The organism is Thioalkalivibrio sp. AKL19 (assembly GCF_000420165.1).
Taxonomy (GTDB): Bacteria; Pseudomonadota; Gammaproteobacteria; order Ectothiorhodospirales; family Ectothiorhodospiraceae; genus Thioalkalivibrio.
The window spans coordinates 226,552-454,834 of the sequence record NZ_ATUK01000010.1 but is presented as its reverse complement, the minus strand read 5'-3'; the positions used below and the strand labels follow the sequence as shown (position 1 = coordinate 454,834).

The 228,283-nt window shown below is 66.8% G+C and carries 207 protein-coding genes, 2 other RNA genes and 2 pseudogenes (2 of these 211 running past the window's edge); 111 read left to right on the top strand and 100 right to left on the bottom strand.

Annotated elements, in window-relative coordinates; translation table 11 throughout:
* From F817_RS0104020 to F817_RS0104005, 4 genes are all read left to right on the top strand, one after another.
* Positions 1–1,162: the 3' end of a DNA translocase FtsK gene (locus F817_RS0104020; protein ID WP_024326449.1), read on the top strand. It extends 1,181 nt beyond the left edge of the window; 1,162 of the gene's 2,343 nt are visible here — the last part of the coding sequence; the start codon falls outside the window, past its left edge; the stop codon is at positions 1,160–1,162.
* 136 nt (positions 1,163–1,298) lie between these two features.
* Positions 1,299–1,952, top strand: a complete 654-nt coding sequence (gene lolA / locus F817_RS0104015) for an outer membrane lipoprotein chaperone LolA (protein ID WP_024326448.1) — start codon at positions 1,299–1,301, stop codon at positions 1,950–1,952.
* A 232-nt stretch (positions 1,953–2,184) separates the two neighbouring features.
* On the top strand, positions 2,185–3,582 hold the full coding sequence (locus F817_RS0104010) for a replication-associated recombination protein A (RefSeq protein WP_024326447.1): 1,398 nt from the start codon (positions 2,185–2,187) through the stop codon (positions 3,580–3,582).
* On the top strand, positions 3,579–4,331 hold the full coding sequence (locus F817_RS0104005; RefSeq protein WP_024326446.1) for a TVP38/TMEM64 family protein: 753 nt from the start codon (positions 3,579–3,581) through the stop codon (positions 4,329–4,331). Before F817_RS0104010 ends, F817_RS0104005 begins: the two co-directional genes overlap by 4 nt.
* Here the strand turns inward: F817_RS0104005 and F817_RS0104000 are convergent.
* Complete coding sequence (locus F817_RS0104000) at positions 4,266–4,823, bottom strand: TMEM165/GDT1 family protein (RefSeq protein WP_024326445.1); 558 nt, start codon at positions 4,821–4,823, stop codon at positions 4,266–4,268. The genes F817_RS0104005 and F817_RS0104000 overlap by 66 nt on opposite strands.
* Before the next feature lie 166 nt (positions 4,824–4,989).
* On the opposite strand from F817_RS0104000, the gene F817_RS0103995 reads away from it, so the two are divergent.
* From F817_RS0103995 to F817_RS0103975, 5 genes are all read left to right on the top strand, one after another.
* Complete coding sequence (locus F817_RS0103995) at positions 4,990–5,232, top strand: hypothetical protein (RefSeq protein WP_024326444.1); 243 nt, start codon at positions 4,990–4,992, stop codon at positions 5,230–5,232.
* Positions 5,233–5,323: 91 nt separating this feature from the next.
* Positions 5,324–5,680, top strand: coding sequence for a DsrE family protein (locus F817_RS0103990; protein ID WP_018167932.1), 357 nt, complete (start codon positions 5,324–5,326; stop codon positions 5,678–5,680).
* Between the two features lie 234 nt (positions 5,681–5,914).
* On the top strand, positions 5,915–6,856 hold the full coding sequence (locus F817_RS0103985; protein ID WP_196801206.1) for an aldo/keto reductase: 942 nt from the start codon (positions 5,915–5,917) through the stop codon (positions 6,854–6,856).
* Between the two features lie 36 nt (positions 6,857–6,892).
* The gene (locus F817_RS0103980) at positions 6,893–7,561 is read left to right on the top strand and encodes a DUF6064 family protein (protein ID WP_024326442.1); all 669 of its coding nucleotides are present in this window, start codon (positions 6,893–6,895) and stop codon (positions 7,559–7,561) included.
* A 74-nt stretch (positions 7,562–7,635) separates the two neighbouring features.
* Positions 7,636–7,908: a cupin domain-containing protein gene (locus F817_RS0103975; RefSeq protein WP_024326441.1), complete on the top strand. Its 273-nt coding sequence runs from the start codon at positions 7,636–7,638 to the stop codon at positions 7,906–7,908.
* Positions 7,909–8,044: 136 nt separating this feature from the next.
* Here F817_RS0103975 and F817_RS0103970 read toward each other — a convergent pair whose 3' ends face one another.
* From F817_RS0103970 to F817_RS0103950, 6 genes are all read right to left on the bottom strand, one after another.
* The gene (locus F817_RS0103970; RefSeq protein WP_024326440.1) at positions 8,045–8,722 is read right to left on the bottom strand and encodes a glutathione S-transferase family protein; all 678 of its coding nucleotides are present in this window, start codon (positions 8,720–8,722) and stop codon (positions 8,045–8,047) included.
* Between the two features lie 4 nt (positions 8,723–8,726).
* Positions 8,727–9,206, bottom strand: coding sequence for an EVE domain-containing protein (locus tag F817_RS0103965; RefSeq protein WP_024326439.1), 480 nt, complete (start codon positions 9,204–9,206; stop codon positions 8,727–8,729).
* 31 nt (positions 9,207–9,237) lie between these two features.
* Positions 9,238–9,885: a 5-formyltetrahydrofolate cyclo-ligase gene (locus tag F817_RS0103960; RefSeq protein WP_024326438.1), complete on the bottom strand. Its 648-nt coding sequence runs from the start codon at positions 9,883–9,885 to the stop codon at positions 9,238–9,240.
* Positions 9,886–9,927: 42 nt separating this feature from the next.
* Positions 9,928–10,113: non-coding RNA, 6S RNA (gene ssrS / locus F817_RS14060), on the bottom strand.
* An 81-nt stretch (positions 10,114–10,194) separates the two neighbouring features.
* A complete protein-coding gene (locus F817_RS0103955; protein ID WP_024326437.1) occupies positions 10,195–10,632 on the bottom strand; it encodes a rhodanese-like domain-containing protein in 438 nt (145 codons plus the stop codon).
* A 45-nt stretch (positions 10,633–10,677) separates the two neighbouring features.
* Positions 10,678–11,187, bottom strand: coding sequence for a heme-binding protein (locus F817_RS0103950; protein ID WP_024326436.1), 510 nt, complete (start codon positions 11,185–11,187; stop codon positions 10,678–10,680).
* A gap of 148 nt (positions 11,188–11,335) precedes the next feature.
* Between F817_RS0103950 and aroC the strand changes: the two genes are divergently transcribed.
* The 4 genes from aroC (at position 11,336) to dapB (ending at position 16,553) form a co-directional block, all read left to right on the top strand.
* A complete protein-coding gene (gene aroC / locus F817_RS0103945; protein WP_024326435.1) occupies positions 11,336–12,439 on the top strand; it encodes a chorismate synthase in 1,104 nt (367 codons plus the stop codon).
* A gap of 45 nt (positions 12,440–12,484) precedes the next feature.
* Positions 12,485–13,648: an MFS transporter gene (locus tag F817_RS0103940; protein WP_024326434.1), complete on the top strand. Its 1,164-nt coding sequence runs from the start codon at positions 12,485–12,487 to the stop codon at positions 13,646–13,648.
* A gap of 16 nt (positions 13,649–13,664) precedes the next feature.
* A complete protein-coding gene (locus tag F817_RS0103935) occupies positions 13,665–15,479 on the top strand; it encodes a diguanylate cyclase domain-containing protein (RefSeq protein WP_196801205.1) in 1,815 nt (604 codons plus the stop codon).
* Positions 15,480–15,758: 279 nt separating this feature from the next.
* The gene (dapB, locus tag F817_RS0103930) at positions 15,759–16,553 is read left to right on the top strand and encodes a 4-hydroxy-tetrahydrodipicolinate reductase (RefSeq protein WP_024326432.1); all 795 of its coding nucleotides are present in this window, start codon (positions 15,759–15,761) and stop codon (positions 16,551–16,553) included.
* Between the two features lie 288 nt (positions 16,554–16,841).
* Here the strand turns inward: dapB and F817_RS14815 are convergent.
* From F817_RS14815 to F817_RS0103920, 3 genes and pseudogenes are all read right to left on the bottom strand, one after another.
* Positions 16,842–17,100, bottom strand: a pseudogene (locus tag F817_RS14815) (hypothetical protein).
* Positions 17,101–17,575: 475 nt separating this feature from the next.
* Complete coding sequence (locus F817_RS0103925; RefSeq protein WP_024326431.1) at positions 17,576–17,878, bottom strand: cell division protein ZapA; 303 nt, start codon at positions 17,876–17,878, stop codon at positions 17,576–17,578.
* The gene (locus F817_RS0103920; RefSeq protein WP_024326430.1) at positions 17,875–18,102 is read right to left on the bottom strand and encodes a cell division protein ZapB; all 228 of its coding nucleotides are present in this window, start codon (positions 18,100–18,102) and stop codon (positions 17,875–17,877) included. The genes F817_RS0103925 and F817_RS0103920 overlap by 4 nt, the downstream gene beginning before the upstream one ends.
* Positions 18,103–18,318: 216 nt before the next feature.
* On the opposite strand from F817_RS0103920, the gene F817_RS0103915 reads away from it, so the two are divergent.
* From F817_RS0103915 to F817_RS0103885, 7 genes are all read left to right on the top strand, one after another.
* Positions 18,319–18,606, top strand: coding sequence for a hypothetical protein (locus F817_RS0103915; protein WP_024326429.1), 288 nt, complete (start codon positions 18,319–18,321; stop codon positions 18,604–18,606).
* A complete protein-coding gene (locus F817_RS0103910) occupies positions 18,606–19,211 on the top strand; it encodes a UPF0149 family protein (protein WP_024326428.1) in 606 nt (201 codons plus the stop codon). Before F817_RS0103915 ends, F817_RS0103910 begins: the two co-directional genes overlap by 1 nt.
* Positions 19,212–19,243: 32 nt before the next feature.
* Positions 19,244–20,572, top strand: coding sequence for a Xaa-Pro aminopeptidase (gene pepP / locus F817_RS0103905; RefSeq protein WP_024326427.1), 1,329 nt, complete (start codon positions 19,244–19,246; stop codon positions 20,570–20,572).
* Between the two features lie 289 nt (positions 20,573–20,861).
* The gene (locus F817_RS0103900) at positions 20,862–22,124 is read left to right on the top strand and encodes an FAD-dependent monooxygenase (RefSeq protein ID WP_024326426.1); all 1,263 of its coding nucleotides are present in this window, start codon (positions 20,862–20,864) and stop codon (positions 22,122–22,124) included.
* Complete coding sequence (locus F817_RS0103895; protein ID WP_024326425.1) at positions 22,121–23,308, top strand: FAD-dependent monooxygenase; 1,188 nt, start codon at positions 22,121–22,123, stop codon at positions 23,306–23,308. Before F817_RS0103900 ends, F817_RS0103895 begins: the two co-directional genes overlap by 4 nt.
* 882 nt (positions 23,309–24,190) lie before the next feature.
* Positions 24,191–25,303, top strand: coding sequence for a porin (locus F817_RS0103890; RefSeq protein WP_024326424.1), 1,113 nt, complete (start codon positions 24,191–24,193; stop codon positions 25,301–25,303).
* A 717-nt stretch (positions 25,304–26,020) separates the two neighbouring features.
* On the top strand, positions 26,021–26,866 hold the full coding sequence (locus F817_RS0103885; RefSeq protein ID WP_024326423.1) for a transposase: 846 nt from the start codon (positions 26,021–26,023) through the stop codon (positions 26,864–26,866).
* Between the two features lie 298 nt (positions 26,867–27,164).
* Here the strand turns inward: F817_RS0103885 and F817_RS0103880 are convergent, their stop codons facing one another.
* The 8 genes from F817_RS0103880 to F817_RS0103845 form a co-directional block, all read right to left on the bottom strand.
* The gene (locus F817_RS0103880) at positions 27,165–28,016 is read right to left on the bottom strand and encodes a hypothetical protein (RefSeq protein ID WP_024326422.1); all 852 of its coding nucleotides are present in this window, start codon (positions 28,014–28,016) and stop codon (positions 27,165–27,167) included.
* On the bottom strand, positions 27,982–28,464 hold the full coding sequence (locus F817_RS0103875) for a hypothetical protein (RefSeq protein WP_024326421.1): 483 nt from the start codon (positions 28,462–28,464) through the stop codon (positions 27,982–27,984). The genes F817_RS0103880 and F817_RS0103875 overlap by 35 nt, the downstream gene beginning before the upstream one ends.
* A 260-nt stretch (positions 28,465–28,724) precedes the next feature.
* Positions 28,725–29,228: a GNAT family N-acetyltransferase gene (locus tag F817_RS0103870; protein ID WP_024326420.1), complete on the bottom strand. Its 504-nt coding sequence runs from the start codon at positions 29,226–29,228 to the stop codon at positions 28,725–28,727.
* A 375-nt stretch (positions 29,229–29,603) separates the two neighbouring features.
* On the bottom strand, positions 29,604–30,197 hold the full coding sequence (locus F817_RS0103865) for a chalcone isomerase family protein (RefSeq protein WP_024326419.1): 594 nt from the start codon (positions 30,195–30,197) through the stop codon (positions 29,604–29,606).
* Complete coding sequence (locus F817_RS0103860) at positions 30,194–31,558, bottom strand: MFS transporter (RefSeq protein WP_024326418.1); 1,365 nt, start codon at positions 31,556–31,558, stop codon at positions 30,194–30,196. The genes F817_RS0103865 and F817_RS0103860 overlap by 4 nt, the downstream gene beginning before the upstream one ends.
* A complete protein-coding gene (locus F817_RS0103855) occupies positions 31,539–32,795 on the bottom strand; it encodes a cyclopropane-fatty-acyl-phospholipid synthase family protein (protein ID WP_024326417.1) in 1,257 nt (418 codons plus the stop codon). Before F817_RS0103855 ends, F817_RS0103860 begins: the two co-directional genes overlap by 20 nt.
* Positions 32,795–33,565 carry a DUF1365 domain-containing protein gene (locus F817_RS0103850; RefSeq protein WP_024326416.1) on the bottom strand — a complete coding sequence of 257 codons (771 nt, stop codon included), beginning with the start codon at positions 33,563–33,565 and terminating at the stop codon, positions 32,795–32,797. The genes F817_RS0103855 and F817_RS0103850 overlap by 1 nt, the downstream gene beginning before the upstream one ends.
* On the bottom strand, positions 33,565–34,947 hold the full coding sequence (locus F817_RS0103845) for an NAD(P)/FAD-dependent oxidoreductase (protein WP_024326415.1): 1,383 nt from the start codon (positions 34,945–34,947) through the stop codon (positions 33,565–33,567). The genes F817_RS0103850 and F817_RS0103845 overlap by 1 nt, the downstream gene beginning before the upstream one ends.
* A gap of 143 nt (positions 34,948–35,090) precedes the next feature.
* Here F817_RS0103845 and F817_RS0103840 point away from each other — a divergent pair, with 143 nt between their 5' ends.
* The 4 genes from F817_RS0103840 (at position 35,091) to F817_RS0103825 (ending at position 37,910) form a co-directional block, all read left to right on the top strand.
* On the top strand, positions 35,091–35,876 hold the full coding sequence (locus F817_RS0103840) for a DUF3429 domain-containing protein (RefSeq protein WP_024326414.1): 786 nt from the start codon (positions 35,091–35,093) through the stop codon (positions 35,874–35,876).
* A 48-nt stretch (positions 35,877–35,924) separates the two neighbouring features.
* On the top strand, positions 35,925–36,578 hold the full coding sequence (gene folE, locus F817_RS0103835; RefSeq protein ID WP_024326413.1) for a GTP cyclohydrolase I FolE: 654 nt from the start codon (positions 35,925–35,927) through the stop codon (positions 36,576–36,578).
* A 235-nt stretch (positions 36,579–36,813) separates the two neighbouring features.
* Positions 36,814–37,443 (top strand): class I SAM-dependent methyltransferase, encoded by a 630-nt coding sequence (locus F817_RS0103830; protein ID WP_024326412.1) that lies wholly within the window; start codon positions 36,814–36,816, stop codon positions 37,441–37,443.
* A gap of 254 nt (positions 37,444–37,697) precedes the next feature.
* Complete coding sequence (locus tag F817_RS0103825; protein WP_024326411.1) at positions 37,698–37,910, top strand: YjfB family protein; 213 nt, start codon at positions 37,698–37,700, stop codon at positions 37,908–37,910.
* Positions 37,911–38,082: 172 nt separating this feature from the next.
* Here the strand turns inward: F817_RS0103825 and F817_RS0103820 are convergent, their stop codons facing one another.
* Both F817_RS0103820 and F817_RS0103815 read right to left on the bottom strand, forming a co-directional pair.
* Positions 38,083–38,721 (bottom strand): YceI family protein, encoded by a 639-nt coding sequence (locus F817_RS0103820; protein ID WP_024326410.1) that lies wholly within the window; start codon positions 38,719–38,721, stop codon positions 38,083–38,085.
* Entirely contained in the window at positions 38,714–39,490 is a 777-nt protein-coding gene (locus F817_RS0103815; protein ID WP_024326409.1) for a CDP-alcohol phosphatidyltransferase family protein, read from the bottom strand. The genes F817_RS0103820 and F817_RS0103815 overlap by 8 nt, the downstream gene beginning before the upstream one ends.
* Before the next feature lie 168 nt (positions 39,491–39,658).
* Here F817_RS0103815 and F817_RS0103810 point away from each other — a divergent pair, with 168 nt between their 5' ends.
* The 5 genes from F817_RS0103810 to F817_RS0103790 all read left to right on the top strand — a co-directional run bounded on the left by F817_RS0103810 (position 39,659) and on the right by F817_RS0103790 (position 43,705).
* Positions 39,659–40,660 carry a zinc-binding alcohol dehydrogenase gene (locus F817_RS0103810; protein WP_024326408.1) on the top strand — a complete coding sequence of 334 codons (1,002 nt, stop codon included), beginning with the start codon at positions 39,659–39,661 and terminating at the stop codon, positions 40,658–40,660.
* A 24-nt stretch (positions 40,661–40,684) separates the two neighbouring features.
* Complete coding sequence (locus tag F817_RS0103805) at positions 40,685–41,083, top strand: 6-carboxytetrahydropterin synthase (RefSeq protein WP_024326407.1); 399 nt, start codon at positions 40,685–40,687, stop codon at positions 41,081–41,083.
* 5 nt (positions 41,084–41,088) lie between these two features.
* Positions 41,089–42,141, top strand: a complete 1,053-nt coding sequence (locus F817_RS0103800) for a glycosyltransferase family 4 protein (RefSeq protein ID WP_024326406.1) — start codon at positions 41,089–41,091, stop codon at positions 42,139–42,141.
* The gene (locus F817_RS0103795) at positions 42,138–42,941 is read left to right on the top strand and encodes a class I SAM-dependent methyltransferase (protein ID WP_024326405.1); all 804 of its coding nucleotides are present in this window, start codon (positions 42,138–42,140) and stop codon (positions 42,939–42,941) included. Before F817_RS0103800 ends, F817_RS0103795 begins: the two co-directional genes overlap by 4 nt.
* A 92-nt stretch (positions 42,942–43,033) precedes the next feature.
* Entirely contained in the window at positions 43,034–43,705 is a 672-nt protein-coding gene (locus F817_RS0103790; protein WP_024326404.1) for a hypothetical protein, read from the top strand.
* Positions 43,706–43,794: 89 nt separating this feature from the next.
* On the opposite strand, the gene F817_RS0103785 is transcribed toward F817_RS0103790, so the two are convergent.
* Positions 43,795–45,195 (bottom strand): sigma-54-dependent Fis family transcriptional regulator, encoded by a 1,401-nt coding sequence (locus F817_RS0103785; RefSeq protein ID WP_024326403.1) that lies wholly within the window; start codon positions 45,193–45,195, stop codon positions 43,795–43,797.
* Positions 45,196–45,624: 429 nt separating this feature from the next.
* On the opposite strand from F817_RS0103785, the gene F817_RS0103780 reads away from it, so the two are divergent.
* The 10 genes from F817_RS0103780 (at position 45,625) to F817_RS0103735 (ending at position 57,497) form a co-directional block, all read left to right on the top strand.
* Positions 45,625–46,833 carry an efflux RND transporter periplasmic adaptor subunit gene (locus tag F817_RS0103780; protein ID WP_024326402.1) on the top strand — a complete coding sequence of 403 codons (1,209 nt, stop codon included), beginning with the start codon at positions 45,625–45,627 and terminating at the stop codon, positions 46,831–46,833.
* Between the two features lie 129 nt (positions 46,834–46,962).
* Positions 46,963–51,252, top strand: coding sequence for an efflux RND transporter permease subunit (locus F817_RS0103775; protein ID WP_024326401.1), 4,290 nt, complete (start codon positions 46,963–46,965; stop codon positions 51,250–51,252).
* 31 nt (positions 51,253–51,283) lie between these two features.
* Entirely contained in the window at positions 51,284–52,024 is a 741-nt protein-coding gene (locus F817_RS0103770) for a sulfur globule family protein (RefSeq protein ID WP_024326400.1), read from the top strand.
* 116 nt (positions 52,025–52,140) lie between these two features.
* The gene (locus F817_RS14050; protein WP_231369385.1) at positions 52,141–52,539 is read left to right on the top strand and encodes a hypothetical protein; all 399 of its coding nucleotides are present in this window, start codon (positions 52,141–52,143) and stop codon (positions 52,537–52,539) included.
* Between the two features lie 81 nt (positions 52,540–52,620).
* Positions 52,621–53,088: a sulfur globule family protein gene (locus tag F817_RS0103765; protein WP_024326399.1), complete on the top strand. Its 468-nt coding sequence runs from the start codon at positions 52,621–52,623 to the stop codon at positions 53,086–53,088.
* A 137-nt stretch (positions 53,089–53,225) separates the two neighbouring features.
* Positions 53,226–53,870: a ParA family protein gene (locus F817_RS0103760; RefSeq protein ID WP_024326398.1), complete on the top strand. Its 645-nt coding sequence runs from the start codon at positions 53,226–53,228 to the stop codon at positions 53,868–53,870.
* A 59-nt stretch (positions 53,871–53,929) separates the two neighbouring features.
* Positions 53,930–54,517 carry a DUF302 domain-containing protein gene (locus F817_RS0103755; RefSeq protein ID WP_024326397.1) on the top strand — a complete coding sequence of 196 codons (588 nt, stop codon included), beginning with the start codon at positions 53,930–53,932 and terminating at the stop codon, positions 54,515–54,517.
* A gap of 47 nt (positions 54,518–54,564) precedes the next feature.
* Complete coding sequence (locus F817_RS0103750; protein ID WP_024326396.1) at positions 54,565–55,086, top strand: hypothetical protein; 522 nt, start codon at positions 54,565–54,567, stop codon at positions 55,084–55,086.
* A 27-nt stretch (positions 55,087–55,113) separates the two neighbouring features.
* Positions 55,114–56,679: a dynamin family protein gene (locus F817_RS0103745; protein ID WP_024326395.1), complete on the top strand. Its 1,566-nt coding sequence runs from the start codon at positions 55,114–55,116 to the stop codon at positions 56,677–56,679.
* Between the two features lie 347 nt (positions 56,680–57,026).
* On the top strand, positions 57,027–57,497 hold the full coding sequence (locus F817_RS0103735; RefSeq protein WP_017941517.1) for a DsrE/DsrF/DrsH-like family protein: 471 nt from the start codon (positions 57,027–57,029) through the stop codon (positions 57,495–57,497).
* Positions 57,498–57,758: 261 nt separating this feature from the next.
* Here F817_RS0103735 and F817_RS0103730 read toward each other — a convergent pair whose 3' ends face one another.
* The 5 genes from F817_RS0103730 to hisI all read right to left on the bottom strand — a co-directional run bounded on the left by F817_RS0103730 (position 57,759) and on the right by hisI (position 63,297).
* On the bottom strand, positions 57,759–59,561 hold the full coding sequence (locus F817_RS0103730) for a long-chain fatty acid--CoA ligase (RefSeq protein WP_024326394.1): 1,803 nt from the start codon (positions 59,559–59,561) through the stop codon (positions 57,759–57,761).
* Between the two features lie 91 nt (positions 59,562–59,652).
* Positions 59,653–60,735, bottom strand: a complete 1,083-nt coding sequence (locus F817_RS0103725) for a nickel/cobalt transporter (protein ID WP_051132319.1) — start codon at positions 60,733–60,735, stop codon at positions 59,653–59,655.
* Positions 60,736–60,785: 50 nt separating this feature from the next.
* Complete coding sequence (locus tag F817_RS0103720) at positions 60,786–61,439, bottom strand: DUF1007 family protein (protein WP_029681025.1); 654 nt, start codon at positions 61,437–61,439, stop codon at positions 60,786–60,788.
* An 11-nt stretch (positions 61,440–61,450) separates the two neighbouring features.
* A complete protein-coding gene (cysS, locus tag F817_RS0103715; protein WP_024326391.1) occupies positions 61,451–62,860 on the bottom strand; it encodes a cysteine--tRNA ligase in 1,410 nt (469 codons plus the stop codon).
* Complete coding sequence (gene hisI / locus F817_RS0103710; protein WP_024326390.1) at positions 62,857–63,297, bottom strand: phosphoribosyl-AMP cyclohydrolase; 441 nt, start codon at positions 63,295–63,297, stop codon at positions 62,857–62,859. The genes cysS and hisI overlap by 4 nt, the downstream gene beginning before the upstream one ends.
* A gap of 263 nt (positions 63,298–63,560) precedes the next feature.
* Between hisI and F817_RS0103705 the strand changes: the two genes are divergently transcribed.
* The 5 genes from F817_RS0103705 to F817_RS0103685 all read left to right on the top strand — a co-directional run bounded on the left by F817_RS0103705 (position 63,561) and on the right by F817_RS0103685 (position 71,875).
* Positions 63,561–65,648, top strand: coding sequence for a PAS domain S-box protein (locus tag F817_RS0103705; RefSeq protein WP_024326389.1), 2,088 nt, complete (start codon positions 63,561–63,563; stop codon positions 65,646–65,648).
* A complete protein-coding gene (locus F817_RS0103700; protein WP_024326388.1) occupies positions 65,645–66,079 on the top strand; it encodes a response regulator in 435 nt (144 codons plus the stop codon). Before F817_RS0103705 ends, F817_RS0103700 begins: the two co-directional genes overlap by 4 nt.
* 14 nt (positions 66,080–66,093) lie before the next feature.
* Positions 66,094–69,999 (top strand): EAL domain-containing protein, encoded by a 3,906-nt coding sequence (locus tag F817_RS0103695; RefSeq protein WP_024326387.1) that lies wholly within the window; start codon positions 66,094–66,096, stop codon positions 69,997–69,999.
* Between the two features lie 84 nt (positions 70,000–70,083).
* Entirely contained in the window at positions 70,084–71,064 is a 981-nt protein-coding gene (locus tag F817_RS0103690) for a M14 family metallopeptidase (RefSeq protein ID WP_024326386.1), read from the top strand.
* A 22-nt stretch (positions 71,065–71,086) separates the two neighbouring features.
* Entirely contained in the window at positions 71,087–71,875 is a 789-nt protein-coding gene (locus F817_RS0103685; RefSeq protein ID WP_024326385.1) for a sulfite exporter TauE/SafE family protein, read from the top strand.
* Between the two features lie 91 nt (positions 71,876–71,966).
* Here F817_RS0103685 and F817_RS0103680 read toward each other — a convergent pair whose 3' ends face one another.
* From F817_RS0103680 to motA, 3 genes are read right to left on the bottom strand one after another with little or no spacing between them, the layout of a single operon-like run.
* On the bottom strand, positions 71,967–73,037 hold the full coding sequence (locus F817_RS0103680) for a GTP-binding protein (RefSeq protein WP_024326384.1): 1,071 nt from the start codon (positions 73,035–73,037) through the stop codon (positions 71,967–71,969).
* A gap of 1 nt (position 73,038) precedes the next feature.
* Positions 73,039–73,989: a flagellar motor protein MotB gene (motB, locus tag F817_RS0103675; RefSeq protein ID WP_024326383.1), complete on the bottom strand. Its 951-nt coding sequence runs from the start codon at positions 73,987–73,989 to the stop codon at positions 73,039–73,041.
* Between the two features lie 19 nt (positions 73,990–74,008).
* The gene (motA, locus tag F817_RS0103670) at positions 74,009–74,863 is read right to left on the bottom strand and encodes a flagellar motor stator protein MotA (RefSeq protein WP_024326382.1); all 855 of its coding nucleotides are present in this window, start codon (positions 74,861–74,863) and stop codon (positions 74,009–74,011) included.
* Positions 74,864–74,976: 113 nt separating this feature from the next.
* Here motA and F817_RS0103665 point away from each other — a divergent pair, with 113 nt between their 5' ends.
* Positions 74,977–76,356 carry an HDOD domain-containing protein gene (locus F817_RS0103665; protein ID WP_024326381.1) on the top strand — a complete coding sequence of 460 codons (1,380 nt, stop codon included), beginning with the start codon at positions 74,977–74,979 and terminating at the stop codon, positions 76,354–76,356.
* A gap of 223 nt (positions 76,357–76,579) precedes the next feature.
* Entirely contained in the window at positions 76,580–78,145 is a 1,566-nt protein-coding gene (locus F817_RS0103660) for a PAS domain-containing methyl-accepting chemotaxis protein (RefSeq protein ID WP_024326380.1), read from the top strand.
* Positions 78,146–78,460: 315 nt separating this feature from the next.
* Here F817_RS0103660 and ispG read toward each other — a convergent pair whose 3' ends face one another.
* From ispG to F817_RS0103645, 3 genes are all read right to left on the bottom strand, one after another.
* A complete protein-coding gene (ispG, locus tag F817_RS0103655; protein ID WP_024326379.1) occupies positions 78,461–79,687 on the bottom strand; it encodes a flavodoxin-dependent (E)-4-hydroxy-3-methylbut-2-enyl-diphosphate synthase in 1,227 nt (408 codons plus the stop codon).
* A gap of 295 nt (positions 79,688–79,982) precedes the next feature.
* Positions 79,983–81,074 carry a hypothetical protein gene (locus tag F817_RS0103650; protein ID WP_024326378.1) on the bottom strand — a complete coding sequence of 364 codons (1,092 nt, stop codon included), beginning with the start codon at positions 81,072–81,074 and terminating at the stop codon, positions 79,983–79,985.
* Between the two features lie 93 nt (positions 81,075–81,167).
* Positions 81,168–82,022 carry a hypothetical protein gene (locus F817_RS0103645; RefSeq protein ID WP_024326377.1) on the bottom strand — a complete coding sequence of 285 codons (855 nt, stop codon included), beginning with the start codon at positions 82,020–82,022 and terminating at the stop codon, positions 81,168–81,170.
* Between the two features lie 170 nt (positions 82,023–82,192).
* Here F817_RS0103645 and F817_RS0103640 point away from each other — a divergent pair, with 170 nt between their 5' ends.
* Positions 82,193–82,819: a TIGR02281 family clan AA aspartic protease gene (locus tag F817_RS0103640; RefSeq protein ID WP_081644446.1), complete on the top strand. Its 627-nt coding sequence runs from the start codon at positions 82,193–82,195 to the stop codon at positions 82,817–82,819.
* Positions 82,820–82,862: 43 nt separating this feature from the next.
* Positions 82,863–84,194, top strand: coding sequence for an MFS transporter (locus F817_RS0103635; RefSeq protein ID WP_024326375.1), 1,332 nt, complete (start codon positions 82,863–82,865; stop codon positions 84,192–84,194).
* A gap of 223 nt (positions 84,195–84,417) precedes the next feature.
* On the opposite strand, the gene F817_RS0103630 is transcribed toward F817_RS0103635, so the two are convergent.
* The 4 genes from F817_RS0103630 to F817_RS0103615 form a co-directional block, all read right to left on the bottom strand.
* Positions 84,418–84,723: a type II toxin-antitoxin system RelE/ParE family toxin gene (locus F817_RS0103630; RefSeq protein WP_024326374.1), complete on the bottom strand. Its 306-nt coding sequence runs from the start codon at positions 84,721–84,723 to the stop codon at positions 84,418–84,420.
* A 9-nt stretch (positions 84,724–84,732) separates the two neighbouring features.
* Positions 84,733–84,918, bottom strand: a complete 186-nt coding sequence (locus F817_RS0103625; RefSeq protein WP_024326373.1) for an addiction module protein — start codon at positions 84,916–84,918, stop codon at positions 84,733–84,735.
* A gap of 409 nt (positions 84,919–85,327) precedes the next feature.
* Positions 85,328–88,516, bottom strand: coding sequence for an efflux RND transporter permease subunit (locus F817_RS0103620; RefSeq protein ID WP_024326372.1), 3,189 nt, complete (start codon positions 88,514–88,516; stop codon positions 85,328–85,330).
* Positions 88,513–89,769, bottom strand: a complete 1,257-nt coding sequence (locus F817_RS0103615; protein WP_024326371.1) for an efflux RND transporter periplasmic adaptor subunit — start codon at positions 89,767–89,769, stop codon at positions 88,513–88,515. The genes F817_RS0103620 and F817_RS0103615 overlap by 4 nt, the downstream gene beginning before the upstream one ends.
* 186 nt (positions 89,770–89,955) lie before the next feature.
* On the opposite strand from F817_RS0103615, the gene F817_RS0103610 reads away from it, so the two are divergent.
* Complete coding sequence (locus tag F817_RS0103610) at positions 89,956–90,510, top strand: copper chaperone PCu(A)C (RefSeq protein WP_024326370.1); 555 nt, start codon at positions 89,956–89,958, stop codon at positions 90,508–90,510.
* Positions 90,511–90,537: 27 nt separating this feature from the next.
* Here the strand turns inward: F817_RS0103610 and F817_RS0103605 are convergent, their stop codons facing one another.
* A complete protein-coding gene (locus F817_RS0103605; RefSeq protein WP_024326369.1) occupies positions 90,538–91,395 on the bottom strand; it encodes a peptidylprolyl isomerase in 858 nt (285 codons plus the stop codon).
* Entirely contained in the window at positions 91,395–91,691 is a 297-nt protein-coding gene (locus F817_RS0103600; protein ID WP_024326368.1) for a YciI family protein, read from the bottom strand. Before F817_RS0103600 ends, F817_RS0103605 begins: the two co-directional genes overlap by 1 nt.
* Before the next feature lie 412 nt (positions 91,692–92,103).
* Here F817_RS0103600 and F817_RS0103595 point away from each other — a divergent pair, with 412 nt between their 5' ends.
* From F817_RS0103595 to scpB, 5 genes are read left to right on the top strand one after another with little or no spacing between them, the layout of a single operon-like run.
* Positions 92,104–92,718, top strand: a complete 615-nt coding sequence (locus F817_RS0103595; protein ID WP_024326367.1) for an L-threonylcarbamoyladenylate synthase — start codon at positions 92,104–92,106, stop codon at positions 92,716–92,718.
* A gap of 50 nt (positions 92,719–92,768) precedes the next feature.
* Positions 92,769–94,136 carry a DUF945 family protein gene (locus F817_RS0103590; protein WP_024326366.1) on the top strand — a complete coding sequence of 456 codons (1,368 nt, stop codon included), beginning with the start codon at positions 92,769–92,771 and terminating at the stop codon, positions 94,134–94,136.
* 56 nt (positions 94,137–94,192) lie between these two features.
* The gene (locus F817_RS0103585; protein ID WP_024326365.1) at positions 94,193–95,413 is read left to right on the top strand and encodes a tryptophan--tRNA ligase; all 1,221 of its coding nucleotides are present in this window, start codon (positions 94,193–94,195) and stop codon (positions 95,411–95,413) included.
* A 3-nt stretch (positions 95,414–95,416) separates the two neighbouring features.
* The gene (locus F817_RS0103580; RefSeq protein ID WP_024326364.1) at positions 95,417–96,286 is read left to right on the top strand and encodes a ScpA family protein; all 870 of its coding nucleotides are present in this window, start codon (positions 95,417–95,419) and stop codon (positions 96,284–96,286) included.
* Between the two features lie 11 nt (positions 96,287–96,297).
* Positions 96,298–97,002, top strand: a complete 705-nt coding sequence (gene scpB / locus F817_RS0103575; protein ID WP_029681023.1) for an SMC-Scp complex subunit ScpB — start codon at positions 96,298–96,300, stop codon at positions 97,000–97,002.
* 2 nt (positions 97,003–97,004) lie between these two features.
* On the opposite strand, the gene F817_RS0103570 is transcribed toward scpB, so the two are convergent.
* Positions 97,005–97,742, bottom strand: coding sequence for an FKBP-type peptidyl-prolyl cis-trans isomerase (locus F817_RS0103570; RefSeq protein WP_029681022.1), 738 nt, complete (start codon positions 97,740–97,742; stop codon positions 97,005–97,007).
* A 330-nt stretch (positions 97,743–98,072) separates the two neighbouring features.
* Between F817_RS0103570 and F817_RS0103565 the strand changes: the two genes are divergently transcribed.
* Together F817_RS0103565 and F817_RS0103560 are read left to right on the top strand one after the other, a co-directional pair.
* Positions 98,073–99,404 (top strand): sulfite oxidase, encoded by a 1,332-nt coding sequence (locus F817_RS0103565; RefSeq protein ID WP_024326361.1) that lies wholly within the window; start codon positions 98,073–98,075, stop codon positions 99,402–99,404.
* Between the two features lie 9 nt (positions 99,405–99,413).
* Positions 99,414–99,740 (top strand): hypothetical protein, encoded by a 327-nt coding sequence (locus tag F817_RS0103560; protein WP_024326360.1) that lies wholly within the window; start codon positions 99,414–99,416, stop codon positions 99,738–99,740.
* Between the two features lie 127 nt (positions 99,741–99,867).
* Here F817_RS0103560 and rlmKL read toward each other — a convergent pair whose 3' ends face one another.
* The 6 genes from rlmKL to F817_RS0103530 all read right to left on the bottom strand — a co-directional run bounded on the left by rlmKL (position 99,868) and on the right by F817_RS0103530 (position 106,261).
* On the bottom strand, positions 99,868–102,090 hold the full coding sequence (gene rlmKL / locus F817_RS0103555) for a bifunctional 23S rRNA (guanine(2069)-N(7))-methyltransferase RlmK/23S rRNA (guanine(2445)-N(2))-methyltransferase RlmL (protein WP_024326359.1): 2,223 nt from the start codon (positions 102,088–102,090) through the stop codon (positions 99,868–99,870).
* An 82-nt stretch (positions 102,091–102,172) separates the two neighbouring features.
* The gene (locus tag F817_RS0103550; protein ID WP_024326358.1) at positions 102,173–102,958 is read right to left on the bottom strand and encodes an ABC transporter permease; all 786 of its coding nucleotides are present in this window, start codon (positions 102,956–102,958) and stop codon (positions 102,173–102,175) included.
* Between the two features lie 4 nt (positions 102,959–102,962).
* Positions 102,963–103,868, bottom strand: a complete 906-nt coding sequence (locus tag F817_RS0103545; RefSeq protein WP_024326357.1) for an ABC transporter ATP-binding protein — start codon at positions 103,866–103,868, stop codon at positions 102,963–102,965.
* Positions 103,869–104,003: 135 nt separating this feature from the next.
* Complete coding sequence (locus F817_RS0103540; RefSeq protein WP_024326356.1) at positions 104,004–104,450, bottom strand: DsrE family protein; 447 nt, start codon at positions 104,448–104,450, stop codon at positions 104,004–104,006.
* Between the two features lie 304 nt (positions 104,451–104,754).
* Positions 104,755–105,201 carry a DsrE family protein gene (locus F817_RS0103535; protein ID WP_024326355.1) on the bottom strand — a complete coding sequence of 149 codons (447 nt, stop codon included), beginning with the start codon at positions 105,199–105,201 and terminating at the stop codon, positions 104,755–104,757.
* Positions 105,202–105,397: 196 nt separating this feature from the next.
* On the bottom strand, positions 105,398–106,261 hold the full coding sequence (locus tag F817_RS0103530; protein WP_024326354.1) for a DMT family transporter: 864 nt from the start codon (positions 106,259–106,261) through the stop codon (positions 105,398–105,400).
* Between the two features lie 76 nt (positions 106,262–106,337).
* Between F817_RS0103530 and F817_RS0103525 the strand changes: the two genes are divergently transcribed.
* Positions 106,338–107,249, top strand: coding sequence for an NAD(P)-dependent oxidoreductase (locus F817_RS0103525; RefSeq protein WP_024326353.1), 912 nt, complete (start codon positions 106,338–106,340; stop codon positions 107,247–107,249).
* A 22-nt stretch (positions 107,250–107,271) separates the two neighbouring features.
* On the opposite strand, the gene F817_RS0103520 is transcribed toward F817_RS0103525, so the two are convergent.
* The 3 genes from F817_RS0103520 to F817_RS0103510 all read right to left on the bottom strand — a co-directional run bounded on the left by F817_RS0103520 (position 107,272) and on the right by F817_RS0103510 (position 110,437).
* Positions 107,272–108,573, bottom strand: coding sequence for an NRAMP family divalent metal transporter (locus F817_RS0103520; protein WP_024326352.1), 1,302 nt, complete (start codon positions 108,571–108,573; stop codon positions 107,272–107,274).
* A gap of 3 nt (positions 108,574–108,576) precedes the next feature.
* Positions 108,577–110,103 carry a GGDEF domain-containing protein gene (locus F817_RS0103515; protein WP_024326351.1) on the bottom strand — a complete coding sequence of 509 codons (1,527 nt, stop codon included), beginning with the start codon at positions 110,101–110,103 and terminating at the stop codon, positions 108,577–108,579.
* A 100-nt stretch (positions 110,104–110,203) separates the two neighbouring features.
* Positions 110,204–110,437 carry a heavy-metal-associated domain-containing protein gene (locus tag F817_RS0103510; RefSeq protein ID WP_024326350.1) on the bottom strand — a complete coding sequence of 78 codons (234 nt, stop codon included), beginning with the start codon at positions 110,435–110,437 and terminating at the stop codon, positions 110,204–110,206.
* A 138-nt stretch (positions 110,438–110,575) separates the two neighbouring features.
* On the opposite strand from F817_RS0103510, the gene F817_RS0103505 reads away from it, so the two are divergent.
* The 5 genes from F817_RS0103505 (at position 110,576) to F817_RS0103485 (ending at position 115,147) form a co-directional block, all read left to right on the top strand.
* The gene (locus tag F817_RS0103505) at positions 110,576–111,892 is read left to right on the top strand and encodes a rhodanese-like domain-containing protein (protein ID WP_024326349.1); all 1,317 of its coding nucleotides are present in this window, start codon (positions 110,576–110,578) and stop codon (positions 111,890–111,892) included.
* Between the two features lie 220 nt (positions 111,893–112,112).
* Entirely contained in the window at positions 112,113–112,724 is a 612-nt protein-coding gene (locus F817_RS0103500; RefSeq protein WP_024326348.1) for a TetR/AcrR family transcriptional regulator, read from the top strand.
* Positions 112,725–112,753: 29 nt separating this feature from the next.
* Positions 112,754–113,245: a DsrE family protein gene (locus F817_RS0103495; protein WP_024326347.1), complete on the top strand. Its 492-nt coding sequence runs from the start codon at positions 112,754–112,756 to the stop codon at positions 113,243–113,245.
* Between the two features lie 70 nt (positions 113,246–113,315).
* Positions 113,316–113,816, top strand: a complete 501-nt coding sequence (locus F817_RS0103490) for a DsrE family protein (RefSeq protein ID WP_024326346.1) — start codon at positions 113,316–113,318, stop codon at positions 113,814–113,816.
* A gap of 290 nt (positions 113,817–114,106) precedes the next feature.
* Complete coding sequence (locus tag F817_RS0103485; protein WP_024326345.1) at positions 114,107–115,147, top strand: GGDEF domain-containing protein; 1,041 nt, start codon at positions 114,107–114,109, stop codon at positions 115,145–115,147.
* 21 nt (positions 115,148–115,168) lie between these two features.
* Here F817_RS0103485 and F817_RS0103480 read toward each other — a convergent pair whose 3' ends face one another.
* The 3 genes from F817_RS0103480 to mscL all read right to left on the bottom strand — a co-directional run bounded on the left by F817_RS0103480 (position 115,169) and on the right by mscL (position 117,378).
* On the bottom strand, positions 115,169–115,936 hold the full coding sequence (locus tag F817_RS0103480; protein ID WP_024326344.1) for an ABC transporter permease: 768 nt from the start codon (positions 115,934–115,936) through the stop codon (positions 115,169–115,171).
* Entirely contained in the window at positions 115,933–116,901 is a 969-nt protein-coding gene (locus F817_RS0103475) for a daunorubicin resistance protein DrrA family ABC transporter ATP-binding protein (protein ID WP_024326343.1), read from the bottom strand. Before F817_RS0103475 ends, F817_RS0103480 begins: the two co-directional genes overlap by 4 nt.
* Positions 116,902–116,967: 66 nt before the next feature.
* Positions 116,968–117,378 (bottom strand): large-conductance mechanosensitive channel protein MscL, encoded by a 411-nt coding sequence (gene mscL / locus F817_RS0103470; RefSeq protein WP_024326342.1) that lies wholly within the window; start codon positions 117,376–117,378, stop codon positions 116,968–116,970.
* 294 nt (positions 117,379–117,672) lie between these two features.
* Between mscL and F817_RS0103465 the strand changes: the two genes are divergently transcribed.
* The gene (locus tag F817_RS0103465; RefSeq protein WP_029681021.1) at positions 117,673–119,103 is read left to right on the top strand and encodes a plastocyanin/azurin family copper-binding protein; all 1,431 of its coding nucleotides are present in this window, start codon (positions 117,673–117,675) and stop codon (positions 119,101–119,103) included.
* Between the two features lie 64 nt (positions 119,104–119,167).
* Here the strand turns inward: F817_RS0103465 and F817_RS0103460 are convergent, their stop codons facing one another.
* Both F817_RS0103460 and F817_RS0103455 read right to left on the bottom strand, forming a co-directional pair.
* The gene (locus F817_RS0103460; protein ID WP_024326340.1) at positions 119,168–119,515 is read right to left on the bottom strand and encodes an antibiotic biosynthesis monooxygenase; all 348 of its coding nucleotides are present in this window, start codon (positions 119,513–119,515) and stop codon (positions 119,168–119,170) included.
* A gap of 262 nt (positions 119,516–119,777) precedes the next feature.
* The gene (locus F817_RS0103455; RefSeq protein ID WP_024326339.1) at positions 119,778–120,080 is read right to left on the bottom strand and encodes a DUF3817 domain-containing protein; all 303 of its coding nucleotides are present in this window, start codon (positions 120,078–120,080) and stop codon (positions 119,778–119,780) included.
* Positions 120,081–120,189: 109 nt separating this feature from the next.
* On the opposite strand from F817_RS0103455, the gene F817_RS0103450 reads away from it, so the two are divergent.
* Entirely contained in the window at positions 120,190–120,807 is a 618-nt protein-coding gene (locus F817_RS0103450; RefSeq protein WP_024326338.1) for a class I SAM-dependent methyltransferase, read from the top strand.
* 30 nt (positions 120,808–120,837) lie between these two features.
* Here the strand turns inward: F817_RS0103450 and F817_RS0103445 are convergent, their stop codons facing one another.
* The 4 genes from F817_RS0103445 to F817_RS0103430 all read right to left on the bottom strand — a co-directional run bounded on the left by F817_RS0103445 (position 120,838) and on the right by F817_RS0103430 (position 124,395).
* Positions 120,838–121,110 carry a hypothetical protein gene (locus tag F817_RS0103445; RefSeq protein ID WP_024326337.1) on the bottom strand — a complete coding sequence of 91 codons (273 nt, stop codon included), beginning with the start codon at positions 121,108–121,110 and terminating at the stop codon, positions 120,838–120,840.
* 160 nt (positions 121,111–121,270) lie between these two features.
* Positions 121,271–122,905 (bottom strand): methyl-accepting chemotaxis protein, encoded by a 1,635-nt coding sequence (locus F817_RS0103440; protein WP_024326336.1) that lies wholly within the window; start codon positions 122,903–122,905, stop codon positions 121,271–121,273.
* A gap of 163 nt (positions 122,906–123,068) precedes the next feature.
* Positions 123,069–123,686 (bottom strand): hypothetical protein, encoded by a 618-nt coding sequence (locus F817_RS0103435; RefSeq protein WP_024326335.1) that lies wholly within the window; start codon positions 123,684–123,686, stop codon positions 123,069–123,071.
* Between the two features lie 79 nt (positions 123,687–123,765).
* Positions 123,766–124,395 carry an alternative oxidase gene (locus tag F817_RS0103430; protein WP_024326334.1) on the bottom strand — a complete coding sequence of 210 codons (630 nt, stop codon included), beginning with the start codon at positions 124,393–124,395 and terminating at the stop codon, positions 123,766–123,768.
* Positions 124,396–124,622: 227 nt separating this feature from the next.
* On the opposite strand from F817_RS0103430, the gene F817_RS0103425 reads away from it, so the two are divergent.
* On the top strand, positions 124,623–125,033 hold the full coding sequence (locus F817_RS0103425) for a rhodanese-like domain-containing protein (protein WP_024326333.1): 411 nt from the start codon (positions 124,623–124,625) through the stop codon (positions 125,031–125,033).
* A gap of 306 nt (positions 125,034–125,339) precedes the next feature.
* A complete protein-coding gene (locus tag F817_RS0103420) occupies positions 125,340–126,269 on the top strand; it encodes a hypothetical protein (protein ID WP_024326332.1) in 930 nt (309 codons plus the stop codon).
* Between the two features lie 79 nt (positions 126,270–126,348).
* On the opposite strand, the gene pyk is transcribed toward F817_RS0103420, so the two are convergent.
* From pyk to F817_RS14030, 28 genes and pseudogenes are all read right to left on the bottom strand, one after another.
* Entirely contained in the window at positions 126,349–127,800 is a 1,452-nt protein-coding gene (gene pyk / locus F817_RS0103415) for a pyruvate kinase (RefSeq protein ID WP_024326331.1), read from the bottom strand.
* Positions 127,801–128,016: 216 nt separating this feature from the next.
* Positions 128,017–128,487, bottom strand: a complete 471-nt coding sequence (locus tag F817_RS0103410; RefSeq protein WP_024326330.1) for a hypothetical protein — start codon at positions 128,485–128,487, stop codon at positions 128,017–128,019.
* A 202-nt stretch (positions 128,488–128,689) separates the two neighbouring features.
* Positions 128,690–129,274, bottom strand: coding sequence for a hypothetical protein (locus tag F817_RS0103405; RefSeq protein WP_024326329.1), 585 nt, complete (start codon positions 129,272–129,274; stop codon positions 128,690–128,692).
* Positions 129,275–129,528: 254 nt separating this feature from the next.
* Entirely contained in the window at positions 129,529–130,635 is a 1,107-nt protein-coding gene (locus tag F817_RS0103400; RefSeq protein WP_024326328.1) for an SEL1-like repeat protein, read from the bottom strand.
* Between the two features lie 267 nt (positions 130,636–130,902).
* Positions 130,903–132,699 carry an SLC13 family permease gene (locus tag F817_RS0103395; protein ID WP_042799084.1) on the bottom strand — a complete coding sequence of 599 codons (1,797 nt, stop codon included), beginning with the start codon at positions 132,697–132,699 and terminating at the stop codon, positions 130,903–130,905.
* A gap of 366 nt (positions 132,700–133,065) precedes the next feature.
* Positions 133,066–136,002 carry a DEAD/DEAH box helicase family protein gene (locus F817_RS14690; protein ID WP_024326326.1) on the bottom strand — a complete coding sequence of 979 codons (2,937 nt, stop codon included), beginning with the start codon at positions 136,000–136,002 and terminating at the stop codon, positions 133,066–133,068.
* Positions 135,999–137,003, bottom strand: coding sequence for a virulence protein RhuM/Fic/DOC family protein (gene rhuM, locus F817_RS0103385; RefSeq protein WP_024326325.1), 1,005 nt, complete (start codon positions 137,001–137,003; stop codon positions 135,999–136,001). The genes F817_RS14690 and rhuM overlap by 4 nt, the downstream gene beginning before the upstream one ends.
* Positions 137,000–138,250, bottom strand: a complete 1,251-nt coding sequence (locus tag F817_RS0103380; RefSeq protein WP_024326324.1) for a restriction endonuclease subunit S — start codon at positions 138,248–138,250, stop codon at positions 137,000–137,002. The genes rhuM and F817_RS0103380 overlap by 4 nt, the downstream gene beginning before the upstream one ends.
* Positions 138,247–139,746: an N-6 DNA methylase gene (locus F817_RS0103375; protein ID WP_024326323.1), complete on the bottom strand. Its 1,500-nt coding sequence runs from the start codon at positions 139,744–139,746 to the stop codon at positions 138,247–138,249. The genes F817_RS0103380 and F817_RS0103375 overlap by 4 nt, the downstream gene beginning before the upstream one ends.
* 94 nt (positions 139,747–139,840) lie before the next feature.
* Complete coding sequence (locus F817_RS0103370; protein ID WP_024326322.1) at positions 139,841–140,158, bottom strand: HigA family addiction module antitoxin; 318 nt, start codon at positions 140,156–140,158, stop codon at positions 139,841–139,843.
* Positions 140,158–140,436 (bottom strand): type II toxin-antitoxin system RelE/ParE family toxin, encoded by a 279-nt coding sequence (locus F817_RS0103365; RefSeq protein ID WP_024326321.1) that lies wholly within the window; start codon positions 140,434–140,436, stop codon positions 140,158–140,160. Before F817_RS0103365 ends, F817_RS0103370 begins: the two co-directional genes overlap by 1 nt.
* A gap of 490 nt (positions 140,437–140,926) precedes the next feature.
* Complete coding sequence (locus F817_RS0103360) at positions 140,927–141,676, bottom strand: transposase (RefSeq protein WP_024326320.1); 750 nt, start codon at positions 141,674–141,676, stop codon at positions 140,927–140,929.
* A 1,131-nt stretch (positions 141,677–142,807) separates the two neighbouring features.
* A pseudogene (locus F817_RS0103355) lies at positions 142,808–143,113 on the bottom strand (molybdenum ABC transporter ATP-binding protein); the annotation flags it as partial.
* Between the two features lie 58 nt (positions 143,114–143,171).
* Positions 143,172–143,639 (bottom strand): hypothetical protein, encoded by a 468-nt coding sequence (locus tag F817_RS14520; protein ID WP_155988436.1) that lies wholly within the window; start codon positions 143,637–143,639, stop codon positions 143,172–143,174.
* Positions 143,640–143,764: 125 nt separating this feature from the next.
* A complete protein-coding gene (locus F817_RS14515; protein ID WP_155988435.1) occupies positions 143,765–144,178 on the bottom strand; it encodes a hypothetical protein in 414 nt (137 codons plus the stop codon).
* A gap of 127 nt (positions 144,179–144,305) precedes the next feature.
* Entirely contained in the window at positions 144,306–145,226 is a 921-nt protein-coding gene (locus F817_RS14510; protein WP_155988434.1) for a hypothetical protein, read from the bottom strand.
* 310 nt (positions 145,227–145,536) lie between these two features.
* The gene (modC, locus tag F817_RS0103350; protein WP_024326318.1) at positions 145,537–146,643 is read right to left on the bottom strand and encodes a molybdenum ABC transporter ATP-binding protein; all 1,107 of its coding nucleotides are present in this window, start codon (positions 146,641–146,643) and stop codon (positions 145,537–145,539) included.
* Between the two features lie 8 nt (positions 146,644–146,651).
* On the bottom strand, positions 146,652–147,344 hold the full coding sequence (gene modB, locus F817_RS0103345) for a molybdate ABC transporter permease subunit (RefSeq protein ID WP_024326317.1): 693 nt from the start codon (positions 147,342–147,344) through the stop codon (positions 146,652–146,654).
* A 6-nt stretch (positions 147,345–147,350) separates the two neighbouring features.
* On the bottom strand, positions 147,351–148,151 hold the full coding sequence (gene modA, locus F817_RS0103340; RefSeq protein WP_024326316.1) for a molybdate ABC transporter substrate-binding protein: 801 nt from the start codon (positions 148,149–148,151) through the stop codon (positions 147,351–147,353).
* Positions 148,152–148,411: 260 nt separating this feature from the next.
* The gene (locus F817_RS0103335) at positions 148,412–149,665 is read right to left on the bottom strand and encodes a NupC/NupG family nucleoside CNT transporter (protein WP_024326315.1); all 1,254 of its coding nucleotides are present in this window, start codon (positions 149,663–149,665) and stop codon (positions 148,412–148,414) included.
* Between the two features lie 105 nt (positions 149,666–149,770).
* A complete protein-coding gene (locus F817_RS0103330; RefSeq protein ID WP_024326314.1) occupies positions 149,771–150,157 on the bottom strand; it encodes a winged helix-turn-helix domain-containing protein in 387 nt (128 codons plus the stop codon).
* A 308-nt stretch (positions 150,158–150,465) separates the two neighbouring features.
* Positions 150,466–152,424 carry an acetate--CoA ligase gene (gene acs / locus F817_RS0103325; RefSeq protein WP_024326313.1) on the bottom strand — a complete coding sequence of 653 codons (1,959 nt, stop codon included), beginning with the start codon at positions 152,422–152,424 and terminating at the stop codon, positions 150,466–150,468.
* A 102-nt stretch (positions 152,425–152,526) separates the two neighbouring features.
* Complete coding sequence (locus tag F817_RS0103320) at positions 152,527–153,138, bottom strand: 3'-5' exonuclease (RefSeq protein ID WP_024326312.1); 612 nt, start codon at positions 153,136–153,138, stop codon at positions 152,527–152,529.
* A 163-nt stretch (positions 153,139–153,301) separates the two neighbouring features.
* On the bottom strand, positions 153,302–155,152 hold the full coding sequence (locus F817_RS0103315) for a putative nucleotidyltransferase substrate binding domain-containing protein (protein WP_024326311.1): 1,851 nt from the start codon (positions 155,150–155,152) through the stop codon (positions 153,302–153,304).
* Positions 155,153–155,368: 216 nt separating this feature from the next.
* Positions 155,369–157,138, bottom strand: a complete 1,770-nt coding sequence (locus tag F817_RS0103310) for a sodium:solute symporter family protein (RefSeq protein ID WP_024326310.1) — start codon at positions 157,136–157,138, stop codon at positions 155,369–155,371.
* Between the two features lie 7 nt (positions 157,139–157,145).
* The gene (locus F817_RS0103305; protein WP_018866543.1) at positions 157,146–157,409 is read right to left on the bottom strand and encodes a DUF4212 domain-containing protein; all 264 of its coding nucleotides are present in this window, start codon (positions 157,407–157,409) and stop codon (positions 157,146–157,148) included.
* A 43-nt stretch (positions 157,410–157,452) separates the two neighbouring features.
* Positions 157,453–159,330, bottom strand: a complete 1,878-nt coding sequence (locus F817_RS0103300; RefSeq protein WP_024326309.1) for a DUF294 nucleotidyltransferase-like domain-containing protein — start codon at positions 159,328–159,330, stop codon at positions 157,453–157,455.
* 225 nt (positions 159,331–159,555) lie between these two features.
* Positions 159,556–159,720 (bottom strand): DUF1328 domain-containing protein, encoded by a 165-nt coding sequence (locus F817_RS14030; protein ID WP_018146152.1) that lies wholly within the window; start codon positions 159,718–159,720, stop codon positions 159,556–159,558.
* Positions 159,721–160,026: 306 nt separating this feature from the next.
* On the opposite strand from F817_RS14030, the gene F817_RS13700 reads away from it, so the two are divergent.
* Entirely contained in the window at positions 160,027–160,314 is a 288-nt protein-coding gene (locus F817_RS13700; protein ID WP_081644444.1) for a hypothetical protein, read from the top strand.
* Positions 160,315–160,760: 446 nt separating this feature from the next.
* Here the strand turns inward: F817_RS13700 and gorA are convergent, their stop codons facing one another.
* Positions 160,761–162,155 (bottom strand): glutathione-disulfide reductase, encoded by a 1,395-nt coding sequence (gene gorA, locus F817_RS0103285; protein ID WP_024326307.1) that lies wholly within the window; start codon positions 162,153–162,155, stop codon positions 160,761–160,763.
* Positions 162,156–162,333: 178 nt separating this feature from the next.
* Positions 162,334–163,083, bottom strand: coding sequence for a glutathione peroxidase (locus F817_RS0103280; RefSeq protein ID WP_024326306.1), 750 nt, complete (start codon positions 163,081–163,083; stop codon positions 162,334–162,336).
* Between the two features lie 283 nt (positions 163,084–163,366).
* On the opposite strand from F817_RS0103280, the gene ffs reads away from it, so the two are divergent.
* From ffs to F817_RS0103255, 6 genes are all read left to right on the top strand, one after another.
* Positions 163,367–163,463, top strand: an RNA gene (gene ffs, locus F817_RS14025) — signal recognition particle sRNA small type.
* An 86-nt stretch (positions 163,464–163,549) separates the two neighbouring features.
* Positions 163,550–165,358, top strand: a complete 1,809-nt coding sequence (gene dnaX / locus F817_RS0103275) for a DNA polymerase III subunit gamma/tau (RefSeq protein WP_024326305.1) — start codon at positions 163,550–163,552, stop codon at positions 165,356–165,358.
* Between the two features lie 237 nt (positions 165,359–165,595).
* A complete protein-coding gene (locus F817_RS0103270) occupies positions 165,596–165,922 on the top strand; it encodes a YbaB/EbfC family nucleoid-associated protein (RefSeq protein WP_018866552.1) in 327 nt (108 codons plus the stop codon).
* 22 nt (positions 165,923–165,944) lie between these two features.
* Positions 165,945–166,535: a recombination mediator RecR gene (gene recR, locus F817_RS0103265; RefSeq protein WP_024326304.1), complete on the top strand. Its 591-nt coding sequence runs from the start codon at positions 165,945–165,947 to the stop codon at positions 166,533–166,535.
* Positions 166,536–166,572: 37 nt separating this feature from the next.
* Positions 166,573–166,917, top strand: coding sequence for a histidine triad nucleotide-binding protein (locus tag F817_RS0103260; RefSeq protein ID WP_024326303.1), 345 nt, complete (start codon positions 166,573–166,575; stop codon positions 166,915–166,917).
* Positions 166,918–166,950: 33 nt separating this feature from the next.
* A complete protein-coding gene (locus tag F817_RS0103255) occupies positions 166,951–167,754 on the top strand; it encodes a hypothetical protein (RefSeq protein WP_024326302.1) in 804 nt (267 codons plus the stop codon).
* A gap of 232 nt (positions 167,755–167,986) precedes the next feature.
* On the opposite strand, the gene rsgA is transcribed toward F817_RS0103255, so the two are convergent.
* From rsgA to F817_RS0103240, 3 genes are read right to left on the bottom strand one after another with little or no spacing between them, the layout of a single operon-like run.
* Entirely contained in the window at positions 167,987–168,883 is an 897-nt protein-coding gene (rsgA, locus tag F817_RS0103250; protein WP_024326301.1) for a ribosome small subunit-dependent GTPase A, read from the bottom strand.
* A gap of 21 nt (positions 168,884–168,904) precedes the next feature.
* Positions 168,905–169,240 carry a 4a-hydroxytetrahydrobiopterin dehydratase gene (locus F817_RS0103245; RefSeq protein WP_024326300.1) on the bottom strand — a complete coding sequence of 112 codons (336 nt, stop codon included), beginning with the start codon at positions 169,238–169,240 and terminating at the stop codon, positions 168,905–168,907.
* On the bottom strand, positions 169,233–169,553 hold the full coding sequence (locus F817_RS0103240; protein ID WP_024326299.1) for a cytochrome c: 321 nt from the start codon (positions 169,551–169,553) through the stop codon (positions 169,233–169,235). Before F817_RS0103240 ends, F817_RS0103245 begins: the two co-directional genes overlap by 8 nt.
* A 127-nt stretch (positions 169,554–169,680) precedes the next feature.
* On the opposite strand from F817_RS0103240, the gene orn reads away from it, so the two are divergent.
* The gene (orn, locus tag F817_RS0103235) at positions 169,681–170,244 is read left to right on the top strand and encodes an oligoribonuclease (protein ID WP_024326298.1); all 564 of its coding nucleotides are present in this window, start codon (positions 169,681–169,683) and stop codon (positions 170,242–170,244) included.
* 418 nt (positions 170,245–170,662) lie between these two features.
* Positions 170,663–170,869, top strand: coding sequence for a hypothetical protein (locus F817_RS14685; protein WP_155988433.1), 207 nt, complete (start codon positions 170,663–170,665; stop codon positions 170,867–170,869).
* 282 nt (positions 170,870–171,151) lie between these two features.
* Here the strand turns inward: F817_RS14685 and F817_RS0103230 are convergent, their stop codons facing one another.
* Positions 171,152–171,463, bottom strand: a complete 312-nt coding sequence (locus F817_RS0103230; RefSeq protein ID WP_042799066.1) for a hypothetical protein — start codon at positions 171,461–171,463, stop codon at positions 171,152–171,154.
* 11 nt (positions 171,464–171,474) lie between these two features.
* A complete protein-coding gene (locus F817_RS0103225; protein WP_024326296.1) occupies positions 171,475–172,554 on the bottom strand; it encodes a metal-dependent hydrolase in 1,080 nt (359 codons plus the stop codon).
* Positions 172,555–172,637: 83 nt separating this feature from the next.
* Here F817_RS0103225 and F817_RS0103220 point away from each other — a divergent pair, with 83 nt between their 5' ends.
* Positions 172,638–176,309 (top strand): hydantoinase B/oxoprolinase family protein, encoded by a 3,672-nt coding sequence (locus F817_RS0103220; protein WP_029681019.1) that lies wholly within the window; start codon positions 172,638–172,640, stop codon positions 176,307–176,309.
* Positions 176,310–176,616: 307 nt separating this feature from the next.
* Here F817_RS0103220 and F817_RS0103215 read toward each other — a convergent pair whose 3' ends face one another.
* Both F817_RS0103215 and F817_RS0103210 read right to left on the bottom strand, forming a co-directional pair.
* On the bottom strand, positions 176,617–177,150 hold the full coding sequence (locus F817_RS0103215; RefSeq protein WP_024326294.1) for a lipocalin family protein: 534 nt from the start codon (positions 177,148–177,150) through the stop codon (positions 176,617–176,619).
* A gap of 98 nt (positions 177,151–177,248) precedes the next feature.
* Positions 177,249–179,360, bottom strand: a complete 2,112-nt coding sequence (locus F817_RS0103210; protein ID WP_024326293.1) for a DUF1631 family protein — start codon at positions 179,358–179,360, stop codon at positions 177,249–177,251.
* A 334-nt stretch (positions 179,361–179,694) separates the two neighbouring features.
* On the opposite strand from F817_RS0103210, the gene F817_RS0103205 reads away from it, so the two are divergent.
* The 27 genes from F817_RS0103205 (at position 179,695) to F817_RS0103075 (ending at position 206,037) form a co-directional block, all read left to right on the top strand.
* A complete protein-coding gene (locus F817_RS0103205; protein WP_024326292.1) occupies positions 179,695–180,732 on the top strand; it encodes a cyclopropane-fatty-acyl-phospholipid synthase family protein in 1,038 nt (345 codons plus the stop codon).
* Between the two features lie 3 nt (positions 180,733–180,735).
* Positions 180,736–181,509 (top strand): DUF1295 domain-containing protein, encoded by a 774-nt coding sequence (locus F817_RS0103200; protein ID WP_024326291.1) that lies wholly within the window; start codon positions 180,736–180,738, stop codon positions 181,507–181,509.
* 186 nt (positions 181,510–181,695) lie between these two features.
* Entirely contained in the window at positions 181,696–182,418 is a 723-nt protein-coding gene (gene minC, locus F817_RS0103195; protein ID WP_024326290.1) for a septum site-determining protein MinC, read from the top strand.
* 103 nt (positions 182,419–182,521) lie between these two features.
* Complete coding sequence (gene minD / locus F817_RS0103190) at positions 182,522–183,331, top strand: septum site-determining protein MinD (RefSeq protein WP_024326289.1); 810 nt, start codon at positions 182,522–182,524, stop codon at positions 183,329–183,331.
* 2 nt (positions 183,332–183,333) lie between these two features.
* On the top strand, positions 183,334–183,591 hold the full coding sequence (minE, locus tag F817_RS0103185) for a cell division topological specificity factor MinE (RefSeq protein ID WP_024326288.1): 258 nt from the start codon (positions 183,334–183,336) through the stop codon (positions 183,589–183,591).
* Between the two features lie 4 nt (positions 183,592–183,595).
* Positions 183,596–184,603 (top strand): NAD-dependent epimerase, encoded by a 1,008-nt coding sequence (locus tag F817_RS0103180; RefSeq protein ID WP_024326287.1) that lies wholly within the window; start codon positions 183,596–183,598, stop codon positions 184,601–184,603.
* Positions 184,604–184,776: 173 nt separating this feature from the next.
* Positions 184,777–185,451: a type 1 glutamine amidotransferase domain-containing protein gene (locus F817_RS0103175; RefSeq protein WP_024326286.1), complete on the top strand. Its 675-nt coding sequence runs from the start codon at positions 184,777–184,779 to the stop codon at positions 185,449–185,451.
* Positions 185,452–185,551: 100 nt separating this feature from the next.
* Positions 185,552–186,313: a TetR/AcrR family transcriptional regulator gene (locus F817_RS0103170; RefSeq protein ID WP_369774197.1), complete on the top strand. Its 762-nt coding sequence runs from the start codon at positions 185,552–185,554 to the stop codon at positions 186,311–186,313.
* 61 nt (positions 186,314–186,374) lie between these two features.
* Positions 186,375–187,484: an efflux RND transporter periplasmic adaptor subunit gene (locus F817_RS0103165; protein WP_024326284.1), complete on the top strand. Its 1,110-nt coding sequence runs from the start codon at positions 186,375–186,377 to the stop codon at positions 187,482–187,484.
* 12 nt (positions 187,485–187,496) lie between these two features.
* Positions 187,497–190,595: an efflux RND transporter permease subunit gene (locus tag F817_RS0103160; RefSeq protein ID WP_024326283.1), complete on the top strand. Its 3,099-nt coding sequence runs from the start codon at positions 187,497–187,499 to the stop codon at positions 190,593–190,595.
* A 327-nt stretch (positions 190,596–190,922) separates the two neighbouring features.
* Positions 190,923–192,344 (top strand): form I ribulose bisphosphate carboxylase large subunit, encoded by a 1,422-nt coding sequence (locus F817_RS0103155; protein ID WP_024326282.1) that lies wholly within the window; start codon positions 190,923–190,925, stop codon positions 192,342–192,344.
* Between the two features lie 68 nt (positions 192,345–192,412).
* On the top strand, positions 192,413–192,745 hold the full coding sequence (locus F817_RS0103150) for a ribulose bisphosphate carboxylase small subunit (RefSeq protein WP_012982270.1): 333 nt from the start codon (positions 192,413–192,415) through the stop codon (positions 192,743–192,745).
* Positions 192,746–192,905: 160 nt separating this feature from the next.
* Positions 192,906–195,848 (top strand): CsoS2 family carboxysome shell protein, encoded by a 2,943-nt coding sequence (locus tag F817_RS0103145; RefSeq protein ID WP_024326281.1) that lies wholly within the window; start codon positions 192,906–192,908, stop codon positions 195,846–195,848.
* A 24-nt stretch (positions 195,849–195,872) separates the two neighbouring features.
* A complete protein-coding gene (locus F817_RS0103140; protein ID WP_042799064.1) occupies positions 195,873–197,426 on the top strand; it encodes a carboxysome shell carbonic anhydrase in 1,554 nt (517 codons plus the stop codon).
* 17 nt (positions 197,427–197,443) lie between these two features.
* Positions 197,444–197,695: a carboxysome peptide A gene (locus tag F817_RS0103135; RefSeq protein ID WP_017940626.1), complete on the top strand. Its 252-nt coding sequence runs from the start codon at positions 197,444–197,446 to the stop codon at positions 197,693–197,695.
* Positions 197,696–197,699: 4 nt separating this feature from the next.
* The gene (locus tag F817_RS0103130) at positions 197,700–198,032 is read left to right on the top strand and encodes a carboxysome peptide B (RefSeq protein WP_017940627.1); all 333 of its coding nucleotides are present in this window, start codon (positions 197,700–197,702) and stop codon (positions 198,030–198,032) included.
* Positions 198,033–198,073: 41 nt separating this feature from the next.
* Entirely contained in the window at positions 198,074–198,373 is a 300-nt protein-coding gene (locus tag F817_RS0103125) for a BMC domain-containing protein (RefSeq protein ID WP_012982275.1), read from the top strand.
* Positions 198,374–198,404: 31 nt separating this feature from the next.
* Positions 198,405–198,698, top strand: coding sequence for a BMC domain-containing protein (locus F817_RS0103120; RefSeq protein ID WP_012982276.1), 294 nt, complete (start codon positions 198,405–198,407; stop codon positions 198,696–198,698).
* A gap of 67 nt (positions 198,699–198,765) precedes the next feature.
* Complete coding sequence (locus F817_RS0103115; protein ID WP_024326279.1) at positions 198,766–199,080, top strand: BMC domain-containing protein; 315 nt, start codon at positions 198,766–198,768, stop codon at positions 199,078–199,080.
* Between the two features lie 10 nt (positions 199,081–199,090).
* Positions 199,091–199,513, top strand: coding sequence for a bacterioferritin (locus tag F817_RS0103110; protein ID WP_024326278.1), 423 nt, complete (start codon positions 199,091–199,093; stop codon positions 199,511–199,513).
* Positions 199,514–199,548: 35 nt separating this feature from the next.
* Positions 199,549–199,830 carry a 4a-hydroxytetrahydrobiopterin dehydratase gene (locus F817_RS0103105; protein WP_017940799.1) on the top strand — a complete coding sequence of 94 codons (282 nt, stop codon included), beginning with the start codon at positions 199,549–199,551 and terminating at the stop codon, positions 199,828–199,830.
* A 60-nt stretch (positions 199,831–199,890) separates the two neighbouring features.
* Entirely contained in the window at positions 199,891–200,526 is a 636-nt protein-coding gene (gene parA, locus F817_RS0103100; protein WP_024326277.1) for a ParA family partition ATPase, read from the top strand.
* A complete protein-coding gene (locus F817_RS0103095) occupies positions 200,523–200,915 on the top strand; it encodes a hypothetical protein (RefSeq protein ID WP_024326276.1) in 393 nt (130 codons plus the stop codon). Before parA ends, F817_RS0103095 begins: the two co-directional genes overlap by 4 nt.
* Before the next feature lie 59 nt (positions 200,916–200,974).
* Positions 200,975–201,778: a CbbQ/NirQ/NorQ/GpvN family protein gene (locus F817_RS0103090; RefSeq protein WP_024326275.1), complete on the top strand. Its 804-nt coding sequence runs from the start codon at positions 200,975–200,977 to the stop codon at positions 201,776–201,778.
* A 19-nt stretch (positions 201,779–201,797) separates the two neighbouring features.
* Positions 201,798–204,119 (top strand): nitric oxide reductase activation protein NorD, encoded by a 2,322-nt coding sequence (locus F817_RS0103085; protein WP_024326274.1) that lies wholly within the window; start codon positions 201,798–201,800, stop codon positions 204,117–204,119.
* A 282-nt stretch (positions 204,120–204,401) separates the two neighbouring features.
* Positions 204,402–205,379: a LysR family transcriptional regulator gene (locus F817_RS0103080; RefSeq protein WP_024326273.1), complete on the top strand. Its 978-nt coding sequence runs from the start codon at positions 204,402–204,404 to the stop codon at positions 205,377–205,379.
* 91 nt (positions 205,380–205,470) lie between these two features.
* Entirely contained in the window at positions 205,471–206,037 is a 567-nt protein-coding gene (locus F817_RS0103075; RefSeq protein ID WP_024326272.1) for an SgcJ/EcaC family oxidoreductase, read from the top strand.
* Positions 206,038–206,104: 67 nt separating this feature from the next.
* Here F817_RS0103075 and F817_RS0103070 read toward each other — a convergent pair whose 3' ends face one another.
* From F817_RS0103070 to treY, 3 genes are read right to left on the bottom strand one after another with little or no spacing between them, the layout of a single operon-like run.
* Complete coding sequence (locus F817_RS0103070) at positions 206,105–207,928, bottom strand: glycoside hydrolase family 15 protein (RefSeq protein ID WP_024326271.1); 1,824 nt, start codon at positions 207,926–207,928, stop codon at positions 206,105–206,107.
* A 4-nt stretch (positions 207,929–207,932) separates the two neighbouring features.
* Positions 207,933–209,717: a malto-oligosyltrehalose trehalohydrolase gene (gene treZ / locus F817_RS0103065; protein WP_024326270.1), complete on the bottom strand. Its 1,785-nt coding sequence runs from the start codon at positions 209,715–209,717 to the stop codon at positions 207,933–207,935.
* Positions 209,714–212,437 carry a malto-oligosyltrehalose synthase gene (gene treY / locus F817_RS0103060; protein ID WP_024326269.1) on the bottom strand — a complete coding sequence of 908 codons (2,724 nt, stop codon included), beginning with the start codon at positions 212,435–212,437 and terminating at the stop codon, positions 209,714–209,716. The genes treZ and treY overlap by 4 nt, the downstream gene beginning before the upstream one ends.
* 439 nt (positions 212,438–212,876) lie before the next feature.
* Between treY and F817_RS0103055 the strand changes: the two genes are divergently transcribed.
* Positions 212,877–213,191, top strand: coding sequence for a hypothetical protein (locus F817_RS0103055; protein WP_024326268.1), 315 nt, complete (start codon positions 212,877–212,879; stop codon positions 213,189–213,191).
* A 111-nt stretch (positions 213,192–213,302) separates the two neighbouring features.
* Here the strand turns inward: F817_RS0103055 and ettA are convergent, their stop codons facing one another.
* Positions 213,303–214,970, bottom strand: coding sequence for an energy-dependent translational throttle protein EttA (gene ettA, locus F817_RS0103050; protein ID WP_024326267.1), 1,668 nt, complete (start codon positions 214,968–214,970; stop codon positions 213,303–213,305).
* A 291-nt stretch (positions 214,971–215,261) separates the two neighbouring features.
* Between ettA and F817_RS13690 the strand changes: the two genes are divergently transcribed.
* From F817_RS13690 to F817_RS0103020, 6 genes are all read left to right on the top strand, one after another.
* The gene (locus F817_RS13690; RefSeq protein WP_042799063.1) at positions 215,262–216,683 is read left to right on the top strand and encodes a diguanylate cyclase domain-containing protein; all 1,422 of its coding nucleotides are present in this window, start codon (positions 215,262–215,264) and stop codon (positions 216,681–216,683) included.
* The gene (locus tag F817_RS0103040; RefSeq protein ID WP_024326265.1) at positions 216,680–218,017 is read left to right on the top strand and encodes a glycosyltransferase; all 1,338 of its coding nucleotides are present in this window, start codon (positions 216,680–216,682) and stop codon (positions 218,015–218,017) included. Before F817_RS13690 ends, F817_RS0103040 begins: the two co-directional genes overlap by 4 nt.
* 1 nt (position 218,018) lies before the next feature.
* Positions 218,019–220,100, top strand: a complete 2,082-nt coding sequence (locus F817_RS0103035) for a TolC family protein (RefSeq protein ID WP_081644442.1) — start codon at positions 218,019–218,021, stop codon at positions 220,098–220,100.
* The gene (locus F817_RS0103030) at positions 220,084–221,130 is read left to right on the top strand and encodes an HlyD family secretion protein (RefSeq protein ID WP_024326263.1); all 1,047 of its coding nucleotides are present in this window, start codon (positions 220,084–220,086) and stop codon (positions 221,128–221,130) included. The genes F817_RS0103035 and F817_RS0103030 overlap by 17 nt, the downstream gene beginning before the upstream one ends.
* Before the next feature lie 230 nt (positions 221,131–221,360).
* Positions 221,361–221,939, top strand: coding sequence for a biliverdin-producing heme oxygenase (locus F817_RS0103025; RefSeq protein ID WP_024326262.1), 579 nt, complete (start codon positions 221,361–221,363; stop codon positions 221,937–221,939).
* A gap of 41 nt (positions 221,940–221,980) precedes the next feature.
* Positions 221,981–224,008 carry a sensor domain-containing diguanylate cyclase gene (locus tag F817_RS0103020; protein WP_024326261.1) on the top strand — a complete coding sequence of 676 codons (2,028 nt, stop codon included), beginning with the start codon at positions 221,981–221,983 and terminating at the stop codon, positions 224,006–224,008.
* A gap of 61 nt (positions 224,009–224,069) precedes the next feature.
* On the opposite strand, the gene F817_RS0103015 is transcribed toward F817_RS0103020, so the two are convergent.
* Positions 224,070–226,778, bottom strand: a complete 2,709-nt coding sequence (locus F817_RS0103015) for a cation-transporting P-type ATPase (protein ID WP_024326260.1) — start codon at positions 226,776–226,778, stop codon at positions 224,070–224,072.
* 154 nt (positions 226,779–226,932) lie between these two features.
* Here F817_RS0103015 and F817_RS0103010 point away from each other — a divergent pair, with 154 nt between their 5' ends.
* Positions 226,933–227,835, top strand: a complete 903-nt coding sequence (locus tag F817_RS0103010; RefSeq protein ID WP_024326259.1) for an alpha/beta hydrolase — start codon at positions 226,933–226,935, stop codon at positions 227,833–227,835.
* Between the two features lie 74 nt (positions 227,836–227,909).
* Here F817_RS0103010 and F817_RS0103005 read toward each other — a convergent pair whose 3' ends face one another.
* Positions 227,910–228,283: the final stretch of a complex I subunit 5 family protein gene (locus F817_RS0103005; RefSeq protein ID WP_024326258.1), read on the bottom strand. 1,345 nt of this gene lie beyond the right edge of the window; only the last 374 of its 1,719 coding nucleotides appear in the window; its start codon lies off the right edge, out of view; it ends in the stop codon at positions 227,910–227,912.

Sequence of the window (228,283 nt, the reverse complement as noted above, 5' to 3'; positions counted from 1 at the left end):
CGAGATCCTGCGTTCGGATCTGTTCGACTCGAACAAGTCGCCGCTGACCATGGCGCTGGGCAAGGACATCGGCGGCGGGCCGGTGATGGCGGATCTGGCGAAGATGCCGCACCTGCTGGTGGCCGGTACGACGGGTTCCGGGAAATCCGTGGGCGTCAACGCGATGCTGTTGTCGCTCTTGTACAAGTCCACGCCGGACGATGTGCGCCTGATCCTGATCGACCCGAAGATGCTGGAGCTTTCGGTCTACGAAGGCATCCCGCATCTGCTGTGCCCGGTGGTCACCGACATGAAGGACGCCTCCAACGCTCTGCGCTGGGCGGTGGCCGAGATGGAACGGCGCTACAAGCTGATGTCGGCGATGGGCGTTCGCAACATCGGTGGCTTCAACAAGAAGGTGCGTGATGCCCAGGCCGCTGGCGAGCCGCTGAAGGACCCGTTGTTCAAGCCGGAGGAGGCGATCACCGAGACCGAGGCGCCGGAGCTGGAGCCACTGCCGTTCATCGTGATCGTGGTCGACGAATTCGCCGACATGATGATGGTGGTCGGCAAGAAGGTGGAGGAGCTGATCGCGCGCCTGGCGCAGAAGGCCCGCGCCGCCGGCATCCACCTGATCCTGGCGACACAGCGCCCGTCGGTGGACGTGATCACCGGCCTGATCAAGGCCAACATCCCCAGCCGCATCGCCTTCCAGGTCTCCTCGCGCGTGGACTCGCGCACCATCCTTGACCAGATGGGCGCGGAACACCTGCTGGGGCATGGCGACATGCTCTACCTGCCGCCCGGCAAGGCGATGCCCGAGCGCGTGCACGGGGCCTTCGTCGGCGACAACGAGGTGCATCAGGTGGTCGAGTACCTGAAGTCCACCGGCGAGCCGGACTACAACGAGGCCATCCTCGACGAGCCCGAGGCGGGCGCGGCCAGCATCCCCGGGCTGGAGTCGCCGGACGGGGGCGAGAGCGAATCGGACCCGCTGTACGACCAGGCCGTGCAGGTGGTAATCGAGTCGCGCAAGGCCTCGATCTCGTTTGTCCAGCGCCGGCTCAAGATCGGCTACAACCGGGCCGCGCGCATGGTCGAGGACATGGAGGCCGCCGGCCTGGTCAGCCCGGTGCAGTCGAACGGCAACCGCGAGGTCCTGGTACCCGGCCCGAACGACTGAGCGCCCCGAACTAGAGGGCATGGATGGTGTCCATGTCCCTGACCGCGTGACGCGGTTCGCCATCCCTGAACAACACATTCACGCCCGGTTAAGCGACCGGGCGCAGGATGCTTGCAACGATCCAAACGGAGTTCGCATGAAGCCTCGCTCTCCTTCGCGCCTGCTGCTGGCCCTCGTGGCCGCGGTTTTCCTGTTTGCCGGGCCGGGGTCGGCCGCCGAACCCGCCGCGGATGCCCGCGGCGCGCTGGATCGCTTTGTCTCCGGTCTGGAGACCTTCTCCGCCGTCTTCACCCAGACCGTTCGCGATGAAACCGGCTACGTGCTGCAGGAGTCCGATGGCCGCATGCAGCTGGGTATGCCCAACCGGCTTCACTGGGAGGTCACCGAGCCGTTCCCGCAGACCATCGTCTCCGATGGGCAGGACCTGTGGATGTACGACCCCGACCTGTCGCAGGCCACGGTGCGCCCGCTGGGGGATGCCTTCGACGCCACGCCGATCGCCGCGATCACACAGCCGGAGCGCCTGGACGAGCACTTCCGCATGTCGCTTCGCCCGGTGCCGGACGGCGACGCCCTGCGCCTGGTGCTGGTGCCGCGCAACGAACAGGCCGACTTCACCAGTCTGGATCTGGATCTGACCGCGGATGGCGACCTGACCCGCATGGCCTTCCGCGACATCTTCGGCCAGGAGACCGTGATCCTCTTCCACGAGACCGAACGCAACGCCGAGCTCGACCCGGGCGTGTTCACCTTCGACCCGCCGGCCGGGACCGACATCTATCGGCCTTGAGCGAGGTCCGCTCGCGGGTTATTTGCCACAAAGCGCACAGAGGCCACGGAGAAAATCACCAAGCTTTCAGGTGCGTAGGATGCGTTTCGCTTTGCTCAACGCATCCTGCACATGGGCTGTGATACCCCCTTGGGTTGTCTCCGTGCCCTCCGTGGTTCAATAGTCCTTCTTCGTACCTTCGCGCACTTCGTGGTGAACAGGGCCTTTTCGCCCGAGGGGTTACAATCGGCGTATGAGTGATTCCCCCGAAGGCGACCTGTTCGGCCCGGATGCGGGCATGGCAACGCCCGAGCCCGAGCCCGCGCCGGCCGTGGTAACGCCGGATCCGACCGCGCCGCTGGCCGAGCGCATGCGTCCGGCGCGGCTCGACGAGATGGTCGGCCAGGACCACCTGGTCGGCGCGGATGCCGCCCTGCGCCAGGCGATTGAGCAGGGTCAGACCCCGTCGATGATCCTCTGGGGCCCGCCCGGCTGCGGCAAGACGACGCTGGCGCGGCTGGTGGCGGCGGCTGGAGCCCAGCGCCTGGTCACGCTGTCCGCCGTGCTGGCCGGGGTCAAGGACGTCCGTGCGGTCGTCGAAGCCGCGAAGACCCGCCGCCGCAACGGTGTCGGGACGCTGCTGTTCATTGACGAGATCCACCGCTTCAACAAGGGCCAGCAGGACGCCCTGCTGCCGCACATTGAGGACGGTACGCTGACCTTCGTCGGCGCGACCACCGAGAACCCGTCGTTCGCACTCAACAGTGCGCTGCTGTCGCGTGCGCGGGTCTACCGCATGGAGGCGGTCGGCGCGGAGGCCATCGAGGCCCTCATCGACCGCGCCCTCGACGACCCCGAGCGCGGTCTGGGCGGGCGCGGCCTGACGCTGGATCCGGAGGAGCGCCAGCGCCTCGCGCGCGCCGCCGATGGCGATGCCCGGCGTGCCCTGAACTGGCTGGAGACCGCTTCGGACCTGGCCCGCGATGGCGCCATCACCGGCGATGCCCTGCGCGCGGTGATGGGGGCGCAGTCGCTGGCCTTCGATCGCCAGGGTGATGCCTTCTACGACCAGATCTCCGCCCTGCACAAATCCGTGCGCGGGTCCGATCCGAACGCGGCGGTGTACTGGCTTACCCGGATGCTGGATGCCGGCTGCGACCCGGACTACCTCGGTCGCCGCCTGCTGCGCATGGCCTACGAGGACATTGGCCTGGCCGCAGTCGGGCTGGGTGCGCGGGTGCTGGCCGCCTGGCAGACCATGGAGCGCCTGGGCCGGCCGGAGGGCGATCTGGCGCTGGTGCAGGCAGTGATCGAACTGGCGGCCGCGCCCAAGAGCAACAGCGCCTACGCCGCCCTGAACGAGGCGCGTTCGGCGATCCGCGACACCGGCAGCGCGGGCGTGCCGCTGCATCTGCGCAACGCGCCGACCGAGTTGATGCGCGAGGAGGGCTTCGGCGCGGGCTACCGCTACGATCACGATGAACCGGATGGGTTCGCGCGCGGTCAGGTGTACCTGCCGGAAGGCCTCGAGGACGCGCGCTTCTACAGCCCGCGTCGGGATGGTACCGAGCGCGCGCTGGCCGAGCGCCTGGACCGGCTGCGCGGCAACGCCAGTGAAGGCCCCGGCGACGGGGCTAACGGGGCGCCATGAGGATTCGACATCACAAGAGCTGGCTGACGGTTGCGGCGATCCTGTTCGGGGTCTCGCTGGCGTGGATTCTGTTGACCACCGAGTGGCCCAGTCTTGGCTTCCCGCTGGGCGAACTGGAGGCCTGGCTGCTTGGCTGGGGCCCTGGGGCCTACCTGGTATTCGTGCTGGCGTTTGTCGTGCTGGCCCTGTTCCCGCTGCCCAGCACCTTCTGGATCCTGCTGGGCGGGGCCTTGTTTGGACCATTCACCGGTGGCGCCCTGAGTCTGCTGGCCGCGACCCTGGCGGCGATCATCGCCTTCATGCTGGCGCGCACCTGGTTGGAGCCCTGGCTGGCCCCGCGTATGGGGCCGCGCAGCCATCGGCTGCGCAAGGACGTGGAGGCCGAGGGCTGGCGGGTGGTCGCCCTGACCCGACTGGTGCCGGTGTTTCCGTTCGCGCCGACCAACTATGCCCTGGGACTGGTGCGCCTGCCGCTGCCCGTGTTTGCACTGACGACGGTGGTGGCGCTGATCCCGGGCCTGTTTGCCTATGCCTGGCTGGGGCATGCCACCCGCGAGGTGGCCAGTGGTGCCGACAGCGGGGTGCAACTGGGTCTGGCGCTGCTCGCGGTGCTCGCATTGCTGCTGTTGCTGCCGCGCCTGGTGCGGCGCATCTGGCTGGGACAGAAGATGCTGCGCTCGGACTCAGACCCAGGCGAGCAACACCCCGAGGCCCAGGGCGAAGAACAGCAGGGCCGCGAGCGCACGTAGCAGCCGCAGCGGCAGGTGGCAGGCGAAGCGCTGTCCCAGCCATACGACCGGTGCATTGGCCAGGACCATGCCGATGGTCGAGCCGATCACGACCAGGATCAGACTGTCGAAGGTCGCGGCCAGCGCTGCGGTGGCCACCTGCGTCTTGTCGCCCATCTCGACCAGGAAGAACAGCACCGTGGTGGTCCAGAACACGCCGTGTTTCGAGGGGGCTGGCAGTTCGTCCTCGCTATCCGGCACCAGCACCCAGGCGGCCATGACGATGAACCCGAGCCCCAGCCCCCAGCGCAGCCACTCGTCCGGCACGCTTGCGCCGATCCAGACCCCGGCCAGCGCGGCGAGGAAGTGATTGGCCAGGGTCGCCACCACGATGCCCCAGATGATGGGCCAGACCTGCTGGTAGCGGCAGATCAGGAGTAGCGCGAGGAGCTGGGTCTTGTCGCCCATCTCGGCGATGGCGACGATGACGGTGGAGACGAGCAGGGCTTCCATGATGGTCTTCCGGACCGGGCGGCTACTGCGGACCGCGGTGGTGAGGCCAGGGGGTTCCCGGGCCTGCCGCGTCGCGCCCCCTGAAGCAGGCGAAAGTGTAGAAGGCGGTCCCGTTGCCGGCAAGAACGGGCTGCGCCCTGGCCGGGCCTTGGGTAGGATGCGCGCGATGAAAGCATTCGTACGCTGGGTCGATCGCACACCGCTGTGGCTGTTTGCGCTGCTGGTGGCCACGCTGGGTCTGGCCCCCTGGATCCCCGAGCCGCATGTCGCGGAGAAGCTGCGCTGGCTGCTCGCCGGCGAGCTGACCCGGGTGCTAGACATCCTCGACCTGGTCATGCATGCCATCCCCTGGCTGCTGATGGCCTTCAAGCTCTACCGGACCAGTGTGACGGCGAGGGGCATGCCCTGATCCGAGTGTTTCCCCGCGGCTTGTGGGAAATCGACGCCGGCGGTGCCTGCCGCTACGGTTGCAGCACGTTTCAAGCACTCAGGAGAACACCATGCGCTTTATTGTTGCTGTCACCGCCGGTACCGACGACCCCACCCGTGCGACGCTCGGCATGATCGCCGCCAACGTGGCCAAGCAGCAGGGCCATGACGTGACCGTCTGGCTGCAGGGCGAGGCCGTGAACATCGCCAACCGCAATGTCTACGACAAGATCGTCGGCCATAACATGCCGGCGATGAAGGACATCGTCGATTCACTGGTCAGCGAAGGCGTCCCGTTCTGGGCCTGCGAGGCCTGCGCCAAGGGCCGCGACGTCGGCGAACACAACTTCCTGCCGAACGCCGAGATGGCCGGCATGGGCCAGTACGTCCAGGCCGTCGCCGACTTCGACCGCTCCATGAGCTTCTGATCGTTCATCGTTGCTCGCGGGCGGGGGTGTGATCCCCGCCCGTTTGTTTTAGGGGATCCTTGTGTCCATGCCGCCGCCTCGCGGCAAACGGCTGCACTCCGATTTCCAACCCTCCTGTCCCATGGTTGTGCGGGTAGACTCCCCTTCTTGGCGCCCCCTGTGGAAGGTCGTACAGGGAACTTGTGGCGTGTCTGGATGGCCCACGGTTGGAGTTTCCTTCGGTGATCACGTGCCATGAAACATCCATCCCCGCGGCGTTCACGCCGATCCTTCCTGCGTTGGATGGCCGGGTCCGCGGTAGCGGCCGGGGCCGGGTGGCCCCTTGTCGGTGGGACCGCCGAGGGGCGTGAGCCGCAGCGCAAGCCGATCCCGTCTTCCGGGGAGGAGATCCCGGTGATCGGGATGGGGACGTGGATTACCTTCAACGTGCCGGAGGATCCGGAAGCGCTGGCGGTGCGTACCCGGATCCTGGATACCTTTGTCCGCCGTGGCGGCGGGATGATCGACTCCTCGCCGATGTATGGGCGCGCGGAGGCGGTGGTCGGTCACGGCCTGCGCGAGCTGGCCCATCCCGAGGGTGTGTTCTCGGCGACCAAGATCTGGACGCGCAGCACCTCGACCGGCCGCGACCAGCATGCGGAGTCGCGGGATCTGTGGGGTGTCGACACCCTGGACCTGCAGCAGGTGCACAACCTGCAGAACTGGGAGGCACACCTGGAAACCCTGCGCGCGCGCCATGAGGCGGGGGAGGTTCGCTATATCGGTGTGACCACCTCGCACGGGCGCCGCCACGACGATCTGGAGCGCATCCTGCGGCGCGAGGACCTGGACTTCGTGCAGCTGACCTACAACATCCTGGATCGCGAAGCGGAACAGCGCCTGTTGCCGCTGGCGCGGGAACGCGGGGTGGCGGTGATCGCGAACCGCCCGTTTCGGCGCAAGGCGCTGATCAACCAGTTCGAGGGGCATCCGCTGCCGCAATGGGCGGTGGAGATCGAATGCGAGAACTGGCCGCAGTTCCTGCTCAAGTTCATCGTCTCGCACCCGGACGTGACCTGCGCGATCCCCGCGACCTCGGTGGTGGCGCACATGGAGGAGAACATGGGCGCGCTGTACGGCCCCATGCCGGACGCGGGGATGCGCAGCCGCATGGTCGCGTACGTGCAGGACCTGTAGGGTTGGCCTCCAAATCCTTGCGCCCGGGGAGCCGACATGCTGCCGTTTGAGGCCTCGACCTGGCTGGCGATCCTGGGCCAGTACAACACCGCGATCTGGCCCCTGCACGGGATCGGAGCACTGCTCGCGCTGGCGGCCCTGGGGCTGGTGGTTCCGGGCTCGCGTGCGGCCGGCCGTGTCATTGGCCTGTTGTTGGGCGTGCTGTGGATCTGGACCGGGGTGGCCTTCTTCGGCGGTTCGCTGGCGCCGTTCCACTTCGCCTCCGAGTGGCTGGCCGGGGTCTTCGTGGCCCAGGGTCTGATGCTGGTGTTCGCGCTGACCCTGATGGGCCAGGCCCGCTTCGGCTGGTCCGGCGGGCTCGCGGGTAGCGCCGCGGTCTTGATGATCGTCTACGCGCTGGTGGGCTATCCCTCGCTGGATCTCGCGCTGACCGGCACGTCCTGGACGCAGTTGCAATATGTCGGCGTGGCCCCGGGACCGGTGATGCTGCTGACCCTGGGGATGCTTTTGCTGGTGCCGTCGCGTCCGCCCCTGGTGCTGGCGATCATCCCGCTGCTGTGGGCGCTGGTCACCGGCTACATGGCCTGGGGCCTTGGCCAGTGGCTGGAATTCCTGCCGGCCGCCCTCGGCGTGGGGGCGTTCGTGCTCCTGCTGCTACGGCGCTTTGGCCGCACGGAGCGGGCAGGCTTGCGCCCGGGGGGCTGACCGGGGTCATCACCGGTTGGCCCTCGGGCGGGTTCGGTTTAGGCTCGCGTCTTCTCGATAGTGAGGAGGCTGTCATGTCCATCGAAGTGATTCATCGCCCGGACCACGACCATCTGGAACGCCTGGGGGTGTTCGACTGGCCGGTCTGGGAGAAGGAGGTCTCGACCTTCCCCTGGCACTACGACGAGCGCGAGATCTGCTACATCCTGGAAGGCCAGGTCACGGTGACCCCGGACGGCGGCGAGCCGGTCACGGTCGGCGAGGGCGACCTCGTCACCTTCCCCGAGGGCATGGACTGCACCTGGGAGATCCACCGCGACATCCGCAAGCACTACCGCTTTGGGTGAAATGACTCTGGCCTGCGCTTGGGCCGGGGTCCCTGCGAGATCGCCACGTCGCTGCGCTCCTCGCGATGACGACGAGTCTGAGTGCTGTGGATGAGGGACGCGGCGCATGGCCCGTTGAAGGGTTGTCGCCAACAGGTCAGCGGGCGAGCCAGTGGGTGTTGAGGGGGGTGTGGAAGGTCTCCTCGACGCGGCGGAGGTAGTAGAGCATGTCGACGGGCAGGTTGATGCCGTCGTGCATCTGTAGCGGGTAGAGGTCGGCGGCGATCACGCAATCGGCGATCGACGGCTGCCCGAGGTAGAAGCGGTTGGCGGCCAGGTGCTTGGCGAGTTCCGGCAGGTGACTCAGCTTGGCGAGCTGGTTGTAGCCGTCGTAGCGGTCGTTGGCGAGTTCCTCCAGCGACAGGCCGAAGCGGTGCTGCACATGCGCCTTGAAGTCGGCCAGGGCCTCGGCACTCTCGCCGATGCCGTGAAAGCCCGGTGCCAGCGGGGCGTAGAGCCGGTCCAGCACGATCTCCACCTTGGCGCGCCAGTCCACCAGGGCTTGCCAGGCGTCCTCGGCGATGACGCCGTCAGAGAGTGGCTCGCCGGTCGGGAACAGGTGGTCGATATCGCGCAATGCGGTGACCGTGTCGGTGTGCAGCGTAGCGTCGTCGGTTTGCAGGATCGGGGACTGGCGGGCTACGCCCAGTTCGAAGAAGGTCTCGTCGTCGAACCAGTCGAGTGCGACGGTTTCCAGCTCCGCACCCTTGTAGCCGCAGGCCAGGCGCAGGCGGTCGGCCTTCGCGTCGTGCGGGAAGTGGTAGAGCGTGGCCACGCGGTTATTGTCCTCGAGGGCTATGCCCGCGCTGGGCGTGGCTCAGAATGAAGTCCCACTGGTCCTGGGTGATGGGCATCACCGACAACCGGTTGCCGCGGCGTACCAGCGGGCAGTCTTCGAGCTGTGGCTGCTGTTTCAGCCAGTCGAGCGTGATGATGTCGCCGAATTTTTCTTCGAAGGCGACGTCCACGCGCAGCCAGCGCGGGTTGTCCGGGTCGCTCTTTGGGTCGTAGTGCGGGTCTTCGGGGTCGAAGGCGCAGGCGTCCGGGTAGGCCTCTTTCTCGATGCGCAGGATGCCGACGATGCCCGGGGGCTTGGCGTTGGAGTGGTAGAAGAAGGCGAGATCGCCCTTCTTCATCTCGTCGCGCATCATGTTGCGCACCTGGTAGTTGCGGATGCCGTCCCACGGCTCCACGCCGACACGCTCCAGGTCGTCGATGCTGAACTCGTCGGGCTCGGACTTCATCAGCCAGTAGGCCATGCGGGCTCCTCGTGCCAAGTGAGGGGTGGGGTCAGGTGTGCGTATTGTGCCGCGCGCGGTCCGGGAGCGCATGCCAGCCATCTTCCGTGACGACGCCATCCAGCGGGACGTCCCAGGGCTGTGTGGGCAGTGCCGGGACGCCCTGCAGCGAGTGGGCCACGCCGATCAGTTTCGGCCGGCGGATGCCGAAGCGGCGCCGGGCGAAGTAGCGATCGTAGTAACCCGCACCCATGCCCATGCGGTTGCCGGCGGTGTCAAAGGCGACCAGCGGCATCAGCACCACCTGCATCTCGCGGCGCCAGATGCGCGGGGCGTCCGGGCAGGGTTCGGCGATGCCGAAGCCGTTGTGGCACAGCGCATCGCCCGGGACCCAGGTGTGGAAGTGCATGCGCCCGGGGCGCTTGTCATCCATCACCGGCAGGGCAATGCGGGTGCCGCGTCCGGCCAGGGCGACCGTGAGGGGTGTCAGGTCGACCTCGCCGCGCAGGCCGCGATAGGCGCCCACGCAGCGCGGCTGCCAGCGCTCGAACCAGCGCAGCAGGTGCTCGCAGATGGCGGCGGAATGCTGGTCAAGCTGGGCGTCCGACAGCGCGGCGCGCGCGCGGCGCAGGCGCAGGCGCAAGGCGCGCAGATCGTCGGGCGATAGCGAATCGTGAACGGAGTTGGTTTCCGCTGGCATAAGGGGATCGGTATGGAAAGACGGGGATCAAAAAGAAGTGGACGCGCCCCGCGGGCGCCGGCGTGACCTTTGACCTTGAACCTGAGGTTCAGGTGGGAGAAGTCTCCGAATCTTTAGGCTTTCCGCTCGAAGACGGACCTGCACAGCGAAACGGAAGTACTCGGTCCCGTGGTGAAGAATTAAGGCTCAAGGGTACCACCGGGCCACAATCGAACGCCGCAGTAACGCGTCCGGTTTCATTATGGACCAATCCCCCGGGGGTGCGCGCAACCCCCGTCACAGTAGGGGATCCACGCGGACATGAATGCTTCAGCACTGCTCCCAGGGCAGGCCGTGGTAGCGCCAGCCGCCGCGGGTGGAACGCCGGTGGTGCTCGTCCAGCGGCCCCTCGAAGCCTTCCTCCACCGAGAAGACGTTCTCGATCCCGGCATCTACCAGGGCCTGGCCGGCATCCAGCGTGCGCTTGCCGCTGCGGCAGATCAGGTACAGGGCGGGGGCCTCTGCGCTGTGATCGCTGACGCCGCCTAGCAGCAGCTTGCGGACCTGGGGCACGAACTGCGGGTTCACGGTCCAGTCGGGTTCGTCGATCCACGGGATATGGACCGAGCCGGTCGGGTGGCCGACGAACAGGTATTCCATGGTCGAGCGGACGTCGATCAGCAGGTCGCGCGGGCGCGCCTGTAACCGCTCGTAGGTCTCCACCGGCGAGATGCGTTTCGGGGTCGGGCGGGGGGTGTCGGTGGTCATCGTGTTTTCCTGGGGGCGGGCGCCGGTCCTTGGCACCCGGTGTGGTTACATTACGAAGTCGAGGCGTTCCTGGACCCGGTCGATCCCGGCCTGGGCGCATTCCTCGTCGAGGTCGCCGCCCGGGGCGCCGGATACGCCGACCGCACCGAGCATGCTGCCGGCCGCTTCGATTGGCAGGCCACCCGCCAGCATGATGATGCCATCCACGTGGTTCATCTCCATGCGGATGTCTTCGCGGTTGTCGCGGAAGTTGGCGGAGGTGGTGCCGGACATGGTCACGGCCCGGGCCTTGTCGCCGGCAATCTGGATGGTCTGCACGCCGGCCATGCGATCGCGCAGGACCACCTGGTCGTTGCCGGCCCGGTCGACCACGACGACTGAGGTCTGGTAGCCCATCTCGCGGCAGGCCTCGACGGCGCCCATGGCGATATCGTTGGCCAGTTCGAGCGTCATGAACCGCTGCGTGTAAACGTCATCGGCTTGCGCGCTGCTGGCCAGGCCCAGGCACAGGGCCGCGACCGTGCCGGTGGCGAGGCGGGTCAGGGAGTTCGTCATGGGTTCCTCCTTTCTGGTTATGGGTGCTGCACGCCGATCATGGCAGATAGGGGACGTGCTTGCCGAGCGCGCCATTCCGCTCGCCGCCGACCGGCCGCCGGGTGGGGGAACAGGCGACAGCCGTCGCGGCCGCGGCTACACTACGCGCATGTCGGGAAACAGCTTTGGGCGACTGTTCGTCGTCAGTACCTTTGGTGAGAGTCACGGGCCGGCCCTGGGCGCGGTGGTGGACGGCTGTCCGCCCGGTCTGGAGCTTTGCGAGGCGGATCTGCAGTTCGACCTCGATCGCCGCCGGCCGGGGCAGTCGCGCCACACCACCCAGCGCCGCGAGCCGGACCAGGTGCGCATCCTCTCAGGGGTATTCGAGGGGCGCACGACCGGCACGCCGATCGGGCTGCTGATCGAGAACGTGGATCAGCGCTCCAAGGACTACAGCGAGATCAAGGATCGCTTCCGTCCGGGGCACGCGGACTACACCTATCATCAGAAATACGGCGTGCGCGACTATCGCGGCGGCGGTCGCAGCTCCGCGCGCGAGACCGCGCTGCGCGTGGCGGCCGGCGGCATCGCCCGGCGGTATCTCGAGCAGCGCTACGGCATCACCATCCGTGGCTGGCTGTCGCAGCTGGGCCCGATCGAGCTGGAAGCGAAGCAGCCGGAGATCGCGAACGACAACCCGTTCTTCTCCCCGGATCCGGACAAGGTGCCGGAGCTGGAGGAGTACATGGACGCCCTGCGCAAGTCGGGCGATTCCATCGGCGCGCGGGTCACCGTCGAGGCCACCGGCGTGCCCGCCGGCTGGGGCGAGCCGGTATTCGATCGCCTGGATGCCGAGCTGGCGCATGCGCTGATGAGCATCAACGCGGTGAAGGGCGTGGAGATCGGCGCGGGCTTCGAGTCCGTGACCCAGCGCGGCACCGAGCACCGCGACGAGATCACCCCCGAGGGCTTCCTCTCCAACCATGCCGGCGGCGTGCTGGGCGGCATCAGTACCGGCCAGGCGGTGCGCGCCAGCATCGCCATGAAGCCGACCTCCAGCATCCGCCTGCCCGGGCGCAGCATCAACACCGCGGGCGAGCCGGTGGAGGTGGTCACCAAGGGGCGGCACGACCCCTGCGTAGGGATCCGCGCGACCCCGATCGCCGAGGCGATGATGGCGCTGGTGCTGATGGACCACGCCCTGCGCCACCGGGCGCAGAACGCCGACGTGACGGACACCGGCCTGGCGCTGCGCGACTATCCCGACGAATGACGCGGCCATGCGGCCGTGTGCTCGCGAACCGGTAGCGGACCCGTCATGGCCGTGACCCAGAACGCGCGCCTGTCCGCGGTCTACTTCTTCTATTTCGCCAGCCTCGGCGCCTTCATGCCGTTTTGGGGGCCGTACCTCTCCGAGGAGGGGTTCAGCGGCGCCCAGATCGGCGAGCTGATGGCGATCGTGCTGGCGACCAAGATCATTGCGCCCAACGTCTGGGGCTGGCTCGCGGATCGTGCCGGCGCACACATGCCGATCGCCCGCTGGGGCGCGCTGGGCGGGGCGGTCGCCTTTGCCGGTGTGCTGCTGTACACGGGTTACTGGTGGCTCGCGGTGGTGATGGCCGCCTACAGCTTCTTCTGGAACGCGATCCTGCCACAGTTCGAGGCCACCACCATGCGCTCGCTGGGGCGGGATGCGCATCGCTACGCGCTGGTGCGACTGTGGGGCTCGGTCGGCTTTATCGTCGCGGTGGCGGTGCTGGGCTGGGCCTTCGACCGGATCGCCGTGGCCTGGCTGCCGTGGATCGTGCTCGCGGTGCTGATCGCGGTGGTGGCGGCGGCGCAGTTCGTGCGCGAGCCGACGCGCAACATGGACGAGGACAATAACGCCCCGCCGCTGTTGAGCGTACTGCGCCGGCCCGAGGTGATCGCGCTGTTCGTGGCCTGCTTCTTCATGCAGGCCAGCCACGGGCCGTACTACGCCTTCTTTACCCTGTACCTGGAAGAGGCCGGCTTCTCGCGCTCGGTGGCCGGGCAGCTGTGGGCGCTGGGGGTCGCAGCCGAGGTGGTGCTGTTCCTGCTGATGCCGCGCCTGATCCTGCGCTTCGGCGCCTGGATGCTGGTCTCCGCGGCACTGGTGCTGACCACGCTGCGCTGGGGGCTGCTGGCGGCGGTCCCGGATTCCCTGCCGATGCTGCTGTTCATTCAGGTGCTGCATGCGGCCAGCTACGGGGTGTACCACGCGGCGGCCATCTCGCTGATTCACTACTTCTTCCCGGGGCGGCTGCAGGGGCGCGGACAGGCGCTGTACTCGTCGCTGGCCTTCGGGCTGGGCGGGGCGATGGGCTCGCTGGTGGCCGGCTACCTGTGGGACGGCATCAGCCCGGCCTCGGTGTACGTGTTCGCGGCGTTCCTGGCTGCGGCCGGGGTGATCGCCTCGGTGTATGGCGGATGGCGCCATCACACGCCGGTGCGTACCTTGTGATTCCAGGCGTTGGGACGTGGCCCGCGGGCCTGCCGGGAAACGGCGAAAAACCGGTGTTTCCAGTGCGGTACAATTGCCTCACGTTACTTGTCACTCCTGCAGAGGGAACATGACGGAAGGGGGTCGCAGCGGGAGAAGGAGAGACTTCTTCCGCCACCGTCACTACTGGCTGATCCCGCTGGCGATCTGGACCCTGGTCGTGGCCGCGTCGCTGCTGTGGAACGTTCAGACCGTCCAGCGCCACAGCGAGGACACGGCCTTGCAGCAGGCGCGGTTCATTTCCCAGATGATCGAGACGTTTCGACTCTGGAATGCCCGGCATGGCGGCGTTTACGTCTTCGCCGACGAGGACACGCCTCCCAATCCGTATCTGGACGTACCGTTACGGGACCTCCACGGACCCGATGGCCGCCTGTTGACCATGGTCAACCCGGCCTACATGACACGTCAGGTGACGGAGCTGATCGACGACGAGGCCGGGTTCTCCGTGCGGCTGACGAGCCGGCAGCCCCTCAACCCCGTCAACGAACCCCTGCCATGGGAGCAGCGCGCCCTGGAATGGGCCCATGGCGGCGCCCCGGAATATCACGCGATCGAGTCGGTCGATGGCCGGGAAGAAATACGCTACATGCGTCCGTTGCGGGTCAAGCAAGCCTGCATGCAGTGCCATGCCCATCAGGGATATGACGTCGGCGATATCCGCGGGGCGCTGACCGTGGCCTTCGACTACGAGCCCTTCAGGGCCGCGCAGGCGAACCCCATGGGGCATGTGGTGGCCGTGCATCTGGTGGTCTGGCTGTTGCTGGCGCTGCTTACGGTATTCGGTCTGCATCGGTATCGCGGGCAACTCCTGCTGGTCGAGCAGATCCGGGATCGGCAGGAGGCGACGATCGAGGAACGCACCGCCGCGTTGCGCGAGGAGATCCGGGAGCGTCAACAGCGCGAAACGGAACTGCGAACCCTGCGTCGGGCGCTCCAGCACAGCCCGGCTTCGGTTGTGGTGACGGATACCGACAGCCGCATCGTCTTCGTCAACCGTAAGTTCACCGAGGTGACGGGCTACCGGGAGGACGAGGTGGTGGGCCAAAATCCGCGCATCATGCAATCGGGACGTACGCCTCCCGAGACCTATGAGCGGATGTACGCGGCGCTGTCTGCGGGACACGAGTGGCGCGGCGAGTTTCTCAACCGCAAGAAGAGCGGGGAGCTGTTCTGGGAAGAGGCCTCTGTCAGCCCCGTGTCCGATGCCTCGGGCGGGATCAGCCACTATGTGGCGGTCAAGGAGGACATTACCGACCGCAAGCACCGTGACGGCGAAATCTGGCGGATGGCTCACTATGATTCCCTGACCGGGTTGGCGAACCGCACTCTGTTCCACGAGCGCCTGGACAAAGGAATCGACCGAGCGCGGCAGTCGGGGGAATCCCTGGCGGTGTTTTATATCGATCTCGATGGTTTCAAGCCGATCAACGATACCTTTGGGCACGATACCGGCGATGTCGTGCTTCGCGAGGTCGCGCGCCGTCTGCAGGAGGCGATCCGCGACAGCGATATGGCGGCCCGGCTGGGGGGGGATGAGTTCGCGCTGATTGTTGCCGGACTGACCCGGTCGGAGAATGCGGATCGGGTTGCGCAAAAGATCCTTGAATGCCTGCGCCAGCCGTATTCGCTGGATGGCCACGAGGTTCACATTTCCGCATCCATCGGCATTGCGCTCTATCCTCGTGACGGCGAGTACGGTAGCGATCTGCTGCAAAAGGCCGATGAGGCGATGTACCGTTCAAAGTATTCTGGAAAGGACTGCTATCGGCACGCCGGCGAGGACGGTTAGCGACGGCCGGACCGCAGTGCTCGATCTGTTCTGGTGTCGCCGGTGGCCTCTACGGAAATACCGATCAGCATCGCCCGAACATGGAGCGGCAAGGCTGGCGCAATGCGGTGCGGATTCATAGGGTGGCGCCTCGCTTAACCAAACACTGCTCGATGTACACGCTCGCGTTGTTGCCCCGGATTTCCCGATCCACCGGCGCGCCTTCTGGGGGATAAAAGGGGCCACGGCGCGCGTGCCTATCGATTGGCGTTTCTTGATTTTGGCTGGAAGGGAGAAGGGATGATTCGAATTGCGATTGCGGGCGCCGGCGGGCGCATGGGCCAGAACCTGGTGCAGGCGGTGGACGACCACCCCGATGCCCGGCTGGGGGCGGCCAGTGAACGCCCCGGCAGCGAGGCGCTCGGCGAGACCGTCGGTCAGGAGGGGCAGGTGCGCCTGGTCGAGGACCTGGCGACGGTTACCGACGATTTCGATGTGCTGATCGATTTCACCTCGCCGCAGGCGACCATGCAGCACCTGGATCTGTGTGCGCGCGCCGGCAAGGCGCTGGTGATCGGAACCACCGGTCTCGACGCCGAGCAGGAACAGCGCCTGCGTCGCGCCGCGGAATCCCTGCCGATTGTCTATGCCCCGAACATGAGCGTCGGGGTCAACCTGACCTTCAAGCTGGTGGAGCTGGCCGCGCGGGCGCTGGGCGACAGTGTGGACGTGGAGATCCTGGAGGCGCATCACCGGCACAAGGTGGACGCGCCCTCCGGTACCGCGCTGAAGCTCGGGCGTGTGGTCGCGGAGACCCTGGGCCGCGACCTGGAACAGGATGCCGTCTACGGGCGCGAGGGCCAGACCGGAGCCCGCGATCGGCGCACCATCGGGTTCGCGACCGTGCGCGGTGGTGACATCGTTGGCGAGCACACCACGCTGTTCGCCGGGGACGGCGAGCGCGTGGAGATCACCCACAAGGCCTCCAGTCGCACGGTGTTCGCCTCCGGTGCGGTGCGTGCGGCGGTCTGGCTGGCCGGCGCCGGAAACGGGGTGTTCGATATGCAGGATGTACTGGGGCTGCGCGACCTCTAGCGAGTGCTGCGCCGCCTGGCGCTTCATTGGCCGCAGTATCCTTTGCCGTTCGTGTCTTTGTACCTTCGTCTAGCCGCCTGCCTTGTTGAGGCTGGTCCTGGTTCGGCACCCGGTGTTTACGTGCCTTCGTCCGGCCACCTGCCAGGCGCTGACTCGCCAGCGCGCCCCGAGGTCCTTTCTTGCTTGCCCAAGAAAGTACCCAAAGAAGGGCACCCGGATTTCGCCCGGGAACCTTGCTCCAGGGCCCTCGGGCCGGCGGCGCTGAACTCGCTGCGCCTTCGGCTCCGCTCAGACATCCAGCGCCTTCTCCCGGCCCGAGAACCCTTCCGCAAGGGGCTCCATACGGGAGGGGAAGGTCAAAACCAACGGTACCCCGTAGGGTGCGGTTGAGCGCAGCGAAACGCACCGTTCCCCACGCCGTGCGAAACCCTGATGCGATTCGCTGCGCTCATCACATCCTACGCCCCCCCGGCGCCCGCTCCGCGGGCGCGGCACGCAACGGCCGAAGGCCGAGCGTGCCCGAGATGATCGAAGACCTAGCCATCATCCATTAGCAATATCGTCGGAACGGCCGTTGTTTGGACCTTCCTCCCCGTTGTCGTCGCGCCGAGTGGAGAGGCTTTTCGCGGGGTGGTTTTTCGCGGGATTCGAGGCGCTGGATGTCTGAGCGGAGCCGCAGGCGCAGCGAGTTCAGCGCCGCCCGCGAAAAGCCTCGGAGCGAGGGAAACCCCGGCCCGCGCAGCGGGCCGGGGTCGCGGCAGTCGGGCGTGTTTCTTGGGTACTTCTTTGCACGAGCAAAGAAGTACCTCGGGGCGCGCTGGCGAGTCAGCGCCTGGCAGGTGGCCGGACGAAGGCACGTAAACACCAGAAGACGAACCCGGGCCAGCCTCAACAAGGCAGGTAGCGAACCGAGGCTACCGGAAACACCGGATGATGAATATGGAGTAGCGGGTGGCGGGCCGTACCCGGCCCGGGAATGCCCGGGAGAAAGGGAGGGCGGCAGGGCGCCGCCGGCAGGCGCGCTAGCGCGAGGAGCCGAGGCTTTGTTCGATGCGGTCGGCGAGGGCGACCAGCCGCGCCGAACTGCCGGCGGAGTCGCCACCGGCCTTCTGCTGCTGGCATTCCAGCAGCTCGTGCGCCAGGTTCAGCGCCACCATCACCGCGATGCGCTCGGCGCCGACCACGCGGCCGCCGTCCCGCAACTCCCGCATGCGTCCGTCAATCAGCGAAGCGGAGGCGAACAGATCGGCGCGTTCCTCCGGTGGGCAGGCGATCTGGTACTCCTTGCCCATGATGGAGACGCGGACGGGTTCGGACTGGCTCATTCGCTGTGCTCCATCGAGCGCAGGCGCGCGATCATGTTCTCGACCCGGTGGCGGGCCTGCTCGTTGCGTTCCTTGAAGGCCGCGCGCTCGCCCTTGAGCTGGCGCACCTGCTCCTGCAACAGGTGGTTCTCCTCGCGCAGGGCGGCGTGCTCCTCCAGCAGGCGCGTGATCGCGGCCTCAAGGCGCTCGGTCGGGTCGATCGCGGAATCGTCGTTCGGCTGCATGGCCTCGGTCCCGGTTGGCAGGCGGCCTTCGCCGCGGGGCGTTTGATCCATGGAGTCTAGGAGGGCTTCGCGCGAAGCGTCAACTTGGCTCATCTTCTTGCTGGAACACATTCACTTTTCGGGGGTCGCGCACCTGTGGTTCCGGGGTTTGTTGCGGCCCGGTGCCCGCGCTGGCCACAATACGGCGAATCCCTTTCCCTTCAAGTGTTGCTGCCCATGACCCAGCCCCCAGAACCCGGCCCCGAGGCTACCGTGATCGAGGGTACGGCCCACAACGGAAAGCCGTGCCGCATCGTTGACAGCACGGGCCGCGTGCCGCCCGCCGAGCTGGAGCAGCTGCTGAACGACCTGATCGCGGAGAAGCGCTTTGGTCTGAATGCGCTGTCCTCCACCGGGTCCAACGCGATCAAGCTGGGGGAGCCGCAATTCACGCATCTGCAGGTGGGGGACGATCTCTACCGCTTCCTGCTGTTCCCCTACGAAGCGCGCCTGGAGAGCTTCTGATGGCGAGCGACGCACACACCGGCAACGCCAAGTCGCAGGACGGCCTGGAGCGTGATCCCGCGGCCCTGCGCGAACAGCTGGAGCATGGCCTGCGCAGCATGGGCTTTGCCCAGACGCCGGCTTCGGCTCACGGGCTGTTTACCGGTTGCCTGGTGGCGGACCCGGGTGCCGACGTCGATGCGCTGGAGCAGAGCCTGGGCGAGGCCCTGCCGCTGACCGAGGGTGCCGGGGAGAACTTTGGCAGGACCGTGGAGGCGATCCGGCGCGCGCTGCTGGCGCAGCTCTACGACGTGGAGCTGGGTTTCGGTCCGCTGTTGCCGGAGGACGACGCCATCGAGGCGCAGGCCCAGGCCCTGTCGGAGTGGGTGGACGGCTTCATCGCCGGGCTCGGGCAGACACCCCGTCTGGCCAAGCTCAAGCCCTCGGCCGAGGCCAGCGAGATCCTCCGCGACTTCGCCGAGATTGCTCGCATCGAGCTGGAGCCGGACGATGACGAGGACAACGCGGCGGCCTTCGAGGAACTCAACGAATACGTGCGCGTGGGCGTGTTGCTGATCGCCGACGAGCTGGCTCCGGACGACCCGAAACGGATCCCGATGCAATGACGCGAACGCGACAAGCCCCCCGGCCGGGCCGGATGCCGGAGATCCCGCAGGGCGAGTTTGCCCGGCGTCGCCAGCGGTTGATGCGGGCGATCGGGCCGGACTCGATCATCGTCGTCCCGGCCGCCCACGAGCGTACGCGCAACCGGGACGTCGAATATCCCTTCCGTCAGGACAGCGATTTCCTCTACCTGACCGGCTTCCCCGAGGCGGATGCGGTGGCGGTGCTGGTGCCGGGGCGTCTGGCGGGCGAGTACATCCTGTTCTGCCGCGACCGCGACCCCACCCAGGAGACCTGGCAAGGGCGGCGCGCGGGGCCGGACGGCGCGATGGAGACGTACGGGGCCGAGTGCGCCTTCCCGATCGAGGATATCGACGAGATCCTGCCGGGGCTGATGGAGAACCGCGCGGTGCTGGCCGCGCCGTTCGGACGCGACGAGCCCCTGGACCAGCGCCTGTTCGGCTGGGTCAACCAGGTCCGGGCCAAGGCCCGCAACGGCGTGCGCGCGCCGCACGAGTTCGTTGCGGTGGAGCACCACCTGCACGAGCAGCGGCTGTTCAAGAAGGCACCGGAGCTGAAGCTGATGCGCCACGCCGCGGCCATCTCCACCCAGGCGCATGTGCGCGCGATGCAGGCCTGCCGGCCGGGCCTGACCGAGTTCGCGGTGGAGGCGGAACTGCTGCACGAGTTCCACCGCTACGGCACCGAGACCGCGTACCCCTCCATCGTCGGCGGTGGCGAGAACGGCTGCATCCTGCATTACATCGAGAACCGCGCCGCGCTGAACGATGGCGACCTGCTCCTGATCGACGCCGGCTGCGAGGTGCAGGGCTACGCCTCGGATATCACCCGTACCTTCCCGGTCTCCGGGCGCTTCGGCGAGCGCCAGCGCGAGGTCTACGAGTGCGTGCTGGCCGCGCAGCTCGCCGCGATCGAGCAGGTGCGCCCCGGCAACGACTGGGACACCCCGCACGCCACCGCCGTGCGCGAACTGACCCGCGGCCTCAAGGATCTGGGGGTGCTAAAGGGCCGCCTGGACAAGCTGATCCGCGACCAGGCCTACCGCCCGTTCTACATGCACCGCACCGGCCACTGGCTGGGGCTGGACGTGCACGACGTCGGCGACTATCGCGTCGGTGACGCCTGGCGCCAGCTGGAGCCGGGCATGGTGATGACCGTGGAGCCCGGGCTCTACTTCGGGCCCTACAGCGACGCGCCGAAGGAGCTGCGCGGCATCGGCGTACGCATCGAGGACGACGTGGCCGTCACCCGCGACGGCCACGAGGTCCTGACCGCGGACTGTCCCAAGACCGTCGCCGACATCGAGGCCTGCATGGTCGGCGACCTCCCGGGCTGGAACTGACCATGCCCGCCCGCCATAACCCAGCCCCGGCCCAGCCCCAGCCCCCTGTGGGAGCGGGCCTGCCAGCGAAAGGGGCGTGGATCGTGCCCCACGATACGTCCATAACCGTAGGGTGCGTTGAGCCCCGCGAAACGCACCGCTCACTCTGGGGCCACACACCCCGTGATGCGATTCGCTCCGCTCATCGGCATCCTACGCATCGACATCCTCCGATGGGCGATCCAGGTTTTGTGGGAGCGGGCCTGCCCGCGAATGAAGCGGTGGGTCTGCCCACTCGGGGGATGACGGCATGACCACGAACATCTGCGATATCGCCATCGTCGGTGGCGGGCCGGTAGGTGGCCTCGCGGCCTGTACCCTGGCGCGGGCGGGCTACGCGGTCACCTTGTTCGAACGCGGTGCGCCGCCCGCACCGGATGCGCACGCCAAGGATACCCGCGGCTACGCCCTGGCGGCCGGCTCCGTGCAGTTGCTCGACGATCTGGGCTACTGGGCGCCGCTGGCCGAACGGGCGACTGCGATCCGTTCCATCGTCGTCAGTCGCCGCGGTGGCCTGGGGCGCGTCCACCTGAACGCGGCCGATCACGGCCGCCACGCCCTCGGGCAGGTGGTGCCGGCCGTCGCGCTGGAGCCGATGCTGGACGCGGCCTGCCGTGACGCCGGCGTGGACGTGCGCCACCACTCGACGCTGGCCGGCGTGGGCGAGGTGACGGACGACCAGCGCGCACTGCGCATCCGCGGCGCCGACGGCGAGAGCACCTGGGCCGCGCGCCTGATCCTGGCCGCCGACGGCATCCAGTCGCCCACCCGCAAGGCCCTGGGCCTGCCGGTGAACCGCCTGCGTTACGCGGCGGATGCCCTGGTCTTCGATGTCCTCCCCGCTCGGCCGCACAACGGCCAGGCCTTCGAGCGCTTCACCGACGAAGGCCCGCTGGCGCTGCTGCCGCAGGCGGATGGCCGGATGAACGTGGTCTGGGTGGCCCCGCCGCAGACCTGCGAACGCCGCCTGGAACTGGACGAGGCCGAACGCCTGCGTGAGCTGCAGGCGCGCTTCGGCTGGACCCTGGGTCGGCTGCGTCCGGCGGGCCGCGTGGTGCGTTTCCCGCTGGAGCGGGTGCACGCCCCGGAGCCGGTCGCGGATCGCGCGCTGCTGCTGGGCAATGCCGCGCATGCGGTGCACCCGGTGGCCGGGCAGGGGCTGAACCTCGCCCTGCGCGATGTGGCGACCCTGCTGGGGGCGCTGCGCGAGGCGTGCGGGCAGGGCGGGGCGCCCGGCTTTGTGGCCGACCCCGGCGCACCCGCAACCCTTGCGGCGTATGCCCGGGCGCGGCGCGCCGACGTGAACGGCGTGGTGGCGGCGACTGACTTTCTCGCGCGCGGCATGCTGCACGCGGCCGGTCTGCGTGGGCATGCCCTGGGCGGCGGGATGATGGCCATTGATCGTCTGCGCCCCGCGCGCGACCGCCTGGCACAGGCGGCCATGGGCCTCGGCCCGCTACCGCGCCATACCGCGCGCCATCTCGCGCGGCCGGCCGCAGGGGGTGGGGCATGAGCGCGGTGGGTTCCCGCGACCTGCTGGACCTGCTGGTGGTGGGCGCCGGCGCGGTCGGTGGCGCCATCGCGCTGGGCGCGGCCCGCCAGGGCCTGCGTGTCGGGCTGCTGGAGCGCAATGCCGCGCCCACCTTCAGCGACGCGACCCCGGTGACGCGCGTCGCCACGCTCAACATCGCCTCCATGGACTTCCTGGCCCGCCTGGGGGTGCAGGACGCCCTCGAGGCGCGCCGCGCGCATGCCTTCTCCGGCATGGCCGTGTGGGACGCCCACGGCCCCGGGCATATCCGCTTTGATGCCGACGAGCTGGGCGTGCCGGCGCTGGGCTGGACCGTGGAGCACGCCGCCCTGGAGGCCGTGCTGTGGACCGAGCTGGAGGCCGCCGGCGTGGCCCTGTGGCCGGAAACGGAATGGAAGAGCCTCGACACCCGCCCGGATCGGGTGGATCTCTACGGCCCGCAACATGCGCCGCTGGCCTCCGCCCGTCTGGTGGTCGCGGCCGATGGCGCGCAATCCCCGCTGCGCACCCGTATGGGCATCCCGGTGCGCGAGCAGGACTATCACGCCCGCGGCGTGGTCGCGACCGTGACCACCGAGCGCCCGCACGAGGACACCGCCTGGCAGCGCTTCGTCGATGACCAGATCATCGCCTTCCTGCCGCTGGCGGACGGGCGTAGCTCCATCGTCTGGTCCCAGCCCGAACACCAGGCCGACGACACGCTGGCGCTGGACGACGCCGGCTTCTGCCGGGCCCTGGAGGCCGTGATCGACCGCCGCCTGGGAGCGGTCACCGCCACATCGAAGCGCGCCAGCTTCCCGCTGGTGGCCCGCCATGCCCGGGACTACCACGCCGGCCGCGTCGCCCTGGCCGGGGATGCCGCCCACACCATCCACCCGCTGGCGGGGCAGGGCCTGAACCTCGGCCTGGCCGACGCCCGCGCCCTGGTCGAGCGCCTGCACGGCCCCGCCCGCCGCGACCCGGGGGCGGAGACCGTCCTGCGGGCCTACACCCGCGACCGCCGCGCCGAGAACGCCTTCATGCAGCGCGCCATGGACGGCTTCCGCCTGATCTTCGGCACCCACGCCGCGGGCCTCCCGGAACTGCGCGGCCTCGGCATCCGCCTGGTCGACCAGGCCACCCCCCTCAAGCGCCGCCTTGCCCTGCGCGCCTTCGGCCTCGACTAGCCCCAGCCGCGCGGCTATCCAACCGCCGTATAACCTCCGTCCGGCGCTGCCCCGCAGGAGCCGCCTCGGTGGCGGAGCCCACCTCAGGTCTTGTGCCCGGCGCGGGCAGGAGCTTCGCCTGCAAGCAGGCTCCCACTGGTGCCGCCGGCCGTGGGCCCGCAGGAGCCGCGTCGGCGGCGAAGCCCTCACCAAAGCCCGGAAGTAGCGGTGGCCCGTAGGATGCGCTGAGTGCAGCGAACCGCATCATGGCGTCGGGGGCACGTCCTCATCGAGCCCGGGCACACCGCCATTTCCCCACCCACGGCCATCCCGGCCGCTCATATAACCCCCCGCGCGCCAACCGGCCACCAGCCCCCCCTGTAGGAGCGGCCCTGGCCGCGAAGCCCCCGCCAAAGCGGGAAAGCCACCAAACCGATCGAACGGGCCGCTACCTCCGCTTCGCCACCTGTCGGCTTTTTGCAACATTCTTCGCCGAAGGCAGCCCGAATCCCCGGTCGTTGCAAAAACGCAACGCGCTCCGACCCCTCGGCGGACCTACCCTCGACCCGAAAAATCGTCCAATCGGGGCAACGCGCAGAAAAATAAGAAAAACCTGATCGAGGTCTCGTATTCAGCGGGATTCCGAGCATTAGCTGAACATGATGAGCCCGTCATTTCAGCACGTTGCGATCCATTTCCGAGATTCCTGCAGACTGTGCGCGCAAGTGTTTGATCTGCCAAAAGGCGCCGTGCGCCACAGATCCCGCCCCACTGTGGCAATTTTTTCCCGCCCAGGGGTTGAAAAGAGACACCGTGGTGTATATAAAACACCTGTCATTCGCGGCATCGACCGTGGATGCAGGCGTAGAAACGAACACATACCTCTCCTGGGAGATACGCAACATGAAAAAACAGATTCTCGCAGTCGCCGTTGCCGGCGCCTTCGCAGTCCCGGCCTTCGCCGCCGCCGACACCAACGTCACCCTGTTCGGCCAGCTGCAGACGCAGATCGTCCACCAGAGCGCCTCGGGTGACGCCAGGTTCAACGATGGCTTCCGTGTCATGGACGGCGGTGGCACCTCCACCGGCTCTGGTAGCACGGCCCATCTGTTCAGTAACAACGTGGACGGTGCCAACCCGAACCGTATCGGCGTCATGGTCAACCACGACCTGGGCAATGGCCTGACCGCGCTCGCCAAGATTGAGCAGAACGTCACCACGACGGACGGCTTCAACTCCGGTGCGCGTGACGCCTACGTTGGTCTGGATGGCGACTTCGGTCGCGTTACCGCTGGCCGCATGTCCAGCCCCTACAGCACTGCCGGCAAGGATCCGCTCAACGGCACCTTCATGCAGCAGCGCGTGAACGGTGGTCGCCTGGCCCCGGGTGGCTTCGGCTGGGGTGGCTTTGCGAATGGGTCGTACCTTGATCGTGGCCTTCGTTATTCGAATGACTTCGGCATGGTGAACCTGGACGTTGCCGCGTTTATCGACAACAGCAACGACAGCGACACGGCCTACGCCGCGAAGCTCGGCTTCGATGTGGGCCCGGTCGAGATCTACGGTGCCTACCAGCGTGCCGATGACAACAACCAGACCTCCGGGATCCTGGGATTTGTTGACGGCACCACAAACGACGACGACGACGCAACCGCGACCAAGCTGCGCACCGCCAAGATCGGTGTTGACTTCCGCCAGGGCCCGTGGCGTGTGAACTTCGAGGCGGAAGATTTCACCGCCGAGAACGAAAACAACATCACCGGCATGCAGGAGCGTAGCGGTAACACCTACTTCGCCGCGGGTACCTACTCCATGGGCAGCACCGACTTCTCGCTGACCCTGGGTCATACCTCTAACGATCCGGCTGGCCAGGCGAATGTCGATAGCGTCGCCTTTGGTGTTACCCATCACATGAGCAACCGCGTGCGGGTGTTCGGTGGTGTGGCCCACACCGACGTGAAGTCCGGTGGTCCGGACTACACCGCGGTCGGTGGCGGTATGCGGGTGTCCTTCTAAGGGCAGCCACTGCTACCAAGCGGTATAACAACAAGTTTGTAGCTTGTTTTGCGGGGCCCCCAGGGGCCCCGTTTTTTATGCGTACCTTACGGCCCCGTTCGGGGCTTTTTTTGTGCTTGAGCCTGGTGGTTTCGCCATCCGGGCACTATCAGGCGTCATCCGAAAACCCGCAAACCCGGGGTCAAACCTTGCGTTTTGCCCTTCGGGGATCTCGCGCGCCCGATTTGAATTTCGGGCAGGGGGTGGGCTGGTAGGAATTAGTTTGGCGGCACGGTCTGATTTAGGGTGTACTGGCGATTGTCAGGGACAAGACGGGGAGAGCAGGGATGGCTCGATCGTTGCGGTTGGAGTATCCGCGCGCAAACCCGGGGTCAAACCTTGCGTTTTGCCCTTCGGGGATCTCGCGCGCCCGATTTGAATTTCGGGCAGGGGGTGGGCTGGTAGGAATTAGTTTGGCGGCACGGTCTGATTTAGGGTGTACTGGCGATTGTCAGGGACAAGACGGGGAGCGAAAACCCGGGGTCAGACCTTGCGTTTTGCCCTTCGGGGATCTCGCGCACGCAAACCCGGGGTCAAACCTTGCGTTTTGCCCTTCGGGGATCTCGCGCGCCCGATTTGAATTTCGGGCAGGGGGTGGGCCGGTAGGAATTAGTTTGGCGGCACGGTCTGATTTAGGGTGTACTGGCGATTGTCAGGGACAAGACGGGGAGAGCAGGGATGGCTCGATCGTTGCGGTTGGAGTATCCGTGGGCGCTGTATCACGTAACGGCGCGTGGCAATCGGCGGGACTGGATCTACCTGGATGACGTTGATCATCGGCGGTTCGAAGAAACGCTGGCGCAGGCGGTCGAGCGATTCAACTGGGTGGTCTTTGCGTACTGCCTGATGGGCAACCACTATCACCTTCTGGTAGAGACGCCGGATGCGAATCTGGGCCGGGGGATGCAGTGGCTGAACGGCGTTTACACGCAGCGGTTCAACCGCCGTCATCGGCGTGTGGGTCATGTGCTGCAAGGCCGGTACAAGGCGATCCTGGTCGAGCGCGAGTCGTATCTTCTGGAATTGGCGCGCTACATCGTCCTCAACCCGGTGCGTGCGCATCTGATCGATGATCCTGCGGACTGGGAGTGGAGCAGCTACCGGGCCACCGCAGGTTTTTCGGACGCCGCCTCGTGGTTATCGACGGACCGCGTGCTGGACGAATTCGGCCCTGCCGCCTCCCGACGCCAGGCCTATCGGCGCTTTGTGCATGAGGGGATCGGATGCGCTTCCCCCTGGAATGATCTGCATGCCCAGCTATTCCTTGGATCCGAGGCCTTTGTAGAGGCGCAGCTGGCAGGTCAGTCCGGGAGGTTGGACTCGGATCCGGAATACCCCAGGGCCCAGCAGCGGCCTGTGCCGCCGACGCTCGAATCCCTGAAGGCAAGCCTCCCGAGGAATGAAGCCATTCGGCGCGCGTATGCGTCCGGTGGCTACACGCTGAAAGCCATCGGTGACCATTTCGGCCTGCATTTTTCGCGAGTGAGTCGAATCGTGTCCGCAGGGGCAAAAGGCAAGGTTTGACCCCGTCGGCGCAAGATGGCGATATCCGCATGGTGTATAGACATTGTTTAAACGACTGTATCACCCCGGTGTGGGGGTGTGGCAGAGGGGTATGTTCGGGCGGGCGGGCGAGATCCCGGACAACCGCGTTGCGGTTTCCGGGATGACGATCGGGTGTGTTGGCGTGCCATTTGGCGGGTTTGGTCGAAGGGGTGACTCCCGCCGTTGTTGGTGCGTTTCGCGGGGCTCAACGCACCCTACGGGCAGTGCGATTCCGTAGGATGCCGATGAGCGAAGCGAATCGCATCATGGGAGCTGGCTAGCGAACGGGGTCGACGCGGATTTCGAGGGTGAGGGTGTCGCGGTCGCGGGTGGTGCGGCGGGAGGCGAGGCCGCGTTGCTCGGTGGCGCTCTCGCTGTGGACGCCGCCGAGGGTGTGCCAGGCGCCCGGCTCCAGGGTGAGCTGGGTGTCGACGGCGTCGCGGTCCACGGCGCCGCGCGCCAGCGGGCGTTCGTGGAGTTGGGAGATGGCCACGCGCACCCGGCCGTCGGGCTGGACCTGGGGGCGCACGCGGAAGCCGCGAGCGGTGTCCTGCAGGAGGGGTTCGATGCCGACGCCGGCGCGGCCGTGGATGATGCGGAAGCCGGCGGTGCGGGTCTCGCCGACCAGGATGATGGCGTCGGTGCCTTCGCGCAGCCGCAGGTGCTGGGTCTGGTCGTCGCGGCGCGTGGTGCGCAGGCGCTGGGTGGTGATGCGCCCTTCGGTGCCGTCCGGGCCGCTCTCGAAGTCGATACCGCCGCCGCGTTCGGTTCGCGGGGCGTCGCTGTGGCGGCGCACGGAGAGGATGAGGTCCTGGGTCGGGGCGTCAAGTTCGGCGACGACCTCGCGGATCTGCTGGAGGGTGCGGGCGTCGGCGCGCACCAGCAGGCGGAAGCCGTCGCCGCGCAGGGTGGCGGTGTCGCCGAACAGGGCCTGGAGTTCGGGCAGCAGACTGTGGGCCGGGCGGTGCTGCAGCGGCAGGACGGCGACTTCGGCGTGGGGTTCACGCGCGCCGGCGAGGCCAGGGAGCAGGGTGCCGGCGGCCAGCGCGAGGGCGGCCCGGAGCATATGGCGGCGGTCTTTCATGAGACGCGGGTCAGACGAGGAGGCGGCGGAGTTCGACGGCTTCATCGCTGAGACTCCAGTTGGCCTCGAAGTCCTGGACGGCGCGCTGGGTGCCGGGACGATCGTCGACATCCCCGCGCAGGATGCGCCGCCCGCCGGCCTGGGTGAGCTGCATCCAGCCGCTGTGGTCGGCGATGGCGGTTACGGTCAGCGGGCTTTCCTCGGTGGCCTCCAGGCGGCGTACCGAGACGGCGCTGGGCAGGCGCTTGATGCTCTCCACCAGGCTGGGGAGCTGTTCCTTGAGCGCCAGGTCGTCGTCGACCAGCAGGCGGATGTCGGTATGCCGGTGGCGCCGCGCGATGCCGGCGAGCTCGGCGCCGAGGTCGGGGCCGGCGATCTCCGCCAGCAGGGCGACGCGGCCGTGCAGCCAGAGGCGCCGCCGGGTGGCGGCCAGGAGTTCGGCCAGCAGGGCCTCGGCGTCGATCAGGGTCGGGTCGCGTTCGGGGGCAGGCATCGGTGTCTCGCTCGGGGCCACGGTCCTTCTCTCAGGATAGGGGAGTGGCGGTGGGTTCGCATCTTTGGGTTCGGTGGTGGTTTCGCCTGGCTCAGGGGGCCGGCTGAATTCGTTGGTATCTGGACGGGGCGATTCGCGTGCAGGCACGCTCCCACAGAATTGCTCGCAGGATGCGGATGAGCGTAGCGAATCGCATCGTGGGCGTGGTGCAAGCGGCCGCGGAGAGCGGTGCGTTTCGCAGAGCTCAACGCACCCTGCGGTTAGGGATATAACGGATGCGTGGCCAGGCCCTCGCTCGGACGACTCCAGGGTTGGTGGGGTCGTGGGGTCGGGTTGTGGATGCGGTGGAGCATGCGGCGGTGAGGGATGCCGGCGTCCTCGAAGGTGTCACTGATGATGAAGAAGTCGTGGCGCGCATAGAACCCGATGCGACTGTCCTGAGCGTTCAGCCAGACCTCGCGCCAGCCGTGGCGGGCAGCGGCCAGGAGGGCGCAGTCCAGCAGGCGCGAGCCGATGCCGTGCCCGCGCCAGGGTTCGCGCACGGCCATGCGGCCGATCTGGCCGGAGGGCAGCATGCGCAGGGTGCCGACCGGTTCCTCCCCCGGCCCGGTGGCCAGCCAGTGCAGGGCGGCGGCGTCCAGGCCGTCGAATTCGAGTGCCTCGGGTACGCCCTGTTCCTCGACGAAGACCTCGCAGCGGATGCGGGCCAGTGCGTCGGCATCGGCAGGCCAGGTGGCCTCCCGGAAGGTGATGGGATGCTGCATGGGTATCCTCCTCCGGCGTGCCGTTGGAAGGAGCCACGCCCGCGCGGGCGAACCGGGTGGTGCTGGCTCCTGGCCGTCCTGGCCCTGGCCCCGGACGAAAGAGTCTAGTCCAGGTTCGGGGAATCTTCCTGTGAAGGGTTTCGCGAAACGCGGGCTGTACGAGGTCGGGTGTGCCCGGCAGGAAGGCGCATGATTGCGCGCGCCGCGTGGCGACTCAGGATGCGGCCACGTGACAGGGCGAGGCGATCGCCCCGCCGCTTCGCGTCTCGCCATGGCGGGCACGGCATGGGTGCGGTGCCAGAGACCGGGCGATTGCCTCGCTTTGCGCCTCGCAATGACAGGTTGGCGAAATCACGCGCGCGCGAGGCGGAGACTCTAGCGCTGGCCGATGAGGGTGTCGCGGAAGCGGCGGGACAGGGGTTGTTCCGGGTGGAGCCAGATACCGAAGTAGGCCTCGGCGAAGTCGCGGCCGGGGACCTCGACCAGGGGCGTGCCGTTCTGCAGCAACCGCGTGCCGCGGCCCGGGCGGTATTCGAGCGCGTAGCGGTCGCCGGCCTCCATGTCGCGGTAGGCGGCGTTAAAGGTGTCGAGCCGATCGGCCAGCGCCGCCAGGGTCTCCGCCTCCTGCTGGTCCTCGAGCAGGCGGTTACCGCTCTTGCGGAAGTCGTCGGCGCTGATGGCGCGCAGGTATTCCAGTTCCAGCCGTTTGGGCACGTCGGCTGTCAGCACAGCCTCCGGTGCAACGTTCTGGGGCACGTAGAGTGCGCCGATGTAGACGCGGAAGATGGTGTAGCGGTAGAGCCGGCCCGCGCGCAGCGGAACGGTCGTATCGTCGATGGTGACCGAGTCGGCGAAGCGCACACCGTCGATCTCGGTGGCGGCCGTGGCCGGGGCGGCGATGAACAGGGCCAGCATCAGCGTGGCCGCGAGCGAGGTCGCGAAACGGACCGGTTGGGTGCGGGGTTTCATGGGGCAGTGCCTCCGGGCTGGACGAGGGTGGTCGCGCGTTCGCGCGCGTGGATGCGTTCGCGCAGGGCGTGCTGGGCGTCGGCGTCGATCGGGAAGCGCCAGATCAGGGCCATCGCCGCGAGCTTGAACAACACCGGCAGGCCGGCGTAGGCCAGCGCCAGCACGAGCAGGGCGGTGGGGCCGTTGTCGCCGTCGGCCGAGAAGCCGGCCAGACCCAGCAGCGGGAAGCTGAGCCCGACGGCGGGCGCCAGCGCCAGCTTGGTGGCCATGCCCCACAGCCCGAAGAACAGCCCGGCGCGTTCGCCGCCGCCGTCGGCGGTGTCCTGGTCGATCACGTCGGCCTGCATCGCGGCCGGCAGCGCCAGGTCCACACCGAGGCTGAGCCCGGTCAATACGGTGATGGCGTAGAACGCGAGCACGTCGCCGGAACCGAGGAACGGGACCCAGATAAAGAAGGCCGAGGCGAGCAGCATCGAGAGCGTCCACACCCGGTGCTTGGGCAGCCGGCGGGCGAGGCGCAGCCACAGGGGCAGCGCGAGGATGCCGGTGGCAAAGTAGACCAGCAGCAGTGGCCCGGCGTGTCCGGGGGCCTCCAGCACGTGGGTGATGAACAACAGGAACAGGGTGGCCGGGATGGCGTTGGCAGTGCCGTTCAAGACCCAGGCGAGGACCAGGCGGCGGAACGGTTGGTTGGACCGCAGCAGGGTCCAGCCGGCGCGCCAGGGCACCGGTGCCAGACGCCCCGGGCGCTCCGGCACCCGCCAGAGCAGGACGACGAAGGCGATCGGCAGCAGCACCCACAGCAGGACTGCAAGGGTGGCCAGGGCCGCGCCGGCATCGTCCTGCAGGCCCAGGACCGCGGGGAGCGCGGCGGCCGTTACCGTGCCCAGTACGACGAAGCCCTCGCGCGCGGCGGTGATGCGCGAGCGCTCGTGGTAGTCGCCGGAGAGCTCGGCGCCCCAGGCGGCATAGGGCAGGGCGACCAGTGTCCAGCCGAGATAAACCAGGGTGCTGAAGAGCAGCAGATACCAGGCGCCGGCATCGGCCGGCGGGCGGAACAGGAAGGGCGCGGCAATCAGCAGCAGCGGGACGCCCGCCAGCATGACCGCGCGCCGCCGCCAGGCGCCGGGGATGCGGTCGGACAGATGTCCGATCAGCGGGTCGGTGACGACATCGAGCAGCCGTGCCAGCAGCAGAAAGACGCCCACCAGGGTGACGCCCAGGCCGGTGTGCTCGGCATAGTGGGTGGGCAGGAAGACATACAGCGGCAGGCCGAGGACGGCCAGGGGCATGCCCAGGCCGCCGTAGGCGAACAGTCGCGGCCAGCGAAGGGTGCTCACCTCATCGGTTCGCGGGGTCATGGCCCGGCGCGGCGGGCTGGACGGGGCTTTGCAGAACCGCCTGCATCAGGTTCACGCGGGCGGTGTCGAAGCCGACCTCGCAATAGGCGAGGTAGTAGCGCCACATGCGCAGGAACGACTGCGAGTAGCCCAGCGCCTCGATGACCGGCTCCGCCTGGCGGACCTCCCGGTGCCAGTGGCGCAGGGTGCGCGCGTAGTCCTCGCCGAACAGGGCCTGGTCCTCGACCGTGAGCCCGGCGCGCTCGGCTTCCGCGTTGAAGCGCGGGACCGAGGGCAGCATGCCACCGGGGAAGATGTAGAGCTGGATGAAGTCCGCGTTGCGGCGGTAGTACTCGAAGGCCTCTTCCGCGATGGTGATGACCTGCAGCGCCGCGCGGCCGCCCGGGCGCAGGCAGCTGCGGACCTTGGCGAAGAAGGTCGGCCACCAGTGTTCGCCCACGGCCTCGAACATCTCGATCGAGACCACGTGATCAAAGGTGCCCTGCAGGTCGCGATAGTCCTGCAGACGCAGCTCCACGCGGTCGCTCAGGCCGGCGCGTTCGATGCGGGCGCGGGCATAGTCGAGTTGCTCCTGCGAGAGTGTCACGCCGGTGACGCGGTAGCCACGCTGCGCGGCCATCTCGGCAAAGCCGCCCCAGCCGCAGCCGATCTCGAGGATGTGTGCGCCGGGCTCGGCGTTCAGCTGATCCAGCAGGCGCGTGTACTTCTGCGCCTGGGCCAGTTCCAGGGCCTCGTCGCCGCGGGTGAACAGTGCCGATGAATAGCTCATCGTGCGGTCCAGCCACAGGTTGTAGAAGTCGTTGCCGAGATCGTAGTGGAAGCGAATATTGGCGCGGCTTCCGCGGCGACTGTTGCGGTGCATCCAGTGGCGCATGCGGTCGATGGCGCGCTGCCATGTCGGGCGCTCGGCCATCGGCGCAAGGGCCTGTTCGTTGTCGGTGGCGAAGCGCAGCAGCGTCTGCAGGTCGGGGGTGATCCAGTCGCCACTGATGAAGCCTTCGGCGAAGCCGATATCGCCGTGGCGCAGCAGGCGCAGGATGGCCCGCCACGGGCGGCGGAAGTGCCATACCGCCTCGACGCCGGCCTTGCGCCCGCGCAAGGTGATGCGGTCGCCGGACGGACCGATCAGGGTGATCTGCCCGGTGTCGATGTCTTTCAGGGCGCGGGCGACCAGGCGCAGGGCCCAGTCGCGCCGGGCCGTGCCTTCCTGCGGGGTGTCGATGTGGTCGAGGGCCATTAGTCGATCTCCTGTGCGGGGGGTGCGGGCCGTGGGTGATAGCGCCCGCCGCGCCACCAGATTCTGAGAGCCTGCCAGTGGATCAGCGGCAGGATCTTGAGGGTCATCCAGGGTTTCTTCAGGAAGGCGGCCAGCAGCGCGCTGTCGCTGAACGGGCGCAGGCGCCCGTGTTGCGAGGCCACCAGCATCAGGTCCTGGTCCTGGTATTCGTTGATCGCGATGCGCAGCGATGCGCCGGACTGCAGGCGCGGCGGCGTCAGGGTGAAGGCGTAGCGCGCGTGCATGTCGATGAACGGTGAGACGTGGAAGGCCTTGTTCTTTTCCTGGCGCACGGGGAGGGCCATGGGGGCGCCGTTCTCGTGCAGCAGGTAGTGGTGATGCTCGCCGAAGGTATTGCGCACCTCCAGCAGGATGGCGCGCAGGTCGCCGTCGGCATGCCGGGCGTACCAGACACTGAGCGGGTTGAAGGCGTGCCCGAGGACGCGCGGCATGGTCAGCAGGTGAATCGGGCCGCCGGCCAGGTCGATGGCGTGTTCGGCCAGGTGGGCCTCGATCCACGGGCGCCAGGGGCGTCCGTCGCGTGGGCCGTGGTCGCGGGTGCGCAGGCTGAACAGGTTGAAGCGATTCAGCGAGAACAGACGGCAGCGGCGGGTGGTGTCCGGAAGGCGGTCGATGTCGAACAGCGCGCCGATGACCGGGTAGCGAAAGCGATACTGCTGCGGGAAAAACCGCTGGTGCATCACCGTGCCGTGGACGAGGGCGGCGTCCATCAGGTGTTCCGCGATTGCGCGGCCGGAGCGCCGACCGGGGTCGTGCCGCCGCCGTGGACGGTGGATTCCGGTACGTGGCCGGGTCGCGCCGGGGCATTGGGTGCTTGCGCCGGGTGCGACCAGGGCGCTTCGATACCCAGCGCCTGCCCGACATGGACGGCCGAGCGCAGGCCGTCCTCGTGAAAACCGTAGCCCATCCACGCGCCGGCGAAATACAGGCCGTCCTCGCCCTGGGTCGCCGCGAGCCGCTGGCGTGCCTTCTCCGCCGCGCTGTCCATGACGGGGTGCTCCCAGTGCTGTTCGCCAAGTACGTGGTTCGGATGCGGGTCGCGCCAGGGGTTCAGGCTGATGATGTAGTCCTCCCTGCGGTCCAGGCGATGCAGGCGGTTCATCCAGTAGGACACGGAGACGCGGTCGCGCGCCTGGGTGGTGCGCCCGGAGAGGTAGTTCCAGGAGGACCACACGCGACGCGAGCGCGGCATCAGGGCGGGGTCGGTGTGCAGCACCGCATGGTTGGCCTGGAAGCGACAGGCCGACAGCAGGCGATCGCGGGCGGGGTCGGCCCCGTTCAGCAACCAGCGCGCGGTATTGGCGTGACAGGCGAACACCACGGCATCGAAGCCGATTGCCTGGGCATCGGTCAGTACCCGCCACTGGCCGGCCTCGGGCATGACCGCGCGCACCGGCTCGTGGACCACGCAACCGGGCTCCAGACGCCGCGCCAGGCGGTGGACGTATTCACGGCTGCCCCCCGTGACCGTGCGCCACTGGGGCCGGTCACGCAGATCCAGCAGGCCGTGGTTGTGGAAGAACTGCAGGAAGCTGGTGGCCGGGAATTCGCGGATTTCATCCGGCGGGCAGGACCAGATCGCCGCGGCCATCGGCAGCAGGTAGTCCTCGGTGAAGCCGCGACCCAGGCGGTGTCGGTCGAGGAAACCACCAAGCGTGCCCTCCGGGCTCTCGCGGCGCTCGAACAGCCCCTTGCCCAGGCGGTTGAAGCGCAGGATGTCGGTGGCCATGCGCAGGAAGCGCGGGCGCACCAGGTTGCGCCGCTGGGCGAACAGGGTGTTGAGGTCCGAGCCCGCGTACTCCACCCCGTCGGGCTGGCGCGAGTACCCGAACGACATGTCCGTATCCTGCGTGGCGACGCCCAGCTCCGCGAACAGGCGGGTCAGCAGGGGGTAGTTGCGCTCGTTGTAGACCACGAAGCCGGTATCGATGGCGGTGCGGCCCTGTGGGTCGGGCACCTCCACCGTGCGGGCGTGGCCCCCGAGTTCGGCTTCCGATTCGAACAGCTGCACCTGGTGGCGGGTCTGCAGGATCCAGGCGGCGGACAGGCCTGCGATGCCTCCACCGATGACGGCGATACGCGAGCGTTGCATGGTGGTGACTCCCGGGGCCCCAAGGGCGATGTACATCTTATACAATATCTGTACAATCTTTGTAAATGGTGGCAAACGAAAGTTCCCGGGTTTCCAATACGGGTGCGGGCCGACGCGAAACAGGCGCAAGGGAGAAGCGGATCGTGAGCACGAATGAAAAACCAGCAGCCGGGGTCCCCGAGTGGCCGGCGGAGGTCCGCGAGGCTTTGGTCACCCACGAGATCGTGGGGATCACCTCCGGGCTTTCCGACTTCCGTGATGCCGAGGCGCTGTTGCAAGCAACGGCCCCCGGACGCTGGCAGCGGCTCGAGTGGGGCATGGGATCAGCGCACAACCGCGAGCAGTTCCACGCGCTGCAACAGGCCACCGGTGCCTCGGTGCTGCCCCTGTTCATCTCGCGCGAGGGCGTGATCGGCGGGCTTCCGGAACTGCGCGAGTACCTGGGTCACCGGGCCTTGCAGGCGCGCGGCGACGGGCCGCGACCGGACGCGCCGTCGCCCGCGCTGCAGGTCCTCGGATTCGGCGGCCTGCTACCCTTTGCGTTCCTCGGGATGGGCGCCTGGATGGCCCAGCCCGAATGGCAGGCTTTCGCGCTGGAGGCCCTGGCGCTCTATGGTGCGGTGATCCTGTCGTTCCTGGGGGCGATCCACTGGGGGATCTACCTGGCGGATCGGCAGCATCGGGTGGGGCCGCTCTCGGCCCCGGTCTGGGCGGTGGTGCCGTCCATCCTGGCCTGGCTGGCTGTGCTGCAGCCGCTGCCGGAGGCCCTGATGACCCTGACGGTGCTGTTCCTCGGGGTGCTGTGGGTGGACCGGCTGAGCCTGCAGCGCAGGGCGCTGCCGCGCGGGTATCTGGGCCTGCGCCTGATACTGACGGCCGGGGCAATGCTGGCGCTGGCCTCCGGTTTCGCGGTCACGCTGGCGGCCTGACCGGGCTGGCTGTCGAACCCGGGTGCCCGGACAGAGGAAAACGCAAGAATGAGTGAACACAAGGACTCGACCATGGACGCAGACGCCCGTACGGCCGACGAGCCGACGGCCACCGAACCCGCGGGTCAGCCTCTGGCGGCCCCGGAGCAGCTCGCCGAACGTTACCGCGACATCCTCGCCGGGCTGGGCGAGAATCCGCAGCGCGAGGGTCTTCTGGATACGCCGATGCGCGCCGCCAAGGCGATGCAGTACCTGACCCGCGGCTATCACCAGGACCTGGATAACATCGTGAACGGGGCGCTGTTCTCGTCGGACAACGACGAGATGGTGCTGCTGCGCGACATCGAGCTGTATTCCCTGTGCGAGCACCACCTGCTGCCGATTATCGGCAAGGTGCATGTCGCCTATCTGCCCAACGGGAAGGTGATCGGGCTGTCGAAGATCGCACGCATCGTGGACATGTTCGCCGCGCGGCTGCAGATCCAGGAGAGCCTGACACGCCAGATCGCCGAGGCCCTGATGGAGGTGACGAACGCCAAGGGCGTGGGCGTGGTAGTGGATGCCAAGCACATGTGCATGACCATGCGCGGGGTGGAGAAGCAGCACTCGTCGATGGCGACGTCCGTGATGCTGGGCGCCTTCCGCGAGGATGGCCGCACCCGGCGCGAGTTCCTCAACCTGATCGGTGGTACCGGCAGCTGAACCGCAGGCGCCGCACAAAAAAATGGCCCGGCGCGAACGCCGGGCCAAAGATCGTCCGGACACCCGTGTGATGGAGGGTTTGCGTCCGAACGGCGGATCATCGGCTGCCGTTGCCACGAGCCAATGATTTCCGCTACTTGTACAAGTGGACAGGGACGATGGAAACAGGTTCCTGCCACCCGCCAAAAGAATGCGGTTTCCGTCACATTTCTTCGCCCCGTCCCCCGGAGTCGCGATGCGCGGTCTTGAACAGATCCCCTGGCTGTACGACGGACTGATGGCCGGCGCCGAGTTGCTGGGCCTGCGCCGCTGGCGACGGCGCCTGGTCGAGGGTGTGCAGGGCCGCGTGCTGGAGGTCGGCTGCGGTACGGGGCGTGACCTGCCGCTGTACGTGGAACCGGCGCGGGTCATCGGCATGGATCCGGACCTGGCGGCCCTGCGCCGGGCGCGCCGCAAGTGCCCGTCCGTCCCATTGGTGGTGGCGCGTGCCGAGGCCCTGCCGTTTGCGGACGGCGCATTCGACACCGTGATCTCCGGTCTGGTGTTTTGCAGCGTGCAGGACCCGCCGCGGGCCCTGGACGAGGTGCGTCGGGTGCTGGACGAGGCGGGCGAGCTGCGCATGCTGGAGCACGTGCGCCACACCCGGCCGCTGCTGGCGTGCGCCCAGGACCGCGTGCAGCCGGCCTGGACCTGCATCACCGGCGGCTGCCACCCGAACCGCGATACCGAGGCCGCGGTCGAGCAGGCCGGGTTCTGCATCGAGCCGGAGGGCCGCGTCGCGCGGGGCGTGATGCGGCGCTTCGCCGCGCGGGTCTGCCGTGCGCCCGCGGATGCGTCCGGGCGTAACGCCGGGGACGGGGGCTGAAGGACAAGGGCCTCTTTGCACCACGAAGGGCACGAAGAGACGAAGAAGGGCAAGGGCGGGTTGCACCGCAGAGGGCACGCAGAAAAGCGGGGACCGGGGACGCGCTGCGCGCTGGATTCCTCCGGGGAGAAGCCGTTCCGAAAAAAATTCGCTTCAAGGGCTCAAGTCTGAAGGGATGCAGCCGTCACCGGAGGCAGGCCCGGTCCTGTCGGGAACGCGACGGGCCTGCAAACTCAGAACTGTGGAGTACCACGATGGACGCAAGCGCGATTGCCGCGATGGCCACGCAGGGAAGCCAGCAGCAGCTGGCGATGCAGAAGGATGTGGCCGTGCAGAAGAAGGCGATGGAGTCGCAGGAGATGGCCGCTCAGTCGATGCTGCAGGCAATGCCCGACATCGGCGAGATGCAGGCCGCCACGCAGGGTCTGCCGGAAAACGTCGGTACCAACATCAATACCAAGGCCTGACACTCCGCAGACCTACCGTTCAGGAAAGGCCCGGTGCGTTCGCACCCGGGCCTTTCTCGTGTCTGGATCGGCCCCTTTCTGGACTTTCTCTGTGTCCTCCGTGCCCTCTGTGGTTACACGCCCTTGCCCTTCTTCGTGTGCTTCGTGGTGAACCGATTCAGGCGCCCGGCCGTTACTGGCGCTGGGCCTCGAACTCGATGATCAGTTCGACCTCGTCACCGACGATATCGCGGGTCAGACCGTAGGTCATGCCGAAGTCCGAACGATTGAAGCTGCCGCGCATCGACGCGCCCAGGACATAGGGCCGGCCGAACAGGCCGCCGAGCGGGAACGGGTAGCGCCCGACCTTGTTGATGGTCACGTCGAGGTGGATGGTGCGGGTCTCGCCCAGCAGTTCCAGCCCGCCGCTCAGGCGCCCGGTGTTTTCGCCGGTGGGCTGGTAGCGCGTGGCGGTGAAGCGCATCTCCGGGTACGCCTCGACGTGCAGGAAATCCTCGTTGCGCAGGTGGTCGTCGCGCTCGGCGTGATTGGTGAACACGCTGTCCGTTTGCACAACGAAGAAGCCGCCCTCCAGCTCGCCTGAGTCCGGGTCGAAGGTGAACTCGCCCTCGGCCTCCAGGAACATGCCCATGACCTTGGCGTAGCCGGCATGATCGACCAGGAAGCCGACTGCGAAGTGGTCGGGGTCGATGACCCAGCGGTCGGCATCGGCCAGGGCGGCAGCGGGCAGGGCGAAGGCCACGGTCATCAGACCGGCCAGGAGCGCGGAGCGCAGACGGGTGGCGAAGCGGTTGTTGCGGGCGTCAGTCATGACACACCTCCGGTCGGTGGCGGTACAGCCAGTGGATATCCACGGCAAAGGACAGGCCGAGGGCCAGCAGCCCGGCCAGGGCGATGGTGATGGCGGCAACGGCGGGCAGTCCGGGGATCAGCACCAGCAACAGCACCACGGTTTGCAGCACGCAGACGGCCTGACGGCGCCGGCTGGGCGGCAACGCCGCGGCCAGCCAGGGCAGGGGCCATGCGGCCAGGACGAAGGCGTAGCGCATCAGCCCGATCAGGATCACCCAGGGGCCAACCGCGGTGATCTGCCAGACGAGGATCGAAAGCGCCAGGATCATGGCCGCGTCGACTTCCATGTCGAAGCGGGCACCGAAGGCCGAGGCGCTTTGGGTTCGGCGCGCGACGGCCCCATCCAGGCCGTCGAGCACGAGCGCCAGGCCCGCCAGGCTCATCACCCAGAGTGCGAGCACGGGGTCGCCGGGCACCGGGGCCGCGACAATCAGGCCACCCAGCGGGGCCGTCAGGGCAGCGCGCAGGAGCGTGACCCGGTTGGCCGGCCCGGGTCCGCGCCTGGTAGGCGCTGGACGGTCCGGCGGCGTGCGCAGGACGAGGATGGCGCCGAGCAGCAGCCACAGTGCGACGAAGCCCGCTGCGGCCGGGAGAGCGGGCTCCGTGTGCCACAGCAGTGCAGCGGTCACCGCCAGCCCCAGCAGGCCGGCGATCAGCCAGTCGGCCGCCCAGACGCGAAGGCCGGTCTGGATGCACGACGGGGCGAGCTTGGCGGAGGAAGAATCCATGCAGGGATTGTAGCGCTCCGGTGGCGATGATCGGGCGGGACCGTCAGGGAACGACGGCCCTGGCCAATGCGACCATGCGGCGCGCCCGGAGTTGCCGCTTGTTGCGCGCTTCGCCCACACTGCGTGGATGATGACCTGTCTCCGCACCCCGTGCCCGGGGCGTTCCCGGTGAACGCCCCCGCCTCCGAGCAGGCGTTCTGGGTAACCGGCCCGGGCGCGGGCGAGCTGCGCCCGGAGGTGTTGGCGGAGCCGGGTCCGGGCGAGGTGCGGGTGCGCACGCAGTTCTCGGCGATCAGCCGCGGGACGGAGTCGCTGGTGTTCCATGGCCGGGTGCCGGAGAGCCAGTATCAGGCGATGCGTGCGCCGTTCCAGGCGGGCGACTTTCCCTGGCCGGTGAAGTACGGCTACATCAGCGTCGGAATGGTCGAGGCGGGCGGCGCGGCGGAAGGTCTGGTGGGACGGCGGATTTTCTGTCTGCATCCGCATCAGAGCGCGTTTGTCGTGCCTGCGGCCGCGGTCGTGCCGATCCCGGATGCCGTGCCCTCGGAACGCGCGGTGCTGGCGGCCAACATGGAGACGGCGATCAACGCGGTCTGGGACCTGCAGCCCGGCCCCGGGGATCGCCTCGCGGTGATCGGGGCCGGGGTGGTTGGCCTGCTGACGGCCTGGCTGCTCAGGTCCATCCCCGGAACCGAGGTTGTCCTGATCGATCCCAACCCCCAACGCGAGCCGGTCGCGACAGCGCTGGGGCTGGCGATCCGCACGCCGGAGGCGGCGCGGGAGAATCCGGGGCTGCAGGGGCTTGACGCAGTGGTGCACGCGAGCGGCAACCCGGCCGGGCTGGAACAGGCCCTGGCGCTGGCCGGGGTCGAGGCGCGGGTGGTGGAGATGAGCTGGTACGGCGACCAGCCGGTGCCGGCGCCGCTGGGCGAGGCCTTTCACTCGCGACGGCTGACGCTGCGCAGTTCCCAGGTCGGGCGCATCCCGCCGGAGCGCGCGGCGCGCTGGGACTATCACCGCCGCCTGGTACTGGCGCTTTCGCTGCTGGACGATCCGGCGCTGGATGCCCTGATCACCGGTGAGGACGCCTTTGCCGATCTGCCGGCGGTGATGGCGCGTGTCGCCGGCCCGGAGGCCGCGCGGACCCTTTGCCACCGCATTCACTATTGATCATTCCTAACGGGGAAGCACCCGATGTACAGCCTGAACGTCCGTGACCATTTCATGATCGCCCACAGCTTTGCCGGCGAGACCTTCGGCCCGGCCCAGAAGCTCCACGGCGCGACGTACGTGGTCGACGTCACCTTCCGCCGCCGGGCGCTGGATGCCGACGGGCTGGTGGTGGATATCGGCCGCGCCAGCGAGGTGGTGAAGGCGGTCCTGGCGGATTTGAACTACCAGAACCTGGACGTGCGCGAGGAGTTTCGCGGCCAGAATACGACCACCGAGTTCCTGGCGCACGAGCTGCACCAGCGCGTGGCGCGCGCCATCCATGCGGGCGAGCTGGGCGAGTCGGCGCGCGAGCTGGATGCGGTGTGCGTGACCCTGAACGAGTCGCACGTGGCCTGGGCCAGCTACGAGGCAGCGCCCTGAGCGGAATGCGCGAGCTGGTGCTGGTGGTGCCGGGTTCGCTGGAGCAGCGAACCGGAGGCTACCGCTACGACGCACGCATGGTCGCGGGCCTGCGGGCACGCGGCTGGTCGGTATCGGTGGGCGAGCTGGACGGGGCTTTTCCCGGCCCCGACCCGGCGGCCGAGTCGGCGCTGAACACGGCACTGGTGGGGTGTCCCGACCGCGGTGCCGTGCTGCTGGATGGGCTGGCGGCCGGCGCCTTTCCAGAAGTGCTGGCCCACCATGCAGCCCGGCTGCGGCTGATCTATCTCCTGCACCACCCGCTGGGGCTGGAGACCGGTCTGGAGCCGGCGCGCGCCGAGGACCTGCTGGCGCGGGAACGCGCGGCACTGGGCCAGGTACATGGGGTGGTGGCCACCAGTGCCTACACGGCCGACCAGGCCGCCGCGTGGGGCGTGCCCCCCGGGCGGTTGAAGGCCGTGCCTCCGGGGATCGAACGCTGGCCGCAAGCCACCGGGCCTGCGCCCGGCGAACCACCGCTGCTGCTTTGTGTCGGTTCGGTCGTGCCGCGCAAGGGCCAGCTCGAACTGGTGCAGGCCCTGGCGCGGCTCGGGTCGAGGGACTGGCGGGCGGTGCTGGTCGGGTCGTCCGTGCGGGACCCGGCGTATGCGCGTCGGGTCGAGGCGGCGATTGTCACGGCCGGGCTGGCCGACCGGATCGAATGGGCCGGCGAGTGCGACGACGCGGCGCTGGAAGCGTGGTTCGAGGGGGCCTCGGTATTCGTGCTGCCGAGCACCTACGAAGGCTACGGGATGGCCTATACCGAGGCCATGGCCCGGGGCGTTCCGGTGATCGGGACCACCGGCGGCGCGATCCCCGGTACGGTTCCGGAAGCGGCCGGCCGGTTGGTACCGCCGGGCGATATCGAGGCGCTTGCGGATGCCGTCGCGGGCCTGCTGGACGATCCGACGGTTCGCGAGCGGATGGGGTGGGCCGCCCGGGAGGCCATGACCCGGCGCCCGGACTGGTCCACAGCAGTGGACGCCCTGGAGCAGACCCTGGAGGCCTGGCTGCCGTGACGGAAAGCTTCGACGCCGACTGGCTGGCGCTGCGCGAGCCGGCCGACCACGCCGCGCGGCGGGATGCCCTGGTCACAACCTTGCGTGCGGGGCTGGCCGGGCGCGCCGGGGCGGAACCGCTGGAGGTGACCGACCTGGGCAGCGGGACCGGCTCCAACCTGCGCTATCTCGCCCCGCGCCTGCCGGTCCCGCAACACTGGCGGCTGGTGGACCACGATGCCGCGTTGCTCCGGCGCGCGGTCGCGCCGGTTGGCGGGGTCGAGGTTGAACGTTGGGTCGGCGACCTGGCCGCGGACCCGGGAGCGGCGCTTCCGCCGAAGGCGTCGCTGGTCACCGGCGCCGCCTTGCTGGATCTGGTGTCGGAGCAGTGGCTGGCGCGTTTGCTGGCGGCCTGTGCCGATCAGGCCGCCATGGTCCTGTTCGCGCTGAGCTTCGACGGCCGGATTCGCTGGTCGGACTCGCACCCGCTGGATGCCGAACTGGAGGACGCGGTCAATCGGCATCAGCGCTCGGACAAGGGCTTTGGCCCGGCCCTGGGGCCGACGGCCGCGGCGGCTTGCGCGGCACGGCTCGAGGCGCTCGGGTACCAGGTCGAGAGTTGCACCAGCGACTGGCGAATCGACGTGGATCAGACGGCGCTGGGCGCGGCACTGATCCACGGGTGGGTGGGCGCGGCCAGCGAGATGGTCCCGGAACGGGCGGCGGAGCTTCGCGCCTGGGGCGTGGCGCGTGCCGAAGCGCTTGCTCGGGGCGAGGTGGAGCTGACGGTGGGGCATCGGGACGTGCTGGGATGGCCGTGAACGTGGTTTTGTTGTCCGCGGCGTACCCGTTTCCCTGGACGTCGAACCTGTGCAGGATAGAATCGGACAGGGACAACCGGAAAAGGTGAGGCATGGAACAGGCAGACAAGAAGCAGAGAAGTTTCCTTAATCGCTGGTGGATCCTGATCGTGATCGTGCTGTGGCTGATCGCCTGGTCGGCCCGCGACGTGCTGGCCCCCAGCGTGGAAGCAGTGCCGGAGGATGAAGACGTCGAGGCGGTGGCCGTGGCGGAGGATGATCCGGCGGAAGCCGAGGCGCGCACTGGCGTGAGCCCGCCGCGCGAGGGCCGCCTGTCGGAGGGCGACATGGATCCCATGACCGGTGAGGCCTACGAACGCGACGAAGGCGACGACATGCATCGGCCGATCCCGGATCCGCGGGAACAGCCGCGTACGACGGCCTCCGGCGAGCCGGTGAGCGAGGAACAGGTCGCCCGCCAAGTGCAGGAGGCGCTGGAGGCTGGACGCGCCGCCTACTGGAACGAAGGGCCCGAAGCCGCGGCCGTGATCCTGCGTACCGCGCTGGAGAGCATCCCGGCGAACTCGTCGCAGCGCGCCGATCTCTACGGCGAACTGGGCAATGCCCTGCATGCCGCGGGCGATGTCCGGGGCGCGATGCGGGCCTGGGACAGCGCGCTGGACTTGCTGCCGGCGGGCGAGCGCCGCGTGATGGTGGAGCGCCTGGCGCCCGTGTATGACCGCAACCATCGGGACGGGGCACGTCACCTGCGGCAGTACCGCTAAGACGGATCACAGGCCGGAGTGAACGTAAAAGGCCCCGGAGGCGATGCCTCCGGGGCCTTTTTTGTGTGGAGCCTGGTTTCTTCCGGGATTCAGACGAGCTGGTAGCGATGCAGCTTGCGCCACAGGGTGCTGCGATCCATGCCGAGGGAGCGGGCGGTCTGCGAGCGGTTGCCGGCATGGGCGACGAGGGCTTCGCGCAGGCGCCGCGCCTCGGGATGCTCGCTGGCCTGGGTGTCGGGGGCCCCGTGGCTGCGGGAACCATTCGGTCCGGCACCGCCGGCGCTGTCCCGGTGATGGTCATGGGTATGCGGCGCTTGGATCGTGTCGGCCGTGTGGGCGTCCACCCGCATCGGTTCGGGCAGCGGGAAGTCATCCACCTGCCCATCGCGGGCGTGCAGGGTCAGGCATTCGAAGACGTTTTCCAGTTCGCGGAAGTTGCCCGGCCAGGGGTATTCCCGCAGCTTCTCCTTCAGGTGCGCGGCGATGCGGATGCCGTGATGCACCTCGTAGTCCTGCAGGTTGGCCGCCAGATCATGGGGGCGCTCGCGCAATGGCGGGATCTCCACGGTCGCGACCGCGAGCCGGTAGAACAGGTCGGTACGGAACTCGCCGGCCTCGACGCGGCTGCGCAGGTCCTGGTTGGAGGCGGCCAGGATGCGGACATCCACCTGCCGGGTGGTGTTCTCCCCGACTCGTTCGAAGGCCCCGTCCTGGACCGCACGCAGCAGCTTGGCCTGCAGGCGCTGGCTCATCTCGCCGATCTCGTCGAGGAACAAGGTCCCGCCGTCGGCGGCCTCGAAGCGGCCGATCCGGTCGCTGACCGCGCCGGAAAAGGCCCCGCGGGCGTGGCCGAAGAGTTCCGATTCCAGCAGTTCCTCGGGGATGGCCGCGCAGTTGATCTCCACGAACGGGGCATGGGCGCGGCGGCTGGTCTGGTGAATGGCCCGGGCCAGGCGCGTCTTGCCGGTGCCGGATTCGCCCAGCAGCATCACGCGCACGTCGCTGCCGGCCACGCGCCGTGCGAATTGCAGCGTGGGTCGGCAGTGGGCGTCGTGGGAGTGGAAGTGGCTGTCGTCGAGCCCGTCCCGGCCATCCTCGTGCACGGTCTCTACTGCGGTGGTGCGCCGGCGCTGGGGCTGCAGGGTGATCAGTCGCAGCGCGCGCGAGTCGTCGTTCAGGCGCAGGGGCTGGCTGATGACCTCCAGCGGGAGGGTCTCGCCCTCGAGTTCGGCCATCAGGGAGAAGTGCAGGGCGTGCAAGGTATTGCGGGCGTCGGCTTCGTCGTCGCCGGCCGCGATGGCGGCCTCCCTGAGATACGCGTCGAGATTCAGCGGGCCCAGCTGGTCCAGGGTGAGACGGGTGTCCGGTGGAATTTGCAGGGTCTGGTGAAAGGCCGGGTTGGCGAACAGCACGCGGCCCCGGGTATCGCTGATGAGGTGTGGATCCCGACTGTGTCGGATGCAGATCTCGGCCAGCTCGGTTGTGGTCATCCCGCCTCCTTGTCCTTGTTTTGGGGCTGGCGGAAACGCCCGGACGTTGCAACACCCAAAACGGTCTGCAACACCCGGACATGCCCCGCTTCGCCTTTCCCTGCCTCGGTTATAGCGCGAAATGGGGGTGTTGCAACAGGCATGAAGGGTATATCGGTAAATAAGTATTAAGTGATTGTTTTATAAGAATGTCACAATACTGGCATATACGTTGCTTGTAGTCGGGCATGAGTTCATCTACATATTGGGTAATGGATACCCACCGCGGTTTTCAGCCGGCTGACCCTGGTCGCCGGATCGGCCTCGTCGCCAATTTCCCCGGCGTCCGGGCGACTGCGGTCCATTCCCTGCCCTCGGTCCCGTGTGCGCAGGTGCGCCGGGTGCGAGCGCCTTCTCTCATCGCGACATTCGGCGCGAGGTAGGACGATCATGCTTGCTCGAGTTTCCCGAAGCCTCATGGCTGGAACCCTTCTCGGCGCCGCGCTGGCCCTGCCGCTGCTCGCCGCGCCGGTGGCTCATGCCGCCGGCCCCGTTATCACGGTGGAGCCGGACCGCGCGGCCACGCAGACCGTCAGCGGCACCGTGGTTCCTTATCGCGAGGTCACTCTGACCGCGCAGTCGTCCGGGCGCGTGGTGGACGTGGCCGGTGCCGAGGGCGACCGCTTCGAGCAGGGCGCGGTGCTGGTGGCCATCAGTGACGACCGGCTGCGTGCCCAGCGCCAGGCGGCCGAGGCCGAGATGCGCACCGCCGAGGCGGCGATCCGCGAGGCGCAGATGCAGTACGGCCGCGAGATGATCTCGCCGCAGTCGCGCAACATCGGCCAGATGCCCGGCATGGGTGTGCCGTCGATGTTCGACCAGATGTTTACCCAGCCAATGGGCCAGTTCATGGGCATGGGCGATCCCGCGCTGGACCGCCGGACCGATCTCTATTCCCGTTACATCGGCGTGGACCAGGCGCAGGCGCGCTGGGAACAGGCCCGGGCCCGGGTGGCGGAGCTGGATGCGGCGATTCGCGACACCCGCTCCGAGGCGCCCTTCGATGGCCTGGTGATGCACAAGCACGTGGAACAGGGTGACACCGTCCAGCCAGGGCAGCCGCTGGTGAGCTTCGGGCATGTCGAATTCCTGCGTGTCGAGGCCCAGGTGCCGGTGCGGCTGGTGAGTGGGATGCAGGAAGACGACTACGTGCAGGTGCGCCTGGATACCGGTGACGAGGTGGAGGCACGGGTCGCCCGGATCTTCCCCCTGGCCGATCCGCAGCGCCATACCGTGACCGTCAAGTTCGACCTGCCCCAGGGCGTGCGCGGTGGACCGGGCATGCATGCCGCGGTGTATCTGCCGCAGGCCGAGTCCTCCAGTAACCGGGTTGTGGTACCGCGTTCGGCCCTGATCCCGGGGGGCGCCCTGCCACGGGTCGCCGTGCTGGACGGGGAGGGGCACGTGCGGGTGCGCATGGTGCGCCTGGGCGGTTCGCGCGGCGACCAGGTGGTGGTGACCTCCGGCCTGGAGCCGGGCATGCAGATCCTGGCCCGGCCGGGGGCGGGGGTACGCTCCGGTCAGCCGATCGGGGGCCGCTCGCCGGATGCAGGGACGGGTCGCCGGGACGGTGACGCCGATCCGTGGAGCCGAATGTAGGGATTCATGCCCGGCCGAACGCCGGGCTTCACCGCACCGGTTGCCGCCCCTGGCAGGCGCACCGGTCGCAGGGCGCCGACCAACCCGGTGCCCGGGACGCCAGACTGACAACAGGACCGTTCAAGCTCGATGGCCGAAGACGACAAACAATCCGGTAGCGGTTTCCGGGAGAAGCACGGCGACCCCGGCATTGCCGGGCGCATGGCGGCGGCCTTTATCCATTCGCCGCTGTCGTCGCTGCTGCTGATTGCCAGTATCGCGATCGGCATCCTCGGCCTGATGGTGACGCCGCGCCAGGAGGACCCGCAGATCTCCGTGCCGATGGTGGACATCATGGTGTCCTACCCCGGCGTGCCCTCCGAGCAGGTGGCAAGCCTGGCGGCGCGGCCGCTGGAGCGGCTGATGAGCGAGTTGTCCGGGGTCGACAATGTCTACTCCGTATCGCATCGCGGCGAGGCGATGGTGACCGTGCAGTTCGACGTTGGCGAGGAGATGGAATCCTCGATCGTCAAGGTGCATGACAAGCTGTTCGCCAACCGTGACCTGATGCCGCCCGGTGTCAGCGAGCCCATGGTCAAGGCCAAGGGCGCGGATGATGTGCCGGTGGTCAACCTGACCTTCTGGTCGCACGAGGTGGATGATGCCCTGCTGCGCCAGATCGCGCTGGATGCGCAGCAGCAGCTGAACGAGGTGCCCGACACCAGCCAGAGCTTCGTGGTCAGTGGGCGCGAGGAGCGCCTGCGCATTGATGTACTGCCGGAGCGCCTTGCGGGGTACGACGTCAGCCTGGACCAGATCGCCCGGGCCGTGCAGTCGGCGAATGTCGAGGGCTCCGCCGGGCGCATCGAGAGCGATGGCCTGAGTACCGCGGTGTATACCGGCCGTTTCTTTACCGGGGCGGCGGATCTGGAGCAGTTGCTGGTCGCGGTCAGCGACGGCCAGCCGGTCTACCTGCGCGACGTGGCCGAGGTGACCTATGGCCCGGGCGAGGTCGAGCAGTTCGTCCGCCACTATTCCGGCCCGGCGGCCGTCGAGCCGGATGCGGCGCCGGAGGGCGCGGCGGCGGTGACCCTGGCGATCGCCAAGAAGCCCGGCAGCAACGGGGTGACGGTGGCCAACAATGTCCTCGAGCGCCTGGAGCACCTGAAGGGCAGCGTGATCCCGGACAACGTCGAGGTGGCGGTCTCGCGCGACTATGGCAAGACCGCCAACGAGAAGGTCAACGAGCTGCTCTTCAAGCTGTTCATCGCCACCTTTGCGGTGACCATCCTGGTGGGCCTGTTCCTGGGTATTCGCGCCGCGGTCGTGGTGCTGATCGTGATCCCGGTGGTGATCCTGTTCACCGTGTTCAGCGCGTGGCTGCTGGGGTACACCATCGATCGCGTCAGCCTGTTCGCGCTGATCTTCTCCATCGGCATCCTGGTGGATGACGCCATCGTGGTGGTGGAGAACATCTACCGACGCTGGCTCATGAAGCGCGGCATCGATACCGAGACCACGGTGGATGCCGTCCGCGAGGTCGGCAACCCGACCATCCTGGCGACCTTCACGGTCATCGCCGCGCTGCTGCCCATGGGCTTCGTCTCCGGGATGATGGGGCCGTACATGCAGCCGATCCCGGTGCTGGGCTCGGTCGCCATGCTGTTCTCGCTGGTGGCGGCCTTCGTGTTTACCCCGTGGCTGACCCAGCGTCTGCGCCCGAGCATGGCGTATCTGGAAAAGGCCACCGACAAGGAACATCGCCAGGCGGAAAAGCTGGGGCGGTTCTACCGCACGGTAATCCCGGGGCTGGCCGACAACCGGGTGCGCGGCTACGCCTTTTTGATCGCCGTCATCGTGATCTTCTTCCTGATGGTCAGCCTGTTCATGACCACGGACGTCCGCGTGAAGATGCTGCCCCTGGATAACAAGCCCGAGTTCCAGGTGATGGTGAACTTCCCCGAGGGCACGGCCCTGACCGAGACCGCGACGCTGAGCCACGACATGGCCAGCGCGCTGCGCGAGATGGACGAGGTGGTGGCTCTGCAGTCCTACGTCGGGACCGCGTCGCCGTTCAACTTCAACGGCCTGGTGCGCCACTACTACCTGCGCGACGAACCCTGGCAGGGGGATATCCAGGTGCAGCTGGTGGACAAGGGCGACCGCAGCCGCACCTCGCACGAGATCGCGACCGAGGCGCGCGAACGCCTGACCCCGCTGGCCGAGGCCGCCGGCGCGCGCATCCAGGTGGTCGAGATGCCGCCGGGCCCGCCGGTGTTGCAGTCGATCGTGGCCGAGGTGTACGGCCCCGATGCCGCCTCCCGCCGCGCGGTGGCCCGGGATCTCGAGGGTATGTTCGCCAATGCCGAGCACGTCGCGGACGTGGACAGCTTCCTGCAGGCGCCGCACGAGGTCTGGCACTTTGATGTCGACCGCGACAAGGCGCTGCGCCGTGGCGTGACTGTGGAGACCATCAACCGCACCCTGGAGACCGCGATTCGCGGGCAGATCCTGGGCGACGTGAAGGCGCAGTCGCTGGTGGAGCCGCACCTGATCGAGATGCGCCTGCCGATGGCCACGCGCAACGACATCCGGCAACTGGAGATGCTGCCGGTGTTCACCCGCCAGGGCGGATCGATCCCGCTGGCCGAACTGGGCGAGTTCGTCCAGCGTCCGCAGGACGAGCCGATCTACCACAAGAACCTGCGTCCGGTGGAGTACGTGACCGGTGAGGTGGTCGGCCGTCTGGCCGCGCCGGTCTACGGGATGCTGGAGGTCCAGGAACAGCTGGAGGACTACCGCCTGCCGGACGGCAGCCAGGTGCAGCCGCACTGGCTCGGGCCGCCGCCCAACGACGGTTCTACCGCGTTCGAGTGGGCCGGCGAGTGGACGGTGACCTACGAAACCTTCCGCGACATGGGGATCGCCTTCGCCATCGCGCTGATCCTGATCTACATGCTGGTGGTCTGGGAGTTCGGCAACTTCGTGCTGCCGGGCATCATCATGGCCCCGATCCCGCTGACCCTGATTGGGATCATCCCCGGCCACTGGCTGATGAACGCCGAGTTCACCGCGACCTCGATGATCGGTTTCATAGCACTCGCGGGGATCATTGTCCGAAATTCGATCCTGCTGGTGGACTTCGGTCGCCAGGCCGTGGACGAGGGCCACGACGTGCGCGACGCGATGATCCTGGCCTGCCAGGCGCGCACCCGTCCGATCATCATCACGGCGCTGGCCCTGCTGGCCGGCTCCAGCGTGATCCTCTTCGACCCGATCTTCCAGGGCATGGCGATCTCGCTGATGTTCGGCACGGTGGTGGCCACGTTGCTGACCCTGCTGGTGATCCCGCTGGGCTGCATCTCCGGACGCCGCGCCTTCTGCCCGACCAGCCTGAACGAGAACGGCGAGGTCAGCGCGGCCTGCGCGACCGGCAATGGCAACGGCCATGGCGGGACCGCCAGCATGGCCTCTTCCGCAGCGCAAGGCGGAGCCGGCGCGGACAATGACCTGTTCGGCCCGCGCGAAGGCGGGCCCGTGACCCAGGCCGTGCAGTACGCTGGGCTCTATCTCAAGTGCCTGGGCCTGGCCTTTCTCGAAGGCCTGCGCGATCTCGGCCTGGCCCTGTGGCGCCTGATCCGTTCCTTCCTTGAGCGCCGTGGCAACGGCGGTGGCGGTGCGCCGCCACCCAGTGGCGGCCCGAGTGGCCCCACCGGCGGATCGGCCGGGCCAGCGGGCGGTGGGCCGGCAGGCGGTGGCCCTTCGAGTTCCGACTCCGGGGCCTCCGCGAGCACGTCGCAGGCGCGGTCGTCGGCCGACGCCACGGGCCCGCATCCAGTAGCGCGGGGCCCCGAGCCGGAGGATCGCTCCCGGGAGGCGAGCGCAGCCTCGGATGCAGAAAGCGCCGGGGCCCCGGATGGCGAGCGCGCGAATTCCACCGCCGACTCGGATGCGAAGGTCACCTCCGCCGCGCCGAAAAAGGCCCGCTCCACCGCCAGGGGTTCGTCCCGGGCCGGTGCCGGCAAGTCCGCGTTGACCAGGACTGCCACCGGTTCGGGGACCGCAAAGGGCGGCGCATCCCGACGCTCCGCGGGTGGGGCCACGGATACGGCCGCCGGCGCGAAGGTCGCGAAGAAGGCGTCCACCGGCGCCGCCAGCGGCTCGAAGAACAAGACGGCCAGTGGCACCTCCGGCCCCGGAGCCGCCACGAAAGGTCGTGCGAGCACGACCGGCAAGGGTAACGACGCCGGCAAGTCCGGCGGGACCGCCGCGAACAAGCGCGCGGCGACGACGTCCAAAGGAAAGACCGGCGGCGGCACCAAGTCCGCCGCCACGAGCAGCAAGACCAGCCGCAAGGAAAGCGGCGGTGCCCCCAAGCGGGGTGGCAAGTCGGGTACACCCGGCAAGGGCCGCGCCCGGCGCGGGATTCGTCTCAAGTGAACATGCAAGCAAGACCTCGAGGAGGTTCGTAATGAAAAAGCGTTTCAATACCCGAATGATCGGTACCACGCTGGCCAGTGCCGCCGTGGCATCCGTGCTGGCCCTGGGCGTGGCCCAGGCCGATGAACAGCAGGGCTACGGCCAGGGTCCGGCGATGGGCCAGCAGGGTCCTGTGCCCGGCCCCTATGGTCATGCCCCGTACGGCTCCGGCATGGGTGCCCATCCCGGTGGCGGGATGATGCAGCAGCGTGAAGGCTCCGGTGACTTCAGCTTCGGCATGTCCGGGCGTGGCCATGGCCAGGGTTATGGCCGTGGTCATGGTGACGGCTACGGCCAGGGGTACGGTCGTGGTTATCAGGGCTACGGGCCCGGATACGGCGGTCCGGGTTACGGCCCGGGCTACGGTCCCGGCCCGCAGCGGGGCGGTTTTGGCCATCCGGGGATGATGCAGCCGGGCTACGGCATGCAGCAGCCGGGGATGATGCAGCAGGGCCAGGGCATGCAACAGCGCCCGGGCTACGGCCAGATGCCGGAGTTCGATCCGGACAGCCTGCCGGAGGACATGCCGGAAGAGATGCGCGAGCGTATCAAGGCCCAGCACGCCGAGCGGCAGGAACGCATGGAAGAGATGCAGGCCATGCGCGAGGCGCGCGAGAAGGCGATGGAAGCCGGGCGTGCGGCGTACGAGGAAGAGATGGAACGCCAGCGCGAGCGTCGCATGGAGATGATGCAGGAGCGTCGTGAATCCATGGGAGAAGGTGGCGATAACTGATCCGAGGATCCGTTATCGCAGGCCGACGGGCACGGGTGCCCGTCGTAGTGGAAGCCAGACGGAGGCAGTTCGCCATGCAGGGCAGGCAGTCCGGTCAATCGAAGCGCACGCGGGTCATGAGTGCCCCGATTCTCGGGGTCGTGCTGGCCGCGGGGTTTCTGTTGCCGGTCGCCGACCTGAAAGCGACGGATCGCCCCAACCCCTGGGCCTCCGGCTCGCCGGAGGTGCAGCGTTCGGCCCCGGAACGCCCCCGCGGGCGTTTTCCGGACCGCGATTACGACCCGTCACGACGGGGCGAATCGCGGGACGCACCAGGTCCGCCGCAGCACGCTCCGGCGTACCGCGGCTACGGGCCGCAGGGCCCGTACGGCACACCGGCTGCTCCGTCGTTCCACACCCCCGGCGGGATGCCGGGGGGCTATCCATACGGGTATCCGGGGCAGTCCGGGTACCCGGGCATGGGCGGGCCGGGTTCGGTCTTCCCCTGGGGGATGGGCGGTTTTCCGTTCCCCTGACCAGTAAGGCGTGCATTCGGGAAGCCCTCCCCGCGTGGACGCATCCAAATTGAGGGCATGACTCCTTCAGGAGGTAGCACCATGAACAAGTTCGTCAAAGCAGCAGTTCTCGCCGTTTCCCTGGGTGGCCTGGCCGCCCCAATGATGGCCTCCGCCCAGTGGGGCGGCCCCGGCTACGGGTATGGCCCCGGCGCCTATGGCCCGGGCTACGGCTATGGCCCGAGCATGCCGTTCTTCGGTGGTCCCGGGTACGGCTCCGGCCGTAACTACGGCATGGGCGACATGATGAGCGACATGATGGGCGACGGTGCCTTTGACTTCTCCGCCAGCGGTCGTGGCCGCGGCCACGGCTATGGCCATGGTTACGGCGATGGTCGCGGCTATGGTCAGGGGTACGGCCATCCGGGTTACGGCTATGGTCCGGGTTATGGCTATGGCCCCGGTTACGGCTACGGCCCGGGTTACGGTCCGCAGGGCTATGGCCCGCAGGGTCAGATGCCGCAGCAGCGGCAGCAGCCGCAGCAACAGCAGCCGGGCCAGGGCAACTAAGTCCAGCCCCCTGTTCGGGCCTGTCCGCTTTCGGGCAGGCCCTTTTTTCCGAGTATTGCGGATTGGCGGTCCGTGCACGGTCGCCAATCCGCAATACTCAAGGGAGCATCCAGCCGTGTTCCCTCAAAGGAGACGCCATGCAGACCGTCGTCGCCAACCTCAAGGGCGGTACCGGCAAGAGTACCGTGGTCTTCAACCTGGCCTTGTGGTTGCTGGAGGGGCGCCGTAGCGCCCTGACCGTGGATCTCGATCCCCAGCGGACCCTCAGCGACGTGCTGGAGGTGCGCCAGGAGGAGGGCTACCAACCCGCCCTGGATTCGGCAGAGGACCTCGATGCCGCGCGTTCCCGGGCCGGCGAATACGACGAGGTGCTGATCGATGTCGGGGCATCGGACATGGCGTCGCTGATGGCGGCGGTGGAGGGCTCCGACCGCGTGCTGATTCCGGTGCCGCCCAGTCAGGCGGACGTGTGGTCGACCCATCGCTTCGTGCAGCGGATTCAGGACCAGCGTGGCGAACGCGACCACCCGGAGATCCTGGCGTTCATCAACCGAGCCGATACCCATCAGGCGGTGCGCGAGACCGACGAGACCTTCGAGGCGTTGCAACAGATCGAGGGCGTGCGCCTGCTCAAGCCGCGACTGAAGCAGCGCATGGCCTTCCGGCGTTCGTTCAGCGAGGGGCTCTCGGTGCGCGAACTGGAGCCTCGTGGCAAGGCGGCCGCCGAGCTGGATGCCCTGGCGGTCGCCATGTTCGGGCGCAGCCGCCGCAAAAAACGATAAAACGATAAGGTGTTGCACCCGGTCACTGCCGGGACACAGGCACCTAGGAGGAGAGGTTCATGCGCTTCATACGCAATGCACTGGTCGTGATCGGGCTTCTGGCACTGGTGGGCGTGGGGTACGCCATCTTTGCCTTCGAACCCTATCTGGGCCAGGTCCGTTCACTGGATTCCCAGGCGCCCAAGGTCTATTCACAGATGGCGCGTACGGTGCTGGAGACCGGCGATGCCGCGGAGGCGATGGTCTACAAACGCAAGGTGGACGAGGGCCTGGCCGTCGAGGATGTGGAGGATGTCCTGCGGCTGGTCGCCAACGAGCTGAATATTCGTAACGTGGGCGAGCTGCCGATGGGCGAGGAGGTTCGCAGCGTGACCGGCGAGGACTTCCCGTTCCTCAAGATCTACATGTTCTGCGATGTCGCCATCGCCGCACAGATGGTACGTCACAGCCCGGCCATGGCCGCGTATCTGCCGTGCCGGATCGTGCTGCAGGAGGATGCCGACGGTAATCTGTGGCTGATGACGCTGGATCTGGACCCGATGATCCACGGGGGGCGGCCGTTGCCCGAGGATCTGCACGAGCAGGCGGTGTTCGTGAAGGAATCCCTGGAGGAAATCATTGATCGCGCCGCCGTTGGCGCCTTCTGACGGGGGAGGCCGAACCCCGTTTCCCACAATCGACAGAGGGCGTTCAATTGAGTGACGAGAGTAGCAGCGAGTTCAACGAGGTCCGTGAAGAGGCGGACAAGGCGGATGCCCGGTCCAAGCGTCTGGAATTGATCGTATACACCGCCCTGGTGGCCTTCATCGTGCTGGCGATTTACGGCTTCTGGCTCATCACCAGCCTGACCCGGGACGTAGGGCAGCTTACCCAGGAGATCACGCAGATGACCCAGGTAATGGATCGCGACATGTCCACCATTGCCGGGCACATGGCATCGATGGATCACCAGATGACCGATATCAACAACACCATGCGCGTGATGAACGAGGAAGTCGCCGTTATCGCGGGCAATACCCAGTCGATGGACGCCAATATCGGTTCGATGACGCGCGATACCAGCGTGATGGCGGGTTCTGTTGTCGGCATGCAGCAGGACATGTGGAGCCTGAATCGCAATGTGGGGGCGCCCATGGGTATGATGAACATGTTCAACCCATTCACTGATCAGAGCGGTCCGGTCCGGGGTTCGCCGGGGCCATATTACCCGCGCTGATCACGCCTTTTGACTGACGGAGTCCGCATGTTCAATCGTCCTGGCCCTCGGGTACGCAAGCAGCTCAAGTTGCTCAGCGACCGCCTTGCCGAAGAGAATCCGGTCCTGAAAGGGGTGGTCGATCCCTTCCGGGATCTGGACCGGGTCGGCTACGCGGCCGGTCTGCTGGATCCCACCGAAGACTCCTACGCCTTCGGCATCTCCTGGTGGCCGATGATCGCCATGCTGGGGACTTTCTCCGCCGGCAAGTCCACCTTCATCAACGAATACGTGGGCACGACCGTGCAGCGCAGCGGCTCCCAGGCGGTGGACGACAAGTTCACGGTGATCAGCTACGGCGGTAGTGAACACGTCCAGGAACTGCCGGGGCTGGCACTGGATGGTGATCCGCGCTTCCCGTTCTATCGCGTGTCCGACGAGATCGAGCGCATCACCGATGGCGGCGGCCGCACGGTGGATCACTTCCTGGCGATGAAGACCGCACGTTCGGAGCACCTGCGCGGGCGCATCATTATCGACTCACCCGGATTCGATGCCGACGAACAGCGCGCGACCATCCTGCAGCTGACCGATCACATCATCGATCTCTCCGATCTGGTCCTGGTGTTTTTCGATGCCCGCCATCCGGAGCCGGGCGCGATGCGTGACACCCTGGAACACCTGGTCAATCGCGTCGCGGAACGCAACGACTTCACCAAGCTGGTGTTCATCCTCAACCAGATCGACACCACCTGGCGCGAAGACAACCTGGAAGAGGTCGTCTCCGCCTGGCAACGCGCCGTGGTGCGCCAGGGCAACGCCACCGGGCGTTTCTACTGCCTGTACAACGAGAGCGCGGCGGTGGAGATCGGCGATCCGCAGGTGCGCGAGCGCTACGAGGAGAAATCCCGGCGCGACCGCCAGGAGATCCACGCCAAGATCCAGGAGATCAGTTCCTCGCGTTCCTACCGCATCCTGGGATCCCTGCAGGCGATCGCGGAATCCATCGAGATGGACGCCCTGCCGGCCCTGAAGAAGGCACTGGAGCAGTGGCGCCGCCGCGTGCTGCAGTTCGATGCCGGGATGTTCGCGGTGGTCGCGGTGATCCTGGGTCTGGTCGGCTACCAGTCGGCGGGCGGCCTTGCCCCGTGGACCGATGGCAGCGTGTGGCAATCCATGGGCGAGCGCCCGCTGATGACGGCCTTTGGCCTGGTGGTGCTGGTGATCGTCCTGGGCGGGATCCATTTCTTCAACCGCCGCTGGCTGGCACGTCGCATCGCGCGGACCCTGCCCACCGAGACCGCCGCCGGCAACTGGCGGGCGGCGTTCGAGAAAAACACGCGGCCCTGGCGCCCGATGATGGGGCGCGCGCCCCTGGGTCTGGGTCGGCGCATGATCAGCCGCCTGCATCAATTGCGCGACCGCGCCGAGGCCTATATCCAGCGCCTGAACAATCAGTTCGTCGATGCCAGCCCGGTCTCGCGCCAGGGCGGGCGGGCCTCGGCCACCGACGTCCACCACCCGCCGGAGCCGGAAAGCAAGGCCCCGGATCCCGCGCCGGGCACGGATGCGCCCCGCGACTATGCCGAGCCGGAAGCGCCGGAAAAGCGCTAGAAACACTGCTCAGAGTTTTCCTGGCCGGCTCGCGCCACAACCCCGAAGTCGCACAGCTAGGGGGCGGCTATATTAGCCGTAGATGTTGTGCAGGAGGAGCACGATGACCATACTGGCATGGCTCATGTTTGCGTTGGCGATGATCCTGGTCCCAATCTCTGTATGGGCCAGCATGGCGGCGCTGGGGGTATGTGCGGGCTGTGCACTGATCCGCGACTGGCGCAGGGGGCGCCAGACAACGGGGCAGTAGGCCGACGACCAACCCAAGGGCTTTAATCAACCAGGGACGGACCGCGCAGGGGGCTGTGGCGGGTCCGGCTCCCTTACCACTGGAGGAGAGAGTAGAAATGAGTGATCAAAAGAAAATGGCCATCATTGCCACCAAGGGCAGCCTGGACTGGGGCTATCCCCCGTTCATCCTGGCTTCCACGGCGGCGGCCCTGGGCTACGACTGCGAGGTGTTCTTTACCTTTTACGGCCTGCAGCTGCTGCGCAAGAAGCTGGACCTGCAGGTGACCTCGCTGGGCAACCCGGGCATGCCGATGCCGATGCCCATGCCGGTGATGCTGCAGGCCCTGCCGGGCATGCAGAAGATGATGACCGTGATGATGAAGAAGAAGATGGCGGCGAAGGGCGTCTCCGATCTGGGTGACCTGCGCGAGCTGTGCCTGGAGGCCGAGGTCCGCATGATCGCCTGCCAGATGACGGTGGACCTGTTCGACATGGACACCAGCGAATTCATCGACGGCGTGGAATACGCCGGGGCGGCCGCGTTCTTCGAGTTCGCCGGCGAGTCCGACATCTGCCTGTTCATCTGAACCGGCGGCGCGCCAGGCGCGCCCTCAAGGCCCCGCAGCGTCGCGCTGCGGGGCTTTTTTGTTTTCGGGGTGTGTCGGTAAGTCAAGAGCGATTAACAGGAAGATGGGAAGGTTGGAAGATTTATTGGGATTGAGGATGCGCCGTGCCGTGGTGTGGCGATGGGGCAACGCGTGAGCATTCGCTATCGCCCTTTATCCTTGAACCCTTCCAACCTTCCTGGGAATCGCTTTTGACCTGCTTTGTGTAAAGCGGGCGAGGGATTAGTCGTGGCCGGCGTACATGGCCTCGATGGCGTTGGCGTAGTGTTTGGCGATGACCGGGCGCTTGAGCTTCATGGTCGGGGTCAGCATGCCATTGTCCACCGACCACGGCTCGTGCACCACGTGCACGTGGCGGATCTTGGCGTAGCCGGGAAAGTCGCGCAGTTGGTACTGCATCCGTTGCAACAGGGCTCGCTCGGCCGCCCGCGGCAGGCGTCCGGCGGCGCTGGGGTCCAGATCGTGGTCCTCGGCGAAGGTGGTCCAGGCCTCGGGCTCGGGGACCACAAGGGCGCTCAGGAAGGCATGGCCGTCGCCCACCACCATTACCTGGTCGAACAGGGCATCCAGGGCGATGGCCATCTCCATGTCCGCCGGCGGGACCTTCTCGCCGTTGGTCAGCACGAGGATGTCCTTCAGCCGGCCAGTGATAAAGATGTGGCCATCTTCGTCGACCCGGGCCTGATCCCCGCTGTGCAGCCAGTGATCCTCGTCGATCGTGCTGGCGGTCGCCTCCTCGTTCTTCCAGTAGCCGAGCATTACGCTGCTGGAACGGGTCAGCAGTTCGTCCATCTCGCCGATTTTGACCTCGATCCCCGGCAGCGGCTTGCCGATGGATGCGGGCAGGTTGTCGTCCGGCGTGTTCACGCTGACGACCGGGCTGGATTCGGTCATGCCGTAGCCGTGCAGCACCGGCAGGCCCAGGCCGATGAAGAAGCGCGCGATGGGCGGTGGCAACGGGGCGCCGCCGCAGACGGCGAAGCGCAGCTTGCCGCCCAGGCGGTCCAGCACCTTGTGCGCGACGATGCGCTCCAGCAGTGGCCACAGCAGGAAGCCGGGGGACCAGGAGGCACGGCCCTGCTGGTATTCGAAGCGGCGCCAGCCAATGGCGACGGTCGCCCGGAACAGGCCGCGGCCGATCGCGGATTTCTGTTTCAGCCCGGCCTGGATGCGGCCGTGCACGCGTTCGTAGATGCGCGGGACCGAGATCAGCACCGTCGGCTGGACCGACATCAGGTCCTCGCCCAGTCCCTGAATGGAGCGCGCGAAGGCGACCTCGGCCCCGATCAGCATGGGCATGTAATAGCCGCCGGTCCGTTCCAGCATGTGTGACAGGGGCAGGAAGGACAGGAAGCGGTCGGCTTCCGACAGCGGCCCGGCGGTGGAGGACGCGCTGGCGTTGTCGAGGATGTTGCGGTGCGACAGCATCACGCCCTTGGGCCGGCCGGTGGTGCCGGAGGTGAACACGATGGTCGCCAGGGCCAGCGGGTCGAGGTCGGGGCGATGCACGCGGTCGGGGTCGCCACGTTCTAGCCAGCTGTCGAGGTCCATGACCCGCTGGTCGTCCGGTTCGCCGTCGGTGTGGCCCAGGCAGACGATGCGCTTGAGCGAGGGCATGTTCGTGAAGTGTTCGGACAGGCGGCGACTGTGCGCGCTCTCACCCAGCAGGAGCAGACGTGCCTGGGTCTGGCCGATGATGTAGGCCACGTTGTCGGGCCGGTCGTCGGTGTACAGCGGGACGGTGACCAGCCCCAGCTCGGTCGCGGCCTGGTCGAAGGCCACCCACTCGCGAGAGTTGCCAAGCATCAGCGCGACGCGTTCGCCGGGCTTGAAGCCCTCGCGCGCCAGTGCCGCCTGCCAGCGGTCGACCATCGTGGCCATCTCGCTCCAGGTGGTCTGCTTCCAGGTCTCGTCGGAGGCACTGAAGTGGCGATAGGCGGGGGCATCCGGGCTCATGGATACGCGGGTACGAAACAGCGCCGGCAGAGTGGGGGCCTGCTCCGGGGTGATGGTGGTCGACGACATGGGAGCCTCGCGCGCTGGGTTCGGTTGTCCCGGACGTTAGAGTACGCGCGCGACCGGGGCAAGTCCGCGATGCGGCGCGGACCCGCGTGCGTCAGCGGACGCCCAGCGGATGCGCCACGGGCTGGTAGGCGATCGCGCCAAGTACCAGGCTGAGGCCGATCAGGGCGATCACGCCACCACCGGCCAGGCCCAGGGCCGGCCCGATGTAGGTGAACCGGCCCATGCGCGTCGGCCCCAGCCAGCGCCGTGTCCAGTCGCGCGCCGAGACGGCCAGCGTGGCCAGGACGGAAACGGTCGCGGCGGTGCCCAGGGACATGGCCAGCACCGCTGCGACGCCGGCCCAGGCGAGACCCAGGGCGGCGGACACGGCCATGATCAGGACGGCCCCGGAACAGGGACGGATGCCGACGGCCAGTACGGTGCCCCACCAGGTCCCGCGGTGGTCGGGATCCACGTGGTGTGGGGTGCCGCAGCCGCAGTGGGCGTCATGTTCATGGCCGTGGTCGTGAGTGTGCGAGTGGGCACCGCGGTGGGCGCGATGCAGCCGCCAGGCGTGGCGCAGGGCGCGGGCCATCAGCCATAACCCGAGCAGCGCGACCAGGGCGAAGCTGGCGATCTCCAGGGTGCGCACCTGTCCCAGGGTGTCCCGGGCCAGCCAGCCGAACAACCCGATCAGCACCCCGACCAGCACGATCGCGGTGAGCCCCTGCGCCAGTGCGGAAACGGTGGACAGCAGGATGCCGCGGCGCAGGTTCTGTGGCTGGGTCAGGAGGTAGGCGCTGATCACCGCCTTGCCGTGGCCGGGGCCGGCTGCGTGAAAAATCCCGTAGAACAGGCTGACCAGGATCAGGGCGCCGGCGGTTTGGGCGGTGGGGCCGTCGCGCAGGGCGTGCAGGCCCTCGGTAAGGCTGCGGTGGAGCTGGCGCTGGGTCTGGAGCATCCAGCCGGTCAGGCGTTCCAGCGGACCCGGCGGCTCGGCCCGTGGCGCGGGTGCGTCGAGGCTGGCCGAAGGGGCGGGTGCTGCGCGTTCGTCCGGCGTCTCGGTGGGGGCACCGAGCGGATGCCCGGTCTCGGCCTGCGCGAGCCCGAAACCACCGAACAACAGGAGCAGTACCAGCAGGCCCCGAAGGCACGGGCGAGGGAGGCTCGGGAATCGGCGAATCGTGTGGCCCATGACGTTACCGTATAACACGCGCGGTGCAGTGTGGTGTGCGTGATGTCCAGTCATCGCGGTGTGTCTTCCCCCGGGTCACATTCCAGCGTGGCCGTCTCGGCGAAGTGGCGTCCGAGGTGGTCGACCGGGCTGCGGTCCTGGCGTTCCAGGGTGGCGGCATAGCGGATCAACTGCGGGTCCGGGCGGGGTTCGGTGATCGCCACCTCGCAGCCGGGGCGGTTCTCGACGAAGACGATGTCATCCGGGTCGTGCAGGATCTCGATCCAGTACTCGGGGTCGTACACCCGGTAGGTGAAGGCATCGCCGGCCGTAATGTCGTGGTCGGCCAGCGGGATCTCGAAGCGCAGGTGCAGGCGGCGCTCTTCCAGGGTCAGGCGGGCGTTTTCCGCCGGCGGGACGTCCAGGTCCCGGTCGTCCAGACTCAGTTCGGTAAAGTAGTCGTGCCCGGCCAGATTTTCCCGCATGCGTTCCGCGGCGTGTTCCAGGGCCCTGTCGATGTCGATGTCCCCGTCGAGCTGCCCGGTCAGGTCCTCCAGCAGCATGTGGCTGTAGGTCGGGTCGATCCGCCAGGACTGGTCCATACGGACCAATTCGCCGGCGTCGTTGAAGACCAGGCCCACGCGCAGGTCGATCCAGGCATGCGGATGGGCGAGTGCAGCGGCCGGCAGGGACAGGCCAAGCACGAGCAGGAGCCAGGAGCGCATGCGCACGGGGTTCAGTTCGCGCGCTGCCAGCGCGTGCCGTCGGGGGTGTCCTCGAGCTCGATGCCGTTGGCTGTCAGTTCGTCGCGGATGGCATCGGCGGTGGCGAAGTCGCGGGCCTTGCGCGCGGCCTGGCGCGCCGTGATGCGTTCCTCCACCCAGGCCGCCAGCTCGTCGTCTCCGGCATCGCCCTGGAACCACGCAGCCGGGTCCTGCTGCAGCAGGCCCAACAGGCCGGCCCCGGCCAGGAGCTCGCCCTTGCGCCGCGCGCGCTGGGCATCGTCCGTGGCGGTCGCCAGGGCATCGCTCATGCGGTGCAGCGCGGTGATCGCGGCAGGGGTGTTCAGGTCCTCCAGCAGCGCCGCGAACACCGGGGTCTCGGCGGCGGCGACCGGGTCCGGTTCGATCTCGGCGGCGTCGCGCAGCACGCGGTACAGGCCGTTCAGGCTGTTGCGCGATTGGGTCAGGGTCTCTTCCGAGAAGTTCAGCGGGGCGCGATAGTGGCGCGACAGCAGTGCCAGGCGCAGGACCTCGCCGGGGTAGTGCCGCAGCAGGTCGTGCAGCAGCTGAAAATTGCCCAGCGACTTGGACATCTTCTCGCCGTCGATGGTCAGGTGCCCGTTGTGCACCCAGTAGCGGGCGTAGTGGGTGCCGTGCTCGTGGCAGCCTTCGGCCGCGCAGCCCTGGGCGATCTCGTTCTCGTGGTGCGGGAAGACCAGGTCGTGGCCGCCGCCATGGATGTCGATCATCGGGCCCAGGTGGCTGCGGATCATCGCCGTGCACTCGAGGTGCCAGCCGGGGCGGCCCGTGCCCCAGGGGCTTTCCCAGCCGGGCTCGCCCGCCGCGGCCGGCTTCCACAGCACGAAGTCGCCGGGGTGGCGCTTGTAGTCGGCGACCTCGACCCGGGCGCCGGCCTGCATGTCCGCCAGCGAGCGTCCGGACAGGGCGCCGTAGTCCGGGTAGGAGGTCACGTCGAACAGCACGTGGTTGTCGGCCACGTAGGCATGGCCGCGTTCGATCAGGCGCTCGATCAGTTCGATCATCGGCTGGATGTGTTCGGTCGCGCGCGGCTCCAGGGTGGGTTCCAGCGTGTCCAGTTCCGCGATGTCCTCGTGGAAGGCCCGCGTGAAGCGTTCGGTCAGCGCGGCGATGGGCTCGTCGTTGTCGGCGGCGGCCTTGTTGATCTTGTCATCGACGTCGGTGATGTTGCGGGCGTAGACCACGTGATCCGTGCCGTAGAGCTCGCGCAGCACGCGGAACAGCACGTCGAACACCACCACCGGCCGGCCGTTGCCGATGTGTACGCGGTTGTACACGGTGGGGCCGCAGACGTAGAGCGTCACCCGCTTCGGGTCCTGGGGCACGAAGGGCTCGTCGCGCCCGCCCAGGGTGTTGTGCAGGATGAGGGTCCGGGACTCGCTCATTGGCCGGTGTCCTTGCCGTACAGCGTCTCGGGGGCGATCTCGGGGTCGCTGGTGACCACGACGGCGTCCTGCTCGACCTGCAGGTAGAAGCAGCTGCGCCGCCCGGTGTGGCAGGCCGGACCGGTCTGGTTCACCTTCAGCAGGAGGGTGTCGCCGTCGCAATCCAGGTGCAGGGAATGCAGCTGCTGCACCTGCCCGGACTGCTCGCCCTTGCGCCACAGCGCCTGGCGCGAGCGCGAGTAGTAGCACACGCGTCCGGTCGCCAGGGTCTCGTCCAGGGCCTCGCGGTTCATCCACGCCAGCATCAGCACGTCGCCGGTGTCGTGCTGCTGGGCGATCGCGGGGATCAGGCCGTCGGCGTTGAGCTTCAGGCGTTCCAGGACCTCGGGGGTCGGGTGGCGCTCGCCACGGGGTTCGCCTTCGAGTTGCTTGAACATCGCTGCGTCCGCTTGCGGGAGCGGCGAAGAATAGCATTTTCGAAGGGCGCCCCGAAGCCCGCATCGGGCCCCGCGCGCCCTGGGCCATCCGGTTGCCGTGCGGCGGCCCTTGCGCCCCGGCGCCGGGTGGCCGATGCTCGAGACAGGACAGGCGTTCGCAGGGAGGGCCGGACGCGTCTCCACAACAGCCGGGGGGCTTGATGGAGCGAGACGGTAAGAGGGTCGGGAAGCCCAGCGCCGGGCGCACGGCGGCGATAATCGCCGTGGTGTACCTGGTCTTCGGCCTGGCTTGGATTGGTCTGTCCGACCGCGCCTTGCTGCTGATGGTCGATGACGTCGCCCTGCTGGCCCAGTTGCAGACCCTCAAGGGCTGGGGCTATGTGGCCTTGACTGCCGTCGGGCTGTTCCTGCTGGTCTACTACTCACTGCGGGCGCGCGACCGCGCCTCCCGCGAGGCACGCCGCCTCAACGGAATCGTCGAGCGCTCCCCGGTCGTCGCGATCGAATGGGCGACCACGCCCGGGTGGCCGGTGACCTTTGTCTCGCCCAACATCGCGCGCTGGGAGATCGACCGTCACGCCCTGCTGCGCGGCGATCTGCACTACGCCGACCTGATTCATCCCGAGGACATCGACCGCATCGTGACCGATGTGGCCGCGCACATCGACCATGGCCCGGATCGTTACACCCAGGTCTATCGCGTGCGCAGTGGTGCGGGCAGCTGGATCTGGCTGGAGGACCGGACCTGGCTCACCCGCGACGAGTCCGGCCGGGTGACCCGCATCCACGGTCTGCTGCTGGATGTGACCGAACGCCTGCGCGCCGAGCGGGACCTGCGCGATTCGGAGACCCGCTTCCGCGCGATCTTCGACAACGTGCAGGAGGCGATCCTGCTGCAGGACCTGGATACCGAGGCCCTGATCGGGGTGAACGCCGCCGCCGAGCAGATGTACGGCTACAGCCGGGCGGAACTTCTGGCCAGCAGCGTGGAAGATCTGACCGCGGATGAAACCGGCTACGACGTGCAGCGCCAGAAGGCGCTGATGGAGCGCGCCCGGCGCGGCGAACAGCTGGTGTTCGAGTGGCGGGCGCGCCACCGTGACGGCCACGGTTTCTGGGTGGAGGCCAACCTGCAGGCCACCGAGATCGCCGGTGAGCGGCTGCTGCTGGTGACCCTGCGCAACATCGAGGCGCGCAAGCAGGCCGAGGCCGCGCTGGCGCGTCAGGTGGACCGCCTGAGCCAGGCGGAACGCCACGCGGGGCTGGGCAGCTGGGAGTACCTCCTGGAGACTCGCGAGATGTGGTGGTCGGATCGCCTCTACGGCCTGCTGGATTGTGACGCCCGCTACGGCACGCCCACGCTGGAGGCCTTTGCCCGCAATTTCTTCGGTCTCGACTCGGAGGATGGCGCGAGCTTTTCCGCGGCGATGGAGGCGCTGCTGGCGGGCGGCCGGCCCGGGCCGCGCCGGCTGTTGCTGAAGGCCCGCCCGGAGGTCCGCGCGGATGCCTGGTTCAGCATCACCATGGAGGCCCCGATTGAGCGGGCGGACGGCATGCACTACGTGCAGGGCACGGTCCTCGAGGTCACCGAGCTGAAGCGCCAGGAACTCGAACTGCGCGACCTGAACGCCACGCTGGAGCAGCGGGTAGCCGAACGCACGGCGGCGCTGCAGGCGCTGAACCAGGAACTCGAATCCTTCTCCTACGCCGTGTCCCACGACCTGAAGGCGCCCCTGCGCGGTATCGAAGGCTACAGCCAGTTGCTGGAGACGGACTACGGCGAGCAACTGGAGGGCGAGGGACGCACCTTCGTGCGCAACATCCGTCAGGGCGTGGCGCAGATGAACGAACTGATCTCGGATCTGCTCGCCTATTCGCGCATGGAACGCCGGCCACTGGAGGATCGCGAGATCCGGGTGCGGGCACTGGTGGAGGAGGTAGTGGAGTCGGTGGATCCGGCCCTGCGCGAACGTGCCGAGATCACGCTGGAGATCGATCCCGATCTGGTATTCCAGAGTGACCCCGACGGGGTCGCCCTGATCCTGCGCAACCTGCTGGAAAATGCATTCAAATTCAGTGCCGAGCGCGCAACACCCCAAGTGACGGTGCAGGCGGAATCCCGCAGTGCTACGCTCGGAATCTCGGTACGCGACAACGGGATCGGCTTCGACATGGCGTTTCAGGAGCGCATCTTCGATATCTTCCAGCGTCTGAATCGCGCCGAGGCCTATCCCGGGACCGGCGTTGGCCTGGCCCTGGTACGCCGGGCGGTCAACCGCCTCGGCGGGAAGATCCGCGCCGAGGGCACGCCGGGCGCGGGCGCCATCTTCCACGTGGAGTTCCCTCGATGAGTACGACCTCGCGCCAGCCCTCCATCCTGGTGGTCGAGGACAATCCGGTGGACATCGATCTGATGCGCCGCGCCTTCGAGCGGCGCAATCTCACCAATCCGCTGGAGATCGCGCGCGACGGGGTGGAGGCCCTGGAGTTTCTCGAGCACTGGGAGCGGGGTGAACTGGCGCCACCGGCGGTGATCCTGCTGGACATCAAGCTGCCCAAGGTCGACGGGCTGGAGGTGCTGCGGCGCATCCGTGCCCACGAGCGCTTCCGCCGCATCCCGGTGGTCATGCTGACCTCTTCCAGCGAGGACCGCGACATCGCGACCGCCTACGACTGCGGGGCCAATTCGTACATCGTCAAGCCGGTGGATTTTGGCAAGTTCGTCGAGGTGGCCGAGCAGGTGGAGCTTTACTGGTGCCTGCTGAATCAGGCGCCGGGCTGAATCCGGCGAAGCCCATGCGAATCCTCCTCGTGGAAGACAATCCGGCGGATGCCGACCTGCAGCGTAGGGCCCTGGAGCGGCAGGTGCCGGGCGCCGAGGTGCACCTGGCGGCATCGCTGGCCGAGGCGCGGGACGCGCTGGCCGGGAACGAGGCCTTTGACTGCGTGGTGGAGGACCTGCGACTGCCGGATGGCAGCGGTCTCGAACTGATCGGCGAGCTGAACACCGCGGGTCGCGGCGAGGCCGTGCTGGTGCTGACCGGGCACGGTGAACAGGAGTCGGTGGTCGCGGCGTTCCGCGCCGGGGCTGATGACTACCTGACCAAGTCCGACGATTACCTGGAACGTCTGCCGGGACGCGTCGTGGATGCCCGCGCCCGGCGCGAACTGCGCGTGATCGATGCGCACGAGCCACTGCGGGTGCTGTATGCCGAGCACAATGAATTCGATATCGGCCTGACCCGGCGCGAACTGGCGCATGCCGCCCCGCACATCCACCTGCAAGCGGTTCACACGGCGGAGGAGGCCCTGGCGGCGTTGCCGCAGAAGGCCGGCGCCGACCCGGGCTTTGATCTGCTGCTGGTGGATTACCGGTTGCCGGGGATCGATGGCCTGGAGCTGGCACGGCTGGTGCGCGAGGAGCGCGGCCTGGACCTGCCGACGGTCCTGGTGACCGGGCAGGGCACCGAGGATCTGGCCGCGCGCGCCCTGCGCATGGGCGTGGAGGACTACGCGGTCAAACGCGACGGCTACCTCAAAATGCTCCCGGTTCTACTGGACCAGGTGCATGCCCGGGCGCGGCTGCGCCGGGAGCGCGCCGCGCTGGCGGCCTCCGAACGCCGCTACCGCGAGGTGATCGAGCGCGCCGGTGACATCGTCTTCGAGACCGATGCCGCGGGGTGCTGGCGTTTCCTCAACCCCGCCTGGACGGCCATCACCGGGCACTCTGTGGAGGCCGCGATCGGCGGGGAGATGCTGTCCTTCATACCGCTGGAGGATCGCGGGATGGTGGCGCGGCTGCTGGCCCGCGCCGCGGAGGCCGACGACGGTCGGATGGAGACCGAGATCCGGCTGCGCGCGGCGGACGGTTCGCTGCGCTGGCTGGAACTTCGGGGCCACATCAATCTGGATGCCGCGGGGCGGGCGCAGGGGTTGTCCGGAAGCCTGGTGGATGTGACCCGACGGGTCCTGGATCAGCGCATTCAGGAGGTGCGCGTGAACGTGCTCGCGCGTCTGGCCACCGGCGAACGCGATCCGCGCCTGCTGGAAGATGTCGTCAAGGGGCTGGAATCGCTGGCCCCCGAACTGCACGGCTGCCTGATGCTGCTGGATGGCGACAGCCAGGAGCTGTACGCGGTGACCGCGCCGCGCGTGCCGGACCCGCTGCGCAGCGCCACGCGCCGGATACGCGCCGAGCAGAGTATGGGCTCCTGTGGCGAGGCCGCCTGGAGCGGGGAGCCGGTGGTCGTCGAGGATTGCAGGTCCCATCCGAACTGGGCCGGTTACTGCGACCTCACCCACGCGGCGGGTTTCCACGCCTGCTGGTCGTTTCCCTTCCACGATGCCGACGGGAGTGTGCTGGGCACCCTGGGGATCTATGTCGCCGCCGCGCGCGGGCCCAATGCCGGCGAGCGCGTGCTGATCGAGGAATTTACCCAGATCGCCGGGCTGGCCGTGCAGAAGCTGCGCGCCGCGCAGGCCCTGGGCGAACGCGAACGGGCACTGCGCACCGCGGCGGAGCTCACCGTGGAGCTGTTGCGCGAGGACAACCCCGCGAGTGTGATCCATCGCCTGCTGGCCGAACTGGGGCAGGAGACACATGCCGACCGCGCCTATGTGCTGGTGGCCGAGCTGGACCATGACGTCCGCGAGGCCCTGGACGTACACCGCTACTACTGGGTACGCACGGACACCGATTACGCGATCCGGCCGCCACCGCTGCGCAACCTGAGCCTGGAATCGCTACTGCCGCGCTGGCATGCGATCCTGCAGGACGGCGGGGCGGTGGATGTGCTGACCCGTGACCTGCCGGATGCCGAACGCGAGCTCATGGAGGCGGCCCAGTGCCAGGCGGCACTGCTGGTCCCGCTGTATGTGGAGGGCGAGTACCGTGGCTTCCTTGCCCTGGACCGGGTGCAGCGCGCCCAGCGCTGGAGCGATGCGGACCAGAGCCTGGCGCGCATTGTGGCGTCGAGCCTGGGCGCGGCATTGGAGCGGCGTCAGGCCTTGCTGGGCCTGCGGCGGATGGCCGCGGTCTTCGAGAGCACCCGGGACGGGATCGTCATCACCGACCTGACCCCGCGGATCGTCGCGGTCAACCCGGCCTTTGCCGACATCACCGGGTTCTCCGAGGCCGAGGTGATGGGTCGCAATCCGAGTTTCCTGCAGTCCGGGCGGCACGATGCCGACTTTTTCAAGCGTATGTGGGACGGCCTCGAGCGAGAGGGACACTGGCAGGGCGAGATCTGGAACCGGCGGCGCAATGGCGAGGTGGCCCCGCAGTGGCTGAGCCTCAATACCGTCAACGACGAGCAGGGCCAGGCCCTGCATTACGCCGGTGTATTGACCGACATGTCGGAGCTCCGCCGGTCGGAGGATGAGCTGCAGTACCTGGCGCAACACGATGCCCTGACCGACCTGCCCAATCGCAGTCAGCTGCAGGCGATGCTGGGGCAGGCGCTGGAACGGGCGCGGACAGACGGCTATCGCATCGCGGTGCTGAGCCTCGACCTGGACCGCTTCAAGAACGTCAACGACTCCATGGGGCACCCGGTGGGGGACCAGGTGCTGGTCGAGGTGGCCCGGCGCCTGCGCGAGGCGGTCGGCCCCGCCCATGCCCTGGGACGCCTGGGCGGGGACGAGTTCCTGGTCGTGGCGGAGAATCCGCCCAGCGACGAGGCCGTGGCCCGTTGCGCTCGCGACCTGCTGGCAAGCCTGGAGCGCCCGTTCGCGCTGGAGGACGGGCGCCTGGTGTACCTCAACGGCAGTATCGGCATCAGCCTCTATCCCGAGCACGGGGATTCGGTCACCGCGCTGATCCAGCACGCGGACGCGGCGATGTACCAGGCCAAGGCCTCCGGCCGCCAGACCTGGAGCGTCTACACCCAGGCCCTCACCCGCGCCGCCGACGAGCGCCTCGAACTGGAGAACCGCCTGCGGCATGCGGTGGAGACCGAAAGTGGCGAGCTGCGTCTGCACTTCCAGCCACAGGTCGCGCTGGAGGACGGGCGACCCTTCGGCATGGAGGCGTTGTTGCGGTGGCAGACCGAGGACGGCGAGATGATTCCCCCGGATCGTTTCATCCCGATTGCCGAGGACACCGGGTTGATCGTTGCGCTGGGCGAGTGGGTATTGCGCGAGGCCTGTGACGCCGGGCGGACGTTGCTGGATCGCGGTGCCGGGGACTTCAGCCTGGCGGTCAATCTCTCGCCGGTACAGCTGCAGCGCGGCGACTTCGTGAACCGCGTGGCGGAGATCCTGGCGTTGACCGGGTTCCCTGCTGAACAGCTCGAACTGGAAATTACCGAGACCGCGATCATGCAGCAGGGCGAACAGGCCATCGCGCGGCTGGTGGCCCTGAAGGAGCTGGGCGTGCGCCTGGCGATCGACGACTTCGGTACCGGGTATTCCTCGCTGGCGGCCCTGCGGACGTACCCGCTGGATGTGCTGAAGATTGATCGCAGCTTCGTCGATGGGGTGGCCAGCGAGAGCGCCGACCGCGAGATCGCCGCCACCATCATCGCCATGGGGCGCAACCTGAACATGCAGGTGATCGCGGAGGGCGTGGAGACCGCCGAGCAGGCGGCCTTCCTGCGGGAGCGCGGTTGTGCCCTGGGCCAGGGCTATTTCTACAGCCGGCCGCTGGAACTCGGGGCGCTGGCAGACTGGATGACGCGGCACGGCGCACTGACGTCGGGATGACCGTGTGCCCCGTGGCGCTGTCCGGGGCGCTCCGGTAGCCTTGGTTCGCGTCTTTTCAGCCACCCCCAGCCCGGAGCTGCCCCGATGTCCGATTCGTCCCGTCCCACTGCGCTGCGTTCGATCACCTTTCACGGGCTTGAGCCGGGGCCGCGTCTGATCGTGCTCGGCGCGGTGCACGGCAACGAGACCTGTGGCACGCAGGCCGCCGAACGGGTCCATGCCGAACTGGAGTCCCGCGAACGCGACCTGCTTCGGGGCAGCCTGACGCTGGTGCCGCGGACCAACCCGCTCGCCTATGACCTGGGGCAGCGCATGGGCGAGCGCAACCTGAACCGCAACCTGCGCGTGACCGATGCGCCGCAGGACTTCGAGGACCGAATCGCCAACGTGCTGTGCCCCTTGCTGGCGGCGCACGACGTGCTGCTGGACCTGCATTCGTTTCACACCGGGGGGCAGCCGTTCATCATGCTCGGCCCGCGCAACAACGACGGCGAGCTGGAAGGCTTCGCGCAGGCGTGCGAGGAAGAGGCATTGGCGGCGTGTCTGGGGCCGCGGCGCATGGTCGAGGGCTGGCTGGACACCTACGCCCGTGGTGTCGCGCAGCGGATGAAAAACCCGAACGCCAGCCAGCGCGCACAAATCCTCAGCACCGATCCCAGCTACGGGGTCGGCACCACCGAATACATGCGCAGCCAGGGTGGCTATGGCGTGACCCTGGAGTGCGGCCAGCACGACGACCCGCAGGCCCCGGTGGTGGCCTACAACGCGATCATCAACACGCTGGCGCACCTGGACATGCTGGAGGCCCCGGCCACCCCGGGCCAGGGCGACCCGGAAGTGCTGCGCCTGGTGGAGGTCATCGACCGGAATCATCCGGACGACCGCTTTGCCTGTGAATGGAAGAGCTTCGACCCGCTGCAGGCGGGCGACCTGATCGGCGTCCGCGCCGACGGGACCGAAGTGCGGGCGCCAGAGCCCGGGTTCATCGTGTTCCCCAACCCCAACGCGCTGCCGGGCAACGAGTGGTTCTACCGGGCCGAGTTCAGCGACCGCCGGGTGATCTGAGCCGCGGTTCCGCCCGCCCGACATGGATTTCGCGCCTTCCGGCGTCGCGCTGCTGCTTCTGGCCGTTGGTTTCCTGGCCGGGTTGCTGAATGCGGTGGCCGGGGGTGGCAGCTTCGTGACGCTGCCGGCCCTGATGAGCGTGGGTGTCCCGCCGGTGGCCGCCAATGCCACCGGGACCGCGGCACTGCTGCCCGGCTATCTGGCCAGCGTGCTGGCGGATCGGCGCGCGCTGGGCGCCGCCTGGCGCGAACTGGGGCCGGGACTGGCCTGGGGGCTGCTGCTCGCGGGGGTTCTGGGCGGTGCGCTCGGGGCCGTCGCCTTGCTGCTGACCGGCGATGCCGGTTTCGGTGTCCTGATCCCCTGGTTGCTGCTGGTCGCCACCGCGCTGTTCGCGCTGGGGCCCTGGCTGCAGCGCCAGGCGGCGCGGCCGCATCCGGGAGCGTTGCGGATGCTGGGGGCCGGGCTGGGCTGTGCCTATGGCGGGTATTTCAACGGCGGGGTCGGCATCCTGCTGCTGGCGATCCTGCGTGGCCAGGGCGCGGCGGACCTGCCCCGGGCCAACGCGCTCAAAAACCTGCTCTCCTCGGTGCTGACGTTAATGGCCGTCGTGGTCTACATCGCGGGCGGCCAGGTGGTGGCGACCGGGCTGCTGGCGGTTGGGGCCGGGGCGATCCTCGGGGCGCGGCTTGGCATCGCCCTGGTGCGCCGTATGCCGGAGGCCGGGTACCGTCACGCGGTCACCGGGATCGGCGCGGTGATGACCGTCCTGTTTTTTCTCGATCCTGCCTGGCTTGCATCGCCCAATTTGTAGGATGTGTTGAGCGTAGCGAAACGCATCACCATCGAGTACCCGGAAAATCGCCCGCCTTCCGACTGATGCGTTTCGCGGCGCTCAACGCATCCTACGTCGGGGTTTTGGGGCCGGCGGCTGGCGCGTGGGCGGCCTCGAGGATGCGGGCGAGATCATCCAGGGTGGCGGTTTCGGATTCTGGCAGGATGGCCTCGAGGCGCGGCCGCAGCGGGGTGTCCGGGGCGTCCATCGGCTCCAGTCCGCCGTGGCCGTCCACGCGGTTGAGGCGGTGCCAGCCCTGGTCGGTCTCCACCAGGCCCTTCAGGCGGTCGCCGGCAAAGCCGTCGACCAGGTGTACGAGGGTGGCATGGTCGATGCGCTGTCCCTCGGGCAGCAACCAGCTGCGGCCGATGTAGCCGTCGCCGCGGGTGTCGATGGTGACCCACTCGTCTGCGGTGTGGGCGGCGTCATCATGATGGTGTTCGTGTTCGTGTTCGTGTTCGTGGCTGGCGGGCCCACCCGCGGTCGCGGTCACGAGAAAGTCGCGCGCCTCGGGGAACAGGGCGCCGCCCCGGTCCAGGCGCGGGCGGTCCAGCCACTCGCGTTCGATACGCCCCTGAGTGGTTTCCACGACCAGGGGCCGCGGTGGCGGCATCGCCGCGACAAAGGCCTGCAGCGCCTCGCGGTCCGCTTCGCTGTAGAGATCGGCCTTGTTGGCCAGCAGAACGTCGGCCAGGGCGATCTGGTCGCGCCAGTTCGGGTGCTCGCGGTGGCGCGGCGAGGCGAGGTGGCGGGCGTCCATCAGGGTGACCGTGGCGCGCAGGTCCAGCACGCCGGCGTAGGGGGGCTCGGTCAGGGTGCGGACAATCTGCGCCGGGTGGCCGAGCCCGGTGGGCTCGATCAGGATGCGGTCCGGTCGCTGGCTGCGGATCAGCCGGTTGAGGCCGACGGTGAACATTTGCGCGGAGACACAGCACAGGCAGCCGCCGGGGATCTCCTCCAGCGCGACGCCGGTATCGGCCAGCAGGCCGCCGTCCACGCCGATCTCCCCGAACTCGTTGACCAGCACGGCCCAGTGCTCGCCTTCCGGGCGCTGTGCGAGCAGATGGCGGATGGCGGTGGTCTTGCCGACACCGAGGAAGCCGGTAACCAGGTTGAGCGGGATGTCGCGGTGTTGTGCCACCTCAGGTCTCCTCGTCCGGCTGTGCCGGTGGCGTGCCGGTATCCTCGTCGGCCGGTGCCAGCGTGTCGGCGCGGACGCCTTCGCTCTCGAGGCTGTCGCGCATCGCCTCCTCGGCCTCCTTGTTGAGGACGATGATGGAGATGCGGCGGTTGATTGCGGCCTCGGGGTTCTCGCGGTTGAAGGGCACGCTGGCGGCCAGGCCGACGACCCGGGCGATCTGGTCGGGTTCGGTGCCACCGGCGATCAGGGCGCGGCGAGCGGCATTGGCGCGATCGGCCGAGAGTTCCCAGTTGGTGTAGTCCGGACGCTGCAGGGGCCGGGCATCGGTGTGACCGGTGATCGAGACCCGGTTGGGAACCTTGTTGATCAGGGCGGCCAGCTCGCGCAGGATCGCGTCGGCATGGTCCAGCGGCCGCGCGCTGGCGCTGTCGAACATCGGCCGATTCTCGCGATCGATGATCTGGATGCGCAGGCCATCGGGCGTGATGTCCAGCAGGAGTTGGTCCTTGAAGGGCTCCAGCGCCTGACTTTGTTCGACCGCTTCCTCCAGCGCCTCCTGCAGGGTCTCCAGGGCCTCGCGATCACGCGCCTCGGCGAGGTCGTCCAGGGTTTCTTCGTCGATGCCACTGGGCGGCGCTACGGATTCCGGGTCTTCCATCAGCTCTGGCAGGCCCTCGAAATCGATAATGGACGGGTCCACGCCGGTCCCGTCGCCGGGTGCCTGACCGGGCACGGGGGCGCGCCCTTCGAAGGCCGAAGGATTCTGGAAATACTCGGACAGGCCTGCGCGTTCCTCGGCCTCCATCGCCGCGAGCAGCCAAAGGAGCAGGAAGAAGGCCATCATCGCGGTGGCGAAGTCGGCAAAGGCAACCTTCCACGAGCCCCCGTGGTGGGCCGCCTTGACCACCTTCTTCTTGACGATGATTGGCTGGGTTTTGTCCTCGACGCCCATGAATGCGGTCCGGACGGCCTCAGGCCGCCTTCACGTGCTCCTCGAGTTCGGCGAAGCCGGGGCGCATCTCGCTTTCCATGGTCTTGCGCCCGAATTCCACTGCCACTTGCGGGCTGTACCCCTGAACATTGGCCAGGATGCAGGCCTTGATGCACTGGAGGAACTTAGCTTCTTCCTGGGATCGCGACTCCAGGGCGGCCGCGGTTGGACCGACGAAGCCATAGGCCAGCAGGATGCCGAGGAAGGAGCCGACCAGCGCGGCGGCCACGTTCATCCCGATCTCCTCGATCGAGCCGCCGATCGCGCCCATGGTGTTCACGATGCCGAGGACGGCGGCCACGATACCGAAGCCGGGCAGGGCGTCCGCGACGCGGTTGACTGCGTGGCTGGGGCGCTCGGATTCCTCGTGGTGGGTCTCCAGGTCCACGTCCATCAGGGCGTCCAGCTCGTGCGGGTTCATCGAGCCGGAGATGATCAGGCGCATGTAGTCGGTGATGAACTCGACGGCGTGATGGTCCTTGAGTACCCGGGGATGCGCCTGGAACAGGGCGCTCTCCTCGGGCTCCTCGACGTCGCCCTCGATGCCCATCAGGCCTTCCTTGCGGGCCTTGGTGAACAGCTTGTACATCAGCGCGAGCAGGTCGAGGTAGTCCTCGCGCGAATACTTCGCCCCGCCCTTCAGGAGTTGGGGGAGGGACTTCATGACGGTGATCACGACCCGCAACGGGTTCGCGATCAGGAAGGCGCCGAGGGCGGCCCCGCCGATGATCATGTATTCGTACGGCTGCCAGATGACCAGGATGTTGCCACCGTGCAGCACGAAGCCGCCGAATACGCCGCCCAGCACGATGATAAAGCCTAGGATGTACTTCACTGATGGGGTTCCGGGATGTGGGCTTTAATTGGGTTTTTGCGCACAGGTTCACGTTGCCGCAATTGCTATAGTGAGGCGCACAACGATAACGACTCCCCCGCGCGAGGTACAGCATGTCCGTGGACAAGGACGCGCCCTACATGGAAGAGGCCACCCGGCTGGTGGCCGTGGAATGGCCCATCCTGGAGGCGAGCGATGCAGTGTTTGCCGACCCGGATGCCCTGGTGGATCGCTCACTGCGCGAGCTCGCGCGTTACGCCGAACGCGACCCGGGCCTGAGCCTGCGTCTGGTCCGGCGTGCCAACGCCTCGCGCCGGGGCTTGCGCCAGGAAGTGCACTCGGTCGGTGACGCGATCGCCATGCTGGGGCTGCAGAACGTCCACCGCGAAGCGGCCGAGGCCCCGCGTGTCGAGGATGTGGTCAGGCGGCCGCAGGCCTATCGTGAACTGGCGGCGCAGTCGCGGCTGGCGGCGATGATCGCGACCGAGATCGCGCGCGAGCGCCACGACACGGAACCGGGCGAACTCGCCCTGGCGGCCCTGCTGAATCAGCTGGGCCTGCTGGCACTGCTGGTCGAGGGCGAGCCGCGCCTGGACCGGCTGCTCGAGATGCTGGAACTCAGCGCCCTGCCGGACGAGGCGAGCTATGCCGCGCTGGGGTATGCGACGGACGACCTGTCGCGTGCCATGGCGGAGGAGATGGTGCTGCCGGAACTGGTGCAGGGTACCCTGCGGGCGGTGAACGCGGCGCATCACCGGGCCTACGAGGTCATGGTCGCGAGTGCCGTGGCCTGGCAGGTCTTCCGTGGCATGGATACCGCGCGCGGCGACCGTGACCTCGGGCTACTGGCCGGCCTGATGGGGCTGACGGACAAGGAGACCGCAGACCGCGTGGGCGCGGTGATCGAGCGTTTCAACGAGGACGTCGCGGTGTATCATCGCGCGCCACTGGACCCGCAGATGCCCGGCCGGGTCTGGCTGGGCGAGCGCTATCGGCCACGCCTGGCCCTGATGCCGCGGGCCGACCTGCTGGAGAACGGCCTACGCGCCCTGGAGCAGGAGACCCATCGCGAGGCCCGCGTGCGACGGATGCTGCGGGTGATGCAGTTCGGCGTGGGCCTGAACCGGGTGGTCTTTGCCCGCTTGTCCCGGGATGGCGAGACCCTGCGCGCCGAGCACCTGGTCGGGACGTTGCACGAACCGGAGTTCAGCCACTTCGTGATCAACCGGTCGGCCCTCGGGCCGCTGGCCCAGGTGCTGGATGACGATGCACCGCAGTGGTGGGACCGCAAGCGCATCCATGACCAGATGCCCGCGGCCGTGCGCCATCTGACCGGCGGGGTGGACTGCCTGGTGGGCCGCCTGTGCGACGGGGATCGCGTGATGGGTATGGTCTATGCCGACCGCCGGTCGCGCGATCTGGAGCTGACATCGACCGCCCTGGAAGGATTCCGGAAGGTCCTCGTGGCCGCCGCGCGCCCCGCTGGTTCATGAGCCTGTGCGTCAGGCGGCCGAGAGCCTCAAGTATGTGTCGTGGCGGTCGATACATGTACAGGGTCGTATATAGGCCGACCACGGTCGGCAGCATTCGCAAGGATTGGCCACGGCGTATGGCTGATCCAGGGAGACGCTACTTGAATCGCGCGTTCGCGCTCGAGTCAATCAATGCCTCCCAGGCGGGCCGAGGCCCGGCAACACAATCAAAAGGACGTACGACATGCGCAAGAACCTGCCCGTCACCCAGACGGAGTATTCGCTGGACCAGCACGGCGACCTGATCTCCGCCACCGACGAAAAGGGACGCATCCGGTATGCCAACGACGACTTCGTCCAGGTCAGCGGCTTCGACTGCGAGGAACTGGACGGTGTCGCCCACAACATCGTGCGCCACCCGGACATGCCGGAGGCGGCCTACGCGAACATGTGGGACACCCTGAAGGCCGACCGGGCCTGGATGGGCATCGTCAAGAACCGGCGCAAGAACGGCGACCACTACTGGGTGGACGCCTTCGTGACCCCCGCCTACGAGCACGGCCGCAAGACCGGCTACGAGTCGGTGCGGGCGATCCCCGAGCGCGAGCATGTCGCCCGCGCGGAGAAGGTGTATGCCGCGATCAACCGGGGCCGGAGCTTCGCCCGGCGCTGGTACCACGGCCTCACCTGCCGCCTCGCCGGGACCTGGATCGTCGGCTTCCTGCTGGCGCTGGCGGTCGTGTTTCTGGCGTCCTCGCCAACGGTGCAGGCGGGTCTGCTGGTATTGATCTTTGCCGCCGGCGGCATCGCGTCGCTGGCGTTCACTTCCGGTATCCGTCAGGCGGTCAACCGGGCCCGGGCACAGTTCGACAACCCGGTGATGGAGGCCATCTACACGGGGCGCCGCGACGACAGCGCCTCGCTGGAGCTGGTGCAGCATTTTGGCGAGGCCAGGCTGCGCACCGTGCTCGGACGAATCGAGGACAAGGCCGACGCGGTGAACGCCGACGCCCATGCCATGGCCAGCAGCGTCGACCAGACCGCCTCGGGCGTCGAGCGCCAGCAAAACGAGATCGACCAGGTCGCCACGGCCATGAACGAGATGACCTCGACCATCCAGGAGATGGCGAGTAACTCGTCGCGCGCCGCCGAGGCCGCCAACAATGCCGAGAAGGAGACTGGGGCCGGACAGGATGTCGTGAACGATACCGTGTCCGTGATCAACCGCATGGCGGCGGAGGTCGAGTCCACCGCCGAGAAGCTGGGCAAGCTGGAGGCGAGCACCGAGGAGATCGACAAGATCCTGAGCGTGATCCGCGAGATCGCGGAACAGACCAACCTGCTGGCGCTGAACGCCGCGATCGAGGCCGCCCGGGCCGGCGAACACGGCCGCGGTTTCGCGGTGGTGGCCGACGAGGTGCGCTCGCTGTCGCAACGCACCGACGAATCGACCGTGACCATCCGCAACATGATCGAGAGCCTGCAGTCCGGTGCGCGCGAGGCAATGTCCGCGATGCGCGCCAGTCAGGAGCAGGCCGCCGACGGGGTGGAAAAGGCTCAGGCGGCCGGCGACTCGCTGACCACCATCCGCGAGGCCGTCGCCCAGATCACCGAGATGAACACCCAGATCGCCACGGCCGTGGAGGAACAAAGCGCGGTCTCCGAGGAGATCAACCGCAACGTGACCTCGATCCACGACGTGGCCACCGAGACCGGCTCGGTCTCCATCCACGCCCGCGATGCCAGCGCCCGCATGCAGGCCGAGGCCGCCGAGCTCAAGGCCCTGATCCAGCGCTTCGAACAGACGTAAGTCCGATCACGCTTACTGGGTATGACACGGGCTGGTGCGGCTATTTGCTGATGGCTGGTTGCAGCGTCTACTTCTGACCGACCGCGAGGGAGGGTGCGCCGTGGTTTGGTTTTTCACCACGAAACGCATGTAGGCACGAAGTAGGTCAGGGGTGATCGACAGGAACACGCGAAGACTGGAAGAGGGATTGGGTTAAACCGCAAAGGGTGTAGAGGGGGCGCTAGCCAATACCCCACACCTCAATAACCCTTCCCATCTTCCAACCTTCCTGTAATGCGCTTTTGACCTGGCTTTTCTTCGTGTTGCGCGTGAGCGCTACGCGGTCTGGCCGTAGCGGCGCTCGATGTAGGCCTCGACACGGGCCTGGAATTCCTCGGCGATGTGGTCGCCCTTGAGGGTAACGGTCTTCTCGCCGTCCTCGTAGACCGGGGCGACCGGTTGTTCGCCGGTGCCGGGCAGGGAGATGCCGATGTTGGCGTGCTTGCTCTCGCCGGGGCCATTGACCACGCAGCCCATCACCGCGACGGTCATCTCCTCCACGCCCGGATAGCGTTCCTTCCAGGTGGGCATCTGGTGGCGGATGTAGGTCTGGATGTCCTGCGCCAGGTGCTGGAAGTATTCGCTGGACGTGCGTCCGCAGCCGGGGCAGGCAACCACCGACGGCAGGAAGCTGCGCAGCCCCATGCTCTGCAGGATCTCCTGGGCGACCAGGACCTCGCGGGTGCGGTCGCCGCCGGGTTCCGGGGTCAGCGAGATGCGGATGGTGTCGCCGATGCCCTGCTGCAGCAGGACGGACAGCGCGGCGGTGGAGGCGACGATACCCTTGGCGCCCATACCGGCCTCGGTCAGGCCCAGGTGCAGCGGATAGTCGCAGCGCGCGGCCAGGTCCTGGTAGACCGAGATCAGCGGCTGCACGCCGCTGACCTTGGCCGACAGGATGATGCGGTCATGCGGCAGGCCGATGCGCTCGGCCTCGGCCGCGCTCTCCAGCGCCGAGGTGATCAGGGCCTCCTGCATCACGGCCTCGGGCGCGGCCGGTTCGGCGCGCTGGCTGTTCTCGTCCATCATTCGTGCGAGCAGGGCCTGGTCCAGGCTGCCCCAGTTCACGCCGATGCGCACCGGCTTTTCGAAGCGGATGGCGGTCTCGATCATGGCCGCGTACTGCGCGTCGCGTTTCGAACCGCGCCCGACGTTGCCCGGGTTGATGCGCAGCTTGGCCAGCGCCTCGGCGCACTCCGGGTATCGGGTCAGGAGCTTGTGGCCGTTGAAGTGGAAGTCGCCGACCAGCGGCACGTCCAGCCCCATGGCCTCCAGCCGCTCGCGGATCTCCGGCACGGCCTTCGCCGCATCCTCGGAATTCACCGTGATGCGTACGACCTCGGAACCGGCGCGTGCCAGTTCCGCCACCTGCACGGCGGTGCGCAGGGCATCGGCGGTATCGGTGTTGGTCATCGACTGCACCATCACCGGGTGGTCGCCGCCGACGGTGACGTTGCCGACGCGGACGGGGACGGTCTGGTGGCGGGAGGGGGTCGTGTTCATGTTGGTCTGCGCGGGCGCGAGGGAACGGTGCGCGGAGTGTAACGCAGCAGTGCGCGACTGCCGAGAAGCTGCAGGCCCCAAGTCGTAATGTCCCCGTTGGCGGGCGCAGGGGCGTGTGGCAGAACGCCAGGGGCATTGGCGCTGATGTCGCCTCTCCCCGCCATGGCGAGGCCTCGGAGGGGCCGTGGCCATCTCCTGACGCAGCCCCGACGCTTCGCCTCGGTCCGACGCCGGGGCCACCCTCGGAGATCGCCACGTCGCTGCGCGCCTCGCGATGACGGTGCTCGTTTTCCGGTCATGGCGAGGCCCCGGAGGGGCCGTGGCCATCTCCGGACGCAACCCCCGACGTTGGTCCTGGTCCGCGCCAGGGCTGGAAGGTGCTCTCGACGGAGGTGCGACTGGCCGCGTGCCGGGCTTCCACGCGCTCGGCGATGGCCTGCTGCCACGCCAGGCGGGTCTCGGCCTGCAGGGCGTCCAGGGCCTCGTGCAGGGCCTGTTCCAGGTCCTCGCGGTGGCGCGTCTCGTCCAGCCGCAGGAGCAGCCAGTCCACGCCGATGATGGTGACCCCGGCGGCCGTGATGCCACAGCCGAGCGAGAACGGACCGCTCCAGGCGCAGACCCCGGCGCCAAGGGCACCCGCGCGTCCGGCGCGTCCCAGGCTTCGGGCAAGCCCGGTCTGCGTCGCACGGGCGGCCAGCCGGACCTGCACCGCACGCGCGATCAGCGGGGTCGCCAGGCCGGTGCCGGCGGCGGCCGTGGCGGCCAGTCCGGTGCGCTGGTCGAAGCGTTCGAGGTCGACGTCCAGCGCCGTTTGCAGGGCATGGCCTTGTTCGGTCTCGACGGCCGAACGCCCACCGGCGCGCGGCGGCGGGTCCGGGATGCGCGCGTCCGCGAGGCGCTCGGCCAGCTCCAGACGCCAGGCGTCGCGGACCTGGCGTTGTTGCTCGTCCACGCCCCATTCGACGCGGGTGGCCAGGTCCTGCAGGGCGCGCTCCCACAGCGCCTCGGGCAGCAGGCGCTCGCGCAGCATCCGCGCGGGGGCATCCGGTTCGGCGTCACTCAGCCACTGGGCGCCGCGCTGCCACAGGCGGGCGTATTCCGCGCCCAGGGAGTAGTACCAGTCCGCGACCTCGGGGACGCGGGCGTGCAGGGCCTCGAACCGGGCAGCGAGCTCCGCGTCTACGCGGTCCTGCCAGTGGGCCCGGGCCGCGGTGTCACCGGCCTCCAGCCATTCCAGCGTGTAGCGCTCGAGCGCGGTGAGACGCTCGCGGTCGAGCTGGTAGCGTTGTTCGCCCAGTTGCAGGGTCAGCGGTTGGTCACCCTCCCAGGTGCGCGGTTCGTGCTGGCTGGCGAGCCAGAGCAGGGCGAGGCTGGCCAGCAGGATCATGACCAGCCAGAGGCCGTCCCGGGCCTTTCCTGGTGCCGTGGCTTGCGATGCCGGCGTGAACGTGGTCACTGAAGGGGTCTCCCCGGGCCCGGACTATTCGATGACGGGCGCGTTGCGCGGGTCGCCCAGGGCGTCGGTTGTCGGCCGCAGCGGCAGCAGGCCGTTGGCCAGCAGCAGGAAGCCGGCCGCCAGGAACGCCTGTTCCGCGAGTACCAGTAGCCAGCCAAGCAGGGCCGGCAGGGATTTCACGCCCTGCGGGAACCACTGCTGGCCCAGCCACAGGCGCAGGGCATCCTGCGTCGCGGCCAGCTGCAGCCCGGCCTCGAGCAGATGGCTGCGCGCGGCCTCGTGGTGCACCAGGAACCACACGGCCTGTTCCAGGGTGGCGCCGGTCAGGTCGGGGTAGCGGGCCTGCAGAGCCAGCACCAGCAGGGCGACGATCAGCAGCAGGCCCGTGAGCCGCAGGGCCCCGCGGCGGACCAGTTCCGGGGCGAACTGCGGATGGGCATGGCCGCGCAGCAGGCGGGCGAACAGGGCCTCGCTGATCACCAGCGCGAAGCCGGCGACCAGCAGGGCGGCCCAGACCTCCTGGGTCGGGATGCGCGCGAGGGTGATCAGCAGCAGTCCGCCCAGCAGCGCGCCGATGATCAGGTGACGCAGGGCCATCAGCGGCCCGCCCCGCAGGCGGCGAGGCCATTGGCTGGTCGGCTCCAGGTAGCCGCGCAGGAAGGCCGCGCGCCGTACCCGGTGGCGCCGGAAGCCGCCTTGGGCGATCAGCAGGGTGACACCGATCCACAGCGCCATCACCCCGGCCTCGGGCAGGACCCGCAGGTTCATGTGCATCAGCCATAGTCCGATCACCAGCAGCGTCAGGGTGAAGGCATGGCGCAGGGCGATGTGCCGCGTCGGGAGCGGGCTGGATTCGGTGGTCGGGGAGGATGGGGACACGGGGGCTCCACGGGGATGTGCACGTCCTGATGGTAGCAGGCGGCGGGCAAGCCCCGTGGAGCGGTGTCTCGCGGGGTGTTCGGGTTTCGTTCAGCCGGATGCGCTATAAGGGCGGCATGATGCGATTGCGATCTGACCCGTGCGGGTCTTCGTCCGCTGCATTGGGCTTGATGGCCTGGCTGGTGCTGGCCTGGCCGGCCCCGCTGGCGGCGGAGGAGCTGCGCCTGCACGCGGTGTTCGGGGACCGTGCGGTGCTGTCGGTGGGGGACGAGCGGGCCGTGGTCGCCAGCGGAGAGACTGGGCCGGGCGGTGTGCGCGTCCTGCGCACGCGACCAGGGGCGGCCTGGGTGGAACTCGACGGCGAGCAGCGCGAGTTGCGGGTGCAGCCAAGGGTCGCTCCGCCGCGCCCGGACACCTCGGCGAAGGAAGCCGCCGAGGTTCGGGTGCACCGGGATTCGCGCGGCGACCACGCGCTGACCGCCGGGCTGAACGGGATTGCCGTCACGCTCGTCGTGGATCCGCAGGCGGATGCCGTCCTGTTGCGGGCCACGGATGCCGAACGGGCCGGGGTCGATGCCGACCAGGGTCGGTCGGTGCGCTTCCGGAGCGAGCGCGGTACGCGCCAGGGCCAGCGTGTCCGCGTCGAACAGGTTCGGGTCGGCGCGCTGCAGCGTGCGGGGGTCAGTGCGATCGTGCTGCCGGACCGTGACCTGCCGCGTTCCCGCCTGGGTCGCAGCTTCCTCGAGCATTTCGTGGTCGAGACCGATGGCGATGCGCTGGTGATCCGGGAACGCTGAGCTGCGTTAGCATGAGTCCCTTCATGATCCCCGGAAACCCTGCATGCCGCTGATTCGGCGCTACCCGGACAACGCCCCCGCCCCGCGCCGCGAGATCTTCGGCTGGGCGATGTTCGACTTTGCCAACCAGGCCTACACCCTGCTGATCATCACGGTGATCTTCGGCGACCTGTTTACGCGGGTGATTGTCGGCGATGCCCCGGATTATCGCCTCGGTAACCTGTTGTGGAGCGTGGCCCTGGCGGTCAGCTACGCGATGGTGATCGTGGCCGCCCCGTTTGCCGGGGCGATCATGGATGCCACCGCCTCGCGCAAGCGCTTCCTCGCTGCCTCGTGGGTGCTGACGATCATCACCACCGCGTTGCTGTACTTCGTCGAGCCGGGGCTGGTGTTCTTCGGCATGGCGCTGATCATCGCCTCGAACTTCGGCTATGCCATCGGCGAGTCCTTCATCGCCAGCTTCCTGCCCGACCTGGGGCCACCGGAAAAGCTCGGCTGGATCTCGGGGCTGGGCTGGGGGCTCGGGTATATCGGCGGGCTGGTGGCGACGGCCTTTGCCCTGGGGCTTCTGGGCGAGGTGAGCGCGGAGAATTTCGAGCGCATCCGATGGGTCGGGCCGTTCGCCGCCGCGTTCTTCCTGGTCTCGGCGCTGCCGACCTTCCTGTTCCTGAAGGAACGCGGCACCCGGCGACGCATGGCGCGCAACGTCCAGCTGGGGCTGGGCTGGAAGCGGGTCAAGGCCTCGCTGGTCACGCTGGGTGAGCGCCGCGACCTGCGCGCATTGTTTGTCTCCATCTTCTTCGTGATGGCCGGGATCTACATCATCATCGCCTTCACCTTCATCTACGGCTCGCAGGTGATTCAGTGGGACGAGCCGACACGCGTGATGATGTTCGTGGTGACCCAGATCACCGCGGTGATCGGTGCCGTGGGCTTCGGGTTCCTGCAGGACCGCGCGGGGCCGGTGCGCATCTATCGAATCACGCTGGTGCTTTGGGCATTGGCGGTGCTGGCGATCTTCGCCACGCCGACCATCGCCCAGTGGCTGAGCGTGCTGCTGGGACGACCGGTGGAGGCGCAGATGGTGTTCCTCGGCGTCGGCATCCTGGCCGGGCTTTGCCTCGGTTCGGCGCAGTCCGCCGGACGTGCCCTGGTGGCGCTGATGGTCCCGGCGCGCGAGGCCGGGCGCTGGTTCGGGTTCTGGGGGCTGGCGTCCAAGGCCGCGGCGATCTTCGGCCTGCTCGGCATCGGGCTGCTCCAGGTCTGGCTGGGCCTCGAGAACGCCATCCTGTTCTGCCTGTTCCTGTTCCTCGCCGGGCTGCTGGCGTCCATCCCCATCCGCCTCGCCGACCGCCGCCGTGCTGCCGCGGTTTGATTCACCACGAAGCGCACGAAGACACGAAGAAGGGCCAGGTCAAGGTCAAGGGCGTCGACAGGAAGACGCGAAGATCGGAAGGGGGACGGGGTTAAGTCGTCGAGTGTATGACAGGCACACCGGGGGTGTATCGAGTCGCCCGCCAGGGCTCACATCCCGATCATCCTTCTTGTCTTCCAGCCTTCCTGTAACCGCCCTTGACCTCCTTCGTTGAAAAGCCGGGTTACTCGTCTGGATCGCTCAGGCGTGTGGCGAGATGACCCGGGGCCTGGCGGCAATCGAGGATGGCGTAGACGCGGATGATTTCGTCATCGACCCGATAGTAGATCGCGAAGGGGAAGCGGCGGGAAAGCAGACGATGGAAACCATGATGTTCCTCGTGCACGCCGGCGTACAGGAGCAGGGAGTCGATGTCGGAAAAGAGGGCATCGAGGAAGTACTCGCCCAGCCCCGGGGACCGGGAGGCGTAGAAGGCAGCCCCTCGGGCCAGGTCCTCTTCCGCCGCGTCGAGGAGTTCGATCAAGCGCAAGGCAGAGGGTTACCTGTTGCGCAGGCGTTGCTTGACGTCGCCCCAGGGATGGAATCGGGCGTCGCCGCTGGCCGCGGACGCCTGGCGCTGCTCCAGTACCTCGCGATGCCAGTCCGGGACGGGGATATCCGCGGGATTGCGCGCCAGGTCTTCCCACAGCTCTTCCATGGCACGGAGCTTTTCGGTCGTGGTCATCTGGTCGAGAGCGAGGGATGCAGTCACGTGTAACTCCCTTGAAACATACGAATCCAGTATAGCCCGTCGGCTGAGTACACGCCGTCGGGCCGGTCTCGTTTGATCAACCACGAAGCGCACGAAGGCACGACGAAGGGCGATTGCACCACAGAGGACACGGCGTACACAGAGAAAATCGAAGACAGTTTCGAACCGGGCAGGATGCCGTGGAGCGCAAAGGAAGCGCATCAATGCCCGCCACTGGTCTGACTGGACCACTCACCGTTCTTCTCGCCCCAGCTTTTCGGCCCCCTGGCCCGCCATCGCATTTCTCCGTGCCCTATGTGGTGCAACCCGCCCTTGACCTTGACTTGGCCCTTCTTCGTGCGCTTCGTGGCGGGAGTACAAAGCCACGGGTGGGCGCGGAGGGCTATTCGGTGGCGTGGTGGGTGGTGCTGGCGCCGCGGTCGAAGCGACCCTCGTAGAGGCGTAGCAGCGCGGGGATCACGAACAGCACCAGCACGGTGGCGATGGCCAGGCCGAAGACGATGGAGATCGCCATCGGGATCAGGAACTGGGCCTGGACCGAGCGTTCGAACAGCAGCGGCGTCAGGCCGGCGATGGTGGTGACCGAGGTCAGGATCACCGCGCGCAGGCGCTGGCAGGCGGCTTCGACGATCGCCTCCTGCAGGGCCAGTCCGGCCTCGCGCAGGCCCTGGTAGAAGCTCACCAGGATGATCGAGTTGTTGACCACGATGCCGGTCAGGCCGAACAGGCCGAACAGCGACAGGATGGTCAGCTCCACGTTCAGGATCCAGTGTCCGAGCAGGGCGCCGAGGATGCCGAACGGGATGATCGCCATCACGATCAGTGGCCAGCCCCAGGAGCCGAACACCCAGGCCAGGGTGAGGTACATCAGCCCCAGCGCCAGGATCAGGCCCGTGCGCATGTCGGCGAAGGTCTCGGCCTGGTCGGCGGCGCGCCCCTCGAAGGAATACTCGATGCCGTAGCGTGCCGCGAGGTCGTCCAGCGGGCCGTCCTCCAGCGCGGCGCGGATGCGCGCGGCGTTGTTCACGCTGCGGTCGACCTCGGTGGAGACCTGGATGGCCAGCCGGGTATCGGCATGGCGCAGGGTCTCGAAGCCCTGGCGCGAACGCAGATCGACCACGCTGCCCAGCGGCACGAACTCGCCGCTCGGCAGGCGCAGGTTCAGCCGCTCCAGGCTCTCGCTGGAATGGCGTTCGTGGTCCGGCAGGCGCACGCGCACCTCGACCTCCTCCAGCCCGTCCTGGTAGAGCTGGGCCAGGTGGCCGTCATAGGCGTCGCGCAGCTGGGCGCCGACCGATTCAGTGGTCAGGCCCAGGGCGCGGCCCTCCGGCTTGACCTGGAATACCAGCTGCTCGCGCCCGAACGGGGTGTCGTCGTTGGTGGCGAAGGTGCCGGCGAAGTCGTCGAAGATCTCCGCCAGTTCCAGGGCCGCGTTCTTCAGCACATGCGGATCATCGCCAGTCAGGCGGACCTCCAGGTCACGCCCGGGCGGGCCGGTCTGGCGCTCGTCGATGCTGAAATTCTCGATGCCCGGGGCCTGGCGGACGCGGTCTTCCCACGCCTGGATGAACTCGCGGTTGCGGACCTCGCGCTGCTCCGGCGAGATCAGCTCCACCTGGATGTTGCCGAACTGGTCGCCGCGCGGGGCGTTGCCGTCGCCGGGGTCGATGCCGCGTCCCAGGCGGGTGACCGAGGCGCGCACCAGGTCGCCGCCGAAGGCCTCCTCGGTCTCCGCCAGGGCCTCCTCGGCGTGGATCAGAAAGGCCTCCACCCGTTCCGGCGGGGTACCGGCGACGAAGTTGACGCCGGCATTGACGATGGTGCCCTCGGGAGACGGGAAGAAGGTGAAGCCGATGCGCCCGCTGGCGGCCAGGCCGATGGCCAGGATCAGCGCGCCGACGGCCAGCGCCAGGGTGGTGCCGGAATGATTGACTGACACGGTGACCGCGCGGCGGAAGGCGCCGTTGCGGAAGCCCTCGAAGCCGTTGTCGAAACGCTCGCGCAGGCTGCCCGGGCGCGGCGGCTTGAGCCGGTGCATCACGCCCTTCAGGTGGGCGGGCAGGATCAGGAAGGCGATCAGCAAGGTGGCGATGATCACGCAGATCACCACCAGCGGGATGTCGAACAGGATGTTGCCGATGATCCCGCCGATCAGCATCAGCGGCAGGAACGCGGCGACCGTAGTCAGCGAGGCGGCGATCACCGGGCCGACCATGCGCCGGGCCCCGTCGCGCGCGGCACGGCTGGCCGACATTCCGCGCTGGTGCAGGCTGTAGGCGTGTTCCGAGACCACGATGGCGTTGTCGACGATGATCCCCAGCGACATGATGAAGCCGAACAGCGAGATCATGTTGATCGAGCCGCCGACCACCCACAGCACCACGAAGGCGGCGGTGAACGCGATCGGGATGCCCAGTGCCACGCGCAGGGCGATGTGGCGGTTGAGGAACAGGAACAGGATGGCCAGGACGAGCAACAGGCCGCCCAGACCGTTTTTCAGCAGCAGCGTGATGCGCTCGGACAGGAGCTCCCAGAAGGCATCGGTGACCTGTAGATCAACCCCTGGCGGCAGGGCGGGGCGGGTTTCGGCCAGCCAGTCCTCCAGCACCTGCGCGGCGGCGAGGGAGTCGCCGGTCTCCGAGCGCAGCAATTGCATCTCGATCGCCCGCTGGCCGTTGGCGCGGACGCGTACCTGCCCGTCGCGATGGCGCAGGTCCAGGGTCGCGATATCGCCCAGGGTCAGGCGCCCCAGCTCGCCATCGCCGCGCAGTACCAGGCGCTCGAAGCTGACGATGTCGCGCGCCTGCTCCAGGCTGCGGATCTGGCGCGCAGTGTCGTCGCGACCCACCGAGCCGGCCGGCAGGTCCTGCGCCATGGCGCGGATCTGCTCGCCGATGTCCGCAAGCGTCATGTCCAGGCGGTAGAGCGTTGCGGATGGCACCTGGATGGCCATCTCGTCCTCGGTCAGGCCGGTGAACTCGATGCGCGCGATGCCGGCATCCAGCAGTTCGCGTTCGAACTGACGCGCGAGGATGCGCAGTTGCTGCGGGTCCTCGGGGCCGGTCAGCAGCAACCGCGCCACCGGCTCGTAGCGGATGATGCGGGTGACCACCGGGGTCTCGGCGGCCTCTGGCAGGTTGCGCTGCTGGTTCACACGGTCGTTGACCTGCTCCAGCGCCAGGGTCATGTCGGTCCCGGCCTCGAACTCCATGGTGACCACGCCGATCCCCAGCGCCGAGGTGGAGGTCATGTTGCGCAGCCCGTCGACGGTGCGCAGGTCCTGCTCCAGCGGGTCGACGATGGCGCGTTCGACATCCTCCGCGCTGGCCCCGGTCCAGGGCACCTCGACGGTGACGAAGTCGAGCTCGAAGTTGGGGAAGAACTGGGTGTTGAGCTTGGTCAGGGCAAAGGCCCCGGCCAGCAGCATCAGTGCAATCAGCAGGTTGGCGGCGAGGCGATGCTCCAGGAACAGCTGGATCGGGCCGCGTGGAGGCCCGTCGTGCTCCTGCGCGCCGCCACCAGGCATGGGCTGCCCGGATTCCGGCGCGCTGCCGGTCTCCGATTCGCTCATCGGCCGGAATCCTGTTCTTCAACCTCGACCCGCAGGCCGTCCACGGCATTCGGCAGGCGGGTGGCGATCAGGGTGTCGCCAGCGCGAATGGCGTCGCTGCGGATCAGGGCCAGGGTGTTGCCGTCCGCGTCGATGAAATCGCCAAGGCGCTCGACCGGCAGCGACTCCAGGCGCCCGTCGACCACGCGGAATACCCGGTCGCGACCAAACAGTGCCTCGAAAGGCACCGCCAGGCTGTCGGGCTCCTCGGGCAGTTCGAGGCGCAGCTCGACAAAGCGGTTCAGGGGGAGTTGCTCGCCCCCGGAGCGCACCTCGAACACCCCGCGCATCCCGGCGTCGCCGGTGCGGGTCTCGCCCTCCAGGCGCGCCAGTTGGGTCTCGATCTCGTGACCGCCGACCGTCGCCCGGGCGGGCAGGGTGGTGCCCGCCTGCAGGAGGGCCTCCACACGGGCCACCAGGTGTTCCGGGAGGCTGGCACGAATCTCCAGGTCATCCACCGCGAACAGTCGCAGCAGCGGGTCTCCGGGACGGGCGCGCTCGCCACCGGCGACCTCGACCTCCACGATGCGGGCATCGAACGGGGCGCGGATGGTGGTGCGCTCCAGGTCGATCTCGGCCTGGGATTCAGCGGCGCGGGCACGCGCCAGGCGCGCCTCGGCCTGGGCCTTGCGCATCGGGGCATCGGCCACGGCCTGCTCGCGACTGTCCACGGTGATACTGGCCTGCTGCAGTCGCTCGCGGGCGGCATCGACATCGGATTCGGAGCCGAGATTGCGCTCGCGCAGGTCACGGGCGCGCTCCAGGCCGCGCTGGGCAATGGCCAGCAGTTCGCGCTCGCGCTGCAGGGCCTCGCGGTCGAAGCGGGCCCGCAGGTCCTCGCTCTCGACCGCTCCTTCCAGCTCCCGCCGTTCGGCTTCGCGCTGGTCCAGCAGGAGCCGGGCCTCGCGCGGGTCGATCCGCACGAGGGTGTCGCCGGAGGCCACGCGCTGCCCGGCGCGTGCCGGCACGGCCTCGATCTCGCCTTCCACCGCAGCGCGCAGTAGCGCGTCACGGGCGGAGCGGGTGCGCCCGTTCAGGATGACCCCCGGCCGGTGCGTCCCGGGCTCGGCGGTCAGGCCCTGTACGGGCCAGGTGCGCTCCCCTGCCTCGGGCGGCGGGGCCTCGGGCCCGGTCGCGCGCAGGACCATGAAGCCCACCACCGCGATGGCGAGGATCAGGACGGGGAGAATGGCTCGGCGTAGGGCGCGCGGCATGGACGTCTCGATTGTGGCTCGGCAACTTTGCGGGCCGGGCATGACCCGACGCTTGGAGGTGCGTGCGGGGCGGAGGTTCCCGCCGCGGGCGTTATCTTACCACTGGGATTTGTAAGGGAACCGCGGCGGTTGCGGTGGGTCTCTGTTGTGCCAATATTACGTTTTGCTTAAATGAGGATAAAGGTGATGAAGCGATCCAAGCGGTTTCTGGGCGGTCTCCTGGTGTCCGGCCTTCTGGCGAGCGGGTTTGCGGCCCCGCTGGCGGCCGACGAGCCGCAGATCTGTGAGTGTCGCGAAGGCCTGGAGATGGAGGGCACACCCTGGATACGCCTGATGCCGGGCGACATGACGGGGGGGTACTTCGTGCTCCGCAACCACGGCGAGCGGGACTACCGCATCGTGGCCGCAGACGCACCGATTTCCGAGGTGGTGGAGTTGCACGAGCACGCCCACGTGGACGGGGTGATGCGCATGCGCCAGGTCGACGGACTGGAGATCCCGGCGGGCGAGCGCCTGTTGCTGGAGCCGGGTGGCCTGCACCTGATGTTCATCCGCCTGCACGAGCCGCTGACGGCGGGCGACTGGATCCCCGTGATCCTCGAGTTCGACGATGGCGGGACCATGGAGATCCACGCCCGGGTGCAACGGGGCGAAGGGTCCAGTGACAGTCACTCCCGAGGGCACATGATGGACGACGATACGCACCCCATGGACCCCGAACACGGGCAGCACGGGCACTGATGTCTGCGGGCGCCCCGCAAGGCGTCCTTACTGGTTGGCGGGGCGGGTCGGAATCTCGACGTTGGCGTCTTCGCGCAGCGCCTCCAGATACTCCTGGATGGCGCGGCTTTCGAGAATCTCGACCAGTTCCGCGCGCACCTCGTCCAGCTCGGGGACCGGCGTGTCACGGGTCTCCTCGAGACGGATGATGTGCCAGCCAAAACGGCTCTCCACCGGTTCGGCGGTGGTCTCGCCCGTCTCCAGTGCGACGGTGGCGTCGCTGAAAGCGGGGACCATCTGCCCGGGGGCAAACCAGCCCAGCTCGCCGCCGCGGGCGGCCGAGCCGGGGTCGATGGAGTGGGCCTCGGCCAGTTCGGCAAAGTCCGCGCCGTCCTCCAGTTCCGCCAGGAGTTCGCGGGCCTGTTCCGCCTCCTCGACCAGGATGTGGCGGGCGCGGTATTCGGTGCCGCGCATTTGCGCGACCTGGCGTTCGTATTCCGCCTCGAGGTCGTCCCGGGTGATCTCCAGATCCGCGGTGATGCGATCCATCAACAGCGAGGCCAGCAGGTTGGTCTCCACCATGCGCAGGATGCGCCGGGTCTCCGCATCGGTGTCCAGCCCGCGTTCCACCGCCTCCTGGCGCAGCAGCTCGAGGCTGATCAGTTCCTCCAGCGTCCCGTCGCCATCGGCCAGACCCGGGTCTTCGTCCATGCCGGAATAGGTGAACAGATCGGCGCGGGTGATCGGCTCGCCGTTGACGATGGCGACGGTATCGACGTCGCCGGTATCCGCGGCGATCCCGTCCGGGCCGGTCTCCGGCGTGGGCGTTTCCTGCGTGTCGCAGGCGGCGAGCAGGCCCGCGAATACCAGGGAGCCGAGGGTCGTGGTCAGGGGATTAAGTCGCATCAGAACACCTGCTTGAACGGTCGCACGTCGACCACGCTGTACACGCCGGCCGCCACGTAGGGGTCGGCGTCGGCCCACTCGCGTGCGGCCTCCAGCGACGGGAATTCCGCGACGATCAGGCTGCCGGTGAAACCGGCCGGGCCCGGGTCGTCACTGTCGATGGCGGGAAAGGGACCGGCCAGGACCAGCCGTCCGTCGTCGCGCAGGGCCTGCAGTCGGGCGACGTGTTCCGGACGCGCGGCGAGCCGCGCATCCAGCGAGTCGGGGGCATCCTCGCCCTGGATCATGTACAGCATCGGCATTCTCCTTGGTAAGGGCATCATTCTAGCGATGTCGGTGGCCGGATGCCGTTAAGGAGACGCTGATTGAATCGCGCGCTCGCGTTGGTGCCCCCTGTTTTCCGAGACAAGGCGCGTCGAGCAGCGGGTAGTGGTTCTACCCGCAAGCGGCGCAACGCAGGATCGGAGAACAGGGGGCACCAACCCCACAAACCATTCAAAGCAGGGGCTCGGCCGCTTTTGCGCGCGCACGGCGTTGCGGCTCCCTTGTGCAGAGTGACTGCACGGCAGTCACCGCGCCTTGTTCGCACGCAAAAGCGACTCGAGCGCGAGCGCGCGATTCAATCAGCGTCTCCTTAAGGGCTCGTTCTTATGGGCGTGCCGGTGGATGCGCTACACTGCGCAGCCGATCACCGCGCCGACACGTTCCATGATTTCGATCCACCCTGACAATCCCCAGCCCCGGCTGATTCGGCAGGTCCTGGACCGTCTCCAGGAAGGGGCCGTGATCGCCTTGCCGACGGATGCCTGCTATGCGCTGGCCTGCCTGCCGGGGGACAAGACCGGGGCGGACCGGATTCGCCGTATCCGCCAGGTGGATGAGACCCATCACCTGACCCTGCTGTGTCGCGATCTGTCGGAGCTGGGCGTCTACGCGAAGGTCGACAACACCGCCTTTCGGCTGATGAAGGCCCTCACGCCGGGCCCGTACACGTTCATCCTGCCCGCGACCCGCGAGGTTCCGCGACGCCTGCAGCACCCCAAGCGCCGTACGATCGGTATGCGCGTGCCGGCGAGCCCGATCCTGTCGGCGCTGCTGCAGGAGCTGGGTTCGCCGCTGATGTCCGCGACCCTGCAACTCCCCGGGGACGAAAACCCGCTGAGCGAACCCTGGGAGATCGAGGATCGTCTCGGAAAGGTGGTGGATCTGGTGGTCGATGGCGGTGCCGGGACCCTGGAGGCGACCAGCGTGCTCGACCTGACCGGCGACGCGCCCGATGTAATCCGGCACGGTCTGGGCGATGTGGGATTCCTGGATGAATAGCCCCGGTCGAGGCCGGGGCCCGCGAAGCGGCACGGCCGCAGGGAGGCGCAATGCGTAAGTGGCTGGTTCTGGCAGTGGTCGTGCTCGCGCTCGCCGCCGTCTGGCCGTGGGTGGTTGGCAAGCAGGTGGAAGGGACCGTCGCGGAGATGCACGAGGCCCAGGTGGGCGAGGTGCACCTGCGCCACGAGATGCTCGAATACGAGCGCGGCTACCTGGGGGCCAGCGGCCGCAGCCGGCTGATCCTGGAGGACCCCGACGGCCGCTTCGAGATTCCACTGGTGCATGACGTACGGCATGGCCTGCTGGGCGCGCGCGGCGATTCGTTCGTCGATCTGGACACCCTCGCGGCGCCGGCGGATTCGCTGATCGGCCACCTGCTGCGTTCACTCAACCTGCAGGTGCATTCACGGGCGGGGCTCGGCGGGGGCGTGACCACGCGCATCGCGTTCGACGACCTGCGCATGGACCTGATGAAGGTACCCGAGGTGGCCGAACACCCCGCCACGGTGGGCGGCCCGCTATGGCTGGACCTGGCGGCGGGCCAGGGGCGTTTCGCCTGGTCGGCCGAGCAGATCCTCGTCAGCCTGGATGTGCCGGAGCTGCGGCTGTCGGATGATGCCTTCACCTGGGACGCGCGCGATGCCCGCTATGCCACGGTCTTCGAGGCCGACGCCGACGGGGTCTTCGGGCGCCTGCCGGACTACGAGGGTGGCCTGGCAGCCTCCGTGGTCGAACTGCGCGAGGGCGATGCGACCCGCCTGCGGGTGGAGCGTCCGCGCCTGGACGCCTTCCAGCAAACGAACAACGACCGCATGGACTCGCGCCTGCGCCTGCAGGTCGATCATGCCCGCGTGGATGACGGCAGCGGGGATGCGCTGACGCTGACGGCCCTGGATTTGCAGGCCGGTATCCTGCGCTGGGACCGCCCCAGCCTGTTGCGGCTTCTGGCCGAGCTGGAGTCGATCGACGCGCGGGGTATCGAGGACGAGCAGCGCAACGCCCTGATTGGTTCGGCGATGATCGATGCGCTGGGCGGGATGATCGAGCACCGTCCGGCGATCGAACTCAAGGCCTCCCTCAACGATGAGCCGCCGCGCCAGCTCGCGCTGGATGCCGAGCTGGGCCTGCACGGAACACAGCAATCCTTCGCCACTCGCCCGCTGGAGACCCTGCGGCTGGACAGCGAGCTGCGTCTCGGGCTGGAATGGGTGGCCGAATTCGACGCCGCGTATCCCGATATCGACCTGGACGCACAGCTGCATGCGCTGGCCGCGGATGGATGGCTGCGCCGGGATGCCGAGGCCGGGCACTGGCACGGCACCCTGGCGATGGCGGACGGCCGCGTGCACATCAACGACGTGGATCGCACCGCGATGTTGCTGGCCATGCTGTTTGCCTTCTCCGGCGGCATGTTCTGAGACGACTGACCGGGCGTGGCTGCGTCCGTATTTTTCCGAAGGAAGGGATTGATTCCGTGAGCAGTAATCAGGGTAGCAACCAGCGTGTACTCTCCGGCATGCGGCCCACCGGGCGCCTGCATCTGGGCCATTACCACGGTGTGCTGAAGAACTGGATCGAGCTGCAGCACAATTACGAGTGCTTCTTCTTCGTGGCCGACTGGCATGCGCTGACCACCCATTACGAGGACCCGGGCGACCTCCAGCAGCACGTGACCGAGATGGTCATCGACTGGCTCGCCGCCGGGGTCAGCCCGGGTTCCGCCACGCTGTTCGTGCAGTCGCGCGTGCCGGAGCATGCCGAGCTGCACCTGTTGCTGTCGATGATCACCCCGCTTGGCTGGCTGGAACGCGTGCCGACCTGGAAGGATCAGCAGGAGCAGCTGCGCGAGAAGGACCTGGCCACCTATGGCTTCCTCGGCTATCCCGTGCTGCAGAGCGCCGACGTGCTGGCCTACCGCGCCGGCATGGTCCCGGTGGGCGAGGACCAGGTCTCGCACCTGGAGGTCACGCGCGAGATTGCGCGACGCTTCAATCACCTCTACGGCCGCGAGCCGGGCTTTGCCGAGAAGGCCGAGGCCGCCGCCGACAAGATGGGCAAGAAGGCCGCCAAGCGCTACCGCGACCTGCGCAAGCGTTTCCAGGAGCAGGGCGAGGACGAGGCACTGGAGGTGGCCCGGGCGATGCTCGAGTCGCAGCAGAATATCTCGCTGGGCGATCGCGAACGCCTGTTCGGCTACCTCGAGGGGGGCGGCAAGATCATCCTGCCGGAGCCGCAGGCACGCCTGACCCCGGCCTCGAAGATGCCGGGGCTGGACGGGCGCAAGATGTCCAAGAGCTATGGCAACACCATCAGCCTGCGCACCGAGCCGGCCGAGGTGGAGAGCCTGATCCGCACCATGCCCACGGACCCGGCGCGGGTGCGGCGCACCGATCCGGGCGATCCGGAAAAGTGCCCGGTCTGGGACCTGCACAAGGTCTACACCGACGCCAGCCGCCGCGAGGAGCTGCATGCCGGCTGTACCACGGCCGGCATCGGCTGCCTGGACTGCAAGCGGCCCCTGATCGAGGCGGTGCAGGCAGAACTGGAGCCCATCCAGCAGCGGGCGAAGGAATACGCCGAGGACCCGGCGCTGGTCCGCTCCATCATCGTCGAGGGCTCCGAAGCGGCCCGCGAGGAGGCCCGCGAGACGTTGGAGGAAGTGCGCCGCGCGATGGGGCTGGACTACCTGCGATGAGTGATGGACCCGCGCGATGAACTGAACGCAGCCCCCGACCCGTCCGCGACGGCAGAGACCGGCGCGGACGGGGAGGTGCTTTATCGCGTCCATGGCGAGCCGGTGGCGGAGCTGCCGGCCGACCTCTACATCCCGCCCGATGCCCTGGAGGTTTTTCTCGATTCCTTTGAGGGGCCGCTCGACCTGCTGCTGTACCTGATCCGGCGACAGAACCTCGACATCCTCGCGATTCCCATCGCCGAGATCACCCGCCAGTACATGGCCTATATCGAGGTGATGCGGGCCCTGCGCCTGGAACTGGCCGGCGAATATCTGGTGATGGCCGCGCTGCTGGCCGAGATCAAGTCGCGCATGCTGCTGCCACGGCCGAAGGAGGCCGAGGCGGAGGACGATTCCGATCCGCGCATGGCCCTGATCCGCCAGTTGCAGGAATACGAACAGTTCAAGACCGCCGCCGAGCGCCTGGATGCCCTGCCGCGCATGGATCGCGACGTGTTCGCCGCCGGCGCCAGTATCGAGGCGCTGGAGGGGCCAGCGCCCCCGGCCCCGACGATGGATGAGCTGATGGAGGCCCTGGCCGCGGTGATGCACCGCGCCAGCCTGATGGCGCATCACCATGTCTCCACCGAGCAGCTGTCGGTGCGCGAGCGCATGTCCAGTATCCTCGACAGCCTTCACCCGGAGCGCTTCACCGACTTCGTGGCCCTGCTGATGGCGGCCGAGGGCCGCCAGGGCGTGGTGGTATCGTTTCTCGCGGTGCTGGAGCTGACCAAGGCCGGCCTGGTCGAGTGGGGCCAGAGCGAACCCTACAGCCCCATCCGGTTGCGCCGGCGCGGGACGCCTGTGGACGACGAAAGGGGAGAACCGGCGTGAGCGAATCGACCATGGTGGATCAGCGCACGCCCCCTGCGGGCGTGGACGACGAGCAGCTGCGGGCGGTTGAACTGGCGCTGGAAGCGGTGCTGTTCGCGGCTGCCGAACCCGTCGCCACCCGGGACCTGAAGGCGGCCTGCGAGGACCTGGGCGAGGTCGACCAGGCGTTGCTCGAGCAGGCGCTGGGCCGGTTGCAGGAACGCTACCAGGATCGTGCCATCGAGCTGGTGCGCTCCGCCGGAGGCTACCGCTTCCGGGTGCGCGCGCGCTTCTCCGCGACGGTGCAGGCGGCCCAGCCGGAGCGCCCGGCGCGCCTGTCCCGGGCCCTGCTGGAGACCCTCGCGATCATTGCCTACCGCCAGCCGGTTACCCGCGCCGAGATCGAGGCGGTGCGCGGCGTCGCCGTCAGCTCCGGGATCATGCGAACCCTGCAGGAGCGCGAGTGGGTGCGCGTGGTGGGGCACAAGGAGGTACCGGGCCGCCCCGCGTTGTACGCGACCACCCGTGCCTTCCTGGATGACCTGGGCCTCAAGCGCCTGGAGGAGCTGCCGCCGCTGGATCAGATCCGCGATCTGGCGGACGTGGCCTCGGATGCCGGGCTGAGCCTGGCGCCGCCGGACCCGAAAGAAGACGCCGGTCCGGGCGCGAACCAGAGTCTCGATTTCGATGACGGGAATGCCGACCCGGAGCCGGCAGCCCCGACGCGCTCATTCTGAGCTCAGCACTGGGCCGTTTCGGTGGCCTCCGGGCAGTCGTGCTGCACCAGGCGGTCGTCGGCCAGCCATTCCATGATGCCGTCGGTTACGTTGTAGATGTTCTCGTAACCGAGGCCGTCGGCCAGGGCCCGGGCGAGGGCGCCGGTGCGGTTGCCTACGCGGCAGATCAGCACGACTTCCTCGTCGGGCTTGACCAGGTCCGTGAACTGCCGGCCGAAGTCCGGATGGAGTTCGCCGTCCTCGTCGAAGGCGGTAATGCGATGGCTTCCCTCGATCACACCGGTCTCCGCCCACTCGTCCGGGCGGCGGATATCGACGATGGTCGCGCCCTCGTCAATCTTCTCGGCGAGCCCCTCGTTGTCCAGCGCGCTGAAGGGCGCGCGTTCGACGTCGAGGATTTCCACCTCGAAGCGCAGGGTCGCGTTGGACGGGATGATGTTGCCGGCCCCGCGCTCGCCATAGCCCAGTTCCGGCGGGATGACGATCTCCCGTTTGCCGCCCTCGCGCATGCCCGTCACGCCCTGCTCGAAGCCGGGGATGACCTGGCCCGTGCCGATGGTCAGCGCGAACGGGGCGCCGGATTCGCGGCTCGAGTCGAACACGGTGCCATCCTCCTCCAGACGGCCGGTGTAATGGAGGATCGCCGTGTCGTGGCGAACGATCTCTGGACCCTCCCCACGTTCAACCTCGTGAATCTCGATGGAAGCGGCCGATTCCGCGCTGGCCGTTCCTGCTGTCATTAGCGCCCCACCCAGGGCGGTCGAGAATATAACAACGGCGGCATATGCGAAACGATGAATATCGGTTTTCATTATGTAGCGTCCTCTAATATTAAAGGATTTCGATAACCCTTTAATGTCAGCCGGTTGGGGGTTCTTTTGATGCCGGCATTCTACACCGTATTACTCGGTCCGAATACAGGCGTTAGAAGCGGTATTCTGGATTGTGTAAAAAATACCGAACTTTTATTGCAGGCTTTTACGGGATGTACTAAAACCTTATTCAGCTGTCCCAGGGAGAGAGGGACAGCACATGCAATTTCGTTCCGAGTACAAGCCGGAGGCTGGCAAATGACTGACCACAAGAACGAACGTTCCGACCAGGCCAACAAGTCCGAACAAGAGATCAAGGAAACCGGGGAGCTGACCGAGACGGGTGCCGCCCGCCGGAGCTTCCTGGGCAATCTGGGCAAGGGCGGTGCCGCCCTTGCCGTGTTTGGTCTGGGTGCGGAAACCGCCATGCAGACCCTGTTCAACCGCAGCACCCTGTCCAGCGCCGTGGCCGCCGGCATCGAGGGCTTCCACGTCGATGGCAAGGTGGATGGCTTTATCTGGCTGAACGACCGCCCCATCAACGGCGAGCTGCCGCCGCACCTGCTGCACGACGAAGTCACCCCGTTTCCCAACATGTTCATCCGCAACAACGGTGTGCCACCGGAGAAGGCCGGCATCGACGCATCCGCATGGACCCTGACGGTCCACGGCGAAGCGGCGAATGGAGAGAAGTCCTATACCATCGCGGACCTCAAGGAGAAGTTCGAGCACCACACCCTGCAAATCTGGATCGAGTGTGGCGGCAACGGGCGTGCCGCGTTCGAGCCGTCCCCGCGTGGTAACCAGTGGGATCTCGGTGCGGTCGGCTGCCCGACCTGGACCGGTGTGCGCCTGCGCGATGTGCTGGACGATGTCGGCTATGACGCGGACAAGGCCGTGTATATTGGATACAAGGCGGGCGATGCCCACCTGAGCGGCCGCGATGACCTGGATGCGCTGTCGCGTGGCTGCCCGATGCGCAAGGCCCTGGAGGACGAGACCCTGATCGTCTGGGCGATGAACGACGAGGATATCCCCGAGCAGCACGGCTATCCGCTGCGGCTGATCACGCCCGGCTTCCCGGGTTCCGCCAGCGGCAAGTGGCTGACCGAGATCCTCGTCCGTGATCGCGAGCATGACGGTCAGGGCATGACCGGCCACAGCTATCGCGTACCGCGTCATCCGGTGGAGCCGGGTGCCGACGTGCCGAACGAGGACATGGTCGTCCTCGAGGAAATGCCGGTGAAGTCGCTGATCACCTATCCCGAGACCGGTGCCGAGACCTCCGTTGGCAGCACGCTGAAGGTCGCGGGCAAGGCCTGGGATGGCTATGGCGATGTCGAGGAGCTCCATGTCTCGACCGACTTCGGGGTGACCTGGCAGAAGGCCGACCTGAAGCGTCCGGTGAACAAGTTTGCCTGGCAGACCTGGGAGGCGGACATCGAGTTCTCCGAACCCGGTTTCCATCAGGTGTGGGCCGTGGCCACCAACAGCAAGGGCGATCGTCAGCCGATGGTGCTGCCGGGCTGGAACCCGCGGGGTTACGGCAACAACAAGGCCCACCACATTGATGTCCGAGTCAAAGCCTAAGGAGCCCTAATGAAGTCGAAGATGGTCCTGTTGTTGCCGGCCATCCTCGGCCTCCTCTGGGTGGCGCCCGCATTTGCGGGCGACCACGTCGAGGCGGCCGAGGAGTACAAGACCGACTCGGAAACCGGGCTGATCAAGGCCCCGGGATTCGATACGGTCAAGAACAATTGCACGGTGTGCCACTCGGCCCGGTTGTTCACGAGTCGGGGGTATACCCGCAAGATCTGGCTGGAACAGATCCGCTGGATGCAGGACACGCAGGGGCTCTGGGAGTTCTCGCCTGAAGTGGAGGAAGAGATCCTGGACTACCTGGAGACGTACTACCCACCGCGTTGATCCTGACACGGTGACAACGAAACGCCCCGGCTGGTCCGGGGCGTTTTTTTTCGAACCGTGAACACTTCCCGGCGCCGTTCGTTGTGGAGCCTCGCGAGGTTGTCCACAAACGGCGCCCGGCGCGGTCCTATTCGCCGGTCGCGGGTGTGATGGCCCAGCAGCGATGGGGCGGGGGCGGGCGTCGGTAGTCTTCGTCCAGGGTCTCGCGGGTGATGTCGCGGGCATGGAGCCCGGTCAGGGACTCGTGGTCCAGTTCGAAGCGGCGGCGGTTGGTGGAGAAGTAGAGCACGCCGTCCGGGGTGAGCAGGCGCGCCGCCAGGAGGATCAGGTGGGCATGGTCGCGCTGCACCTCGAAGTCGTCCTCGGTGCGCTTGGAGTTGGAGAAGGTGGGCGGGTCCAGGAAGATCCGCTCGAACACCATGCCGGGGGTGTCCGTGGCCCCTTCCAGCCAGTGGATCACGTCCTCGCGCAGCAGGGCGTGGGTGCCGGGCTGGCGCCGGCTGCGGCCATCGCGGATCTCGGCCTCCAGGCCGTTGGCGCGGAAGTTGTCCGCGGCCCACTCCAGGTAGGTGTTGGACAGGTCCACCGAGACGGTCTGGCGGGCACCGCCCACTGCGGCATGCACGCTGACCGCGGCGGTGTAGCAGAACAGGTTCAACAGGCGCAGGCCGCGGCATTCCTGTTGCAGGCGCAGGCGCATCGGTCGATGGTCCAGGAACAGCCCGCTGTCGAGGTAGGCATCCAGGTCGACCCACAGGCGGCAGCCGTGCTCGTGCACCGGAAACGGAGCGGGCTGGACGGTCTCCGCGCGCTGGTACTGCGAGCGTCCCTTCTGTGCCCGGCGCTGCTTGTAATGCAGATGGGCGGGTTCGATGCCGGTAACCTCCAGCATCGCGGCCAGTGCCCCGCGCAGACGCGCCTCGGCGCGTGCCGCATCGACGCTGGCGGGTGCGGCAAACTCCTGCACATGCAGGTGAACCGTGCCGTCCTCGGCCTCGTAGCGGTCGATCTGCAGGGGGTATTCGGCCAGGTCCGCGTCGTAGATGCGATAGCAGGTGACTCCCTGGCGGCGTGCCCAGCGGGCCAGGTGGCGCAGGTTCTTTTGCAGCCGATTGGCGAAATCCGGCGCCGGGGCCGCGGCCGGCTCGTCGCGCCGATGGATCTCGAACTGCAGCAGGTGGCAGGCGAGGGTGCCGTTGTAGAAGCGGTGCTTGTGACTGGCGCGCAGGCCCAGGCGTTGCGAGTCGGTGGTATCCGCGACCAGCAGGGCGACATGCCAGCCGCCGAAGGCGCTGCGCAGGCGCTCGCCCAGCAGGCTGTAGAGCTTGATCAGTTCCGGGGTGTTGCCGATGCGCTCGCCGTAGGGCGGGTTGCTGACCAGCATGCCGTGGTCGGCCGGGGGCTCCAGGGTCAGGGCATCGGCCTGTTCGAAGCGCGTGCAGTCGCGCACGCCGGCGGCCTGGGCCGCCTTGCGGGCGGCGGCCACCGCCCCCCGGTCGCGGTCGCTGCCCCGCAGCGGCGGGCCCTGCCAGGGGCGCACCGCGTCACGCGCCTCGGCCACGCAGCTGGCCCAGAGCCCGGCGTCGTGGCCGGACCAGCCATGGGGGCGGAAACCCTCGCGCAGCAGGCCGGGGGCGGTACGGGTGGCCATCAGGGCCGCTTCGATCACCAGCGTGCCGCTGCCGCAGAAGGGGTCGAGGAACTGCGCGTCGGGATGGGTCTCCAAGTGCTCCGGCCAGCCGGCACGCATCAGCAGGGCGGCGGCGAGGTTCTCGCGCAGCGGGGCCTCGCCGCCGCTGCCGCGATAGCCGCGACGGTGCAGGCCACCGTTGCCGATATCCAGGCTGATCTGGGCCTGCCGGCCCTGCAGTTGCAGCAGCACGCGCACGTCCGGATCGGGGGCGTCCACGTCGGGGCGTTCACCGGTGGCGTCGCGGAAGGCATCGGCGATGCCATCCTTCACGCGCACCCCGGCGAAATGGGTATGCCCGATGTGCGAACTCTTCCCGGTGACATCCACGGCAAAGGTGGCGTCGAGCCCGAACAGGGCGGGCCAGTCCAGGGTCCGGCTGGCGACGTAGCAGGCATCGCCGTCGGGTTCGTCGAAGCGCGCCAGCGGCAGCAGGATGCGGCTGGCCACGCGGCTGCCAAGCAGGCAGCGGTACAGCGTGGCGAGATCCGCGTGAAAGTGGATGCCGGCGCGGTCTTCCCGCAGGTCCAGGGCACCGAGACCCTCCAGCTCGCGAGCGACCAGCGGGGCGAGCCCGCCGGCGGCCGTGGCCAGGTATTCGCGGTCGTCGGCCGTCGGGTCGAAGGGGGCAATCGGTTCGCCGGAGGAAGACTCGGTCATCGCGGGCTCGGGCAGGCTGGGAAGCCCGACATTCTGGCACAACCGGGTGCTGTGCCGGAGCGGGACCGGGGACGCGCGGCGTTCAGCGCAGCAGGCGCCGGCGGATCAGGTAGGTCGCCAGGATGATGGCGCCGAGGCCGTAGGCGGCAATCACGGCCAGGTGCGGCAGCCAGGCCGCGGGCCAGGTGCCGGTCATCAGTGGCCGCACGATCTCCAGGACGTGCGCCAGCGGCAGGGCCAGGGCCAGGCCCTGCACCCAGCCGGGCAACTCCGTGAGCGGGAAGAACACGCCCGAGAGCAGCAGCATGGGCGTTACGGCCAGGGTGAAGTAGTAGAGGAAGAAATCGTAGCTGCGCGCCAGGGCCGTGATGACGAGGGCCAGCGCGCCGAAGGTGAACGCGGCGAGGAAGATCACCGGCAGCGCCAGCAGCGCGCGGGCATCGGCGACCAGCCCCAGCAGGCTGGCGACCACCAGGATGGTGATGGCGCTGATCAGGCCCTTGGTCGCGGCCCAGGAGGCCTCGGCGAAGACGATGTCGTCCAGGGTTAGCGGGGTCGCGAGCATGCCCAGCCAGGTGTTCTGTTCTGCCATGCGGGTGTAGGCGGAGTACATGCCCTCGAAGCTCGCGGTGAACATCGCGGAGGAGCAGATGATGCCCGAGGCGATGAACACCATGTAGCGCATGCCGTCGAGATCGCCCACCAGGCTGCCAAAGCCGTAGCCAAAGGCCAGCAGGTACAGGATGGGCTCGCCGAAGTTGCCCAGCATGGACGGCACAATCAGCTTGCGCCAGACCAGCAGGTTGCGCCGCCAGACCGCAACGAAGCGCAGGCTGGGGCGGGGCAGGATAGGGTGGTCGCCGGACATGGGCTTAGTCCCTCAGCTCGTGGCCGGTGAGTTTCAGGAAGACGTCTTCCAGATCCGCCTCGCGCAGGGTCGGCTCGTGGCCCAACGTGCGCAGGCGCTCGCGCAGCCGGTCGGGCTCGGCGGTGTAGACCAGCCACGTGTCGGCGACCTGGTGGGCCCGGTCCTTCGGGCCCAGTTCGCGCTGCAGGACCTCCCCGGCGTCCGCACCGCCGACCGTCAGCACCCAGGGCTCGATGTGCTCGGCGATCAGCCGGCTTGGGGCATCACAGGCGATGATGCGGCCGTGGTCGATGATCGCGATGCGGTCGCACAGCTCCTCGGCCTCTTCCATGTAGTGGGTGGTCAGCACGAGGGTGACGCCCGAGGCGCGCAGTGCCCGAAGCTGGCGCCACAGATGATGCCGGGCCTGTGGGTCGAGACCGGTGGTGGGTTCGTCCAGCACCACCACCTCGGGTTCGTTGATCAGCGCACGGGCCAGGGTCAGGCGGCGCTTCATGCCGCCGGACAGGGCGTCGATGCGCGCGCCGCGCTTGTCGTTCAGGTTGACCTGCCCCAGTAGCCGGTCGATGCGCGACTCGACCTCCGGCCCGGCCAGGCCGAAGTAGGCGGCGTAGGTGCGCATGTTCTCGATCACCGTGAAGTCGGGATCGAGCGTGTCGAACTGGGGCACGATGCCCAGGCGTTCGCGCACGGCGCGTTCGCCCTCCGGCATGGGCAGGCCCAGGACCTCGACCTGCCCGCCGTCGATCGGCGTCATGCCCAGCAGCATGCGCAGGGTGGTGGTCTTGCCGGCGCCATTGGGGCCCAGCAGGCCGAAGAACTCGCCGGGGGCAATCTCCAGATCCACGCCGTCCACGACCGCAACGCCGTCGTATGCCTTGTACAGCTGCTGGATGTGAATGGCGGACACGGCGAGACTCGGGACGGATGGAGAGTGCATACCATACCGGTTCGCGGCAGTGCCCCCAATGTCCCGGTGCGGCACCATGAAAAAGGCCCGGATCTCTCGATCCGGGCCTCGCCGTGGATGGATTACGCGCCGCGGTTACGGCTTGCTGTAGGTGTAGCCCTGGTGCTGCAGCCAGGAGATGTGCGCCACGCCGCTGGGGATCACGTCGGCCTCGGAGGCATCGAACAGTGAGCTCAGCTCGATGCTGCGTCCACGCAGGGTGTTCGCGCAGACCTGGAATTCCACGTTCTGCATCTTGAGGTTTTCGATGCGACCGCGCAGGTTCTCGTTGGTGTTGGCGGTTTGCAGCAGGCCGAGGCCATCTCCGTGCATCACCACCTTGATCTCCATGTTCTCGGCGCCAACGGCGTTGATGTGGTTCTGGATGTTGCCCATCGCGCCCATGTAACGCCGCTCGTCGTCGTAATTCACGTGGTAGACGACCTTGTGGGTGCCGTAGTCGAACTCGCTCGCGGCCGCCAGGCCGGGAATGCTCAGTACCATTGCGAGCAGTACGGGCAGGATCAGTTTCATTGTGTTCATTGCACAGGTTCCTCCTGAAACAACAACGAACCCGGGCGGGTTTCGAGTACGCCACGGGGCCTTGCGCCGGGGGTGGCGCGCTGCGATCGGGGACTTCGCGGTGAAGGCGATCGACAGGTGTGGATAAGACGCATCAGCCATGCGCCTATTCCCGTCTGCAGCGCCACAATAGGGTCATGTGCGGCACGAGCCGGGGCGGGTTTACGCGTGGGGTCTATTGGCACAAAGAAAAGGGCCCGGGAAGTCCCGGGCCCGAAGCGACGACCGGGAGATGGCGGTCGCCGCGGTGCTTGCCGCAGGGGTATTACGGACGCACGTAGGTGTAACCGTCCTGCTGCAGGTGCGACAGGTGGGCCACGCCGCTCGGGATGATGTCGTCCTCGGAGGCGTCGTAGAGATCGTTGGCGATATCGATATTCCGGCCAACGACGGTGTTGTTGCACACCTGGAAGTCCACGTCCTGCATCTTCAGCTGGTCGACGAAGGCCTTCAGGTCTTCGTTCGACTTGGCGTGCTGCAGCAGGCTGAGCCCGTTGCCGTGCATCACGACCTTGATGCTCATGCGGTCGGCGCCCACGGCGTTGATGTGGTTCTGGATGTTCCGCATCGCGCCGATCTGCCGCTGTTCATTGTCATGGTTCACGTGATAGACGACTTTTTGCTCGGAATAGTAGCTATCCGCGAGGGCGGTACCCGGCAGGGCGAATACGGCGGCGGCCATGGCCAGCGGAAGGATGAAGCGTTTTTTCATGATCGGGCTCCTGCGTTTGTTCCCGTGTTTTGTTTTCGATACGCCCGGGGCGTATGTCGCGCTGCAATGAGCAGACCGGATCCGATAGTGGGCGTCCGTGCCTTTCGTATCCGGTTATGGGGAGGACGGGAACCGTTCGCGATTATTCCGAAAAGATGCAACATAAGAATTTGATATAGAGTCGACAATTAGAATATTAGGGTGTTCGTCTTTCATGCATGCCCCACGTTGCATGCACGGCCAGGGTGAGCAGGACCAGGCCGCCGGCCAGTAGTGTGAGCAGGCTCGGGGCCTCGGCCAGAAACAGCCAGACCCAGAGTGTGCCGAACACCGCCTCCAGCACCAGGAACAGGGCAACCTCGCCGGCCGGGAGGTAGCGGGTCGACAGGGCGATCAGGGTCAGCGCCAGCGGGAGCTGGACGAGGCCCATGAGCGCCAGGACCGCGAGGCTGTCGAGGCCGACGGCGAGTGGCGTCGCCAGCGGCCATGCGATCAGCGCGGCCAGCATCCCGCCCGCCGCGATCACGGCCAGCCGGTCCACTTGGGGCGAGCGGCGCAGCAGGGTCAGGTTGATGCCGACGACCAGGGCCGCCAGCAGCGCCAGGGCGTCGCCGAGCCAGCCCCCGGCCTCCAGCGAGCCGGCCAACACCCCGGCAATCCCGCCGATACAGATCAGCATGGCGACCCAGGTCCGCAGCGGCACCCATTCGCGCAGCAGCAGTCCGGAGAACACGGCCGCGAACAGTGGCGAGGCCGCCAGGATGACCACCACGTTAGCCACCGTGGTGTGCAGGATGGCGAGCACGAACAGGATGGTGGTCGCCGCGAACCCGGCCGCGACCCAGCCGGCAGCGCGCCCGCCGAGGCGCAGGTGGGTCCAGGCCCAGCGCCCGTCGAGGATGCGCAGCAGCAGGGTCAGGGCAAGGGCCATCAGCACCCCGCGCCAGAAGACGATGTCCATGCCCTGGGTGTCGGCCAGGCGCACCAGCAGTCCGTCGAAGCTGAGCGCCATCACGCCGGTGAAGGCGAGCAGGGAGCCGTGCAGGTGTTCGCGTTGCATGATCCGGTTCACCCTCCATGTGCCGCTTTTCCAGCGGGGTTGTTACAGTGCCTGGGTACCGTTTTCGGAGTGCCGTATGTCCGCATCCCAGATCCCGCCCGAACTGCAGTCGATCGGAGCCATTGGCCTCGGCATCATGGGGGCACCCATGACCCGCAACCTCCTCGCCGCCGGGGCCGACGTCCAGGTCTGGGCGCGCCGGCCGGAGACGGCTGAAGCACTCGCGCAGGATGGGGCGCAGCCATGCACGAGCCTCCCGGAGCTGGTTCGCGGTGTGAGGGTGCTGGTGCTGAATGTCTCCGATACGCCGGATGTCGAGGCGCTGATGCTGGGGCCGGACGGGGTCCTGGAGCACGCCCGTCCCGGACTGATCGTGATCGATCACAGCACCATCGACCCGATGCGCACCCGCGCCATCGCCCGCGCGGCTGCCGAACGCGAGGTGACCTTCGTGGATGCCCCGGTTTCGGGCGGGGAGCCGGGCGCGCGGGCCGGGACCCTGAGCCTGATGGTGGGCGGGCCGGTCGATGTTGTCGAGAGGCTGCGACCGATCTTCGAGGTGGTGGGCTCCACCTTGACCCACGTGGGCGACAGCGGCGCGGGGCAGATCGCCAAGGCCTGCAACCAGCTGGTGGTGGGCGAGACCCTGGTCGCGATCGGGGAGGCGTTTGCGTTGGCCGAACAGACCGGGGTGGACCCGGCACGCATGCGCGAGGCGTTAATGGGAGGCTTTGCCGGTTCGCGCATCCTGGAGGTACACGGCCAGCGGCTACTGGATGGCGACTTCGAGCCCGGTTTCCAGACCGGGCTCTACCACAAGGATCTGGGCATTGTGGCCGGGCTGGGCGAGGCGGTGGGGCTGAGCCTCGATGGACTCATGCCGGTGCGACGCGCGGTGGACGAGGCGTTGGAGGCCGGGCAGGCCGATCACGATGTGGCCATCCTGGCGCGTTTTTGCCTTCACGCCCGTGACGATCAAGGGCGTTAAAGGCGGTTCTTGGCGTCGCGGGTTAGCCGAACAGGCGCCAGAGGATGTAGAGCACCGAGAACACCAGGCCGAATACGATCCCGGCCCAGGACAGGGCGCGCATGCCGCGCCCTGGTCGGTGTTGCTCCGGCATGTCCGGTGACATCACCACCTTGAAGGTGATCCAGGCCAGTACTGGGGCGGACAGGAACGACAGCAGCGTGGCGAAATCGACCAGGCGGGTGAAGTGTTCCCCGGCCTGCGAAATCAGCAGCACGGCGCCGCTGGCGACCACCAGCAGCGCGATCCGGTAGCCCCACCAGTCCAGGCCTCGTTCGCCTTTGCGCGAGGGATCCATGGTCTGTGGTGCGTGGCCGTCCTCGCGCAGGGTGCGGATGATCGCCACGATCACACGGGGGTAGGCATCGGTGACGGCCAGGGTGGTCGAGAACATTGTGGTCAGGGCGGCCACGGCGATCAGGGTGCGGCTCCATTCGCCCAGACTATGGGCATACAGGTCTACCAGCTGAGCGGAGAAGGCGGCCGCCCCCGGGGCAAAGCCGATCCCGCTGCCATACATCAGCACCGCGCCCAGCAGCATGAACGCGAGGGCAATCACCACCGCGCCCAGGTAGCCCAGGCGGAAGTCGAAGATCGCCTCGCGTACCGTTGGGGCGTGGCCCGTCTGGCGGGCGCGCTCCTGGGTCCAGATCGAATGCCAGGCGGCCACATCGAGCGGGATCGGCATCCATCCCAGCAGGGCCAGCACGAAGGCGAAGCCGGCCAGGGTCCAGAGGCTCGACCACTCTTGCGCGCCGGACAGGGTGACCAGGTCCGGAGCCTCGCGGAAGGCGAGTGCCACGGCGGCCACGGTGGAGACGCTGAGCGCCGCCATGATGATCTTCATGCCCAGATCGAGCCCGCGGTAGGCGCCGATCATCAGGAACATAATGCATGCGGCCAGCACCAGGGCCGAGACCAGGGTGACCGACAGATCCAGGTCAAAGACCAGTGTGACCAGCCCGGCGGTGGTCAGCGTGACCACTGCCTGGATGGTAAACAGGGTACCCACGGTCACCGCGATGTAGAGCCCGAGTGCCCAGTTGCCGAGCCGGTGGTAGCCGGTCAGCAGGTGATGTCCAGTGGCGGCCGCGTAGCGCGGGCCGAACTCCAGGAATGGATACTTGAACAGGCAGGCCAGCAGCACGATCGGGATCAGCAGCAGCCCGTATTCGGCCCCGCCCCGGGTGGCCTGGACGAGATGCGACACGCCGACGGCCGCTCCAGCCATCAGCAGGCCCGGTCCGATGGCGGCGCGCAGCGCGGCGCGGGTGGAAGCAGTCATGGATCAGTGGTTCCCCTCGGATGTTGGCGGATTCGGTTCGGGCAGGGAGTCGGTGGAGGCGATGATAATGCGGTCGCGTCCGCTGTTCTTGGCCGCGTACAGGGCCTGGTCGGCGCGCCCCAGCAGCGAGTCCGCGGTGTCGCCGGGACGAAAACTGGCAATGCCGGCCGAGCAGGTCTGGCTGTAGGGCATTACGGCGCGCAGGCGCTCCAGCACCAGCCGGGATTGTTGCGCATCCACATGCGGGAGTGCCACCACGAATTCTTCGCCGCCGAAGCGTGCCAGCAGATCCGTGGGCCGCAGGATGGGGCGCCAGGCATCCACCATTTCCTGCAGCAGGGCGTCGCCGGCGGCATGGCCATGGGTGTCATTGAAGCGCTTGAAATGGTCGACATCCAGGTATGCGAGGTTCAGCGGACCCCGGGTGCGTTCGGCACGGGCGATTTCGCGGGCCAGCTGTTCTTCCAGGTGGCGGCGATTACTGACGCCCGTCAGCGGGTCCGTGTGCGAGAGGTGCTCCAGGCGCCGGGCCTGGTGCTGGGTCTCGCGCAGCAGTCCGGCCATCCGGTACAACACCAGCAGGAACAGCAGGATAGAAGCGATTGCCGCGACGCGGATGATCTCCATCTCGCTGCCAGCGGTAAACAGGATCACCATGGGTACCAGGACGGATGCGGCGCCCAGCACGAGCAGACGCCGGCCGGAGAGTTCGGCGGCCGAGGTGTGCGCGCGCGGTTCCATCTTGGCGGAAGGGTGCCACGCAGCCGCCACGATCAGGGAATAGGCAATCAGCCAGAATGCATCGGTCAGGCCCCCAGCGGTGTACCAGCCGGTGGAGTTTCCGTGGGCGTAGAGCAGGTCGGCGGTCAGGTAGGCCAGCATCCCCAGGAGCAGGACGCTGTGGGCGGTGATGCGCGTTTGATGCAGGAACACCAGGCGCAGGACCAGCGGTAGCAGGATCAGGTCCGCGACCGGATAGCCGGCCGAAACCAGCAATTGCAGCCAGGTCAGGTCGGAGTCGTAGGTGTAGGGGGCGATCAGCAGCGCCCAGCCGAGTACCGCCGCCGAGATCCCCACGATCAGGGCATCCACCAGGGCACCGTCGTCGCGTGCGGTCGGAGCTCCCAGTCGCCACAGCGCCACGGCAAACAGCGGATATACGGACAGATAGAAGACATCCGCGGCCGAGGGGAAGGGTTCCAGGCCCTGCAGGTCGAGCCAGTACCAGATGGCGTGGCCGCTGGCCGCCAGTGCCAGTGCGGCCGCGACCAGGCCCCAGGCGGTCGCGGCGAACGGTCGCGGGCGCTGTAGCAGGGCAATGCCGACGGCGACCGCGGCGCCTGCGGTGGCGATCACGTAGAGGCCGCTGGCCGCCAGGCCATAGGGCAGGGCGACATAGGCTGCGGTCAGCAGGAGGCCGACAGCCAGTAGCACCTTCCAGGCATTCGGGTGCAATAACCGGGTATCCCGGCGGTCTGGCTTGCCTACCGAGTGCACCTTGTCGCGCTGTGTGCCGGCCCATTTCCCCATTTCCGATATGGTGACAGACCGGTGAGGGGTTGTCCCGTTTCGGCATGCGCCGATTGCGGGTTACGAGGGGGTGCTGGCGCGATCCGCCAGTGCCCCGGCGCTACAGGCCGATCAGTTCGGCATGCACGCCGGAGGCGGTCACCGTGTCCAGCAGCTTGCGGCTGTTGATCCGCTCGGGGTCGTATTCCACGACCATCAGGTGGGGCCGTTCGTCGTGGCTGGAGGCAGCCATTACGCCGGGCAGTTCGCGCAGGGTGTCCTGGATGCGTTCGCGCGACGCGTGATCGGTGTGCTCGTCGATGTGGATGGTGACATCCGCCATGTGATTGCTCATCGGGGGGCTCCTTCGGCCACTGGGCCGTGCGCCGTCTCCATGAATATAGACGGCGCACGGGCTGACTCAAGCGGAGACCTGGCCGGCGGCGGAACAGGGGGCTATGGTGAAGGGATGAATGCAAAAGGGAGAACGACGATGCGAGCGATCTGGCTGGGGCTGGCCCTTGCCGCGGTGGGTAGTACCGCGCAGGCCGAGGAACTGACGGGCGATACGCTGCTGGAGGCGGCCAACGCCGAGATCACCAACATCGACAAGGAGGGCCTGCAGGAGTGGATCGCCAGCGAGCCGGACCACGTGGTGATTGATGTGCGCACCCGCACCGAGATCGAGCACACCGGCGGGCAGATCCGTTCCAGCGAGACGCTCAATATCCCGCGTGGCTGGATCGAGTTCGAGGCCCCCGGCGAGATCCCGGACAAGGACACCCCGATTGTCGTCTACTGCGGCCAGAACCTGCGCAGCGTGGCCGCCGCGCAGACCCTGCAGCAGATGGGCTACACCAACGTGCAGAACTATCCCGGTGGCTTCTTCGAGTGGCAGGACGCGGGCCTGCCGCTGTACGTGCTGGACAAGGCGCGGGACTCGTTCCTCTACGATCGCCCGCAAAAGGTAACCGACGGTGTGTGGTCCGCGATTGGCGCGACTCAGCCCTCCACCTACGAGAATTCCGGCCACAACAACAACCTGTCGTTCATCATCACCGAGGACGGCGTGGTGGTGATGAACGCCGGCGACAACTACCTGCTGGCCAAATCACTGCACGAGGAGATCCGGAAGATCACCGACCAGCCAGTGAAATACGTGGTGCTGGAGAACGCCCAGGGCCATGCCATGCTCGGCATGACCTACTGGCAGGAGCAGGGCGCCACGGTGATCGCCCACAAGGATGCCTGGCGCGAGATCGAGGCCAACGGCCAGGCCAGCCTGGAGGGCGCGGCCAATCGCACCCGCGACAAGTCCTTCATGACCGAGCTGGGCACGCCGGATGTCACTTTCGCCACCCGCCTGGACCTGGACATGGGTGGCGAGACCATCCAGGTCCGCTATCTCGGCCCGGGCCATGCCCCGGGCGATATCGCCATCTGGGCGCCCGAGCGCAAGGCGCTCATTACCGGCGACCTGGCCTTTCACCAGCGCATGCTCCCGATCTTCGAGTACACCGACACCGCCGGCTGGATCGAGACCTGGCACGAACTGGAGGCCCTGGATGCCGACTACATCATCCCGGGCCACGGCGACCCCGTGAGTGACTTCGATGTGCTCCGGCGCTACACGCACGATTACCTCGTGTATCTGCGCGGAGAAGTCCAGCGCATCCTGGACGAGGGCGGCACGTTGAACGATGCCTACAACATCGACCAGACCGCTTACCGTCACCTGGACACCTACGGCGAACTGCACCGCCAGAACGCCGGCCGCGTCTTCCGCGCCATGGAGTTCGAGGACTTCTGAACCGCAATCCGGGTGCGGTGACCCGGTCATCGCGAGCGCAGCGAAGCAATCTCCATCCATAATCCGGGCCTCCCATCGGCGGCCCGCCCCCTCCAGGGTATTGATCGGGCCTGTGCAGCGCATGGGCTCGCTCGTTTTTCCGCGATGTCTCGTGGCCGGCGTATGGCGTTTCGCATATGTTCGCGCTAAATTAGAACGAACGTTCGGTTCGGTTGTGGTGATGACGGAAAACCCAAAGCAATCGGTGCGCGGTGCCGCACTGCGCAAGCTCGTGCTGGATACCGCCCTGGAGCGGTTCAGTCGTGATGGCTATTTCAATACCTCCATCCATGACATCCGTCGCCAGGCCGGGGTCTCCATTGGCTCGATCTATCACCACTTCGGCAACAAGGAGGCGCTGGCCAAGGCGCTGTACGACGACCTGCTGCAACGCATGGACGCCGGCCTGGCCGAGGTGATGGAGCGCGAGAGTGACTGCCGTGCGCGCTGTGACGGGATTATCGCGTTCCTGTTCGAGGCCGCGATCGTGGCCCCTCAGACCCTGCGCTTCGTGCTGGAGGCGCGCCACCGCGAGTTTCTTCCGGACGAGCCGCCGGTGTGTTCCTCGCAGCCGTTCCAGCGCATGCGCGAGTGCATCGAGCAGGGCATTCAGAACGGCGAAGTTCGCCCGATGGAGGTACCCGTGGCCGCCACCGCCGCGTTCGGCGGCGCGATCCGCCTGCTGCACCTGCACCTCGACGGTGTCCTGGAGCAACCGCTGGCGCACTACCTGGCCGAGACGCAGGAGGCCGCCTGGCGCGCCATTGTCATGACCCCCGCGGACAACCCGTAACCCCGCTTCCACCACGAAGGAGAGCCCCCATGAAAATCGTTGCTTCCCTGTTCCTGCTGTTTGCCTTGTCCCTGTCCGCCTTGAGCGTCCAGGCCGATACCCCCACCGATGCCCGGGCCCTGGAGGGTGTTGAACAGGGCCGGGTGGTGTTCGACTTGAACAACAATGACCCGGAGATGCTGGCGCTATATCTGATGGTGATTCGCGAGACCTTTGACGACCTGACCGATCAAGGTGTCGAGCCGGACATGATTCTGGCGTTTCGCGGGCGGGCCGTGACCATGGTGTCCGAGGACCGCGAACGCTTCGATCTGACCGAGTTTGACCACCTCGACGCCATCGAGGAGCACGTGGCTGCGTTGAAGGAGAAGGGCGTTCGCATGGAGTCCTGTGCCGTGGCCACCCGGCTGTTCGGGGTCGAACATGGCGAGCTGCTACCCGGCATCGAACCGGTGCGCAACACCTTCGTCTCCCTGACCGGCTATCAGGCGCAGGGCTACGCGGTCATCCCCATCTACTGAGTCCGAGTGATTCAGGCTCCGAGTCCGGGGACGAGACCCCCGGACCTAAACCACGAAAGGAGGAGTATCCATGCGAAACCGAATAGTGATCCTGCTTGTGGCCCTGCTGCTGCCGCTCGGTCTGGCGTCCACGGCCGCCGCCGAGGGCCTGGACAACCGCGAGGCGACCCAGGGCATCGAGACCATGCGGGCGGTCTACGACATGCGCAAGTCCGATCCCAACGTGATGCTGGCCTACTTGCGCGGCATCGCCACCAACCACGAGAACCTGCTCAAGGAGGGCGTGGAGCCCGATCTGCGCATGGTCTTCATCGCCGAGGCGGTGAAGTTCATCACCACCGACCCCGAGCCGGAGATCGCCATCGACCACGGCGACACCCTGGAAGAGATCGCCAAGGCCGTCGACCGCCTCGATGAGCTGGGTGTGAAGATGGAGGTCTGCGCCGCCGCGACCCGCGCCTACGGGGTGGACAACGACCAGGTGCTGGAGCCCATCCAGCCGGTCCGCAGTGGGTTCATCGCCGTCATGGGCTACCAGAACCAGGGCTACGCACTGGTCCCCGTCTACTGAGTTCCCGCCGGCCCTCACACGGGTCCTTTCTTGTCGTCGCAGGGAGGCGACGACTGCTTTGCCTCCAGCTACCTCCTCGAGTGAAGCCCTTCGCTCGGCGCCGTGCTTTTCGACTATCATGAAGTTCGAAATTCGGGCGTTGCTCCGTCGGGAAACCTTGTGGGCGGGGCAGTGTCCCAGGTTCGCGCGCTGCCCGGCGGCATTTGCGCAAAGTGATTTCGCGCCGCGGGCACCCCGGACGATCGAACCGGGGTGCCCGCGGCCCTCACCGAATCCACGGGATCCACGCCATGCCCAGTAGCCGTGACCTGCTTGACGGACTGGCCCACCTGACGGGCAACCGCGATGCCCAGCGTCTGGAGTACAGCCTGCTCAAGACACTGGACGGCATTTACGAGTCTGCGTGCATCTGGGCGATTCAGTTGAAGGCCGATGGGCGACCCAGGAGCCTGCATTCGTTCGATCGCAAGCACGATGCCGTGATGACGGTTCCGTTTGATTCCGCGGATCAGCCCACGCCCGCCGGGTTGCTGGAACGGGCATTGGCGACTGGCCAGCCGGTCGCGGATGTCGACGAATCCGGCTCTCGGGTCTCGGTCTTTCCCATGTCCGGACTCAACGAATTCAGTATCTGTCTGGTGTTTTCTTTCGATGACGACGGAAGTAACGAGTCGCTCGATACACTCCTGGTCGAGAGCTTCCTCTCGGTCTACCGCAATTTCGTGCGTTTGATCGACGATGCGCAGACCGACGAGCTCACTGGGTTGCTCAACCGCAAGACCTTCGACGCGAACTTTCGTGACCTCGCGACGATGGGGCGCAGTGTTACCCGCCCCGGGCTTGCGGACGATCGCCGTCACGAGCCCGGCCCCGAGGAAACGCAGATCTGGGTGGCCGTCATCGATGTTGATGACTTCAAGAAGATCAATGACAGTTTTGGGCACGTCTACGGAGACGAAGTCCTGATCCTGCTGGCCCGGCTGCTGCAGCAGAGCTTCCGTGACAACGACCTGATCTATCGTTTCGGTGGCGAGGAGTTCGTCGTCCTGGCCCAGATTGCCGGCGCCGACCGGGCTGTCGCCACATTCGAACGGCTCAAGGATGCGGTCGCCGATTATGCCTTGCCGCGGGTCGGTCGTGTCACGACCAGCATTGGCGTGACGCGGTTGCAGTCTTACAAGACCGTTAGCGCTGTGCTGGATGAGGCCGACCAGGCCCTGTACTACGCCAAGGCACATGGCAAGAACCGGGTCTGCCTGTACGACCGGCTGGTGGCCGAAGGTGCGGTGGAGCCCTCCAGCATCCAGACTGGCGAGATCGAACTGTTCTGAACGACCGGGGTGGATGCCGGGCTAGCCGCGCGCGAGGCGGCGGTTGAGCATGTAGACCGACAGTGGCGCGAACACCAGCGCAATCCCCAGGGCCCAGGCCAGCGACCCAAGTGCCGGCTCCAGGGCCGGACCATCGGCATTCATCAGTCCGCGGGCGGCATCCGCCAGCAGCGATACCGGGTTGGCCTGCACGAAGCCCTGCAGCCACGTCGGCATCGTGTCCACGGGCACGAAGGCGGAGCTGACGAAGGTGATCGGGAACAGCGCGGTAAAGCCGAACAGCTGGACATGCTCGGGGTCGCGAGCGATCACGCCCACCAGCACCATCACCCAGGAGAAGGCCACCGCGAAGGCCAGCACCAGCGCCACCATCGCCAGTAGATGGGCCCATGAAGTCTCCAGGCGAAAGCCCAGCAGATACCCGACCACCAGCAACAGCGCAATACACAAAAGCTGCTTGACCACGTCCGCCAGGATGCGGCCGGCCAGTGGCGCCCAGCGCGGGATGGGCAGGGCACGGAAGCGGTCGAACACGCCACGGGTCAGGTCGGTGTTCAGGCCGTGGCCGACATACACGGTGACGAAAAGCATGTTCATCACGATCACGCCCGGCAGCACGAACGCCAGGTAGTTCTCCGGTGAGCCGGCAATGGCCCCGCCGAACACGAACAGGAACAGCACCAGGAACAGGATCGGCTGGATGCTGTAGTCGCCCAGCTCCCACGGGTTGCGGCGCACCTGCACCAGGCTGCGCCAGGCCAGCGCCAGGGTCTGGTCGATGGCTTTCATGCCGCGTCCTCCCCGGCGCCGGGCTCTTCACGGCTGGCTCCACTGCGCCCGGTCAGGGACAGGAACACGTCGTCCAGGCTGGCGCCGCGCAGCCCCAGCTCCGCGACCTCGATGCCGGCGGCGTCGAGGTCACGCAGCACCGCAGGCAGCAGCGACGGGTTGGATACCGGCACGCTGATGGTCTCGCCGTCCACCCGGGGCTGCGTGCCCACGATCCCGGCCACCCGGTCGCCGGCGGCAGCGGCCTGTTCCGTGTGGGCCACCACCAGGAACAATGTGCGGCCCCCGACCCGCGCCTTCAGTTCCGCGGCCGTGCCCTTGGCGATGACCCGGCCGTGGTCGAGTACCACGATGGTATCGGCCAGGGCATCGGCCTCCTCCAGGTACTGGGTGGTCAGCAGCACGGTGGTGCCACCGGCTTGCAGTTGCCGCACGCGTTCCCACAGATCGCGGCGGGCCCGCGGGTCCAGGCCGGTGGAGGGTTCGTCGAGGAACAGGATGCGTGGCCGGCCTACCAGGCTGGCGGCCAGATCCAGTCGGCGCCGCATGCCTCCGGAATAGGTCTGCGCGGGGCGATTTGCGGCCTCGCGCAGGTCGAAGTCTCCCAGCAATTCGTCGGCGCGGGCCCGGGCCTCCCGGCGTTTCAGGCCCAGCAGGCGGCCGATCAGGATCAGGTTTTCGCGCCCGGTCAGCTTCTCGTCCACTGATGCGTACTGGCCCGTCAGGCCGATGATCTCGCGCACCCGAGCGGCTTCGCGGACCATATCGAAGCCGCCAACGTGGGCCGTACCGGCAGTCGGGGCGAGCAGCGTGGCCAGCATGCGCACCACGGTGGTCTTGCCGGCCCCGTTCGGACCCAGCAGGCCCAGGACCTGCCCGGAGGGTACCCGAAGGTCCACCCCGTCCACGGCCCGGGTGGCGCCAAAGGCGCGAACCAGACCTTCCGCTTCGATGGCGTTGTCCAAACTCGTCTCCAGTCTTCCTGTTTTTGCTGAGACGCCTTCGGGTTGTGCCGGTTCCGGGCGTTCCCGTCAGCTGTCCCGGCGCGTCTTCAGCAGATCGCGGATCTCGGCCAGCAGCTTTTCCTCGTTGCTGGGGGCCGGGGGTTCCGCGGGCTTTGCCTCCTCCTTGCGCTGGAGGCGGGCGATCATCTTGATGGCGGCAAACACCACCGCGGCAATGATCAGGAAGTCCACCACGCGCTTGATGAATGTACCGTAATTGATCGTGACCGCTGCCACGCCGTTTTCCGCCTCGCGCAGCACGATCATCAGATCGGAGAAATCGACCCCGCCGATCAGCAGGCCAATCGGCGGCATCACCACATCGGAAACCAGTGACGAAACGATCTGGCCGAACGCCAGCCCGATGATGACGCCCACGGCCATGTCCACTACGTTGCCACGCGCCACGAACTGCTTGAACTCGTTCACGATGCCCATGCCTCGTCTCCAGTCGGTGATTACGGTTCGATCTATAGGCCAGCGTGGGGGTGTTGCGAGGCGGTGCCGGGAAGAACCTCGGCAAACGCGGGCGCTCGCCCGCACGCACTCATGCATCCGGATGATCGCTTGGCTCGGCTCGCGCCGTTTCCCGGCGGCCGGCAGATTTAGCTGTATCTGCTATAAAGGTTATATGGCGGGACTTTGTCCGTCCGAACCTGAGGAGAGCTCTCCATGAAACAGACGGAATGCGTACAAGCTCCCACCGGCCGGGACCACGTCGCTGCACGCGGCATGGCGTGGCTCGCCCTGGTTGTGCTTTGGTGGGCGGCCCCCGTGGCCCAGGCAACACCGGGGCCGGATTTCAGCGCGCTGTTCGGCGACAGCGACTTTATCGAGATCATCGAGCGCGACGAGGGCCTCGAGACCCGCCCGACCGGGTACGTCTCCCAGGATGCCGAGCCGGACCATGTGTTCCGGATCGACCTGGACGAGGGGCAGGTGCCCATCGGGCAGGGCGTGGTCTACGACGGCTTCCTGATCGACGGGAAGCTGCCTGGACCCACGCTGCGGGTGACCGAGGGCGACATCGTGCGCATGGAGATCACTAATAGCGGCGATGTGATGCATGGCGCCTCGATCCATGCCGCCTATACCCAGACCTCGAAGCACGTCGGGCACATCCTCCCCGGGCAGACCAAGTCGGTGACCTTCCGTGCCACCACGCCGGGGGTCTTCATGTATCACTGCGCCCCGGGGGGCCACGCCATCCCGATGCACGTGATGTTCGGCCAGTACGGGATGATCGTGGTCGAGCCCCGCGATAAGTCCTACCAGCTGGAGGCGGATCTGGGACAGGAGCCGGACCTGAAGCTGTACATGTTGCAGCACGAACTGTACGCCAGCGGCAAGGAGGCGGTGGAAGGCGACGCCAGCTACACCGCCTTCAATGGCCAGCTGTTCCGCTACGTGGAGAACCCCATCCCCGTCCGGCCGGGCGACTACGTGCGCATGTATTTCATGAATATCGGCCCCAATCTTCTGTCGACCTTCCATATCGTCGGCATCGTTTGGGACTACGTGTACTGGCAGGGGCACCCGGAAGCACGGTGGCCAGGGGGCCAGACGGTGACCACGGGTCCCTCGGACTCCTGGGTGATCGAGTTCCGCATACCCCCGGAGGAAGGCGTCTACACCATGCTGGATCATGGCGTCGGGGCCACCAGCCGCGGGGCGATCGGATTGCTGGACGCGCGTGCGGATGCGGATACCCCCTCCGAGGTCCTGGCCGACGGTCCCACCTACGACGAGGGGGAGCGCGCGGAGCGGATCGGTGAAGCCCGGCGTATCCTTTCGCCGTTCGGTATCCCCGCGGCCGAGACGAACCCGGTACCCGCCCGAGCCGATCGTCCGGTCCGGTTCGGGGACGATGTGGACGAGGTCGTGATCGAAATGAAGGGCAATTCCTTCTATCCGAAGGTCGTCGAGGTGGCATCGGGCACCAAGGTTACCTGGGTGAACGAGGACGTCTTTACCTACGGTCTCGGGGAGACCTCGGGGGCGCACAATGCCGTCGTCATGAGCGGCCCGCAGTCGTTCGCCACGGCGATGCTGAGCCATGCCGAGAGCGACAGCGTCACGCTGACGGAGCCGGGTACGTACAACTATATCTGCGCCCCGCACCCCTATATGGAAGGGCGCATCATCGTGCGGGATCCGGACTAACGCGGGCTGTCACGATCGGGGAGCCTTGCCCCACGCGCAGCCGTGTTTGGTGGATTGACGGGGGTCAGGAACCGTGGGCCCGGCGGGAGTCGTCCGGGGCCTGGTCGCGGTCGTGCATGCCATAGTCGCGCACGACCTCGGCTACCCGTAGCCGGTAGTCGGCAAAGATGCCGCCGCGCCCGGCCGCCTGCACCTGGCGGTGCTCCTCCAGGTTGCGCCATTCCCGAACGGCCGCTTCATCCCGCCAGAAAGACAGTGACAGCACCTTGCCCGGCTGGCTCAGGCTTTCGAAACGCTCGATGGAGAGGAATCCGTCGACGTCCTTCAGGTGTTCGCGCAGACTCGCGGCCGCATCCAGGTAGTCCTGCTTGCGTTCCGTATGCGGTTCCACTTCAAAGATTACGGCGATCATGGCGGGCTTTGGTATGGGGATGAAGGGCCGATTAGACCACGCGAGCGTCGGTTCTGGGGAAGGTATTCAAGGGACGAGTGGCCAGTCCGATTCATCGAGGCACACCTGGGGCCATCATCCCGGACGCCGCGCAGCGGCGACCCGGGATCTCCGGCGCTGGGGGAGTCGCTGACGTAGGAGATCCCGGCTCTGCGCTTCGATCCCGCCGGGATGACGAGCGGGGGCAGAAGGCGGTTGGGTCGTGGCCCGTGATGATTGGGCGTCAGGCTGTCCTGGCCGCGCTTGCGTTGGAGATTTCGCGCCGGATCAGGTGGTCGACGTAGAGAAAGCCGAAGGGGACAACGCCGAGGAACAAGACCAGCAGCCACTTCCATACCGGCCAGCCGCTCAGATGGCTGGCGAACAACGAGGTCGCGCCATAGACGATAAACAGGACGCCGTGCACCCAGCCCGCGTAGGTCACGGCCAGCGGCATGTCCGCGTAGCTGCGCAGGGGCATCGCGACAAAGAGCAGGACGAGGAGCGAAATGCCCTCGATGACGCTGAGCAGACGGAAGAATTGCATGGTCGGGACCGGTGGCATGGGGATCGGCGCGGAGGGTAGCACAGGCCGTCCGAACGCCTCTGGTAACCTTTCGGCACGAGAAGCCTCGCTTCGGTCACCAGGAACCCGCATGAGTACAAGGCAGCACTGGGAACACGTCTACCAGACCCGTGCCACCGATGCGGTAGGCTGGTATCAGGCCCAGGCGCGAACGTCGCGGGCGCTGATCGAGGCCGTTGCCCCGGATCGGGATGCCGCGATTGTGGATATCGGCGGCGGCGCCTCTGTCCTGGCGGACGAGTTGCTGACGGCGGGCTACGGCAACCTGACGGTGGTCGATCTGTCCGGGGCGGCGCTCGCGAAGGCACGGGAACGGATCGGGACGCGCGCGTCAGAGGTGGTGTGGCAGGAAGCAGACGTACTGGGATATGCGTTCCCCGAAGCGTCGTTCGATGTCTGGCATGACCGTGCGGTGTTCCACTTCCTGACCGATCCGGATCAACGTGCCCGCTATGCGAGGCAGATGCGGCGGGCACTGCGTCCGGGCGGACACGTGGTGATCGGGACCTTCGCGCCCGACGGCCCGGAAACGTGTTCCGGCCTGCCGGTCCAGCGTCACTCTCCGGATACCCTGCAGGACGCGTTCGGTCCGGAATGTGTACTGGTGCAGTCGCAGCGGGAGGTACACGTGACCCCGGGCGGGACCGAGCAGCCGTTCAACTGGTGCGTATTCCGCAAGAGCGCGTGAGTCACCGGCCGGCCCGCCGCCGCTTGTCGCTCAGCGGTCTTTGCCCTTCGCGGCGTGGGCCCTGGCCCGGGCACGGATCTCTTCGAAGAACAGCACCTCCCAGCGGGTGTTGTGTTCCTCCCGCGACAGGGCCCCGGTGTCCTCTTGCTCGCGCTCCAGGCGCGCATCCGCCGCGGCCTCGGCGTCATCCAGGATCTGCTTGAAGCTTTCCCGTGCCGCGGCCGCCTTCGGATCGATCCCCTGGCGCTGCAGGACATCGGCCAGCAAGGATCCCCCTTTCTTCCACTTTGACCACAGCCTCATGCGAACGCCCTCGGGGCCACGCGGAGACATGCACGTGTGCGCACCCATCCTGCGCGCAAGCGCTTGCGGTCAACACCCCGCAGCCATTGTTCCGGTCGAATCGGCGTCGTCCGCATGAAACCCGCCGGCCCCGGCGCCGCCACCGCCCCGAGCATCAAGGTCAGGCGATGCGGTAGGTGGAGGCCAGGTCGCGTACACGCGAGGCGATGTCCGCGACCTCCTGGCTGGCGGTTGCTGTCTGGCGGGAACCATTGGCGGTATCGCCGGTAATGTCGTTGATGGCGTAGATGTTGCGGTTGATCTCCTCGGCCACCGCGTTCTGTTCTTCCGCCGCGCTGGCGATCTGCGTGGTCATGTCGCTGATCCGGCCGACGGCCTGGACGATGGATTCCAGCGCCTGGCCGGCGCGTTCGGCGTCGTTGCTGGTGGCCTCGGCCATCTCGCGTCCGCGGCCCATGGCGGACACGGCGTTGCGGGTGCCGGCCTGCAGCGCCTCGATCATCGCCTGGATGTCGGCGGTGGAGTCCTGCGTGCGCGAGGCGAGGGTCCGCACCTCGTCGGCGACCACGGCGAAGCCGCGTCCCTGTTCGCCGGCGCGGGCGGCCTCGATCGCCGCATTCAGGGCCAGCAGGTTGGTCTGTTCGGCGATGCCACGGATCACATCCAGGACCGTGCCGATCTGCTGACCTTTCTCGTCCAGATTGCGCACGGTCTCCTCGATGGTGGCGACCTCGCCCGACAGGCGCCCGATATCGCTGACCACCGTGCGCACCACCTCGCCGCCCGCCCGCGACTCCTGGTCGGCTTCCTGGCTGGAGGACGCGGCATCGGAGGCGTTGCGGGCGACTTCCTGCACCGTCGCCGCCATCTCGTTCATCGCCGTGGAGACCTGTTCGGTCTGCGAGCGTTGCTGGTCGATGTTGCCGTCGGTCTGTGCGCTCACGGCGGACAGCTCCTCGGCGGCCGAGGCCATCTGGTCGGTCAGGGTGCGCAGCTCGCGGATCGAGTCCTGGAACTGGTCGAGCATGCTGTTCAGCGCATTCGCGGTGGCGCCGATCTCGTCGTCGGCGCTGACATCCACCCGGCGCGACAGGTCATGGTGCTCGGCGATCTGGCCCAGGGTTTCGCGCATGTGGGCGATCGGGAGTGCCACCGAGCGGTACGTCCAAACGCCGGTGATCACCACGGCGATCAGCACCAGCAGCATCAGCCCGCCGGTGCGCACCAGCACCTGCGTATAGAACTCCGAAACGCGTTCGGCCTCGGCCCCGGCTACGTCGATCTGCAGGTCGACCAGCTCGGTAATCTGGTCGCTGATCGGGTCGATGCTGTCGTACAGCGGACCATTGAAGGCGTCGAGCTCGCCCTGAACATTGCCGGACATCCCCTCAAGGGCTTCCTCCAGGCGGTCCAGATCGGCGTTGGCGGCACGGAACAAGGCGCGGGCGCCATCGGCGAGTTCCTGCTCGCGGGGCGTGAGCGTGGTGGCCAGGTAGGCCTCCCAGATGTCGGCGATCTCCGTGCGCGCCTCGCGCACGTTGGCCAGCGCCTCTTCGGCCGTCATCCGCCCGGCATCGGCCTTGTTCACCGCATCGATGACCAGCACCGCGTAGTTGTCGGCGATGGTCTTCAGCTGCTGCAGGGGCACGACCCGGTCGTGATAGATGTTTTGCACGCCGTCCTCGATGTTGGCCGTGCCGCGGGCGGCCAGCGCCGCGAGCAGCAGTAGTGCGGCCACGGGCACCACGATGGTGATGACCAGCTTGGATCGAACGGAAAGCGAGCGGAGGTTCATGGGCGGGTCCTTTGTATTGCCTGGAATGGGCGAGCCTGACGCATCAGGCCAGTGGCACTTTAAACGGCCTGCCAAGGAAAACCTTGAGATACCTCAACCGTGCCGAGGCCGTTCGGGGTGACTGTTTTCCAGTACGTCGGGCTCGCGCGCGGGTCGGGTCGCGCTACTTCGCGCTGCTGGAGGCGAGGGTTTCGCGAATGCGCCGAACATCGCGCACGTACTCGAGCATCGCTGTCATCGCGTCCGCGAACAGGTAGGTCCCGAACAGGGCCATGCCGGCCGCGAACAGCCCGGCAAGGGGCCAAAGGGCGGCGAGCAGCACGGCCAGCATCCAGCCCGCCGGTTCGATCCGGTCGGCGTTCAGGCCGAGAGCGACCACCGCGTTACTCGCCAGGGGCTCGACGGTCGTCAGGGAGAGGACCGCAAACGCCAGCGAGAACAGCACGAAGCCAATGGCCAGCAGTTCGCCCATCAGCCGGATACAGACCACGACGCAGGTGATGGCGGGGTAGTCTCGTGTTTCCAGTGCCCCCAAAACCTGTGCCCTCCGCCACAGGAGCCCTGCCCAGGCTAGTATCGCAATGGCAAAGAGGATCTGGAGAACCACCAGGGAAATGGTCGGCCACGGAAGTTGCCATGTCTCCTGCGCCAGGGTCCAGAAAGCCCCCGATGCCAGCAAGCCAGCCAGGCCCGTCAGGATAGCGAAGCCACGCAGTCCCCACCCTGCAAGCCGCTGCAGGGGAAGCACCCCTTCGCTGCCCCCGGTCCGTTCGTCGCTCACGTTCGCCTCCGTTTCGTTCGTACAGGCCGACGATACTGCCCGAAAACCGGCCCCTTCAGGCCGCGAGTGAGCGCCCCGGTTAGTCCTTCTTGCCGAGCAAGTCGGCGAAACCGTGGTTGACGTCGCGGTGGCCGGCCTCGTCGGCGCGTACCGCGCGGATGACGTCGGACAGACGGGCATCTTCCGGAAGTCTCCAGTACTGGATCGCGCGTTCCGGCGCGGCGACGTTGTCGAGCGCGCCGGACTCCACTTCCTCCAGGTACTCGGTGTAGCTGACGACCGCTTCCTCTTCAAAGTAGCCCACGATCCGGTGCGCCGTGCGCGCCGAGACGATGTAGATCAGAAAGAACAGCGTGTAGAAGAAGCCCTGCGCCAGGATGATCAGGAAGCGCTCCAGCCAGTTGGGCGAGGTGATCTCGATAAAGGTGAGCAGGTGCATGCGCTCGTTCTCGGCCTCGTCCATCAGCGTGCGTATCCAGCCGTGGTCATCCTCCATGCGGCGCAGCGAGCGCAGATGCTGCAGGGTCGCGCCCACCATGCCGGGGACGCCCGCAACGGTCTCCAGGACCACGGCGCGGTGCCCGTAGCGCCGGGCAAAGAACGTGTCGGCGAACAATCGCATCAGCGAGGTAAAGCCGCGCGCGACGCGGTCGGAGAAATCGCGTGGCTCGTGGTGACGGGTCAGGTCGGTGTCCCGGTCGTTCGTCATGGTTTCCCGCTTGTATGTGCCGATTCGGGCGGCAGCTATCCAGGGAGCATAGAGGGCGGGTTACGATATGTCGCGGGCGACCTTCACAGAGCACGAACGGCCCCGTTATTTCCGAACTGCGGCGGGATGCTCCCGTTCACACCGCGTAGATCCTCCGAGGGCGACCGGGAAGGAACCCGGAGCCGGGATGGTTGCCACAGGGAGACGCTGAACGCAAAGGAGAGCTCATGGCAGATGATTCGAATACCCCGCAGCTGGAGATCAGCGTGCACTCGGCGCGGGAACTGGTGGACATCGGCCTGGCCGTGCTGCTGGATATCCGGCAGCCCTTCGAGCTGGAGCTGGAAGGGCAGGTGGAAGGCGCCGTCCCCGTGCCCCTGTTTCGCCTGAAGCAGTTGCTGGGCCGGAGCCTGTCGGAAGAAGAGCAGGAACTGCTGGACGCCGACGAGCCGGACGATCGGGATTTCCAGCACTTCATCTCCCTGATCAACAGCTACCATGTCACCCAGGACCAGATCCTGCTGTGCCTGTGCAACAGCGGTCGCCGCAGTCTGCGCGCCGCCGAGCTCTTGCGCGACCTCGGGTATGCCCGCTGTCTTTCTGTCCGCGAAGGATTCCGCGGCTGGGCCAGCGAGTGATTGGCACGTCCGTGCTGCCTTCTGGATCCGGGGCTGCCCACCGCATTGTGGCGCGCCCGGGGAGTCCGGCTGCACATCACTTGTAGAGCCTTGTCACCACACAAGATCGAATCGGGCGTGAACGTGCGACTTGCCCGGCGCCTCCCTTGTGTCCGAGCGCCACTTTTCTTGCCGTGATGGGCTATCTAGGAGGTGAACGGGGGCACTTTCTCGGCACCCGCGACCGTTCCGGATTCTTGCTCGGGCCGGCCCCCGGTATGACGGTCAAAGGGTGCCGCTCGAGCGATTCTACGGAGGGACGTTGCCATGCCTCGACTGCCGCTCGTCCCGTTTGCGCCGCAGTCCGGGTGTCGCCGGCTGCCTCTCGGCGCGCTTCTCGCGTTGGCCCTGCTGGCCGGACATCCTCTGCCGGCCCTTGCGGATGGTGCCGAAGAGTGGCTGGCTGCCATTGCCGAATCGCCGCTGGGCGAGCCGATTGCGGTCACCTCTACCGTTCGGGGTGGCGTCGTCGAGGGGGCGGTGTACGCCCGGCTTCCGTATTCTTTCGAGCTGGTATCCAGTGAGCTGGAAGCGCTTTCGGTGTGGTGTGAAATCACCTTCCTGCATATCAACATCAAGAGCTGTGTCTACCGCGAGGGTGAGAACCCGTTGCTGCGTCTGTACGTGGGTCGCGCGCGTTACGAGGTGCCCGAGTACGCAGAACCTGTCGAGCTCGTCAGGCGCTCGGCGCAGATGGACGACGATTGGCTACTGATCGAGCTGGAGGCCGATCGCGGCCCTTACGGGACGCGGGATTACGCCATCATCGTCCACGTCGTGCCGCACGATACGGGGATCCTCGTCAACCTCGAGTACTCGTTGCGCTTTGGGCTGATTGCCCGGCTGGCCGCTCGCGTCTACCTCGCCACCGGCGGACGCGACCGGGTGGGATTCACCGTGGTGGGCGACGACAACGGGGAGGCGCAATACATCGGCGGCCTGGAAGGGATGATCGAACGCAACGTCATGCGCTTCTATCTTGCCCTGCAGGCCTGGCTCGATATCCGTGACCGGCCGGCTCAGGAGCAGCTTCAGGCCCGTCTCGAGCGCTGGTTTGACCTGACCGATGAATACCCGCGCCAGCTCCGCGAACTGGACCGCGAGACCTATCTTGACCAGAAGCAGCGCGAGTATGCGAATCAGCAGCGACAGCAGCATGCCCCACCGCCCCGTCGGCGTATCCTGGACCTGGACTGACGGGGTATCCGGATATCCTTGTCCCTGCAGCTCGGGAAGCAGCTGGGTGTCGTTCTCCTCGTGGTCGACTATCCGGGTATTACCCGCGCCCGACCGCGCTTGGCCCTGGACCGAGTTCGAGCAGTTCCAGGCGGTGGTTGCCGGTCGGGTTGGGCCCCGAGGGGCCCTGGACGAGGAGGACGAGGCCGTCGTCGATGCCGTGCTCGGTGAGCCACTGGCGGGCGAAATCGTTCCAGTCGGCGCGGTCCTCGGCGACCTCCACCGGATGGACCCCATAGGAAAACTGCAGACCCTGGGCCGTGGCCGGATTCGGAGTGAAGGCGGCGACCCAGCAGGGCAGGCGCAGGCGGGCGATGCGCCGGGCGGTGGCGCCACTGAGCGTAGGCGCCAGGGTGACCCGTGGCAGGCGTCGCTGCGCGGTGTGCAGTACGCTGCGTGCGATCAGGTCGACGGCGCGGTCGTGACCGGCCTCGTCGGGGTCGTCCGGGCCATCGGCGCTGATGCCGCCTTCGCGCTCCGGCTCGATGGATCGGGCGATGGCCGCCAGCATGGCCACGGCCGCCACCGGATAGCGCCCCATCGCCGACTCGGCGGACAGCATGACGCAGTCGGTGCCGCCGAGGATGGCGTTGGCGACGTCGGTGGCCTCGGCGCGGGTGGGGCGGCGCGAGGTGACCATGGACTCCAGCATCTGGGTGGCGGTGATGACCGGGCGGTTGTGCCGGTTGGCGCGCCGGGTGATGCGCCGCTGGGCGAGGGCGATGCTCGCGATCGGGATCTCCACCCCGAGATCGCCACGTGCCACCATGATGCCGTCGGCGGCCTCGAGGATGCCGTCGAGCTGCTCCAGCGCGGCGGCGCGCTCGATCTTGGCGATGATGAAGGGGGTGTAGTCCAGCGCTTCCGCGGCCTTGCGCACCGCAAGGAGGTCATCGCCGTCGACCACGAAGCTCTGGCTGACCGCATCCACGCCGTGTTGCGCTGCAAACCGCAGCCATTGGTGGTCTTCCGTGGTGAAGGCGCGGATGCCGAGATCGATCCCCGGCAGGTTCAGGCCCTTGCGCGAGCGCAGTTCGCCGCCGGTATGCACGCGGCAGATCACTTCGCTGTGCTCGATCGCCACCACCTCCAGTTCGATGAAGCCGTCGTTCAGGAACAGGGCGTCGCCGGGCCGCACCGCCTCCGGCAGGCCCGCGAACGACACACTGACCCGCGAGGCGTCGCCCATGCAGTCCTCGGTGGTCAGGGTGAGGGTCTGGTCGGCGTGCAATTCGACCGGCTCTTCCGCCAGTTCGCCGATGCGCATCTTCGGGCCCGGCAGGTCGCCGAGGATGGCAACGCGGGTGCCGGTTTCGCGCGCGGCCTCGCGGAGGCGGCCGATCAAGTCGGCATGGTAGGTGGCATCGCCGTGCGAGAAGTTCAGCCGCGCCACATTGAGTCCGGCTTGCAACATGCGCCGCAGGGTTTCGGGCGAATCGGACGCGGGCCCGATGGTGGCCACGATCTTTGTCTTCTGCGTGGGAAACGGCATGGACAGGCCTTGGTCCGAGCGATGACCCTGAGGGTAAACCGTCTGCGCACGCCTGTCGTCGATGGTCAGGCGCGGCCGGGTCAAGCCCGTGGAATCAAGAGGGCACGCTTCGTGCGATGCGCCCCCTGCAGCCGCGAAACCAAGATCGTTACCGGCTGTAGGTTAGCCGCTTAGCCTTCCGCGCACCGCTTTGTCCTGTTCGTGCGGTCCCGGTGGTCAGGGGCGTTGCCAGCCCAGGGTTGCCCGCACCTTGCGATCCTCATCCGGCATGCGGATGTTGAGGTCAATGTCGTATGGGCCGCTTCCGGTCAGGTCGAAGTAATTGCCGTATGTTTCGGCATCGGCAATCACCATTGCATCGAGATCCTTGCGTGCTTCGGCCATCCCTTCGCCGCTGACCGTTGCTTCAACCTCCGCGTCGGTGATTCGATCCCCGGTCTTTTCGTCGAACAGGGCGATCATCACGTGATAGCCGTTATCCGGGACCCCGCCGTGCATCTCGGCCTCCGGGTGATCAGGAGGATGGTGACCGCGCACCACCGCGGCCGGGACCACACCCAAATAGATCGTCACCCCGTCCACTGTCTCAGCAGCTCGCGTGTCACTGGCCAGTGCTCCTACGCTGAGTACCATGAGCCCTGCCACCACGCTCACAATCCGAGTCGAAAAAGAAGATGACTTGTGCATGGCGTTTTCTCCTGTGGCCAAGAATTGTCGGTTCCCTGGATTCTAGATCACATTCGTGGCACCTCGAGCCACAGGACGAGCCGCAGGACACCCACTAACGCTGCCGGGGCGCGCGATAACGGCCCGTTGTGGCGCGTGTTCGGACCATCGGAACAACATGGGTGTCTTCTTCTTCCATCTTCTTCCAATGCCCTTCCGCCGGTTATTCGTTCATGTCTTCGCGCTTTGAGCGCTCCTCCTGACGCCGCTTGCGGATGGTGCTGGATTTTATGCCCGGCAGGAGTTTCAGCAGGCCCGTAACCACGCGCGAGCGATAGTACTCGACGCGAACGATGAAGCGGACCGCCCAGTGTTCCTTCCCCAGCTGCTCCTTGGCCGCTGTCTTCGCGGCACTGCCACCGGCGTTGCGGACGCTGGACAGGCGGAACAGTTCAATCTGCCGAAGCAGGGCCGTTTGTCGCAGCAGCGGCAGTGGGCGTAGAAGTCGGATCAGCCGAGTGGACTTGAGTATCTCGTGCAGCAGTGGAAAGGAGAACAGGATGATCAACACGGACAGCCAGTTCTCTTTGGTCGTTTTCCACCGGTCATGCGAGATGGCCATGTAGAAAGCATACTCGACGGCGAACACTGCCCAGATCAGCCAATCGGAGACCGTGATCAGCGAGTGTTCCACGTCTAACCAGTAGGTGACCGTCAGCGGTGCGGTCAATATGGCGGCAATGATGACCGCAACCGTCAGGTAATTGCTGAGCGACTCTTCCCGCGCCGATTCGAGCCTCAGTCGCATCAGCTCCCTCCCGTTACCCTGAGTGGCCGCCTGCGGGTGTGCGCATGGCGGCGGATAACGTCACGCCATGGAGTTTGTTTCTCGCATGGTCTCGTTATCCACACAGACTGTTCGCCACAGTAAGGCGGTTTCAGGCTGGCGTCGGTACGGTGACAAACAGAACGGTCTGGGGCCCTTTGCGGCGACAAATCAATCCGTGCCGTTTTCTTGTCCTTCAGCAGCTTGAAGCGGGGCCACTTGTGTCACCCTCGTTCCTATCGAGGGATGGGCGGACCGAAGGGCTCGGTCTTGCGCGTCTCGGCCTCCGCGCGTTGTTCCGGGGTGAGCTGCTGGTGGATGTAGTCGCGCGCCTCGGCCGCCGGCTTGTGGCCCTGATCGGCGGCGCGCGCGAACCAGACCCAGGCGGCGACATAGTCGACCTCCACACCATGGCCGTCGGCCAGCACGATGCCCAGGTTGTACTGCGCCGGGGCCAGACCCTGCCGGGCAGAGGCTTCATACCAGCGCGCCGCCGCCGTTTGATCCCGGGGCACGCCCAGACCCCGATCCAGCAGGACCCCAAGATTGGCCTGGGCCTGGGGGTGGCCCGCTTCGGCCGCCGCCCGATACCAGTGAGCGGCAGCTTCCATGTCTTCCTTTGTGCCCTTGCCATCGCGGCAGAGATTCCCCAGCTTCGCCGCGGCGTCGGGGTCCCCGGCCTCGGCCGCCTGCTGATACCAGCGGGCAGCGGCGGTCAGGTCCGGGTCCACCCCGTCGCCTTGTTCCAGGGCGAGGGCGAGATTGAAGGCCGCGTCGCGGTGTCCCGCGTTGGCCGCCTGGGCGTAATACCCGACGGCGGCCGTTCGATCCCGCTCGCAGCCGCTGCCCTGCTGGTGGGCCACCCCAAGGCTGTTCAGGGCATCGGGATCGCCGCGTTCCGCGGAGCGTTTCCACCACTGGACGGCCTCGGTGGCGGCGGCGTCGCCGCCCTGGTTGAGCAGTAGAACCGCCAGATTGTTCTGTGCCGCGACGTGTCCTGCCTCGGCCGCGCGGCGATACCAGTGCTCGGCCGCCCTGGTGTCCGCCGGATCTGCCTTCTCGGCCATCACGCCCAGGTTGAAGCTGGCATCGCTTAGCCCCTGTTCCGCGGCCTGAGTCCAATACTCGCGTGCACGCTCTGGGTCCGCCTCCAGCCCCAGTCCCTCCGCGTAGAGGATTCCCATGCCGAGCTGCGCCCAGGCCGATCCACCATCGGCGCGGGCCTCCCAGATGTCCCGGGCGGCCCGGTAGTCGCCCCGTTCGAAGGCGAAAAAACCGTCGCGGTCGGCGACGCCCGGACTGTCGGGGGGCAAGGGGTTGGAAGATGAGGTGGGCGTGTCCATGGCTGATGCGCTCGGTGGCAGGTGACAGCCCGAGGATACAGGCCCGGATGCCTACCGCAAGGCACAGCACGGAACATGGTGCGGGGTTGCACGGCTCGCCCCCATTTGCCGGGCCGAGCCAGCCGGTCATGGCCCGTCTCCAGCCCGGACCTTGGCTCTTGGGGAAGCTTTACAGGCCACGATCCGGCAGCGACCGCTCGATGCTCAGTACCTTGTCGAGGCCCGAATCGGCAATGCACGGCTGACCCCGCTAGCCCCTTGAACTTTTTAGGGCGGCCAAATCCACAGGATCAGCGGCACGGCAGTCACGATGACGATCAGCGACAATGGCAGGCCCATGCGCCAGTAGTCGCGGAATTCGTAGCCACCGGGTGCCATGACCAGGGTGTTCGACTGGTGCCCGATCGGCGTCAGGAAGGCGCAGGACGCACCCACGGCGACCGCCATCAGAAACGGATCCGGCGCGGCCTCCATCGACCGGGCCAGCGCGATCCCCACTGGCGCCGCCAGCACTGCCGCGGCGGCGTTGTTGACCACGTTCGACAGCAGCATGACCACGGCCATCAGCAGCGCGAGCATCCATGCGGGCGAGGCGGCCGCGCCCAGTGCGAACAGCCCATCCGCGATCAACTGCGATCCGCCGGTTGTTTCCAGTGCCTGTCCCACCGGCAACAAGGCCGCCAGCAGCACAATCACCGGCCATTCGATCCCGCGGTACACCTCGCTCGGACCGATCAGTCCCACCAGCACCATGGCTACAGCCGCCCCGACCAGCGCCGGCGCTGCCGGCACCCAGCCCAGGGCCACCAGTCCCAGGGCCAGGGCAAACAGGCTGGTGGCCAGGATGACCTTGCGCGGCCGGGCAATGCGCAGCCCGCGAGACGCCAACGGCAGACAGCCGAGCTCGCCCAGCGCATCGGGTAACTCCTCTTCGCTCCCCTGTACCAGCAGGATGTCACCGGCCCGGAAGCGCACCCGATCCAGCCGCTCGCGCAGCCGGACCCCCTGACGTGCAACCGCGAGTACGTTCAGTGCGTAGCGCTGGCGCAGTTCCAGGGCGCTGGCAGTGGCACCGACCAGGCGCGAAGTGGGTGTGACGATGGCCTCCTCCAGTGCCAGTTCGCCCATGGGGCTATCGCGGCCCTCTCCGCGGCCCTTTTGCGCGTCTTGTTCCTGTGCCTCTTCGAGCCTTGCCTCCAGCTCCATTCCCGTCACGTCCAGTAGCGTCTTCAGGCTGTCGGGGTCCGCCTCGACCAGCAGGATGTCGCCCGCGCGCAGTACTTCATAGATGTCCGGCATCGGCTCGCGGCGTTCTCCGCGCACCAGACCGACCACCACCACCTCGGCCTCTCCCTGCAGTTCGCGCATCAGCTCGAAGACGGTGTGCCCGACATAGCGATTCTCCTCGGTAATCCGCACCTCGGTCAGGTAGGCGCTGATCTCGAACAGCTCGCCAGTCGCGTCCGGGCGCTTCCGTTGGGGTGTCAGGCGCCAGCCGATCAAGGCGATGAAAATCACGCCGACCGCGGTGACGCCCAATCCCACCGGCATGAAGTCGAACATCGCGAACGGCGCGCCCGTAATCTCCGCGCGGTACCCTGCGATGATGATATTCGGTGGCGTGCCGATCATCGTCAGCATCCCGCCAAGCAATGACCCGAATGCCAGCGGCATCAGCAGGAAAGAGGGTGACCGGCCGCTCTGGCGCGCCATCCACACGGCCACCGGCATTAACAGGGCCAGCGCGCCCACGTTGTTCATGAACCCCGAGGCCAGGGCGACAATCACGGTCAGCGCGGTCACCTGCACCCAGGGGCGCTCCCCCACCCGGGTGAGTTGCCGCGCCACTGCGTCCACCACGCCCGCATTCAGCAGCCCCCGGCTCAGTACCAGGACGGCTGCGACCGTAATCACCGCCGGATGCCCGAATCCGGAGAACATCTCGCCGAACGGGACCAGCCCCAGGAACGCCGCAGTCAGCAGCGCCGCAATGGCGACGATGTCGTAACGCCAGCGGTTCCAGACGAACAACACCAGGGTCACCGCCAGCAACCCGAAGATCATCCACTGCTCGGCCGTCACTCACCGCTCCCTCGGGTGTCCCTTTCACCCAATGTAGGGCCTTCGCGGCTCACGTGCACCGTTTTCGGCGGCAAGCGTGCGGTGCATCAGAAACGGCCAATGGGTGTCCGCTTTTCCCTTCCCCGTCATCGCGAGGCGCGCAGCGCCGCGGCGATCTCTCAGGGGATGTCCTCGGTGCTGGCAGAGGCGGACGTCAGGGGTAGGGTGTGGAGATGGCCACGGCCCCTTGCAGGGCCTCGCCATGACCGGGCAGGGAGGGGGTGGGTCTCAGGGATGGCGATGGAGGGCAACGGAATGCAATCAGACGAGACCTGACCGTTCGCCCTTGCTCATGTTCATGAACCCAACTCAATACAAATGTTGCTGAAAGCCCACGAACACTTCTCGAATGTCACCCACAGGTCCCAGCTCTTGAACCGCATCACCGAGACTGTGGTACTTCAATTCGATCAGCTGGGGGAGCTTCGCCGTGTCCAGTTCGCTTACGCCCTGAGCGACATAGTGATCGAGCACGAATCTCAGAAATTCTTGCTGTCTGTAGTCGTGTCCCCGGAAGATGCGCTCCTTGTGGGCATCCACTCGTTCGGCTCGGGTTACCGGCGCCATGTTGAAGGCGATGTAGGCCAGCACATCGTATAGATCGCTGTTCTCGGCCTCGATCAGCTTGCCGACTTCGGCCAACTGTTGTCTGCCGTAACCCTTCTCCTCCAGGCCCTCCAGAAGCTTTTCCCGGGTGTCCGGGCGGCCCCACAGGCGGCGAAGCTCGTCTTCGTCCTGGAATAGCTCGGGTAGATCGCCGAACAGTCGCTGGATGAATTCAGCGGCAGAGATAGGCGTGCCGTCCGGTCCCCAGAAGCTGGTGGCGGTCATGTGCTGGATGGTGCGTTCCTTGCCGTCGGCCAGTCGGATCTTCACCTTGGGGCGTTTCTCGCAGATGCAGGGCCGTTCGCCGCAGACCTCGCAGGGTTCCGGTGGCTCCTTCTCGCAAACACAAGGCCGCTCGCCGCAAACCGGGCAGGGCTGCGGAGGCTCCCTGGTGCAGCTACAAGGGGTGTTGCCGCACTGCTCGCAGGGTTCGGGCGGCAAGGGCTCCCCATCCCACTCCGGATCGTTGAAGTGCTCGTAGGCCTTCACGAAGTCGTGGATCGTGAAGTAGTCCTTGCCCTCAAACAGGCGCGTGCCCCGTCCGATGATCTGCTTGAACTCGATCATGCTGTTCACCGGCCGCATCAGCACGATGTTGCGCACGTTGCGGGCATCCACGCCGGTGGACAGCTTCTGCGAAGTGGTGAGGATGGTCGGGATGGTCTTCTCGTTGTCCTGGAACAGCTTCAGGAAACGCTCGCCCTCCTTGCCGTCGTTGGCGGTCACGCGCTCGCAGTAGTGCGGGTCCGTGCTGGTCTTGAACTGGTTGATCAGGTCGCGCACCGCCAGCGCGTGGTCCTGCGTAGCGCAGAACACCAACGTCTTTTCACGCGGGTCGATCTGCTCCATGAACAGCTTCACACGGTAGCGCTCGCGCTCGGTGATTTCGATGACGCGGTTGAAGTCCTCCTCGGTGTAGCGCCGTCCTTGCTCCACCTCACCCTCGATGATCTCGTCATCCGCCGTGTAGACGTAGTCATCCAGCGTGGTGGCGATCTGGCGGACCTTGAACGGCGTCAGGAAGCCGTCGTTGATGCCTTCCTTCAGCGAGTAGATGTAGACCGGCTCACCAAAGTAGGCGTAGGTGTCGGCGTTGTGCGTGCGCTTCGGCGTGGCGGTCAGGCCGAGCTGCACGGCGGGCTGGAAGTACTCGAGGATGCCGCGCCAGTTGCTCTCGTCATTGGCGCCGCCCCGGTGGCACTCGTCGATGATGATGAAATCGAAAAAATCCGGCGGGTAATCACCAAAGTTCCCTTCGACAGGCTCAGGGACCTTCTTGCTGGACGCCAATCGACGAAGACGCTCCATATCATTACCGATCAACGCGAGCTTCTTGGCTCTACTCCATCCCTTTAGCTGATGCTCGCGCTCGAATGCCTTATCAATTCGATCAAAACATTCGTAATAAACCAGTTTGACGGGCATACGAACCCGCGTATGCTTCGTTCCATGCCCGTTCCGATGCTGTTCCAGGCGGCGTTGCAAGTCTCTGGTGCTACCAGTGTAGAAACTCCTATCCCCACACTCCAGGATGTACATGTAAGCACGCGCCCGTTCAATCTGATCGGGATCGATACTCTCCAGAATCAAACCACTGGCTGAGCCTGTCGAGTCCCCGGTGGCTGAGCCTGTCGAGTCCCCGGTGGCTGAGCCTGTCGAGTCCCCGGTGGCTGAGCCTGTCGAGCCCCCGGTGGCTGAGCCTGTCGAGCCCCCGGTGGCTGAGCCTGTCGAGCCCCCGGTGGCTGAGCCTGTCGAGCCCCCGGTGGCTGAGCCTGTCGAGCCCCCGGTGGCTGAGCCTGTCGAAGCCATGAAGGTCTGAAAGATGGTGAAGAACACGTTGCCGTTCTTCGGCACCCGCCCCTTCTTGCGGATCACCTCCGGATCGATGCGCACCAGCGCATCCTCGGGAAAGGCGGAAAAGTCGTTGAAGGCCTGATTGGCGAGGATGTTGCGGTCCGCCAGAAACAGGATGCGCGGCTGCCGCCCCGGCGTGCCCCCAGCACGCGCCGCCAGACTCCAGCGCGCATGGAACAGCTTCCAGGCAATCTGGAAGGCGATGGCCGTCTTGCCGGTCCCCGTGGCCAGAGTCAGCAGGATGCGATCCCGCCCCGCCGCAACCGCCTCCAGCGCCTGATTGATGGCGTTGTGCTGGTAGTAGCGCGCCTGCCAGAAGCCGCCCTTGTCCTCGAACGGCACGGCCCCGAAGCGCTCGCGCCAGGTGTCCTGCGCGCCAACACTCGCGCCGAAGGTCTCCACCCAAAGGTCATCCGGCGACGGCCAGGCCTCCACAGGGCCCTCCACGCCGGTTGCCATGTCCACCCGGTAGATGCCGTCGCCGTTGGTGCAGTAGGCGAATCGCGCCTGCAGGCGCTCGGCATAGCGCTTGGCCTGCGCCAGCCCCTCCGTCACCGGCAGGCTACGCTTTTTGGCCTCGATCACTGCCAGCTTCTGGCCGCGATAGATCAGCACGTAGTCGGCAATGTCCTGCCTGGCGCGCTTGCCGCCACCCTGCAGCCGACCGAGAGTGATCACCTCGCGCCGCACCCGGCTGGCCTCCACCACGCCCCAGCCGGCCTCCTTCAAGGCCGGATCGATCAGTTCGGCGCGGGTGTCTGCCTCATTGAGGCCGGCCTCGTTCATCCCTGGTCTCCAGCCACCATATTCATGATCAAACGGATCATGGTCTCCTTGTTCGCAGGGTCGGACTCGGCCACCAGCAGGGTCAAGGCCGCGAGCCCGACATCGTTGATCACCGGCTCGCCGGACGCATCCAGCAGGCGACCGTTGCGGTGGAGGAAGTCCACGAACAGAAAGGCCGCGCTGCGCTTGTTGCCATCGGAAAACGGGTGGTTCTTCACCACGAAATAGAGCAGGTGCGCCGCTTTGGATTCGACGCTGGGGTAGGCGGGCTCACCAAACACACTCTGATCGAGATTGCCGAGCAGCGAGGTCAGACCATCACCCCGGTCGCGGGCGAACAGCTCGGTGGCTTCGCCGCGTGCCATGAGGTCGGATTTCAGCCCGTCCAGCGCGGCCCGTGCCTGTTCCCAGGAGGGCAGCGTGCCTCCGGTCTGGGCGCGCGGTTCGGTCAGCAGGCCTTCGTCATAGCGTTGCAGCCACAGAAAGGTCTGGGCGTAGCGGCTGACGATATCCACCAGACCACGACCGCTGCCCGCATCCAGCGCCGGGCTTTGCGCGGCCTTCCGTACCAGCGCCAGGGCCGCCTCCAGCTCCCGCGCGTTTTCCTCGAAGCGCTGGCGGTTCAGGGTCCAGCCTTGGGTCAGGTGTTCGCGCAGCACGCGGGTGGCCCACTGGCGGAAGCGGGTGGCACGGCTGGAGTTGACCCGGTAGCCGACCGAGATGATGGCATCAAGGTTATAGAGCTCGATCATGCGTCGTACCCGGCGCGCGCCCTCCTGCTGAACTGTTGCATTTTTTGCAACAGTTGCCTCACGCGCCAGCTCGCCTTCCTTGTAGATGTTACTCAAATGTCGGGATATGACCGATTTGTCCCGGTCGAACAACTCCGCCATCTGTTGCAGGCTCAGCCAGACGGTCTCGTGATCGGCATCCAGCCGCACTTCGACGGCTTTGCCGGCCTCCTCGAAGATTTGGATGGGAGCCTGGGTTTCAGCGGTCATGCAATTTCCTCCACCTGACGCATGGCATCGGAGGCTTCCTTGCCTGCGGTGAGTTCGCCGGAGAAGGCTTTTTGCAGGAGGGATTGTTTCAACTCCTCCAGTGCCTCAAGCTTTCGCATTGATATTTGGTAAAGGCGGCCCGTCTCGAATTCGATCGCAGAGATTTCCTCAACCAACTGCGTTTCAATATCAAGCTCTGGCAATCTGATCGGAAATTCTCTTAAGTACCCAAGTCCCACGAATTTCTGCGTGGTACCCTTCGCCTCTGCCATCATTTTTGCCGATGCATGACTTGACATTAGGTAGTAGCGAAGAAACCGGCCCGACCTGTTATGCCCCACCTTAAACAACGCAACATTCTTGATTGCGAACTCCGGCTCATCTTCAACCACTACTGGATTTCCGATTGTTCCAATCATCGCCAATAATACATCGCCCTTGTGGACAGCGCTTCGCTTCGCGATACTCACGTAGTCTTCTTCTGAAATGTACTTGACTTTTGCAAGGTCTAGCCTACCGGCTCTTAGATTCTTTGATGTCACCAAAGCCCTGCCGGCATCCGTATATTTTGGTGAATCATGTGTGCCATCCCTGACGTCGTACTCAGCTCCCAGTGTGCTTAGGCGCCAGTCTCCACTTCGCTGGACGAATACGGAATCGAGGTAACTCTCAAACAACTCCCGGGCATTGGCGAGGTTCTTTTCGGTGTTGGCGACCGCGGTGGCGATTCCCGCGAAGGCTTCATCGAGGATGGCGACGATGCGCTTTTGTTCGGGGAGGGGTGGGAGCGGAATCTCCACGCCCTGGATAAACTCTTTGGGCACTCGCTTGTGACCAACCGCGCCGGACATTACACGAGCGCCTGCGTCTCTGAAGCTATCCTGTGACAAGAAATAAAACAGAAACTCGGCATCCAGTGCCTCGGACGGCCGCAAGACTACGAACTCACTTGATCCAAACCCGACCCCATTCGTAAGGCCCCGAGCGATACCGAGCTTCCCGTTCTCGAAGCACGGAGTGATTTTGGCGAGCAGCACGTCACCATCAGCAAAGTACGTGTAGCTACCGGCGACCGTTGAAAGAGGCCATTCATCCTTAGGAAGCAGCCACTTCTCGCGGATTCCCAGGTCATTCATGGGCACGAACGACACTGGATCGTCAGCATTGAGTCTGTTGCGAACCTCGCGCTTCGGTGGCTTTATTTCGCAGACTTCATCGAGCGGCCGAACAGTCCACCCCTCCCTCATAACATCCCCCGAATCCCTTCCAGGATCTCTTCGCTCTCCCTGTCCAGAGTCTCGATCTCGTTGATGATGACCTCGGGATCGCGCAGGGGCTCGGCTTCGGCCTTGTTGGGGTTTTTCACCGACAGATCGACGCTGTCCGGGTCGATGTCCTTGATGTCCACGGTCCAGGAGTTCTCGGAATCCTCGAATCCGGCCTGACGCGCGACGAAGTCCTTCAGGTCGTTGTCGTTGAGCGGGTTGGTCTTGCCCAGGCTGCGGCCGGGGTCGAGCTGGTAGTACCAGATCTTGCGGGTCGGGGCGCCCCCTTCGGCCAAGCTCAGGGCAGGCTTGCCGAAGAACAGCACCACGGTCTTCACACCCGCACCGAGGAAGGTGCCGCCGGGGCAGTCCAGGATGGTGTGCAGGTTGCAACTGTCCAGCAGCTCCTTGCGCAGCGCGCGGGAGGCGTTGTCGCTGTTGGAGAGGAAGGTGTTCTTGATGACGACGGCGGCGCGGCCACCGGCCTTCAGGTACTTGATGAAGTGCTGCAGGAACAGGAAGGCCGTCTCGCCGGTCTTGATGGGGAAGTTCTGCTGGACCTCCTTGCGCTCCTTGCCGCCGAAGGGCGGGTTGGCCAGGATCACGTCGAAGCGGTCCTTCTCCTGGATGTCGCTCAGGTTCTCCGTGAGGCTGTTGGTGTGGATGACATTGGGGGCCTCGATGCCGTGCAGGATCAGGTTCATGATCCCGATGACATAGGGCAGGCTCTTCTTCTCCTTGGCGTAGAAGGTGCGGGTCTGGAGGGTATTCAGGTCGCTGGTGGACAGGTGGCTGCCGTCGCCCTGGCCGTCCGGCCCGTAACGCAGATAGTCGTGCGCCTCGCACAGAAAGCCGGCTGACCCGGCGGCGGCGTCGTAGATGCGCTCGCCGATGCGCGGCTTCACCACCTGGATCATCGCGCGGATCAACGGGCGCGGCGTGTAGTACTCCCCGCCGTTGCGCCCCGCATTGCCCATGTTGCGGATCTTCGCCTCGTACAGATGGGAGAGCTCGTGCTTTTCCTGCTGCGAGCGGAAGCTCAGGCCGTCGATCAGCTCCAGGGCATCGCGGAGGCTGTAGCCGCTGGCGAACTTGTTGCGGATCTCGCTGAAGATCTCCCCGATCTTGTATTCGAGGGTGTCCGGCCCCGTCGCGCGCGTGCGAAAGCCCTGGAGATATGGAAACAGATCGTCGTTGACGAAGCCGATCAGATCCGCGCCCGTCAGCGCTTCGTCATGGTCGAACGCGCCATCGGCCGTCTTCGGCGCCGCCCACGCCGACCAGCGATACGGCTCATCGATGATGTACTGGTAGGGCTTGCCCACCAGCTCCGCCTCCTGCGCGCGTTCGTACTCCAGATCATCCAGGTACTTGAGGAACAACATCCACGACGTCTGCTCCGTGTAGTCCAGCTCCGTCGCGCAGCCGGCCTCTTTCCAGAGCACATCATCGATATTGCGGAAGGTTTGCTCGAACATTCAGTCACCCGTTCTCCTTGGACGCCGCATTATCCCTTCGCGCGCAGGTCAGGAGAAAGGTGGGCGCCACTTCCCTGGCGTACTTCCTGCGGTGCTAAGCGGCAGGTGGCCCGCCGTCGCCAGGCCCATCGAACCGCACCCGCTGCACGGTGTCCAGCTTCACGCTCTTACGTGCACACCAGAGGTCGTGCTGGTCCTGCATGGCCAGCCAGCTTTCCGGCGAACGGCCAAGCGTCTTGGAAAGCCGCAGTGCCATCTCGGGGCTGACCCCGCTGCGACCCTGCAGGACGCGCCCCAAGGTGGAAGGCGAGACATCGAGCTTGCTGGCAAGCTGGCGGGCACTGAGTCCAAACGGTTCCAGATAGACCTCGCGAATGAACTCGCCCGGGTGCGGAGGGTTGTGCATGGTCATCAGTGGTAATCCTCGTAGTCCAGGAGATGGACATTGCCGTCATGGAATTCGAAGGTCAGACGCCAGTGGCCGCTGACCCGGATGCTCCAGCGATCCTGCGCGGTGCCCTTGAATCGGTGCAGGTGGAACCCGGGGATATCCATGTCTTTGATCGTGGACGCGGTATCCAGGGCCGCCAACTGCATCCTTAGCCGCTTCGCGTGCCGAGGCTGTATCCCGGTGCCGCTCCCCGACTCGTAGAAACGGCGCAGTCCCTTGTGCCGAAACGACTTGATCATGTCGCTAGTATCGCCGATTGCGCAACACGCAACACTCGCGACACCGCTGGACGCATGTGAAAGCTCTTGGCGGCCCGTTATTAGCCCGAAAATTCGTCGTTTAAGGCCGTATGCGGCGCCTGGCGCGGCCCTTTACGCCCTATGTTCAGTGATTTGCGGAGGTCCGACCCCGTACGTATCACGCCCAATGGACCGAATTTACGGGAAGGCGACACCTGCCGTAGCGGGTCAGGTTGAGCGAGGGGTTAGGCGTCGCCGCGTTCATCGCCACAAGACCTTGTGTGCCAGTAGTTCAGCGCTCCTCGCATAGCCCTGCGGTGGCTCAGAGGTTCGCCCATGTGCGATCGCGTCTCGTGCATCCTTTAGACGCTTGAACGTCTCAACGTCTTCGTCGCTGAGGTGCGGCCAGCTACTGCTGATTACCGGGGTCGGACCTGAGAAAGAGACTGGTAATCATAGAGATATGCGAATTTGGCGCCCGTTAAGAGGCTTAGAAGCTCGATTTTGGGGGCGAAATGGCCGCGTAAGGCGCTGGATCCTCGGCAATGAAGGCCGCATCGTCATCGACCGTAACCGTCCGGTCGAGCGCCCGAAGGCCGAGCTGCTGCTTCAGTTGGGCCACAAAGGCCTCGCTTCCGACTCCAATGGAACGCGTCCAGCGGTCATCGCGGCTACAGCGGTCATTGGTAAGGGCCTCTTCTACCCATTGCCTGTGATGGACAGCCAGCGACTGAATCGAAGGTAGCTCCAGGGTGCGGGCCAAGGCCTCGCGATCCACCGCGCGATAGCGGGCAGGGGGCGTCTGGATTTCGTGATAGCCCGACACCCCCCATTGATCCGGGTGCCGGACGACGCCGGCGCGCACCATGTTCAGATCGATATACACCAGGCAACGAGCCAGATGCTCACCCGTCTCCACCGCAGTGGCGTGATACCGATCCTCCCAGAAGGCTCCCTTCCGGGACTTCCGCCGGTTATAGGCCTGGGCGGTGCGTCCAGCGACCAGCCTCATGGCGGCCGGGATCTCGTTACGCCCAGTGTCCAGCACCAGCAGATGAATGTGGTTGGACGTCGCGATGTAATTGAGCACACACAGCCCATAACGCTTGCGGGCCTCAAACAGCCATCGACGCCAATTGGCCCGGTCGCGCTGGAACTTGAGCAGAAACTGCTGGCGGTGGCAGCGATGGGTGATGTGCCAGACCAGGCCTGGTAAGACGTAGCGGTTGGCGCGTGGCATGAGTTCCCTCCCTGGAACGTCATTTTCGGTGCTGAAATGGGCCTTCTAAGGCTTCTCAGAGGGGTCTATAAAAGGCTATCCGATTGAAAATAGGGCGTTCCTGGGGGTCCGACCCCGCTATGTGGGTGAAGCTGAAAAGCTGCGCTGGGACATAGGCCATCACCTCGGGCAGAAAACCTGGCGCCATTATCCCAAACCCGCCAGGTGGGCGGGACCCACGGCGGATTAAATCAGCGTTTCCCTAATGGAGCGAATTGACGCTATATCAGGCGCGTCAGGAAACTTGTCCGGGCTGGCAACCCTTCTCCACACGTTTGAATCAAACGTGACTTTTGCGGTTTCGTTATGCACGACTTCTCCTTGACGCCCAACGCCAAGCTCAGCCGAGGAAGGCCGCGTTGCGGCCTGACGTCGGCTGGAGCGTAGTGTTAAGGCTATTCCCCGACATCGTAGGGATAATCAAGGTTATCGATCCAATCGCGCAGGTTTCGCTCGCCGAATGCCGTATTTCCGGGCTGGTACAGACGAACATTCGCCCCATCCAAGGGACCAGTCCCGAAACCGCCTTTCGGTTCATACCCAGTGGTAGACTGTACATCCAGAGTAAAGCAACCGAGTGGCCGACCACTCTTGACTAGATACTGCCTGAACAAAGTCAACGCCGGAATGACGTGGTTAAACCAATCTTCTACGGGCTGGTCTTGTGTTCCTAGCCTCGGATATCGATAGGAACTACCCCCAAGGTTTTGCCAGCCGAATCGCTCGAAAAAGCTTTGGATTCTGTTCCGTTCCCCTGGGGGCGCCCCTTCAATATCAAATGTAATAACTACTGGCATGAAATTTTCTCCTTTTGAGCCTTAACAGTTATTAGATAGCGCGCACAGATATTGGTTGAACGTGCGCGCTATATATCCCGAATGAGGCGGCGGGACGAATGGGCGTGTATTCAGCGGGTTATGGCTCATGGGCGACGATGGATCCTGGATATGTTGCGGCGTAGACAGGTTGTGGGAGGCGGTAGGTCGGCTCTGCGGCGTCTAGCATGGTGGTCAGGTGGATTCTGGCACGCGCGTTTTGGGTTTGCGAGGGGAGCCGCTGGGTCGTCGGATCGGCGGTGTGCGCGCGGGCCGTTCAGGCGAGAAAGGCGACGGATTTGACGAGTGCGTAGGCACGGGCGCCGGGCTGGAGGGCAAGGCGTTCGGTGAAGAGGCGGGTGAGTTCGGCCATCAGGGTCTGGCTGTCGTCCTGGCGGCAGGTGGCGAGGATGCGAGCGGGGCCGTGGTGGCCGGGGGCCTCGTCCAGGGACTCGATGGTGATGGGGATGATGTTGAGGATGGAGACGTCCTGGGGTGGGGTCAGGGCGATGGAGACGTCGCGGGCGTCGATGCGCAGGCGGGCCTGGCTTCCGGCGCCGTTGGTGGAGCCGGGGGTGGCCGGCGGAAAAAGGTGGGCGGAAAAAGGTGGGTGTCCTCTTGTTCCACTTTTGAATGACTTGTTAAACATTTACAGCTTCTCGGGTTGGCATAAGCTCTATTCCAATTTCTTTATATCGCGCCAGCGGGTCGTTACCATCCCAATCCTTTGGCATGCTCTTATTCAAACCAACCGATCTGAGCATCTGATCTTCGTCCTTCGTGATCAGCGCAATCAGGTTAAGCTGCTGTAGCAAAGCGCGAATTGAAGGCTCATCGACAGTCTCCAAGGCGAGTAAACGCCGCTGAAGATAAATGAATGGCACCGCATGATCATAAACCAGAGTTCCATTCCCAAATGATAGGCCCACTGCAGATCTCGAACGATAGTGTGCAGCCGCAGTTTTCGATCCGGCTCTGCGCTCCCACAAGAAGTGGATGGGCTCTCGCAACGCTTTGGAAAAGGCTGAAGCAGGCATACCCATCGCACTGACTCGCTGACAATAACGAACGGCCTCAGCTATTAATTCCAGTCGTTTGGACTCACTCATCTCCCTAACTTTCAACAGATAGGCTCCCAACAAACCGATTTTCAGGGCTCTCAGTGATTAACGCAGAGCACAGCGGCGCGAGGGACGAGCGTCCGGCGCCGAAGGCAGCGTACTGCTGCGACTGGTTAAGAGGCAATTCCGGAACTACTGACGGCGCTTGTAATTGCAAGAGAAACCAGAGTGCCAACGGCATCTGAAGCCTTTGACTTACCAAAATTCGAAAGTCGTTCACCAATGGATGCTGTTCCCTCAAGTGATTTAGGAGCCTTGCGCAAAGTCTCCAGACCATTCTCGCTCAGCACGACATCGAACTCCACGCCTCCATCATCAGAAAGATCCTGACTGACCCAAATATATCCGGCAGTTTCAAGCCACCTTACGGTACTTTCAAGGTACTCCGTGAAATCGAATGAGCCCTCGTAATCTTCCTTCTCGATTATCTCTTCAAGAAATTGTTCCGGAGTCACTCGGAAAGCAACTGGGAACTCCTCATAGAGTTTCCCGAATAAAAGACCGACTAGTAAATTAAACTTCTCCATCGACGATCAACTCCTCGGGTATTTTGTCGCTTAACGCCGCGCTTTGCGGCCAATTTTTAGCGCAGCGGAGAATTGGTCCGACAACAGCGCCTTGTTAAAAGCTATTTCGCCAACTCAGGAAGGACACCTAATACCACCGCCCTTTTGCATTGAAACTAACTTGTCCTGTTGTTGGATCTATTTTCATTTCTATTTCTTCTGGCGGCTTAATGAATATCTGAGGAAACCCCCAGTGAATAGCCCCTTGAAGGATTTCACCATCGCCATTCGTGATCGCTACTCGCATTCCGCTTCTGCTCTTCATAACCTTTACAAAAGTGCCAGCAATATTATCCTCACTAGGCATCAACCTATCTTCTGGCAACGCATCTAGGAAATCAATATAGCGAATAAAACTTCTTTTCTTTACAGAATCACCTTCGAGATACTCAATCGCTTCTTTTAGATTGCTTTGATTGCAAAAATATGTGTAATTGATGCACCAATAGGATTCTTCTTTTTTACATTTTAAAGGAACATCAAACTTAATTACGGGCAAAGACTTTGAGGGAGCCACTCCACGACTGGAAATTTCGTCTCCGAACAAAGAGGAGACAACCGTAGCTCTTGCCTTTTCAAAGATCACGCAAACGGGAGCACTTATCTGCGGCTCAAACCTTGCTAGCTCGTTAAACTCATTGCTTAGAAATATACGCCGCTCATCGTCAAAAATTATGTCACCCTGATTTACGCACCCACGAAACATAAATCCATTCTTTAAGCCGAGCTCTAAAAAGAAATTAATGGAGCCTATGAAATTATTAACAGATGCCACATTATCGATATCATAGGAAACTAAGAGTATTGAGTCAGAAACTATCTCAGATATCTCAAAATTGTTGCTTGGCCCTTCGTAGTCCTCGGGAACTCCAAAAAAGACCTTGTTTTTTGCAGTATCGACGAACTCTGAATATTTATTATAAATCTCTTCGATCCCCGCCTTTTCGGCCATCGCTGAAAAGCCCAGGACATCTAAGAAACATATCAGCCTATTCTTGTATTGATTCAAGCTTCACCTTTAAAACAGTGGGTCACTTTGATGCTTTTAACAGTGATTAGATAGCGCGCACGGATATTGGTTGAACGTGCGCGCTATATATCCCGGCTCAGGCGGCGTCAGGAATGGCCGTGTAGTCAGCGAGTTGCGGTGCATGGGAGACGATGGATCCTGGATATGTTGCGGCGTAGACAGGTTGCGGGAGGCGGCAGGTCGGGTCTGCGCCGTCTAGCATGGTCGTCAGGTGGATTCTGGCACGGGCGTTGTGGGTTTGCGAGAGGAGCCGGTGGGGCGTCGGATTGGCGGTGTACGCGCGGGCCGTTCAGTCGAGGAAGGCGACGGATTTGACGAGGGCGTGGGCTCGGGTGCCGGGCTTCAGGCCGAGGCGTTCGGTGGAGAGGCGGGTGAGTTCGGCCATCAGGGTCTGGCCGTCGTGCTGCCGGCACACGGCAAGGACGCGGGCGGGGCCGTGGTGGCCGGGGGCTTCGTCCAGGGCCTCGATGGTGACGGGGATGATGTTGAGGATGGAGACGTCCTGGGGTGGGGACAGGGCGATGGAGACGTCGCGGGCGTCGATGCGCAGGCGGGCTGGGCGGCCGGCGCCGTTGGTGGCGCCGGGGGTGGACGGTACGCGGTAGCGGGCTTCGGGTGGGCCGAAGGGGTGCAGGCCGTGTTCGTCGGGCGGGCCGAGTTCGCCCTGGAGGACGGAGACGGCCCCTTCTTCGCGGAACAGGGGGGAGTCGGCGCGGGCCAGGGCTTCGCGCAGGGGTTCCAGGCGTTCGAGCTGGCCGTCGTGCATGAAGGCGACGCGGTGGGCCAGGCGTTCGACTTCTTCCGGGGCGTGGGTCACCAGCAACGTGGGGATGCCGGTCCTGTCGGACAGGCGGGCGAGGAAGGGCATGATCTCGCGCTTGGTCTGGGTGTCCAGGGCATTCAACGGCTCGTCGAGCAGTAGCAAGTCGGGGCTGATCAGCAGGGCGCGGCCCAGCGCCACGCGCTGGCGCTGGCCGCCGGAGAGCTGGTCGGCGCGGCGGTCCAGCAGTTCGGTGATGCCGAGCAGGTCGGCGACCTCGTCCAGGTGCAGACGGCGTAGAGGCTCCGGCGTGCGCTTGTAGCCGTAGAGCAGGTTGCCGCGTACGGAGAGGTGCGGGAGCAGGGTGGATTCCTGGAATACCAGGCCGACGCGGCGGCGGTGCAGCGGGACAAAGGTCTTGCCGGACTGCCAGGTGGTGTCGCCGAAGTGCACCTCGGCGCCCGGCGGGTGCTCCAGCCCGGCGATGATGCGCAGTAGCGTGGTCTTGCCGCAGCCGGAGCGGCCGAACAGGGCGGTCACGCCCTCAAGCGGGATGGTGGTGTCCACGTCCAGCGCGAAGCCGGAGCGCTCCAGGCGGGCCTGGATGCGTAGCCCATTGCTGACGGCCTGGCTCACGGGCTGGCTCACAGGCGCACCGTGTCGAAGCGGCGGTTGATCGCGTAGACGACGAACAGGACGACAAAGGCAAAGATCAGCAGCCCGAGGGACAGGCGGTGGGCGGAGGTGAAATCCATCGCCTCGGCGTGGTCGTAGATCAGGATGGACAGGACCTGGGTCTCGCCGGGGATGGCGCCGCCGAGCATCAGGATCACGCCGAACTCGCCGAGGGTGTGGGCGAAGGCGAGCGTGGCGGCGACGATGAAGCCGCCGCGCGACATCGGCAGGATCACGGTGAAGAAGCGATCCATGCGCCCGGCGCCCAGCGATCCGGCGATCTCGGTGGGCCGGCGGCCGAGGTTGGCGAAGGCCTGTTGCAGGGGCTGCACGGCGAACGGCAGGGAGTAGATCACCGAGGCGATCAGGATGCCCTGGAAGGTGAACGCCAGGTGGTTGAGGCCCAGGTTCTCCAGCGTGCTGCCGACCGGGCCGGCCGGGCCCAGCAGTACCAGCAGATAGAAGCCGAGCACCGTAGGCGGCAGCACCAGCGGCAGGGCAACCAATGCCTGCACCGCGGTGCGCAGGCCGCCGGGGGCGCGGCCATTGGCCAGCCACCAAGCGATGGGCGTGGCGATCACCAGCAGGATCAGCGTGGTGTAGATCGCCAGCTTGAGGGTGACCTCGATCGCCATCCAGTCCGTGGGGCTCAGCTCGAACATGGCCGGTTACGGGGTTGCCGTGGCCGTGTCGGCGGGTTCGTCTTCGGGGAGTGCTTCGCCGGGCATCACGAACCCGTAGCGGCGCATGATGTCGCGGGCGGTGTCGCCGTTCATGTATTCGGCGAAGCGGTGGGCCATCTCGTTGTGTTCGCCGCGCCGGGTGATGATGAAGCCCTGGGTGAGTGGCTCGTGCAGGGCGTCGTCGATCAGGTGGTAGTTGTGCTCGGCGAGGTCCGGGAACTCGGCCAGCGACAGCGCGATGATGCCGATCTCCGCGCCGCCCGCCTGAATCATGCGCGCGGTCTGGGCGATGTTGTCGCCGTTGACGATCTTCGGCTGCAGGTCGTCCCAGATGCCGACGGACTTCAGTGCTTCCATCGCGCGCACGCCGTAGGGCGCGTGGGTGGGGGAGGCGATGGCGACGCGGCGGATGTCGTCGCGTAGCAGGTCTTCCAGCGTCATCTCGGAGGCATCCATGCGGTTGCTCCACAGCACGATGCGGCCGATGGCGTAGACCTCGGGTTCGGTCACCGCGTGGCCCTCGGCGTGCAGCTTCTGCGGGTAGGCGATGTCGGCGGAGAAGAACACGTCGTAGGGGGCGCCGTTCATGATCTGCGTGGTCATGCGGCCGGAGGAGCCGTAGGTGACGCGTACGGCGTCGTCCGGGTGCGCCTCGCGGTAGGTATCCAGGATCTCGTCCAGGGCGAAGCGCAGGTCGGAGGCGGCGGCGATGGTCAGCGGGCCGTTGGCGGTGGCCAGGCCGGGTAGCAGGAGGAGCAGGGTCAGGAGGAGGGCGCGCAGGTGCATGGTGGGGGTTCTTCCCGGTGGCTGGGTCCAAGTGGGCTCGCGTGGTTCCATTCGCGATTACTCGCTGCGCTCGCCCTTCGGGCCGGCCTTTGGCCGTTCAACGCAGCTTCGCTGCTTTTGTGCTTCGTCGCGGTGCTCCTCGCAGTGACGGTGAAGCTGGGGTATGCCAGTTCGTTATATTTCAGTTTACATATCGCCAGGCAGAAGCCTACACCGGAACGGCTTCCGGCTGCCAACGGATTCTCAGACTCAGCGGCCTGTCAGGCGATGTGCACGATCCCGACCACGGCGCCGGTCATCAGCGTGGCCAGCGTGCCGGCGACGATGGCGCGGATGCCCAGGCTCACGATCTCGCTGCGCCGTTCCGGCACCAGCGCGCCGAGGCCGCCGATCAGGATGCCGAGGCTGCCGAGGTTGGCGAAGCCGCTCAGGGCATAGATCAGGATCAGTTCGCTGCGCGCGGACAGCGCGTCGTCCCTCAGCTCGGCCATCTGCAGGAAGGCGACCATCTCGTTGAGGATGGTCTTGACCCCCAGCAGCGAGCCGGCGGTGGTGGCCTCGGCCCAGGGGATGCCCATCAGCCAGGCCGCCGGGGCGAAGATCCAGCCGAGGATGCGCTCCAGGCTCAGCGCGGCCCCGGCGACCTCGGGCAGCGCACCGAGCATCACGTTGACCAGCGCGACCAGGGCGATCACCACGATCAGCAGCGCGATGATCTGCAGCAGCAGCTCCAGCCCGCGCAGGGTGCCGCGGGTAATCGCGTCCATGGCGCTGGTCGCACCCTCGGTCTCGGGGAGCAGATCGCCGGCGGTGGAGGGCGCCGTCGGCGGGATCATCACGGTGGCGATCAGCAACGCGGCCGGCATGCTGATCAGCGAGGCGACGATCAGGTGGCCCAGCGCGTCGTCCAGCACCGTGCCGATGATGGTCGAGTACAGCACCAGCATGGTGCCGGCCAGCGTCGCCATGCCCACACTCATCAGCGCGAACAGCTCGCTGCGGGTCATCTGGCGCAGGTACGGGCGGATCACCAGCGGCGACTCGACCATGGAGAGGAACACGTTCGACGCCGTGCCGACGCCCAGCGCCCCGCCAATGCCGAACGCCCGCTGCAGCACCAGCGAGGCCCCGCGGATCAGCACCGGCAGCACGCGCCAGTAGAACAGCAGCGCCGACAGGGCCGAGAGCACCAGCACCAGTGGCAGCGCCTGGAACGCGAGGATGAAGTTGTTGGCCGGGTCGTCGACCGCGAACGGCGGGTCGTCCCCGCCGATATAGCCGAACACGAACGAGGTGCCGGCCTGAGTGGCATCGGTCAGTGCGATCACGGCCTGGTTCAGCCACAGGAACGCATGCTGCGCGCCGGGGACGCTCAACAGCAGTACGGCGATACCGAACTGCAGCGCCAGCCCGGCCAGCACCTCGCGCCAGGGGAAGCGTGTCTTGTGTTCGCTCAGCAGCCAGGCGATGGCCACGAACGCGAGCAGTCCCAGCCCGGCTTGCAGTGCGAGCATGCGCCTTCCTTTAGTCTGTGACGGCGTTCAAAAACCGCACAGGATACCGGCTTTGGGCCGGATGCCAATGCGGGCGCGCGCTGGACCCGTCAGGACCCGCTCGGATCAGGGTTCGTAGTCGTCGGCGAGGAAGTCGGCGAAGGTGTGCAGTTCGTCGCGCAGGGCCTCGCAGGCCTTGCGTTCCATGTCGCGGTAGCGCGCCAGCACCGTCTCGCCGAATGCGGTGACCTGAGCCCCGCCACCCCCAGCGCCGCCCTTGGCGGTGGCCACCACGGGCTCGCGGAAGCTCTGGTTCATGGTCTCGACCAGGTCCCAGGCGCGGCGATAGGACATGCCGACGCTGCGCGCGGCCGCGGAGATCGAGCCCTTGTCGCGGATGGCCTCCAGCAGCATGGCCTTGCCCGGGCCCATGGCCGTGACCTCGCCCAGCAGTACGCGCAGGCGGGGGGCCTGTGGGTGGTCCTTGGGGTTGCCGGAGTGTTGGGTGCTCATGCGTTGTGGGGCCTGGGGTTTACCGGTGATGGTGCCGGGGAGGGCTGGCGATTGCGAATGATACCCCCGCCCCGTTATTGCGAAGAGCGCAGCGACGAAGCACAAAAAGCAGCGAAGCTGCGTTGAACGGCCAAAGGCCGGCCCGAAGGGCGAGCGCAGCGAGTAATCTCCCACCGCTGGCACTGCGCAGGCTGTCGAACGCTAGTGGTGCCGGACAGAGATTGCCACGTCGCCTTCGGCTCCTCGCAATGACGGGGGCGGAGGAGTTGGCGGGAGAAGGGCCGGGGCACGGGGCCCCGGCCTGGGGGTCAGGCCTTGCCCTGGAGCTGCGGGATGACGGCCTCGTTCTCCAGCGTGGAGGTGTCGGAGGTGATCTCCTCGCCCTTGGCGATGGAGCGCAGCAGGCGGCGCATGATCTTGCCGGAGCGGGTCTTGGGCAGGCCGTCGGCAAAGCGGATGTCGTCCGGCTTGGCGATTGGCCCGATCTGGTCGGCAACCCAGTTGCGCAGTTCCTTGACCATCTCCTCGGCTTCCTCGCCGGTCAGGCGGTCGCCCTGCAGGATCACGAAGGCGACGATGGCCTCGCCCTTCACGTCGTGCGGGCGACCGACCACGGCGGCCTCGGCCACGGCCTTGTGGGCGACCAGGGCGGATTCGACCTCCATGGTGCCCAGACGGTGGCCGGATACGTTCAGCACGTCATCGATGCGGCCCATGATCCAGAAGTTGCCTTCGGAGTCGCGGCGCGCGGAGTCGCCGGCCAGGTAGTACTTGCCGCCGAACTTCGGCCAGTAGGTGTCCTTGTAGCGCTGGTCGTCGCCCCAGACGGTGCGCAGCATGTGCGGCCAGGGCTTCTTGATGACCAGGTAGCCGCCCTGGTCGGCGCCCAGGCTCTTGCCGTCCTCGTCCACCACGTCCGCGGCGACGCCGGGCAGGGCCTGGGTGCAGGAGCCGGGGACCAGCGTGGTCGCGCCCGGGATCGGGGCGATCATGTTGGCGCCGGTCTCGGTCTGCCACCAGGTGTCGACGATCGGGCAGCGATCCTGGCCGACGGTGGTGTAGTACCACATCCAGGCCTCGGGGTTGATCGGCTCGCCGACCGTGCCCAGCAGGCGCAGCTTGGACAGGTCGTACTGCCTGGGCAGGTCCGGTCCGGCCTTCATCAGCGCGCGGATGGCGGTGGGCGCGGTGTAGAACACGGTTACGCCGTGGTCCTGGCACATCTTCCACCAGCGCCCGGCGTCGGGCACGGTCGGGGTGCCCTCGTAGACGACCTGGGTGGCGCCCACGGCGAGCGGGCCATAGGCCACATAGGTGTGGCCGGTGATCCAGCCGACATCCGCGGTGCACCAGTAGACGTCGTCGCCCTGCAGGTCGAACACCCACTCGTTGGTGACGATCGCGCCCAGCAGGTAGCCGGCGCTGGAATGCTGGATGCCCTTGGGCTTGCCGGTGGAGCCGGAGGTGTAGAGCAGGAACAGCGGGTGTTCGGATTCCACCCATTCCGGCTCGCAGTCGACGGATTCGCCGTCCACGGCGTCTTCCCACCAGACGTCGCGGTCGTCGTGCATGGACACGTCGTTGCCGGCGCGCTTGCAGACGACCACCTGCTCGACATCGCCGGGGTTGGAGTCCAGGGCCTTGTCGACGTTGGCCTTGAGTCCCACGACCTTGCCGCCGCGTTCGCCGCCGTCGGCGGTGATCACGAGCTTGGCGCCGGAGTCCACGATGCGGTCGCGCAGGGCGTCCGCGGAGAAGCCGCCGAACACCACCGAGTGGATCGCGCCGATGCGGGCGCAGGCCTGCATGGCGATCACGGCCTCGGCGTTCATCGGCATGTAGATGATGACGCGGTCACCCTTCTCCACGCCCATGCCCTTGAGGGCGTTGGCCAGCCTGCCGACCTCGTTGTAGAGGTCACGATAGGTGAGTTGGCGGGTATCGCCGTTCTCCGCCTCGAAGACGATGGCGGTCTTGTTGCCACGGACTTCCAGATGGCGGTCGATGCAGTTGTAGGAGACGTTCATGCGCCCGTCGGCGAACCACTGGTAGCGCGGTGCGTTCGACTCGTCGAGGCCCTGGGTAAACTCGGTCTGCCAGTCGATCTTCTCGCGTGCGAGATCACACCAGAAGCCCTCGTAGTCGGCCTCGGCCTTCTGGTGCAGGGCCTCGAGATCAGCCGGCTTCAGGCGCGCGTTAGCAGAGAACTCCGCCGGCGGCGCAAAGTGGCGCGTCTCGGTGAGGGTGGACTCGATGTTGTCACTCATCAGGGCCTCCAGATCGATTTTGGGCAAGGGGTTCGGGAATGGCCTGCGGCCAGCCCCTTTTGTGGATGCGAGGATAGCATGCGAACCGCCTGTGGGCCGCGCTCACCAGAGCCATGCCGGGCGGAACAGCACTCGCCCCAGCGGCAGTTTTCCGTCCGGCGACTGCCGGCTGAGCAGCGCGGCAAACAGCTCGCCGGCCGCGATGGCATCGAACAGCGCGTCGTGCGCGCGATAGGCCGGCAGGTTGTAGCGCGCGCGCAGGGTATGCAGGCGCAGCCCGTGGGCCGGGATCGGCTGGCCGGCACGGCGCAGGGCGGTCTCCGCCAGGCGCAGGGTGTCCACGATCGCCAGCGGTGGGCGCACGCCGTAAAGCCGCTGGCAGGCCTGCTCGAGGAAGCCGATCTCCAGGGCCGCGTGGTGCGCGACCATCACGCGGCCGGCGAGCGCCTGGAACAGGGCATCCAGGGCCTCTTCCAGGGGTACGCCGCTGGCCGCGCGCCGGTCGGTGATGCGGTGGATCACGGCGCTGGCCTCCGGCACCGGACCCTCGGCACGCACCAGGCGCTGGTCGGCGGTGGCGAGGTCGATCCGGGGGCCGTCCATGGCCACCCAGCCAATGCTGAGGATGCGATCGTGTTCCGGGTCCAGGCCGGTGGTCTCCAGATCCACCGCGAGGAAGTGGCTGGCGGCTACCGGTTGCCCGGACGGCGGCAGAGGCGCCTCCAGGCATGCGCGCAGGGGACCCGCCGGGGCGTGGCGCGCCGCGCGGCGGCGGGCGCGGCAGAAGCGCCAGTGCCCGGGTGGGCGGCGCCAGTCGGCGTTGTGCAGCGCGCAGACCATCAACGGGTCGTGGCCGGGCCGTGCGGGTTTGGCTGGGTCATCCGTGGACCCGTTCGGCGTCCGCCAGGGCCGTCTTGCGGGCGTCGCTGACCAGGCGGAAGGCCGTCTTCAGGTGACTGCGCTCGAGCGTGGACAGCCCGGCCGGGTCCAGGGCGTTGTCCGGCGCCTGGCCGCTGCGGACCTGGCTCGACTGGTGGCGGGCGCGCAGCCCGGCGATGAAGAGCCAGGCGTCGACCAGATTGTCGGCTGTCGCCTCGTGGATCACCCCCGCCCGGGCGGCCGCGCGCAGACGCTCCACCGTGTTGCGCGCCGCGCTGCCGGCGTGCAGGGCGAATACCCGCGCCATGGCGACGATCGGCAGCAGGCCGCGCATTTTGAGATCCAGGGTGTCGGCGTGCTCGCCGCTGTCCTCCAGCACGAACTGGCGGAAGAATCCGAGCGGCGGGGGCAGGTCGCGTGCCTGGTCGGCCAGGGTGCTCAGAAGCGCCTCGTGGCGGGCGCCGGTCTCCAGTGCGCGCTGGTGCAGCGGCTCGAACAGGCTCGCATCGCCGTGGATCACGCGCATGTCCAGGTAGTGGGTGGCCAGCATGGCGTCGCGCGGAGTGGGGTGCTGCAGAACGCGTTCCATCTCGCGGGCCCAGTCAGCCGCCGGGCGGCGCCAGTCGGGGTGGGTGGGGTCGACATCGCCGGGGCAGGCGCGAATGCCGCAGGCATCGAGGCCGGCGGTCACCTTGCGCGCAAGCGCCTCGAACCAGCCGTCGGCGCCCTTCGGGCCGTCGTCGGCGATGATGATCGCGGTGTCCTGGTCGGTGAACACGGTCTGTTCGTGGCGGCCCTGACTGCCACTGGCCAGCCAGGCATAGGCGCAGGGTGGCGATCCCTGGTCACGCTCGCACAGCTCGATCAGGCGCTGGGTAAGGGTGTCGATCACCATGGTGATCGTCTGCGTGATCTGCAGGGCGTCCGCGCCGGAGTCCACCAGCTGGGTCTGCAGCCGGGGCAGGGCCTGCATGATGCCCTTGAGACCCTCGAGATCGTCGGCCCGGCGCAGGTCGCGCACCAGGTAGACGGCGCTGGTCCCCTGGTGGCGGATCAGGTCCGTGCTGGAGAGGATGCCGGCCAGGGTGTCGTCGGCCTCGCGGATGACCGGGAGGTGATGGATGTCATGACGTGCCATGCACAGCAATGCCTCGAAGGCCGGCGTACCGCGGTGCACGGTGGTCAGTGGGTGGGCCATCGAGTCGGCCACGGGCGTTTCGGGATCGATGTCGTTGGCGATCGCGCGGCGCAGGTCAGTGTCGGTAAGGATCCCGCAGGGCTCGCCCGGCCGGTCCGGGGTGTGCAGCAGCAGTGCGGAGATGTCGGCCCGGTCCATCAGGCGTGCGGCCTCGCGCAGGCTGAGGGTACTGACGGCCAATACCGGATGGGGCGTCATCAGGGCGCGTACCGGCGTGGTCAGCAGGCGGTTGTCGCCCCCGTGGCCGTGCGTGGCGCCGTCGGTGGAGAGTGGTCGCTGGGCATCGGCCGCGAGGACCTGGGCGATGGACCCGTCGAGTGCCGCCAGCTCCCGGGCGCGTTCCAGTGGCAGGTGGTAGATCAGGGCGTCCTCGGTGACCGGGCCCAGCGGGTGCGAAGGGGCCTCGGGTACATGGACGAGATCGCCTTCGCCGAGGCGATCGCGCAGGGTGTCCCGATCGTCGCGAAGTTCGATGGTGCCGGTGCGCACGATCCAGAGGCCCGGTTCGTTCTCCGGCGGGAAGGTGCTCCCCTCGCGCAGGTAGCGCAGGGTGAGTCGGCGCACGAAGGCATCCCGGCTGGCCGCCGGCAGGGGGGCCAGGTCCGGACAGCGGTCGAGAAACTCGCGGATCTCTTCGAGTTCGCCGTTCATGCGTGGGTCCGTGTGGGTGTGCAGCTTGAATGGGGCAACCGGCAATCGACCGGGGTAGGGTCGATTGCCGGTTGGCCCATGGACAATGTGCCAGATAAAAGGGGCCGACTCGGTGTATCCGAGCCGACCCCGCCTTATCTCCTATTGAATAACCATCCAGTCATGGTGACGGGGACCCCGCCATGCCGATGCTGCCGGTCATGGCGGGGCCGTCCATCAGCCTTCGGTACGCGGTACGCGCACGCTTTCCACCAGATCCTGGATCTCCTTCGGCGGCTCCCGGGTCAGCTTCATCACGATGTAGGCAGTGACAAAGTTGAACACCGCACCGATGGCGCCGAAGCCGGTCGGGTTCACGCCCAGCAGCCAGCCTTCCGGGGTGTCCGGGAGCATGGCGGTGCCGGAGAAGAAGAACCAGCCCTTGTACGTGAAGATGTACAGCAGGGTGGTACCCAGACCCACCAGCATGCCGGCGATCGCGCCTTCCTTGTTCATCTTCTTCATGAAGATGCCCATCATCAGGGTCGGGAACAGGGAGGCCGCGGCGAGGCCAAAGGCCAGGGCCACCACCTCGGCCGCGAAGCCGGGTGGGTTAAGCCCCAGATACCCCGCGAACAGGATGGCGACCGCCATGGCAATTCGTCCGGCCAGTAGCTCCCTCTTCTCGCTGATCCTTGGCATGAACACGCCCTTCAGCAAGTCGTGCGAGATGGCCGACGATATCGCGAGCAGCAGTCCCGCCGCGGTCGACAGTGCGGCGGCGATACCCCCCGCTGCGACCAGTGCGATCACCCAGCCGGGAAGCCCGGCGATCTCGGGGTTGGCCAGTACCATGATGTCGCGGTCGAGGGTCACGATCTCGGAACCTTCCCAGCCGTATTCCTCTTCCGCCATCGCGGCGAACTCTTCGTTGCCGTCGTTGTAGTACTGGATGACGCCGTCCTCGTTCTTGTCCTCGAAGGCGAGCAGACCGGTCTGTTCCCAGCGCTCCATCCAGGCCGGCTTGTCCTCGTAGGCCAGGTGGCCTTCCTCGGTGCCGATCTCGCCCGGGTGGACGGTGTTCACCAGGTTCCAGATCGCCATCGCACCGACCGCCGGGGCGGTGGTATAGAGGATGCCGATGAACACCAGCGCCCAGCCAGCGGACTTGCGGGCATCGCGCACGCGCGGAACGGTGAAGAAGCGGATGATCACGTGCGGCAGGCCCGCGGTACCGATCATCAGCGCCAGGGTCAGCAGGAACATGTTCATCAGGCTCATGCCGCCCACTTCGGTATAGGCGTGGAAGCCCAGATCGACCATGGTCTGGTCAAGCGCATCCAGCAGGAAGGTGTCGGAGCCCTCGAGGGTCGAGCCCAGGCCCAGCTGCGGGATCGGGTTGCCGGTCAGGGTGATGGCGATGAAGACCGCCGGCACCGTGTAGGCAAAGATCATGATCACGTACTGCGCGATCTGGGTGTAGGTGATGCCCTTCATCCCGCCGAGCACGGCGTAGATGAACACCACCGCCATGCCGGCGAACAGCCCGGTGGCCAGCGGGACCTCCAGGATGTTGGAGAAGGCGATCCCGACCCCGCGCATCTGCCCGATCACGTAGGTCACGGACATCACGATCAGGGAGATCACGGCGATGATGCGCGCGGCCTTCGAGTAGTAACGGTCCCCGATGAATTCCGGCACCGTGAACTTCCCGAACTTGCGCAGGTACGGGGCCAGCAGCAGCGCCATCAGCACGTAGCCGCCGGTCCAGCCCATCAGGTAGGCACCCCCGGTGAAGCCGAGGAACGCGATCAGGCCGGCCATGGAAATGAACGACGCGGCGGACATCCAGTCCGCGGCCGTGGCCATGCCGTTGGCGATCGGGTTGACGCCGCGCCCGGCGACGTAGAACTCGCTGGTCGAACCGGCGCGCGCCCAGATGGCGATGCCGATGTACAGGGCGAAGGTCGCCCCGACCACGAGCAGGCTTAGAGTCTGTTGATCCATGACAGGCTTACTCCTCGTGGACGTTGAACTTGCGATCCAGGACGTTCATGCGCCAGGCATAAACGAAGATCAGGATGATGAAGGTGTAGATCGACCCCTGTTGCGCGAACCAGAAGCCCAGCGGATAGCCCCCCAGCTGGAACGCGTTCAGGGGCTGGGCGACGAGAATGCCCAGCACGAACGACACCAGGAACCAGATGGCCAGGCAGATGCCCAGCAGGCGCAGGTGCGCCCGCCAGTACGCCTGCCGGCTCAGGTCTTCTTGTGACATGACGATGCTCCTCTCGTAAGGTTTTGTTGTTTGCCGTGATCCATCACAGCTGGTACTGCACCTCAAGCTGCCCCTGCAGCTTGCGGGCCTGCCGGAAACTCTCCTTGAGCACCCGTCCCTCCAGGGCACCCAGCTCTTCCGGCCGGATTCGGTTGTCGTCGTCGCGCCCCTCGCGCAGGGCCTTTTGCTGGGCCCGTAGGCGCAGCATCTGCAGGTAGCGCAGGGCGGCGTGGTAGTCCCGGGCGTCGGCGTCGCGCATGACGTCCGCGGTGACCGCCTGGTCCAGGCGGTCGTGGGTGCGCGTGGCCGGGAGCTCGGCGGCCAGCGCGATGATCCGCGCGCCGTCGACGAAGGGCGTCAGCCCCTGTTTCTTGATGTCGATCCCCTCGGCGCCGCTCTTGATCTCGCCGAACAGCCCGAGCGGCGGGCGGAACATCTGCTGGTTGGCGGCCATCTGGCGGCGGAAGCGGCTGTTGAAGGCGGTCTTCTGCAGCAGGCGGGTGCGCAGCGCCTCTACCGGACCGGCATCGCCGTCCACGGCGCGCAGATCGAAGAAGATGCTGCTCTTGAGCAGGTGCTCCGGCGTGCCTTGCTCGATCCAGCGGGTGAAACGCTGATCCCACTCCGGGCCGCTCAGGCAGCACTCCGGGTTGCCGGCCATGATGTTGCCGGGGCACAGCATGAACCCGCACTCGGCCAGCGCCTGGTTCACGTCCTTCGCGTACGGCAGCAGGCGCTCGCGGATTGCGTCCGCGTCGCTGGCCGCGGCGTCGAACAGGATGCCGTTGTCCTGGTCCGTGACCAGGGCCTGCTCCTCGCGCGCCTGGGAGCCGAACGCCAGCCAGGTGAAGTCGATGCCCTCGATGGCCTCGTGCTGCGGCCGCAACAGGGCCAGCACGCGGCGTGTGGCGTGTTCGTTGAGACGCGTGATCAGGCGCAGGACCTGATCGGCTTCTGCGCCCTGGCCGGCCACGGCCTCGATCAGGCGTGGCACCTGGCGCAGGCGTTCGGCGATCGCCGCCACCGAGTCCGCGCGGCGGATTTCGCGCACCAGGCCGTCCAGCGTCAGCGGCTGGCTGGTGAGGAGGTCGCGTTCACCCAGTACGCCGACCAGGCGGCCATCGCGTACCACGCACAGATGGGTCATGCCGTGCTCGGTCATGGCCTCGATCCCCTCGAAGCCCGGCGCGCTTTCGGCCAGCGCGACCGGGTCCGGGGTCATCACGGCCTGCACCGCGGTGTCGAGGCCCACATCGGCGAGCGCGACGCGCGCAAGCAGGTCATGCAGCGTGAAGATGCCGACCGGGTGGTGGTTGCCGTCAACGGCGACGATGGAGCCGACGCGCTCGTCGCGCATGGTGCTCAGGACATCGCGCAGGCGTGTGTCGGGCGAACAGGTGACCGGCTCGCGGGCAATGCGCAGGGCCAGTGGCGTGTTCAATTGCCCGGCCGATCCGCCGTCGCGGGCGGACAGCGTGTCGAGGCCCTGCTGCAGGCGGTCCAGCAGGTTGGCCAGGCGCCGGGTGCAGAAGTCGTTAAAGACGCGCGAGCGGGCGCGCAGGCGGTCGAAGTCCTCCAGGCTCAGTTCCAGGCAGACGGTGTCCTCCGCCGCGCGATGCACGGTATGTACCGCGCGGCGGCCGAGGAGGGCGCCGATCGGGAAGCATTCGCCGGGGATCAGCTCCCAGGCCTTGCCGGAGAGCTGTTCGTCCTCGCTGGGGGTCTCGCCGCGGATGCGGCCCTGGCGGATGATGTGGAAACGCTGGGCCGGACCGGCCTCGGGGTCGGTGATGCGCGCGCCACGCGCGTAGAAGCGGCTCTCCAGGCGGGGCAGCAGGAACTCCAGCGCATCCGTCTCGAGCTGGTCGAACGGGGCGTGGGCGCCGAGGAACTCCCGGGTGCTGTCGAGCGCGTCGGACATGGCGGTAGCGGCATCCCCAAAGTGATGGTGTTCACGTCTCGGGGGTCTACTGCAAGTTGCACGCCAATTCTTTGGCCCCCGCGAATCAGCAGGTTGTGGCCAAGCGGTCTGTTCCGTGCGTTACGTTGCGTAACGTGCGTGTTTCTTCTCGTTACACCGGCCCGCGGCGTAACCGGGGCGAATGCCGACCTGTTCGCATTCGCCCCGGTCGTCAGCAAGCCTTCGTTACACCGGGGGGCGCCTCCCGGTGACGAAGAACACCACCGCCAGGATCAGGCCCACGACAAACAGGATCCAGGCGATTTGCGTGGCAGCCCCGGCAATCCCGCTCAGCCCCAGCGCGCCCGCGACGATCGCGACGATCAGAAATAGCAATGCCCATCCCAGCATGATGTCACTCCTTGCAAATCTATTGAATGATCAAGTGTAGGCCGGATTTCGTGTTTCGGGTCTATGCTTTGATTGTGCTTGGCGAACTCGTTCTCAGTTCTGGAATGCAATTCGAGACTGGATCGCCTGGGGAGGGACAAACTGAGCGTGCTGATCGACGCCTTTTAACCCCTTCAGGATAACGTCCGGGTGGTGGCAAGAGTGGCGATTCATTTCGCATTTTCGATAGGTAGTGCATTGGGGTTTTGCGGGCCGAGTGCCGAGTGTCCGAGACAATCCATGGAGAAACACGAGATGACTGGCGCAATGCGAAAACCCCACAGGACCCGTGAGGGTGGGATCGGTTTCGCGGGCTTTCCGCTGTACCGGATGGCCCTGTTGCTGGTGGCTGCAGGTCTGCTGGCAGCGTGCTCCGACCCGGGTCCGGCGGAGGAGGCCGGCGAGGCGGGCGACGAGACCGTAGAAGAGGTGGAGGACGACCTGCGTGGCTGGGTTGAGGACCTGCGCGAGGACGAGCCGCAAGACGGCGGACGCGGTCCCCAGGGGCATGACGACGCGTTCCACGAGGAGGCTCCGGCGCGCGACATGGATTGATCAGGTGCGCCATGCGTCTGGGTCGGTTCGGCAAGGCATTCGTTCAATCGGACACCGCGATCAGGAAACAAAAGGCTGGTGGGTGGGTTGCCATGAGCGGATGGCGGCTCGCCCATCAGCCTTTTCCGGTTCCGCGGGTGCGCGCGGTTTCCAAGTGATCGAAAATGAACCACGCATGTTTTCTTTGCTGATCCCGGGTCTTTCGGGAGAATCGCGGGCGTCTTCAGGGTAGTCAGTAAATTTTACATTCTGATTCGTTCCGAATAAGAATGCCGTGCCTTCGATAGTGTCTCCCAAGGTCGACGCGTTCACCGCATCGGTCGGCTGGCGATCCTGGTCACCCGGGCCTGAACAAGCGGGCACAGAGGGCCCGCGAGGAAAGCTGGTGAAGCCGCCCCGGTGGAGTTCCCCGGGGCGGTTTTTGCCTGGTGCGGGCGCGGCGCCCCTCAGGCGGCCTTGGCCATGCCGTCCTGGCGGCCCGGGCGCCCTTCCTTCAGGGTGACCAGTTCCTCGGCGCTGGTCGGGTGCAGCGGGATGGTCAGGTCCAGGTCGCGCTTGGTCGCGCCCATGCGCACGGCCACGGCGAAGCCCTGCAGCATCTCGTCGACACTGGCGCCGATCATGTGAATACCGACGACCTTTTCGTCGTCCCCGGCGCAGACCAGCTTCATGGCCACCGGCGGCACCTCGCCCTCGGCGAAGGCGCGGTTCAGGCCGCCGAACTGGGTCTCGTAGATACGCACCGTGTCCCCGTACTTCTCCACCGCCTGCGGCTCGGTCAGGCCGACCATGCCTGCGGTCGGGTGTGTAAAGGTGACCGTGGGGATCTGGTCGTAGTCCACCGGTACGGGATTCGTCTCCGGGGCATACCAGTGTGCGGCCAGGCGGCGGCCGGCGGCGATGGCCACCGGGGTCAGCGGACCCTTGCCGATGATATCGCCGAGGGCGTAGATGCCCTCGACATTGGTCGCCTGCCATTCGTCGACCGGGATCGTCCCGTCCCGGGCGATCTCGACGCCGACCTCTTCCAGGCCCATGTCACTGGTGGCCGGCTTGCGGCCGACGGCCCACAGCACCTTCTCGTACGGGCCCAGTTCCTTGCCGCCTTCCAGTTGGACGGTGACCGCGCCGGGCTTGCCGCCCAGACCCGCAGCCTTCATGCCCAGGTGGCGTTCGATGCCCTGGTGCTCCATGTGCTGGTCCAGCACCTGCGAGATCATCGGGTCGGCGATCTCCAGCACGCGGTCCTCCATCGCGACGACGTCGGTCTTTACGCCCATGGAGCGCAGCATGCCGGCCATTTCCAGCCCGATGTAGCCGCCGCCGATTACGGCGATGGATTCCGGCAGCTCGGTCCACTCGAAGAAGTCGTCGGAGGTGTCACCCAGCTCGGCACCCTCCAGCGGCGGCACGAGCGGGGCGCCACCCATGGCCAACACGATGCGCTCGGCGGTGTACTCGGTGCCGCTTTCGCCGACCACCTTGTTCTTGTCGGTCAAGCGGGCCCGTTCCGGGATGTGGGTCACGCCCAGCTTCGCCAGGTACCCGGACCAGAACTGGTTGAGGTCCTTCAGCATCGCCTGGCGCTTGTGCGCCAGGTCGGCGTAGCGGATGCCCTTGATCTCGACGTCCACGCCGAACTCGCCGGCCTCGCGGGCGTGCGCGAGATGCTCCGCCGCGTACCAGGTGAGCTTCTTGGGCACGCAGCCCTCGTTCACGCAGGTGCCGCCCAGCGGCTTGGGGTCGAACACGGCGACGCGGGCGCCGTGCGGGGCGACGCGCTCCGCCACGGCCAGACCGCCGCTGCCGCCGCCAATCACGATGATGTCGTAGTGTTCCATGTCGATTCCTCGAAGGTTTCGGTGAAAGTGTTGCATAACGACCGCACGCGGTGCGGCCGCGGGGGTCTGCCATTCGTGTCCGGACGTCCGGAACGGGCGGGGTCCGGACACGAATGGCCACCCGGTCGAGGTGACCACCGGGGACGGGTCGCGAGGACCCGTCCCGGCGGGCAGGCGCTTACGCCGCCTTCTTTTCGCGCGAGATCCATTCCTGCAGCTCTTCCGAACCGCCGATGCGGTGGCCGCCGACGAACACCTGCGGGACCGTCATCGCGCCGGTGGCGGCGCGCAGGCTGCGCAGGCTGGCGTCGCGGCCCAGGACGATCTCCTCGTAGTCGAGACCGGCGCTCTCCAGCATCTCCTTGGCGCTGGCGCAGTACGGGCAGCCCGGCTTGGTGAAGACCACCACGTCTTCGGGGCAGGCCGCATCCGGGGCGACGTGAGCCAGCATCGTGTCGGCGTCGGAGACCACGAAGGGGTCGCCCGGCTCGTCCGGCTCGATGAACTGCTTCTCGATCACGCCGTCGCGCACCAGCATGGAGTAGCGCCAGGAGCGCCAGCCGAAGCCGAGGTCGCTCTTGTCGACCAGCATGCCCATCTGTTCGGTGAACTCGCCGTTGCCGTCGGCGATGAAGGTCACGCGGTCGGCCTGCTGATCGGCCTGCCAGGCCTCCATGACGAAGCCGTCGTTGACCGAGATGCAGACGATCTCGTCGATGCCGTGCTGCTTGAGCACCGGCGCCAGCTCGTTGTAGCGCGGCACGTGGGCGGACGAGCAGGTCGGGGTGAACGCGCCCGGCAGGGCGAACACGACCACGTTGCGACCCTTGAACAGGTCTTCCGAGCGCACGTCGTTCCAGTCGTTGTCCTTGCGGCAGCGGAAGGTGACTTCCGGGACGCGCTGGCCTTCGCGATTTTCAAGTTCCATGTGTCGTACTCCTGTATTGAATGTTGATTGTCAGAGAGAAAATGGGTTTTCCGGCCGGGCCGAAGCCCGACTACGGGACTCAAGATAAGGCCTGGCTGTCGATTGATCCAGTGTTTGTTTTCTATTTAAGTGTTAGCCTTAGGCTATCAATGGGCCGGCCGCCGGGGGTAGAGCCGGTTGCGCCCCTTTAGTGCCCTCCAAGGTTGACGCGTTCGCCGGAAATGCGGAAGCTTGCCGCCCCGGTTCGGAAACACCGAATCGCGGACCGCGTTATGGTGGTCCGTATCAGTCCCCTCGCGACGACAGGTTGTGAACCCCGCCAGGCCCGGAAGGGAGCAACGGTAGCAGCTGCGTCGGGCGCCGGGGTGTGGCGGGTGCGGGCCACCACCCTTATTCCCTGCGGCCCGGAGTCCTGCGGTGATGGCCCGCGCCCGGGCACGCAAATGACTCGATCGACGGGGGAGGCATGAGTCACCAGGTTCTGGCCCGCAAGTGGCGTCCCTCGCGCTTCGAGGACCTGGTCGGGCAGCCGCATGTGGTGCGCGCCCTGGCCAATGCCCTGAGTGGCGACCGCCTGCATCATGCCTATCTGTTTGCCGGCACCCGCGGTGTGGGCAAGACCACCATCGCGCGGATCCTCGCGCGCTGCCTGAACTGCGAAACCGGCGTGACCGCCACGCCCTGCGGCGAGTGCCGCTCCTGTGTCGAGATCGCCGAGGGCCGCCATCTGGATCTGATCGAGGTGGATGCCGCCTCGCGCACGCGGGTCGATGACACCCGCGAGCTGCTGGACAACGTCTCCTACGCCCCGACCACCGGGCGCTTCAAGGTGTACCTGATCGACGAGGTGCACATGCTCTCCGAGAAGAGCTTCAACGCGTTGCTGAAGACGTTGGAGGAGCCGCCGGAGCACGTGAAATTCCTGCTGGCGACCACGGACCCGCAGAAGCTGCCGGTCACGGTGCTGTCGCGCTGTCTCCAGTTCAACCTGAAACCGATGCCGCCGGCGATGATCGCCGAGCACCTCACGCGCATCCTGGCCGCCGAAGGGGTCGAGGCGGAGCCGGGTGCGCTGCTGCGCCTGGGCGAGGCCGCCGAGGGCTCGATGCGCGATGCGCTGAGTCTGACCGATCAGGCGATCGCCTATGGCGGCGACCACCTGAGCGAGTCCGATGCCTGTGACATGCTCGGGTTGTTGCCGCGCACGCGCCTGGCCGGGTTGCTGGATGCGGTGTTTACCGGTGACGGCCCCGGTCTGCTGGCGGGCCTGGCGGAGCTCGAGACGCTGGGCCCCGACTGGTCGCGGCTGCTGGACGAGCTGGCCGCGCTGGTACACCAGGTTGCGGTGCAGCAGGTGGCCGGGTCCGTGCCGGGTGCCGGCGAGGAAGCCCTGGTCTGGGCCCACGAGGCGGCTGACCGGGTCGACCCGGAGACGATTCAGCTGGCCTATCAGATCCTGATCCACGGGGTGCGGGATCTTCCCTATGCCCCGGATGCGCGCATGGGTGTGGAGATGACCCTGTTGCGCCTGCTGGCCTTTCGTCCGGAACCGACCCCGGATGGCGCCGGGTCGACGAGTGACGACACCGTGCGACGTCCGTCCGCCCCGGCCGCGGCGCGACCCGCGAACACCGCGGCCGGGGGCGCGTCCGCCGTATCCCCGGCGGCGGCTCCGGAGCCGCCGCCGCAACCGACCGATCGGTCTGGCGAGGTGCCGTCACGTCCCCGGGACGAGGTGAACGAACCGCCACCGGCACCGGAACCCCCCGCAGCCGATCCACGGGCCGCGGAATCCGCGCCTCCCGAATCGTCGCCACAACCGGCCGCGGCCACGGCCAGCGGCATGCCCGGGCCGGCCGCACCGAGCGTGGCGGCGGACGGAATGTTCGACTGGCACCGCTTCGCCGAGGGTCTGCCCATGGGGACGGTGCGCGAACTCGCCCTGCATGCCGAACTGCGCAAGCATGACGCCGAGCGTGTGGTGATCGCGGTGGCCCCGGGTACGCTGTGCACCGACCGGGCCAAGACGCGGCTGAAGGAAGCCCTGGAGAAGGCGCTGGGCCACGCCCTGCGGCTGGAGATCGTCAACCAGTCGGAACCGTCGGAAGCGACGCCCGCGGCGCGGCTTGCGGCGGCTTCCGCGGAACGCCAGGCAAGCGCCGAGACGACCATGCGCGAGGACCCGGTGGTCCAGGCTCTGGGCCAGGAGTTCGGGGCCGAACTGGGGGCCGTGCGCATTCGCGAGACGAACGAGGACAATGCAGGGAGCCGCTGATGAATCCGCGTGGTCCGCGCTCGAGTCGATTTTGCTCGCGGACCAAGGTGCCGTGAGCGCCGTGTCGCCGAGCTGCACAAGCCAGCCGCGGCGCAGTCAGCGGGTACGATGGGGCACCGTCGCGGACGGACGTGGGAGTCAATCAGCGCCCCCCGGTTAGCGGGCGACGCGTCGCCGGCCCCACGCTGATTCAACTGAACCAATACCCGCTGTGCTGCGGGGCAGGAGATCGAACCGATGATGAAAGGTGGCATGGGTGGCCTGATGAAGCAGGCCCAGAAGATGCAGGAAGACATGCAGAAGGTGCAGGCGGAACTGGCCGAAATGGAGATCGAGGGTCAGGCCGGCGGCGGGCTGGTCAGCGTGGTCCTGACCGGCAAGTACGCGGCGCGGCGGGTCAAGATCGACCCCAGCCTGTTCGAGGATGACCGCGACATGATCGAGGACCTGGTGGCCGCCGCCATCAATGACGCGGTGCAGAAGGTCGAATCCACGACGCAGGAGCGCATGGGCAGCCTGACCGAAGGCATGGGGCTGCCGGCCGGCATGAAGCTCCCGTTCTGAGTCGGCGGGCCGGACCTCCCTGATGGAAGCGGAACTGGACGAACTGGTCCAGGCGTTGCGCTGCCTCCCCGGTGTCGGGGCGAAGTCGGCGCGGCGCATGGCGCTGCACCTGCTGGAGCGTGACCGCGACGGTGCCCGCCGCCTTGCTCGGGCCGTGGACAATGCGGTGGCCCGCATCGGCCACTGCTCGGTGTGCCGGACGCTGACCGCGTCCGAGACCTGCAGCCGTTGTGCCGATCCGGAACGCGATTCGCGCGTGGTCTGCGTCGTGGAGAGCCCCGGCGATGTGCTCGCCATCGAGTCGGCGACCGAGTTCGGCGGGCGCTTCCATGTGCTCCTCGGGCGCCTGTCGCCGCTGGACGGCATTGGCCCCGAGGAGCTCGGGTTGGACCGCCTGGAAGCGCGTTTGCAGGCGGAGGGCGTGGAAGAACTGATCCTGGCCACGAATACATCGGTCGAGGGCGAGGTCACCGCCCATTACCTGGCGGAGATGGCGGCACGCCACGGTGTGCGCACGACCCGGATTGCCCAGGGAATCCCCAGCGGCGGCGAACTGGAGTACATCGACGCCGGCACCCTGGCGCACGCCCTGTCGGGTCGGCGAGAGTATTGATGCGTGGTAATATTTGGATAAACGCAGGAGTAGCGGCATGACCGATTGCGTGTTCTGCAAGATCGTGGCGGGCGAGATCCCGGCCAAGGTGGTGTTCGAGGACGATGCCGTAGTGGCCTTCGAGGACCTGAACCCGCAGGCACCCGAGCACGTGCTGGTGATCCCGAAAAAGCACATCGCCACACTGAACGATCTGGGTGAGGCCGATGCCCCGGTGATCGGCCAGATGAGCCGGGTGGCCGCGCAGATCGCGCGCGATCGCGGATTTGCGGAAAACGGTTATCGAACCGTGATGAATTGCAACGAACACGGTGGGCAGACGGTCTACCATATACACATGCATGTCCTCGCCGGGCGAGCGTTGAGCTGGCCTCCCGGCTAGAGCCGATAACGAACAACAACACGGATCACTGGCGTGACGCGATACGGACTGAACGGTGCAGCCCCGAACCCGCCGCAGGTGCAAACCCTGCGGCGGGTTCGCGTGTGCGCGCCGCGCGGGCCCCTGCTCGCGGTTGCGCTGCTGGTGGGTTCGTTCGCGCTCGTCGCCGGACCGGTCAGTGCGGACGATCGCTATTCGCTGTCGCCGGCGCCTCAGGCTGACGGATTCGCGGGGGTGGGCCCGGCGGTTTCGGTATCGCGCGGCGAGGCGGAAGCCGATCGCGAAGACGCGTCTCCCTACCGTCTGTCGGTGCGCAGTACCGGAGATGCCCCGGCCCTGGACGCGACCGACAATGCCTTTGCCAGCCCGCGCCTGTTCGAGGCCGTGGGTGGCTACCACCAGGACCTGGGGGGTGGCTTTGGGTATGGCCTGAACCTGGGCTTCGGCATGGAAACCCGTCCGGAGTGGAACGATCTGGGACCCACGAGCGAGTCCACCTCCTATTTCACCGATTTCAGCTTTGGGCCGACCTTCGCCACCGGCCGCTTCGACAGCCAGTTCCGGGTGGGGGTGCGTCAGCCCCTGTCCAGCGACGATCGCGGGATGGGCTTCGGCTACGGCGACCGCAACCGCGACATCAGCCGCACCGCCGGCTATCTGAGCCTGGACGGGCGGCTGCGTCTGCAGAACCAGTCCGAGCTGTCCCTGAGTCTGTACTACGACGACTACTCGTTGAATTCGGCTGATGACTGGCTGGCCGATCGTCTTGAATTCGACGGTGCAAGCCGTGATCCGGCCTCTTCGGTCATCGGCGTCGAGATGGGTCTGACTTTCTGATCCCGGTCCCACCGCGACACCACCCCTGCGCGAGTACGAAGAAACCCTTCAAGAGCGGTAACGGGAAGTTGGGAAGGTTGGAAGAAATGCCAGTTTTAATGCGCTGAGCGGCGCCGGGACCGTTCGCAGGGCTTAATCGAACAAGCGGTTTTCAATCCCTTTCCCCTTCCAGTCTTCCCTTCTTTCTGTAAATCGATTTTTTGGGTTTCTTGTGCGCTCCGTGGTGGAACCGTTACCCGCGGGCGCGGGCCTGGGTAGGGATTTCCGCGGCCAGGTCGTGCCAGGCCTGCAGGCGGGCGGCGGGAAGTTCACCGGCCGCGATCGCGGCCAGTACCGCGCAGCCCGGCTCGCGCTGGTGGCGGCAGTCGCGAAAGCGGCATTGATCGCCGCGCTCCGCGATGTCCGGGAAGCCCCGCTCCAGGGTATCCAGTGACGGGATCTCCGGGGTGAAATCGCGCACGCCCGGCGAGTCGATCCACGCACCGCCGTTGGCCAGGGGATACCACTGGGCGGTGACGGTGGTGTGGCGGCCCTCGCCGGAGGCCGCAAGATCGTCCGTCGCGGGCGCGATCGCATCGGCGATGCCGTACTGCTCGAGCAGGGCCGCCACCAGCGAGGACTTTCCGACGCCGGACTGACCGACCAGGATGTTGGTCTGGCCGGCCGCAGCCGCCGCCAGGTCGTCTAGCCCGTAGCCGGTCCTCGCGCTGACGAACAGCGGGTCCAGCTCCAGGCCGCGGTAGGCCTCCAGCCATTCGGGAGGGTCCGCGGAGCCGGTGTCCTGCTTGTTGACTAGCAGCCGGGGACGGGCGGGCAGGTTGAGGATGGCCACCAGGAAGCGGTCGATCAGGTTGCGCGAGGGAGCCGGCTCCGGCGCGATTACGATCCACACGCAGTCGATGTTGGCCGCAATGACCTTGCGCCGACCGAAGCCGTCGCGGCGTACCAGCACATTGTCACGCTCGAGCTGGCGCGCGACCTGCTCGCCCGTGTCATCCAGCTCCACCTGGTCGCCGCAGGCGAGGTCCCGGAAACGCCGGTGCAGCCGGAGGCGTCGCGGGGGCTGGTCGGCCTCCGCGACGTCGGCCATCTGGTTGTGGCGGGCGAAGACCCGGGCTATCCGGCTCAAGCCAGGGCTCCGGGGAGAGGGTCAGTCAAACAGCGCATCGATGCGCGCGGCGCAGATGAAGTCGTTCTCGCTCAGGCCACCGATGGCATGGGTCGAGAACTCCACCGCGCAACGATTGAAGCCGACCGCCATGTCGGGGTGGTGATCCTCGACGTGGGCGATCCAGGCCACGGCGTTCACGAACGCCATGGTTTCGTGGAAGTTCTTGAACTTGAAGCTGCGCTGGATGCTCTTGCCGGCTTCGTCGATGCCCCAGGCGTCGTGCAGTTGCCGCAGGGCACGTTCCGCGTCCTCGCGCGGCATCGGCTCGGTGAAGCCTTCGCAGGACTGGCAGTGTCGGGTCTTGAGATCACTCATCGAACTGGTAGTACTCCGCATTGAGGTAGGCGACCACGGCATTCACTTCGTCGTCGAACCAGTTGGTACCAAGGTTGACGTTGCAGTTGTTGACCTGCGCGACCAGCTCGTCGTGCGAGCCGACCATGCGATTGTCGCGTGTGTAGAGTCCGGAGCCATCGCCCCCGACCATGTCGGCATGGCAGCTGATGCAGTTGTCGCCGTGCAGTTCCTGTCCCGCGCGGATGTCGTCGGCCAGCGCCGTGCTGGCGCCACCCAGACCCAGGGCCAGTAAGGCCGCGCCGGTGGCAATCGTTGCATTGGGATGTCGCATGCTTCCCTCCTTGTTCCGGGGGTTCGGGTCCGTGGACACGGACCCTGCAACCATGATGATAGACTCCCGCGACAGATGAAAGGGCAGCCGTCACGCATGCGTGGCCTGCCCGCCAAGGAGTGCACACATGGCCGTGAACGCCGAAAACCTGATCTGGATCGATCTCGAGATGACGGGGCTGGAGCCGCAGACCGACCGGATCCTGGAGGTGGCGACCATCGTCACCGACAAGGAGCTGAACATTCTGGCCGAGGGTCCGGTCATTGCCATCTACCAGCCAGCCGAGGTGCTGGAGGCGATGGATGAATGGAACCAGCGGACCCACGGGACTTCGGGCCTGGTCGAGCGGGTACGCAACAGCTCGGCTGAAACGCGGGACGCGGAGCAGGCCACCCTGGAGTTCCTAGCGCAGTACGTGCCGAAGGGCGCCTCGCCGATGTGCGGCAATTCCATCTGCCAGGATCGTCGTTTTATGGCGCGGTTGATGCCGGAGCTGGAGCAGTACTTCCACTACCGCAATCTGGATGTCTCGACGCTCAAGGAACTGGCGCGGCGCTGGGCGCCGGACGTGATCGCGCAGCTGCGCAAGAACGCGTCGCATCAGGCACTGCAGGATATCCGCGACTCCATCGACGAACTGCGCCTGTATCGCGAGCGCTTTATCCAGCTGCCGCCCGCCTCGCAGCACTGATCCGGCCCCGGGCATTCTGCATGCCCGCTTTTGATTGTTAGCTGGGAACAGGACGCTATCCAGTGGTTCTATACAGCCGCCTGCCTCGTGGTGGCTGGTCCCGGTTCGTCTTCGGGTGTTTACGTGCCTTCGGTCCACATACTGCCCGGCGCTGACTCGCCAGCGCACCGCGAGGTACTTCTTTGCTCGTGCAAAGAAGTACCCACGAAACACGCCCGACTGCCGCGACCCCGGCCCGCTGCGCGAGCCGGGGTTTCCCTCGCTCCGAGGCTTTTCGCGGGCGGCGCTGAACTCGCTGCGCCTGCGGCTCCGCTCAGACATCCAGCGCCTCTTCTCCCGCGAAAAGCCTCTCCACTCGGCGCGACGACAACGGGGAGGCAGGTCAAGACAACGGCTGTCCCGGCGTTATTGCCAGTGGATGATGGCGAGGTCTTCGGCCATCTTGGGCACGCTCGGCCTTTGGCCGTTGCGTGCCGCGCCCGCGAAGCGAGCGCCGGGGGCTTTCGGGCGGCGATGCCTATGGTTAGGCGGAAGCGTCGGGATACGGTCGGTTTTGACCTTCTCCTCCCGTATGGAGCCCCTCGCGGAGGGCGTGATGGGCCGGAACAAGGCGCTGGATGTCTGAGCGAAGCGCAGCGTAGCGAGTTCAGCGCCGCCGGCCCGAGGGCCCTGGAGCAAGGTTCCCGGGCGGAATCCGGGTGCGCCTCGAAGGGTCCTTTCTTGGGCAAGCAAGAAAGGACCTCGGGGTGCGCTGGCGAGTCAGCGCCTGGCAGGCGGCAGACCGAAGGCACCGGAAACACCGGGCGACGAACCAGGACCAGCCACCACAAGGCAGGCGGACAGCCAAACGCGCCGAAGACACCGACGACGAATCGAGCCTGGTCAGGCCCGCCGCGGTCCACGCGCGCTAGCTACGCGGCTTGAAGCCGGGTGGGTGGCGGGCGATCCAGGCGATAAAATCCTGTACCACTGGTTCGGTGAGGAGTGCCTCGCGGGTGTTCAGGCGTTCCGCCAGGGTTTGCTCGTCGAAGTGCTTGTGGACGTGATCATGGCAGGGGCGGCAGACCCACAGGATGCGGCCCTCGCGCTCGGCGCGGCTGAATCGTCGGCGGATGCGCTTGCGCCGGTGCTGCTTGCGCGGGATCAGGTGGTGGCGGGTCAGCGCGTCCATCTTGCGGCCACACAGTTCGCAGGCGGCCGCCAGTCCCGGTTCAACCATGCCGGATCCGATCACGGCGTCCGCAGGCGGCAGCGCGGCGGCGGCCGGGTGACGGCGTAGTCGGGTTCGGCCAGGTCCATCAGGCAGGGCGCGCCCTCCGGATCAATGATGCGCGTGGCGATGGCACGGATCGCGTCTCCACGCGGACCCGTCTCGCGGACCTGGCGGCTGGTGATCGGCTCCCAGTCGCCGTCGCGTTCCTCGGCGATCTCGAAGCCGAAGGGGAAGTAGCCGGGTGCGCCGAGGCGCAGGTCGGTGACGACCAGCCGGTCGGGGCCGTCGGCGGGCTCGGCGCGGTGAAAGCGCAGGAAGTCGCCGGCGAACCATTGCAGACGCTGCCCGTCCTCCAGGGCCAGGGCCTCGTCCTGCAGGTGTGCACCGCGCTCGAAGACCTCGAAGTCGGGGCGGATGGGCTGATCGAGGATACCCACCCAGGCCTCCAGAAAGCGGTCATCGTCCACCACGGTGACACGCCACAGCAGCAGGTTGAACGGGGTAGGCTGCACCATGCGCGGCTGATCCTGCAGCTCCATCGCGATCAGCACGGGGTGGATCCGGTGGTCGAGCCAGGCCTTCAGGGCCAGCCCCGATCCGGCATAGGCGGTGGACAGGACGAGCCCGGCAACCAGCAGCCGTGGTGCGAAGTGGTAGAACATTGCGCCAATGGCGGCCACCAGCAGGGGCAGGGTGTAGAGAGGGTCGATGACGAAGATCGAGGCCGTCCCGACCGGGCCCATGAAGGGCCACAGGATCTGCGTGCCATAGGTGGTCAGGGCGTCCAGCAGTACGTGGGTGGACAGTACCAGGAACAGGAACCACCACCAGTGCCCGAAGCCGATCTCGCGGGTCGCCGGGATGCGCGCGAGCAGGCCCGCCACGCCGGTTGCGACCAGCAGATGCAGCAGCAGGGAGTGACTGAAGCCACGGTGATAGATGAAATCGGAGACGTCATCCCCGTAGGCTATGAGCACATCGAGATCCGGGACGATGGCCACGGCGGCGCCCAGCAGTACGGCCTTGCGGCCCAGGCGCGATCCGAGGGTCAGTCCGCCGACGACGGCGCCCAGGCTGGCTTGGGTAACGGGATCCATGTGAAACGATTTCCTTGTGCGTTGACGCGCCTGTGACCGGCGTCCGGCGCCCGGGTTCAAGCGATCTGAACAGAGCGGCAGACATGACTCAAGCCGGACACGACAACCAGTGGCAATTCTGGGTGGACCGGGGCGGTACCTTTACCGACCTGGTGGCCTGCGACCCGGGCGGTCGACTGCACACCCGCAAGTTGCTGTCCGAGAACCCGCGGGCCTATGCCGATGCCGCGGTGCAGGGGATCCGCGACCTGCTGGGCCTCGTCGCCGAGGAACCGATCCCGGACGGGGTGATCCGCGAGGTCCGCATGGGCACCACGGTGGCGACCAACGCGCTGCTGGAGCGCAAGGGCGAGCCGACTTTGCTGGTGATCACCGAGGGACTGGAGGATGCACTGGCGATCGGGCATCAGGCCCGGCCGGACCTGTTCGCGCGGGCCATCCGTTTGCCGCCGCCGGTGTACGCCCGCGTGGAACCGGTGTGCGAACGGGTGAGCGCGGCCGGCGAGGTCCTCCAGGCGGTGGATCTCGAGGCACTGCGGCCGCGTCTGCAGGCGGCCCTCGAGGACGGGATACGGGCGGTGGCCGTGGTCTGCGTGCACGGCTATCGCTATCCCGCGCATGAACAGGCGATCGCCGGACTCGCCCGCGAGATGGGCTTTGCCGAGGTGGCGACCAGCCACGCGACCAGCCCGCTGATCAAGCTGGTGCCGCGCGGCGAGACCACGGTGGTGGATGCCTACCTGTCGCCCGTGCTGCGCCGCTATGTCGATCAGGTGGCCGGCGAACTCGGGGATGTGCCGCTGCGTTTCATGCAGTCGCATGGCGGGCTGGTGGACGCGGCGCATTTTCGGGGCCGTGACGCGATCCTGTCCGGGCCAGCCGGCGGCATCGTCGGCGCGCTGAAGACCGCCACGCCCCTGGGGTTCGAGCGTCTGATCACCTTCGACATGGGCGGGACCTCCACCGATGTCGCGCATCTGGCCGGGGAACTGGAACGCCGCCAGGAGAGCGAGGTGGCCGGCGCACGCCTGCGCGTGCCGATGCTGGATATCCATACCGTGGCCGCTGGCGGTGGGTCGGTCTGCCGCTTCGACGGGATCCGCCTGCGGGTCGGGCCGGAGTCTGCCGGCGCGCAACCCGGCCCGGCCTGCTACGGCCAGGGCGGGCCATTGACGGTGACTGACTGCAATGTGCTGCTGGGGCGCTTGCGACCGGAGTATTTCCCGGCCGTGTTCGGTCCCGGTCGCGACCGGCCGCTGGACCCGGAGCCGGTCCGGAAGCAGTTTGATGAGCTGGCCGTTCAGATCATGTCGATGACGGCCGAGGAGGTGACACCGGAGGCGCTGGCCGAGGGGCTGCTGCAGATCGCAGTCGAGCACATGGCCCAGGCGATCAAGACCATCTCGGTGCAGCGGGGCCATGACGTGTCGCGCTATGCCCTGGTCTGCTTTGGCGGGGCGGGTGGGCAGCATGCTTGCCGGGTCGCGGAGCAATTGGGCATGCGCCACATCCTGTTCCATCCGCTGGGAGGCGTGCTGTCCGCCTACGGGATGGGGCTGGGGGAACTGCGAGCTCTGCGCGAGCGGAGCCTGGAATGGCCACTGGACGACGAACATGCCGTGGCGATCGACGCCGCGCTGGAGGATCAGGCCGAGGCCGCCGCTGAGGCCCTGGCGGAACAAGGGGTAGAGCGCGGGGCCATGCGCATCGAGCGCCGGCTGCATCTGCGGCTCGCCGGTTCCGATACCGCGCTGGAGGTTCCGGCCGGACCCTTCGATGCTCTGATGGAGGCCTTCGCTGCAGTCTATCGCGGGCGCTACGGCTTCGCCCCGCCGGATCGCGAGCTGGTGGTGGCGGTCGCGGCGGCCGAGGCCATCGCGACCGGTACCGAGTTTCCGCCGGATCGGGTACCGGAAACGATGGTCGAGCGTCCCGCACCGGAGGCGGATACGGTCGCGATGGTCGTGGCGGGCGAGATGCGCGACGTACCCCTGTACCGGCGCGAGGCCCTGAGCCCCGGGATGACGCTGGCAGGGCCGGCACTGGTGATCGAGGCTACCGCCACGCTGGTGCTGGAGCCGGGCTGGCGCGGCCGGATCGAGCACGAGGACACGCTGCGCCTGGAGCGCGAGACGGGGGCCGGGCGGCGGGTGATGCCTGCGACCACCGATGTGGACGCGATTCCGCGCGATCCGGTCCTGCTGGAGGTGTTCAATAATCGCTTCATGGCGATCGCCGACCAGATGGGGTTCACCCTGCGCAATACCGCCCATTCGGTGAACATCAAGGAGCGCCTGGATTTCTCCTGCGCGCTGTTCGATGCCCACGGCAACCTGGTCGCCAATGCTCCCCACATGCCGGTGCACCTGGGCTCGATGGGCGCCAGCGTGCGTGCGGTGGTCGCGGCCGCCGGCGATGATCTGCGCCCGGGGGACGCCTGGGTACTGAACGATCCCTACAACGGCGGCACCCACCTGCCGGACATCACGGTGGTCACGCCGGTGTTCGTGGCGCCCGGCGGTGTGGTGACCGAGGACCCGGAGGCCGGGGTTGCCGCCCCGGCATTCTTCGTGGCCTCGCGCGGGCACCATGCGGATGTCGGCGGTATCACGCCGGGTTCCATGCCCGCCTTCTCGCGGCGGCTGGAGGAAGAGGGCGTGTTGATCGCTCCGACCCGGCTGGTGCGCGACGGGCAATTTGCCACGGCGCGCATCCGCACGCTCCTGGGCTCGGGTGACTGGCCGGCGCGCAACCCGGATCAGAACCTGGCGGACCTGGAGGCCCAGGTGGCGGCCAATCGCAAGGGGCTGGAGGAGCTGGGCCGGCTGCTGGACGAGTACGGGGCGGCCACGGTGACGGCCTACATGCAGCATGTGCAGGACAATGCCACCGAGGCGGTCCAGCGGCTGATCGTGGGACTGGGGGGCGGTACGTTCCGCTATGCGCTGGACAATGGTGCCGAAATCCAGGTGGCCGTGAACCCCGATCCGGGAGCGCGCCGCCTGCGGATTGATTTCGCGGGGACCTCGCCCGCCCGCGAGGACAACTTCAACGCCCCGGGCTCCATCGTCCGTGCGGCGGTGCTGTACGTGCTGCGCACGCTACTGGAGGACGAGATTCCCCTGAACGATGGCTGCCTGGCGCCGGTGGACCTGGCGATCCCGGAGGGGTGCCTGCTGAACCCGTCCCCACCCGCTGCCGTGGTGGCGGGCAACGTCGAGACCTCGCAGGTCGTGACCGACGCGCTGTTCGGCGCCCTCGGGGTGCAGGCCGCGGCCCAGGGCACGATGAACAACCTGACCTTCGGCGATGCCGAGCGGCAGTACTACGAGACCATCGCCGGTGGCGCCGGGGCCGGACCCGGCTATGACGGGGCCAGCGCCGTACAGACGCACATGACCAATTCGCGCCTGACCGACCCGGAGGTGCTGGAGAGTCGTTTCCCGGTTCGGGTGGAGCAGTTCGGCTATCGCCGGGGCTCCGGCGGCCGGGGGCAGCGCCGGGGGGGTGACGGCGTGATCCGGCGGTTGGGTTTTGATGCGGCGATGGAGGTAGTGCTACTGGCCAATCGCCGCCGCGTTCCTCCATTCGGGCTGGCGGATGGCGAGCCGGGGGCGCTGGGCGAGGATGCCATCCTGCGCGCGGATGGCACGCGCGAGCCGATGGGAGGCTGTGATCGCCAGTCGGTGGCGCCGGGGGATGCGGTGGAGATCCGGACTCCGGGTGGCGGCGGCTACGGGCGCGTCAGGGATTAGGCCCGCCGCAGCAAGGGAAACACTGATCAATGTACGCGCTCGCGTTGGCACCCCAGGTTTTCCGAGACAAGACGCGTCGTGCAGCGGGTAGTGGTTCTACCCGCAAGCGGCGCAACGCCGGATCGGGGAACCTGGGATGCCAACCCCTGAGGGGCTCGGCCGCCCGTTGTTGATCAAAAACGGGCGCGCGCACGGCGTTGCGGCTCCCTTGTGCAGAATGACTGCACGGCGGTCGCCGCGCCTTGTTCGTACGCAAAAGCGACTCGAGCGCGAGCGTGTGCATTGATCAGTGTTTCCCAAGGGGACGTCAGTCGTCCCAGCGCTGGGGTACACGCTGGATCTCGTCGGTGTCGTAGCCGAGTTCGTCGAGGTAGGCGAGGATGGCCTGGTAGTCGTCCTCGGGCATCTCCGGCTCCCGCGCCATGATCCAGACGTAGTCGCGCTTGCTGCGGCCGATCACCGTCTGGCTGTAGGCCTCGTCGAGGTAGACGATCAGGAACTCGGCCTTGAACGGCCACAGGAAGCGCATGCCCCATTCGGCGTTGTCCTCGCTCTGTACGAAGCCCGTGGGGTTGTACTCGCGGCGCGGCCCGTCAAAGCTGCCCTTGTTGAACGAGAAGGTGGTGGCGATGGTGCCGTCGTCGTTCAGCGCGTACTGCTCCAGCGCGTTGTAGGCATCGCGCTCGAGGAAGGTGGGGATGTTCGCGATCACGTACCAGTCGCCCATGTAGCGATCGAGGTCGACGTGGTCCACGGTCGGCATCTTCTGCGGGCTGCTGCATCCGGTCATCAGGATTCCCAGTACCAGGCCCGCGAACAGGGCCGCCAGTGTGCGTGTCATCGATGCATCCCAAAGGGGTTCGAGAGATGGACCGCGTCGCGGCGGAAAAGGTCCGGCTGGGGTGGCAGGTCGCGTGCCGAACCGGGCCAGGGTTGGACTCAGGCGGTCTGGCCGAGGCGCTGGTCCATCAGGTGATCGAACAGCGATTCTTCCGGAATGATCTGGGCGCGCCCGCTGCGGAATTCGTGGGCGAGACCCTGAATGCTGTGCTGGCGCTTGGCGCGCCCGGCGGCATCGGTGAACAGCAAGCGTCCGGCGTGACTGCCGCGCCACACCAGCTTCATACGCGTGACCTTGGTGCCGGCGGGGGAGGTGAACTGGATCCAGGTGCCGGAGATCAGGTTGTCGGCATGCTCGACATGCTCGTCGTCGTGGTCGCGCATCAGGGACGGATCGTCATCCACATGGCGCGGTGAACTGCCGAAGATGGAACCCGGGCGGGCGCTGGCTCGCTTGCGCGCCGGCTCGGACCGTTCTTCGCTGGTGCCAGACTCGCCGGTTGGCCCAGTCGGCGCCTGTTCGGCTGACGACTGCCGATCGGCGGCGGCGGAACGGCGTTTCCCGGCGGCGACCAGGTGGGCGCTGACCAGGTCCTGCTTGATGCGGGCGCGGTCCTCCTTCGACAGCGGGGCGCGATCGAGGAAGGCGCGGATGCGGGCCAGGAGCGGGGCGGAGGACTGGAAGTCCGGCTCCTTCTGCATCAGCGCCAGCAGTTCGTGCAGCAGAGCCATGCCATCGTTGTCCGGGGTCGCCGGGTCCGGGGGCGTATCGCCGGCCGCCGAAGCCTCGGCGTCAGCGGTCTTCTGGGCCGTCATCAGGGGTACCCAGGCATCCATCAGCTGCTCGCGGGCCTCGTCGGGGATGTCCTGGCCCATGGAGATCACGGTGCGCTCCACCGTGGTTTCGACGCTGTAACGGATCTCCAGCGTGCGTTCTTCCTGCTGCGCATCGGCCTGCTCGCTCGCGGCCTGGTGGGCGATCTGGTCCTCGGCCGTCGCGAGTTCGTTGCGCAGTCGGTTCAGGGCCTCGTCAAAGGCCGCGCTGTCGCTGAGCCCACCGTTGCGCACGCGCTCCACGTTCTCGAAGACCAGGCGGGTGAGCGGCAGTTTTCGGGCCTCGTCCAGGGGCAGGTCGGGGTCGATGCGCAACGCGATGTTCAGCAGCAGGCCGGTCATCTGGCGTGCCGGGTGTGTGCGATCACGGAAGAAGTGGGTCTCGCGCATGGCGATACGTACCAGCGGCAGCTGCAGATCGGAAAGCGGTTCGCGCAGGGCCGGGTTGAGGTCGTCCCGCTTCAGGATCAGGTCGAACAGGCCCTGCAGCAGATCCATGATGAACGGTTCCAGCGTGCTGGCCGGGGATGTGTTCAACACGGTCGTGATGGCCTCGACCGGGCTGCCGGCGGGCACCTGTGCGGTTGCGGTCGTTACCTGGCCGGCGGCCGGAACCTGATACCCGAACTGGCCCCAGTGGCCCGAAGGGGCGCCGGTCCCGGGCGAATCAGCCCCCGGCGGGGCGTTGGTGGGGGCTGTTTGTCCCGGGGTGGCATCGCCGCGGGTTGCGGGCCTGTTGTGTGCTGGCTGGCGCACTTCGGGAACCGTGAAGCCAGCCTCGCGGAAGCCCTGGAGCAGCGCCTGCATTTCGGGCTGCATTTCCCGGAGCATGTCACGATCGAACCAGTGCAGGAGCAACAGGCATTCGTCGGCGGGCAGCGGGACGGCCTCGACCGCCTCGAGGAACGCCTCGCCCAGTGCATGGGGGTGCCAGGGCGCGGCTTCGGGCGGTGTGGCCAGTTCATAGTCACGGGTGACGGTCTCCAGCGCGTCGATCTCCTCGGACAGGCTGGAGCGCGCGCTGTTGACGAGCTTGCGCAGGGCGACTTCGCGCTCGGTGTCGGCGTCATCCATCAGGGACAGTTCCAGGCCGGCACCGGCAAGGTCGCCAGTTCCCTCGGTTTCGTCCCCGGAGATCAAGGCTGCATACAGGCGCTCGCGGAAGTGCTGCCGGATCGTTGCACTCCCCAGTCGAACCTGTCGCGACAGGGCGAAGTTCTGCGCCGCCCGCTGCGAATCGATGGCCCGTTCGGACGCCTCCATCAGGCGGTCGTCCAGGTCGTTCAGGAAGGCGTCGTGCCGCTCCTGGACCGCATTGAAGAAAGGTGCCCAGATACGGTGCAGGGTGCGGGCCGGGATCCGTTGGGGTTGCGCCATGTCGGTTCAGCAGCTGAGGTCAGGGTTGCCAATCTAGCACCCTGGCCACCAAAGGTGTCAGCCCTTCACGACCTTTCCCGGGCCTGACGGGGAACCGCGCGCCGGGCCCCGGGTCAACGAGGTTGACGCGGGTTCACTCGCAGGGTGGGGTTGATCGCTTTTTCGGTTGCAGGACTCGGGGCGTCGGGCGACGTCGCAGTCAATGCGGTCAATGGTTCCGGGGGTGACTGTTACGCGGCGCGACGCAAGCGGGGCCGGGCAACAGGCACCCCGCCGCGAGCGCAACGTAGGTACGGGGCCGCGTCTCCCTGACCATTGCAACAGAGGCGGACAGATGCAGCGGATGATCGAGTGGGCGGAACAGGGACGGCTGCCGGATCCGCTGGTGCGGGCCGGGATCCGGCGGCTGCTGGCGGAGCGGTTGCGCGAGAGCGGGGCCCCGGCCGAGGAGGCGATGGAGCGGCGCTATGCGTTGATCGAGGCGATGCGCGCCGCGCCCGTGGCGCTATCCACCGAGGTCGCGAACGAGCAGCACTACGAGGTGCCGACCGAATATTTCGAGCGTTGCCTCGGGCCGTGGCTGAAATACTCCTGCGCCTGGTGGCCGGAGGGCGTGGATGACCTGCGCGGGGCGGAGGCGGCCATGCTGCAGCTGACCTGCGAACGGGCGGGCCTCGAGAACGGGCAGCAGGTGCTGGAGCTGGGCTGTGGCTGGGGTTCGCTGTCGCTGTGGATGGCGGAGCAGTACCCGCGGTCGCGCATCGTCTCGGTGTCCAACTCGGCGACCCAGCGGGCCTCGATCGAGGCCCGGCGGGATGCGCGCGGGCTGGAGAACCTGACGATCATGACCGCGGACATGAACACCTTTGCGCCGGACCAGACCGGATTCGATCGGGTGGTCTCGGTGGAGATGTTCGAGCACATGCGTAACTGGCCCGAGCTGCTGCGGCGCGTGGCGACCTGGTTGCGTCCAGGCGGGCAGTTGTTCATGCATGTCTTCGCCCATCGCGAGTTCGCCTACTTCTTCGAGAGCGAGGGCAAACACGACTGGATGGGGCAGTACTTCTTCCGCGACGGGTTGATGCCATCGGATGATCTGGCGCGGCATTTTCAGGAGGATCTGCGCGTGGTGCGCCAGTGGCGGGTGAACGGCCACCACTACGCGCGCACCCTGAACGCCTGGCTGGCGCGCCAGGACGCCGCGCGGGACGAGCTGATGCCATTGTTCGAACAGACCTACGGCGCGCAGGATGCCGCGCTGTGGTTCCAGCGCTGGCGCATGTTCTACATGGCCTGCGCCGAATTGTTCGATTATCGCGGCGGGAACGAGTGGTTCGTGTCGCACATCCTGTTCCGGCGTCCGGAGGCCTAGCGCGTGGCCGGCGGGGAACTGTTTCTGGCCGGACTGGCTGCGCTCCTGGTGCTGATGACGGGGGTCTGGGCGGCGAGTGTCGTCCGCCGCGATGCGAGCCTGGTGGATCGCTACTGGGGGCTCGGGTTCGTGCTGGTCACGCTGGTCTGGTGGGGGCTGTCCGGCTGGCCACCGCAGGCGCTCTGGATCGTGATCCCGGTCCTGCTGTGGGGGCTGCGCCTGTCGGCCTTCATCAGCTGGCGCAACTGGGGCCACGGCGAGGACGGACGCTATACCGACATGCGCGCCGGGCGCAGCGCCGGCGCCTTCGCCGCGCGCAGCCTGGTGACGATCTTCTGGCTGCAGGGGGGGCTGGTGGCGGTGATCGGCCTGCCCATGCTGGCGGTGATACAGGCCGAGGGCTTGTGGTGGCCGCTGGCCGCCGCCGGGATTGTGGCCTGGGCGGGCGGCTTGTTCCTCGAGGCCGTGGCCGATGCGCAGATGGCGCGGTTCCGCGCCGATCCCGCGAGTCGCGGGCAGGTGATGGACCGCGGCCTGTGGCGCTACAGCCGCCACCCCAACTACTTCGGGGAGATCGTGGTCTGGATCGGGTTTGCCCTGCTGGCCCTGGCCGCGGGCGCTTGGTGGGCCGTGCCTTCGGCGGTGCTGATGATCCTGCTGATCCTGCGTGTGTCCGGTGTCACGTTGCTGGAAAGACGCCTGCAGGTGTCCCGTCCGGGGTACGCGGACTACGTACGGCGCACCAACACGCTGATTCCGGGCCCGCCACGCGACTGAAGAATCGGGCGCGCGAGGCCTCGCTCCCTTGCCGCGCTTTCCCCCTCCGCGCTATAAAGCGCACATCCAGCACGGCGCCCCGGATTCCGGGCGCCGTTCCTTTTGACGTCCGTCACCGCCAGCGAGCCAGCCGACCCGATGAGTGCGACCCCGAGTTCCGTCCAGGCCATTGAACTGAAAGGGCGCATGATGCTGGTCTCGGTGCTGCGTGTGTATCAGACCGATCCGCAGCTCCTGGCCCAGGAGCTGGCGGCGCGTCGCGAGCAGGCCCCGGACCTGATGCGCGACATGCCCATCGTGCTCGACCTGGAGGCGGTCGCCGAGAGCCCGGAGTCGGATCTGCAAGCGACCATCGAGCGCGTGCGCGCCGAGGGCTTCAAGTTGATCGGCCTGCAGGCGGGCGCCGCCGCCCAGCGCCTGCAGAGCTTTGCCGAACTGTTCGATGTCCTGCCGGTGCTGCAGCTGGGTGGGCGTGGCGGCGCGCCCACCGGCGAGGTGCCGCTGGAGGACGAGCCCCCGGTGGCCGGCAAGCCCGACCAGCCGGCCGAGGACAACCCCCCGACCGCAGTGGCCGCTGTACACAGTTCGACTCGCATCGTCGACCAGCCGGTGCGTTCCGGGCAGCAGATCTATGCCCGTGGCGGCGACCTGATCGTGACCGGGGCGGTCTCGCCAGGGGCGGAGCTGCTGGCGGACGGGCATATACATGTTCTCGGCCCGTTACGTGGGCGTGCGCTGGCCGGGGTGCGTGGCCTGGTGACGGCGCGTATCTTCTGTCGGCGCCTGGACGCCGAGCTGTTGTCCATCGCCGGGCATTACCGGATCGCCGAGGACATCACGGAAGCCGAACGCGGCGAGAATCGGCTGGTGACACTGGACGGCGAAAGCCTCAAGATCGCGGAGATCTGATTGGCCGCCCGTGTGGGGCGCCCGATCACGACATGACAGGAACCCGTCCGCCTGTCCCCGGCGCCGCCGGGTACCGGCAAGACGACAAGGAGCTGCAGCCAACATGGCACGTATCGTAGTGATTACCTCGGGCAAGGGCGGGGTGGGCAAGACCACCACCTCGGCCGCGATTGCCACTGGCCTGGCCCTGCGCGGTCACCGGACCGCCGTGATCGACTTTGACGTGGGTCTGCGCAACCTCGACCTGATCATGGGCTGCGAGCGGCGCGTGGTGTACGACTTCGTCAACGTGATCAACGGCGATGCGAACCTGAAGCAGGCACTGATTCGCGACAAGCGGGTGGACAACCTGTACATCCTTCCGGCGTCCCAGACGCGCGACAAGGACGCCCTGACCCAGGATGGCGTGGAGCGCGTGCTGAACGAGCTGTCCGAGGATTTCGACTTCATCGTCTGCGACAGCCCGGCGGGGATCGAGCGTGGCGCACTGATGGCCGCGTACTTTGCCGACGAGGCGATCGTGGTGACCAACCCCGAGGTCTCCTCGGTGCGCGACTCCGATCGTATCCTCGGCATCCTCGCGAGCAAGACGCGCAAGGTGGAGCAGGGCGGCGAGCCGATCGAGGGCAAGCTGCTGCTGACGCGCTACTCCGCCGAGCGCGCCGAACGCGGGGAGATGCTCAGCATCGAGGACGTCGGGGAGATCCTGGCCATCGAGCTCCTGGGCGTGATCCCGGAATCCCAGGCGGTGCTCAATGCCTCCAACGCCGGTCAGCCGGTGGTGCTGGACGAGGAATCCGATGCCGGGCAGGCCTACCAGGACGCGGTGGACCGCTTTCTGGGCGAGGAGCGCCCGCTGCGCTTTGTGGACGTACCGAAGAAGGGCTTCTTCGGGCGCCTGTTCAAGGGTTGATCATGGGGATTTTCGATTACTTCCGTCAGCCGCGGCAGAAGAGTGCCAGCGTCGCCAAGGAGCGTCTGCAGATCATCGTGGCGCGCGAGCGCGCGGCGCGCTCCGGGCCCGACTATCTCCCGGCGATGCAGCAGGAACTGCTGCAGGTGATCCGCAAATACGTCCAGGTGGACGACGAGGCGGTGCAGATGAACGTGGATCGCGAGGGGGACTGCGAGGTCCTCGAGCTGAACATCACCCTGCCGGACGACAAGGACTAGAGCGATGAAAGTGCTTGTGACCGGCTCGGCCGGCTTTATTGGCAGCACCCTGAGCCTGCGCCTGCTGGAGCGTGGCGACGAGGTGATCGGTGTCGACAACCTGAACGACTACTACGACGTCTCGCTGAAGGAGGCGCGCCTGGCGCGCACCCAGGACCACCCGAACTACACCGAGGTGCGCGAGGACATCGCCGATCGCGCCGCGATGGAGCGGGTGTTCCGCGAGCACCGCCCGCAGCGGGTGGTGAACCTGGCCGCCCAGGCCGGGGTGCGCTACTCGCTGGAGAACCCGGCGGCCTATGTCGATACCAACCTGGTCGGTTTCGGCAATATCCTGGAGGGCTGCCGCCACAACGGTGTCGAGCACCTGGTCTTTGCCAGCTCCAGTTCCGTCTACGGCGCCAACACCACCATGCCGTTCTCGGTGCACGACAACGTCGATCACCCGCTGAGCCTGTACGCCGCCAGCAAGAAGGCCAACGAGCTGATGGCGCATACCTACAGCCACCTCTATGACCTGCCGGTGACCGGGCTGCGCTTCTTCACTGTTTACGGCCCCTGGGGCCGCCCGGACATGGCGCTGTTCATGTTCACCCGAAAGATCCTCGCGGGCGAGCCGATCGACGTCTTCAACTACGGTCACCACCGGCGCGACTTCACCTACATCGACGACATCGTCGAGGGCGTGATCCGCACCCTGGATCACGTGGCCCCGCGCAACCCCGACTGGAGCGGGGCCGAGCCAGACTCGGCCACCAGCGCAGCCCCCTACCGCCTGTACAACATCGGCAACCAGGAGCCGGTGGAACTGATGCGCTACATCGAGGTGCTCGAGGACTGCCTCGGCAAGAAGGCCGAGAAGAATCTCCTGCCGCTGCAGCCGGGCGACGTGCCGGACACCTATGCCGACGTCGAGGCCCTGCGCCAGGACGTGGGCTATGCCCCCGCCACCCGCGTGGAAGACGGCATCGCCCGCTTCGTCGAGTGGTATCGCGACTACTACCGCGCCTGATTCCGGCCCGGCGGCAGCTGTCGCCGGGTCCGTGTGCCCTTCGTTGACCCGTCCCGCCCCTGACCATCGGCCCGGGCCGGTTCCGGTACCCGTGCGTGAATCGGGCCGGGGCCCGGAACCTGTGGCGGGCCCGCGAGTCCACCGGAGACACGGATGCATACGGAGGTATCGGGATGAGCCAGACAGTTCTGATGGTGGTGACCAGTCACGGCGAGATCGGCCCCGGTCAGGCCACCGGCGTGTGGTTCGACGAGTTCGCGGAGCCGTATGATCGCTTTCGCAAGGCCGGTTTCGAGGTCAAGGTCGCCAGCCCGAAGGGCGGGCCGGTTCCGCTGGACCCGAAGAGCCTGGAGGCCAGCCATGCGGGGCCCGCAGCCGTTGCCGCGCAGGAGGCCCTGGACGACACCATCCGCCTGGATGCGGACATGAACCACGGGTCCTACGCCGCGATCTTCTTCCCCGGCGGGCACGGGACCATGTTCGATCTGCCGGAAAACCCGCACGTTCAGCGCCTGGTCGCGGAGTTCATGGAAAACGACAAGGTCATGGGGGCGGTCTGCCACGGGCCCGCTTGCCTGGTGGGCGCGATGCTGGCGGACGGCAGCTCCGCAGTGAAGGGGCGCAAGGTCGCGGCCTTCACCAACAGCGAGGAAAAGGCCGTGCAGCTGGACAGTGCAATGCCGTTCCTGCTGCAGGACAAGCTGCAGGAGCTGGGCGGCGAGGTGGATACCGCCGATGACTGGGCCGATCACGTGGTGGTTGACGGCAAGCTGGTGACCGGCCAGAACCCGCAGTCCAGCAAGAGCGTTGCCGACGCCATCGTGCGGCTTTTGCGCGAGACGGGCTGAGCTCCCCGGAACCGGGCCGGGGTGGATGAGGCCCCGGTCCTCCTGTGCCGAAATATGAATCGGGTTCAAAAATCGGTACAGGTTCGATAGGATGGCGCTCATGAGCACCGAGGATCGCAGGAAGCGCGAGCGCGAGGCGCGCGAGGCGCTGTTCATCGAACGGGCGCACGAGCGCATCCGCGAGGACGGCCTGCTGGGCCTGCAGATGTCGAAGCTGGCGGCGGACTGCGAGTACGCGACGGGCACGCTGTACCAGCACTTCGCGTCCCGCGAGGACCTGCTGGCGGCGGTGGCGGCGCGCACCACGCGCGAGCGGGCGGCACGGTTCCGGGCCATTCCGGCGCTCGACCTTGGTACACGCTCGCGGATGCTGGCGATCGTGCTGACCGATATCGATTTCGCCGCACACAATCCGGACTACTACCGCCTGACCCAGTACCTCGTGACCGAGGTGGTCTGGGCGAATGTCTCGGCGCCGCGCCGCGCGGCCCTGCTGGAGGCCGGACAGCCGATCAGCGAGGCCGTGCACGCAGTGGTGGCCGAGGCGCGCAAGCAGGGCGACCTGCCGCCGGCGTGCGAGATCTCCGAGGAGGAAATGGGGCTGGGACCCTGGGCCCTGAACGTGGGGATGCAGAGCCTGGCCAATGCGCAGGGCCTGCTGGATGCCTACGACATCCATCGACCCTATGACCACCTGATCCGGCACTTCCATGCGCTGATGACCGGCTGGCGCTGGGAGCCGCGCCTGGACCCGGACGAGCCCTCGGTGGTGCGCGCGGAGACCGAGCGTGTGCGCGCCGTGCTGCGGGAGGCCGGGATCGGCGACGCGGCTGCCGATCGAGAAGAATCCGCGGCGGGGTAGACCGCCCCTCTCAACGCTATTCGCCGGCGGGCAAGGGCCCCGTTGGCCCCGGGAGATATTGATGAAGCGATTCATCCTGATGCTGGTGGCAGTAGCCGTCGTGCTTGGCGGTATCTTCGGCTTCAAGGCCTTCGTCGACCAGCAGATCGCGGAGTACTTCGAGGACATGCCGGAGCCGGTGGTGACGATCAATGCCGCCGAGGTCGCCACCGACACCTGGACGCCCCGCGTACGCGCCATCGGCAGCCTGGAGGCGGTGCAGGGCGCGACCCTGAGCTTCGAGGCGCAGGGCATCGTGCAGGCCATCCATTTCGAGAATGGCGCCCGGGTCGAGGCCGGGGACCCCCTGGTCGACCTGGACACCACCCTCGACCAGGCCGAGCTGGAGAATCTGCGCGCCGCCGAGCGCCTGGCCCAGCGCGAGCTGCGGCGGGCGCGGGGGCTGATCGAGCGCAATGATATCTCCGATTCCGAGTTCCAGCGCCGGGTGGCGGAGGCCGAACAGGCCTCGGCCTCGGTGAAGGCCCAGGAGGCCCGCATTCGACAGAAAAGCCTGCGTGCGCCGTTTGCCGGGGAGCTGGGGATTCGCGAGGTGAGCGTTGGGCAGTTCGTCGGCCCGGGCGAGCCCATCGTCGTGCTGGAGGCCCTGCAGCCGTTGTACGTGAACTTCACCCTGCCGGAACGCCGGCTGGGCGAGATCGCCCTGGGCCAGGAAGTCAGCGTGCAGGTGGATGCCTTCGACGAGGCGTTCAGCGGCGAGGTGACCGCCATCGAACCGCGGGTGCGTGCGGCCTCGCGCATGTTCCGCGTACAGGCCGTGCTTGCGAACGAGCAGGGTCGCCTGCGCTCCGGGCAGTTCGCCCGTGTGACCCTGGATCGCGGGGATGCCGAGGAGGCCCTGGTGGCCCCTCAGACCGCGATCCGCTTCGCCCCCTGGGGGCAGTCGGTTTTCGTGATCCAGGAGGATGACGAGGGCCAGTTGCGGGTGGAGCAGCGCCTGGTCGAGACCGGCGAGCGCCGCGGTGACCTGGTCCGCGTCCTGGATGGGCTCGAGCCGGGCGAGCGTATCGCCGCCAGCGGCCTGCTGAAGCTGCAGAACGATACCCCGGTGGAGATTACCGAGGACGCCCAGCCCGACGCCGAGCGTGACCCGCGCCCGGCCAATCGCTGAGCGGGGGCGGGCATGCGCTTCACCGACATCTTTATCCAGAAGCCGGTGCTCGCCACGGTGGTGAGCCTGTTCATCCTGCTGTTCGGGGTGCGCGCGGTGTTCGACCTGAACGTGCGCCAGTTCCCCGAGGTGCAGAATGCGGTGGTGACCATCAGCACTGCGTACATCGGCGCCGACGCGGATCTGGTACAGGGCTTCATCACGACCCCGATGGAGCGCGAGGTCGCCGAGGCCGAAGGGATCGATTACCTCGTCTCCACCAGCCGCGCGGGAATCAGCATCGTCGAGGCCCACCTGGAGCTGGACTACGACCCGAACGAGGCCCTGACCCAGATCTCGGCGCAGGTCGACAAGATTCGCAGCGACCTGCCGTCCGAGGCCGAGGACCCGGTCGTGGACCTCTCGGTCGGGCAGGACGTGGCGGCGATGTACATGTCGTTTTATTCCGAACGCCTGTCCAACAACCAGACGACCGACTACCTGATCCGCGAGGTGCAGCCCGAGCTGGCCACCGTCAATGGCGTGCAGCGCGCCGAGATCCTCGGGGCCCAGAGCTTCGCGATGCGCGCCTGGCTGGATGCCGACCGCATGGCGTCCTTCGGGGTCACCGGGCGCGACGTGCGCGAGGCGCTGGAGCGCAACAACGTGCTCTCGGCCGTGGGTCAGACGCGCGGCTCCATGGTCGGGCTGGACCTTACCGCCGACACCGATCTCAGCCGGCCGGAGGAATTCGAGCAGCTGATCCTGTTCGAGACCGACGGCGACCTGGTGCGCCTGGGCGACGTGGCCGAGGTCGAACTGGGCTCCGAGAGCTACGATACCTCGGTGCGGTTCAATGGCCAGGCCGCGACCTTCGTCGGCATCGAGCTGGCGCCGGACGCCAATGCCCTGGACGTGATCGCCGAAGTCCGCGACGTATTCGACGAGCGCATCCTGCCGCGGCTGCCGTCGGGGTTGGAGGGCGAGATCGTCTATGACTCCACCGACTACATCCAGAGTGCGATCGACGAGGTGCTGGTGACCATCGGCCTCGCCCTGGCGATCGTGCTGGTGGTCATCTACCTGTTCCTCGGCTCGCTGCGCAGCGTGATCATCCCGGCCGTGGCGGTGCCGTTATCGCTGGTGGGCACCTTCATGTTGATGCTGCTGATGGGGTTCTCGCTGAACCTGCTGACCCTGCTGGCGATGGTGCTGGCGATCGGCATCGTGGTGGATGACGCCATCATCATGCTGGAGAACATCTCCCGTCATATCGAGGAGGGCATGTCGCGCATGGATGCGGCGATCCAGGGGGCGCGCGAGCTGGCCTGGCCGATCGTCGCCATGTCGACTACGCTGGTGGCGGTGTTTCTGCCACTGGGCTTCATTGGCGGGCTGACCGGGACGCTCTTCATCGAGTTCGCCTTTACCCTGGCGGCGACCGTGGTGATCTCCGGCATTGTCGCGATCACGCTGTCGCCGATGATGTGTTCGAAGATCCTGCGCGACGGCGCCACCGAGAAACGTGGACGGATCGAAGGCTGGCTGGATGCGCGCTTCGACTCCCTCCAGCAGCGCTACCGGCGGCGTCTGCACGGGGCCTTGAACGACCGCTTCACCATCGCCGTGTTCGGCGCCATCGTGCTGGTGTCCTGCTACTTCCTGTTCGTGACCTCGCAAAGCGAACTGGAACCGCCGGAGGACCAGGGCTTCGCCTTTTCCATCATGGAGGGTGACGCCTACATGGGACTGGACTGGCTGGAGCGCAACACCGCGCTGACGGACCGCTTCTTCGACGAGATCCCCGAGCTCGAGAACATCTTCATCGTCAACGGCTTCGGCGGCGGCCCGGGCCTTGCCGGTGCCGGGAACCAGGCGCTGGGCGGCTTTGTCCTGGCGCCCTGGGACCAGCGCGACCGCGACACCGAGACCATCCTCGAGCAGGACCTGCAGCCGCGTCTGGACCGCATCCCGGCGCTGGAGGTGTTCGCCATTCAGCCACCGCAGTTGCCCACCCCGGGGGACGGTGCGCCGGTCAGCGTGGTGCTGGGTTCCACCGGCTCGTTCGAGGAGCTCGAGCAGTTCGCCAGCGAGATCCAGGAGCGCGCGATGGCGACCGGGCGCTTCATCTTCATGGACACCGACCTCGACTTCGACCAGCCCCAGGTGGACCTGAAGATCGACCGCGAGCGGGCCGCGCAGCTCGGCATCGACATGGCCACGCTCAATGCGGATCTCGCCACCATGCTCTCCGGCGGCTTCGCCGGCCGGTTCGCGATGGAGAACCGCAGTTACCGCGTGATCCCACAGGTCCAGCGCAGCGAGCGCCTGAATCCGGAGCAGCTGGAAGAGCTGTTCACCCGCACCCGCGACGGCGAGCCGATCCCCCTGTCCAGCATCGTGACGCTGGAGGAGACCGTCACGCCGCGGTCGCTGAAGCGGTTCCAGCAGCTCAACGCCGTGACCCTGTCCGGCGTGCCGCGCCCGGGCGTGACCCTCGGCGAGGCGCTGGACATCATCGACGAGATCGCCGCGGAGGTCCTGCCGCCGGACGTCAATGTCGATTACGCCGGGCAGTCGCGCCAGCTGAAGGCCGAAGGGGGCGAGCTGGTGGTCACCTTCTTCTTCGCGCTCCTGGTGATCTTCCTGGTGCTGGCCGCCCAGTTCGAGTCCTTCCGCGACCCGCTGATCATCCTCACCACGGTGCCGATGTCCATCGCCGGCGCGCTGATCTTCATCAGCCTCGGCGTGACCTCGCTGAACATCTATACGCAGGTGGGCCTGCTGACCCTGATTGGCCTGATCGCCAAGCACGGCATCCTGATCGTGGAGTTCGCCAACCAGCTCCAGCGCCAGGGACGCACGTTGCGCGAGGCCATCGAGGAGGCGGCATCGTTGCGTCTGCGCCCGATCCTGATGACCACCACCGCGACCGTGGTGGCGATGGTGCCCCTGTTGCTGGCTGCCGGGGCCGGCGCCGGCTCGCGTTTCGCCATGGGTCTCGTGATCGCCAGTGGCATGGCCATCGGCACGCTCTTCACGCTGTTCGTCGTGCCGGCCATCTACCTCTACCTCGCGCGCGACCATCGCGCGTCGGGCAGCGGAGAGCCAGCGATCGCCCCGGCGTCCTGACAACCGGGCGCCAGGCCGGAGCCGGCAGGCGCGAGCCATTGACGAATGCGCCGTGCTGGGGCGTTGTGCAGTCCATCGCGCCAAAGGCATGCAACGACTACGGTCTTGGACTACAATCGACGTCCGCATTCCGGCGCGACCGACGAAGCCGAGCCTGGCCGCGCCCTTGCGAACCCGAACCCCTGCTGGTCAGCGGCCCTCCCGCTGCCCGGCTTTTATATAAACGATAGTCTATTGGTCGTATCTAGATTATTTATTTGTTATTAGTGATTACCCTCCCTAATCTAGGCGACCGTCACGATTAACCAACGCGTAGGAGAAAGCCACATGGCCGCCAAGAAGTACTCCGCGGGTGTCAAGGATTACCGCGAAACATACTGGATGCCGGAATACATGCCGCTGGATACCGATCTGCTGGCATGTTTCAAGATCACCCCGCAGCCGGGCATCGACCGCGAAGAAGCGGCAGCCGCTGTGGCGGCCGAGTCGTCCACCGGTACCTGGACCACGGTGTGGACCGACCTCCTGACCGACATGGATTACTACAAGGGTCGGGCGTACATGATCGAGGACGTCCCGGGTGACGACGAGTCCTTCTACGCGTTCATCGCCTACCCGATCGACCTGTTCGAAGAAGGCTCGATGGTGAACGTGTTCACCTCGCTGGTCGGCAACGTGTTCGGCTTCAAGGCCATCCGCGCCCTGCGTCTGGAAGACGTGCGCTTCCCGATCGCCTACGTGAAGACCTGCGGTGGTCCGCCCTCCGGTATCCAGGTCGAGCGCGACAAGCTGAACAAGTACGGCCGCCCGATGCTGGGTTGCACCATCAAGCCGAAGCTGGGCCTGTCCGCGAAGAACTACGGCCGTGCCGTGTACGAGTGCCTGCGTGGTGGCCTCGACTTCACCAAGGACGACGAGAACATCAACTCGCAGCCGTTCATGCGCTGGCGTGACCGCTTCGAGTTCGTGCAGGAAGCGACCGAAAAGGCCGAAGCCGAAACCGGCGAGCGCAAGGGTCACTACCTGAACGTCACCGCGCCGACCCCGGAAGAGATGTACAAGCGTGCCGAGTTCGCCAAGGAAATTGGCGCGCCGATCATCATGCACGACTACATCACCGGCGGCTTCTGCGCCAACACGGGCCTGGCCAACTGGTGCCGCGACAACGGCGTGCTGCTGCACATCCACCGCGCCATGCACGCGGTGCTCGACCGCCATCCCAAGCACGGTATCCACTTCCGCGTGCTGGCCAAGATTCTGCGTCTGTCCGGTGGTGACCACCTGCACACCGGTACCGTGGTCGGCAAGCTGGAAGGCGACCGCGCCGCGACCATGGGCTGGATCGACCTGCTGCGCGAATCGTTCGTGCCGGAAGATCGCTCGCGCGGCATCTTCTTCGATCAGGACTGGGGCTCCATGCCGGGTGTGTTCGCCGTGGCCTCCGGTGGTATCCACGTCTGGCACATGCCGGCCCTGGTCACCATCTTCGGCGACGACTCCGTGCTGCAGTTCGGTGGCGGTACGCTGGGCCACCCGTGGGGCAACGCCCCGGGCGCGGCGGCCAACCGAGTCGCGCTGGAAGCCTGTGTGCAGGCGCGTAACGAAGGCCGCGATCTCGAGAAGGAAGGCAAGGAGATCCTTACCCAGGCCGCCCAGCACAGCCCCGAGCTGAAGGTGGCGATGGAGACCTGGAAGGAGATCAAGTTCGAGTTCGATACCGTCGACAAGCTGGACACCCAGCACAAGTGATCGCCCGAGTGCGGGCGGCCTGAACGGTCGCCCGCACCCTGACAGAACAAGAGCACAGGATTACCGACATGTCTGATATCCAGAACTTCAAGCAGTCGCAGAAGTACGAGACCTTCTCCTACCTGCCGGAGATGAACGCCGACCAGGTGCGCAAGCAGATCGAATACTGCCTCGCCCAGGGCTGGAACCCGGCCATCGAGTACAGCGAGAAGGAAAACGCCATGGCCCACTACTGGTACATGTGGAAGCTGCCGTTCTTCGGCGAGCAGTCCGTGGAAGCCGTCCTTCAGGAAATCGAAGAATGCCGCCGTGCCAATCCGGGCATGATGGTGCGCTTCATTGCCTACGATAACTACGCCCAGAGCCAGGGCATGGCCTTCGTGGTCGACCGCGGTCGCTAACAGACCCCGGTGCCTGCCGGGCCCGATTGGGGGCCCGGCAGTTCAGTACAGCGTTATTTACCGTTGCTGCCGCCAACTGTAAGGAAGTGCCATGAGTAATCCGACATCTGCGTCTGAAGGTCTCTCGGGGCGTGAACGTGCCCTGGAACGGCGCAAGGCCATGTCTCGCAATGGCAAGGCTGCCGTGAAGTCGACCGGCCAAAACAAGGGGAACAGCCGTTCCGCCGCGGCCGCGCAACAGGCGCGCCAGGCGAAAGCGGAACCCGCCCCGGCACCCCAGGCGCGGGAGCCGGAGACGCACTCCAGTGAATCGACGTCGCCGGTCTCGGTTGAGACCCGCGATACCACCCCCGAGCGGCGTCCGCAACCGGGCGCGCACGCGGGGGCCTCCAACGGCCGCCAGGCGGCCCTCGAGCGTCGCCAGAAGATGGCGCGCCAGGGCAAGAAAGCCGTGGGCCGTAGCAATACGCGGGCGCAGGTTTCCGGCGGCATGGCCCGCGCGGGTGCCGATCGCTCGCGCCAGCTCGAGGCGCTGGCCCAGTCGCAGAACGTCGAGGTCGACTGCTCGAACATGAGCGGTCGCGAGATCTGCCGCCTGCGGCGTCAAGCCCTGTCCACGGACGGTAAGAAGGCCATGGCGCCCGAGCCCCGGCGCGAAGATCGCCTCAAGGGGACCGAGCCGGTCGCGGCCGGCCGCGAGGAAGCGAAGAAGGACTGCGGCTGTGGCTGCAAGGGCGACAAGTCCGGGCGTAACGAGACCTTCGATACCCCCCCGACCCAGGGGGATCCGGTGGTCGAGAGCGGCCTGGACCAGCTGTGTGACAAGGTCGAGTCCGGGGGCGAGGCCGCCGGTCCGCATCCGATGATCTCCGAGGTTCGGGCGATCTGCATGGCCCGCCGCGATGCGATGGCCCAGAACGGCAAGCAGGCCCTGCGCCGCCGCTTCAAGAGCGGGCAGGCCCGCGGCACGCTGCCGCAAGAAGGCGCCTGGAAGGCCGCCAAGCGCAAGGGCATGTCCACGCGCGAAGTGGCCCGCCAGCGGCGCGAAGAACTCTGCAAGCTGGGCCGCGGCTCCTCCGAACCGGGCCGTCCCTGCGGTCGTCCGCGTCCGGCCGAGGGCGATGCCCCGCCCAAGGTCGAGGAAGGCACCACGCTGGCCGGCAGCCACGTCAGTGGCACGCAGGTGGAGCGCACCTCCAGCGTGACCGGCACGGAGGCGGGCAGCTGCTCGTCCATAACCGGAACCGAATATCTGGGCGCCGAGCATTACGATCGGTACTGCGGCGTTCGCCCCTCGGGCAATCCGCCCAAGGTGGGTGCCTCGCACACGGCGCACGGCCAGTCCGTCAGCGGAACCGAAGTTGGACGTTCGTCGCGCGTGACCGGTGACGAGCGGGGATCCTGCGAGACGATTACCGGCACGGAATACCTGAGTACCGAACAGTACGAAGGCTTCTGCGGCACCCGTCCGCAGGCGGGCCCGGCGCGCACCAGCGTAATGATGACGCGGCAGGGCGAAGGCGTCTCGGGCACCTCGGTCGGGCGCAGCCCGAAGGTGACCGGCGACGAATCGGGCTCCTGCCGTGACGTGACGGGTACCGAGTACCTGAACACGGCCGCCAGTGAGGTGCCCTGCAACTCGGGAAAGTCCAACGGAGCGCCGATGAAGGTCGGCGTGATGCACACGCTTCGCGGTCGTGAACTGACCGGTACCGAAGTCGGGCGCTCCGTCCATGTCACCGGTGACGAATACGGCAGCTGCAAGCCGGTCACCGGGACCGAATATCTCGGCACGGAACAGTTCCAGGGCTTTTGCGGTACGCGCCCGGAGCCGACGCCGGCCAAGGTGCAGGAATCCCATACGATGGAAGACCAGACCGTTACCGGCGTGGCCGTGGGCCGCAGCTCGAAGGTGACCGGCAACGAGAGCGGCTCCTGCAAGTCGCTGACCGGGACCCCGTATTACAACAAGTCGGATTTCGGCGATCTGTGTGAGCAGCCCGCCGCCGGCGGGGTGCCCAAGGTCGGGGTGATGCACACCCTGCGTGGCCGGGAAGTTTCGGGGACCCAAGTGGATCATTCCATCCACGTCACCGGCGACGAGTACGGCGGCTGCAAACCGATTACCGGGACCGAATACGCCGGTTCCGAGCACTACGACGCGTTCTGCGGTGGCCAGCGCCCGGAAGCGGCGCCCGAGAAGGTCACCGTGGGCCGCACCTGGAACCACCAGTCCGTCTCAGGTACGGCAGTCGGCCGTTCGACCCGGGTGACGGGTGACGAGTACGGCGCCTGCAAACCGGTTAGCGGCACCGCCTACATCGGCCCGGATCAGTACGATCAGTTCTGCGAAACACAGGATTCCCGGGTGGCGGAGACCCGCGTGGCCGAGCGCCATTCGACCCCGGGCCATGCGATCTCCGGGAGCCAGCCGGGCTACGACGAGCGTGTGACCGGTACCGAGCGCGGTGCGTGCCAGGACGTCTCCGGTGCCCCGTATGTCGGCGCGAACGAGTTCGCCCAGTCCTGCGCCAGTGCCGCCAGTAACCTTCATCCGCGTCTGCGGCCGGAAGGGATGCAGGCCGCCCCGGCTCAGGTGGCCCCGCAGGCGCAGGAGCGTCCGATGCCGAACGCGGGCTTCAGCGTGGCGACGCCGGCCCGGTCGGCGGCTGAACGCCGCGAACGCGTCACCGGGACGGCCTATGGCACGAGTGGGCGACTGACGGGTTCGATCAACAAAGCGATGGGCCTGGTCTCCGGTACCGAGGAGTTCCGCTACAACGGCGGACAGCAGCAGGTGGCTGCCGCGCCGGTCGACGAAAGCCAGAAGGTCGGCGCGGACCGCGTGACGGTGAATGGCAGCAGCAATGGTATTTCCATTACCGGCGATGACTGGGGACGCGGGGACCGGGTGACTGGTACCGAAGGGATGTCCACCCGGCGCAACGCTACGCAGAAGGGGAATCCCCGGGGTGAAGGCCGTAGCGCCTATGTGAACCGGGAACTGGAGCGCAAGGATGTGCCCCCGAGCCGAATCACCGGTTCCTCCGGGAACAGCGACGCCGGTTCTCTGGTGACGCTGTCCGGCGGGGCGCGCGGCTAAGGCCGGGAGAGGACACTGGACGCCATGGTGCGAGGTCGCCGCAAGAACAGTCCCCTGGGCTCGCGTTTCGCGAAGTCCCGGGCTGTGGCTGCGCGCGCGGCGAGCCCGGCGCCGTCGGCGCCCGTGTCCGCTGTCCCGCCGGCCAAGCGTGGCGCTTCGGATTCGGAGCTGACGCGGGAGCTGCAACCCGGGCATCCGCTGGCCGATGTCGCGATGAACGAACGCCTGCATGCCTTCGAACGAGGGTTCCGGGAGCGTTTCGCGCAGCTGGTGCCGGTGTTGAAGGAAGTGCACGCGCTACAGCACGAACGCGACTTCGAGGAACGGGCGCAGGCGATTGTCCAGGAACAACTGGGGTACCGGCTTCCGGAGAAGGCCCTGGAGGACGCCTGGATCAATGATCTGGACACGCGCGAGCTGTACCTGCACGGGACGTTCGAGCTGTTCGATCAGGTGGTCAACGAGTACTGGGCCGGGCGTGATGACCTGGTGGCGGAAGCGGAAAGCGCGATCGCGTATTTCCTCGACTGCGACTTTCACGAGGTGGACATCTCGCCGTGCTCGGACGGGCGGCTGCTGGGGCTGCGGCGCTTCATCCTGCGGCTGCCGGATCTGGCGGTGCGGGTGAAGAGCTACGCGGGCGCGCAGTTCGACATCGAGGAGGACGTGCGCCACTGGACCAAGCGGGAGTTGTTGCGATTCCGCGAGGGGCGGCCGACGACGGCCGATGTCCCGAGCCGCTATCTGAAGATCGCGGCGTACCACTACAGTGGCGCCGACCCGCTGCACCAGGGTTGCGCGGCACACGGCAACAGCGAACGCGACGCGGCGGACGGGGCCTTGCACCAGTTGCGCGCGTTCCGCCAGGCGATCGAGAACACCTACTGCTGTGGGGCCTCGGTCGACACCCTGCTGATCGGCGTGGATACGGACACGGATGCGGTGAAGATCCACATTCCGGACGCCGATACGCGGATGAGCCTGTACCGCTTCGTCGACAGCGCGGAGCTGTATCGCGCGACGCAGGGCCTGGACGAACAGGCCGCGTCACTGCGGGTATACCAGGCGATCCAGGACGCCATCCACCAGCAGGGCTGGGGGCGCGGCAACGGAGCGCCGCACGAAGGGATGCTGCGACTGATCTCGCGGCTGCTGCTGAACAATATTTCGCAGCTGGATTATGTCGCGCGCTACCACGGTGGGCATTACGTCGATGTCGGCCACCGGGAACGCGTGATCATCGTCGGTCAGGAGATCGAGGAGATGCAGGTACGCAATTTCGGGTACTTCGCTCACCTGGAGACGATGGAAGAGGGCTCCGAAGGCACGGACGTCGGGGTCAACAAGATTTTTCGGAAGTTGAATGTCGAGCGCGGCCTGCCGGTGCCGGTGGTGATCCATTACCGCTATGACCGCAAGGTGCCGGGATCGCGGGAACGGGTGGAGGCGCGTTGCCGCCGCATCCGCGACCAGATCATGGATCGCTATCGCGACCTGGCAGAGAAGGGCCTGATCGGTTGCCACATGGTGATCCGCGACAAGCGTAGCGGAAGCCGTCTGGAACCGCTGGCCGCCTGACGCACACGGGAACGGGAATGAAGATCTGCAAGGTTGAGAAGACGCTGGTTTCGACCAACCGCATCCGCGATCTGGGCCACCGGCCGTTGTTGGTGGTCCAGGAGAAGGCCGGTGGCCCGCGGACGGTCGCGGTGGACGCGGTTGGCTGCGTACCCGGGGACTGGGTGATCGTGGTGGGCAGTTCGGCGGCGCGCGAAGCGGCCGGTGACAAGTCCTACCCCAGTGACGCGACGATCGTGGGGATCATCGATTACTGGGAGGAGCAGTAGCTCCATGGAAATCATGCAGGTGCAGGACGAACTGGTGGTGACCCGTCGCGTCGACGGGCTGAAGACCATGTCGCTGCGCGTGCTGGTGGACCAGAAGGGGGCGCTGAACGTCGCGGTCGATACGGTCGGGGCCCATCCGGGTAACTGGGTGTTCACGATCAGTGGTTCGGCGGCACGCTACGCGCTCGACGACAACAGCATTCAGACCGATCTCACGATCGGCGGCATCATCGACCACTGGGACGATGGTGGAAAGAAGACGGAAGGGTCGAAGGACGAAGCAGGACGAGACCAGACCGATGCACAGCGCTCTGCTGGTTCCCGCAAGGCGGCGTGAGCGTCATTTTTTGAAAAACTGTAAATCCAGGAGAGAAGACAATGGCAACTGAACGTTTTGGTGTGGCGCTGGGCATGATCGAGACCCGTGGTCTGGTTCCGGCGATTGAAGCGGCCGATGCGATGACCAAGGCCTCCGAAGTGCGCCTGATCGGTCGTCAGTTCGTCGGTGGCGGTTACGTGACCGTGCTGGTCCGTGGCGAAACCGGCGCCGTGAACGCCGCCGTGCGTGCCGGTGCGGATTCCTGCGAGCGCGTGGGTGACGGCCTGGTGGCCGCGCACATCATCGCCCGCGTGCATTCCGAAGTGGAAAGCATCCTGCCCGAGCAGGTTGAAAAGTAATTCATCTGTAACGCTTGATAGGAGTTGAGTAATGGCTAGCGAAAACTTTGGTGTGGCCCTCGGCATGATCGAGACCCGCGGTCTGGTGCCGGCGATCGAAGCCGCCGACGCGATGACCAAGGCCTCCGAGGTGCGCCTGATTGGTCGTCAGTTCGTGGGTGGCGGTTACGTGACCGTGCTGGTCCGTGGCGAAACCGGTGCCGTGAACGCCGCCGTGCGTGCCGGTGCGGATTCCTGCGAACGGGTGGGTGACGGCCTGGTGGCCGCGCACATCATTGCTCGCGTCCATTCCGAGGTGGAAAACATCCTCCCGGAAAAGCCGTAACTCGCGGTAGTCGAACGCCGTCGGGTCCCAGCGGGCCCCGGCGGCTTTTTTCAAGAAGAGGTAGATGATGGCTAGCGAAATTTCTGGTGTGGCCCTCGGCATGATCGAGACCCGCGGTCTGGTGCCGGCGATTGAAGCCGCGGATGCGATGACCAAGGCCTCCGAAGTGCGCCTGATCGGTCGTCAGTTCGTGGGTGGCGGCTACGTGACCGTGCTGGTCCGTGGCGAAACCGGCGCCGTGAACGCCGCCGTGCGTGCCGGTGCGGATTCCTGCGAGCGTGTCGGTGACGGCCTGGTGGCTGCGCACATCATTGCGCGCGTGCATTCCGAAGTGGAAGGCATCCTGCCGACGGCCCCGAGCGCCAACGGTTCGGCCAGCTGAGGCGACATCCATGTCCGATCCACGGATCGTGGGATACCTGAACCGCGCGGTCGCGCACGAGCTCTCGGCGGTTCAGCAGTACCTGGCCCAGGCGCGGTTGACCGCGATGTGGGGCATGAATGACGTAAGCGAATGCCTGCGTCGCGACGCCCAGGAAGAACTGGACCATGCGGACCGGTTCATGACCCGCATGTTCCACTATGGGGTGGCCCCGAACGGCAGCCAGCTGGCGCCGGTCCGGCTCGGGCGCTCCATGGCCGAGCTCCTGGCGCGCAACCGCGAGCTGGAAATGGAGGCGGTTCGCCTGTATGACGAGGCGGCCGTCTACTGCCGGCGTGTGGGTGCGGTGGACGACGCAGCGCTGTTCGAGAGCATTCTCGAGGACGAGCTGGAACACGTGCGCGAGATCGATGCCCAGGGCAATCCCGCGTGACGAACGCGGACGCGGCAATACGAGCGGAGTAGGCAATGGCGGATACCGATCTGGTGGTGCCGGCCGGCTGGGAACCCGGGAAGGGGTCCTCGGCGTCCATGAGCAAGCAGTTCACGTTCGACCGCTACGGGATCACGCGGGAGTTTCTCGACCGCGTGGCCGAGCTGTCGGAGCAGGACGGGTATCACCCGAACATCAGCTTCGGGACGACATACGTGAACATCACGATCGACGCCCGTGACGGCGAGCAGCTCGGGGAGGGCGACAAGGCCTTTGCCCTGGAGGTCGACCGCCTGGCCGATGCCACCACCGGCTGAGCCGGAGGCATACTTGACGGGCCGGGGTCATCCCGGCCCCCTTCCGCAGGAGGCTGTTGCGTGGGTTCGAGGGTAATCGCGGTAGTCAATCAAAAGGGTGGGACGGGCAAGACCACCCTGACCATGAACCTGGCCGCCGGGCTCGCGCGGCGCGGACGAACCCTCGTGGTGGATGCGGATCCGCAGGGCTCGGCGGGGCAATGGGCCCGTATGGCCTCCGACGAACGTCCGTTCCCGGCTTCGGTGTTCGCGGTGGCCGGTCCGCTTGATCGCGAGCTCCAGGCGCTGCGCAAGGATTACGAGTACATCGTGGTCGACTGTCCGCCAACCCTGGAAGGCGGCGCGGTCAATGGTGCGCTGGGGGCCTCCGACGAGGTTCTCATCCCGGTCCTGCCGTCCCCCGTTGATCTGTGGGGCAGTGTCCGGATGGGGCGCGGCCTGGAAGAGGCGCGGCTCAGGAACCCCGGCCTGCGGCCGTTTATCGTTGTCAATCAGCTCGAGGTCCGCAGTGCCCTGTCGCGCGCGATGAAGCACGCACTGATGGAGATCGACATCCCCGCCCTGGAGCAGACGCTGCGCCGGCGGGCCATCTACCGGCGCTCGGCACTCGAGGGCTGTTCCGTCTTTGATCTTGGCAAGCCCGGCGAGGCCGCGGCGGCGGAGATCGAAGCCATCATCGAGGAGGTGTCGCAATGAGCAATCTGCAAGACAAGCTGGCAGCCGGCGTGCGCAGTGCGCGCGAGGACCAGGACAAGGACAAGAGCCAGGAAACCCCAGCCAAGGCCGACGCGCAGGCCGAGGCCCAGAAGGACACGAGCCAGGAGCCAGCGAGCAGCCAGCCGCGGGCCGCGGCCAGCACCAAGACGGCCGCCACCAAGAAGGCGGCGACGACGACTCGCAAGGCGCCTGCGCGCAAGCGTACGACTGCGCGCAAGAAGCCGGCGACGGCCCGGAAGACGGCGGGCACGGCGGCCTCCTCCCAGGCCAAGAAGAGCCCGGCCGCGAAGAAGCCGGCGGCGAAGAAGTCGTCCAAGGCGGACAATACCGGGAACGAGCTGCATCCCGAGCGGATCTGGCCCGACTGAGGGCGGCGGTGCCGGCGGCCGGGGTTTGCCCCGGCCTTTCTGATTGAGGAGTCGAACAGATGCAGGACGAGTTACGCGATCACCTGATCACCGCAGAACCGTACTACCAGCCGACCGCCGACGAGGTGGAGCTGTACGAGGCGGCCTATTCGGTGCGCATGCCGATGATGCTCAAGGGCCCGACCGGGTGTGGCAAGACGCGCTTTGTCGAGCACATGGCGTGGAAGCTGGGCAAGCCCCTGATCACCGTGGCCTGCAACGAAGACATGACGGCCTCGGATCTGGTCGGTCGTTATCTGCTGGATGCCGACGGGACCCGCTGGCAGGACGGTCCGCTGACCCAGGCCGCCCGTCACGGGGCCATCTGCTATCTCGACGAAATTGTCGAGGCGCGCCAGGACACCACGGTGGTGATCCACCCGCTGACGGACAACCGTCGCGTGCTGCCGCTGGAGAAAAAGGGCGAGATGGTCGAGGCGCACCCCGACTTCCAGGTGGTGATCTCCTACAACCCCGGCTACCAGAGCCTGATGAAAGATCTCAAGGAGTCCACCAAGCAGCGCTTCGGCGCACTGGACTTCAACTATCCCGGACACGAGACCGAGGCGCGAATCGTCGCCCATGAGGGTGGCGTGAACGAGGAGATGGCCGGGAAACTGGTCAGCGTGGCGGAACGCGCACGCAACCTGAAGGGGCATGGACTCGACGAGGGTATCTCGACCCGTATGCTGGTGTATGCCGCCTCCCTGATTGCGAAGGGGGTTGCACCGCTGGCCGCCTGCCGCATGACGCTGGTCCGTCCGATCACGGACGACCCCGACATGCGCGACGCCCTTGACGCCGCCGTGACGACGTTCTTCTAGGCGCCTGCGCCGGATCACGATGAGCATCCATCTGGAGGACTATCAGGACCTCCTCGAAGACCTCGGGGACCAGGCCGCCGAGGTCCTCGAGGCGTCGTGGCAGGAGGCCTCGCGCGCGTTCAGTGCAGGGGGGTTGAAGCGCTACTACCTGGAGGGCGCGCGCAGCCTGCATTCCCTCGGTCGCGGCTCCGAGATGGTCATCGCCTTCGTCCAGGAGACGCCGGACGTGGCGCAGGAACTGGGCGAGGACGCGGTCGGCGAGCTGGTGAGCTCGGCGATCAAGATGTACTCGAAGACCAGTGCCGCGGTGATCACGCTGCTGATCTCGACCAGCCCGGTCGCCGCCCGCCGCCTGGGAGACCAGGGCCTTTTCTCCGGGTATCTGCGCCTGGTCGACAACCTGCTGGGGCAGGCGCCGCGTGGCGTTCGCCCGATGCTGGAACACCTGGACGAGCTCCTGACCCACCTGACCCTTGGCGGCCTGCGCCGCTGGGCAAGCTGGGGGGCACAGGCCCATCGCACCGACCTTGAGGCGCAGATTGCGTATTTCGGGCTGGAATCGCCCGAGTCGCGCTCGGTCTTCCAGAAGGAACGCCGTGGCACGCTGTTCGTGGACGTCCAGCGCCGCATCAACCTGTACCTGCGTTCGTTGTGGGCGCGCGACTTCTTCATGCGGCCGACCAGTGGCGATTTCGAGTCGCGCGAAGGCTACAAGCCCTACATCGAGGGCTTCACGATCTTCCTGCCGGATGCCTTCGATGACTGGGAAGGCCTTACCGGGCTGGATCTCTACCGTGCGGCGGCGGCCCATGCGGCGGCCCATGTGGTCTACACGCGCGAAATGCAGCCGGAGGAGGCGCCGCGCGGCGTGACCGGCGTGCTGACCGAGTTGTTCGAGGATGCCCGCGTGGAGGCCCTGGCCAGCCGGGGTTTCCCGGGTTTGCGCAACCTCTGGACACCCCTGCATACCGCGACCCCGGACGACGGCGACGCGCCGCAGGCCCTGCTGGCCCGCACCGCGCGGGCCCTGCTGGATCCCGACTACCGCGATGACCATGCGTTCGTGGGCAAGGCCCGGGCGGCCCTTGCCGAACGGGCGGACGATCTGGAGGCCCCGGGGCTGGCGCGCGAGCTGGCGGAGGCCCTGGCGCCCGAGTTCCCGGAAAAGGGGTACATGAACCCGCGTCAGGTCGCGCCGGATGTGCTCTACCGTGACGACAACCGCTACATCTGGGCGTTTGGCCGCGAGGAAGACGATTTCGAGACGCTGATGGCCAGCGGTACGAATCAGGAGCGCGTCTACGTCAGTCCCATGGAGATGATCAACACCCTGGATGTCCCGTTTGCCGGGGATGACGCCCAGATGATCATGGTGCTGGCGACCGAATGGTTCCGGGATGGCGAAGAGGAAAGCATCAACCAGCAGGAGGGCAAGGAGCCGCTCTCGCTGCCGTACCACTACCACGAGTGGGACTACCAGATGCAGCTGGAGCGCCCGCACTGGGTGACCCTGCTCGAGCGGCGCCCGAAGAAGGGCGACGTGGAAGAGATCGACGCGATCAACGAAAAGCACAAGCCGCTGATCTCGCGTCTGAAGTTTCTGATCGAGGCGATGCAGCCGCAGGGCGTGCAGCGCCTGCGCAAGCAGGCCGAGGGCGACGAATTGGACGTGAACGCCCTGGTCGAGGCGCAGATTGACCTGCGCATGCGGCGCCAGCCGGACGAGCGCATCTACGTGCGCAATATCCGCCAGGTGCGGGATCTCTCGGTGCTGGTGCTGTTGGACCTGTCGGAGTCGACCAACGAGACCCTGGCCGATGGCGAGACGACCGTGGTGCAGCTGGCCCGCGAGGCCACCGCGCTGCTGGGCGGGGCGATCTCGAAGATCGGTGATCCCTTCGCCATTCATGGCTTTGCGTCCGACGGGCGCCACGACGTCGAGTACTACCGCTTCAAGGATTTCGATGCCCCCTATGACGATCATGCCCGCGCCCGCCTGGCCGGGATGAAGGGGCAGCTCTCCACCCGCATGGGCGCGGCCATCCGGCATGCCGGCCACCTGCTGCATCAGCAGGGCACGCAGAAGAAGCTGCTGCTGATTGTGACCGATGGCGAGCCGGCGGACACCGATGTGCGCGACCCGCAATACCTGCGCCAGGATGCCAAGCGTGCGGTGGAAGAGGTCGGCAAGAACGGCGTCTACAGCTTCTGCATCAGCCTGGATCCGAAGGCGGACGAGTACGTGGAGCGCATCTTCGGCGCACAGCACTTCATGGTGCTGGACCATATCGAGCGGCTACCGGAAAAGCTGCCCATGCTGTACGCAGGCCTCACCCGGTAGGGCGTACCGTGACCCCTCGAGTCCGACACGACCAGCGAGTCGCTGCCCAATCAGATGCAAGGCGCGCTTGTGCGGGAAGGGTGGGTCTCCTTGCAGGCACGTGCAACGCCGCTGATGGCCGGTGGGTGGCTCGTCCGGAGGAAGCGCCCATGAAGCGCCGCCACACCCTCATGGCGCATCGTGGCAACTCTGGATGCGTCGAACTCGAGGGGTCACGGGACTAGCATGGCCAAAAAGGGGAGCAGCTCGACACCGGCGAAGGAGTCCAGCCTTCCACAGGTAATGCTGAAATCCGAGCTGCCGGCGCATCTGATCCGGCATGCGACCCTCCGCCAGTTGCAGGTGTTCGAGGCGATCGTGCGCCTGGGCAGCTTCACCCGCGCCGCGGAAGAGCTGTACCTGACCCAGCCCACCGTTTCCATCCAGATCAAGAAGCTCTCCGGCGCGCTTGGCCTGCCGCTGTTCGAGTACGTCGGGCGCAAGGCCTTCCCCACCGAGGTCGGCCTGCTGCTGTACGACACCTGTCGCGAGATGCTGGGGGCCCTGACCAACCTGGAAATGAAGCTCGCGGAGATGCACGGGCTGAAGCGCGGACGCCTGCGCCTGGCGGTCATCACCACCGCGCAGTATTTCGCGCCGACCATCCTGGGACAGTTCGCCAAGCGCTATCCGGATATCGAGTTGTCGCTGGAGGTCAGCAACTTCGACCGTGTGCTGCAGCGCCTGGCCAACAACGATGACGATCTGTACATCATCGGGCACGTACCCGAACGGCTGACCGATATCGCCGTGTACCCGTTCGCGCCGAACCCGCTGGTGGTGATGGCCAGTCGCGATCACCCACTTGCCGGGCAGCGCAACATCCCGATCGAGCACCTGGAGCGGGAGACCTTCCTGATGCGCGAGCCGGGGTCCGGCATTCGCGAGGCGACTCTTAAACTGTTCCAGGAACACGGTATCAACCCCACCGTGCGCATGGAGCTGGGCTCCAACGAGGCGATCAAGCAGGCGGTCATCGGTGGTCTGGGGATCGCGGTGCTGTCGTTGCACACCCTCAGCGCCGAAGGCGCGGGTGGCCCGGTGGCGCTGCTGGATGTGGAGCACTTCCCGATCCACCGCCAGTGGCACATCGTCCATCCCAAGCAGAAGGTGCTGTCGGTCGTCGCCCAGACCTTCCTCGACTTTGCCATTCAGGACGAGGCGCGAGTGCGCGGGCAGGTCGAGGACCTGCTCGCTGCCTTCAAGGCGCAGGCCACTTGACGGGCGCCGTCGCGAGCATGACAGGCCCGGGAGCGTACCTTACAATTCACGGATTACCCGGCCGCTAACGGCCGAACTCGGAGATCAGGCAGTGACCACGAGCAGCCGGCCGCGCATCAGCGGCACCCAGTTCATCAACGCCGATCAGGCGCCGCGGGCGCGTCTGAGCCTGAGTGCCTCGCATCGCGACCAGCACCACCCGGTCACCGGGACCGGGGGCGATCCCGCATTTGGCGCGATCGATACCCCGCCGAACGAGAGCTGCGTGGTTTGCGCCCCGGCGACCCGCCGCCTGGCCGAGGAGCTGTTCGAGGGCTGGAACGCCGCCCTGCAGACGGGTGACGCGCGCAAGGTCGCCGAGCGCTATGCCGAGGACGCGGTGCTGCTGCCGACTGTCTCCAACGTCCCGCGCACCACGCACGCCGAGATCCAGGACTACTTCGAGCACTTCCTCGAGAAGAAGCCCTTTGGGACGATCAACACCCGCAACGTGAAGCTCGGCTGCAACAAGCTCACCGACGCCGGCACCTACACCTTTCGTGTCACCGACGGCGGCGAGACCAAGGATGTCCCCGCGCGTTACACCTTCGTGTACGAAAACCGCGACGGGGAGTGGAAGATCGTGCATCACCACTCGTCGATGATGCCGACCGACTGAACGGGCTCTCTCCCCCGGCCCGGACGTCGTTCGGACCGGGGGTCGCTCCGGTACGGGGAGACGGCGCTCAGCTCTCCGCGTCTCGCTCCAGTGCCCGCGCCAGCTTGATGCCCGTGGAGATCAGGCCGACGTGGCTGAACGCCTGCGGGAAGTTGCCGAGGAATGTCCCGCTGGCCGGATCGATCTGTTCCGGCAGCAGGCCGAGGTGGTTGGTCCGTGCGCACAGGGAGTCATACAGGGCTTGGGCCTCGTCCAGGCGGCCCTGCCCCAGCAGGTTGTCCACCAGCCAGAAGCTGCACAGCACAAACGCACCCTCGTGTCCGGGCAGTCCATCCGGGGATTCCTGCGGCAGATAGCGGTAGAGCAGGCCGTTCCCCGCGCCCAGGCGCCGCACGACCGCCTCGGTCGTGGCGACCATCTTCGGGTGATCCGCGGGAATGACGCCGCGTCCGGGTAGTGCCAGCAGGCTTGCGTCGATGCCGCCGCCGCCCAGATGTTCGGTCAGGCTCTGGAGCTCGGGGTCCCAGGCCTGTTCCAGGATCGCCTCGTGGATCTGCCGCGCCTCGGCGCGCCAGAGGGCGCTGTCCCCGCCCATGCCATTGTGCTCGGCCAGCGCGGCTCCGCGCTCCAGCGCCACCGCGCACAGGGCGGCGGAGTAGGTAAACGGTCGTCCGGCCGTGCGCACTTCCCAGATCCCGTGGTCGGGGTTTTTCCATTCGGTCTTGGCGGACTCGACCAGGCGCCGCAGGCGCTGCCACAGGTGATCGTCCAGCGTGCCGCCCCAGCGTACCCAGCGCCAGGCGCAGTCGAGGATCTCCCCGAACACGTCATGCTGGCGCTGCTCGACCGCGCCATTCCCCCAGCGCACGGGCCCCGAGCCGCGATAGCCCTCTAGGTCCGGATCGCTGCGCTCCCGTTGCGGGAGGTGGCCGTCCACGTCGTACAGCACCCGGGGCCAGCCCGCGCGATCGACGGCGTCCAGGGCCCAGCCGATGAATCCGGCGGCCTCGTGGGTCATGCCGATATCGCTCATCGCATACACCGAGAACGCCGCATCGCGGATCCACGCGTAGCGGTAGTCCCAGTTGCGCGGGCCGCCGATCGCCTCCGGCAGGGAGGATGTCGGCGCCGCGATCATCGCCCCGGTCGCGGTGTAGTCCATCAGCTTGAGGGTGACCGCGGAGCGGCGGACGAGCTCTTCCTGCGGTCCGGCATAATCGAAATGCCGCATCCACCTTCGCCAGACCAGGAGGGTGGCCTCGAGCAGTTCCTGCGGGGTGCGGGCCTGGAACCGGTGCGTATGCGGACCCCAGCCGAGGACCAGGTGATGCTGCTCCCCGGCCTCCAGCTCGTGCAGGCTGTCCGCGTCCTCCAGTGGCAGGGACGAGCCGAGGGCCAGCTCCAGTTCCGGCTGGCGGTGGAGCGCCAGCCCCAGCCCCGCCCCGTGCGGATACACCTTCGCCCCACCCCGGGGCGCGATGCGCACCCGCAGGTGGACCCGGCCCTCCAGCACCTCGATCCGGCGCAGCAATTCGTTGCGTCCGGCGGGTGCGTCCTCGGAGAGGTCCGCTCCTGCACGCAGCGGCAGGCAGTCGGTGATGCGGACCCGTCCTTCCGGGCCGGTCATCTCGGTAATCAGCACGGCGGTGTCCGGGATGTAGCGCTGGTGTGAGGCGACCAGGGGTTCCGGGGCCACGGTGAAGGCCCCGCCGCGCTGGTGATCCAGCAGGGCGCAGAACAAGGGCTCGGAGTCGAAGCGGGGAACGCACATCCAGGGGATGGCCCCGTCGCGACCGACCAGGGCGGCGGTTGTGCAGTTCCCGATCAGGCCGTGCTCCTCGATCGGCAGGTAGCCCTCGATGCGGTGTACGGGGCGGTCGGATACGGTCACTGGATCACTCCCTCGACATGGACGGTTGGCCGGGCAGGCAGGAGAGGGCGGGCGCGTCCAGGATCACGACGGACTCGCCGGGCATCTCCAGGGTGTCCGGACCCACCACGATACCTGCATCGGACTGGAGCAGGAGGCGACCGGCCGCCGCGCCCGGGCACGCCAGCCGTTGTGGGGCAGGGTGCAGGTTGCACGCCACCCGCAGTCCCGGCCGGTGCACGATCAAGCAGCGTGCCGCCTCGTCGAAATGCGCCTCGATCGCCTCCAGACGGTCGTCGCCGAACGCCGGGTGGGCATGCCTCAGGGCGATCAGGGCCCGGTACCACTGCAAGATGTCGGCATGCGGCTCGCGTTCGAGCTCGTCCCAGTCCAGGCGGGATTGTTCGAAGGTCTCGATGGATTGCGGGTCCGGGACGTTGCCGGGATCGGTGTCCCGGCGGAAGGCCGCGAACTCGCGCTGGCGGCCTTCGGTCACCGCGCGCCCCAGGTCGCCGTCCGTGTGATCGGTGAAATACAAAAACGGCGTCGCGGCCGCCCATTCCTCCCCCTGGAACAGCATGGGCACGAAGGGACTGGTCATCACCAGGGCTGCGCCGACCTTCAGTAGTCCCGGCGAGACGCCTTCACTGATTCGGTCCCCCAGGGCCCGATTGCCAACCTGGTCGTGGTTTTGCAGGCAGCCGATGAAACGCCGGCCGGGCAGGTCGGAGGCCGGTCGCCCGTGGGTACGCCGGCGGTAACGGGAGTAGCGCCCGTCATAGACGAGGCCGCGTGTCAGCGCCCGGGCGACATCCGCCAGGCGACCGAAGTCCGCGTAGTACCCGTCGGCTTCCCCGGTCAGCAGGGCATGCAGTGCGTGATGGAAGTCCTCGTTCCACTGCGCGTCCAGCCCGTAGCCGCCGGCCTCGACCGGCCGTGCCACGCGCGGGTCGTTGCGGTCGTTCTCCGCGATCACCACGAGGTGCCGCCCGAGCGCGCGCCCGAGGCGCTGCACCTCGGTGGCGAGCTGCTCGAGGAAGTGGGTGGCCGAGGTGTCGACGATCGCGTGTACCGCGTCGAGGCGCAGGCCGTCGATGTGGTAGTCGCGCAGCCACATCAGGGCGTTGTCGACGAAGAAGCGGCGCACGGGGTAACTGTCCGGGCCGTCGAGGTTCACCGCGTCGCCCCAGGGGGTTTGGTAGTGGTCGGTGAAGTAGGGGCCGAACTGCGCCAGGTAGTTGCCGTCCGGTCCGAGGTGGTTGTAGACCACGTCCAGCAATACCGCGATGCCCCGGCGGTGGCAGGCATCGACCAGGCGTTTCAGGCCTTCGGGGCCTCCGTAGGCATGGTGCGGCGCATACAGGTCGACTCCGTCGTAGCCCCAGCCGCGCGCGCCGGGGAATTCCGCCACCGGCATCAGCTCCAGATGGGTGACGCCGAGTTCGGCCAGGTGGTCGAGGCGGTCGATCACGCCGTCGAAGCTGCCTGCCGGGGTAAAAGTGCCGACGTGGATCTCCTGGATCACCGCCGCGGCCAGCGGCGGCGCTTGCCAGCTGGCGTCGTTCCAGACGAAGCGGGAATGCTCCAGCCAGCGCGACGGGCCGTGCACGCCCTGCGGCTGCCAGGCGGAGCGCGGGTCGGGGAACGGGCCGTGGCCGTCGACGCGGAAGGCATAGTCGCTGCCGTGAATCAGCTGCTCCGTGTCCAGTGACCACCAGCCATCCTCCTGGCTCTCCATCGGCATGTGGCCGCCACCGCACTCCAGTTCGACCTGATCCGCCTCGGGGGCCCACACGCTAACGGTGGTCATGACGTGGCCTCCTCGCGTTCGAGCAGGGCCACCGGAAACGCATCGAGGATCTCCGCGACCGGGTAGTCACCGCCTCGGAGCGTCGCGCCGGACAGGCGGTTGTGCCAGGTGCCGGGTGGTACCGCAAGCCGGGTACCGCGCCAGTCACCCGCCAGCCCGAGTATCAGGCGCGGCACCAGCACCAGTGCTCCTTCGCCGCGCAGGTAGGCGACCGCGTGCCCGGCGCGTTCGCCGCTGGCGCGCAGCGGGGTACAGGCCGCGTCCGGGCGGAACCACTCCGGGTGGCGGCGGCGCAGGGCCAGGGCCTGGTGCACTACCCACTGCTTGGGCAGGCCCTCGTCGGCGCGGGCGTTGATCTGCGCTGGCGAGAGGTGCGCGAGTTCCTCCAGTAGGCGGGTCCGCGTGTCGAAGTCCACCGGGCGGCGGTTGTCCGGATCGACCAGGCTCAGGTCCCACAGCTCGCTGCCCTGGTAGATGTCCGGGATGCCCGGGGCGGTGAGCTTGATCAGGGTCTGTGCCAGGCTGTTGGTGCGGCCGGGGCCGACCAGCGGCTGCAGGAACGACTCCAGCGATTCGCGAAACCCCGGGTCGTCCAGGGTGCCGGCCACGAAATCGCGCAGGGCCTGCTCGTACTCCTCCTGCGGGTGGGTCCAGCTGGTGTGCTGCTTGGCCTCGCGTGCGGCCTTTTCCATGTAGGCCGTCATGCGCTCGGCGTCGATCGGCCAGGCGCCGACCAGCGTCTGGTAGTACAGGTACTCGGTGGCCGGGTCCGGCCACCCGCCACTGCGGTGGCGAGCGTTGTGACGCATCCAGCGACGCGCGCTCCTGGCCCAGGCCTCGGGCATCTCGGAGAGCAGCAGCAGGCGGGCGCGTACGTCCTCGCTGCGCTTGGTGTCATGGGTCGAGGTGGCCAGCATCGCCGCCGGGTGGCGGGCCCGGGCCCGGGCGCTGGCCTCGTGGAATTCGTCCACCGACAACCCGAAGCTTCCCGGGTCGCCACCCACCTCGTTGAGTGCCGTCAGGCGGTGGAAGCGGTACAGCGCGGTATCCTCCACGCCCTTGGCCATCGCCGGGCCTGTCAGCTGCTGGAAGCGCAGGGCGAACTCGGTCTCGCGCTCGCCGGGGATGCGCAGCAGGAGCAGGTTGCGCAGGAACTGCAGCAGCTCGCTGTCCAGCTCCGGGCTGCGCTCGGCGGCCTGCTGGATCGCGGTCTCCACGCAGCCGACGTCGGCCGCCGTCACGCCGTCTTCGCGCGGGCGTACGTAGGTGCGGTAGACCGGGAAGCAGGCCGCCGCCTCCAGCAGGGCGAGGTACAGCTCATGGCGGGTGTAGTCGCGGTGGCGGCGGTGGCGTTCGCAGATATCCACGAACAGCGAGCTCAGGCGGTTGAGTTCGCTGCCGAGCAGGTCCTTGAGTACCTGTCGCTTGGATTCGTAGACCAGTCCCGGGTAGTCGGCCTCCTCGCCGGTGAGCTCCTCGAACAGCCGTGTCAGCGGGGCCTCGCCGGCCGGGTCCGCGAACAGCCCCTGCACGCGGTTGAGGAAATCGTAACCGGTCGTACCGGCGATCGGCCAGTCGTCCGGCAGCTGCTCGCCGGGCTCCAGGATCTTCTCGGCGACGATCCAGGTGTCCGGACAGGCGTGGTGCAACTGGCTGAAGTACTGCCGGGGGTCGCGCAGGCCGTCCGGGTGGTCGACCCGCAGGCCGTGCACCGAGCCTTCCGCCACCCAGCGGACCGGCAACGCATGCACGGACTGGAAGACCTCCTCCTTCTCCTGCCGCAGCCCGGCCAGGTCGTTGATGTCGAAAAACCGCCGGTAGCCAAGGTCGCGGCCGGCGGTGCGCCACCAGGCCAGCCGGTAGTTCTGCTTGTCGATCAGCGCGTCCAGGGCGTCGGGGTCGGCGTTGATCCGCTCGACCTCGGCCGCGATTGCCTCGGCGGCCGCCGGGTCCTGGCGGGTCGTGTCGTCCAGAAGCTGGCGGATCACGCCCTGGTCGCGGTGGCGCCGTGCCACCGAATGGTATGCGATCAGATGCGGCTGTGGCAGGCGGGCACAGGATTCCGCGAGAAAGCCCAGCAGCTCGATACCGGTGGCGCGACAGGCATGGTCGAGCAGCTCGTTGAGCGAAGAGGGGTCCAGCGGGAAGCGGTGTTCGTAATAGGCGAGGTCGAACAGCCCGGCGCCATATTGCAGGCGGATCTCGCCCGCCTCGAGGACGCGGCCGTAATGATCGCCCAGCACCGGGAGCAGGACCTTGTTCGGCCAGCGCTCCTCCGAGGACTCCCAGTCCACGTCGAAATACGTCGCAAACGGGCTGGCGGGGCCGTTTTCCAGAACATCCCACCACCACGGGTTCTGGTCCCCGGCCACCGCCATGTGATTGGGCACGATGTCCAGTACCAGCCCCATCCCGGCGGCGTCCAGTGCCGCGCACAGCCGCTGGCGTGCCGGCTCGCCGCCGAGTTCGTCGTTGACGCGCGAGGGGTCGACCACGTCATAGCCGTGGCTGCTGCCGCGCACCGCCTGCAGGATTGGCGAAAGATAGACATGCGAAACGCCCAGCCGCGCGAGATAGGGAACAATCGCGGCCGCGTCGTCCAGTGTGAACCCCGCGTGCAGTTGCAGGCGACACGTCGCGATTCGCTCGGGTTGGGCCGGTTGCCCGTCGCGGCCGTCCGCGGAACCCGCGCTTCCTGTACTGCCGATGGATCCCTGCATCGCCCTCCGCCCCGAAGGCAGCCCGGCCGGACAATCCGGCCCCTAACCCGAATATGGACCACATCCCGAACGAAGGGAATGCGCATCGCCGGCGCGTGACCAGAACCGGGGCACCGCCGTCGGGGCGGACTGCATGACCAGGAGGCAGGAGCCTCGCGGGGTAATGGGTAAGCTTCCGGCATGCCCACCCATTCGACGGAGCTCCCGTGTGAGTCGAGCGCGGGCCCTGCCCGCTTGTCTGGTCTCGTGGTTTTCCATTGGGCGGGTTTCCGGGAATGCGCACGCGGCCGGGGCCGCGACCCGGTCACCGGACGACTGACGGCGACCTGCGAGCGTCGGCAAGGTTGGCTGGACAATCGCTTTCGCTGCATCATTTTCGGCCTGTTGAGCCCATACCCGCTTGACCACGTTGTGTGTCGAATTTTAGGAGGCTGCTGAAATGATCAAGGAATCGGACTGGAAACGGTTCAGCCGGCTGAAGGAGACCGCGCTGGATCGTTACTGCGAGCGAGCGCTGGCCGATTGCCGGGCGACAATGGAACAGGAAGACCGGTCGAATCACGAACGCTTTCTGGATCTCTATCAGCAGTTGAACGAAGCGAACGAGCGGCTTGCGTTCATCTTCGATGGCCATGCCCGCTCGAAAGCCCTGGATCAGTTCAGGTGTATGCGTCGTGACGGGCTGATCGAAGATGCAGAGCTGGAAGGGTTTACCACGGAATTCGTGGAGAAGACCCGGCCGCGGGGCCCGTAGTCTCCAGCCGCGCAGGGCGCCAGATGAAACGGGTATTGCCCGTGAACGGATCGTGGCGTGTCGGGGCGCGGAAAGGCGAAGGCCCGGCGGGTGCCGGGCCTTCGGGGTGGATCAGGAGGCGAGTCGCTTGTACTTGACCCGGTGCGGCTGGTCGGCCGCGGCGCCCAGGCGCTTGTGGCGGTCCTCCTCGTACTCCTGGTAGTTGCCCTCGAAGAACACCACGTTGCCGTCTTCCTCGAACGCGAGGATATGCGTGGCGATGCGGTCGAGGAACCAGCGATCATGCGAGATCACGATCGCGGAGCCGGGGAAGTCCAGCAGCGCCTCTTCCAGCGCGCGCAGGGTCTCCACGTCCAGGTCGTTGGTCGGTTCGTCGAGCAGCAGGAAGTTGCCGCCGCTTTGCAGCAGCTTGGCCAGGTGCACGCGGTTGCGTTCCCCGCCGGAGAGCTCCTTCATGCGCTTTTGCTGGTCGGTGCCCTTGAAATTGAAGCGGCCGACGTAGGCGCGTGACGGCATCTGGAAGTTGCCGACCTGGATGATGTCCTGGCCATTGGAGATCTCCTCCCAGACGGTCTTCTCGTCCTGCAGGGCATCGCGGCTCTGGTCGACATAGGCCAGCTGAACGGTCTCGCCCAGCTCGATCGAACCGTCGTCCGGCTGATCCTGCCCGGCGATCATGCGGAACAGCGTGGTCTTGCCCACGCCGTTTGGCCCGATCACGCCGATCAGCGCGCCGCGCGGCACGGAGAACGACAGGCCCTGGTAGAGCACGCGGTCGCCGAAGTGCTTGGACAGGTTTTCCACCTCCAGCACCTTGTCGCCCAGACGCGGGCCCGGTGGGATGTAGATCTCCTTGGTCTCGGAGCGCTTCTGGTAGTCGCTGGACGCGATTTCCTCGAAGCGCTTCAGGCGTGCCTTGCTCTTGGCCCCGCGGCCCTTGGGGTTGGAGCGCACCCACTCGAGCTCGGATTCCATCGCTTTCACGCGGGCGGCCTCGGCCTTTTCTTCCTGCTTCAGGCGCTTTTCCTTCTGTTCCAGCCACTGCGAGTAGTTGCCCTGGAACGGGATGCCCTGGCCGCGGTCCAGTTCGAGGATCCAGCCGGCGACGTTGTCGAGGAAGTAGCGGTCATGGGTGACCGCGACCACGGTGCCCTGGAACTCCTGCAGGAAGCGCTCCAGCCAGGCCACGGATTCGGCGTCCAGGTGGTTCGTCGGCTCGTCGAGGATCAGCATGTCCGGGCTGGACAGCAGCAGTCGGCACAGCGCCACGCGGCGGCGTTCCCCCCCGGACAGGGTTTTCACGTCGGCATCCCATGGCGGCAGGCGCAGGGCGTCGGCGGCAACCTCCAGCTTGCGCTCCAGGTTGTGGCCGTCGGCGGCCTCGATCTTCGCCTCCAGCTCGCCCTGCTTGGCGGCCAGCGCGTCGAAGTCGGCGTCCGGTTCGGCATAGGCCGCATACACCTGGTCCAGCTCGGCAAGGGCCTCCTTGACCGGCGCCACGGCCTCTTCCACGTTGCCGCGCACGTCCTTGCTTTCGTCGAGCTGCGGCTCCTGCGGCAGGTAGCCGATGTTGATGCCCGGCTGCGGGCGCGCCTCGCCGACAATGTCGGTATCCACGCCCGCCATGATGCGCAGCAGGGTGGATTTCCCCGCGCCGTTGTAGCCCAGCACGCCAATCTTGGCGCCCGGGAAGAAGTTCAGGTTGATGTCCTTGAGGATGTACTTCTTCGGCGGGACGATCTTGCCCACGCCGTTCATGGTGAAGATGTACTGCGCCATGGTGCTCCTGCGACGAATGCGGTTTGGGATGGGGCGGCCGGATGCCGGCGTGCTTGGCCGTGTACTTTACCATCAGGTGCGGGTGGATTCGTGCCTGGGCGTACCCGATGCGGCTTGTCTCGTGGGTCGAATCTCGGCCGGGAGCTCGGCGGCTGGTTGCAGGCGCCGGATCAGACTCCCTTTGCCGAACGCAGTTAAGATGTGAGTCCTGTCACGTTTCAGATTGCTTGTGAGACTGATAACTTACCCGTAGTGGGGGACCCTTGATTGGGTACAACAACAGGGAATTCGATGTCGGAGCAGTCGGAGCAGCAGACCAGAGAACCCTTCCGGATCGTGGCATTTTCCCGGCGCTCCGGGTTTTCGGAAGGGCTGAGTGCGATAGCCTCCACCCGTCAGTATGCAGATTTCCAAGAGTTCGCCGAGCATTCGGAGCCCGGGGCGCAGCTGGCTTTTGTGGTGGATCTTGAGTCATTGCCCGAGCCGCTGGACCTGATCCGGACAATCCGCCGGCATCCGCAGTGGCGAATGCAGCTGGTTTGGACTCGGGGCGATGCTGGGGCAGAGATTCGCGCACTCGCGGACGGGGCATTCGAGGCCGTCGAGAATCCGTCTGAACGGGCATTGACTTCGAGCGCCCGTCTGGAGTCCGCGCACGGTGGCCAGCCCTTCCGCAGTCAGGACGATGTCCTTCTGGCGATGTTGTGGAGTCATTCTCACATGAGCCTCCAGCCAGTACGCGACTGGACGGCTCCGGAGCTGTATCGCTATCCGCTGCTGGATGTGCTGTTGGAGGACGACACCTCCGAGTTCTGGCTGCGTGGCCTGAAGCAGCGCCGTTTGGTGGAGGGGCAGGACCTGGTGGATCGCGTTCGCCTCTGTCCGGGGTGCCGCCACGGCCACCTGAGTTTTGTGGATGTGTGCCCGGAGTGTGACTCCCTCGATATTCGCACTGAACCCGGGTTGCACTGCTTCAGCTGCGGGCATGTGGGGCCGCAGCGGCTGTTCCAGGACAACGGGATGCTCAGTTGCCCGAACTGCCACGCCACGCTGCGGCATATTGGAGAAGATTATGACCGGCCGCTGGAGAACCATGTATGCGGCAGCTGCCAGCATATGTTCATGGATGGGCGGGTCCTCGCGCGGTGCATGGCCTGTGGTCAGGCTCACGATCCCGATGCCCTGGAGCCGCTCGGGATCTACCGGTATCGGTTGTCGGAGGCCGGCCGCCTGGTGGCACGTACCGGTGATGTCGGCGACCTGTACGGGGTCTTTGATGACATCAATTACGTGTCGCCGGAACACTTCGAGTTCTTCTGCGACTGGAGTTTGAAGCTGCGCCAGCGCCATGACGAGATACGGTTCGGCCTGATCCTGCTGCACCTGAATGGACTCGCCCGCGTGATCGATACCCTCGGGCACGGGCCGGGCGCGGCGCTGGTGGATTCCCTCGCCGAGCGGGTCAAGGCACTGGTGCGAGCCACGGATCTCGTGACACGAACGGCAGATGACCGCATCTGGCTGCTTTTGCCGCAAACCTCGGCGACTGGAGTGGATGTCCTGGCGGGGCGCTTGTCGCAGTTACTGGAGGACAGCGTGGACGGCACCCCCCTGGATCGTCTGGGGCACGTTTATCACGAATCTTCGATGGGTATGAGCGAGGCCGAGGACGCCGCGGCGGTGATGGCCCGCCTGGTATCGCGCTCGCAATGAATGGTGTGCTGGAGTTTCTCGTACAGATCGTCGAGATCCTTGGGGGAGTTTTCCAGGAGACCAACGCACTGGCGCTGGCCTACATGTTCATTCCCTTTGTGGTGTTTCTGGAGCTGCCCTTGAACCTGATGATCTGGTTGGGGGTGCTGCGGTACTACACGCGCCGAATCTATGCGGTTCCCATGCGTTATCCCTATACCCCGAAGGTAACCTGCATTGTCACCTGTTATTCGGAGGGTAAGTCGGTTCGGGGAACCGTCCGCTCCCTGCTGGAGCAGGTCTATCCCGGTCAGATCGAGATCATCGCGGTGGTGGATGGCTCGGACCAGAATCCAGCGACCCTCATGGCCCTGCGCGCGATGGGGCCCGAGGTCGAGCGCTTTGCCAGTCGAAAACTGGTGGTCGTGCCAAAGACGCCTCGAGGGGGCCGCGTTTCGTCCCTGAACGCCGGTCTGCAGATGGCGCGTGGCGAAGTGCTGCTTGCGGTGGATGCGGATACTTCGTTCGACAACACGATGGCGACAGAGGCCGCCGGGCACTTTCGCGATCCCAACGTGATTGCCGTGGCGGGGTCGCTGCGGGTTCGCAACTGGCGGGAAAACCTGTTGACCCGTTTCCAGGCGCTCGAATACATGATCACCATTCACCTGGCCAAGGTTGGATTGGGGGAGTTCCACGGGATCAACAACATCTCGGGGGCGTTCGGTGTGTTCCGGACGGAGATGGTGCGCAAGATCGGTGGCTGGACAACGGGTTCGGCCGAGGACCTCGACCTGACGCTCCGCCTCAAGCAGTACTTCGGGCGTCACCCGGGTTTTCGCATTGCGTTCGAGCCGCGAGCGATGGGCCACACGGATTGTCCGGCGACCTGGAAGGGTTTCCTGCTCCAGCGCCTGCGCTGGGATGGCGACTTGTTCTACATGTACATCCGGAAGCACCGAAACGCCTTCTCGATTCGGCAGATGGGCTTCTGGAACGTACTTCTCGGCGTCTGGTACGGCATGTTGTTCCAGATGGTGATGCCCGTACTGATCGTGCTGTACACGCTCTGGCTGGTGGTCATGGTGGCGCCGGCGGTCGTGGTGGCAACTTTCGTGATCATTATGGGCCTGTACGCGGTACTTACAGCGCTGATGTATGTCACCGCGCTGGTGTTTATCTCCGAACGCCGGGGGCGCGATCTCCGGCTGGCCTGGCTTATTCCGCTGTTCCCGTTTTTTGCGATGCTCATGCGGGTCTGGTCGCTGGTGGCCATCATCAACGAATGGTGGCGTCACTCCAGTCAGGAATCCTCCATGGCACCCTGGTGGGTACTGCGCAAGAGCAAGCGTTGACATGATCCCAAGATTTCCCATTCGTTCTGTACTTTGTCTGTTCTGCCTGGTCGCCGGGCAGGGTGCCCTGGCGGGTGAACGTCTGCCCAGTCTGCTGGAAGAGGCGCCCACCGCTCCTGCGCTACTGGCGGAGCGGGCCGAGGTCGAGCGCTTCCAGGCGCAGCAAGATCGCCAGTACCAGGCGCACGGCTGGGAACTGTTCGGCAGTGCGGGTGCGGGGACCTTCGACGAGCCCGTGGCAGCCGGCATCGAGCGGCGTTACGCCGGTACACAGGCCACCGTTGGTGTGCAGCGCCCCCTGCTGGGCAGTGACGAGCAGCAGCGACGCGCCATCTGGCGGGCCCGTGGAGAGGCCGGCGCCGCGGGTTACCGCTACGAGCAGCAGTTGCGGGAGATTCGCCGCGACATTGCCGGGCAATATGCTCGGACCTGGCACGCTCAACAGGCTCAGACATTGAGCCGGGCCATGCTCTCGGTCGAGGCGGATCTGGATCAGACGATGCGGGATCGGCGTGAACAGCAATTGATGCGTGATGATGAAATCGGGCGATTGCGGCAGCAGCTTGACGACGCGCGCCTAGATGCCGACCAGGCCGCCATTAGCGAGGAAGAGGCGCGACTGGAGCTGGAAGGTCTGCTAGGCCGCCGGGTCACCGTGGCGGACGCGCCGGCGTGGTTTGATCCTGAACAGAGGACGTGCCCGCCTCCCGAGACGGACGTAGCGCCGGGTGTGCGAGCAGTCGAAGCCGAGCTGGAATCTGCCGTCGAGCGTGAACGCCTGACTCGATTCGACGCGCTGCAATCCAACCTTCAGCTGCGCTATACATCGCGGTACGAGGACGATGTCAATCGCATGGGCAGCGGGCTGGAGTTTGTCTGGACGGTTTCCATACCGTTCAGATCGCTCGGTGGCGACAGCCCGTTGCGCCGTGAGCTGCAAGCGGAGCAGCGTCGTCTGCAGCACCTCCGCACGGATGCCCGTCATGCGGCACAGCAGCGCCAGGATCTTGCGGAGCGCCGCCTGGCCGTCCATGAGCGCCGGTTGCGGAGCGTAACGGCCGAGCTGGATCGCGCCGAGCGCAACCTGCAGATCGCGCGAGATCGGACTGACGATGGCCTGGCCGTGCCCTGGGAGGAGCTGCTGCCGGCGCGTGCCGAGTACTATCGCTCCGCCACGGCGTGGCTGGATGCGGCGCTGGAGATCTGGCAGGCGCAGATCGAATGCGACCGGCTTGCCACCGGTCAGCCCCGAAAGCTGGAGCGGGTGAAGCAGGCGCAGCAGGTCCTGGGCGATGATGTCGACGCGATCCATCCCCTCGAAGGTCCGGTGCGCGTCTATCTCTGGCGCAGTGCACCCGTTATCGCCGGGCAAGATACGCGTTTCTGGTCGGTGATCGATCGGGCAGGTGTGGACCATGTCTGGTTATCCCTGGATCGAAGCCAGATCGAGCGATATGCCGATTCCCCCGAGCCGCTGGACGGATTCATGCGCCAGGCACAGGAGCGCGGCCTGTCGGTGGGGCTGTTGCTGGGTGAACCTGCCTGGACCCTGCCCGAGTACCGGCAGGACCTGGTAGAGATTATCGAAGCCCTGGCCCATTTCGAATTCTTCGACCTGCATCTCGATATCGAGATCGACCAACTCGACCCCGATGCCCATGAACGCGACTGGCTGCTGGAGCAGTGGCTGAAGACCGTCGCCGCAGCGGCCGAGGCATCCCCCTGGCGCATTGGAATCAGTGCCCATCCTCGAGACTTCGGAAACCCGGATCGTTGCCTCGCCTGCGAGTTTTCCGACCGTGGTGTGGACGAGATCGCGCTGATGGCCTATGTCACCCGCCCGGAAACCCTGAAAGCACGGCTGGAGCCAATCCTTCAACGCACGGCCGGAGTCGAGTGGGTACTGGCGCAAAGCGTGGAGCGTGCTCTCCCGCCGGAGAACAGCTGGTTCCAGGCTGGCTGGAACGCCATGCATTCGGGACTGCGCGCGGCGCTTGAACCGATGGATCGCCGGCACATTCCCATTGCCGTACAGAGCTATTCCGATTTGAAGGATATGTGGGCTGATGAAAATTCGCTTTGACAGCAGTGACCGGCGCCAGTCCGGGCGCGACGGGGGGATCAAGGTCCGTTATGGTCCGGCCCGGCGGGCGGCATTCCGCTTGCGCTGGTACTTGATCCTGCTGCTGGTTGCGAGTCCGGTGATCTACTTCCTGTACTCGTTGATCAGCGATCAGGTATCGACCGAGGTTCCGGCCATGATCTGGTATCCCCAGCATCAGTTGCTGGCACGGGTGCCGGGTTTCGTGGAGTCGATGGAGGTCGAGCCTTGGGATCGCGTGAGCCGGGGCGACGTGGTTGTGGTGCAGCGCAACCCTGAGCTGGAAGGGAAGCTGCGGCAGGTCGAGGATGAGTTGGCGAAATCGCGCGAGCGGGTGGCCTATACACGACGCGAGCAGGGGGCGGACCTAGATTACCGGATCGGTCTGTTGGAGGATAACCTCGGGGATGTGCGCGACCACGAGGGCCGCCTCGTCCGGCTGATCGAACGCGGATCCGCCTCTCAGGGGGAAGTAATGCCGGTACGGACCGAGCGCGCCCGGATCGAAGAGCGCCTGGCGGAGCTCGAGGGCGAGCGGCAGCGGTTGCCGCAGGCGGATTCCGTGGAGACCTGGCCGGATACACTGCAGATCCGTTATGACCAACTCCAGTCCGAACGTTCCGAGCTTGAGCAGGAGCAGACGCTGCTGGTGAAGGAGGCCGATCTTGACGGAGTAGTCACCGAGCTTCTGACGGAGCCGGGACAGTTCGTTACGGTCGGGACGCCATTGCTGCGTTATAGCGGCACCCGCCTGCGGATTGTGGCCTACATCGAGCCGCGCCATCTGGAACGCCGCATTGTGCCAGGCCGGGAGGTCTCCCTTGTCCTTCCCGACCGAACACAGCTGCGTGCCGTGGTTCGGGACACGGTTGGCGCGGCCAACCGCCTGCCGGCCGAGCTGCGCACCGGTATTGGCGATGGTCAGAGTGCCGTGCCGGTGATCGTGGAGCCGGAGGAGGCTCTTCCGGAGGTCTGGCGCGTGGATCGACTGCCGGTGCGCGTGAACTTCTGATCCGCTGGGCGGAGGGATTCGATTTGTCGGGCGTCAAACGGGGGCGGATGCGCCTCTCTGGACCGGACCTGAGAGAGGGGTGGCTGCGGCCCCATTATTTCATTCCACCTGGATCCGGGGTCATTAAACCGGGTCCGACGAGTACCGGCGCGAAAAGCCAGGATGCCTGACCGCGCTTTCTCGGCGTCAACTGCTATTGTGAAAAGATGAGCGGGAATGATCTACGGCGCGTGCACCAGACCTTGCGTAGGGCCACGGCGGCGGCGCACAAGGCGCTGGACCATCATCGGTTGATGCGGCGCCTGACCGGCAGTGATCTCACCCGCGCGCAGTACACGGAATCACTTGCGGCCATGTGCCGACCGCATGCCCGACTGGAGCGGCAGGTTCATGCAAGCCGCCATCATGAGGAGTCGGGGTTGGAGCTGTCACCACGTCTCGCGCGACTGGAAGCGGACCTGGTCGAGTTGGGTCGGCCCGTTCCGCCGGTCTCGCCGACGCCGCCGGGTCCTTCGGATGGATGTGCGGCCTGGTGGGGCCGGGTTTACGTCCTGGAGGGATCGCGTCAGGGCAGTCCGTTGATTGCCCGGTGCATCCATTCCAGCCTGGGCGATACGGTGCCTTGCCGTTTTTTCGGTGAGACCATCGTGCCCGACGATTTTGGTCGCTTGCTGGCGACGCTCGAGCGCGAACTGGAAGACGAGGACGCTCTCGCGCAGGCTGTAGCGGGTGCCCGAGCGGCGTTCGCCGACTACAAGGCGGAGCTGGATGCCTTCGACGGCAGGAAACATGCTGTCGAAATGCGGTAAATTAACGGCCCGCTGTCACTCCGCGAAGGAGACGTAAGGATATGGACGAGCCGGAACTCGATGCCGCGCTCGAGGCTTGCGACCGCGAGCCGGTACATATCCCGGGAGCCATTCAGCCGCATGGTGCGCTGGTTGCCATGGATGAGCAGCTCCAGGAAGTGCGCCAGGTCAGCGCCAACCTCGAATCCATCCTCGGTGTGGCGCCGGCCGATGCCCTTGCCGTGACACCCGAGCGGCTGTTCACTCGCCGCTGGCTCGATCAGATCCGCATCCAGCTCGACTCACGGAACCGTTACGGTGCGCTGATCGTGTCGCTGCGTAGCCGTGGCCGGTCGCAGCGTTTTCGCCTGCTCTCGTATCGCAGCGGTGCGCGCGTGGTGGTCGAGCTCGAACCGATTTCGGGCGATCCCGAGCGCTGGCTGTTCGGCGCGATGGCCGACTGGCAGACCGAGCTGTCCGGCTATACGACCCGTGACGGGCTGCTGCGGGCGCTCACCGCCCTGGTGCGCGAACTGGCCGGCTACGATCGGGTGATGATCTATCGGTTCGACGAGGACTGGAACGGCAGCGTCGTTGCCGAAAGCCTGGCCGACGGTGCCGACACCTACCTGGGTCACCACTTTCCGGCCAGCGACATTCCCGCCCAGGTGCGGCAGCTCTACAGCATCATGCGGGTGCGCGACATCCCGGATGCTTCGGCGGCAGCCGTGCCCCTCGTCCCGGCGAGCGACCCGGCCGACGCCTCTCCCCTCGATCTTTCGCGCGGCATCCTGCGGGCGGTGTCACCGATCCATGCCACCTACCTGGCCAACATGGGCGTGGTCGCCTCGATGTCGATCGCCTTGCACCTTGATGGACGGTTGTGGGGGTTGCTGGCCTGCCACGCAGCGGGGCGCAATATCCTGTCGCCGGCGCTGCGTGATGCCCTGGGTGCCATGGTACAGACGGCCTGTGTACAGCTCGAATTGGTCCAGGCCCGCGAGGAGGCCGCGCTGATTCAACGGGCCAACGACAGTCGTGACGTCCTGGTCGATCAGCGTGGGGCGTTTCCCGAACCGGAAGAACTGCTGGCAAGCCACGGCAAGGAATGGTTGCGGATCTTCCGGGCCAGTGGTGCGGTTCTGGCCGCCGGTGATCAGAGCGCCGGCGTGGGCACGGTGCCGGATGCGGAATCGATCGACGGGATCGTCGTCTGGTTGAACAGGCATCACTCCGGCGATCTGGCCTGGTCATCGCGCGAACTCGGCCGGACCGAACTGGGAAGGTTCTGCGAACCCGCCCGGGCCTCGGGCTTGCTGGCGGTACCGTTGCCGATCCGGAATCCGCGCGACGCCTGGCTGATGTTCTTTCGATCGGAGAAGGCCGAAACGCGCCTCTGGGCGGGCAACCCCGAAAAGACACTCGACCGACAAAGTGGGCGAATTTCGCCGCGCGCGAGCTTCGCCTCCTGGAAGGAGACCGTGCGCGGACAGAGTGTCCCGTGGCAATCGACGGAGTTACGCGCGGCGACCGACCTGGCCAGCGATCTGGCCGTGCTGATCGCGGCCGGCGAGATCAGCAAGCTCAATCAGCGGCTCGAGCGCCTGGCCACCCGTGACCATCTCACCGGCCTGTGGAACCGCTACCGCATGGAGGAAACGATCGACCAGGAGGTCGCCGTGGCCGAACGCTACGGGCGACCTTGCGCGCTGGTCATGTTCGATATCGACCATTTCAAGCGCTTCAACGATACCTGGGGTCACGATGCCGGGGACGAAGTGCTGGTCACGGTGGCGCGGACCGTCTCGACCTTCATGCGCGACGCCGATCTTGCGGGTCGCTGGGGCGGTGAAGAATTCCTCGTGCTGGCTGCCAACACCGGTCTCGAGGGTGCAACCCGCCTGGCAGAGCGGCTGCGCGCGGCGATCGCGGGCCTGGAGATCCGTGACTACGGCAGTGTGACCGCCAGTTTCGGCGTGGCGGTATACCGCGAGGGTGATCAGAGACGTGGCATCGTCAAGCGCGCAGACCTGGCCCTGTATGCCGCCAAGGAGGGCGGGCGCAACCGGGTCGAAGTCAGCGCGGGTTGAAGCCGCAATCCTTCCAGCTCGGATTTTCCGTGGTGATGGCATTTCTGTGCAGCGGCCCGACTTACTGGTGCGGGTTGAAGCCGCGGTGGCGCAGGAAGGCCTTTTCCAGTTCGACGACGATGAACAGGACGATCCCGAACATGAGGATGCGGGCCCATTCCTCCGGGCCGATGGCGGTGGTGCCGAACAGGAACTGCAGCGGTGGGGCGTAGGTAAACAAGCCCTGTAGCAGGATCAGGGCGCCAACGGCGATCAGCACGGGGCGGCTGCCGAACAGGCCCTCGCGATTGCAGGACGGCTCCAGGATGTAGCGGCTGTTGAACAGGAAGAACAACTGGCCCATGACCAGGGTGTTGATGGCCACGGTGCGGGCGAATTCGTCGGTCACGCCCTGCTGTTCCAGCCACAGGAAGTGGCCGAAGGTGCCGGCGACCAATAGCGCCGAGACGAAGCCCACGCGCCAGATCAGGAACCCGGACAGCAGGGGGGTGCGCGGCGGGCGCGGAGGGCGCTGCATCACGCCGGGCTCGGTCGGTTCGAAGGCCAGCGCCAGCGCCAGGGTCACGGCGGTGACCATGTTCACCCACAGCACCTGCACCGGGGTCAGCGGCAGGGTCAGGCCGAGCAGGATGGCGGCGACGATGGTGAAGGCCTGGCCGCCGTTGGTGGGCAGCAGAAACAGGATGGCCTTCTTCAGGTTGTCGTAGACCGTGCGGCCTTCTTCCACCGCGTTGGCGATGGAAGCGAAGTTGTCGTCGGCCAGCACCATCTCGGAGGCCTCGCGCGCGGCCTCGGTGCCCTTGATGCCCATGGCGATCCCGACATCCGCGCGCTTGAGCGCCGGGGCGTCGTTGACGCCGTCGCCGGTCATCGCCACCACCTCGTGATGGCTCTGGATGGCGCGCACCAGGCGCAGCTTGTGCTCGGGCGTGGCGCGGGCGAACACGTCCACGTGGCGGACCTGCTCCTCCAGCTCTTCGTCGGTGGCGTTCTCCAGCTCGTGGCCCACCACCACGCCGCCCTCGGTGTTGATGCCGAGTTCGTCGGCGATGGCGCGCGCGGTGACGCCGTGATCGCCGGTGATCATCTTTACGCGGATGCCGGCCTGCTGGCAGTGGGCCACCGCCTCGATGGCCTCGTCGCGGGGCGGGTCGATGATGCCGCAGACGGCGACCAGGGTGAGCCCGCCGTCCTCGATGTCGGCAAACTCCAGCTCCCGGCGATGATCTTCCATGCTCCGCGTGGCCAGGGCGAGCAGACGCTGGCCGCGCGCGGCGACGCCGTCCATCCACTGCTGCCAGTGTTCGGCATCCAGGGGCTCTTCGCCGTCGGCGGTGCGCTGCTGGCTGCAGACGGCCAGCACGCGTTCCGGCGCGCCCTTCAGGAAGACGAACGCGCCGCCTTCGTGATCGTGATGCAGGGTCGCCATGAACTTGTAGGACGACTCGAAGGGGATCACGTCGTCGCGTACATAGCGCTCGTTGACCGCCTTCGGGTCCAGCCCGCCCTTCATCGCCGCGGTGATCAGGGCCCCCTCGGTGGGGTCGCCCTCCATGGTCCAGGCGTCGTCCTTCGGGTAGACCTCGGCATCGTTGCACAACAGGATGCCGCGCAGAATCTCCGCGAGCAGCGGGTCGGATTCCGGATTGGCCTCCTGGCCGTCGCAGGTAATCCCGCCGTGCGGCTCGTAGCCCACCCCGGTCAGCTCGTACTCCGCCGCGGTGGTGACGATGCTCTTCACCGTCATCTCGTTGCGGGTCAGGGTGCCGGTCTTGTCCGAGCAGATGGTGGTGACCGAGCCGAGGGTTTCCACCGCCGGCAGGCGGCGGATGATCGCGTGGCGCGCGGCCATGCGCTGTACCCCGATCGCCAGGGTGATGGTCATGATCGCCGGCAGGCCCTCGGGGATGGCCGCGACCGCGAGGCTGACCGCCGCGAGGAAGGTCTCCACCAGGTCGTAGTCGCGCACCCAGAAGCCAAAGGCGAAGGTGGCCGCGGCCAGTACGCCGATCGCCACCGACAGCCAGCGGCCGAACTGCGCGATCTGGCGCAGCAGGGGCGTCGTCAGGGTCTCCACCTCACCGATCATGGTGGAGATGCGGCCGATCTCGGTATCGGCCCCGGTGCCGATCACCACGCCGCGCCCTTGGCCGAAGGCCACGAGGGTGCCGGAGTAGGCCATCGAGACGCGGTCGCCGAGGTCGGCCTCCGGCTCCACCGGGGCGGTCTGCTTGTCGCTGGCAACCGATTCGCCGGTTAGCGCGGCCTCGTCGATGCGCATATTGTGCGCCCCGGTCAGGCGCAGGTCCGCCGGGACGCGGTCACCCGCCTGCAGGTAGACGATGTCGCCGGGGACCAGCTCTTCCGCGGGGATACTTCGGCGCTGGCCGTCACGCAGCACCTGCGCCTTCGGCGAGAGCATCTGGCGGATGGCGTCCAGCGCCTTCTCCGCCTTGCCCTCCTGGATGTAGCCGATGATTGCGTTGATCAGCACCACCCCGAGGATTACGCCGGTATCCAGCCAGTGACCGAGGAACGCCGTGCCGATGGCCGCGGCGATCAGCACGTAGATCAGCACGTTGTGGAACTGGAGCAGAAAGCGCTGGACCGGACCCGTTCGCGCGGTCTCCGGCAGGCGGTTGGGGCCGGTCTCCTGTAGCCGTGCCTGCGCATCGGTGGAGGCGAGCCCGCGCTCGTTCGCCTCCAGGCGCTGGAATGCCTCGTCGGTCTTCAGTGCGTGCCAGTCGGGGGATGGAGTGCGATCGCTCATGCGTCTCCCGGAGAGGTGATGGCCAGGCAGTCGGTGGTCCGGATGGCCCTATCATGCGCCGCACCGCGCGTGCTGTCAGGAGTCGCCCCCGGCCTGCGGTGGAATTTTCCCAACGCGCACGAGTCTATTTCCGGACCAACACAGGAGGATGACCATGTCACGCTGGATTGCCCTGACCGCCCTGGCGGTCGCCGGATTGTTCACCACCTCGGCGATGGCCGCGGAGAAGGTCACACTGGAACACGAGGACCGGACGCTCATCGGTCACATGAAGGAAGGAATGGGGGCGAGCCCCTCCGACGGCGTGGTGCTGATGCTGCACGGTACCCTGGCGCACGGGCGCATGGAGGTGATGGCGGCGGTGCAGGATCTTCTGGCCGATCATGGTCTGAACTCGCTGTCGATCAACCTGAGCTACGGCATCGACGCGCGCGAAGGCATGTTCGAGTGTGACGCCCCGGTGCGTCACGGGGTCGACGATCACCTGCAGGAGGTCAGCCTGTGGCACGAGTGGCTGCAGGATGAAGGCTACGGCCCGGTCACCCTGTTCGGCCACTCCCGTGGCGCTAATCAGGTCGCCCGCTACCTGACCGAGCACGATCCGGACGGCATCCGCGCCCTGGTGCTGGTGGCGGCTTCCACCTATGACGAGGATGAGGCCGCGGCGGATTTCGAGGAGCAAAGCGGCCTGCCGCTGCAGGTGATGCTGGATCGTGCCCGCGAACTGCAGCGCATGGATCAGGATGAGACTCTGATGGAGGACGTGCGCTTCCTCTACTGCGAGGAGCTGGACGTGACCCCGCGCGCCTTCCTTGGCTACTACGAACCGACTCGCCAGAACGACACCCCCTCGGTGATCCGCGGCATGCAGATCCCGACGCTGGTGATCGTGGGCTCCGAGGACGACGTGGTGCCGGACCTGCCGCAGAAGGTCGAGGCGGTGAAGGACAGCGGCGACATCACCCTGATGACCGTGGACGGTGCGGGCCACTTCTTCCGCGACTTCTTCGCCGATGACGTGGCCGATTTCACCGCGGACTTCATCGCTCAGAACTGATTGGTAAGCCCTCAAGTTGTGCAAGGCCGGCCCGGGAATTCCCGGGCCGGCCTTTTTCGTGCCCGTGTTAGGGGCTATCCGACCAGCAGCGTCAGGTAGAGCCCGAGCATCGCGGCGGAGAACAGCAGTCCGATGGTCTCCCATCGGGTCAGGACGCGTTCGGCATCTTCCAGACGCTGGCGCAGTTTCAGGCGCAGTAGACGCAGGCGTGCCGGCATCCGGCGCGGGCGGGGTGGTGGCAGGGCCAGGTTTCGGTGGGCACGGCGGGCGCCGCTCCAGGCGGCCTCGGCCAGGACGGCCAGATCGCCCTCCGGCACGCGCGGGGTCTCGCGGTCACGGATCAGCCGGTAGGCGATGCCGGCAAGGACGAACCCGAGGGCGATCGGCCACAGCAGGGCCAGGCCATACAGATCCCGAGGCTCGACGGGCAGACCGCCGGGCCCGGCGA

Coding starts and splice junctions, on each gene's coding strand:
- lolA (WP_024326448.1), top strand. CDS start 1,299: ATGAAGCCTCGCTCTCCTTCGCGCCTGCTGCTGGCCCTCGTGGCCGCG.
- F817_RS0104010 (WP_024326447.1), top strand. CDS start 2,185: ATGAGTGATTCCCCCGAAGGCGACCTGTTCGGCCCGGATGCGGGCATG.
- F817_RS0104005 (WP_024326446.1), top strand. CDS start 3,579: ATGAGGATTCGACATCACAAGAGCTGGCTGACGGTTGCGGCGATCCTG.
- F817_RS0104000 (WP_024326445.1), bottom strand. CDS start 4,823: ATGGAAGCCCTGCTCGTCTCCACCGTCATCGTCGCCATCGCCGAGATG.
- F817_RS0103995 (WP_024326444.1), top strand. CDS start 4,990: ATGAAAGCATTCGTACGCTGGGTCGATCGCACACCGCTGTGGCTGTTT.
- F817_RS0103990 (WP_018167932.1), top strand. CDS start 5,324: ATGCGCTTTATTGTTGCTGTCACCGCCGGTACCGACGACCCCACCCGT.
- F817_RS0103985 (WP_196801206.1), top strand. CDS start 5,915: ATGAAACATCCATCCCCGCGGCGTTCACGCCGATCCTTCCTGCGTTGG.
- F817_RS0103980 (WP_024326442.1), top strand. CDS start 6,893: ATGCTGCCGTTTGAGGCCTCGACCTGGCTGGCGATCCTGGGCCAGTAC.
- F817_RS0103975 (WP_024326441.1), top strand. CDS start 7,636: ATGTCCATCGAAGTGATTCATCGCCCGGACCACGACCATCTGGAACGC.
- F817_RS0103965 (WP_024326439.1), bottom strand. CDS start 9,206: ATGGCCTACTGGCTGATGAAGTCCGAGCCCGACGAGTTCAGCATCGAC.
- F817_RS0103960 (WP_024326438.1), bottom strand. CDS start 9,885: ATGCCAGCGGAAACCAACTCCGTTCACGATTCGCTATCGCCCGACGAT.
- F817_RS0103955 (WP_024326437.1), bottom strand. CDS start 10,632: ATGACCACCGACACCCCCCGCCCGACCCCGAAACGCATCTCGCCGGTG.
- F817_RS0103950 (WP_024326436.1), bottom strand. CDS start 11,187: ATGACGAACTCCCTGACCCGCCTCGCCACCGGCACGGTCGCGGCCCTG.
- aroC (WP_024326435.1), top strand. CDS start 11,336: ATGTCGGGAAACAGCTTTGGGCGACTGTTCGTCGTCAGTACCTTTGGT.
- F817_RS0103940 (WP_024326434.1), top strand. CDS start 12,485: ATGGCCGTGACCCAGAACGCGCGCCTGTCCGCGGTCTACTTCTTCTAT.
- dapB (WP_024326432.1), top strand. CDS start 15,759: ATGATTCGAATTGCGATTGCGGGCGCCGGCGGGCGCATGGGCCAGAAC.
- F817_RS0103925 (WP_024326431.1), bottom strand. CDS start 17,878: ATGAGCCAGTCCGAACCCGTCCGCGTCTCCATCATGGGCAAGGAGTAC.
- F817_RS0103920 (WP_024326430.1), bottom strand. CDS start 18,102: ATGCAGCCGAACGACGATTCCGCGATCGACCCGACCGAGCGCCTTGAG.
- F817_RS0103915 (WP_024326429.1), top strand. CDS start 18,319: ATGACCCAGCCCCCAGAACCCGGCCCCGAGGCTACCGTGATCGAGGGT.
- F817_RS0103910 (WP_024326428.1), top strand. CDS start 18,606: ATGGCGAGCGACGCACACACCGGCAACGCCAAGTCGCAGGACGGCCTG.
- pepP (WP_024326427.1), top strand. CDS start 19,244: ATGCCGGAGATCCCGCAGGGCGAGTTTGCCCGGCGTCGCCAGCGGTTG.
- F817_RS0103900 (WP_024326426.1), top strand. CDS start 20,862: ATGACCACGAACATCTGCGATATCGCCATCGTCGGTGGCGGGCCGGTA.
- F817_RS0103895 (WP_024326425.1), top strand. CDS start 22,121: ATGAGCGCGGTGGGTTCCCGCGACCTGCTGGACCTGCTGGTGGTGGGC.
- F817_RS0103890 (WP_024326424.1), top strand. CDS start 24,191: ATGAAAAAACAGATTCTCGCAGTCGCCGTTGCCGGCGCCTTCGCAGTC.
- F817_RS0103885 (WP_024326423.1), top strand. CDS start 26,021: ATGGCTCGATCGTTGCGGTTGGAGTATCCGTGGGCGCTGTATCACGTA.
- F817_RS0103880 (WP_024326422.1), bottom strand. CDS start 28,016: ATGAAGCCGTCGAACTCCGCCGCCTCCTCGTCTGACCCGCGTCTCATG.
- F817_RS0103875 (WP_024326421.1), bottom strand. CDS start 28,464: ATGCCTGCCCCCGAACGCGACCCGACCCTGATCGACGCCGAGGCCCTG.
- F817_RS0103870 (WP_024326420.1), bottom strand. CDS start 29,228: ATGCAGCATCCCATCACCTTCCGGGAGGCCACCTGGCCTGCCGATGCC.
- F817_RS0103865 (WP_024326419.1), bottom strand. CDS start 30,197: ATGAAACCCCGCACCCAACCGGTCCGTTTCGCGACCTCGCTCGCGGCC.
- F817_RS0103860 (WP_024326418.1), bottom strand. CDS start 31,558: ATGACCCCGCGAACCGATGAGGTGAGCACCCTTCGCTGGCCGCGACTG.
- F817_RS0103855 (WP_024326417.1), bottom strand. CDS start 32,795: ATGGCCCTCGACCACATCGACACCCCGCAGGAAGGCACGGCCCGGCGC.
- F817_RS0103850 (WP_024326416.1), bottom strand. CDS start 33,565: ATGGACGCCGCCCTCGTCCACGGCACGGTGATGCACCAGCGGTTTTTC.
- F817_RS0103845 (WP_024326415.1), bottom strand. CDS start 34,947: ATGCAACGCTCGCGTATCGCCGTCATCGGTGGAGGCATCGCAGGCCTG.
- folE (WP_024326413.1), top strand. CDS start 35,925: ATGAGTGAACACAAGGACTCGACCATGGACGCAGACGCCCGTACGGCC.
- F817_RS0103830 (WP_024326412.1), top strand. CDS start 36,814: ATGCGCGGTCTTGAACAGATCCCCTGGCTGTACGACGGACTGATGGCC.
- F817_RS0103825 (WP_024326411.1), top strand. CDS start 37,698: ATGGACGCAAGCGCGATTGCCGCGATGGCCACGCAGGGAAGCCAGCAG.
- F817_RS0103820 (WP_024326410.1), bottom strand. CDS start 38,721: ATGACTGACGCCCGCAACAACCGCTTCGCCACCCGTCTGCGCTCCGCG.
- F817_RS0103815 (WP_024326409.1), bottom strand. CDS start 39,490: ATGGATTCTTCCTCCGCCAAGCTCGCCCCGTCGTGCATCCAGACCGGC.
- F817_RS0103805 (WP_024326407.1), top strand. CDS start 40,685: ATGTACAGCCTGAACGTCCGTGACCATTTCATGATCGCCCACAGCTTT.
- F817_RS0103800 (WP_024326406.1), top strand. CDS start 41,089: ATGCGCGAGCTGGTGCTGGTGGTGCCGGGTTCGCTGGAGCAGCGAACC.
- F817_RS0103790 (WP_024326404.1), top strand. CDS start 43,034: ATGGAACAGGCAGACAAGAAGCAGAGAAGTTTCCTTAATCGCTGGTGG.
- F817_RS0103785 (WP_024326403.1), bottom strand. CDS start 45,195: ATGACCACAACCGAGCTGGCCGAGATCTGCATCCGACACAGTCGGGAT.
- F817_RS0103780 (WP_024326402.1), top strand. CDS start 45,625: ATGCTTGCTCGAGTTTCCCGAAGCCTCATGGCTGGAACCCTTCTCGGC.
- F817_RS0103775 (WP_024326401.1), top strand. CDS start 46,963: ATGGCCGAAGACGACAAACAATCCGGTAGCGGTTTCCGGGAGAAGCAC.
- F817_RS0103770 (WP_024326400.1), top strand. CDS start 51,284: ATGAAAAAGCGTTTCAATACCCGAATGATCGGTACCACGCTGGCCAGT.
- F817_RS14050 (WP_231369385.1), top strand. CDS start 52,141: ATGAGTGCCCCGATTCTCGGGGTCGTGCTGGCCGCGGGGTTTCTGTTG.
- F817_RS0103765 (WP_024326399.1), top strand. CDS start 52,621: ATGAACAAGTTCGTCAAAGCAGCAGTTCTCGCCGTTTCCCTGGGTGGC.
- F817_RS0103760 (WP_024326398.1), top strand. CDS start 53,226: ATGCAGACCGTCGTCGCCAACCTCAAGGGCGGTACCGGCAAGAGTACC.
- F817_RS0103755 (WP_024326397.1), top strand. CDS start 53,930: ATGCGCTTCATACGCAATGCACTGGTCGTGATCGGGCTTCTGGCACTG.
- F817_RS0103745 (WP_024326395.1), top strand. CDS start 55,114: ATGTTCAATCGTCCTGGCCCTCGGGTACGCAAGCAGCTCAAGTTGCTC.
- F817_RS0103735 (WP_017941517.1), top strand. CDS start 57,027: ATGAGTGATCAAAAGAAAATGGCCATCATTGCCACCAAGGGCAGCCTG.
- F817_RS0103730 (WP_024326394.1), bottom strand. CDS start 59,561: ATGTCGTCGACCACCATCACCCCGGAGCAGGCCCCCACTCTGCCGGCG.
- F817_RS0103725 (WP_051132319.1), bottom strand. CDS start 60,735: ATGGGCCACACGATTCGCCGATTCCCGAGCCTCCCTCGCCCGTGCCTT.
- F817_RS0103720 (WP_029681025.1), bottom strand. CDS start 61,439: ATGCGCTCCTGGCTCCTGCTCGTGCTTGGCCTGTCCCTGCCGGCCGCT.
- cysS (WP_024326391.1), bottom strand. CDS start 62,860: ATGAGCGAGTCCCGGACCCTCATCCTGCACAACACCCTGGGCGGGCGC.
- hisI (WP_024326390.1), bottom strand. CDS start 63,297: ATGTTCAAGCAACTCGAAGGCGAACCCCGTGGCGAGCGCCACCCGACC.
- F817_RS0103700 (WP_024326388.1), top strand. CDS start 65,645: ATGAGTACGACCTCGCGCCAGCCCTCCATCCTGGTGGTCGAGGACAAT.
- F817_RS0103695 (WP_024326387.1), top strand. CDS start 66,094: ATGCGAATCCTCCTCGTGGAAGACAATCCGGCGGATGCCGACCTGCAG.
- F817_RS0103690 (WP_024326386.1), top strand. CDS start 70,084: ATGTCCGATTCGTCCCGTCCCACTGCGCTGCGTTCGATCACCTTTCAC.
- F817_RS0103685 (WP_024326385.1), top strand. CDS start 71,087: ATGGATTTCGCGCCTTCCGGCGTCGCGCTGCTGCTTCTGGCCGTTGGT.
- motB (WP_024326383.1), bottom strand. CDS start 73,989: ATGGGCGTCGAGGACAAAACCCAGCCAATCATCGTCAAGAAGAAGGTG.
- F817_RS0103665 (WP_024326381.1), top strand. CDS start 74,977: ATGTCCGTGGACAAGGACGCGCCCTACATGGAAGAGGCCACCCGGCTG.
- F817_RS0103660 (WP_024326380.1), top strand. CDS start 76,580: ATGCGCAAGAACCTGCCCGTCACCCAGACGGAGTATTCGCTGGACCAG.
- ispG (WP_024326379.1), bottom strand. CDS start 79,687: ATGAACACGACCCCCTCCCGCCACCAGACCGTCCCCGTCCGCGTCGGC.
- F817_RS0103650 (WP_024326378.1), bottom strand. CDS start 81,074: ATGATCCTGCTGGCCAGCCTCGCCCTGCTCTGGCTCGCCAGCCAGCAC.
- F817_RS0103640 (WP_081644446.1), top strand. CDS start 82,193: ATGGCCTGGCTGGTGCTGGCCTGGCCGGCCCCGCTGGCGGCGGAGGAG.
- F817_RS0103635 (WP_024326375.1), top strand. CDS start 82,863: ATGCCGCTGATTCGGCGCTACCCGGACAACGCCCCCGCCCCGCGCCGC.
- F817_RS0103625 (WP_024326373.1), bottom strand. CDS start 84,918: ATGACCACGACCGAAAAGCTCCGTGCCATGGAAGAGCTGTGGGAAGAC.
- F817_RS0103620 (WP_024326372.1), bottom strand. CDS start 88,516: ATGAGCGAATCGGAGACCGGCAGCGCGCCGGAATCCGGGCAGCCCATG.
- F817_RS0103615 (WP_024326371.1), bottom strand. CDS start 89,769: ATGCCGCGCGCCCTACGCCGAGCCATTCTCCCCGTCCTGATCCTCGCC.
- F817_RS0103610 (WP_024326370.1), top strand. CDS start 89,956: ATGAAGCGATCCAAGCGGTTTCTGGGCGGTCTCCTGGTGTCCGGCCTT.
- F817_RS0103605 (WP_024326369.1), bottom strand. CDS start 91,395: ATGCGACTTAATCCCCTGACCACGACCCTCGGCTCCCTGGTATTCGCG.
- F817_RS0103600 (WP_024326368.1), bottom strand. CDS start 91,691: ATGCTGTACATGATCCAGGGCGAGGATGCCCCCGACTCGCTGGATGCG.
- F817_RS0103595 (WP_024326367.1), top strand. CDS start 92,104: ATGATTTCGATCCACCCTGACAATCCCCAGCCCCGGCTGATTCGGCAG.
- F817_RS0103590 (WP_024326366.1), top strand. CDS start 92,769: ATGCGTAAGTGGCTGGTTCTGGCAGTGGTCGTGCTCGCGCTCGCCGCC.
- F817_RS0103580 (WP_024326364.1), top strand. CDS start 95,417: ATGGACCCGCGCGATGAACTGAACGCAGCCCCCGACCCGTCCGCGACG.
- scpB (WP_029681023.1), top strand. CDS start 96,298: ATGGTGGATCAGCGCACGCCCCCTGCGGGCGTGGACGACGAGCAGCTG.
- F817_RS0103570 (WP_029681022.1), bottom strand. CDS start 97,742: ATGACAGCAGGAACGGCCAGCGCGGAATCGGCCGCTTCCATCGAGATT.
- F817_RS0103565 (WP_024326361.1), top strand. CDS start 98,073: ATGACTGACCACAAGAACGAACGTTCCGACCAGGCCAACAAGTCCGAA.
- F817_RS0103560 (WP_024326360.1), top strand. CDS start 99,414: ATGAAGTCGAAGATGGTCCTGTTGTTGCCGGCCATCCTCGGCCTCCTC.
- rlmKL (WP_024326359.1), bottom strand. CDS start 102,090: ATGACCGAGTCTTCCTCCGGCGAACCGATTGCCCCCTTCGACCCGACG.
- F817_RS0103550 (WP_024326358.1), bottom strand. CDS start 102,958: ATGTCCGGCGACCACCCTATCCTGCCCCGCCCCAGCCTGCGCTTCGTT.
- F817_RS0103540 (WP_024326356.1), bottom strand. CDS start 104,450: ATGAACACAATGAAACTGATCCTGCCCGTACTGCTCGCAATGGTACTG.
- F817_RS0103535 (WP_024326355.1), bottom strand. CDS start 105,201: ATGAAAAAACGCTTCATCCTTCCGCTGGCCATGGCCGCCGCCGTATTC.
- F817_RS0103530 (WP_024326354.1), bottom strand. CDS start 106,261: ATGCAACGCGAACACCTGCACGGCTCCCTGCTCGCCTTCACCGGCGTG.
- F817_RS0103525 (WP_024326353.1), top strand. CDS start 106,338: ATGTCCGCATCCCAGATCCCGCCCGAACTGCAGTCGATCGGAGCCATT.
- F817_RS0103520 (WP_024326352.1), bottom strand. CDS start 108,573: ATGACTGCTTCCACCCGCGCCGCGCTGCGCGCCGCCATCGGACCGGGC.
- F817_RS0103515 (WP_024326351.1), bottom strand. CDS start 110,103: ATGGGGAAATGGGCCGGCACACAGCGCGACAAGGTGCACTCGGTAGGC.
- F817_RS0103510 (WP_024326350.1), bottom strand. CDS start 110,437: ATGAGCAATCACATGGCGGATGTCACCATCCACATCGACGAGCACACC.
- F817_RS0103505 (WP_024326349.1), top strand. CDS start 110,576: ATGCGAGCGATCTGGCTGGGGCTGGCCCTTGCCGCGGTGGGTAGTACC.
- F817_RS0103500 (WP_024326348.1), top strand. CDS start 112,113: ATGACGGAAAACCCAAAGCAATCGGTGCGCGGTGCCGCACTGCGCAAG.
- F817_RS0103495 (WP_024326347.1), top strand. CDS start 112,754: ATGAAAATCGTTGCTTCCCTGTTCCTGCTGTTTGCCTTGTCCCTGTCC.
- F817_RS0103490 (WP_024326346.1), top strand. CDS start 113,316: ATGCGAAACCGAATAGTGATCCTGCTTGTGGCCCTGCTGCTGCCGCTC.
- F817_RS0103485 (WP_024326345.1), top strand. CDS start 114,107: ATGCCCAGTAGCCGTGACCTGCTTGACGGACTGGCCCACCTGACGGGC.
- F817_RS0103480 (WP_024326344.1), bottom strand. CDS start 115,936: ATGAAAGCCATCGACCAGACCCTGGCGCTGGCCTGGCGCAGCCTGGTG.
- mscL (WP_024326342.1), bottom strand. CDS start 117,378: ATGGGCATCGTGAACGAGTTCAAGCAGTTCGTGGCGCGTGGCAACGTA.
- F817_RS0103465 (WP_029681021.1), top strand. CDS start 117,673: ATGGCGTGGCTCGCCCTGGTTGTGCTTTGGTGGGCGGCCCCCGTGGCC.
- F817_RS0103460 (WP_024326340.1), bottom strand. CDS start 119,515: ATGATCGCCGTAATCTTTGAAGTGGAACCGCATACGGAACGCAAGCAG.
- F817_RS0103455 (WP_024326339.1), bottom strand. CDS start 120,080: ATGCAATTCTTCCGTCTGCTCAGCGTCATCGAGGGCATTTCGCTCCTC.
- F817_RS0103450 (WP_024326338.1), top strand. CDS start 120,190: ATGAGTACAAGGCAGCACTGGGAACACGTCTACCAGACCCGTGCCACC.
- F817_RS0103445 (WP_024326337.1), bottom strand. CDS start 121,110: ATGAGGCTGTGGTCAAAGTGGAAGAAAGGGGGATCCTTGCTGGCCGAT.
- F817_RS0103440 (WP_024326336.1), bottom strand. CDS start 122,905: ATGAACCTCCGCTCGCTTTCCGTTCGATCCAAGCTGGTCATCACCATC.
- F817_RS0103430 (WP_024326334.1), bottom strand. CDS start 124,395: ATGACGAACGACCGGGACACCGACCTGACCCGTCACCACGAGCCACGC.
- F817_RS0103425 (WP_024326333.1), top strand. CDS start 124,623: ATGGCAGATGATTCGAATACCCCGCAGCTGGAGATCAGCGTGCACTCG.
- F817_RS0103420 (WP_024326332.1), top strand. CDS start 125,340: ATGCCTCGACTGCCGCTCGTCCCGTTTGCGCCGCAGTCCGGGTGTCGC.
- pyk (WP_024326331.1), bottom strand. CDS start 127,800: ATGCCGTTTCCCACGCAGAAGACAAAGATCGTGGCCACCATCGGGCCC.
- F817_RS0103410 (WP_024326330.1), bottom strand. CDS start 128,487: ATGCACAAGTCATCTTCTTTTTCGACTCGGATTGTGAGCGTGGTGGCA.
- F817_RS0103405 (WP_024326329.1), bottom strand. CDS start 129,274: ATGCGACTGAGGCTCGAATCGGCGCGGGAAGAGTCGCTCAGCAATTAC.
- F817_RS0103400 (WP_024326328.1), bottom strand. CDS start 130,635: ATGGACACGCCCACCTCATCTTCCAACCCCTTGCCCCCCGACAGTCCG.
- F817_RS0103395 (WP_042799084.1), bottom strand. CDS start 132,699: ATGATCTTCGGGTTGCTGGCGGTGACCCTGGTGTTGTTCGTCTGGAAC.
- F817_RS14690 (WP_024326326.1), bottom strand. CDS start 136,002: ATGAACGAGGCCGGCCTCAATGAGGCAGACACCCGCGCCGAACTGATC.
- rhuM (WP_024326325.1), bottom strand. CDS start 137,003: ATGACCGCTGAAACCCAGGCTCCCATCCAAATCTTCGAGGAGGCCGGC.
- F817_RS0103380 (WP_024326324.1), bottom strand. CDS start 138,250: ATGAGGGAGGGGTGGACTGTTCGGCCGCTCGATGAAGTCTGCGAAATA.
- F817_RS0103375 (WP_024326323.1), bottom strand. CDS start 139,746: ATGTTCGAGCAAACCTTCCGCAATATCGATGATGTGCTCTGGAAAGAG.
- F817_RS0103370 (WP_024326322.1), bottom strand. CDS start 140,158: ATGACCATGCACAACCCTCCGCACCCGGGCGAGTTCATTCGCGAGGTC.
- F817_RS0103365 (WP_024326321.1), bottom strand. CDS start 140,436: ATGATCAAGTCGTTTCGGCACAAGGGACTGCGCCGTTTCTACGAGTCG.
- F817_RS0103360 (WP_024326320.1), bottom strand. CDS start 141,676: ATGCCACGCGCCAACCGCTACGTCTTACCAGGCCTGGTCTGGCACATC.
- F817_RS14520 (WP_155988436.1), bottom strand. CDS start 143,639: ATGAGTGAGTCCAAACGACTGGAATTAATAGCTGAGGCCGTTCGTTAT.
- F817_RS14515 (WP_155988435.1), bottom strand. CDS start 144,178: ATGGAGAAGTTTAATTTACTAGTCGGTCTTTTATTCGGGAAACTCTAT.
- modB (WP_024326317.1), bottom strand. CDS start 147,344: ATGTTCGAGCTGAGCCCCACGGACTGGATGGCGATCGAGGTCACCCTC.
- modA (WP_024326316.1), bottom strand. CDS start 148,151: ATGCACCTGCGCGCCCTCCTCCTGACCCTGCTCCTCCTGCTACCCGGC.
- F817_RS0103335 (WP_024326315.1), bottom strand. CDS start 149,665: ATGCTCGCACTGCAAGCCGGGCTGGGACTGCTCGCGTTCGTGGCCATC.
- F817_RS0103330 (WP_024326314.1), bottom strand. CDS start 150,157: ATGAGCACCCAACACTCCGGCAACCCCAAGGACCACCCACAGGCCCCC.
- acs (WP_024326313.1), bottom strand. CDS start 152,424: ATGAGTGACAACATCGAGTCCACCCTCACCGAGACGCGCCACTTTGCG.
- F817_RS0103315 (WP_024326311.1), bottom strand. CDS start 155,152: ATGAACGGCGAACTCGAAGAGATCCGCGAGTTTCTCGACCGCTGTCCG.
- F817_RS0103310 (WP_024326310.1), bottom strand. CDS start 157,138: ATGGATCAACAGACTCTAAGCCTGCTCGTGGTCGGGGCGACCTTCGCC.
- F817_RS0103305 (WP_018866543.1), bottom strand. CDS start 157,409: ATGTCACAAGAAGACCTGAGCCGGCAGGCGTACTGGCGGGCGCACCTG.
- F817_RS0103300 (WP_024326309.1), bottom strand. CDS start 159,330: ATGTCCGACGCGCTCGACAGCACCCGGGAGTTCCTCGGCGCCCACGCC.
- F817_RS14030 (WP_018146152.1), bottom strand. CDS start 159,720: ATGCTGGGATGGGCATTGCTATTTCTGATCGTCGCGATCGTCGCGGGC.
- F817_RS13700 (WP_081644444.1), top strand. CDS start 160,027: ATGCGAAAACCCCACAGGACCCGTGAGGGTGGGATCGGTTTCGCGGGC.
- gorA (WP_024326307.1), bottom strand. CDS start 162,155: ATGGAACACTACGACATCATCGTGATTGGCGGCGGCAGCGGCGGTCTG.
- F817_RS0103280 (WP_024326306.1), bottom strand. CDS start 163,083: ATGGAACTTGAAAATCGCGAAGGCCAGCGCGTCCCGGAAGTCACCTTC.
- dnaX (WP_024326305.1), top strand. CDS start 163,550: ATGAGTCACCAGGTTCTGGCCCGCAAGTGGCGTCCCTCGCGCTTCGAG.
- F817_RS0103270 (WP_018866552.1), top strand. CDS start 165,596: ATGATGAAAGGTGGCATGGGTGGCCTGATGAAGCAGGCCCAGAAGATG.
- recR (WP_024326304.1), top strand. CDS start 165,945: ATGGAAGCGGAACTGGACGAACTGGTCCAGGCGTTGCGCTGCCTCCCC.
- F817_RS0103260 (WP_024326303.1), top strand. CDS start 166,573: ATGACCGATTGCGTGTTCTGCAAGATCGTGGCGGGCGAGATCCCGGCC.
- F817_RS0103245 (WP_024326300.1), bottom strand. CDS start 169,240: ATGAGTGATCTCAAGACCCGACACTGCCAGTCCTGCGAAGGCTTCACC.
- F817_RS0103240 (WP_024326299.1), bottom strand. CDS start 169,553: ATGCGACATCCCAATGCAACGATTGCCACCGGCGCGGCCTTACTGGCC.
- orn (WP_024326298.1), top strand. CDS start 169,681: ATGGCCGTGAACGCCGAAAACCTGATCTGGATCGATCTCGAGATGACG.
- F817_RS14685 (WP_155988433.1), top strand. CDS start 170,663: ATGATGGCGAGGTCTTCGGCCATCTTGGGCACGCTCGGCCTTTGGCCG.
- F817_RS0103230 (WP_042799066.1), bottom strand. CDS start 171,463: ATGGTTGAACCGGGACTGGCGGCCGCCTGCGAACTGTGTGGCCGCAAG.
- F817_RS0103225 (WP_024326296.1), bottom strand. CDS start 172,554: ATGGATCCCGTTACCCAAGCCAGCCTGGGCGCCGTCGTCGGCGGACTG.
- F817_RS0103220 (WP_029681019.1), top strand. CDS start 172,638: ATGACTCAAGCCGGACACGACAACCAGTGGCAATTCTGGGTGGACCGG.
- F817_RS0103215 (WP_024326294.1), bottom strand. CDS start 177,150: ATGACACGCACACTGGCGGCCCTGTTCGCGGGCCTGGTACTGGGAATC.
- F817_RS0103210 (WP_024326293.1), bottom strand. CDS start 179,360: ATGGCGCAACCCCAACGGATCCCGGCCCGCACCCTGCACCGTATCTGG.
- F817_RS0103205 (WP_024326292.1), top strand. CDS start 179,695: ATGCAGCGGATGATCGAGTGGGCGGAACAGGGACGGCTGCCGGATCCG.
- minC (WP_024326290.1), top strand. CDS start 181,696: ATGATGCTGGTCTCGGTGCTGCGTGTGTATCAGACCGATCCGCAGCTC.
- minD (WP_024326289.1), top strand. CDS start 182,522: ATGGCACGTATCGTAGTGATTACCTCGGGCAAGGGCGGGGTGGGCAAG.
- minE (WP_024326288.1), top strand. CDS start 183,334: ATGGGGATTTTCGATTACTTCCGTCAGCCGCGGCAGAAGAGTGCCAGC.
- F817_RS0103180 (WP_024326287.1), top strand. CDS start 183,596: ATGAAAGTGCTTGTGACCGGCTCGGCCGGCTTTATTGGCAGCACCCTG.
- F817_RS0103175 (WP_024326286.1), top strand. CDS start 184,777: ATGAGCCAGACAGTTCTGATGGTGGTGACCAGTCACGGCGAGATCGGC.
- F817_RS0103170 (WP_369774197.1), top strand. CDS start 185,552: ATGAGCACCGAGGATCGCAGGAAGCGCGAGCGCGAGGCGCGCGAGGCG.
- F817_RS0103165 (WP_024326284.1), top strand. CDS start 186,375: ATGAAGCGATTCATCCTGATGCTGGTGGCAGTAGCCGTCGTGCTTGGC.
- F817_RS0103160 (WP_024326283.1), top strand. CDS start 187,497: ATGCGCTTCACCGACATCTTTATCCAGAAGCCGGTGCTCGCCACGGTG.
- F817_RS0103155 (WP_024326282.1), top strand. CDS start 190,923: ATGGCCGCCAAGAAGTACTCCGCGGGTGTCAAGGATTACCGCGAAACA.
- F817_RS0103150 (WP_012982270.1), top strand. CDS start 192,413: ATGTCTGATATCCAGAACTTCAAGCAGTCGCAGAAGTACGAGACCTTC.
- F817_RS0103145 (WP_024326281.1), top strand. CDS start 192,906: ATGTCTCGCAATGGCAAGGCTGCCGTGAAGTCGACCGGCCAAAACAAG.
- F817_RS0103140 (WP_042799064.1), top strand. CDS start 195,873: ATGGTGCGAGGTCGCCGCAAGAACAGTCCCCTGGGCTCGCGTTTCGCG.
- F817_RS0103135 (WP_017940626.1), top strand. CDS start 197,444: ATGAAGATCTGCAAGGTTGAGAAGACGCTGGTTTCGACCAACCGCATC.
- F817_RS0103130 (WP_017940627.1), top strand. CDS start 197,700: ATGGAAATCATGCAGGTGCAGGACGAACTGGTGGTGACCCGTCGCGTC.
- F817_RS0103125 (WP_012982275.1), top strand. CDS start 198,074: ATGGCAACTGAACGTTTTGGTGTGGCGCTGGGCATGATCGAGACCCGT.
- F817_RS0103120 (WP_012982276.1), top strand. CDS start 198,405: ATGGCTAGCGAAAACTTTGGTGTGGCCCTCGGCATGATCGAGACCCGC.
- F817_RS0103115 (WP_024326279.1), top strand. CDS start 198,766: ATGGCTAGCGAAATTTCTGGTGTGGCCCTCGGCATGATCGAGACCCGC.
- F817_RS0103110 (WP_024326278.1), top strand. CDS start 199,091: ATGTCCGATCCACGGATCGTGGGATACCTGAACCGCGCGGTCGCGCAC.
- F817_RS0103105 (WP_017940799.1), top strand. CDS start 199,549: ATGGCGGATACCGATCTGGTGGTGCCGGCCGGCTGGGAACCCGGGAAG.
- F817_RS0103095 (WP_024326276.1), top strand. CDS start 200,523: ATGAGCAATCTGCAAGACAAGCTGGCAGCCGGCGTGCGCAGTGCGCGC.
- F817_RS0103090 (WP_024326275.1), top strand. CDS start 200,975: ATGCAGGACGAGTTACGCGATCACCTGATCACCGCAGAACCGTACTAC.
- F817_RS0103085 (WP_024326274.1), top strand. CDS start 201,798: ATGAGCATCCATCTGGAGGACTATCAGGACCTCCTCGAAGACCTCGGG.
- F817_RS0103080 (WP_024326273.1), top strand. CDS start 204,402: ATGCTGAAATCCGAGCTGCCGGCGCATCTGATCCGGCATGCGACCCTC.
- treZ (WP_024326270.1), bottom strand. CDS start 209,717: ATGACCACCGTTAGCGTGTGGGCCCCCGAGGCGGATCAGGTCGAACTG.
- treY (WP_024326269.1), bottom strand. CDS start 212,437: ATGCAGGGATCCATCGGCAGTACAGGAAGCGCGGGTTCCGCGGACGGC.
- F817_RS0103055 (WP_024326268.1), top strand. CDS start 212,877: ATGATCAAGGAATCGGACTGGAAACGGTTCAGCCGGCTGAAGGAGACC.
- ettA (WP_024326267.1), bottom strand. CDS start 214,970: ATGGCGCAGTACATCTTCACCATGAACGGCGTGGGCAAGATCGTCCCG.
- F817_RS13690 (WP_042799063.1), top strand. CDS start 215,262: ATGTCGGAGCAGTCGGAGCAGCAGACCAGAGAACCCTTCCGGATCGTG.
- F817_RS0103040 (WP_024326265.1), top strand. CDS start 216,680: ATGAATGGTGTGCTGGAGTTTCTCGTACAGATCGTCGAGATCCTTGGG.
- F817_RS0103035 (WP_081644442.1), top strand. CDS start 218,019: ATGATCCCAAGATTTCCCATTCGTTCTGTACTTTGTCTGTTCTGCCTG.
- F817_RS0103030 (WP_024326263.1), top strand. CDS start 220,084: ATGAAAATTCGCTTTGACAGCAGTGACCGGCGCCAGTCCGGGCGCGAC.
- F817_RS0103020 (WP_024326261.1), top strand. CDS start 221,981: ATGGACGAGCCGGAACTCGATGCCGCGCTCGAGGCTTGCGACCGCGAG.
- F817_RS0103015 (WP_024326260.1), bottom strand. CDS start 226,778: ATGAGCGATCGCACTCCATCCCCCGACTGGCACGCACTGAAGACCGAC.
- F817_RS0103010 (WP_024326259.1), top strand. CDS start 226,933: ATGTCACGCTGGATTGCCCTGACCGCCCTGGCGGTCGCCGGATTGTTC.